At 70.7% G+C, this 229297-nt stretch carries 180 protein-coding genes and 28 pseudogenes (1 of these 208 cut by a window edge); 109 read left to right on the top strand and 99 right to left on the bottom strand.

Features of this window, described 5'->3' with window-relative positions:
- The 7 genes from ACIOMQ_RS29010 to ACIOMQ_RS28980 all read left to right on the top strand — a co-directional run.
- Positions 1 to 256: the final stretch of a Tm-1-like ATP-binding domain-containing protein gene (locus ACIOMQ_RS29010; protein WP_362206643.1), read on the top strand. 1013 nt of this gene lie to the left of the window's left edge; only the last 256 of its 1269 coding nucleotides appear in the window; the start codon falls outside the window, past its left edge; it ends in the stop codon at positions 254 to 256.
- A gap of 135 nt (positions 257 to 391) precedes the next feature.
- Positions 392 to 1216 carry a phosphoenolpyruvate hydrolase family protein gene (locus tag ACIOMQ_RS29005; protein ID WP_362206642.1) on the top strand — a complete coding sequence of 275 codons (825 nt, stop codon included), beginning with the start codon at positions 392 to 394 and terminating at the stop codon, positions 1214 to 1216.
- A gap of 146 nt (positions 1217 to 1362) precedes the next feature.
- Positions 1363 to 1995 carry a DUF5134 domain-containing protein gene (locus tag ACIOMQ_RS29000; protein WP_401943683.1) on the top strand — a complete coding sequence of 211 codons (633 nt, stop codon included), beginning with the start codon at positions 1363 to 1365 and terminating at the stop codon, positions 1993 to 1995.
- Between the two features lie 86 nt (positions 1996 to 2081).
- Positions 2082 to 3017 (top strand): M56 family metallopeptidase, encoded by a 936-nt coding sequence (locus ACIOMQ_RS28995; protein WP_362206640.1) that lies wholly within the window; start codon positions 2082 to 2084, stop codon positions 3015 to 3017.
- Positions 3018 to 3050: 33 nt separating this feature from the next.
- Positions 3051 to 3749 (top strand): phosphatase PAP2 family protein, encoded by a 699-nt coding sequence (locus ACIOMQ_RS28990; protein WP_401267128.1) that lies wholly within the window; start codon positions 3051 to 3053, stop codon positions 3747 to 3749.
- A 19-nt stretch (positions 3750 to 3768) separates the two neighbouring features.
- Complete coding sequence (locus tag ACIOMQ_RS28985; protein WP_401988293.1) at positions 3769 to 4470, top strand: HAD family hydrolase; 702 nt, start codon at positions 3769 to 3771, stop codon at positions 4468 to 4470.
- Positions 4471 to 4539: 69 nt separating this feature from the next.
- A complete protein-coding gene (locus ACIOMQ_RS28980; RefSeq protein ID WP_362206637.1) occupies positions 4540 to 4719 on the top strand; it encodes a hypothetical protein in 180 nt (59 codons plus the stop codon).
- 141 nt (positions 4720 to 4860) lie between these two features.
- Here ACIOMQ_RS28980 and ACIOMQ_RS28975 read toward each other — a convergent pair whose 3' ends face one another.
- Positions 4861 to 6351, bottom strand: coding sequence for an LVIVD repeat-containing protein (locus ACIOMQ_RS28975; RefSeq protein WP_402191028.1), 1491 nt, complete (start codon positions 6349 to 6351; stop codon positions 4861 to 4863).
- A 157-nt stretch (positions 6352 to 6508) separates the two neighbouring features.
- On the opposite strand from ACIOMQ_RS28975, the gene ACIOMQ_RS28970 reads away from it, so the two are divergent.
- On the top strand, positions 6509 to 7195 hold the full coding sequence (locus ACIOMQ_RS28970) for a DUF305 domain-containing protein (RefSeq protein WP_401267119.1): 687 nt from the start codon (positions 6509 to 6511) through the stop codon (positions 7193 to 7195).
- A 211-nt stretch (positions 7196 to 7406) separates the two neighbouring features.
- On the opposite strand, the gene ACIOMQ_RS28965 is transcribed toward ACIOMQ_RS28970, so the two are convergent.
- The 4 genes and pseudogenes from ACIOMQ_RS28965 to ACIOMQ_RS28950 all read right to left on the bottom strand — a co-directional run.
- Entirely contained in the window at positions 7407 to 7787 is a 381-nt protein-coding gene (locus ACIOMQ_RS28965) for an ArsR/SmtB family transcription factor (protein ID WP_401267116.1), read from the bottom strand.
- Positions 7788 to 7954: 167 nt separating this feature from the next.
- Positions 7955 to 8371, bottom strand: a complete 417-nt coding sequence (locus ACIOMQ_RS28960) for an acyl-CoA thioesterase (RefSeq protein ID WP_362206633.1) — start codon at positions 8369 to 8371, stop codon at positions 7955 to 7957.
- A 224-nt stretch (positions 8372 to 8595) separates the two neighbouring features.
- Entirely contained in the window at positions 8596 to 9693 is a 1098-nt protein-coding gene (locus tag ACIOMQ_RS28955; RefSeq protein ID WP_402191025.1) for an NADH:flavin oxidoreductase/NADH oxidase, read from the bottom strand.
- A 697-nt stretch (positions 9694 to 10390) separates the two neighbouring features.
- A pseudogene (locus ACIOMQ_RS28950) lies at positions 10391 to 11489 on the bottom strand (glycoside hydrolase family 3 N-terminal domain-containing protein); the annotation flags it as partial.
- Here ACIOMQ_RS28950 and ACIOMQ_RS28945 point away from each other — a divergent pair.
- Positions 11480 to 11812 (top strand): annotated as a pseudogene (locus ACIOMQ_RS28945) (GNAT family N-acetyltransferase); the annotation flags it as partial. The pseudogenes ACIOMQ_RS28950 and ACIOMQ_RS28945 sit on opposite strands and share 10 nt — an antisense overlap.
- Here the strand turns inward: ACIOMQ_RS28945 and ACIOMQ_RS28940 are convergent.
- Entirely contained in the window at positions 11800 to 12516 is a 717-nt protein-coding gene (locus ACIOMQ_RS28940; protein WP_402191023.1) for a cupin domain-containing protein, read from the bottom strand. The pseudogene ACIOMQ_RS28945 and the gene ACIOMQ_RS28940 overlap by 13 nt on opposite strands.
- 182 nt (positions 12517 to 12698) lie before the next feature.
- Between ACIOMQ_RS28940 and ACIOMQ_RS28935 the strand changes: the two genes are divergently transcribed.
- The gene (locus ACIOMQ_RS28935) at positions 12699 to 13787 is read left to right on the top strand and encodes an exo-alpha-sialidase (RefSeq protein ID WP_362206630.1); all 1089 of its coding nucleotides are present in this window, start codon (positions 12699 to 12701) and stop codon (positions 13785 to 13787) included.
- Between the two features lie 255 nt (positions 13788 to 14042).
- On the opposite strand, the gene ACIOMQ_RS28930 is transcribed toward ACIOMQ_RS28935, so the two are convergent.
- A complete protein-coding gene (locus ACIOMQ_RS28930; protein WP_114243183.1) occupies positions 14043 to 14720 on the bottom strand; it encodes a uracil-DNA glycosylase in 678 nt (225 codons plus the stop codon).
- Between the two features lie 140 nt (positions 14721 to 14860).
- Here ACIOMQ_RS28930 and ACIOMQ_RS28925 point away from each other — a divergent pair, with 140 nt between their 5' ends.
- Both ACIOMQ_RS28925 and ACIOMQ_RS28920 read left to right on the top strand, forming a co-directional pair.
- Positions 14861 to 16075 (top strand): N-acetylglucosamine kinase, encoded by a 1215-nt coding sequence (locus tag ACIOMQ_RS28925; RefSeq protein ID WP_402191020.1) that lies wholly within the window; start codon positions 14861 to 14863, stop codon positions 16073 to 16075.
- An 11-nt stretch (positions 16076 to 16086) separates the two neighbouring features.
- The gene (locus ACIOMQ_RS28920; protein WP_362206629.1) at positions 16087 to 17010 is read left to right on the top strand and encodes a hypothetical protein; all 924 of its coding nucleotides are present in this window, start codon (positions 16087 to 16089) and stop codon (positions 17008 to 17010) included.
- A gap of 139 nt (positions 17011 to 17149) precedes the next feature.
- Here ACIOMQ_RS28920 and ACIOMQ_RS28915 read toward each other — a convergent pair whose 3' ends face one another.
- The 5 genes from ACIOMQ_RS28915 to ACIOMQ_RS28895 all read right to left on the bottom strand — a co-directional run bounded on the left by ACIOMQ_RS28915 (position 17150) and on the right by ACIOMQ_RS28895 (position 23324).
- Entirely contained in the window at positions 17150 to 18220 is a 1071-nt protein-coding gene (locus ACIOMQ_RS28915) for a lactonase family protein (protein WP_362206661.1), read from the bottom strand.
- 144 nt (positions 18221 to 18364) lie between these two features.
- Positions 18365 to 19870: an FUSC family protein gene (locus ACIOMQ_RS28910; protein WP_401757618.1), complete on the bottom strand. Its 1506-nt coding sequence runs from the start codon at positions 19868 to 19870 to the stop codon at positions 18365 to 18367.
- A gap of 301 nt (positions 19871 to 20171) precedes the next feature.
- A complete protein-coding gene (locus tag ACIOMQ_RS28905) occupies positions 20172 to 20891 on the bottom strand; it encodes a sensor histidine kinase (protein WP_402191017.1) in 720 nt (239 codons plus the stop codon).
- Positions 20892 to 21655: 764 nt separating this feature from the next.
- Positions 21656 to 22816: an acyltransferase gene (locus ACIOMQ_RS28900; RefSeq protein WP_401267099.1), complete on the bottom strand. Its 1161-nt coding sequence runs from the start codon at positions 22814 to 22816 to the stop codon at positions 21656 to 21658.
- Positions 22809 to 23324, bottom strand: a complete 516-nt coding sequence (locus ACIOMQ_RS28895) for a hypothetical protein (protein WP_402191015.1) — start codon at positions 23322 to 23324, stop codon at positions 22809 to 22811. The genes ACIOMQ_RS28900 and ACIOMQ_RS28895 overlap by 8 nt, the downstream gene beginning before the upstream one ends.
- 230 nt (positions 23325 to 23554) lie before the next feature.
- Between ACIOMQ_RS28895 and ACIOMQ_RS28890 the strand changes: the two genes are divergently transcribed.
- The 5 genes from ACIOMQ_RS28890 to ACIOMQ_RS28870 all read left to right on the top strand — a co-directional run bounded on the left by ACIOMQ_RS28890 (position 23555) and on the right by ACIOMQ_RS28870 (position 30829).
- A complete protein-coding gene (locus tag ACIOMQ_RS28890; RefSeq protein ID WP_362206624.1) occupies positions 23555 to 24040 on the top strand; it encodes an Lrp/AsnC family transcriptional regulator in 486 nt (161 codons plus the stop codon).
- A 25-nt stretch (positions 24041 to 24065) separates the two neighbouring features.
- The gene (locus tag ACIOMQ_RS28885) at positions 24066 to 24791 is read left to right on the top strand and encodes an HAD family hydrolase (RefSeq protein WP_401757611.1); all 726 of its coding nucleotides are present in this window, start codon (positions 24066 to 24068) and stop codon (positions 24789 to 24791) included.
- A 325-nt stretch (positions 24792 to 25116) separates the two neighbouring features.
- The gene (locus ACIOMQ_RS28880) at positions 25117 to 26346 is read left to right on the top strand and encodes a serine/threonine-protein kinase (RefSeq protein ID WP_362206660.1); all 1230 of its coding nucleotides are present in this window, start codon (positions 25117 to 25119) and stop codon (positions 26344 to 26346) included.
- A gap of 192 nt (positions 26347 to 26538) precedes the next feature.
- Complete coding sequence (locus ACIOMQ_RS28875; RefSeq protein ID WP_401267090.1) at positions 26539 to 27102, top strand: hypothetical protein; 564 nt, start codon at positions 26539 to 26541, stop codon at positions 27100 to 27102.
- Between the two features lie 244 nt (positions 27103 to 27346).
- On the top strand, positions 27347 to 30829 hold the full coding sequence (locus ACIOMQ_RS28870; RefSeq protein ID WP_401943710.1) for a M28 family peptidase: 3483 nt from the start codon (positions 27347 to 27349) through the stop codon (positions 30827 to 30829).
- A gap of 60 nt (positions 30830 to 30889) precedes the next feature.
- Here ACIOMQ_RS28870 and ACIOMQ_RS28865 read toward each other — a convergent pair whose 3' ends face one another.
- Complete coding sequence (locus ACIOMQ_RS28865; protein WP_402191011.1) at positions 30890 to 32335, bottom strand: helix-turn-helix domain-containing protein; 1446 nt, start codon at positions 32333 to 32335, stop codon at positions 30890 to 30892.
- Positions 32336 to 33191: 856 nt separating this feature from the next.
- Here ACIOMQ_RS28865 and ACIOMQ_RS28860 point away from each other — a divergent pair.
- The 4 genes from ACIOMQ_RS28860 to ACIOMQ_RS28845 all read left to right on the top strand — a co-directional run bounded on the left by ACIOMQ_RS28860 (position 33192) and on the right by ACIOMQ_RS28845 (position 37569).
- Positions 33192 to 33854, top strand: a complete 663-nt coding sequence (locus tag ACIOMQ_RS28860; protein ID WP_402191008.1) for a DedA family protein — start codon at positions 33192 to 33194, stop codon at positions 33852 to 33854.
- Positions 33855 to 34027: 173 nt separating this feature from the next.
- Positions 34028 to 35164 (top strand): sensor histidine kinase, encoded by a 1137-nt coding sequence (locus ACIOMQ_RS28855; RefSeq protein WP_402191005.1) that lies wholly within the window; start codon positions 34028 to 34030, stop codon positions 35162 to 35164.
- Positions 35164 to 35799, top strand: a complete 636-nt coding sequence (locus ACIOMQ_RS28850; protein WP_362206658.1) for a response regulator transcription factor — start codon at positions 35164 to 35166, stop codon at positions 35797 to 35799. Before ACIOMQ_RS28855 ends, ACIOMQ_RS28850 begins: the two co-directional genes overlap by 1 nt.
- A 423-nt stretch (positions 35800 to 36222) precedes the next feature.
- Complete coding sequence (locus ACIOMQ_RS28845; protein ID WP_401267080.1) at positions 36223 to 37569, top strand: geranylgeranyl reductase family protein; 1347 nt, start codon at positions 36223 to 36225, stop codon at positions 37567 to 37569.
- Positions 37570 to 37599: 30 nt separating this feature from the next.
- On the opposite strand, the gene ACIOMQ_RS28840 is transcribed toward ACIOMQ_RS28845, so the two are convergent.
- Positions 37600 to 38373 carry a LysR family substrate-binding domain-containing protein gene (locus tag ACIOMQ_RS28840; protein ID WP_401267077.1) on the bottom strand — a complete coding sequence of 258 codons (774 nt, stop codon included), beginning with the start codon at positions 38371 to 38373 and terminating at the stop codon, positions 37600 to 37602.
- 58 nt (positions 38374 to 38431) lie between these two features.
- Between ACIOMQ_RS28840 and ACIOMQ_RS28835 the strand changes: the two genes are divergently transcribed.
- Complete coding sequence (locus ACIOMQ_RS28835; RefSeq protein ID WP_362206615.1) at positions 38432 to 38854, top strand: DUF5997 family protein; 423 nt, start codon at positions 38432 to 38434, stop codon at positions 38852 to 38854.
- 368 nt (positions 38855 to 39222) lie between these two features.
- Here the strand turns inward: ACIOMQ_RS28835 and ACIOMQ_RS28830 are convergent, their stop codons facing one another.
- Complete coding sequence (locus ACIOMQ_RS28830) at positions 39223 to 40401, bottom strand: helix-turn-helix domain-containing protein (RefSeq protein WP_362206614.1); 1179 nt, start codon at positions 40399 to 40401, stop codon at positions 39223 to 39225.
- 190 nt (positions 40402 to 40591) lie between these two features.
- Between ACIOMQ_RS28830 and ACIOMQ_RS28825 the strand changes: the two genes are divergently transcribed.
- A complete protein-coding gene (locus tag ACIOMQ_RS28825; protein ID WP_402191002.1) occupies positions 40592 to 42319 on the top strand; it encodes an aldehyde dehydrogenase family protein in 1728 nt (575 codons plus the stop codon).
- Positions 42320 to 42523: 204 nt separating this feature from the next.
- Here ACIOMQ_RS28825 and ACIOMQ_RS28820 read toward each other — a convergent pair whose 3' ends face one another.
- Genes ACIOMQ_RS28820 through ACIOMQ_RS28810 form a run of 3 tightly spaced genes read right to left on the bottom strand, consistent with a single transcriptional unit; the run spans position 42524 to position 44230 of the window.
- Entirely contained in the window at positions 42524 to 43543 is a 1020-nt protein-coding gene (locus ACIOMQ_RS28820) for an ABC transporter permease (RefSeq protein ID WP_402191000.1), read from the bottom strand.
- Complete coding sequence (locus ACIOMQ_RS28815; protein ID WP_401943630.1) at positions 43434 to 44051, bottom strand: FtsX-like permease family protein; 618 nt, start codon at positions 44049 to 44051, stop codon at positions 43434 to 43436. Before ACIOMQ_RS28815 ends, ACIOMQ_RS28820 begins: the two co-directional genes overlap by 110 nt.
- A complete protein-coding gene (locus tag ACIOMQ_RS28810; protein WP_402190997.1) occupies positions 44051 to 44230 on the bottom strand; it encodes a hypothetical protein in 180 nt (59 codons plus the stop codon). The genes ACIOMQ_RS28815 and ACIOMQ_RS28810 overlap by 1 nt, the downstream gene beginning before the upstream one ends.
- Here ACIOMQ_RS28810 and ACIOMQ_RS28805 point away from each other — a divergent pair.
- A pseudogene (locus ACIOMQ_RS28805) lies at positions 44180 to 44812 on the top strand (ABC transporter transmembrane domain-containing protein); the annotation flags it as partial. The gene ACIOMQ_RS28810 and the pseudogene ACIOMQ_RS28805 sit on opposite strands and share 51 nt — an antisense overlap.
- 143 nt (positions 44813 to 44955) lie before the next feature.
- A pseudogene (locus ACIOMQ_RS28800) lies at positions 44956 to 45186 on the top strand (ABC transporter ATP-binding protein); the annotation flags it as partial.
- A 126-nt stretch (positions 45187 to 45312) separates the two neighbouring features.
- On the opposite strand, the gene ACIOMQ_RS28795 reads toward ACIOMQ_RS28800, so the two are convergent.
- The 5 genes from ACIOMQ_RS28795 to ACIOMQ_RS28775 all read right to left on the bottom strand — a co-directional run bounded on the left by ACIOMQ_RS28795 (position 45313) and on the right by ACIOMQ_RS28775 (position 48702).
- Positions 45313 to 45525: a hypothetical protein gene (locus ACIOMQ_RS28795; RefSeq protein WP_402191043.1), complete on the bottom strand. Its 213-nt coding sequence runs from the start codon at positions 45523 to 45525 to the stop codon at positions 45313 to 45315.
- Between the two features lie 125 nt (positions 45526 to 45650).
- Positions 45651 to 46805, bottom strand: a complete 1155-nt coding sequence (locus ACIOMQ_RS28790) for a glycosyltransferase family 4 protein (protein WP_402190994.1) — start codon at positions 46803 to 46805, stop codon at positions 45651 to 45653.
- A gap of 16 nt (positions 46806 to 46821) precedes the next feature.
- A complete protein-coding gene (locus ACIOMQ_RS28785) occupies positions 46822 to 47556 on the bottom strand; it encodes an FkbM family methyltransferase (RefSeq protein ID WP_401757598.1) in 735 nt (244 codons plus the stop codon).
- A gap of 327 nt (positions 47557 to 47883) precedes the next feature.
- Positions 47884 to 48096: an MbtH family protein gene (locus ACIOMQ_RS28780; RefSeq protein WP_362206609.1), complete on the bottom strand. Its 213-nt coding sequence runs from the start codon at positions 48094 to 48096 to the stop codon at positions 47884 to 47886.
- A gap of 153 nt (positions 48097 to 48249) precedes the next feature.
- The gene (locus tag ACIOMQ_RS28775; RefSeq protein WP_402190990.1) at positions 48250 to 48702 is read right to left on the bottom strand and encodes a condensation domain-containing protein; all 453 of its coding nucleotides are present in this window, start codon (positions 48700 to 48702) and stop codon (positions 48250 to 48252) included.
- Between the two features lie 120 nt (positions 48703 to 48822).
- Between ACIOMQ_RS28775 and ACIOMQ_RS28770 the strand changes: the two are divergent.
- Positions 48823 to 48918, top strand: a pseudogene (locus tag ACIOMQ_RS28770) (IS5/IS1182 family transposase); the annotation flags it as partial.
- Positions 48919 to 48933: 15 nt separating this feature from the next.
- Here ACIOMQ_RS28770 and ACIOMQ_RS28765 read toward each other — a convergent pair.
- On the bottom strand, positions 48934 to 49806 hold the full coding sequence (locus tag ACIOMQ_RS28765; RefSeq protein ID WP_402190987.1) for an aldo/keto reductase family oxidoreductase: 873 nt from the start codon (positions 49804 to 49806) through the stop codon (positions 48934 to 48936).
- Positions 49807 to 49936: 130 nt separating this feature from the next.
- Here ACIOMQ_RS28765 and ACIOMQ_RS28760 point away from each other — a divergent pair, with 130 nt between their 5' ends.
- Entirely contained in the window at positions 49937 to 50380 is a 444-nt protein-coding gene (locus ACIOMQ_RS28760; protein ID WP_306092228.1) for a helix-turn-helix domain-containing protein, read from the top strand.
- Between the two features lie 67 nt (positions 50381 to 50447).
- Here the strand turns inward: ACIOMQ_RS28760 and ACIOMQ_RS28755 are convergent.
- The 5 genes and pseudogenes from ACIOMQ_RS28755 to ACIOMQ_RS28735 form a co-directional block, all read right to left on the bottom strand.
- A pseudogene (locus tag ACIOMQ_RS28755) lies at positions 50448 to 51291 on the bottom strand (IS5 family transposase).
- Positions 51267 to 51590 (bottom strand): acyl carrier protein, encoded by a 324-nt coding sequence (locus ACIOMQ_RS28750; protein WP_401757593.1) that lies wholly within the window; start codon positions 51588 to 51590, stop codon positions 51267 to 51269. The pseudogene ACIOMQ_RS28755 and the gene ACIOMQ_RS28750 overlap by 25 nt, the downstream one beginning before the upstream one ends.
- Positions 51524 to 53101, bottom strand: coding sequence for an acyl-CoA dehydrogenase (locus tag ACIOMQ_RS28745; RefSeq protein ID WP_402190985.1), 1578 nt, complete (start codon positions 53099 to 53101; stop codon positions 51524 to 51526). Before ACIOMQ_RS28745 ends, ACIOMQ_RS28750 begins: the two co-directional genes overlap by 67 nt.
- Positions 53102 to 53129: 28 nt before the next feature.
- The gene (locus tag ACIOMQ_RS28740; RefSeq protein ID WP_402190982.1) at positions 53130 to 53351 is read right to left on the bottom strand and encodes a hypothetical protein; all 222 of its coding nucleotides are present in this window, start codon (positions 53349 to 53351) and stop codon (positions 53130 to 53132) included.
- Positions 53275 to 54207: pseudogene (locus ACIOMQ_RS28735) on the bottom strand (acyl-CoA dehydrogenase family protein). Before ACIOMQ_RS28735 ends, ACIOMQ_RS28740 begins: the two are co-directional and overlap by 77 nt.
- A gap of 204 nt (positions 54208 to 54411) precedes the next feature.
- Between ACIOMQ_RS28735 and ACIOMQ_RS28730 the strand changes: the two are divergent.
- From ACIOMQ_RS28730 to ACIOMQ_RS28710, 5 genes and pseudogenes are all read left to right on the top strand, one after another.
- The gene (locus tag ACIOMQ_RS28730) at positions 54412 to 54756 is read left to right on the top strand and encodes a hypothetical protein (protein WP_401943602.1); all 345 of its coding nucleotides are present in this window, start codon (positions 54412 to 54414) and stop codon (positions 54754 to 54756) included.
- 38 nt (positions 54757 to 54794) lie between these two features.
- A pseudogene (locus ACIOMQ_RS28725) lies at positions 54795 to 55193 on the top strand (3-oxoacyl-[acyl-carrier-protein] synthase III C-terminal domain-containing protein); the annotation flags it as partial.
- The gene (locus ACIOMQ_RS28720) at positions 55150 to 55395 is read left to right on the top strand and encodes a 3-oxoacyl-[acyl-carrier-protein] synthase III C-terminal domain-containing protein (RefSeq protein ID WP_401943707.1); all 246 of its coding nucleotides are present in this window, start codon (positions 55150 to 55152) and stop codon (positions 55393 to 55395) included. The pseudogene ACIOMQ_RS28725 and the gene ACIOMQ_RS28720, both read left to right, overlap by 44 nt.
- A complete protein-coding gene (locus ACIOMQ_RS28715) occupies positions 55359 to 55649 on the top strand; it encodes an acyl carrier protein (RefSeq protein ID WP_401943704.1) in 291 nt (96 codons plus the stop codon). Before ACIOMQ_RS28720 ends, ACIOMQ_RS28715 begins: the two co-directional genes overlap by 37 nt.
- Positions 55646 to 56890, top strand: a pseudogene (locus ACIOMQ_RS28710) (beta-ketoacyl-[acyl-carrier-protein] synthase family protein). Before ACIOMQ_RS28715 ends, ACIOMQ_RS28710 begins: the two are co-directional and overlap by 4 nt.
- Before the next feature lie 42 nt (positions 56891 to 56932).
- Here ACIOMQ_RS28710 and ACIOMQ_RS28705 read toward each other — a convergent pair.
- The 3 genes from ACIOMQ_RS28705 to ACIOMQ_RS28695 are packed head-to-tail and all read right to left on the bottom strand — an operon-like array spanning position 56933 to position 59906.
- Positions 56933 to 57604 (bottom strand): response regulator transcription factor, encoded by a 672-nt coding sequence (locus ACIOMQ_RS28705; protein ID WP_362206605.1) that lies wholly within the window; start codon positions 57602 to 57604, stop codon positions 56933 to 56935.
- A complete protein-coding gene (locus tag ACIOMQ_RS28700; protein WP_401943598.1) occupies positions 57601 to 58905 on the bottom strand; it encodes a sensor histidine kinase in 1305 nt (434 codons plus the stop codon). Before ACIOMQ_RS28700 ends, ACIOMQ_RS28705 begins: the two co-directional genes overlap by 4 nt.
- A 38-nt stretch (positions 58906 to 58943) precedes the next feature.
- On the bottom strand, positions 58944 to 59906 hold the full coding sequence (locus ACIOMQ_RS28695) for an alpha/beta hydrolase (protein WP_401943595.1): 963 nt from the start codon (positions 59904 to 59906) through the stop codon (positions 58944 to 58946).
- 172 nt (positions 59907 to 60078) lie between these two features.
- Here ACIOMQ_RS28695 and istB point away from each other — a divergent pair, with 172 nt between their 5' ends.
- Positions 60079 to 60825, top strand: a complete 747-nt coding sequence (gene istB, locus ACIOMQ_RS28690; protein ID WP_401943592.1) for an IS21-like element helper ATPase IstB — start codon at positions 60079 to 60081, stop codon at positions 60823 to 60825.
- A 39-nt stretch (positions 60826 to 60864) separates the two neighbouring features.
- Here the strand turns inward: istB and ACIOMQ_RS28685 are convergent, their stop codons facing one another.
- The 5 genes from ACIOMQ_RS28685 to ACIOMQ_RS28665 form a co-directional block, all read right to left on the bottom strand.
- Positions 60865 to 61698, bottom strand: a complete 834-nt coding sequence (locus ACIOMQ_RS28685; RefSeq protein WP_401267048.1) for an NAD(P)H-binding protein — start codon at positions 61696 to 61698, stop codon at positions 60865 to 60867.
- 311 nt (positions 61699 to 62009) lie between these two features.
- Positions 62010 to 62891 (bottom strand): FAD-dependent monooxygenase, encoded by an 882-nt coding sequence (locus tag ACIOMQ_RS28680; RefSeq protein ID WP_402190979.1) that lies wholly within the window; start codon positions 62889 to 62891, stop codon positions 62010 to 62012.
- Positions 62864 to 63520 carry an FAD-dependent monooxygenase gene (locus ACIOMQ_RS28675; protein ID WP_402190977.1) on the bottom strand — a complete coding sequence of 219 codons (657 nt, stop codon included), beginning with the start codon at positions 63518 to 63520 and terminating at the stop codon, positions 62864 to 62866. Before ACIOMQ_RS28675 ends, ACIOMQ_RS28680 begins: the two co-directional genes overlap by 28 nt.
- Positions 63517 to 64032: a VOC family protein gene (locus tag ACIOMQ_RS28670; protein ID WP_402190975.1), complete on the bottom strand. Its 516-nt coding sequence runs from the start codon at positions 64030 to 64032 to the stop codon at positions 63517 to 63519. Before ACIOMQ_RS28670 ends, ACIOMQ_RS28675 begins: the two co-directional genes overlap by 4 nt.
- Before the next feature lie 97 nt (positions 64033 to 64129).
- The gene (locus ACIOMQ_RS28665; protein WP_402128665.1) at positions 64130 to 64696 is read right to left on the bottom strand and encodes a TetR/AcrR family transcriptional regulator; all 567 of its coding nucleotides are present in this window, start codon (positions 64694 to 64696) and stop codon (positions 64130 to 64132) included.
- 315 nt (positions 64697 to 65011) lie between these two features.
- Here ACIOMQ_RS28665 and ACIOMQ_RS28660 point away from each other — a divergent pair.
- Positions 65012 to 65901: pseudogene (locus ACIOMQ_RS28660) on the top strand (fumarylacetoacetate hydrolase family protein).
- A 271-nt stretch (positions 65902 to 66172) separates the two neighbouring features.
- On the opposite strand, the gene ACIOMQ_RS28655 reads toward ACIOMQ_RS28660, so the two are convergent.
- Complete coding sequence (locus ACIOMQ_RS28655; protein WP_402190973.1) at positions 66173 to 67147, bottom strand: NAD(P)/FAD-dependent oxidoreductase; 975 nt, start codon at positions 67145 to 67147, stop codon at positions 66173 to 66175.
- A gap of 92 nt (positions 67148 to 67239) precedes the next feature.
- Here ACIOMQ_RS28655 and ACIOMQ_RS28650 point away from each other — a divergent pair, with 92 nt between their 5' ends.
- Positions 67240 to 67890 (top strand): XRE family transcriptional regulator, encoded by a 651-nt coding sequence (locus ACIOMQ_RS28650; RefSeq protein ID WP_362206595.1) that lies wholly within the window; start codon positions 67240 to 67242, stop codon positions 67888 to 67890.
- Here the strand turns inward: ACIOMQ_RS28650 and ACIOMQ_RS28645 are convergent.
- Together ACIOMQ_RS28645 and ACIOMQ_RS28640 are read right to left on the bottom strand one after the other, a co-directional pair.
- Positions 67843 to 69720, bottom strand: a complete 1878-nt coding sequence (locus tag ACIOMQ_RS28645) for a transketolase (protein WP_401267034.1) — start codon at positions 69718 to 69720, stop codon at positions 67843 to 67845. The two genes, ACIOMQ_RS28650 and ACIOMQ_RS28645, sit on opposite strands and share 48 nt — an antisense overlap.
- Positions 69721 to 69854: 134 nt before the next feature.
- Positions 69855 to 70625 carry a dienelactone hydrolase family protein gene (locus ACIOMQ_RS28640; RefSeq protein WP_362206593.1) on the bottom strand — a complete coding sequence of 257 codons (771 nt, stop codon included), beginning with the start codon at positions 70623 to 70625 and terminating at the stop codon, positions 69855 to 69857.
- Between the two features lie 276 nt (positions 70626 to 70901).
- Between ACIOMQ_RS28640 and ACIOMQ_RS28635 the strand changes: the two genes are divergently transcribed.
- Positions 70902 to 71300: a DUF6221 family protein gene (locus ACIOMQ_RS28635; RefSeq protein ID WP_362206592.1), complete on the top strand. Its 399-nt coding sequence runs from the start codon at positions 70902 to 70904 to the stop codon at positions 71298 to 71300.
- Positions 71301 to 71413: 113 nt separating this feature from the next.
- On the opposite strand, the gene ACIOMQ_RS28630 is transcribed toward ACIOMQ_RS28635, so the two are convergent.
- From ACIOMQ_RS28630 to ACIOMQ_RS28595, 8 genes are all read right to left on the bottom strand, one after another.
- Complete coding sequence (locus ACIOMQ_RS28630; RefSeq protein WP_402190970.1) at positions 71414 to 72814, bottom strand: MDR family MFS transporter; 1401 nt, start codon at positions 72812 to 72814, stop codon at positions 71414 to 71416.
- A complete protein-coding gene (locus ACIOMQ_RS28625) occupies positions 72811 to 82785 on the bottom strand; it encodes an amino acid adenylation domain-containing protein (RefSeq protein ID WP_402190967.1) in 9975 nt (3324 codons plus the stop codon). Before ACIOMQ_RS28625 ends, ACIOMQ_RS28630 begins: the two co-directional genes overlap by 4 nt.
- Before the next feature lies 1 nt (position 82786).
- Positions 82787 to 83572: an ABC transporter ATP-binding protein gene (locus ACIOMQ_RS28620; RefSeq protein ID WP_362206589.1), complete on the bottom strand. Its 786-nt coding sequence runs from the start codon at positions 83570 to 83572 to the stop codon at positions 82787 to 82789.
- Positions 83569 to 84498 carry an iron chelate uptake ABC transporter family permease subunit gene (locus ACIOMQ_RS28615; protein ID WP_362206656.1) on the bottom strand — a complete coding sequence of 310 codons (930 nt, stop codon included), beginning with the start codon at positions 84496 to 84498 and terminating at the stop codon, positions 83569 to 83571. The genes ACIOMQ_RS28620 and ACIOMQ_RS28615 overlap by 4 nt, the downstream gene beginning before the upstream one ends.
- Before the next feature lie 62 nt (positions 84499 to 84560).
- The gene (locus ACIOMQ_RS28610; RefSeq protein ID WP_402190966.1) at positions 84561 to 85583 is read right to left on the bottom strand and encodes a FecCD family ABC transporter permease; all 1023 of its coding nucleotides are present in this window, start codon (positions 85581 to 85583) and stop codon (positions 84561 to 84563) included.
- Complete coding sequence (locus ACIOMQ_RS28605; protein ID WP_362206587.1) at positions 85580 to 86578, bottom strand: ABC transporter substrate-binding protein; 999 nt, start codon at positions 86576 to 86578, stop codon at positions 85580 to 85582. The genes ACIOMQ_RS28610 and ACIOMQ_RS28605 overlap by 4 nt, the downstream gene beginning before the upstream one ends.
- Positions 86579 to 86678: 100 nt before the next feature.
- Positions 86679 to 87530 carry a siderophore-interacting protein gene (locus tag ACIOMQ_RS28600; RefSeq protein WP_362206586.1) on the bottom strand — a complete coding sequence of 284 codons (852 nt, stop codon included), beginning with the start codon at positions 87528 to 87530 and terminating at the stop codon, positions 86679 to 86681.
- Positions 87527 to 87766 carry a phosphopantetheine-binding protein gene (locus ACIOMQ_RS28595; RefSeq protein ID WP_362206585.1) on the bottom strand — a complete coding sequence of 80 codons (240 nt, stop codon included), beginning with the start codon at positions 87764 to 87766 and terminating at the stop codon, positions 87527 to 87529. The genes ACIOMQ_RS28600 and ACIOMQ_RS28595 overlap by 4 nt, the downstream gene beginning before the upstream one ends.
- A 767-nt stretch (positions 87767 to 88533) precedes the next feature.
- Between ACIOMQ_RS28595 and dhbA the strand changes: the two genes are divergently transcribed.
- From dhbA to ACIOMQ_RS28570, 5 genes are all read left to right on the top strand, one after another.
- The gene (dhbA, locus tag ACIOMQ_RS28590; RefSeq protein WP_362206584.1) at positions 88534 to 89364 is read left to right on the top strand and encodes a 2,3-dihydro-2,3-dihydroxybenzoate dehydrogenase; all 831 of its coding nucleotides are present in this window, start codon (positions 88534 to 88536) and stop codon (positions 89362 to 89364) included.
- A 95-nt stretch (positions 89365 to 89459) separates the two neighbouring features.
- On the top strand, positions 89460 to 90665 hold the full coding sequence (dhbC, locus tag ACIOMQ_RS28585; protein ID WP_362206583.1) for an isochorismate synthase DhbC: 1206 nt from the start codon (positions 89460 to 89462) through the stop codon (positions 90663 to 90665).
- The gene (locus tag ACIOMQ_RS28580) at positions 90662 to 92302 is read left to right on the top strand and encodes a (2,3-dihydroxybenzoyl)adenylate synthase (protein ID WP_402190963.1); all 1641 of its coding nucleotides are present in this window, start codon (positions 90662 to 90664) and stop codon (positions 92300 to 92302) included. The genes dhbC and ACIOMQ_RS28580 overlap by 4 nt, the downstream gene beginning before the upstream one ends.
- 59 nt (positions 92303 to 92361) lie before the next feature.
- Positions 92362 to 93009, top strand: a complete 648-nt coding sequence (locus ACIOMQ_RS28575; protein WP_402190961.1) for an isochorismatase family protein — start codon at positions 92362 to 92364, stop codon at positions 93007 to 93009.
- 493 nt (positions 93010 to 93502) lie between these two features.
- Positions 93503 to 95299, top strand: a complete 1797-nt coding sequence (locus ACIOMQ_RS28570; RefSeq protein ID WP_362206655.1) for a glycoside hydrolase family 15 protein — start codon at positions 93503 to 93505, stop codon at positions 95297 to 95299.
- A 257-nt stretch (positions 95300 to 95556) separates the two neighbouring features.
- Here ACIOMQ_RS28570 and ACIOMQ_RS28565 read toward each other — a convergent pair whose 3' ends face one another.
- The 3 genes and pseudogenes from ACIOMQ_RS28565 to ACIOMQ_RS28555 all read right to left on the bottom strand — a co-directional run bounded on the left by ACIOMQ_RS28565 (position 95557) and on the right by ACIOMQ_RS28555 (position 96257).
- Complete coding sequence (locus tag ACIOMQ_RS28565) at positions 95557 to 95682, bottom strand: hypothetical protein (RefSeq protein WP_362206580.1); 126 nt, start codon at positions 95680 to 95682, stop codon at positions 95557 to 95559.
- Between the two features lie 51 nt (positions 95683 to 95733).
- Positions 95734 to 96102, bottom strand: a pseudogene (locus ACIOMQ_RS28560) (MFS transporter); the annotation flags it as partial.
- Positions 96099 to 96257 carry a hypothetical protein gene (locus tag ACIOMQ_RS28555; protein ID WP_401988335.1) on the bottom strand — a complete coding sequence of 53 codons (159 nt, stop codon included), beginning with the start codon at positions 96255 to 96257 and terminating at the stop codon, positions 96099 to 96101. The pseudogene ACIOMQ_RS28560 and the gene ACIOMQ_RS28555, both read right to left, overlap by 4 nt.
- 242 nt (positions 96258 to 96499) lie before the next feature.
- Here ACIOMQ_RS28555 and ACIOMQ_RS28550 point away from each other — a divergent pair, with 242 nt between their 5' ends.
- Positions 96500 to 97834: a serine hydrolase domain-containing protein gene (locus ACIOMQ_RS28550; RefSeq protein WP_402190958.1), complete on the top strand. Its 1335-nt coding sequence runs from the start codon at positions 96500 to 96502 to the stop codon at positions 97832 to 97834.
- 43 nt (positions 97835 to 97877) lie between these two features.
- Here the strand turns inward: ACIOMQ_RS28550 and ACIOMQ_RS28545 are convergent, their stop codons facing one another.
- Positions 97878 to 99008: an FAD-dependent monooxygenase gene (locus tag ACIOMQ_RS28545; protein ID WP_362206577.1), complete on the bottom strand. Its 1131-nt coding sequence runs from the start codon at positions 99006 to 99008 to the stop codon at positions 97878 to 97880.
- 151 nt (positions 99009 to 99159) lie between these two features.
- Between ACIOMQ_RS28545 and ACIOMQ_RS28540 the strand changes: the two genes are divergently transcribed.
- Entirely contained in the window at positions 99160 to 99273 is a 114-nt protein-coding gene (locus tag ACIOMQ_RS28540; protein WP_401266998.1) for a hypothetical protein, read from the top strand.
- Between the two features lie 169 nt (positions 99274 to 99442).
- Positions 99443 to 99880, top strand: coding sequence for a glutaredoxin domain-containing protein (locus tag ACIOMQ_RS28535; protein ID WP_401266995.1), 438 nt, complete (start codon positions 99443 to 99445; stop codon positions 99878 to 99880).
- 226 nt (positions 99881 to 100106) lie between these two features.
- Here the strand turns inward: ACIOMQ_RS28535 and ACIOMQ_RS28530 are convergent, their stop codons facing one another.
- Entirely contained in the window at positions 100107 to 100415 is a 309-nt protein-coding gene (locus ACIOMQ_RS28530) for a hypothetical protein (RefSeq protein WP_402190956.1), read from the bottom strand.
- Between ACIOMQ_RS28530 and ACIOMQ_RS28525 the strand changes: the two are divergent.
- A pseudogene (locus tag ACIOMQ_RS28525) lies at positions 100339 to 100575 on the top strand (IS630 family transposase); the annotation flags it as partial. The gene ACIOMQ_RS28530 and the pseudogene ACIOMQ_RS28525 sit on opposite strands and share 77 nt — an antisense overlap.
- 126 nt (positions 100576 to 100701) lie before the next feature.
- Here the strand turns inward: ACIOMQ_RS28525 and ACIOMQ_RS28520 are convergent.
- From ACIOMQ_RS28520 to ACIOMQ_RS28510, 3 genes are all read right to left on the bottom strand, one after another.
- Positions 100702 to 102945, bottom strand: a complete 2244-nt coding sequence (locus ACIOMQ_RS28520; protein ID WP_401757558.1) for a PQQ-binding-like beta-propeller repeat protein — start codon at positions 102943 to 102945, stop codon at positions 100702 to 100704.
- Positions 102946 to 103343: 398 nt separating this feature from the next.
- Positions 103344 to 104798: an MFS transporter gene (locus tag ACIOMQ_RS28515; protein WP_402190954.1), complete on the bottom strand. Its 1455-nt coding sequence runs from the start codon at positions 104796 to 104798 to the stop codon at positions 103344 to 103346.
- A 336-nt stretch (positions 104799 to 105134) separates the two neighbouring features.
- Positions 105135 to 106559 carry an MFS transporter gene (locus ACIOMQ_RS28510; protein ID WP_402190951.1) on the bottom strand — a complete coding sequence of 475 codons (1425 nt, stop codon included), beginning with the start codon at positions 106557 to 106559 and terminating at the stop codon, positions 105135 to 105137.
- A 647-nt stretch (positions 106560 to 107206) separates the two neighbouring features.
- Here ACIOMQ_RS28510 and ACIOMQ_RS28505 point away from each other — a divergent pair.
- Complete coding sequence (locus ACIOMQ_RS28505) at positions 107207 to 107947, top strand: class I SAM-dependent DNA methyltransferase (RefSeq protein WP_401757553.1); 741 nt, start codon at positions 107207 to 107209, stop codon at positions 107945 to 107947.
- Between the two features lie 200 nt (positions 107948 to 108147).
- On the opposite strand, the gene ACIOMQ_RS28500 is transcribed toward ACIOMQ_RS28505, so the two are convergent.
- Both ACIOMQ_RS28500 and ACIOMQ_RS28495 read right to left on the bottom strand, forming a co-directional pair.
- A complete protein-coding gene (locus tag ACIOMQ_RS28500; protein ID WP_362206569.1) occupies positions 108148 to 109632 on the bottom strand; it encodes a DEAD/DEAH box helicase in 1485 nt (494 codons plus the stop codon).
- Positions 109633 to 109794: 162 nt separating this feature from the next.
- Complete coding sequence (locus tag ACIOMQ_RS28495; protein WP_361458513.1) at positions 109795 to 109998, bottom strand: cold-shock protein; 204 nt, start codon at positions 109996 to 109998, stop codon at positions 109795 to 109797.
- A gap of 463 nt (positions 109999 to 110461) precedes the next feature.
- Between ACIOMQ_RS28495 and ACIOMQ_RS28490 the strand changes: the two are divergent.
- From ACIOMQ_RS28490 to ACIOMQ_RS28465, 6 genes and pseudogenes are all read left to right on the top strand, one after another.
- Positions 110462 to 110731, top strand: a pseudogene (locus ACIOMQ_RS28490) (IS5/IS1182 family transposase); the annotation flags it as partial.
- Positions 110732 to 111457: 726 nt separating this feature from the next.
- Positions 111458 to 112775 (top strand): annotated as a pseudogene (locus ACIOMQ_RS28485) (ISL3 family transposase).
- Between the two features lie 377 nt (positions 112776 to 113152).
- Positions 113153 to 114829, top strand: coding sequence for a hypothetical protein (locus tag ACIOMQ_RS28480; protein WP_402190948.1), 1677 nt, complete (start codon positions 113153 to 113155; stop codon positions 114827 to 114829).
- A 12-nt stretch (positions 114830 to 114841) separates the two neighbouring features.
- Entirely contained in the window at positions 114842 to 117847 is a 3006-nt protein-coding gene (locus ACIOMQ_RS28475) for a DEAD/DEAH box helicase (RefSeq protein WP_402190944.1), read from the top strand.
- Positions 117844 to 119061: a hypothetical protein gene (locus ACIOMQ_RS28470; RefSeq protein ID WP_402190941.1), complete on the top strand. Its 1218-nt coding sequence runs from the start codon at positions 117844 to 117846 to the stop codon at positions 119059 to 119061. Before ACIOMQ_RS28475 ends, ACIOMQ_RS28470 begins: the two co-directional genes overlap by 4 nt.
- Complete coding sequence (locus ACIOMQ_RS28465) at positions 119058 to 119585, top strand: hypothetical protein (protein ID WP_329820748.1); 528 nt, start codon at positions 119058 to 119060, stop codon at positions 119583 to 119585. The genes ACIOMQ_RS28470 and ACIOMQ_RS28465 overlap by 4 nt, the downstream gene beginning before the upstream one ends.
- A 204-nt stretch (positions 119586 to 119789) precedes the next feature.
- On the opposite strand, the pseudogene ACIOMQ_RS28460 reads toward ACIOMQ_RS28465, so the two are convergent.
- From ACIOMQ_RS28460 to ACIOMQ_RS28445, 4 genes and pseudogenes are all read right to left on the bottom strand, one after another.
- Positions 119790 to 119985: pseudogene (locus ACIOMQ_RS28460) on the bottom strand (DUF2399 domain-containing protein); the annotation flags it as partial.
- A gap of 182 nt (positions 119986 to 120167) precedes the next feature.
- Positions 120168 to 120290, bottom strand: a pseudogene (locus ACIOMQ_RS28455) (hypothetical protein); the annotation flags it as partial.
- Positions 120232 to 120630 (bottom strand): annotated as a pseudogene (locus tag ACIOMQ_RS28450) (TIGR02679 domain-containing protein); the annotation flags it as partial. The pseudogenes ACIOMQ_RS28450 and ACIOMQ_RS28455, both read right to left, overlap by 59 nt.
- Positions 120627 to 121052: a secondary thiamine-phosphate synthase enzyme YjbQ gene (locus tag ACIOMQ_RS28445; RefSeq protein WP_402190938.1), complete on the bottom strand. Its 426-nt coding sequence runs from the start codon at positions 121050 to 121052 to the stop codon at positions 120627 to 120629. The gene ACIOMQ_RS28445 and the pseudogene ACIOMQ_RS28450, both read right to left, overlap by 4 nt.
- Positions 121053 to 121144: 92 nt before the next feature.
- Here ACIOMQ_RS28445 and ACIOMQ_RS28440 point away from each other — a divergent pair, with 92 nt between their 5' ends.
- The 6 genes and pseudogenes from ACIOMQ_RS28440 to ACIOMQ_RS28415 all read left to right on the top strand — a co-directional run bounded on the left by ACIOMQ_RS28440 (position 121145) and on the right by ACIOMQ_RS28415 (position 126448).
- Positions 121145 to 121228, top strand: coding sequence for a putative leader peptide (locus ACIOMQ_RS28440; RefSeq protein WP_362206238.1), 84 nt, complete (start codon positions 121145 to 121147; stop codon positions 121226 to 121228).
- A 212-nt stretch (positions 121229 to 121440) separates the two neighbouring features.
- A pseudogene (locus tag ACIOMQ_RS28435) lies at positions 121441 to 122321 on the top strand (ABC transporter permease).
- Positions 122294 to 123064, top strand: a complete 771-nt coding sequence (locus ACIOMQ_RS28430) for an ABC transporter ATP-binding protein (RefSeq protein ID WP_402190936.1) — start codon at positions 122294 to 122296, stop codon at positions 123062 to 123064. The pseudogene ACIOMQ_RS28435 and the gene ACIOMQ_RS28430 overlap by 28 nt, the downstream one beginning before the upstream one ends.
- A gap of 80 nt (positions 123065 to 123144) precedes the next feature.
- A pseudogene (locus tag ACIOMQ_RS28425) lies at positions 123145 to 123843 on the top strand (ABC transporter substrate-binding protein); the annotation flags it as partial.
- The gene (locus tag ACIOMQ_RS28420) at positions 123840 to 125048 is read left to right on the top strand and encodes an LLM class flavin-dependent oxidoreductase (RefSeq protein WP_402190933.1); all 1209 of its coding nucleotides are present in this window, start codon (positions 123840 to 123842) and stop codon (positions 125046 to 125048) included. The pseudogene ACIOMQ_RS28425 and the gene ACIOMQ_RS28420, both read left to right, overlap by 4 nt.
- A 179-nt stretch (positions 125049 to 125227) precedes the next feature.
- Positions 125228 to 126448 carry an NAD(P)-binding domain-containing protein gene (locus ACIOMQ_RS28415; protein ID WP_402190931.1) on the top strand — a complete coding sequence of 407 codons (1221 nt, stop codon included), beginning with the start codon at positions 125228 to 125230 and terminating at the stop codon, positions 126446 to 126448.
- A gap of 12 nt (positions 126449 to 126460) precedes the next feature.
- On the opposite strand, the gene mltG is transcribed toward ACIOMQ_RS28415, so the two are convergent.
- Together mltG and ACIOMQ_RS28405 are read right to left on the bottom strand one after the other, a co-directional pair.
- Positions 126461 to 127309, bottom strand: coding sequence for an endolytic transglycosylase MltG (mltG, locus tag ACIOMQ_RS28410; protein ID WP_402190928.1), 849 nt, complete (start codon positions 127307 to 127309; stop codon positions 126461 to 126463).
- A 381-nt stretch (positions 127310 to 127690) separates the two neighbouring features.
- Positions 127691 to 129496 (bottom strand): ABC transporter ATP-binding protein, encoded by a 1806-nt coding sequence (locus ACIOMQ_RS28405; protein WP_362206162.1) that lies wholly within the window; start codon positions 129494 to 129496, stop codon positions 127691 to 127693.
- Between the two features lie 121 nt (positions 129497 to 129617).
- Here ACIOMQ_RS28405 and ACIOMQ_RS28400 point away from each other — a divergent pair, with 121 nt between their 5' ends.
- From ACIOMQ_RS28400 to ACIOMQ_RS28380, 5 genes are all read left to right on the top strand, one after another.
- Positions 129618 to 130061, top strand: coding sequence for a MarR family transcriptional regulator (locus ACIOMQ_RS28400; protein ID WP_362206163.1), 444 nt, complete (start codon positions 129618 to 129620; stop codon positions 130059 to 130061).
- Positions 130062 to 130216: 155 nt separating this feature from the next.
- The gene (locus tag ACIOMQ_RS28395) at positions 130217 to 133168 is read left to right on the top strand and encodes an FAD-binding and (Fe-S)-binding domain-containing protein (protein ID WP_402190926.1); all 2952 of its coding nucleotides are present in this window, start codon (positions 130217 to 130219) and stop codon (positions 133166 to 133168) included.
- 262 nt (positions 133169 to 133430) lie between these two features.
- Complete coding sequence (locus ACIOMQ_RS28390) at positions 133431 to 134900, top strand: Gfo/Idh/MocA family protein (RefSeq protein WP_402190923.1); 1470 nt, start codon at positions 133431 to 133433, stop codon at positions 134898 to 134900.
- 216 nt (positions 134901 to 135116) lie between these two features.
- On the top strand, positions 135117 to 137015 hold the full coding sequence (locus ACIOMQ_RS28385) for an ABC transporter transmembrane domain-containing protein (RefSeq protein ID WP_402190921.1): 1899 nt from the start codon (positions 135117 to 135119) through the stop codon (positions 137013 to 137015).
- Positions 137012 to 138793: an ABC transporter ATP-binding protein gene (locus ACIOMQ_RS28380; RefSeq protein WP_402190918.1), complete on the top strand. Its 1782-nt coding sequence runs from the start codon at positions 137012 to 137014 to the stop codon at positions 138791 to 138793. The genes ACIOMQ_RS28385 and ACIOMQ_RS28380 overlap by 4 nt, the downstream gene beginning before the upstream one ends.
- A 176-nt stretch (positions 138794 to 138969) precedes the next feature.
- Here the strand turns inward: ACIOMQ_RS28380 and ACIOMQ_RS28375 are convergent, their stop codons facing one another.
- Both ACIOMQ_RS28375 and ACIOMQ_RS28370 read right to left on the bottom strand, forming a co-directional pair.
- The gene (locus ACIOMQ_RS28375) at positions 138970 to 139854 is read right to left on the bottom strand and encodes a nucleoside hydrolase (protein WP_402190915.1); all 885 of its coding nucleotides are present in this window, start codon (positions 139852 to 139854) and stop codon (positions 138970 to 138972) included.
- Between the two features lie 59 nt (positions 139855 to 139913).
- Complete coding sequence (locus tag ACIOMQ_RS28370; protein WP_402190912.1) at positions 139914 to 140537, bottom strand: extracellular solute-binding protein; 624 nt, start codon at positions 140535 to 140537, stop codon at positions 139914 to 139916.
- A 114-nt stretch (positions 140538 to 140651) separates the two neighbouring features.
- On the opposite strand from ACIOMQ_RS28370, the gene ACIOMQ_RS28365 reads away from it, so the two are divergent.
- Positions 140652 to 141710 carry a LacI family DNA-binding transcriptional regulator gene (locus ACIOMQ_RS28365; protein ID WP_362206170.1) on the top strand — a complete coding sequence of 353 codons (1059 nt, stop codon included), beginning with the start codon at positions 140652 to 140654 and terminating at the stop codon, positions 141708 to 141710.
- Positions 141711 to 141735: 25 nt separating this feature from the next.
- Here the strand turns inward: ACIOMQ_RS28365 and ACIOMQ_RS28360 are convergent, their stop codons facing one another.
- Complete coding sequence (locus tag ACIOMQ_RS28360) at positions 141736 to 142527, bottom strand: metal-dependent hydrolase (protein ID WP_362206171.1); 792 nt, start codon at positions 142525 to 142527, stop codon at positions 141736 to 141738.
- A gap of 78 nt (positions 142528 to 142605) precedes the next feature.
- On the opposite strand from ACIOMQ_RS28360, the gene ACIOMQ_RS28355 reads away from it, so the two are divergent.
- Together ACIOMQ_RS28355 and ACIOMQ_RS28350 are read left to right on the top strand one after the other, a co-directional pair.
- On the top strand, positions 142606 to 145179 hold the full coding sequence (locus ACIOMQ_RS28355; RefSeq protein WP_401266945.1) for a DEAD/DEAH box helicase: 2574 nt from the start codon (positions 142606 to 142608) through the stop codon (positions 145177 to 145179).
- Between the two features lie 49 nt (positions 145180 to 145228).
- Complete coding sequence (locus ACIOMQ_RS28350; protein WP_401266943.1) at positions 145229 to 146101, top strand: acyl-CoA thioesterase; 873 nt, start codon at positions 145229 to 145231, stop codon at positions 146099 to 146101.
- A 12-nt stretch (positions 146102 to 146113) separates the two neighbouring features.
- Here the strand turns inward: ACIOMQ_RS28350 and ACIOMQ_RS28345 are convergent, their stop codons facing one another.
- The 5 genes from ACIOMQ_RS28345 to ACIOMQ_RS28325 form a co-directional block, all read right to left on the bottom strand.
- Positions 146114 to 146377, bottom strand: coding sequence for a DUF6011 domain-containing protein (locus ACIOMQ_RS28345; RefSeq protein ID WP_362206174.1), 264 nt, complete (start codon positions 146375 to 146377; stop codon positions 146114 to 146116).
- A gap of 25 nt (positions 146378 to 146402) precedes the next feature.
- A complete protein-coding gene (locus ACIOMQ_RS28340) occupies positions 146403 to 146816 on the bottom strand; it encodes a hypothetical protein (RefSeq protein WP_402190909.1) in 414 nt (137 codons plus the stop codon).
- A gap of 82 nt (positions 146817 to 146898) precedes the next feature.
- Positions 146899 to 147186 carry an SHOCT domain-containing protein gene (locus ACIOMQ_RS28335; protein ID WP_362206176.1) on the bottom strand — a complete coding sequence of 96 codons (288 nt, stop codon included), beginning with the start codon at positions 147184 to 147186 and terminating at the stop codon, positions 146899 to 146901.
- 110 nt (positions 147187 to 147296) lie between these two features.
- A complete protein-coding gene (locus ACIOMQ_RS28330; protein WP_362206177.1) occupies positions 147297 to 147743 on the bottom strand; it encodes a DUF6325 family protein in 447 nt (148 codons plus the stop codon).
- 572 nt (positions 147744 to 148315) lie between these two features.
- Positions 148316 to 148756 carry a hypothetical protein gene (locus ACIOMQ_RS28325; RefSeq protein WP_362206178.1) on the bottom strand — a complete coding sequence of 147 codons (441 nt, stop codon included), beginning with the start codon at positions 148754 to 148756 and terminating at the stop codon, positions 148316 to 148318.
- A gap of 156 nt (positions 148757 to 148912) precedes the next feature.
- On the opposite strand from ACIOMQ_RS28325, the gene ACIOMQ_RS28320 reads away from it, so the two are divergent.
- The 3 genes from ACIOMQ_RS28320 (at position 148913) to ACIOMQ_RS28310 (ending at position 150781) form a co-directional block, all read left to right on the top strand.
- A complete protein-coding gene (locus ACIOMQ_RS28320) occupies positions 148913 to 149494 on the top strand; it encodes a helix-turn-helix domain-containing protein (RefSeq protein ID WP_401757533.1) in 582 nt (193 codons plus the stop codon).
- Positions 149495 to 149552: 58 nt separating this feature from the next.
- The gene (locus ACIOMQ_RS28315; protein ID WP_362206180.1) at positions 149553 to 150119 is read left to right on the top strand and encodes a GNAT family N-acetyltransferase; all 567 of its coding nucleotides are present in this window, start codon (positions 149553 to 149555) and stop codon (positions 150117 to 150119) included.
- A gap of 173 nt (positions 150120 to 150292) precedes the next feature.
- Positions 150293 to 150781: a glutathione peroxidase gene (locus ACIOMQ_RS28310; RefSeq protein WP_362206181.1), complete on the top strand. Its 489-nt coding sequence runs from the start codon at positions 150293 to 150295 to the stop codon at positions 150779 to 150781.
- Between the two features lie 141 nt (positions 150782 to 150922).
- Here ACIOMQ_RS28310 and ACIOMQ_RS28305 read toward each other — a convergent pair whose 3' ends face one another.
- Positions 150923 to 152149, bottom strand: coding sequence for an acyl-CoA dehydrogenase family protein (locus ACIOMQ_RS28305; RefSeq protein ID WP_401266932.1), 1227 nt, complete (start codon positions 152147 to 152149; stop codon positions 150923 to 150925).
- A gap of 174 nt (positions 152150 to 152323) precedes the next feature.
- Between ACIOMQ_RS28305 and ACIOMQ_RS28300 the strand changes: the two genes are divergently transcribed.
- Entirely contained in the window at positions 152324 to 152974 is a 651-nt protein-coding gene (locus tag ACIOMQ_RS28300; protein WP_362206183.1) for a TetR family transcriptional regulator, read from the top strand.
- A gap of 12 nt (positions 152975 to 152986) precedes the next feature.
- Here ACIOMQ_RS28300 and def read toward each other — a convergent pair whose 3' ends face one another.
- Entirely contained in the window at positions 152987 to 153532 is a 546-nt protein-coding gene (gene def / locus ACIOMQ_RS28295) for a peptide deformylase (protein ID WP_362206184.1), read from the bottom strand.
- Positions 153533 to 153646: 114 nt separating this feature from the next.
- Here def and ACIOMQ_RS28290 point away from each other — a divergent pair, with 114 nt between their 5' ends.
- The 5 genes from ACIOMQ_RS28290 (at position 153647) to ACIOMQ_RS28270 (ending at position 158107) form a co-directional block, all read left to right on the top strand.
- Positions 153647 to 154885, top strand: a complete 1239-nt coding sequence (locus ACIOMQ_RS28290; RefSeq protein WP_093893409.1) for a MurT ligase domain-containing protein — start codon at positions 153647 to 153649, stop codon at positions 154883 to 154885.
- A 34-nt stretch (positions 154886 to 154919) separates the two neighbouring features.
- Positions 154920 to 155648, top strand: a complete 729-nt coding sequence (locus ACIOMQ_RS28285; RefSeq protein WP_362206185.1) for a glutamine amidotransferase — start codon at positions 154920 to 154922, stop codon at positions 155646 to 155648.
- Positions 155649 to 155791: 143 nt separating this feature from the next.
- Entirely contained in the window at positions 155792 to 156820 is a 1029-nt protein-coding gene (locus ACIOMQ_RS28280; RefSeq protein ID WP_362206186.1) for a 6-phosphofructokinase, read from the top strand.
- A gap of 111 nt (positions 156821 to 156931) precedes the next feature.
- A complete protein-coding gene (locus ACIOMQ_RS28275) occupies positions 156932 to 157882 on the top strand; it encodes a cytochrome c oxidase assembly protein (RefSeq protein WP_362206187.1) in 951 nt (316 codons plus the stop codon).
- A 66-nt stretch (positions 157883 to 157948) separates the two neighbouring features.
- Complete coding sequence (locus tag ACIOMQ_RS28270) at positions 157949 to 158107, top strand: hypothetical protein (protein WP_362206188.1); 159 nt, start codon at positions 157949 to 157951, stop codon at positions 158105 to 158107.
- A gap of 47 nt (positions 158108 to 158154) precedes the next feature.
- Here ACIOMQ_RS28270 and ACIOMQ_RS28265 read toward each other — a convergent pair whose 3' ends face one another.
- Positions 158155 to 158550 (bottom strand): SSI family serine proteinase inhibitor, encoded by a 396-nt coding sequence (locus ACIOMQ_RS28265; protein ID WP_402190905.1) that lies wholly within the window; start codon positions 158548 to 158550, stop codon positions 158155 to 158157.
- 316 nt (positions 158551 to 158866) lie between these two features.
- Between ACIOMQ_RS28265 and ACIOMQ_RS28260 the strand changes: the two genes are divergently transcribed.
- The 4 genes from ACIOMQ_RS28260 (at position 158867) to ACIOMQ_RS28245 (ending at position 165236) form a co-directional block, all read left to right on the top strand.
- Positions 158867 to 159013, top strand: coding sequence for a cupredoxin domain-containing protein (locus tag ACIOMQ_RS28260; RefSeq protein WP_362206190.1), 147 nt, complete (start codon positions 158867 to 158869; stop codon positions 159011 to 159013).
- 334 nt (positions 159014 to 159347) lie between these two features.
- On the top strand, positions 159348 to 161765 hold the full coding sequence (locus ACIOMQ_RS28255; protein ID WP_402190902.1) for a glycoside hydrolase family 48 protein: 2418 nt from the start codon (positions 159348 to 159350) through the stop codon (positions 161763 to 161765).
- Positions 161762 to 163039 carry a cellulose binding domain-containing protein gene (locus tag ACIOMQ_RS28250; RefSeq protein ID WP_401757529.1) on the top strand — a complete coding sequence of 426 codons (1278 nt, stop codon included), beginning with the start codon at positions 161762 to 161764 and terminating at the stop codon, positions 163037 to 163039. Before ACIOMQ_RS28255 ends, ACIOMQ_RS28250 begins: the two co-directional genes overlap by 4 nt.
- Positions 163040 to 163121: 82 nt before the next feature.
- The gene (locus tag ACIOMQ_RS28245) at positions 163122 to 165236 is read left to right on the top strand and encodes a glycoside hydrolase family 6 protein (RefSeq protein WP_401757528.1); all 2115 of its coding nucleotides are present in this window, start codon (positions 163122 to 163124) and stop codon (positions 165234 to 165236) included.
- Positions 165237 to 165351: 115 nt separating this feature from the next.
- Here the strand turns inward: ACIOMQ_RS28245 and ACIOMQ_RS28240 are convergent, their stop codons facing one another.
- A complete protein-coding gene (locus tag ACIOMQ_RS28240; RefSeq protein WP_402190900.1) occupies positions 165352 to 166950 on the bottom strand; it encodes an alkaline phosphatase D family protein in 1599 nt (532 codons plus the stop codon).
- A gap of 316 nt (positions 166951 to 167266) precedes the next feature.
- Between ACIOMQ_RS28240 and ACIOMQ_RS28235 the strand changes: the two genes are divergently transcribed.
- The 6 genes from ACIOMQ_RS28235 to ACIOMQ_RS28210 all read left to right on the top strand — a co-directional run bounded on the left by ACIOMQ_RS28235 (position 167267) and on the right by ACIOMQ_RS28210 (position 179459).
- Positions 167267 to 170185 carry a family 78 glycoside hydrolase catalytic domain gene (locus tag ACIOMQ_RS28235; protein WP_402190896.1) on the top strand — a complete coding sequence of 973 codons (2919 nt, stop codon included), beginning with the start codon at positions 167267 to 167269 and terminating at the stop codon, positions 170183 to 170185.
- Positions 170182 to 171489, top strand: a complete 1308-nt coding sequence (locus tag ACIOMQ_RS28230; RefSeq protein ID WP_362206195.1) for an extracellular solute-binding protein — start codon at positions 170182 to 170184, stop codon at positions 171487 to 171489. The genes ACIOMQ_RS28235 and ACIOMQ_RS28230 overlap by 4 nt, the downstream gene beginning before the upstream one ends.
- Positions 171486 to 172448, top strand: a complete 963-nt coding sequence (locus ACIOMQ_RS28225; protein WP_362206196.1) for a sugar ABC transporter permease — start codon at positions 171486 to 171488, stop codon at positions 172446 to 172448. Before ACIOMQ_RS28230 ends, ACIOMQ_RS28225 begins: the two co-directional genes overlap by 4 nt.
- Complete coding sequence (locus tag ACIOMQ_RS28220) at positions 172445 to 173329, top strand: carbohydrate ABC transporter permease (protein ID WP_401266909.1); 885 nt, start codon at positions 172445 to 172447, stop codon at positions 173327 to 173329. Before ACIOMQ_RS28225 ends, ACIOMQ_RS28220 begins: the two co-directional genes overlap by 4 nt.
- Positions 173330 to 173338: 9 nt before the next feature.
- Positions 173339 to 177412, top strand: coding sequence for a hypothetical protein (locus ACIOMQ_RS28215; RefSeq protein WP_402190892.1), 4074 nt, complete (start codon positions 173339 to 173341; stop codon positions 177410 to 177412).
- 145 nt (positions 177413 to 177557) lie between these two features.
- A complete protein-coding gene (locus ACIOMQ_RS28210; RefSeq protein ID WP_401757516.1) occupies positions 177558 to 179459 on the top strand; it encodes an APC family permease in 1902 nt (633 codons plus the stop codon).
- A 204-nt stretch (positions 179460 to 179663) separates the two neighbouring features.
- Here ACIOMQ_RS28210 and ACIOMQ_RS28205 read toward each other — a convergent pair whose 3' ends face one another.
- From ACIOMQ_RS28205 to ACIOMQ_RS28185, 5 genes are read right to left on the bottom strand one after another with little or no spacing between them, the layout of a single operon-like run.
- Positions 179664 to 181844, bottom strand: coding sequence for an MGH1-like glycoside hydrolase domain-containing protein (locus ACIOMQ_RS28205; RefSeq protein WP_402190888.1), 2181 nt, complete (start codon positions 181842 to 181844; stop codon positions 179664 to 179666).
- Positions 181841 to 183874: a beta-galactosidase gene (locus ACIOMQ_RS28200; RefSeq protein WP_402190886.1), complete on the bottom strand. Its 2034-nt coding sequence runs from the start codon at positions 183872 to 183874 to the stop codon at positions 181841 to 181843. The genes ACIOMQ_RS28205 and ACIOMQ_RS28200 overlap by 4 nt, the downstream gene beginning before the upstream one ends.
- Positions 183871 to 184728 (bottom strand): carbohydrate ABC transporter permease, encoded by an 858-nt coding sequence (locus ACIOMQ_RS28195; protein ID WP_362206202.1) that lies wholly within the window; start codon positions 184726 to 184728, stop codon positions 183871 to 183873. The genes ACIOMQ_RS28200 and ACIOMQ_RS28195 overlap by 4 nt, the downstream gene beginning before the upstream one ends.
- Entirely contained in the window at positions 184725 to 185651 is a 927-nt protein-coding gene (locus tag ACIOMQ_RS28190; RefSeq protein ID WP_401757511.1) for a carbohydrate ABC transporter permease, read from the bottom strand. Before ACIOMQ_RS28190 ends, ACIOMQ_RS28195 begins: the two co-directional genes overlap by 4 nt.
- Positions 185652 to 185655: 4 nt before the next feature.
- Positions 185656 to 186909: a sugar ABC transporter substrate-binding protein gene (locus ACIOMQ_RS28185; RefSeq protein WP_362206204.1), complete on the bottom strand. Its 1254-nt coding sequence runs from the start codon at positions 186907 to 186909 to the stop codon at positions 185656 to 185658.
- Between the two features lie 226 nt (positions 186910 to 187135).
- Between ACIOMQ_RS28185 and gcvPA the strand changes: the two genes are divergently transcribed.
- The 7 genes from gcvPA to ACIOMQ_RS28150 all read left to right on the top strand — a co-directional run bounded on the left by gcvPA (position 187136) and on the right by ACIOMQ_RS28150 (position 195404).
- Entirely contained in the window at positions 187136 to 188527 is a 1392-nt protein-coding gene (gcvPA, locus tag ACIOMQ_RS28180) for an aminomethyl-transferring glycine dehydrogenase subunit GcvPA (protein WP_401757509.1), read from the top strand.
- Positions 188524 to 190116: an aminomethyl-transferring glycine dehydrogenase subunit GcvPB gene (gene gcvPB, locus ACIOMQ_RS28175; RefSeq protein WP_362206206.1), complete on the top strand. Its 1593-nt coding sequence runs from the start codon at positions 188524 to 188526 to the stop codon at positions 190114 to 190116. Before gcvPA ends, gcvPB begins: the two co-directional genes overlap by 4 nt.
- A complete protein-coding gene (locus tag ACIOMQ_RS28170) occupies positions 190113 to 191543 on the top strand; it encodes an ATP-NAD kinase family protein (protein WP_402190884.1) in 1431 nt (476 codons plus the stop codon). The genes gcvPB and ACIOMQ_RS28170 overlap by 4 nt, the downstream gene beginning before the upstream one ends.
- 38 nt (positions 191544 to 191581) lie before the next feature.
- Complete coding sequence (locus ACIOMQ_RS28165; RefSeq protein ID WP_362206208.1) at positions 191582 to 192328, top strand: SDR family oxidoreductase; 747 nt, start codon at positions 191582 to 191584, stop codon at positions 192326 to 192328.
- A gap of 49 nt (positions 192329 to 192377) precedes the next feature.
- Positions 192378 to 193019, top strand: coding sequence for a GntR family transcriptional regulator (locus ACIOMQ_RS28160; protein ID WP_266363717.1), 642 nt, complete (start codon positions 192378 to 192380; stop codon positions 193017 to 193019).
- A gap of 550 nt (positions 193020 to 193569) precedes the next feature.
- Positions 193570 to 194289, top strand: a complete 720-nt coding sequence (locus ACIOMQ_RS28155) for a lysophospholipid acyltransferase family protein (RefSeq protein ID WP_362206209.1) — start codon at positions 193570 to 193572, stop codon at positions 194287 to 194289.
- A 65-nt stretch (positions 194290 to 194354) separates the two neighbouring features.
- Entirely contained in the window at positions 194355 to 195404 is a 1050-nt protein-coding gene (locus ACIOMQ_RS28150; RefSeq protein ID WP_402190881.1) for an NAD-dependent epimerase/dehydratase family protein, read from the top strand.
- 76 nt (positions 195405 to 195480) lie between these two features.
- Here the strand turns inward: ACIOMQ_RS28150 and ACIOMQ_RS28145 are convergent, their stop codons facing one another.
- From ACIOMQ_RS28145 to ACIOMQ_RS28105, 9 genes are all read right to left on the bottom strand, one after another.
- Entirely contained in the window at positions 195481 to 197058 is a 1578-nt protein-coding gene (locus ACIOMQ_RS28145; RefSeq protein WP_362206211.1) for an alpha/beta hydrolase, read from the bottom strand.
- Between the two features lie 157 nt (positions 197059 to 197215).
- Positions 197216 to 197989 carry an urease accessory protein UreD gene (locus ACIOMQ_RS28140; protein ID WP_401266881.1) on the bottom strand — a complete coding sequence of 258 codons (774 nt, stop codon included), beginning with the start codon at positions 197987 to 197989 and terminating at the stop codon, positions 197216 to 197218.
- Positions 197986 to 198663: an urease accessory protein UreG gene (gene ureG / locus ACIOMQ_RS28135; protein WP_362206213.1), complete on the bottom strand. Its 678-nt coding sequence runs from the start codon at positions 198661 to 198663 to the stop codon at positions 197986 to 197988. Before ureG ends, ACIOMQ_RS28140 begins: the two co-directional genes overlap by 4 nt.
- A 27-nt stretch (positions 198664 to 198690) precedes the next feature.
- Positions 198691 to 199353, bottom strand: coding sequence for an urease accessory protein UreF (locus ACIOMQ_RS28130; RefSeq protein ID WP_401266879.1), 663 nt, complete (start codon positions 199351 to 199353; stop codon positions 198691 to 198693).
- 13 nt (positions 199354 to 199366) lie between these two features.
- A complete protein-coding gene (locus ACIOMQ_RS28125; RefSeq protein ID WP_401988409.1) occupies positions 199367 to 201088 on the bottom strand; it encodes an urease subunit alpha in 1722 nt (573 codons plus the stop codon).
- Entirely contained in the window at positions 201081 to 201392 is a 312-nt protein-coding gene (locus ACIOMQ_RS28120) for an urease subunit beta (protein ID WP_362206216.1), read from the bottom strand. Before ACIOMQ_RS28120 ends, ACIOMQ_RS28125 begins: the two co-directional genes overlap by 8 nt.
- A 15-nt stretch (positions 201393 to 201407) precedes the next feature.
- Positions 201408 to 201710, bottom strand: a complete 303-nt coding sequence (locus ACIOMQ_RS28115; RefSeq protein ID WP_362206217.1) for an urease subunit gamma — start codon at positions 201708 to 201710, stop codon at positions 201408 to 201410.
- A 138-nt stretch (positions 201711 to 201848) separates the two neighbouring features.
- Positions 201849 to 202166: a hypothetical protein gene (locus ACIOMQ_RS28110; protein ID WP_401266873.1), complete on the bottom strand. Its 318-nt coding sequence runs from the start codon at positions 202164 to 202166 to the stop codon at positions 201849 to 201851.
- Positions 202167 to 202368: 202 nt separating this feature from the next.
- Positions 202369 to 202653, bottom strand: a complete 285-nt coding sequence (locus ACIOMQ_RS28105) for a type II toxin-antitoxin system Phd/YefM family antitoxin (protein WP_362206218.1) — start codon at positions 202651 to 202653, stop codon at positions 202369 to 202371.
- Between the two features lie 1181 nt (positions 202654 to 203834).
- On the opposite strand from ACIOMQ_RS28105, the gene ACIOMQ_RS28100 reads away from it, so the two are divergent.
- Positions 203835 to 205064, top strand: a complete 1230-nt coding sequence (locus ACIOMQ_RS28100; RefSeq protein ID WP_402190878.1) for a cytochrome P450 — start codon at positions 203835 to 203837, stop codon at positions 205062 to 205064.
- Between the two features lie 878 nt (positions 205065 to 205942).
- On the opposite strand, the gene ACIOMQ_RS28095 is transcribed toward ACIOMQ_RS28100, so the two are convergent.
- The 3 genes from ACIOMQ_RS28095 to ACIOMQ_RS28085 all read right to left on the bottom strand — a co-directional run bounded on the left by ACIOMQ_RS28095 (position 205943) and on the right by ACIOMQ_RS28085 (position 210264).
- The gene (locus tag ACIOMQ_RS28095; protein WP_402190876.1) at positions 205943 to 207511 is read right to left on the bottom strand and encodes a hypothetical protein; all 1569 of its coding nucleotides are present in this window, start codon (positions 207509 to 207511) and stop codon (positions 205943 to 205945) included.
- Between the two features lie 186 nt (positions 207512 to 207697).
- The gene (locus ACIOMQ_RS28090; RefSeq protein ID WP_401942939.1) at positions 207698 to 208801 is read right to left on the bottom strand and encodes a hypothetical protein; all 1104 of its coding nucleotides are present in this window, start codon (positions 208799 to 208801) and stop codon (positions 207698 to 207700) included.
- Positions 208798 to 210264 carry a phenylacetate--CoA ligase family protein gene (locus tag ACIOMQ_RS28085; protein WP_402190873.1) on the bottom strand — a complete coding sequence of 489 codons (1467 nt, stop codon included), beginning with the start codon at positions 210262 to 210264 and terminating at the stop codon, positions 208798 to 208800. The genes ACIOMQ_RS28090 and ACIOMQ_RS28085 overlap by 4 nt, the downstream gene beginning before the upstream one ends.
- 366 nt (positions 210265 to 210630) lie before the next feature.
- Between ACIOMQ_RS28085 and ACIOMQ_RS28080 the strand changes: the two are divergent.
- The 3 pseudogenes from ACIOMQ_RS28080 to ACIOMQ_RS28070 all read left to right on the top strand — a co-directional run.
- Positions 210631 to 210866: pseudogene (locus ACIOMQ_RS28080) on the top strand (IS5/IS1182 family transposase); the annotation flags it as partial.
- A 392-nt stretch (positions 210867 to 211258) separates the two neighbouring features.
- Positions 211259 to 211465: pseudogene (locus tag ACIOMQ_RS28075) on the top strand (replication-relaxation family protein); the annotation flags it as partial.
- A 246-nt stretch (positions 211466 to 211711) separates the two neighbouring features.
- Positions 211712 to 211991, top strand: a pseudogene (locus ACIOMQ_RS28070) (hypothetical protein); the annotation flags it as partial.
- A 223-nt stretch (positions 211992 to 212214) separates the two neighbouring features.
- On the opposite strand, the gene ACIOMQ_RS28065 reads toward ACIOMQ_RS28070, so the two are convergent.
- A complete protein-coding gene (locus ACIOMQ_RS28065) occupies positions 212215 to 212913 on the bottom strand; it encodes an SDR family oxidoreductase (RefSeq protein ID WP_402190871.1) in 699 nt (232 codons plus the stop codon).
- A gap of 99 nt (positions 212914 to 213012) precedes the next feature.
- A pseudogene (locus ACIOMQ_RS28060) lies at positions 213013 to 213291 on the bottom strand (IS5/IS1182 family transposase); the annotation flags it as partial.
- Positions 213292 to 213854: 563 nt separating this feature from the next.
- On the opposite strand from ACIOMQ_RS28060, the gene ACIOMQ_RS28055 reads away from it, so the two are divergent.
- Positions 213855 to 215054, top strand: a complete 1200-nt coding sequence (locus tag ACIOMQ_RS28055; protein WP_402191037.1) for an epoxide hydrolase family protein — start codon at positions 213855 to 213857, stop codon at positions 215052 to 215054.
- 48 nt (positions 215055 to 215102) lie between these two features.
- Here ACIOMQ_RS28055 and ACIOMQ_RS28050 read toward each other — a convergent pair.
- Positions 215103 to 215228, bottom strand: a pseudogene (locus ACIOMQ_RS28050) (phospho-N-acetylmuramoyl-pentapeptide-transferase); the annotation flags it as partial.
- 206 nt (positions 215229 to 215434) lie between these two features.
- Here ACIOMQ_RS28050 and ACIOMQ_RS28045 point away from each other — a divergent pair.
- Positions 215435 to 216712, top strand: a pseudogene (locus ACIOMQ_RS28045) (alpha/beta fold hydrolase); the annotation flags it as partial.
- 129 nt (positions 216713 to 216841) lie between these two features.
- Here ACIOMQ_RS28045 and ACIOMQ_RS28040 read toward each other — a convergent pair.
- Positions 216842 to 217009, bottom strand: a pseudogene (locus tag ACIOMQ_RS28040) (transposase domain-containing protein); the annotation flags it as partial.
- A gap of 282 nt (positions 217010 to 217291) precedes the next feature.
- On the opposite strand from ACIOMQ_RS28040, the pseudogene ACIOMQ_RS28035 reads away from it, so the two are divergent.
- Positions 217292 to 218496 (top strand): annotated as a pseudogene (locus ACIOMQ_RS28035) (IS110 family transposase).
- On the opposite strand, the gene ACIOMQ_RS28030 reads toward ACIOMQ_RS28035, so the two are convergent.
- Positions 218489 to 218977 (bottom strand): hypothetical protein, encoded by a 489-nt coding sequence (locus ACIOMQ_RS28030; RefSeq protein WP_401266850.1) that lies wholly within the window; start codon positions 218975 to 218977, stop codon positions 218489 to 218491. The pseudogene ACIOMQ_RS28035 and the gene ACIOMQ_RS28030 sit on opposite strands and share 8 nt — an antisense overlap.
- Before the next feature lie 221 nt (positions 218978 to 219198).
- Complete coding sequence (locus ACIOMQ_RS28025; RefSeq protein ID WP_402190867.1) at positions 219199 to 220179, bottom strand: aldo/keto reductase; 981 nt, start codon at positions 220177 to 220179, stop codon at positions 219199 to 219201.
- Between the two features lie 173 nt (positions 220180 to 220352).
- Between ACIOMQ_RS28025 and ACIOMQ_RS28020 the strand changes: the two genes are divergently transcribed.
- From ACIOMQ_RS28020 to ACIOMQ_RS27975, 10 genes and pseudogenes are all read left to right on the top strand, one after another.
- The gene (locus tag ACIOMQ_RS28020) at positions 220353 to 221264 is read left to right on the top strand and encodes a helix-turn-helix transcriptional regulator (RefSeq protein ID WP_402190864.1); all 912 of its coding nucleotides are present in this window, start codon (positions 220353 to 220355) and stop codon (positions 221262 to 221264) included.
- A 26-nt stretch (positions 221265 to 221290) separates the two neighbouring features.
- Positions 221291 to 221551: a hypothetical protein gene (locus ACIOMQ_RS28015; protein ID WP_401266842.1), complete on the top strand. Its 261-nt coding sequence runs from the start codon at positions 221291 to 221293 to the stop codon at positions 221549 to 221551.
- On the top strand, positions 221497 to 221772 hold the full coding sequence (locus ACIOMQ_RS28010; protein ID WP_401266839.1) for a hypothetical protein: 276 nt from the start codon (positions 221497 to 221499) through the stop codon (positions 221770 to 221772). Before ACIOMQ_RS28015 ends, ACIOMQ_RS28010 begins: the two co-directional genes overlap by 55 nt.
- 10 nt (positions 221773 to 221782) lie before the next feature.
- Entirely contained in the window at positions 221783 to 222730 is a 948-nt protein-coding gene (locus ACIOMQ_RS28005; protein ID WP_362210063.1) for a LysR family transcriptional regulator, read from the top strand.
- Positions 222731 to 222828: 98 nt separating this feature from the next.
- Complete coding sequence (locus tag ACIOMQ_RS28000) at positions 222829 to 224325, top strand: aldehyde dehydrogenase family protein (RefSeq protein WP_401266837.1); 1497 nt, start codon at positions 222829 to 222831, stop codon at positions 224323 to 224325.
- A complete protein-coding gene (locus ACIOMQ_RS27995) occupies positions 224325 to 225344 on the top strand; it encodes an amidohydrolase family protein (RefSeq protein ID WP_401266834.1) in 1020 nt (339 codons plus the stop codon). The genes ACIOMQ_RS28000 and ACIOMQ_RS27995 overlap by 1 nt, the downstream gene beginning before the upstream one ends.
- 259 nt (positions 225345 to 225603) lie before the next feature.
- The gene (locus ACIOMQ_RS27990; protein ID WP_402190861.1) at positions 225604 to 226635 is read left to right on the top strand and encodes a fumarylacetoacetate hydrolase family protein; all 1032 of its coding nucleotides are present in this window, start codon (positions 225604 to 225606) and stop codon (positions 226633 to 226635) included.
- Positions 226628 to 228166 (top strand): class I adenylate-forming enzyme family protein, encoded by a 1539-nt coding sequence (locus ACIOMQ_RS27985; protein WP_402190858.1) that lies wholly within the window; start codon positions 226628 to 226630, stop codon positions 228164 to 228166. The genes ACIOMQ_RS27990 and ACIOMQ_RS27985 overlap by 8 nt, the downstream gene beginning before the upstream one ends.
- Positions 228150 to 229100, top strand: a complete 951-nt coding sequence (locus ACIOMQ_RS27980; protein WP_362210049.1) for an MBL fold metallo-hydrolase — start codon at positions 228150 to 228152, stop codon at positions 229098 to 229100. The genes ACIOMQ_RS27985 and ACIOMQ_RS27980 overlap by 17 nt, the downstream gene beginning before the upstream one ends.
- A 38-nt stretch (positions 229101 to 229138) precedes the next feature.
- Positions 229139 to 229297: pseudogene (locus ACIOMQ_RS27975) on the top strand (IS5/IS1182 family transposase); the annotation flags it as partial.

Genomic DNA, 229297 nt, shown 5'->3' with positions numbered 1-229297 from the left:
CCCGGCGGCGGTCTTCTGGCCGCTGGGCGGCGTCTCCGCCGTGGACGCGCCGGACGGCCCGTTCCGCGACCCGGAAGCCGACGCGGCCGGGCTGGCGGCCCTGCGCACCGCCCTGGAGGGCAGCGCTGTCGAGCTGCGCGAGATCGACGCCCATCTGAACGACCCGGCCTTCGCCGCGGCCGCCGCCGACCACCTTCACCGGCTGATCACCGCTCATGACCGTTCGCACGCGGTCTCCGAGTCCGGCACCGTCTGAGCCGGGCCCCTTCCAGGTCACGCACCCCCGTCGGCGTCCGAGCCGTACAACCCCCGAGCCGCACGGCACCCGAACCACCCAACCGCCGAGCCGCACCGCGTCCGAGTCACGCACCCACCGAACAGGAGTCCTTCCGTGAACCGCAATCAAGCCCTGGCACGCCTGACCGCCCAGGTCAGCGCGGGCAAGGCCGTCATCGGCGCAGGCGCAGGCACCGGCCTGTCCGCCAAGTGCGCGGAGGCCGGCGGCGTCGACCTGCTGATCATCTACAACTCCGGCCGCTACCGCATGGCCGGCCGGGGCTCGCTGGCGGGCCTGCTGCCGTACGGCGACGCCAACGCCATCGTGCTGGACATGGCCGGCGAGGTTCTCCCCGTTGTCCGCGACGTCCCCGTACTCGCCGGAGTATGCGGGACCGATCCTTTCCGGATCATGGGCAACTTCCTCGACCAGTTGAAGGCCGTCGGGTTCACCGGCGTACAGAACTTCCCCACGGTCGGTCTGTACGACGGCAGGTTCCGCGAGAATCTGGAAGAGACCGGTATGGGCTTCGGCCTGGAGATCGACATGATCCGCCAGGCCCACGAACGCGACCTGCTGACCGCGCCCTACGTCTTCGACCCCGAGCAGGCCGCCGACATGGCGCGGGCCGGCGCGGACGTCCTCGTACCCCATGTCGGGCTGACCACCAAGGGATCCATCGGCGCCTCCACCGCGCTCACCCTCGATCAGGCCGCGACGGCCGTGCAGGAGATGCACGACGCCGCCAAACGCGTCAACCCCGACATCATCGTGCTCTGCCACGGCGGACCGATCGCCGAGCCCGAGGACGCCCGCTACGTCCTGGCGCACACCTCGGGGATCGCCGGCTTCTTCGGTGCCTCGTCCATGGAACGCCTCCCCACCGAACGCGCCATCACCGACCAGGCACGCGCCTTCAAGTCCCTCACGCTCGGCTGACCGGGCCGAAGCGGGTGCAGGGGAGCGCGCGGCGGGAAACACTCCCCCCGCGCGCTCCCCTGTACCTCAGTGCGCCGCGTACGACGGCCCCGGCCCGGGCATCGACCAGGGGGGACCGACGTCGTACGTCCAGGGGGAGGTGCGCTGTGCACGGACCGGTGGTGTCCGGCTGGTTGCTCATGGCGTTGTGCGGGGTGACGGGCGCGTACTGCCTGCTTCGCACGCGCAGCGAAACCGGGGAGGAGCGCAGGGCGGCGCGTGCGGAGGCGCTGATGGGTTTCGGTATGGCCGCCATGGCGGTGCCGGCTGCCGTCGTGACACCACCGGAGTGGGGGTGGGCGGTGTACGCGGTGCTGTTCGGCCTTGCCTCCTTGCGCGCGCTGTGGTTCTCCCGGCGCAGCGCCCACCATCTGCACCATCTGGTCGGATCGTCGGCGATGGTGTACATGGCGGTGACGATGGCACCGGGCGGCGGCGGGGCCCACGGTGAGCACGGCGGACACGCGGGCCACGGTGTCGCGGCGACGGCCGGGGGCCTCCCCCTGCTGACCGGACTGCTGCTGGCGTACTACGCCGCCTATGTACTGAGGTCGGGGAGCCGGTTGATACCGGTGGCCGCCGCGGCGGGCGGTGGCGGACCGGCCGGAGGCGGGACACGCGGGGGTGGACCGACCGGAGGCGGGCCGGCCGGTCATGGCTGGGGCGCACGGCCCGAGCTGGCTCTCGCCTGCCGGCTGACCATGGGCATTGCCATGTTCGCGATGCTGCTCGCCCTGTGAGACGGCGAGCGGTCCAAACCGTGGCGTACATCACTTGCCGCGCAGAGCCATACCCGTGGGTACCCCACCGCTCATAGGCTGACGCCATGTTGGTCTCCCTCGCGCTGCTGTTGCTCGGTGCACTGGCCGCCGTCGTGACCCCGCGTCTGATGGCGCGGGCGCGATGGCCGGAGCGTGAGCCCGTTGTCGCGCTGTGGGTGTGGCAATGCGTGGTGGCCGGGGTGCTGCTCTGTTTCGCGCTCTCCATGACGTTCAGCGCGGCCGCGGCCTGGCAGGCGGTGCGCGGTCATGTGTTCGCACCGGCACCGCGTGCCGTGGTGGAGGCGTATGCGCTGGGCGGGCACGGGCAGTGGTCCGCGGCCATGGCCGTGCTGCTGGCGCTCGGCGGGGTGTGGACGGCGGCGATGCTGACCCGGGAGATCCATCGCGCCCGGACCCGCCGCAGGCAGCGCCGGGCCGAATTGCTGGTGCGTTCCCCGCTGATGCCCGGCGAGGAGCCCGGCAGCGGTCGGCTCGTCGTGCTGGAGGGAGACCGTCCGGGTGCCTGGTGGCTGCCGGGGTCGGCGCCTCAACTGGTCATCACCACCACGGCACTCGGTCGCCTGAAGGGCCGTCAGCTGGATGCGGTGCTGGCTCACGAGCAGGGCCACGCGAAGGCCCGCCACGACTGGCTGCTGCACTGTTCCGGCGCACTCGCGAACGGGTTTCCGCAGGTTCCGGTGTTCGCGGCCTTCCGTGACGAGATGCACCGGCTGGTCGAACTGGCCGCGGACGACGTGGCGTCGAGGCGATTCGGCCGGCTGACGATCGCCCTGGCCCTGGTCGAACTCAACGAGGACCGGGGCGTGTTCGGCCCCGGTTCGACGCCGGACACCCAGCTTCCGCTGCGGGTGAACCGGCTGCTGACTCCGATGGAGCGGCTCACCGCGGGCCGCCGTCTCCGACTGACCGCGGCGGCTGCCCTGGTGCCGGTGGTTCCGCTTCTGGTGGCCTTCCTTCCGGGACTCAGAGCGCTGGGATAGCCGGGGGCGCGGGACTTCCGCGAAGATCACCCCATGCCGTCCTCGCCGCCGGTCCCACCGGCCCGCCGCCCCTCCCGCCCCTCCCCCTTCCACACGGCCGTGGCCTGCGCCGCTCTCGCCCTGGTCCTGCTGATCCTGGTCGCCGCGCGCTGGTCGCCGCTGATGACGCTGGACCGTACGGTCGCGGACGCCCTGCACCGAAGGGCGGTCACCGAACCCGGCCTCGTCCACGCCAACCGGATCCTGACCGACTGGGCATGGGATCCGTGGACGATGCGCGCCCTGATCACGGTCGCCGTGGTGGTGCTGTGGTGGCGCGGGGCTCGGGCACTCGCGATGTGGGTCGCGGCCACGAGCGTGCTGTCGGCTCTTCTGCAGCAGGGACTGAAGTCCGCAGTCGGCCGGGAGCGACCCCAGTGGCCGAATCCGGTGGATTCCGCGCATTACGCGGCGTTCCCGTCCGGTCACGCGATGACGGCGACGGTGAGCTGCGGTCTGCTGCTCTGGCTGCTGCGCCGGCACGGCGCGGGCACCGGGGTGTGGCGGGCGGCGCTGGTGGCGGCTTGGGTCTCGGTGATCGGGGTCGGGGTCACCCGGCTCTACCTGGGGGTGCACTGGTTGAGCGACGTCCTGGGGGGCTGGCTGCTGGGGGCGGCTCTGGTCGGGTTCTCGATCGCCGGGTTCGCCAGGTACGAGGGGCGCGGCGGACCGGTCTTGCCGCGGCGCTCCTGAACCGGGGAGGATCGCGTTCATGCAGATCAAGGGCGTGCTTTTCGACTTCTCCGGGACCCTCTTCCGGATCGAATCGGTCCGGTCCTGGTTGCGCGAGGTCCTCGCCGAGCGGGCGGTGAGGGTGAGCGAGGCCGACTTCGAACGGTACGCGCGGGGGCTGGAGGCCGCCGGGGCGCTGCCGGGCGGCCCGCCTCCCCACGATGTTCCCGCCCGGCTCGCCTCCGTGTGGGCCACCCGCGACGAGAGCGCGGAACACCACCGCGAGGCGTTCACCGGCCTGGCGCGGCAGGTGGCCCTGCCGGATCCGGGGCTCTACGACGCGTTGTACGAGCGGCACAGATCACCCGCCGCCTGGCGGCCGTATCCGGACGCGGCGGAGGTGCTCGGCGCCCTGCGCGACAGCGGCGCCCGTATCGGCGTCGTCAGCAACATCGGCTGGGACCTGCGGCCGGTCTTCCGGGCGCACGGCCTGGACGCGCTGATCGACGCCTACGTGCTGTCGTACGAGCACGGCGTCCAGAAGCCGGACACACGGCTCTTCCACACCGCCTGCACGCTTCTCGGGCAGGATCCGACGGATGTGGTGATGGTCGGTGACGACCGGCGCGCAGACGGCGGGGCGGCAGCCCTGGGCTGCGACGTACGCTTTGTGCACCATCTGCCGGTGGAGGAGCGGCCCGATGGACTGCGGACGCTCGGACTGGTGCAGGGCGTTGCCTGAGAGACATGTGAGAGATGTCCCTGACGCGCAATGGGTCGGATTGTCACATCGGGGCCTTAGCCTGTAACCATGTCCTGTTCTCCCCGCTCCTCCGATTCCGTGCGAACCGCTGCCGTGGTGAACAAAGAGATCCGCGACCTGTGGCAGCGCTCGGGCGGCTGCCTGTCCCCGGAGGACGAGGAGCAATACCAGCGGTTGCTCGTGGAGTGGGCGGCGGCGACCGGCGGGAGCGCCAGGTCCGCTGCCTGACCCCGGCGCCGCGTGCCGCATGCGGATGTCGGGCGACGTCGGCCGCGGCGCGTCCCGCCGGGCGGCGCGATCGGTCCGGCGGGACGCACGCGGTGCGGGGTGGAGCGAGGCAGTGCCGGTCGAGCGGTGGAACGGGCCGGATCAGCGGTCGAAGTAGTCCGGCTGCGTCTGAACGTTGAGCTCGTCCAGCCGCACCCGCTTCGCGGGGTCGGTCCGCCGGTCGTCGAGCTTCAGGACGTCGAAGCCCTTGGCGATGTCGTTGGAGTAGATGTAGCCGTTGTAGTAGTACGCCGACCAGGGGCCGGCCGTGGTGACCTCGTCCGTGCTGACGGGGCCACGCTCGAAGTAGCCGATCTCCTTCGGCTTCGAGGAATCGGTGAAGTCCCACACCGAGACCCCGCCCTGGTACCAGGCCTGGACCATCACGTCACGGCCCTTGACCGGGATCAGCGAACCGTTGTGCGCGACGCAGACCTCGGTGTCGGCCTGCGGGCGGTCGATCTTGAAGTAGCTGCGGAAGACCAGTCTGCGGTGGTCTCCCCTGCCGACGATGTCGTAGATGCCGTCGGCGCCCCGCTTCGGGCCGACCTCCTCGTTGCAGGTGGCCGCGCCACCGCCGCCGAGCTCATCGGTGAAGACGACCTTGTCCGCGCTCTGGTTGAACGTCGCGGAGTGCCAGAACGCGAAGTTCACATTGTCCTGCACCCGGTCGATGATCTTCGGGTTCTCCGGGTCCTTGATGGAGAACAGCAGACCGTCGCCCATGCAGGCCCCGGCGGCCAGGTCCTTGGAGGGCAGCACGGTGATGTCGTGGCAGCCGGTGGTCTGGGAGACACCCGGATTGGTCGGCGCGCCCGGGTTGCCGCCGTCCGGGAAGAGGACCGGGAAGTTCACGACCGCGGCCTTCTCGGGTGCCTTGCGCGGCACCTTGATGACGGAGATCCCGTCGTGCGGCGGCTTGCAGTCGGGGAACGCCTCGCTCGGCGCGTACGAGGAGACGTACACGTACACGTCCTTGCGGTCGGGGACCAGCGTGTGGGTGTGCGATCCGCAGGCGGTCTCGACGGCTGCGACGTACTTCGGGTCGCGCTTGTCGCTGATGTCGAAGACCTTCATGCCCTCCCAGGACGACTTCTCCGTGGCGGGCTGGGTGGTGCTCGTGCAGGAGTTGTCGCTGCGGGAGGAGTCGGTGGACAGGAAGAGCAGGTTCCCCGAGACCGAGATGTCGTTCTGCGAGCCGGGGCAGAGGACCTGTGCGACCGTCTTCGGGGACTTCGGATTGCTGATGTCGAAGATCCGGAAACCGTCGTAGTTTCCGGCGTAGGCGTACTTCCCCTGGAAGGCCAGGTCCGTGTTCAGCCCCTTGAGCGCGTCCTTCGGGACGTTGGCCAGGTGGGTGATGTTGTCACTGTGGACGATCTCGTCCACGCCGGGTATCCCGCCGCTCCGGATGGCGGCCGCGGCTTCGGCCTCCTGGGCGGCGGAGACATCGGTACGGGCGGCGGCCACGTCACCCGGGTCGGGGGTCGCGGCCGCGGGACCGGCCGTCAGCAGAGTGGCCAGCAGGCCGGCGGCCGCTGCCGCCACGCCCAGGCGTCTGCGCCGCACCGGGCTCGTGTGCAACGAAATCACTGCGTCCTCCCATGTATCCGAACGTAGTTGAACGGTTCACGGACCCCGGCAGTATCGTCCTTCTCATGGCTGTCCCAACAGATGGCAACAGAGACGCAATGAAAGTTTCTGATCGCTGTCGTGCGGAAGGGTGTCAGCACACTGGCAACCGCCCCATATGGCAATGGAGGTCCACTTGTTGATCCGCCGTCAGACCATGTGTGCCGGCCGAGCCGTGCTCGTCGCGGCCGTCGTGTCCCTCGTCCTCACCCTGGCGGCATGCGACGGGGGAAGCGGCGACAGCCGTACGAAGGACCGGGCGGACGGGGGCCCTTCGGTGGTGGCGCCGGGAAAGCCGGGCGAGCCCGCGCGGACCCTGTCCGCGGAGGAGGCCGTGGAGGCCGCCGGGGACGACACCCCCAACTCGGCCGACTTCCGCTACGCGCAGATGATGATCCAGCACCACGCCCAGGCACTGGAGATGGCCGGACTTGCCCCCGCACGCTCCGGCTCCACTGCCCTCAAGCGCCTCGCCGAGCGCATCATCGCGGGCCAGAAGCCGGAGATCGGCGCCATGGAGGGATGGCTCAAGCACAACGGCGGAGAGAAGCGCAAGAACGGCCACGATCACTCGGCGATGCCCGGGATGGCGACCCCGGCGCAGCTGGAGCAGTTGCGGACGGCGGACGGTGCGGCCTTCGACAAGCTCTTCCTGAAGCTGATGATCACCCACCACCAAGGGGCGGTCACGATGGCGACCGACGTGCTCTCGCAGGGGAACAACGTGCAGGTGGAGGAGATGGCCGGGGACGTCGTCGCCCAGCAGACGGTCGAGATCGACAGAATGCGCGCGATGTCGTCCTGACGACGCCGCGCCGCTCGCCGCGCACCCGTGGGCGGCCTGCCCCGGGGCCGCCGCGTTGCGGGCGCCGGGAAGGGCGCCCGGTGAGGGTGGGACGGCCGACTGCTGTGCGTCGTACGGGGAGGCCGCGCCGAAGTCGGAGGCCGGCGAGGATCCCGGGCCGGCCGGGGTCGCCGGGCGCCGCGCGGAGTGGCGACGGGCGCGGAGCGCGAGGCTATCCGCCCTCGCCGACGCGCCGCGCCTGCCGGTTCGCGGCATCGAGGATGCTGTCGAGAAGCCCGGGGAACAGCGCTTCCAGATCGTCGCGGCGCAGCCCGTTCATCTTGGCCGTACCGCGGTAGACCTGCTGCACGATGCCGCTCTCGCGCAGCACTCGGAAGTGGTGTGTGCTCGTCGACTTGGACACCGGAAGGTCGAAGCGGGAGCAGGTGAGCTCCGCGTCGGCGGCGGCCAGCTCGCGGACCACGCGCAGCCGCATCGGGTCGGAGAGCGCGTGGAGCACTCCCTCGACGCGGATCTCGTCCCGCGTGGGGTGGTCGAGCGCGCGGCCGCCGACCGCAGCTGCGCTGGCGGCGGGGGCGCCGGCTGGGGTCACGAGGGCTCCACTTCCTGGTACGGTCCGACCTCCCATAATACGAGATCCATCGTAGTTCGAGCTTCACCGTACGCCGGATTCGCCCCGTGCCGGCGGGCCGGCCCGAGCGGCGGCACGGTCACCGCACCGGCACCGGATCCGGCACCGAGTAGCCGTCCGGCGACCGGTCAGCCGCTGAGCAGGTCCGGGTTCTCGGAGAGCGAGGCGAGGTGCCCCGCAGGATCCTCGATCAGCTTGCGGGCCTCCAGGTCGAGCATCCCCGCCACGCCCGTGACCTGCGCCGCGACCGTGCCGTCCTCCTTGAGGATCTGTTGTGCGACCTTGAAGGTCTTTCCCTCGCCGTATACGAACTGACAGGTCACCCGCACCCGGTCCCCGCCCCGGAGCTCCCGCAGGAACTTCACCGTCGTTTCGAGGGCCACCGGCCCCACGCCGCTGGCCAGCAGCTTCTCCTGCGGCAGACCGGCGGCGCGCAGCAGTTCCCAGCGTGCGTGCTCGGCGTACTGGAGATAGACGGCCTGGTTCAGATGCCCCTGGGTGTCGAGCTCGTAGCCCCGGACGGTCACGTCAACAGAAAAGGTCATGGACGTCCCAACATCACGGAGGATTCCGTCATTCCCCGCGCCCGGGGTCGCGGACGATCCGGGCCCGCGTCCGCCGAGGAGCGGTCGCGGGTAGGGCCGTTGCTCTCCTGCACCACGGAGCCGGGACCGCCCTGCCACGCGACCTCTTCCGCGCCCGGCGCCGCCGACCGCGCTCACGGCTCGGGAACGGCGCCGCAGCGCCCGGTCGCCGCGGCGCCTCCTGGTCAGACCGCGCGGAGGTACTGCTCCGGTGTCCGGAGCTCACCGCCCAGTTCGCGGGCCGCGTACTGGGCCCACGACGGGCTCCGCAGCAGTTCGCGGCCGAGAAGGACCGCGTCCGCGCGGCCCTCGGTGATGATCTTCTCGGCCTGCTGCGGCTCGGTGATCAGGCCCACGGCCGCCACGGGCAGCGAGGTCTCGGCCTTGACCCGCGCGGCGAAGGGAACCTGGTAGCCCGGCCCGGTCTCGATGCGGGCGCGCGGGGCGTTTCCGCCGCTGGAGACGTCCAGCAGGTCGACGCCATGGGCCTGGAGCTGCTCGGCAAGTCGCACGGTCTCTTCGACGGTCCAGCCCTCGCGCTCGTCCTCGTCGTTCTCCGTGAGCCAGTCCGTCGCGGAGATCCGGAAGAGGACGGGCAACTCCTCCGGCCAGACCTCCCGCACCGCGTCGACGACCTGCAGTGCGAAGCGGACGCGGTTCTCGAAGCTGCCGCCGTACTCGTCGTCACGCCGGTTGCTGTGCGAGGAAAGGAACTGTCCGATGAGGTATCCGTGGGCCCCGTGCACCTCGGCGACCTCGAAACCCGCGTCGAGCGCGCGGCGCGCGGCCTCGCGGAACTGGCCGACGACGCCCTGGATCTCGTCCGCCGTCAGCTCGTGCGGCACGGGGTGGCCGTCGTCGAACGGCAGCGGGCTGGGCGCGACGGGCGTCCAGCCGTGCGCGTCCGGGCCGACGGGGCCACCGCCCAGCCAGGGGGCCGCGGTCGACCCCTTGCGCCCGGCGTGGGCGAGTTGGATGCCCGGAACCGATCCCTGCCCCTTGAGGAAATCGGTGATCCGCCGGAAAGCCGCCACCTGCGTGTCGTTCCAGATGCCGAGGTCCGCCGGGCTGATCCGGCCCTCGGGGCTGACGGCCGTCGCCTCGGTGAGGATGAGTCCGGTTCCGCCGATGGCGCGTGCCGCGAGGTGCGCGAAGTGCCAGTCGGTCGCGACGCCCGCGTTCGGCCCCACCGGTTCCGCACTGTACTGGCACATCGGCGCCATCCACACCCGGTTGGGAATGACGAGCGACCGCAGGGTGTAGGGCTCGAAGAGGGCACTCACGTCGGACTCCGTTTCGACGGGTACGGAAGAATCGCTAGTACGATACATCTCGTACTACGACGTTCGTCAAATTACGACGTTCCTCGTACAAGAGTGCCGCCGTACGCGGTCAACCGCGCCGCCTGAGCGTGAGGGCGGCGTCCGCGTCGTACCCCTGGGTCCAGCTGCGTCCGGCGCCCGACTTCCAGGTGACATGGGCGGTCGCGCCGTCGACCCTGACGCTCTCCACCGTCATGGCCCGGTCGCCGTCCCGTACATCCCCCCGGCGCAGCTCGCCCGCCTTGACGGTGACGAGCTCCGTCGACTGCGCGCTCTCGGCCTCGTCCGCCGCGAGGGCGAGAGCCTCGGCCAGTTCCCGGGCGCGGGCAGGGGTGCAGACCACGGTGAGCTCTCCCGACGGTGCCACACCCCTGATCTCGACCCCTGCCCCGACGGCGGTCACCTCCAGGGCCGCACCGCCTCCGTCGCGGTCCTGAATCCCATTCGTCATCGCTCTGCCCTCCCCTTTCGTCCACCCGGCCGCACTCTCCGGCTCGGCGCAGCCGGAGACTCTCCGGCAGGCCCGGACGGCCGGAGACGAGACCGCCGGTGCCGACCACCGGGTCCCGCAGCACCACCGCCGGGCCGGCCATCCAGAATTTGAGCACATGCACACCGGGCCGGCCGATCCGGTGCGCGGTTCACCGACGGAAGCGGGCCTCTGGGAAGGGGCGAGCCTCAGCCGTACCGTCTGCCGGATGTCACGGACGGCACTCGACGCGGCGAGCCGCAGTTCCAGGTCGCCGGGTTCGACGACCCGCCGGCCGCCGATGCCGGTGAAGGACACCAGATCGGCATGGAATCGGAAGCAGACCTTCCGGGCCTGCCCGGCCGCGAGTTCCACCCGGGCACAACCGATCAGCCGGGCCTGCGGGCGGGTGGTCTGGGCGACCGGGTCGTGCACGTAGAGCTGTACGACCTCGGCCCCTTGGCGGTCGCCGGTGTTGCGTACGGTGACCTCGATGTCGGCGGAGCCGTCGGTGGGGATCTCGGCCGGAGCGGGCACCCGGTGCAGTGCCCGGTCGACCAGTTCCTCGGTCACGGCGCCGTCCCGTACGGCGGCCACGAGCACATCGCCGTAGCTGCGGACGGTCGGCAGCTCCACGTCGCCCCCGGCGGCCGGCGCGAGACGGGCCGCGTCGGCGCGGTCGGCGGCGATCTTGTGCAGGGTCTCCAGGAAGCCGATGCCGAAGTAGTCGGCGACGACGGTGCCGGTGAAGCCCCAGGCGTCCCGGAGGAGTGCGGTGAGCAGGGCCGGGCCGGTCACCGCGGGCACGCCGTCGATCTCCGCGTAGGAATGCATCACCGCGCGTGCGCCGCCTTCGCGCAGGGCCATCTCGAAGGGCGGCAGGACGACACCGGCCGGCTCGCGCGCCCCTGCCCGGACCGGCGCGAGGTTGCGGGCCCCTGCCGATGAGGCGTAGCCGGCGAAGTGCTTGAGGGTGGCGACGATACCGGCGGACTCCAGGCCGCGGACACAGGCGGTGCCGAGGGCGGCGACGAGGTACGGGTCCTCGCCGATGGTCTCCTCGACGCGCCCCCAGCGCAGATAACGGACCACGTCCAGGACGGGGGCCAGTCCCTGGTGGACCCCGACCGACCGCATGTCGCGGCCGATCCGGCCGGCCATGTCCGTCACCAGTTCCGGGTTCCCAGGCTGCGCCCCACGACAGCGGTACGGGGTAGGCGGTGGCGCCCCACGCGGTGAAGCCCGCCAGGCACTCCTCGTGGGCGAGGGCGTGAATGCCGAACCGGCCGCCCGGTCGGCCATGCGGAGATCAAACCGTCCCCGTCCCCCGAAGGGGACGGTCACGAGATCGTCTACGCCCTGGCTCCGGCCGTGTGGGGGCAGGGGTTCGGTACCGAGATCGCGCGGGCCCTGACCTCGCACGGCTTCGACACGCTGGGCCTCACCGAGGTGCACGCGACGGTGGCCGCCGAGAACGCCGCGTCCCTGGCGCTGCTGGGCCGGATCGGATTCCGGTATGTCCGGGACGCGGTGGAGGACGACGGCAGCACGACCCGGGTCCTCACACGCACCGCGGCTGGCGGCCTCGGCGGGGCCGGTCAGCCCCGGTAGACGTCCAGACGCCCGCACATACCGAACTTCCCGTAGGCAGAGGGCTGTTCGGCATGCACACAGGCGTCGGCGAGGTATCCGCCGTCGCCGCGTGCCAGAGCGTCGAGCTGGCCGCCGGTCACCTCGGACGCGGCGGCGGCCCCCGTCCGCCAGCGCCCCCGCCAGTCCTCGGCCCTCGGGCGCACGAGTGCGGCGGCGGCTCGATGGAAGGCGGCGAGCGGTCCGGGGTCGCCCGCCTCGGTGGCCCGGCGCAGCGCGAGGAAGCCTTCGACGGCGAGATCACGGCGGGCACGTGCGGCCCGTTCCTGTTCCTCCTCCGGGCCGTCGGCGGGCAGGGCGACCGCCGCCCGGTAGGCGTCGGGATCCGCCAGATGGCGGGGCGGCAGAGTGAGCACGGCGTCACCGGCCTCGGGCAGTCCGCTGTTCTCCATGAGGACGACGATCCGCAGCCCGTCCTCGTTGACGAGGCGGTGGATCGTGCCGGGGGTGAACCAGACCAGGGCCCCCGGAGTCAGTGGCGTCTGCCGGAACCCCGACGCGGTGAGGGTCTGCACCGAGCCCGTGCCACCGACCACCACATACCCCTCGGAGCAGGCGAGATGGAGATGGGGCGTCCCGCCGCGCAGCCCGTCCGCGGTGGGCCAGTCGTAGACCCGCAGGTGGGAGACGGCGACGGCGCCGGGCAGCCCTTCGAAGGTCGGCACAGATACTCCCAAGCGTCTCCGCGAAAACGCTCGGCAAGCGCTTTCCATCCGTACTGCACCGTACCTTCGCCGACCGCGGGAGCAACAGGGTCCGGATGTCCGGGCCGCCCTGCGGACCTCTGTCAGTGGCGGGGTGCAGACTGGCCCGTATCCGGCACAAAGGCGTTTCGGGAGGTTCGGCCATGACCGACGTACTGCTCACCGTGGGCACCCGCAAGGGACTCTTCATCGGCCGCAGGCGCGCCGGCACATGGGAGTTCGGCAGCCCGCATTTCAACGCCCAGGCGATCTATTCGATCGCCATCGACACCCGCAAGCGGGTGCCCAGGCTGCTGGTCGGCGGGGACAGTGCGCACTGGGGCCCCTCGGTCTTCCACTCCGACGACCTGGGCACCACCTGGGTCGAACCGAAGCAACCGGCTGTGAAGTTCCCGCAGTTCACCGAAGCCTCGCTGGAACGGGTCTGGCAGTTGCACCCGGCAGGTCCCGAGGCGCCCGATGTCGTGTACGCGGGTACGGAGCCGGCCGCGCTGTTCCGTTCTCAGGACGGCGGGAAGTCCTTCGAGCTGGTCCGCCCGCTGTGGGAGCATCCGACGCGGTCGAAGTGGGTGCCGGGCGGCGGCGGCGAGGGTCTGCACACCATCCTCACGGACCCGAGGGACGCCCGCGCGGTGACGGTCGCGGTCTCCACGGCCGGGGTGTTCCGCACCAAGGACGGCGGTGCGAGCTGGGCTCCGTCGAACAAGGGGGTGTCGGCGGTGTTCCTCCCCGACCCGAACCCGGAGTTCGGCCAGTGCGTCCACAAGGTGGCCCGGGACGCGGTCGATCGCGACCGGCTCTACCTCCAGAACCACTGGGGGGTCTTCCGGAGCGACGATTCCGGGGACGGCTGGACGGACATCGGCCGCGGCCTGCCCTCCGATTTCGGTTTCGCCGTGGCCGCGCACCCGCACCGCGCGAACACGGCATACCTCTTCCCGATCAACGCCGACGCCGACCGCGTCCCGGCCGAGCACCGCTGCCGGGTGTTCCGCACCGAGGACGCGGGCCGCAGCTGGGAGCCGCTGTCGGCGGGCCTGCCCGAGGAGACGCATTACGGCACGGTGCTGCGCGACGCGCTCTGTACGGACGAGGCCGACCCGGCGGGCGTCTACTTCGGCAACCGCAACGGCGAGGTGTACGCGAGCGCGGACGACGGGGACAGCTGGCAGCAGCTCGCCGCGCATCTGCCGGATGTCCTCTGCGTCCGGGCGGCGGTCATCGCTCCCTGACCACCGACGATCGACCCGGGCGGCACGCCCGGCCGAGCGGTTGGGCCGGGCCTGCCATCGCGGCGACGCACTCGCGCCGGTCGGCGGCGCGCCGCGGCGCACGACCGCGTTCCGGCCGGGTTCGTGGCACGGAGCGGGCCCGGACGGCATCCTCGCCGGACGCGGACCCTCCGCGATTCCGTCGCGTATCCGCCGCCTGTCGGGCACTGTTTGGGACCAGCCCGCCACTCCCCCGGGCCGGCGGTCGGCCCGTTTCTACGGCAGTTGCCAGTCAACCGGCTGGGCGCCCTGGCCGAGCAGGAGTTCATTGGTACGGCTGAACGGGCGCGAGCCGAAGAAACCGCGGTCCGCCGACATGGGTGAGGGATGCGCGGACTCGATCGCCGGGAAGCCGTCGAGGAACGGCCGCAGGTTGCGGGCGTCGCGCCCCCACAGGACGGACACCAGGGGCTTGCCGCGCGCGGCAAGGGCCCGGATGGCCTGCTCGGTCACTTCCTCCCAGCCCTTGCCGCGGTGCGCGCCCGGCTTGCGCGGCGCCGTGGTGAGCGCCCTGTTCAGCAGCAGCACGCCCTGACGGGTCCAGGGCGTCAGATCGCCGTTGGACGGCCGCGGCAGCCCCAGGTCGGTGTGCAGTTCGCGGAAGATGTTCTCCAGACTGCCGGGCAGCTGACGCACCTCGGGGGCCACTGAGAAACTCAGCCCCATCGCCATCCCCGGCGTCGGGTAGGGGTCCTGACCGACGATCAGGACTCGTACCTCGTCGAAGGGCTGCTGGAACGCGCGCAGGACGTTGGCTCCGGCCGGCAGATAGGTACGGCCGGCCGCAACCTCCGCGCGCAGGAAATCGCCCATCGCGGCGACGCGTCCGGCCACGGGGGCGAGCGCCTCGGCCCATCCGGGCTCGACTACTTCATTCAACGGTCGTGGTGCCACGGAACATCACTCTACCGGCGTATGCGACCCTCACCGCCCCGGCGTCGGCCGGTGCGGCCGGTCTCCGGCACCCCTGGCCCCGGTCAACGGAACTAGGGATAGGCTGCCGCCGTCATTCCCCTTCTTCCTGGAGCCGGTCCATGAGCTCACGCGGGCATTCGCCGGAAAGCAGCGGTGACGGCGTGCGTCCGGGCGCGGAGACGGATACGCCGGGGCCGTTCGTCCTCGGCGTGGACTCGGGCGGCTCCGGGCTGCGGGTGGCGCTGGGCACGCTCGGCAGGTCCGCCCCGGTGGGTACGACGGTCTGCGCCGCGCCGGTACGCACCGGACCCGGAGGGATCGACGCGGGCCATCTGCTGGAACAACTGCTGCCCGCCGCCCGCCTGCTGCTTGAGCGGCACGGCAGCGGTGGAAGCAGCGGCGGTGCGCAAGGCTCCGCGATCGCAGCCGTGGCGATCGGCGCCGCCGGCATGGCGACGCTCGGCGGGCAGTTGCGCACCGAACTGCCCCCTGCCCTGGAGCAGGCGCTCGGGGTGCGACGGCTGGCTCTCGCCGCCGATGCGGTGACCGCGTACGCGGGTGCGGTCGGTCAGCGTCCGGGGGCGGTCGTCGCGGCCGGCACGGGCATGATCGCGCTGGGTACGGATCTGACGAGCTGGCACCGTGCCGACGGCTGGGGACATCTGCTGGGTGACAGCGGTGGCGGGGCCTGGATCGGGCGGGCCGGTCTCGATGCGGCCATGCGCGCCCATGACGGGCGGCGCGGCGGGTCCGCCGCGCTGCTGGCCCGGCTGGAGGCGGTGTTCGGACCTGCGCCGGAGCTGCCGGGGCTGCTCTATCCGCGTACCGACCGGCCTGCCGTGCTGGCCTCGTTCGCGCCCGAGGTCGCCGCGTGCGCCGGGCACGATCCGGTTGCCGCGGGCATTCTGCGCGAAGCCGCCGGACATATCGCCGAGGCGGCCGCGGCGGTCTGCCCGAAGGCCGGGGCCGACGACGAACCGTGCGAAGTGGCCCTGACGGGCGGTCTGTTCCGGATGGGCGATCCGCTGCTCGTACCGCTGCGTGAGGAGTTGGCCCGGCAGGTCCCGCAGGCGCGGACAGTCCCCGGTTCGGGTGATCCATTGACCGGCGCGCTGTCCATCGCCCAGGCATTGGCCACCGGGGATCTCCTGCTGCCCCGTCATCCGACGCTGCTCTGCGTACCCGGTGACGGGCCTGCGGAGGAGCCTGGACAGGCGCTCGGCCAGGTGCCGACAGAGCAGGACAGTCAGCCGGTAAGCCTCTCATCGGATAAAAGCGGACAGATGACGCCCGACTACCCCCTCCCCGAACGGAGAGGTACCCAAAACCAGTAGCATGCGGCGCCATGAGCACCCCCACTGGGCCCGCTTCCGGCCTGCCTGTACGAATGCCGCGACCTCGCCAGTCCGGACGGCACCGCCGCCCGGAGCCCGTGGTCGCACCCGAGGGCGCCGCCGCGCTCGTTCTCGCCGTTCCCGGTACCCCCACTTCGGCCACGCGCAGTCTGGCCGAAGAGGTCATCAGCATCGCCCGTTCCGAGCTGCCCGGCCTCAACGCCCTGATCGGCTACCTCGACGGCGACGACGCCGAGTACCCGGCGCTCTCGTCCGTACTCACCCACAGCGCCGCCGAGCGCATCGCGCGCTACGAGCAGGCGCAGGCCGCCGGCCGTGAGGTCGCCGAGCCCGAAGGCCCGGCAGCCGTCGTGGTGCCGCTGCTCGCGGGGCCGGACAGCGCCCTGATCCGGCGGATACGGCAGGCCGTGATGGACAGCGGTACGCAGGTCGAGCTGACCGACGTGCTCGGCCCCCACCCGCTGCTCGCCGAGGCGCTGCACGTACGGCTCTCCGAGGCCGGGCTGGCCCGCGCCGACCGCGCCAGGCTCTTCACCGTGGCAACGGCCGCCGACGGCATCGTGCTGGCCACGGTGGGCGGCGAGGAGGCGGTGCAGGCCGCCGGGATCACCGGCATGCTGCTCGCCGCCCGGCTCGCCGTACCGGTGATGGCCGCCGCACTCGATGTGGAGGGGTCGGTCGCCTCGATCGCCGAGCAGCTGACGGGCTCCGGCTCGGCGCAGCTCGCGCTCGCCCCGTACCTCGTCGGCCCCGAGGTGCCCGAGGGCCTGCTGGACGCCGCCGCGAAGGAGGCGGGCTGTGCGACGGCCGAGCCGCTCGGCGCGTATCCGGCGATCGGCAAGCTCGTGCTGTCGATGTACACGACGGCGCTCGGCATCGCGCCGGCGACGCCGCAGGGTGCTCAGGCGCACTGACCCGGCGCCGGTCCGCCCGGCAGCGCACCGCCCTCGACCGCCGGGCGGGCTCGGTTCTCCCGGCCCGTCCGGCGGTCGCGCTGTGTGCGGCGGCATGGGCCGCGATCCCGCCCGGTCGGGATCTCGCGGTGCCGGGGCGTCAGGCGAAGATCACGCAGGACGCGGCAGGGGCCTCCAGCGCGCCCGCGCGGTGCGGCACGCCGGTCGCCGGGTCGACGGCGAACCAGCTGACGTTCCCGGACCGCTCGTTGGCCGCGTACAGCCATCGGCCGGTGGGGTCGAGCGCGAGGTCGCGGGGCCAGTGCCCGCCGCAGTCCACGGTCGTGACCAGGGTCGCCGTCCCACCCGTCGCGTCGAGCGCGAGGACGGAGATGCTGTCGTGGCCCCGGTTCGCGGTCCACAGGAACCGCCCGTCGTGCGAGACGACCACCTCGGACGGGTACGTAGCCGTGTCCGCGCCGCCCGCCGGTTCCTCGGGCAGCACGGACGTCTCACCGACCGGTTCGAGGACTCCCGCGGTGGCGTCCCAGCTGCACACGGTGACGGTCGGTTCGAGTTCGTTCAGGACGTAGGCGTGGCCGCCCGCCGGATGGAACGCCAGGTGGCGCGGGCCCGTTCCCGGTCGCAGGGCCGTCTCGCCGTGCAGCCGCAGCGCCCCGGTGGCCGTGTCGAGCACGCAGATCCGTACGGAGTCGGTGCCGAGGTCCACGCCGAGCACCCAGTTCCCCGAGGGGTCCGGCAGTACCTGGTGGGCGTGCGGGGCCTGCTGGCGGTCGGCGTTCGGACCGCTGCCCTCGTGCCGGAGCACCGCGGTGACGTCCCCGAGGGAACCGTCGGCCCGTACCGACAGGGCGGACACGCTGCCCGAGTCGTAGTTGGCGGTGAGCAGGTGGCCGCCCGCGAGCGCGAGATGGGTCGGGCCGCTGCCTTCGACCGGTCGGATCTCGCCGATCGGCCGCGGCACGTCGCCGGTGACGTCGAGGGCGGCGGCCGCGCCGTGCTCGGTCTCACTGACCGTGTAGAGCACCCTGCCGCCCGGTCCCGGTCCGTGACCCAGGACGAGATACGAGGGATCGGGGACCGTGTCCGTCGCGCCGAGGAAGGTCAGCGCCCCGGTCTCCCGGTCCACGGCGGCGACGGTGATTCCCCGCCCGCCCGCCGAGGTGAACGACCCGATGAATGCCCGCTCCGCGCCGTTGCCGCTGTCCACCGCACTGCTCGTCACCGCATAGCCCCTCTCCGCCGACTGATCACGGCGGTGTCGCCGCCGTGATCTTCCGGGGCGACGGTAGCAGTCGGACCCTTCCGGTCTATACCAGAACCCCCGGCCGTCGGCCGGCTCTGCGCGACGGCGTCACACACCGATCAGCGGGGCCCGCGGATCGCTGCGCAGCGGTGCGGCGAGTTCGGCGAGCGCCCGCTCCAGACCGTGCAGATGGGCGAGGGCGGGTTCCGCGGCGGCCGGGTGCGACGGGATGCCCGGTGAGCACGCCCGCTGCGGCAGGTCCGGGGCCGTCAGTGCCTCGACGGCTGCCTCGACGCGCCAGCAGGCGGCAGCGAGGCGGGCGTCGTGGGAGGCTTCCGGGTCCGCGGCGACCGAGGCCAGTCCGCGCACCTCCCGTGCGCAGGTGTCCAGCAGGGCGACTACCTGTCGGGCACGGGCCCGGCGGGCGCGCAAGGGGCTCAGCGGGTGCACCAGCGGAGCCAGGGACAGCCGTACTCGTCCGAGGAGCGCCTCCAGTTCGGCGATCCGGGGCGCGGGATCGGCGGTCGGCGACCCCGAGAGCCGCGCTGCGGCTTCCGCCGTACAGGTGTGTACGCAGCGCAGGGCCCGCTGGATCCACGCGTCGGTCGTGGCGTGTGTGGTGACCGGCAGCACGAGGAGCACCGCGAGCATCGCACCGAGCGCACCGGCGGCGGTCTCGGTGAGCCGCAGCACGAGCAGGGCCGGGTCCAGCACGCCGAGGAGTCCGTAGAGCGCTCCGGCCATCACCGTCACCGAGAACACCATCCAGGTGTAGGAGACCGCGGCGGTGTAGAAGATCCCGAAGACCCCGATCGCGACGAGGATCGCGCTGGGTACGGCAGCCCCGTGCAGCGGGACGACGGCGGCCAGGCCGATGGGGATGCCGATCAGTGTGCCCAGGATCCTGCGGAAGCCACGTACCAGGGTCTCGCCGCGCGAGGCGGTGTTCACGAAGACCCACCAGGTGGCACCCACGGCCCAGTACCAGCGCTGCTCGGACAGGAGCAGTCCCGCCGCCAGCGCCAGGGCTCCCCCGGCGGTCGCCTGAATCGCCTGGCGTGTGGTCGCGCGGGCCAGTCCCTCACCGGTCACCGGGGCGGGCACGGCGGCGGGGGACCGCCGTCGCTCGTAGCACCACAGCCCGAAACGCACGGTCGACGAGGCGAGCAGGGAGAGGGCGACCGCGGAGTACAGCTCGGGCAGTTGTCCTGGCAGGGTGTGGAGGAACTGCGTGGTGAAGAAGGCCATGAAGGCGAAGACGCCCAGTGAGTGACCGCGCGGTCCCCATCGCCTGGCGTACACGCCCAGGCCCATCACCGCGAGAAAGGCCACGTCCCGCACCCGCGGGTGGTCGTGCAGCCCTGCGGCGAGGGCGAGCACGGGAAAGCCCACGGCCGGCAGCAGGGCGGTGGTGATCGCCTGGGCGCGCACCGTGGTGTCCAGCACCGTGAACAGGGCCAGCAGCGCGGCGAGACCGCCGGTGATCGCCGCGACGAGGGAGTGACCGGCCAGTCCGCACACCACGACGGCCAGTCCGATGCCGAGGACGGCCCGGACACCGCTGCGCAGCCGCAGTCGGCCCGGGTCCGGGGAAACGAACATCCTCTTCAGCACGGCATGCTCCCGCTTCTGCGCACACCGGCCCTGTGCACCGGCATGAAAAAGGCGCCGCGGGGATCCGCAGCGCCATCGACGGGTACATCACAACATCCCTGCGGCCCGTGGCTCAAATCGGAGACGATTCACTGAGCCATTGGCCCAATGAATCAGCGAAGGTGTGCACCAGGGGTAGGCCAACGGACCGGGATGGGGCCGGGCCCCGGCTCGGTTCTCACGTCCCGGCACGGGTCCCGCGGCTCGGGGCCGCCCGGCCCACCCGGTGCCGGCGCTCCGCCTGCGCGGCAGGCGGAGCCGTTCAGGCCCCGGGCCAGGGCATACGGATGTCCGTCGGAAGGACGCCGGGGGCGAGTCCGGCGGTGGGCGGCGCCGTGCGGCCGTGCCGCAGCCGCCCCGGCGTCCGGTCGCGGCGGGCGGGGCGCACCGGGTCCTCGCCGGGCGTCCGGGGCAGGGGTCGTGCGGGCAGTGTCGCGGCCACTTCGTAGCCGCCGTCGGCGGTGGCGCCGGCGGCCAGCCGGCCCCCCAGCATCGCGGTGCGCTCGCGCATGCCGAGCAGGCCGTGTCCCGCGCCCGTCGGGTGCGGGGCCGCCCGCTCCGGTGCGGTGTTGGTGACCCGTACCGTGACTCCGGCGGCCCGGCGGCCGACCTCCACCGCCACCTGGGCACCCGGTGCGTGACGCATCGCGTTGCCGAGCGCCTCCTGCACGATGCGGAACGCCGACAGTTCGACGCCGGGCGGCAGTGGGTGCGGCTGCCCGGTGGTCTCGGCGGTGACCTCCAGACCGGCGTCGCGCGCGGTGCCGATCAGTTCGTCCAGCCGGTCGAGGGTGGGCTGCGGGGCGTGCCGGGCGGCTGGTGACAGGGCGTCCTCGGAGCGCAGTACGCCGAGCACCCGGCGCAGTTCGGTGAGCGCCTCGAGCGCGTTCTCGCGGATGCCCGCGAGGTTCTCCTTCAGCTCGTCGGACGGATTCTCCACCAGGTGCGGGGCGACCTGTGCCTGGATGGAGACGGCCGACATGTGGTGCGCGACGATGTCGTGCAGTTCGCGGGCGATCCGGTTGCGCTCCTCCAGAAGGGTGCGCCGGGACCGCCAGAAGGGTGCGCCGGGACCGCTCCTCGGCGGTCTGCTCCTCCTGTGCGGCCAGCTGGGTACGGGCCAGCCCGAGGCCGCGCAGCACGGCGCCGGTCACCACGGCGACGACGAGGGCCGCGGCCCCGAGGCCGGCCCGGTCGCTGCGGCGCACGGGGTCGATCGCGCCGCCGACGAGTCCGGCCGCCACGCCGATGGCCAGTGCCTCGGCGGCGGTCCGGGGGCGGACCCGCAGAGCGAGCAGGAACAGCACCCCGGCCTGCAGCGCGATCCCGGCCCCGGTCGGGGACGGCATCCGGCCCGCGGGGCCGGCGGCCTCCGCGACGGGCACGGCCAGGAACATGACGACCGTCGAGGCCCACCAGGCCGGAAGCGGACGGAACAGCGCGACGACGACAGCCACCGACGGGATCCCGGCGAACAGGACGCCGAGCCCGGCCCCCATCCCGTGCCGGAAGGCGTACTCGTTCACGTCGAGGACGAACATCGCCACCGCGAACAGCGTCGGCGGCACCACCCATACCGGCCGCCACTCCAGCCGCCTCGGCCGCCCCGGGTACCGGGGCGAGTCGGCCCCCGAGGTCACCAGGTCCTCGCGCAGGGTGCGCGGCAGCGCCCGCAGGGCACGGGACGACGCCCGCAGGGCCTTGGCAGACCGCTTCGCCGTCTCGTCCCGCCTCACATGCCTCGTGTCACACACGTCGCGCCGCCGACCTCGATGGGCGCCCCTTGCGGATGACCACGCTCTTCTTCGGCGACCGCCCCTGTTCGTAGCCGCGGAACGCCAGCCAGCAGATCATCAGCGCCGTGATGAACACGGGCAGCCAGGCCAGCCGGGCGAGTACCCAGCCGGGGGCGTCGGGGACGGTGTGCAGGCCCGGCAGGGTCCCGCCCACCAGCAGGCCGGTGGCGGTGACCGCGATCATCGCGGTCTGGTGCCACAGGAAGACCGTCATCGCGGAGAGATTGACCGTCGCCACCGCCGCCCAGACCGCCGGGCGCCGGAGCACCCGGCGCAGCGGGCCGAGCAGCAGCAGCGCCGCTCCGCACTGGGCGAGGCCGAAGGTGACCACGGCGAGCGTCGGCGGGTCGAGGTTGGAGATCTCCAGGCCGGGCACTCCGACCATGGCCGCGGGATAGCCGCCCCAGAGGACGAGTCCGGCGGTGGCGGCGGCTCCGCCGATCAGCAGCAGCCAGCCGGACCTCCGGCCGCACAGATCACCCCGGGCCCAGGCCGCGCCCAGGCAGTACGGAACCAGCCAGCCGGCCACCACGTTGACGGAGGCGAACTCGCCGGGGGTGTCCAGGCCGAACCGGTAGACGTCGGTGATCAGCACGACGGCGAACGGCCACAGCGGATGCAGCCTCGCCACGAGCGGGGTCGCCGCGGTCAGCACCGCGAAGACCAGCAGGAACCAGAGCGGGGACCACACGAGCTTGCACAGCGCGCGCACGGTGTCCTGGTCCGCCCCCGCGGCGAGCATCACGCATGCCGCCACGGTCCATACGAGCAGCACGACGACCACCGGCCGCAGCAGCCGGGTCATCCTTGACCTCAGCCACCGTCCGTAGCTCTCGCCACGCGCGCAGGCGGAGGCGTAGCTCTTCGCACCGACCTGTCCGCCGACCAGGAAGAAGACGGCAAGGGTCTGGAGCACCCAGGAGACCGGGGTGAATCGGGGCATGTACTGGAGCGGGCTCGAACCGTGCATGGTGCCGCTGTCGACGACCAGCGCGGTCACCATCCAGTGGCCGAGAACGACGCCGAGGATGGCGATGGCCCGCAGGGCGTCGACGGCGCGGTCGCGGCCGGCGGGAGTGGCGGATTCGATCCGCCGGACGAAGTCACGCATGGCACTCTCCCGAGAGCTCTGCGAACGTGGCCGTTCCGGCCACGCTCCGGGGGATGTTCTTCAGCGGTACGGAATGGGGCTTCAGGCAGTCGCGGTGGCCGCCGCCCGCCGCGAAGTCGCCGGCGCCGGACTCGGACCCGGACCCGGACTCGGACCCGGACTCGGACTCGGACGAAAGGGAGTCCCTGCCGAACTCGATGTCCACCGGGACGGGTTGGAGCTCGACGTGCGGCACGTCGGCGATCCGGTCGATGCCGGCGCGGCCCGCGCGGACGGTGACCCGGGCGTGCCGGACGGTGGCGGCGCGGCCGGGGCCTGCGTACAGGACGACGTCCGCGACCCGCGGCACGTGCGTGGCCCCGGCACTGACGCGGGAGGCCGGGGCCGCAGGGCGCGGCTCGCGCAACTCCCCCATGGGCCCGCGCGGTTCGGGCACGGCCTCGGCGGCCCGCCCCGAGGCGGCCACCAGCACGGCGGCCAGGCGGATTCTGTGCGTTCGGGACGGCATGGCGCGGGGCTCCTTCCGTGCCGGACAGCTTCCAGCGCTTCGGATACAGAAGCTATGGACGGAGCCCCGTAGTCCGCGTCCCGCCGGGGTGTGAACCTGTTTTGTAGCTCTGCAGGACTACGGGTATGAGATGGGTACCGGGGCTGTGCCTGATCGGCACGAATGGGCAACTGCCGGCCATTGGTACAGTCGCAGGCCGGATCGGCCTACCAGGAAGTGACCAACGGACCATGGCGGTGGATGCCCTCGACACCCGTATCCTGCGGTTGCTCATCGAGCAGCCGCGTACCAGCGTCCGCGAGTACGCGCGCATCCTCTCCGTCGCCCGGGGCACCCTCCAGGCCCGTATCGACCGGCTGGAGCGGGACGGTGTGATCACCGGCACGGGACCGGTCCTGTCTCCCGCGGCGCTGGGGCACCCGGTGCTGGCCTTCGTTCATCTGGAGGTCACCCAGGGGCATCTGGACGAGGTCGGTGAGGCGCTCGCCGCGGTGCCGGAGATCGTCGAGGCCTTCTCGACCACGGGCGGCGGCGATCTGCTGGCCCGGGTGGTGGCCCGCGACAACGGCCACCTGGAGGATGTGATCCAGCGGCTGATCCGACTGCCCGGCGTGGTCAGGACGCGTACCGAGGTGGCGCTGCGAGAGCGGGTGCCGCACCGGCTGCTGCCCCTGGTCGAGTCGGTGGGCCGCACGACCCCCGGCCACCCTAAGTGATCACCGTATTGGCATGCTGGATGCCATGAACTCACGGCGTGATTCCGCTCCTTCGGTCCTCTTCGACCTCGACGGCACCCTGGTGGACAGCGAGCCCAACGCGTACGAGTCGGCGCGTCGGCTGCTCGAACGGTATGGCGTGGCCGACTTCACCTGGGAGCAGAACGCCCGGTTCCTCGGCATCAGCAACCGCGAGGCGCTGACGGTCCTGCGTGCCGAGTACGGGCTCGGGGCGTCCGTCGACGAACTGGTGGCGGGTCAGGACGCCCTGTATCTGGAGCTGGCGCGGTCGTCGACCGAGGTCTTCCCGCAGATGCGGAAGTTCGTGGAGCGGCTGCACGGAGAGGGAGTCGCGATGGCGGTGGCTTCGGGGTCGTCCCCGGCGGCCATCGAGGCCGTGCTCGCGGGCACGGGACTCGACGCCTGCTTCACCCTCTGCGTCTCGGCCGACGAGGTGGCGCGCGGCAAGCCGGAGCCGGACGTGTTCCTGGAGGCGGCCCGGCGCCTCGGCTCGGCGCCCGCCGACTGCGTGGTCGTGGAGGACGCCGTTCCCGGTGCGACGGCGGCGCGTGCGGCGGGCATGCGCTGCATCGCTGTTCCCTATGTGGCCGCCACGGCCTCCGCCCCGGTGTTCGCCGCGGCGGATCTGCTCTTCCCCGGCGGGCAGGACGAATTCACGGCGCAGGCCGCGTACGACTGGCTGTTCCCGCGTTCCGGGTCCGTGCCCGCCCGGCCGGACCCGTCTTCCTGATCCGGCCCGTGCCGTTCACCGGAAACGTGTGGGCCGCCTCCGCCCCGGGTGTCCCCGTACCGGCCGGCCGCCGGCGTCCCGGCAGCCGGTGAGGAATCCGCGGCGCGGCAGCTCCGGGAAGCCCGCGCGGACAGCGGGGCGACCACTCGGCGTGCCGCCGAGGTCCGGCGGCCCGATATCCTGATCATGCCGCGCGCCCCCCACCCCGCCCCGATCCCCGTCGGGTCGCCGCCGTGGCAGTCGAAGCGGCCCACAATTCGAGATTGGTGCAAAGGTGCTGGTAGCTGGTCGGTACCGCTTGACGTCCCCCATCGGCCGTGGCGGCATGGGCGAGGTGTGGCGCGCCTCCGACGAAGTGCTCGGCCGAGCGGTGGCCGTGAAGCTGCTGCTGGGCGACCACGCGGACGAGTCGGCGACCGCCCGGTTCCGGCTGGAGGCGCAGACCGCGGCCCGCCTGAGTCACCCTCATCTGGTGGCCGTGTTCGACTTCGGGTCCTGGGAGAACCGCTTCTTCCTCGTGATGGAGCTCGTCGAGGGCAGAAGCCTGGGCGATCTGCTCGCGGCCGAGGAGCGGCTCGGAGCCGAGCAGGTCGCCCGGATCGCCGGCCAGGCGGCCGCGGGGCTCGCCGCCGCCCACCGGCAGGGCATCGTGCACCGCGACATCAAGCCCGGGAACCTGATGCTGGACGCCGAGGGGTCCGTCAAGATCGGCGACTTCGGCATCGCCCAGTTCGTCGACGATCCCTCCGCCGCGCTGACCACCACGGGACAGATCGTCGGGACCAGTCTCTATCTGGCGCCGGAGCGCGCCCTGGGCCGTACGGCCGGTGCGGCGTCCGACATGTACTCCCTCGGCTGCGTGATCTACCAACTCCTGCTGGGTGAGCCACCGTTCCGCTCCGACACGGCCACCGCGACGCTCTATCAACATGTCGACACGGCGCCTGTGCCGCTCGGGCAGCGCGGCGTCGACCTGTCCCCGGCCTTCGACTCCTATCTGCTCGGACTGCTCGCGAAGCAGCCCGAGGACCGGCCCAGCGCCCAGCAGGTCGCCGACTGGTTCCAGAGCGACGCGTGGCGGGGGCAGCCGGAGCCCCTGCCGATGTACGCCCCCACCCCTCCTCCGACCGCCCCGAGAACTCCTCGTCCCCCGGCATCCGCTGCCGCGTTCGACCCGGCCCCGGCGCCTGCCACCGCGCAGCAGGCCGAAGGGGTGTCGACGTACCGCCTGCCGCAGGCCGGTGGACACAGGCGGCGCCCGGCGGAGCGGTCCGCCCCCGTCCGGCGGCGCACCGGTGCCCGCGAGGCGATCAGGCGCCGGCCCCGGGTGGCGAGCGCCATCGCCGGTACGGTCGCCTTCCTCGCGGCCGTGTACCTGGGGATGAGTCTGTTCTCACCGGATTCCAGCTCGGCCGGCACACCGGACACCGGCTCCACCGCGACCACCGGACCCGAATCACCGGCGCCCGGCCAGCCGGCACAGAACGGCGGAAACGCCGGAAACAACGGGGACAACGGGGACAACGGGGACAGCGGAGACGACGAGCAGGACTGAGCCGCTCTCCGCCGCTGTCCTGTCCTGCCCTGCCCTGTCCTGCCCTGCCCTGCCCTGCCCGACGACGGTACCGTCCGATCGCGGCAGGGCTCGTCGGATGGCCGTCAAGCAGTCGTCAGGACCGGCCGTCCGGGCGTCAGCGGTTCGTCAACGGACGCCGACGGGCCGACGATCTTCCCTAACGTCGCAGCCATGGGAAGACGTGACATCCGAGCCGTGCCCGGTCCTCGCACCGGCCGGGCTCACCCTCCGCCCGGCACGACCGCGTACGACCACGGCTGGGCCGGGGACCTGCGGTTCGCGGTCCGCTGCGCCCTGACGCTCCTCGGGCTGCTCCTGGCCGTCGATGCGACGGCCGGTCACCTCGCCGCGTCGCGCGCCCTGTTGTGGACGGGCCTGGCCGCCCTGCTGCTCATGGTGCTGGTACCGCCCCGGGTCCGCGCGGGTGCGGGGTGGCTCTCCTGCCGGGGCCTGGTGCGTGAACGGATCGTGCGCACCGACCGGCTCGTGTCGGTGCGCTGGTCGGACGGTGTCTCCCAGCGTCTGGTGCTCCGCGACGCGGAGGGCGGCCGGGTCGAGGTCGACCCTCAGGTGCTCGTGGCGAATCCCGCGCTGTGGCACCGGCTGGACGGCGATGCCCGCGCCTGCGTGAAGCGCGGCACGCTGCGCTGCGGGGTGACGGCACTGCGGCAGCTGTCCGACCGCATCGACCGCCGGACGGCGCGTACGGTGTTCACGATCTCCGGCCTGGAGTAGCCGGTCCGCACTCCGGAATCGTTGTGCGATCCCACCACCGCGGCTTGACCAAACTTGCCAAGTCCCCCGGCAGCCCCCGCAGTTCGTTGACGAGGCCATGACGACATGTGAGTGTTCGGTCGCTCGATCACGGACGACGGCAGTGCGGGCGGCCGACGGCGGCCGAAGCAGGTACGTCACCGTACGTCAACTGCCCGTGATCGAGGCCCCCCCGACTCAAGGAGCCTCGATGAAACGCAGACCGATGACGGCCGGGACAACCCTGGCCGTCCTCGCCGGAATGCTGGTCGCCGTCAGCGGCGGAACAGCAGCTGCCGAACCGTCCCCGCCCGCCCCGACCGCACTCTCCACCGCGGTGTCGGCCGCCGACCGGGCCGTCGCCAGTGGCCTCGACACCCTGGCGAAGGGGCCCGACGAGCGGTACGAGCGGCAGATGGTGACCCCCTGGGTCAAGGGCATGTACTCCGTCGCGTACCAGCGCACCTACCGCGGGCTCCCCGTCGTCGGCGGGGACGCCGTCGTGGTGGCCGACTCCCAGGGCCGGGTCCGCGGCACCCAGTCGGCGGTGTCCCGGCGGATCAACGTACCGACGACCCCGACCGTTTCCGCCGAGGCCGCCGAGACCACCGCCCGCAAGAGGCTCACCACCGTGAAGCGGGTGGAGTCGCACCGCCTGGTGGTGCGAGCCACGGACAGGACCTCCCGGCTGGCCTGGGAGACGGTGCTCACCGGACGCAGCGCCAAGGCCCCCAGCCGGCTGCACGTCTTCGTCGACGCGGGCACCGGCAAGGTGCTCGACAGCTACGACGACGTCAAGGCGGGCACCGGCAACAGCCAGTGGAACGGTCCGTCCCCGCTGGCCATCGACACCACCGCCTCCGGGAGCAGCTACTCGCTGCGCGACCCGAACCGTCCCGGTCTGAGCTGCGCCGACTACAGCACGGGCAGTGTCTTCACCAAGTCGAGCGACTCCTGGGGCACCGGCAACCCCTCCAGCAAGGAGACCGGCTGCGTCGACGTCATGTGGGCGGCGCAGCACGAGTGGAACATGCTGCGGGACTGGCTGGGCCGCAACGGACACAACGGCAACGGCGGCAGCTGGCCGGTCGAGGTCGGGCTGAACGACGTCAACGCCTACTGGGACGGCTCCTCGGTCTCCATCGGCCACAACAACGCCAACCAGTGGATCGGCGCGATGGACGTGGTGGGCCATGAGTTCGGCCACGGCATCGACCAGTACACGCCCGGCGGCGCCAACAACGAGTCCGGTCTCGGCGAGGCCACCGGCGACATCATGGGCGCCCTCACCGAGGCGTACACCAATGAGCCCGCTCCGTACGACGACCCGGACTACACCGTCGGCGAGAAGATCAACCTGGTCGGCAGCGGGCCGATCCGCATCATGTACAACCCGGGGCAGATCGGCGACCCCAACTGCTACAGCTCCTCGATACCCAACACCGAGGAGCACGCGGCGGCCGGTCCGCTGAACCACTGGTTCTACCTGCTGGCCGAGGGCTCGAACCCCGGCGGTGGCAAGCCGTCCAGCCCGACGTGCAACAGCTCCTCGGTCACCGGTGTCGGCATCCAGAGCGCCGGCAAGGTCTTCTACGGCGGGATGCTGCTCAAGACGAGCGGGATGACCTACAAGCGCTACCGCACGGCCACGCTCACCGCCGCCAAGAACCTCGACGCCGGCTGCGTGCTCTTCGACCGGACCAAGGCCGCCTGGGACGCGATCAGCGTCCCCGCCCAGAGCGGCGACCCGACCTGCACGCCCAGCGGCAACAACGACTTCACGATGTCGCTGGACCCGGCGTCCGGCTCCGTGAAGCCGGGCAGCTCGGCGACGGCGACGGTGCGGACCGCGGTCAGCTCCGGGAGCGCGCAGGCCGTGAACCTCACGGCGAGCGGTCTGCCGAGCGGTGTCACCGCGTCCTTCAGCCCGTCGTCGGTGCAGTCCGGAGCGTCCTCGACGATGACCCTGTCCGCATCGTCGAGCGCCGCACCCGGCGCGTACACCTTCACGGTGAAGGGTGACGGCACCCAGAGCCACACCGCGCAGTACACCCTGACCGTCGACAACGGGGGCGGCAATCCGGGCGGCAAGGCGCCGGACATCAGCATCGCCAACGTGCAGTCGCACCTCGCGCAGCTGAACACCATCGCCACGCAGAACGGCGGCAACCGCCGGGCCGGCAGCGCCGGTTACACGGCCTCCCTCGCCTATGTGAAGGGCAAGCTGCAGGCAGCCGGCTACACCGTCAGCGAGCAGACCTGCACCAGCTGCACGTACCGCGGGAACAATCTGATCGCCGACTGGCCGGGCGGCCCGTCCGACCAGACGGTCATGTTCGGCGCCCACCTGGACGGCGTCGCGGCCGGCCCCGGGATCAATGACAACGGCTCCGGCTCCGCCACCCTGCTGGAGAACGCGCTCGCCCTGGCGCAGCAGAACCCGACCATGACCAAGCACGTCCGCTTCGCCTGGTGGAACGGCGAGGAGCAGGGGCTGCAGGGTTCCGAGTACTACGTCGGCCAGCTCAGCGCGGCCCAGCGCAGCGCGATCAAGGCGTACTACAACTTCGACATGGTCGCCTCGACCAACGCCGGCTACTTCATCAACAACGTGAACTCGGCCGCCTCGGCACCGATGAAGGAGTACTGGGACTCGCTGAACCTCGCGCCGGAGGAGAACGTCGAGGGCCAGGGACGGTCCGACGACTACTCCTTCCAGCAGGGCGGCATCCCCACCTCCGGTTACGCGACCGGCGCCAGCGACACCAAGACGTCGGCGCAGGCCGCCAAGTGGGGCGGCACGGCGGGCCGTTCCTACGACTCCTGCTACCACTCGTCCTGCGACACCACGGCCAACATCAACGCGACCGCGCTCGACCGCAGCGCCGACGGGGTCGCCTACACGGTGTGGAAGACCTCCGTCGGGACCACCGCTCCGGCCGACGACTTCTCCGTGTCGGTGAAGCCGGTCTCCGGCAGCGTCCAGCCCGGTGGCTCGCTCACCGCGAGTGTGTCGACGGCGACCACCAGCGGCTCCGCCCAGACCGTGAAGCTGACGGCCTCCGGGGCGCCGAGCGGTGTCACGGTCTCCTTCGACCCGGCCTCCGTGCAGTCGGGTTCGTCGTCGTCCATGACCGTCTCCGCCGGGGCCCAGACCGCGCCGGGTACGTACACCCTCACGGTGACCGGGACGGGTACGGCCACCCACGCCACCACGTACTCGCTCGTCGTCGGTGGCGGCGGGACTTGCCAGGCGCGGCAGGCGGTCGCCAATGGCGGCTTCGAGGAGGGCGTCGCGCCGTGGACCCAGACGGACGGCGTGATCAACAACCGGACGTCGGAGAAGCCCGCGCACAGCGGCGCGTACATGGCCTGGCTCGGCGGCTGGGGTTCCACGCACTCCGACACCGTCGCGCAGTCTCTGACCGTTCCGGCGGGCTGCTCGACGTACAAGCTGTCGTTCCATCTGCGCACCGACACGAATGAGTCGGCGGGCGACCCGACCGCGTACGACACGTTCACCGTCAAGCTGGGCACCAAGACCCTCGCGACGTACTCGAACGTGGACGCCACCGGCTCCTACGTCCAGAAGACCTTCGACGTCGCCGAGTTCGCCGGTCAGACGGTCACCCTCGGATTCACCAGCAGTGAGGACGCCTATCTGCAGACCAGCTTCGTCATCGACGACGTGGCGCTGAACGCGAGCTGATCATTCGTCAGGAATGTTCCGGGCGGGGCGTGTACGCACACACGCCCCGCCTCCGCTGTGTCAGCGTACGACGGCTGCCAGCCGACGGGTGAAGTCGTCGGTCTCCGGCCCGCCGCCGTACCCCGCCGCCAACCTGCCGTGCAGGCCGCGCAGTTCCTGGCCCAGCAGCGTCGAGGCGGTCACCTCGGTGGTGTCCAGTACGGGTCCGGCGATGGCGATCGCCGCCTGGGGGTCGTGGGCGCAGGCATGGGCATCGGCCATCCGCACCAGGAACAGCATCCGTGCCGAGTGCATCCCGGGCGGAAGCAGATCCAGTGCGGTACGGGTCGCCGTGACCGCGCGCAGTGCCAGCCGGCGGTCCCCGGTCGCGGCGGCGAGATCCCGCAGCGCCCCGGCGGCCCCGGACTCCACCCGCAGGCGCACGGAGGCAACGGACAGCCAGGGCGCCTCCGTCTCGTCCTGCTCACCGGCCCGGTCCATCTGCGACCAGGCACGGTCGATATGGCGCAGGGTCTGCCGGACGTCGCCGCGTACCGCATGCCCGCGCGCCTGGTACAGATCGCTCATGGCGCCCGCCCAGTACCGGCCGGCGGCCGCCTGCCGGATCGCCCCGCCGTAGGCGAGGGCGGAGGGGCTGTCGCCCTCCAGCCGTGCCAGTGTGCTCATGTCGCTGAGCGCGGCCACCTCGGTTCCGACGTGACCGGCCAGGCCCGCCCAGCCCAACGACCGGTCCAGCCAGGCCATCGCGGTCGCGTTGCGGCCCCACAGCAACCGAAGGCAGCCGGCCGACTGCGCGTACTCCGCTGCCAGTGGGGCGAGTTGGCGTTGGTACGGAGCCGCGGGCAGGGCCATCCAGCGGAGCATCGCGTGCAGGGTGCGCTCGACCACGACGGTCGCCCCCGGCCAGGCGCGCTCCTCGTCGGCGCGCAGGCAGACGGCGAGCAGCGCCGTCAGGGCGTGCACCGTGTCGATGTCCAGCGGCGGGCACGGGACGGTGGCAGGGCCCAGGGCGCAGAAGGCGGAGTGCAGGGCGATGACGTCGGCCAGCGCCGGGACGGTGCAGCCGTCACGGCCGTGCGCCGGGCACATCAGCCCGTAGGTGGGCAGGCCCGTGGGCAGGACGGTGTCCGGCGGCAGCATGGAGAGCAGGGCGCCGCCCGCGGGTTCCCCTGGCAGGGGTCCCGTCCGTGCGGCGGTCGTCGTGGGACGTACGGCCCCGCTCTCCTCGCCCGTACCGCCCGGCCCTTCGGCCTCGGCCGCCTCGCAGGCGTCGAGGAGGTCGCCGCCGGCCGTCAGCAGGTCGTCCAGCCTGCGGGCGAGCGGCAGCGGTGCCTTCCGGGTGCCGTGCTCCAGTTTGCTGATGGCGGTGTGGTCGTATCCGACGCGGGCACCCACCTGGGCCTGGGTGAGCCCGGCGCGCCTGCGCCACTGGCGCAGCCGGGTCCCGAAGGCTCTCCACACCTCTGCGGTACGGACGTCCGGCAGCGGGCCCATGCCCTCGGTCACCCGGAACTCCGCGGAGCCCCACCGGATCCCCCACCCGTGCCGTGCTCATGGCTCATAGCCGGGAGAATAGCGAGCGTGTGTGTGCGCTGTCCCCGGTGCGGCGGGAAGATGGCGCCTTCCCGCGCCCTGCCGGAAGTTGCCACGCCCCGCGGCCCCGATCGCCCAACACCCCTTCCCCGTCCACCGGTTGGGCGGACCGAATGCGCATGAAGGCACGGCTCACCGGGCATATGACGGGTAATCGCCAGGAGGTGGTGGCAGTGGGCCGCATCAGGATCGTTCGACGCCCCCAGCTGCCGTCGCGGCCACGGCCGCTCGACCTGCGGACCCCGTCCGGCCGCCCGCTGCCGTACTGAGCCCGCCGCCGCGACCGGCGATCCGTCCGGAGCGCGGCGTCGAAGAGGCGGACCCGGAGCCGCCCCGCCGGTTCGGCCGGCGCTCGCCTCCTCCGGCGCCCTCGCCGAGCTCCTCCCGGCCATCGGCGCGGCGCCGGTCGACCCACTGACCGCCGCGGGATCCGGCCCCGCGCCCATGGTGCGGGGCGGCGAGGAATACGACATCGGCCGGCCGCGGCGCAGGGCCGATTCCACGACCTCCTTCACCGGCCCGGTCGGCAGGGAGACGGCCTTCGACCCGGGCCGGGTCCGGATCGTCCGCGCGCCGACGTGACGCGACCGGTGCCGGTACGACCGGCGCGGGGTCCGGGAATTGAGGAAAACCGCAGGGTGGCGGGTGCGGATTGCCCCATCCGGTTCGGCGGCGTTCCTCGTACCGCCGCCGGTCGCAGCTTTCTAGCGTTGCCGGTGAGGCGCGACGGACTTCGCGCGCCCCTCCCCCACCGGCCAGGAGCCAGTTCATGGATTTCGTCATTCTGGGCCTCCCCCAGGAACCCGCGGGCGGTGTCGCGGGCTGGGCCGCCGATCTCGTCGGCACCATGGGAGGCCCGGGAGCCGGCCTCGCCATCGCGCTGGAGAATCTCTTTCCGCCACTGCCCAGCGAGGTCATTCTCCCGCTGACCGGGTTCGCGGCGGGGCAGGGCGTCATCAGCCTGGCCTCCGCGCTCTTCTGGACCACGCTCGGTTCGGTGGTGGGCGCGATCGCCCTGTACTGGATCGGCATGCTCTTCGGCCGCGACCGCATGCATGCGATCTGGGCGAAGCTGCCGCTGGTCAGGAGTTCCGATCTGGAGCGTACGGAGCAGTGGTTCGCCGAGCACGGCACCAAGGCCGTCCTCCTCGGGCGGATGGTGCCGGTCTTCCGGAGTCTCATCTCCGTGCCGGCCGGCGTGGAGCGCATGTCACTGCCGCTCTTCGTGACCCTGACGGCTCTGGGCAGCCTGCTGTGGAACACGGTGCTGGTGATGGCCGGGTACTGGCTCGGCGACCGGTGGAACCTGGTGGAGACGTATGTCGGGGTCCTCTCCAAGGCCGTCGTCGTCCTGGTCCTGGTCGCCGCCGCCGGGTACGTGGGCCTGCGGTTGCGCTCCCGTTCCCGGGGTCAGCACCGTCGTACGTCATGAGCCTTCGGCCACCGTCCTCCACCCGTCCGGTCTCCCCCGCCCGTCAGGAACGATCTTGCCGTGTCCACGGCGTGCGGCTAGCCTCGGCGTCCGTGCAGGGGGACTCCGCGGACAGTGCGACCGGTCGTCGTCCGGAACCGTTCGGCCAGGAGTCCGTGGAAGGGGGCGTACCGGTGGTGCACAGGTCCCCCTGGCACCGCAGAGCCGTCGGCGCCCTTCTCGGCTGCTGCACCGCTCTGCTCGGGCTGCTGTATTTCGTCGTGCCGGGGGTGCTGTCGGGCCCGTTCGTCCTGTGGCCCCGCACGCGCCGGCGCTCCCTCGCCGTGCTGAGTGCCGGAGCCCGTCGGCTCACGGAGCTGGAGCGCAGGCGCCGCAGGGCCTTCTTCGGCGACCTGTTCCCCGAGCACCGGGCGTCCGACCCGGAAGTCCTCCGCTACCTCGCCGTCCGCACGTGCGCGGGCATGCTGCTCGGTGTCGTGGCCGCGTTCCTGGCATGCGGGGCCGTCCTGGCCGGACTGCTGGCCGTCGGGGTGGCCCGCGCCACCACGAGCTGGCAGACCCTGCTGACCCAAGGGGTCCTCGGCGGTGTCCTTCTCTTCCTCAACCTCCAGGGGCTCTACTCCCTGGGTGCCCTCGACGCGCGGCTGGCACGCGAGCATTTCGGCCCCTCCGAGCGGGAGTTGCTGGAACGGCGCATCGCGGAACTGGCCGCCAGCCGTGCCGAGGTCCTCCGGGCCGTCGACGCGGAGCGCAGGCGCATCGAGCGCGATCTGCACGACGGCGTGCAGCAACGGCTCGTGGCACTGGCCATGCTGCTGGGCCGGGCCCGCCGCAACCGTACGCCCGAGCAGGCCGGTCTGCTGCTCCAGCAGGCGCACCAGGAGTCCCAGGAGGTCCTCACCGAACTGCGGGAAGTGGCCTGGCGCGTCTATCCGTCGGCGCTCGACAACCTGGGCCTGGAAGAGGCGCTCGGCGGGGTGGCCCAGCGCTGCGCCATCCCCCTGCACATCGAGTTCGATCTGCCGCTGCCGTTGCCCCGGAACGTGGAGACGGCCGCCTACTTCGTGGTGTCGGAGGCCGTGACCAACGCGGCCAAGCACTCCGGTGCCACCCAGATCTCCGTCAGCGTCAAGGGCGACGGCAGGGGGGTGTCACTGTGCGTCCGGGACAACGGCGGCGGTGGCGCGGATCCCGCGGGCAGCGGACTGGCCGGGCTGCGCAGCCGGGTGGACGCGCTCGACGGCCGCCTGCACATCGACAGCCCTTCCGGGGGACCCACCACCATCATCGCGGAGTTGCTGTGCGCGTAATGCTCGCCGAGGACTCGACCCTGCTCAGGGAAGGCCTGGTCCGTCTGCTCGCCGAGGAGGGGCATGAGGTGCTCGCCGCCGTGGGTGACGGGACGTCGCTCGTCCGGGCGGTCGAGGCGGACCCGCCGGACCTCGTCGTCGTCGACATCCGGATGCCGCCCACCCACACCGACGAGGGGCTGCGGGCCGCGCTGGAGATCCGCGAGCGCCTGCCCCTGGTCGGCGTGCTGGTGCTCTCCCAGCACGTGGAGCGCAACTACGCGGTCCGGCTGCTGTCCGCGAACGCCGAGCGGGTCGGCTATCTGCTCAAGGACCGGGTGGCGCAGGTCGACGAGTTCCTGGACTCGCTGGAGCGGATCCACGCGGGTGGTGCGGCCATCGATGCCGAAGTCGTACGGCAGTTGGTGGTCCGGAGCACGCACGTCGACCCGCTGGCCAGGCTGACGCCCCGGGAGCGCGATGTCCTGGAGGAGCTGGCGCAGGGCCGCACCAACACGGCCATCGCACAGCACCTGCACATCTCGCTCAGTTCGGTGGAGAAGCACCTCAACTCCATCTTCGAAAAGCTCGATCTGGCACGGACCACGGGATACAGCAGACGCGTGCTGGCGGTCCTGCGCTACCTGGAGTCGTAGGCGCGGGCACAGGACCGCCGGCGGTTTCGTCCCCGCTCAGCTCCGCGGTAGTGGCAGTACAGCAGCACGGTCGGTGCTCCGGGCGGGACCGGACGGTCCGGGAGGGAGCACCGGTGCCCTCACCGGGGATTCGAGATCACGAGGACGTCCTCGACACGCCGGACGATGCTCCATCAGAGTGTCCCTTCAACCGAGCAGCTGGTCAGCAAGGGTAAATTGTCGTGATTTCAGCACTGTCGCATCTCGAACCCGGCGCACCCGGCATCGCACCCGGGGTCCAGCACATGGTGATTGACCACGCGTCAGGCGGACACGGGGCGCCCAGGCCTGGTTCCGTACCGGCTCTCCTTGATCGATGATGAGGCCCAGGGCCGCCGTCCTCGGTACGGCACCCGCTGTCCCAGGAACAGGAAGGGGTTCCCGATGCGGGAAACGACTCCGGACCGGTCTCCGTCGGACGACCGGTCTCCGTCGGACGATCCGGCCGTGCACGGCCCGGACGAGGAAGCCCAGGTGATCGTGGTGGGCGCGGGGCCGGCGGGCTCGGCCACGGCCTTCCACCTCGCCAGGGCGGGCGTCGATGTCCTGCTCCTGGAGAAGTCCCGCTTCCCTCGGGAGAAGGTGTGCGGGGACGGCTTGACTCCACGGGCCGTGCACCAGCTCATCAGGATGGGCGTCGACATCGAGGCTCCGGGGTGGACGCGCTCGCGCGGGATGCGATGGGTGGCCGGGAACCATCAGGTGCACATCGACTGGCCCGCGCTCGGGGGCTATCCGGATTTCGGCCTCTCGCGCAGCCGGCACGACTTCGACGACATCCTGGCCCGGCACGCCGTCGCCGCCGGAGCCCGGCTGCGCAGCGGCGTGAAGGTGACCCGGCCCCTGACCGACCGCGCCGGCCGTATCACCGGCGTCGCCGCCACGGGCGAAGCGAAGGAACCACTTGCCTTCCACGCACCGGTCGTCGTCGCCGCCGACGGCGCCTCCGCCCGCCTCGCACTCGCGATGGGCCTGCAACGGGACACGAAGAGGCAGATCGCGACGGCCGCCCGCCGCTACTACCACAGCCCGGAACGTTCCCGGGAGGAGTACCTGGAGCTGTGGGCCGACCTCCGTTTCCCGGGCAGCCGTCACTACCTGCCCGGATACGGCTGGATCTTTCCCATGGGCGACGGCCGCGTCAACGTCGGTCTCGGTGCGCTGCCCCACCGACGGCACGGAAAGGCGGACCTGCGCGCCACGCTGGACGAGTGGCTGGCCCGTACCCCGGAGGCATGGGGACTGCGCGAGGAGAACGCCGAGGGCCCCGTCCGGAGCGCGGCTCTCCCGCTGGGCTTCAACCGCCACCCCCTGTACGCCCGGGGACTCCTCCTCGTCGGCGACTCCGGAGGCATGATCAGCCCCTGGAACGGCGAGGGCATCAGCCAGGCCATGGAAGCCGGTGAGGTCGCGGCCGAGACCGCCACGCTCGCCCTCGCTCTCCCCCGGGGGCCCCGGCGGGAGCAGGTGCTGCGCGGCTACCCCGTCGAGATGAACCGCCGCTGGGGACGCTACTACCGGCTCGGGAACACGGCCGCCGACCTCGTCTTCAGTCGCTCGGGCTTCCAGCCGGTCCTCAACCGCTACGTCATGGGATCGCCGTTCCTGCTCGACACCCTGGCCCGGCTGCTCACCAACCTCACGGACAAGCCCTCGCACGATCTGATCGACCATCTGCTCAACGGGGCCGTGCGTCTCGTGCCGGAACCGAAGGTGCGACGTCGGCGATGACGGTCCGCGGACGGCGCGGGAGGCCCGTGGCTACGACCGTCGGCGGGGCTTTCCGCGCTTGCCGCCCCTGACGCTGCCGGAACCGCTCCGCGCGCCCTTCCCGGACGACTTGCCGGCCGCCTTCCCGGCGGCGGGCTTGCGCCGTGCGGCGCCCGCATCGGGACGCTTGGCCTTCGGCTGTGCCGGGGTCTTGGGGCGGCCCCGTGAACTGTTGACGGTCCGGCCCCGGACGATCCCGATGAAGTCCTCCACCAGGTCCGTGGTCTCGTCCTCCAGCCACGACAGCGCGACGCCCGACTCGGGGGCGTCCGAAACCGGCCGGTATGTGAGGTCCTTGCGGTGGTGCAGGCGGGCGAGCGACTGCGGGACGACGAGGAGGCCCACACCTGCCGCCACCAGCTCGACGGCGTCCGCCGTCGTGGCGGGACGCTCGATCGCGGGCCGTCCCGGCCGCTGCTCCCATTCGAGGGTGTCGTCGAGCGGATGGAGCACGATGTCGTCGGCGAGATCCCCGGCGGAGACCTCGTCGGCCGAGGCGACGACATGGTCCTTCGGGATCACGACGACCGTCGTCTCGGTGTAGAGGGGAATCGCGCTGAGGCCCGTCCGGTCGATCGGCAGCCGCACGAGACCCGCGTCGGCGCCGCCGCCCCGCAGCACGTCGGGCGCCTCGGCGGCCGACACCCCGATGAGGGTCAGGGGGACGTCGGGCAGCCGCTCGTTCCAGATCCGCACCCACTTGGTGGGCGTCACCCCCGGGACGTAGGCGAGCCGGAACGACGGGGTTTCTTCCGAGCTTGTCACTCCGCCAGGTTACCGGCCCTGGTCAGAGGTAGCGCACATGCTCGATACCCTTGACCCCATGACGTCGCACAAGACCGCCCAGACGATGAAGCCCGCGACCGCGGCAAAGAAGCTGGGTGTGTACCTAGAGGCCACCCCCGCCGAGTTCCAGGAGGGTGTCGTCTCGCGCACCGAGCTGAACGCACTGCAGTCCGATCCGCCCGAGTGGCTGCGGGAGCTGCGACGCAACGGCCCGCACCCCCGGCCGGTGGTCGCGGCGAAGCTGGGCATTTCCATCTCGGGTCTCGCCCGTGGCGGAATCACGGACGCGCTCACCACGGAGCAGATCGAAGCGCTGAAGAACGAAAGCCCCGACTGGTTGCAGCAGGAGCGCACCACCCAGGCCGAGGTCCGGAAGGAAGCGGTGCGCATCAAGGAGAAGAAGGAGCAGAAGGAGCAGGACGCAGCCCAGGGCGAGCAGCCCCGCGGACCGCGTTCCTGACTTCTGCCGCCGCGCCCGGAGACTCCGGCCACCGCCGGGACGCCGGCGCCACCACGGCCCACGGCCCGCGGAAGCGCCGGCACCGACCGGGATCGACAGGGTGTACCGGCACGGCGCCGACGCGGTGAAGGTCCTTCCGGCCGGCACGTTCGGCGACCCCCGCCGCATCAAGGAACCGCGCGTGCCGGGGCCCGGCGTTCCGCTCGCCCCGACGGGCGGAGTCATCCGCGGCGACGCCGCCGACCGCCGGGACGCCGGCGCCAGGTCCGGTCCCGGTCCGCGCGGGTCCGCCCGGCCAGGACCGGATTCCCGGACTGCCGCGCGCCCGGACCGGCGGCGGGAGCGGTGACCGGTCTCCGTACGCGGCGCTACCGCCCGTCGCCCGCGAGCCGCCGCGCCCGCAGGGCGACATAGAGCTCCGCGGCGTCCACCGGCCGCGTCGGGGCGCGGCCGGTCAGCTCCGCGATGCGGGTGATCCGGTACAGCACCGTGTTGCGGTGGCAGTGGAGCCGCCGTGCCGCCTCGGCGGTCGAACCGTCCGCGGCGAACCATGCGTCGAGGGTGTCGAGCAGAGCGGCATCGCCGCCCTCGCCGGACAGCAGTGGCCCCAGCACGCTCTCGCTGAGCTCGGCCGCGGACTCGGCGTGCGCCGCGACGAGGGTGTCGATCGGCGCGGCGCCGTAGCAGTGGACACCCACACCGGCCGGGGCCACGCACTCCAGGGCGATGCGCGCCTGACGTACCGCCTCCGGCGCGGCGGCGAGGACGGTGAACGGCCGGCTCACCCCCACCCGCGAAGTCGCCGCCCGCTTCACGACCCGCAGCGCCGCGGCGGACTCGGTGTCACCGGTCGGGGCGACCAGGCCCAGCCGCTCGCCCAGTTCGGTGGTCCAGACGGATGCCACATCGGCGCTCGCCAGCCGGGCGGTGATGCCGGGCAGCGGGTCCTCGCCATTGCGCCCGACCTCGCCCGCCACCACGCGGTACGACGCCCGTTCCGGCAGGCCCAGGGCGCGCTGGATGCCTGCGGCGCTCCCGAACCGGACACCGTTCGCTCCCTCGAAGACGCTGAGCAGTGTGACCCGCCGCGACACCCGCTCCTGGCGTTCCCGGTCGTCGGCGACCTGCCGGTACGCCTCGGTCGCGGCCGTGGAGAAGCGGTCGAGCACGCCCCAGAAGTGCGACGAGCGGCGCAGCAGCGCGGCGGACTGCTCGCCGGTCGTGGCGCGGGCGATCGCCCACTCCCAGATCTCCAGTCCGCCGAGCCGGAAGGCGTGCAGCAGCGCGGGGAGCGGGATGCCGTGCTCGGCCTTGATCCGCCCGGCCCGGCGGGCCGACTCGTCGCCGAGGTCCGGGCCGCCGGTCTCCATGCGCAGGAGGGCCTCGATGTTGGCGTGGACGATGTCACGGAGCAGGTCCGCGGGGAGCCGGCTGCGCGTATAGAAGGACTCGTCCTCGGTGATCTTGCGGACCGTCACCTCGGTGAGTTCACCGATCGAGGCGAGGATCTCGGCGAAGACGTGTTCGCAGCCCGTGGTGTCACGCATCTCGCAAAGGTACTCGCCCTCCTCACCTCAATTGTGCTGCCGCACAAAGCAGTTCGAGGGAACTCGCGATGCCCGCCCATAGCAAGGGGCTCTGGTATCCGTCATCTTGGTGTGGCCCGGGGCCCTTGTGCCGGGGACCAATTCCACAGCACGGCGCCCGTCCGTGTGGTCGCGATCCAGGGAGATCACCATGACCGCTGCAGCCCCCGCAGGCAACACCCGGAGGATGCCCGAACTCGACGCGGTGCTCTCCGAGCTCGCGGAGGGCGAGCTGCGCTGGGCGGCGACCTCGTCGGCCGAACGGGCCGCCCTCCTCGCCCGGGTCCATGCCGCGGTCTCCGCCGAGGCCGAGAACTGGGTGCGGACGGCGAGCCGGATCAAGCTCCTGCCGGACGGATCCCCGCTCGCCGGTGAGGAGTGGCTCTCCGGCCCCTACGCGCTGCTGACCTCCCTGGAGGCGCTCGTCCGCACGCTCCGGACACTCGCCTCGGGGCGCGGCCCGCTCGACGCCGCGAAGCTCGGGCGCGCGCCGGGCGGACGGGTGAGCGTCCCCGTGCTCCCGCTCGGCGCCTACGACCGCCTGCTCCTGAACGGCTTCAGCGCCGAGGTGTGGATGCGGCCGGGGGTCGACGCGGACACCGTGCGGCGCCACGCGGGTCTCGGCGCACGGCGGCCCGAGCACACCACGGGCATCGGTCTCGTGCTGGGCGCGGGCAACGTCACCTCCATCGCACCGCTCGACGTGCTGTACGAACTGATCGCGCACAACCGTGTCGTCGTGCTGAAGCTCAACCCCGTCCTGGGGGACCTGGAGCCGGTCTACCGGCGTGTTCTCGCCCCGCTGATCGAGCACGGCGTCGTGCGCATCGTCCCCGGCGGTGGCGATGTCGGCGAATATCTCGCCCGCCATCCGGGCGTCGCACACGTCCACATCACCGGCAGCCTCGCCACTCACGACATCGTCGCCTTCGGCCCGGGTGCGAAGGGCCGCGCCCGCAAGGCCGCCGGCACCCCGCTCCTCGACAAGCCGATGACCAGCGAACTCGGCGGCGTCTCCCCCGTCATCGTGGTCCCGGGTGTCTGGAGCGCCGCCGACCTCCGCTACCAGGCCGAGCACATCGCGACCCAGCGCCTGCACAACAGCGGCCACAACTGCATCGCCTCGCAGGTGGTCGTGGTCAGCGGCGACTGGCCGCAGCGCGAGGCCTTCCTCGGTCTGCTCCGCGAGGCCCTGCGGACCGCCCCGGCCCGGCCCGCCTGGTACCCGGGCAGCGCGGAACGGCTCGCGGACGCGGCGCGCCACCATCCGGGGGCCGAGTGGCAGGGCGCCGAAGGATCACGCCTGCTGGTCGAACTCGGCGACGGCCAGGAGGCGGCGGAGCTGGGGACGACCGAGTACTTCGCGCCGGTGCTCGGTGTCCTCACGCTGCCGGGCGCGGGCGCGGAGTTCCTGAACCGGGCCGTCGAGACCGCCAACCGCGACCTCGCCGGCACCCTCGGGGCGAACATCGTCGTCGACCCGGCCACCATGAAGCGCCTCGGCCGGGCGTTCGACGACGCGGTGACCGCGCTGCGCTACGGGACGATCGCCGTCAACGCCTGGACCGCGGTGGGCTTCCTCACCGCGACGGCTCCGTGGGGCGCCTTCCCCGGTCACACCGTCACGGATGCCCAGAGCGGGATCGGCGTCGTGCACAACGCCCTGCTGATCGACGCGCCGGAGCGGACCGTCGTACGAGGTCCGTTCCGGCCCTTCCCGAGGTCGATCGCGGGAGGTGAGCTCGCGCTCTTCCCCAAGCCGCCGTGGTTCGTCACCGCGCGGAGTGCCGCCGCGACCGGCCGTCGGCTCACCCGGCTGGCGCAGCGGCGGTCCTGGGCGCGGGTGCCCGCCGTGTTCGCCTCGGCCTTCCGGGCCTGAGCGGTGCCCTCGGACGTACGGCCCGCCGTTCACCTCATGCCGCGCCTCGGCCGATGGCGTGGGGCGGTTGCCGCGCCCCCCGGTATCGGGGGGCCGGCTCCCGGGTGACACCGGCGGCGCCACCACGGGGTGATGGCCGACCCGTGGACCGACGACGGTGGATGACATCGGTTGCCACGGGCCGGCCGCTTCGGGGCCACGGGGCTATTCGTTGTGCAGCACCGTGGCGATGGTGAGGCGCGCGGCCGACCGTGCCGGAACCAGCGCGCCGAGGACGGCGATCGTGACGCCCGCGAGGGCCAGCGCGGCCGGCTGCGGTGCGTGCCAGACGTCCTTCATGGATTCCGGGAACACGACCACGCCGACGTTGTCCACGAGGAGCCGGTGCGCCAGCATCCCCAGGGGGATGCCGACCAGCCCGCTGACCACTCCGAGGCCCGCCACGGACGTCACCGTCATTGCCACGATCTGGCGTGGCGTCATCCCGATCGACTTGAGCATGCCAAGGTCGCGGCGGCGCTCCCGGACGCTCAGGAGGACGGTGTTGAAGACCCCGAGGGCGGCGACGACGGTCAGCAGCACGGTGAACACCGACGAGAAGCCGACGATGGCCGTGGTCGCACCGCTCCCGGACTCCACCAGCGAGGGATGGAGACCCGGGGCGGCCGCCTTGACGGCCTTGATGTAGGCCTTGGCGTCGGTGCCGGGCGCGAGCGTGACCGCGTAGACGCCCGCCCTCCGGTGCGGGGAGAGCTCGGTCAGGGTCTGCCGGGAGGCGTTCAGGCCCCGGGCGTCCCCGTCCATGCTTTCGCCGACGATGGTCGCGGCCGCCTTCCTGCCGCCCGTGGCCAGGGTGATCCGGTCGCCGACCGACAGACCGTGCTGCTTCAGGAACGACGGCCCGACCACGGCCTCGCCCGGCCCGTCCGGCCAACGCCCCTGGACGATCCGGGAGGCGGCGGGCGGCGGGTCCCCGCGGAAGAAGAAGGCGGAGGTGAGCTGCGTGTACCCGACGAGATTCACCTGGACCAGCGCGTTGGCGGTCAGTTGCTCCGCGCCGGGAAGGGAGCGCAGCAGCTCTTCCGTCCGGGCGTCGCTCAGCTTCGGCGCGGTCTCACGGTTCGCGGGTGATCCCGCCCGCACCTCGACCTGGGCGGCGCCGTTGCCGGCCGCCGTGTCCCCGTAGGCGACCATGGTGCTGGTCAGGCCGGTCGTCAGGGTCACGGGTGGTGACGCCGAGGACGATGGCCGCCATGGTCAGCAGGGTGCGCCCCGGGCGGGCGAACGGCTGGCCCAGGCCCAGGCTGACGGAGCGCGGCAGCCGGGTGCCGCCGAGCTTGCGCTGGACGCGCAGTCCGCGCCCGGTCCGCGGCACGCTGCCCGCGGTGATCGCCCGCGTCGCGGGCAGCCGGTGCGCGCGCAGCGCGGGGATCAGCGCGGCGAGGAGGACGACCACGGGGGTGTCCGCGAGGCTGACGACGGAGACCCAGGGGCTGATGGTGAGGACGGCGCTGCCGGTCTCGATCCCGGAGAAGACGATGCTCAGGATGGGTTGCGCCAGCGCGGTGCCGAGCAGGGCGCCGAGCACGCAGCCGGCGATCGCGGGCACGGAGACCATCGTGAGGTAGACCGCGACCACTTGGTTCGGGGTGAAGCCCAGGGCCTTGGCTCGATCACCCGCCAGCAGGTCAAGCGGGGAACGGTGCGGCGGATCCTCCCGTACGCCATGCACTACCGAGGGCCCGTGGTCCTGCTGCTGACGGCCACGGTGACGACGGCCGTCATCACGGCCGCGAGCCCGCTGATCCTCAAGGCGATCACCGACGACGGCATTCTGCCCGGACGGACCGGGACGGTGCTGTGGCTGTGCGGGGCCGTGGCCGCGGCCGCCATGGCCGAAGCGGCACTCATGTACCTGCAGGCCAGGCCTCGGGCCGGATCGGCGAGGGGGTCGTCTACGACCTGCGCAACAAGGTGTTCACGCACGTGCGGAAGCAGTCGCTGGCCTTCTTCACCCGCGCGCAGACCGGCTCGCTGGTCAGCAGGCTCAACACCGACATCATCGGGGCCAGGGATGCCATGACGAGCCTGCTGTCCCAGGCGGTGTCCACCGTCCTCACCCTGGTCCTCGTACTCGTCGCGATGTTCTGGCTGTCGTGGCAGATCTCCCTCGCGGTACTGCTGATCAACCCGTTCTTCCTCCTGCCCACGAGGTTCGTCGCGCGCAGGCTCCAGCGGCTCACCCGCGAGCGGATGCAACTCGACGCCGCAATGGGCTCGATGATGAACGAGCGGTTCAACGTGTCGGGCGCCCTGCTCGCCAAGCTCCACGGTCACCAGGAGAGCGAGTCCGGCCTGTTCGCGGACAAGGCGGGCCGGGTCCGCGGCATCTCCGTCCTGGCAACCGTCTACGGACGGATACCCGCAATCATCGTGGGTCTGCTGACGGCGCTCACGACCGCTCTGGTGTACGGCCTCGGCGGCGTCCTGACCATCGACGGCACGCTGGAGCTCGGCACTCTCGTGGCCATGGCGACCTTGCTGAAGCGGCTCTACTCACCGGTCGGCCAGCTGTCGAAGCTGCAGGGAGCCGTGCTGACGGCGCTGGTCAGCTTCGACCGGGTCTTCGAGGTCCACTGGAATCCCTGCGCGGCACCGTCGGCGTCGTCAGCCAGAACGCCCACCTCTTCCACGACACCCTGCGCGCCAACCTCGCATACGCCCGCCCCGACGCCACCGAACAAGAACTCGTCGACGCCTGCCGGGCCGCACTCATCTGGGACACCGTCCACGCCCTCCCCGACGGACTCGACACCGTCGTCGGCGACCGCGGCCACCGACTCTCCGGCGGCGAAGAACAACGCATCGCCCTCGCCCGAATCCTCATCAAAGCCCCACCCCTCGTCATCCTCGACGAAGCCACCGCACACCTCGACTCCGAATCCGAAGCCGCCATCCAACACGCCCTCAAAAACGCCCTCACCGGACGCACCTCACTCGTCATCGCCCACCACCTCTCCACCATCCGCGGAGCCGATCAGATCCTCGTCATCGAAGCCGGCCACATCCGCGAACAAGGAACCCACCACCAGCTCCTCACCACCGGCGGCCTCTGCGCCGACCTCTACCACACCCAATTCGTCCCACAGGCAACGACGGACGCGGAGGCGGACACGGGCGCTCTCGACCTCGAACCCCGCTGACACGCTTCTACGGCTCGCGCCGTGCGCCGGAGGGCAGCCCGAGAAGGCGCGGGCCGCCGGTCCTTCCCGTCCGGTGGGTCGCCGGGCCCCGCTCCGCTCCCCGCGGCACCACTGCCGCCGCCAGGGGCCTACTCCTGACCCGGCGCGGCCACCGGAACGCTCTCGGGATCCAGCAGCTGCGTCAGATGGCGGGCCGACGCGTCCCAGGACCAGGATTCCCGCGCCCATGCACGGCCCGCGGCACCCATCTCCGCGGCCAGGTCGGCGTCGAGCAGTATCCGGGTCAGCGCACCGGCGATCGCCGTGGTGTCGGTGCCGTCGACGATGCGGCCGGTCCGGCCGTCGAGCACCGTGTCCGGAGCACCGCCCGAGTCGCCGGCGACCACCGGCAGACCGCTCGCCGCCGCCTCCAGGAACACAATCCCCAGCCCCTCCGCCTCCAGGCCCGCCTTCCGGGTACGGCACGGCATCGCGAAGACGTCCGCCGCCGCGTAGTACGCCGGCGTCTCGGTGTGCGACTTCCCGCCCACGAAGCGGACCGCCCCCTCGCCATGGCGCAGCGCCAGCTTGCGCAGCCGGGCCTCGTCCGGTCCCCGTCCGACCACGACGAGCACCGCGTCGGGCACCTCCCGGCGGATCAGCGGCATCGCCTGGATCAGCATGTCCTGGCCCTTGCGCGGGACCAGCCGGGCCATGCACAGGATCACCCGCTCGTCCCGCAGGCCGAGCTCGGTCCGCAGGTCCAGCCCGGCGCCCGCGTCGGGCCGGTACACCTGCGCGTCGACCCCCGGCACCAGACGGCTCATCCGCGCACGCGGGCCGAGGGACGGCTCGATCCGGGCGCGCGTGTACTGGCCGAGGTACGTGACGACGTCCACGCCCTCACCGATACGGCGCATCATCCGGCGCGCGCCGGGGGTCCTGGCCCACCAGATCTCATGGCCGTGGGTGGTCGCCACCATGCGTCGGATGCCGCTGCGGCGCAGGGCCGGCGCCATCATGGCGAGCGGTGCGGCGGCCCCGAACCAGACCCGGTCACAACCGTGGGCCCGGGCTATCTCGACCGCCCTGCGGGTGACCCGCCCGGTCGGCAGCAGCATGCCGCTGGTGTCACGCACGACAGGAAACGGGAGCGCCGCGTCGTAGGCGGCGTCACCCGGCTCGCGCGACGTGTAGACCACCACGTCGTCGTCCGGTATCCGCGTCGCCATCGCGTGCACGAAGGTCTCGATGCCTCCCTGGCGCGGCGGGAAGTCGTTGGTGATGACGAGGGTGGAGCCCATGAATGTGTTGGATCCTTCAGCTGAGTGGGGTCGAGCGGGCCGTGAAGAGGTAGTTGCGGCAGTCGTCGGTCACGTCGGCCACACGCGCCCAACCCCGGTTCTGCCAGCGGTACATGTCGTAGTCGAGTCGGGCGAGCCGGCCTACGAGGTGCTCCGCCGCCATGTCGTACTTCTCGAGATGGCGGTCCTCGATCTCCAGCAGGAGGGCGGGCCGGTGGCGCAGCAGCGTACGGCGGGCACCGGACAGCACGGCCGCCTCCGCCCCTTCGACATCGGCCTTGATGAAGTCGACCCGGTCCAGGCCCATGTGGTGGCAGAGGCCGTCCACCGTCCGCACCGGTGTGGTCACGGGGCGGGCGGTGGCGAATTCGACGTTGGGGCCGGGGCCCGAGGCGCCGTCGGTGAGGTAGGCGCGTCCGTGGACGGGCAGCAGACGGCGCCGGGGCAGACTCATCGTTCCTTCGTGCGCCCGCTCGCCGAGGGCCATGCGGTGCACGGTGACGTTGTCGCAGCCGAGAGCGGCGGCCGCGGTCCTGAGCCATTGCGCGGGACCGTGCAGCGGTTCGACGCTGTGCACCTTCCCCGACGGTCCGGCCAGCGCGGACAGGCTCCAGGTGTAGAGGCCGTATTCGGCCCCGATGTCGAGGCAGACGGCCCCCGGCCGCACCAACGGGCGCAGTCCCGCCACTTCTTCTTCCACGAAGTCCCAGCGCGAGGATGCCCAGCGCAGCGCGAGCGCGACCGACCGCACGCGCAGCCCCGGCCGCGGGCGGCCGCCGGGCCGAGGGCGCGAGGGATCCGGCCGACGGGTCAACCTGCCGCTCATCAAACGCCTTTCAGCCTGCACGGGCGCACGGGTTCTGTTGCCGGAGCGACGCCACACGCGGTCGGCGTTCCATCGCATCATCGGATGCGGTGTGATCCCATCCTTCTCCAGAAGCAGATTGGCCGGCATGTCAGACCTGAGATGTACATCTCAGGTCTGTACTCGCAGGTGCGAAAACGTCACGAAAGAACGCAGAACATGGCTTCGCACCCCGCCCGGGACAGCGGGGTGCGAAGTCGCTCGGGATGGCTGCTACTTCTGTGCCATGGCGTCGATCAGGCTCTTGGGCCGCATGTCGGTCCAGTTCTCCTCGATGGAGTCGAGGCATTCCTGACGCCCCGCCTCACCGAAGACCGAAGTCCAGCCGTCGGGCACATCGACGAAGACCGGCCAGAGGGAGTGCTGGTTCTCCTCGTTGATCAGGACCAGGTAGTTGGCATCGGGGTCTTCGAACGGATTCGTCACCACGTCGTCCTCTCTCGGGTTCGTGATGTGGTTCGTGTCGGTGGCGGGCAGCGGGCAGGCCCCGGCTCGCGCCGTTCCTCTTGTGAAGTGGCTGCCTCGTGCACCGGTCGGCCCCACTGGAGATTCACTATGAACCAGGGCACGGTCGGCGAGTCAACAAGGGCGGCCTGCATCGGGTACGGGGATGTCGTCGCCGGCCGGTGCCACGATCTGGCTCAGTTCGTCGCCGTCGTCGCCGTCGTCGGCGAATCGCACACGCAGTGCCTCGGTCTCCGCGACGGTGCGGCGAACCGCCTCGGTCAGGAGCTCGGCGTCCAGCCGCCCGGAGATCTCGAAGCAGGTCGCGCAGTTGTACAGCGGGCTGTCGGGGGACAGCTGCTGGGCCACCCAAACACCCATCTGCGCGGCCGAAACAGGCAAACGAACCGACCCATGCTCAGACACTGGACACCTACCCAAGTTCTCTTCGGACGAGCTTCGCTTGTTGTTGTGGACCGCGTGTCCACGGGCCGGTCGTGCCTGCGGTGGGGCGGGCGGCCAGCCCCTGGTCCGCAGCTCCTCGGCAATGACCGCGACAAGGGCGTTGAGGGTGGGGTGGTCCCACATGACGGTGGGATCGAGACTGAGAGCTCGCGCAGATTGGCGGGTGGGGCGCCCAGGCAGTGAGGCGAGCACAGGTGTCCCTGATCATGGAGTTGCGACGCTCTGTGATCACTGGGGAGACCTGTGCCCGTTCTTCCAGCATGGCTGACCGACCTGCTGTGGGACCAATTCGCGGCGCTGCTGCCCGAACGTCCCGCGGTCGATCCGGCCCAGCCGCTGGTGAGCGCCGTAGGGTTAGCGGCCGATCTTGTCGAGCTCGGCGAGATCGTCGTCGGACAGCGGGAGTCCCGCGCCGGCGGCGTTCTCGCGCAGGTGTGCCACCGATGAGGTGCCGGGGATCAGCAGGATGTTCGGCGACCGCTGCAGGAGCCAGGCCAGGGCGACCGACATGGGCGTCGCGTCCAACCGGGTGGCTACGGCCGTGAGTGCCGAGGACTGCAGCGGGCTGAAGCCGCCGAGGGGGAAGAAAGGCACGTAGGCGATGCCCTGCTCTGCGAGCTCGTCGATCAGGTCGTCGTCGTGGCGGTGGGCGAGGTTGTACATGTTCTGCACGCACACGATCGGCGCGATCGAGCGTGCTTCGGCGACCTGTTCCGCCGTCGCGTTGCTCACGCCGAGGTGCCGGATGAGGCCCTGCCGCTGGAGGTCGACGAGCGCCCCGAACGCCTCCGCGAGCGAACCGGGCACGGGGCCCTGGGCGTCGCCGAGCCGGAGGTTGACCACGTCCAGCGTGTCGAGGCCGAGGTTCTCCAGGTTCTCGGTGACGGCCCGGCGCAGCTCTTCAGGCTTGCGTGCCGGGGGCCAGCCTCCCTCCTCGTCGCGAGTCGCCCCGACCTTGGTCACGATGTGCAGCGAGTCGGAGTACGGGTGCAGCGCTTCGCGGATCAGCTGGTTGGTGATGTGTGGCCCGTAGGCGTCGGCGGTGTCGATGTGGGTGATGCCGAGGCCGAAGGCCTCGCGGAGAACGGCGAATGCGCCCTCGCGGTCGGCAGACGGACCCATGACCCAGGGGCCGGCGAGCTGCATGGCGCCGTAGCCGAACCGGGTGACGGTCAGGTCGCCCAGGGTCCAGGTGCCGCCGGGAAGCGAGGCGGAGGGGGTGCCCATGGTGTGCCTTTCGTGTTGAGCCAGGTGATGGTGCCTGACGGCGCCTTGCACCACTATTGGTGCGTAGCTTCTTGTCGGGAAGTAGGCACTTCGAAGTGCGTAAGGCACCCACGGGTGAGAGGAATGATCCATGGCGACGATGACGGCAGCCCAGCAAAGGGCACAGGCCAAGGTGGAGTACGACGCCTTCGTGGCGGCCTGCCCCAGCCGCAAGCTGCTCGACCGGATCTCGGACAAGTGGGTCACGCTGATCCTGGCCGCGCTCGGCAGCGACAGTGCGCATCAGCCCGGCGCCGACTGCGCCGGCGGGCCCCGGGTGATGCGCTACTCGGAGCTGCAGCGCCTGCTGGCCGGCGTCAGCCAGAAGATGCTCACCCAGACGCTGCGCTCCCTGGAGCGCGACGGCCTGGTGTCCCGCACTGTGGTGCCGACCGTGCCGGTCACGGTCTCCTACGAGCTGACCGACCTCGGCCTGTCGCTGTACGAGATGATGCGGGGCCTCAAGGCCTGGGCCGAGACGCACATGGACGATGTGCTTGCCAACCGCGAGACCTACGACACCCGCGTCGCCTGAACCACGCCAGGGTTGCTCATCAGCGCCGAACCGTCTGCGCGTAAGAGGCCGGGTAGATGGACGGGGCTCAAGGACGTCGCTTGGGGCGGTCGTCCCAGCGGTGGGTGGTCCAGGCTCGGCGGATCAGGCTACGGACGGTGATGATCGTGTCTGCGAGGTCGAAGAAGGCGTTGGCGACGGTCGCACGACGCTCGTAGCAGCGGGCAAGGCGGTGGAAGGCGTTCTGCCAGGCGTGGGTGCGCTCGACGTGCCACCGATCGCTGGCCTGGATCGGCGCCTTCTCGCCCTTGTGCGCGATGCGGCCGTGCAGGTTGCGGGCAGCGAGTTCAGTGCGGGTCTTGTCCGAGTCGTAGCCGGCGTCCAGGTGCACGGGTGATGTCGTCGGGCAGCGGTCCCAGGTGCTCCAGCAAGTCCAGGGTCGGGGCGAGCAGTGGGAAGTCGTGGCGGTTCGCTCCGGCGAGGACCCTGCCGAGCGGGATTCCGTAACCATCGGTCATGCCCGAGCGTTTGAGGCCTTGCTTGCCGCGGTCGACCGGTGAGCGCCCGGCGACCTCGCCGCCGCCGGGGGCCTTGGTGATGGAGCCGTCGATGGCGATCTGGTCGAGCACGAGTCCGACGATCCGGTCGTAGGACTCCAGCGCGATCTGCTTGAGCCGGGCGAAGACGCCGAGGGAGATCCACTCGTCGCGGCGGTTGCGGATGGTGGTCGCCGAGCAGGTGGTGTCGGCGATCGCCTGGTACGAGCAGCCGAACCGCAGCAGTTGCAGTAGCTTGTCGAACACGATCCGGTCGCCGATGCGGGGCCGGTGACACCCCAACGGGTGGGCCGGATCGACCGTGGGACGCTCGGGCAGCAGCGCCGCGAATTGGTCCCACAGCGGGTCGGTCAGCCATGCTGGAAGGACGGGCACAGGTCTCCCCAGTGATCACAGAGCGTCGCAACTCTATGATCACAAAGACCAGTCCCCGCCTCGCTGCCCGGGTACCCCACCCGCCTATCTGCGCAGGCTCTGATGCCGAGGTGGTCCTCGATCCCGGCGATGACGACGAAGGCGTAGACGGAGTCGAGTCCGTAGCTCGCGAACACCACGTCCGTGCGAATCTCGTCCGCGGGCAACTCCACGTGCCCGGCGATGCGTTCCTTCAGCCAGGACGCCAGTTCCTCCTCGGAGAGACTCGCTGCGGCCTTCCCGACGGCGGAGTCGGACATGGTCGGTTCTCCCTCTGGTTGCGGTCGGCGAGCCTTCGTCTCACGAGACGGAGGCCAATCGCGGATTCATGACGTTCCGTCAACTCGTCGAAGAGAAGCTGTTCGAGGTAGCCGGGAAGCCGTGCGGGCGGGCTGCCCGGCCGCACGGGGATTCTGGCGAGGACGGCCGCCAGCCAGGCCGGATCCTTGAGGAACGGGTCGTGGTGGTTCTGGTTTCCGCGCCACAGTCCGACGCACGCGGCGGCCACCAGGACGTTCACGTAGCGGTGCGTGAGGTCGTAGGTGGCGGAGCTCGCCGCGACGGTCAGTTCGGTGGCGGGGAGGCGCTCGCACTCGTCGGCGAGTGCCCGCAGTTCGGCCGTGAGGTGGTCGCCGACCCGCTGGATCTCTGGGTGGCTGCGGCCGATTCCGGGCTCCGCGGACAAGCCGCCCGCCAGCGAGAAGCTGAGCCTCTCACGGCCTCCGGCGCTGACCGCCAGGCGTTCGAAGGGGACCGGCGGCAGTTCCGCGTCGAGACGGAAGAGCTCCTCCGGGAGCGCCTCGGCTCCTCGCCAGGACCGCCGTGCCAGCAGGGGGAGTTGCGGAAGCAGCTGCATCTGGCAGGCCGCGCGGGCGGCGCGGCCGAAGCCCGCGAGCTGGTTGTCCCGCAGCAGCTTCTGGAAGATGGCGTGGTCGCCCTCACGCACGTAGAAGTGGGCGCCGAGAAGGGTGGAGAGGCGGTGCATGGCGTCCATGAGGACCTTGGAGACGAAGAACTTGACGGCCGACGAGTAGATCGCGGTCTCGGCCGGGGCGAGGTGGATCGCCCGTGCCGCGACGGTGGAGAAGGCGTCGCACAGCAGCAGGTCGGCGTGGGTCGCGGCCAGCACCGAGTGGACTTCGGGGAGTTCGGTCACCGGCCGTCCGTACAGTCTGCGCGAGGCGAGATGGCGCAGAGTGGTGCGAAGAGCGGTGTCGAGTATGCCGGTGAACATGGCCACCAACGTGGTGCGCGTGACCTGGAAGGACTTCAGTGCCGTCTCAAGTCCGTGCCCCTGCGGGCCGACCATGGTGTCGGCGGGCAGCGGGCAGTCCTGGAACTCCATACCGCCGAGTTGGACCCCGCGCATGCCGACGGTGGAGTAGCGGGGCAGGTAGCGCATGCGGCCGTCCGGGATCCGGGCCTTGTCGACCAGGATCTGCGAATGGCTCCGGCTGCCCGGGCCGCAATCGGTGCGCGCGAACATGACGACCGCGTCGGCGCGTCGGATGTTGGTCACCACCTCCTTGCGCCCGTTGAGCAGGAGGCGGCCGTCGGGTCCGGGCATGGCCTCGAACTCCGTGCCGACCATGTCGTTGCCGTGCGCCAGCTCGTGATGAGCGACGGCCACTTTGCGGTTCTTCAGCAGCAGGCCGGCGACCTGACGGCACTGCTCCTCGCTGCCCGCGGCCCAGACGTTGACCGCGGTGATGAAGGAGCTGACGCCGTAGCCGAGGCCCAGGCAGGGGTCGCGGCGGTAGACGGAGCGCATGATCTCGATGAGCTCGTCCAGAGACGGGTCAGGCGCCCGCCGTACCGGCGGGTACGAACTCGGCGCCGAGGCCGTAGGCGTCCAGCGCGCGCTCCCCGTCCGCGAACATCTCGGATCGCTCGTCCGCGGCGAGGATATGAGGGAAGCCCGGGGGGTTGCCGGGGTCCCCGGGGTCACCGAGGTGCTGTTCCAGTGCGTCGGCCCGGTGCGGGTACGGGCCGCGCGGGGACGAGGTGGCCGGACTCGTCATGACGCGCTCCTGGTCGCTTCGTCGTGACCGTACGGAAGGAGAGTCGGCAACCGGCCGTCCAGGGAGTGTTCGACGAGCCGGTCGTAGACCTCGTCGTCGGCATCGTCGTGAGGGAGGCCGAGACCGGTGGCGATGGTGCGCAGGCATGCCTCCAGCCACAGTCCGTCCCGCCATGCCGTCGGAGGCCCGTCGGGGGATGCCATGTCTCCGTCCCGGGATGCTGGATCTCCGTCCGGGAATGCCGGGTCTCCGTCCCGGGATGCCGGACGGCCATCGGCGGATTCCGGCTGCATGCCGGCGCGAACTCGGGCGGCTGGGCGTCGAGACCGGTGGCGAACCGGACGCCCGCTTCGTCGTACACCCCTCGTCGGTAGCCGGCGGCGAGCAGCGGGAACTGGTCGATGAGCGCGTTCCGGTTGACCACCGTGTTGCCGTCGAAGATGGCGACGACCCGGTGGTCGCGCTCCAGCTTGGCGAAGACGCCGTCGGCGAACTCCTCCGTGAGGAATCCTCTGACGCCGAGCAGTTCGGCGACCCGGTCCACGGCGCCCTGCACCAGCTCGGGCACGAGGGCCTTGGCCACCGCGGAGGTCACGCTCATCTCCCCGGTCAGCGCGTGAATGCTGCGTGCTGCCACGGTGCCGGTCGCCTCCGCCACGAGCCGCGTGGCGCTGATCTGTCCCAGGATGCGGCGGATTCACGGCAGTTCGATCAGTCGGCGGCCGTACAGGATCCGGTCGCGCGCGTAGTCCACCGCGATCCGCAGTGCCGTGTCCGCGGCGCCGAGGGACAGTGACACACAGACCGTACGCGTGAGCTGCAACGCCTTGAGGACGGTCTCGATCCCGTCGCCCACCTCGCCCACGCGTGCTGTGCCGGGAACCCGCGCGCCGTGGAAGGCGATGCCGCTGATGTCGGCGCCCCGGATGCCGTGGGTGGGAGCCTTGGGCAGACAGGTCCACTCTTCGTCCGCGAGGTCCTGCTGTCGGAACGGGGACCTCGGAGGGGCTGCCAGATGTACACACCGGAGCTCGTTGCGGCAGCTCGGAGGGGATCGGACGTGGGGGCGGCGGCAGTGGTCGCCGGCCTCGGAACGTGTCTGCCGGCCGCGGAGTTCGCGTCGCTCGCAGCCCGCCTGAACACCAGTGACGAGTGGATTCGCACCCGTACGGGCATCGCCGCACGCCGCCGGGTCGCCCCCGACGTCTCCATGCGGGATCTCGCCCGCGCGGCCGCCGCCAACGCCCTGAGCTCGGCCGGTCTCGACACGGTCGGCGGTCTGATCCTCGCCACCACGACGCCGGACCGCCCCTGTCCGGCGGCCGCCCCGGAAGTGGCGCAGCTCCTCGGTCTCGGGCAGGTTCCCGCCTTCGACCTGTCCGCCGTCTGCAGTGGCTTCCTCTAAGCCACGGCGACCGCCGCGGCTCTGATCACGAGCGGGTCGTGGACAGCGTCCTGGTCGTGGCGGCCGAGACCTACTCCCGCATCGTGGATCCGACGGACCGGTCCACGGCCGTGATCTTCGGCGACGGCGCAGGCGCGGTGGTGCTGCGCCGCGGCTCTCCGGCGGAGCAGGGCGCACTGCTCGCGTTCGACCTCGGCAGCGACGGTTCGGGCGATGCCCTGATCCACGTCCCGGGGGTGCGCGAACAGCCCGAGGGCCGGCGCTGGTTCACCATCGCGGGCCGAAAGGTGTGTCTGCGGGCCGTCGAGCAGATGACGGTCTCGGCACCGCGGGTGATGAAGGACTGCTCGTGGAGCCCGGAACAGGTCGACACCCTGGTACCGCACCAGGCGAATGCCCGCATCATCCGGGCGGTCGCGGACCGGCTCGGCGTGCCGCCCGGGAGTGCGGTGTGCGAGCTGTCCCGCGTCGGCAACACGGCGGCGGCCTCCATCCCCCCTGGCGCTGGCCGAGGCACTCGCCGCCCACCGGCTGAGGCCCGGTGCCCGTACCGTGCTCACCGCCTTCGGCGGCGGTCTGACCTGGGCTTCGGCCGCACTGGCATGGCCGCAACTGGCAGCCGTGCGTTCAGAGATCTGAGTGAAGGGAATCCGCTCATGTTCGTCGACTACCTCTCCACCATCCTCGGCACGGCCTACAAGGTCCCCGGCACCATCGAGCCCACACGGTCCTTCCAGGAACTTGAGGTGGATTCGCTGTCCCTGGCCGAACTCGGCGCACAGCTGGAGGAAGACCTCGGCGTGACCATCGAGGAGGAGGATCTGACCTCCGAGACCACCGTGGCCGAACTCGCCGAGCTGCTGGAGACCAGCGGGGCGGTCGTCCCGGCATGACCGCCGACGGATTCCGCCGCCCGGACGTGGTGATCACCGGGATCGGCATGGTCACCCCGGCCGGGACCGACACCGCGACGGCCTGGAAGGCGACGTGTGCCGGGCAGCCCGCTGCCGCGGCCGATCCGCGGCTCGCGGGCCTGGGAGTCGACTTCTCCTGCGCCGTGACCGGTTTCGATCCGGAGCGGGTTCTCGGCGGCGACCCCCGCCGGATGGATCCCTTCACGCGGTTCGCCGTCGCCGCGGCCCGCGAGGCCGTCGCCGACGCGGCGCCGGCAAGCGGCTCCTGGGACGCGGCCAGAGTCGGTGTCGTCATGGGCACCGCGGTCGGCGGTCAGGGGACCCGGGAGGAACAGGCGCAGCGGCTGCGGGACAGGGGGCCGCGCGCGGTCAACCCGCTGACCGTCCCCAAGGCCATCGGCAACATCGCCGCGGCCTCGGTGACCATGGATCTCGGCGTGCACGGGCCCTCGTTCACCCTCTCCACCGCCTGTGCGGCGGGCACCACCGCGCTCGGCCTCGCGCTGGACCTGCTGCGTGCGGGACGCTGAGACGTGGTACTGGCCGGTGGTACGGAAGCCGCCGTGACGCCTCTCGTGTCCACGGCCTTCGACCGGCTGAGGGCGCTGTCGCGGCGCGGTGACGACCCCTCGGCCGCGTCCCGGCCCTTCGACGAGCAGCGCGACGGCTTCGTCCTGGGCGAAGGCGCTGCCGTGCTCGTCCTGGAGCGCGCGGACGATGCCCGGGCCCGCGGCCGGCGCGGCTATGCGCGGGTTCTGGGGTACGGGGCGTCCTCGGACGCCCATCACCTCACCGCACCCGATGCCGACGGGCACTACGCGCGGCTGGCCGTGCGGCAGGCGCTCGACGACGCCCGGGTCGGGGCGTCGGACGTCGTGCTCGTCAACGCCCACGCGACCGGCACGCCGCAGGGCGACGCCATCGAGGCCCGGCTCGTCGAGCGGGTCTTCGGACCGGATACCGCGGTCACCTCCACCAAGGGTGTGACCGGCCACATGCTCGGTGCCGCGGGCGCCGTCGAGGCCGCGTTCACCGCCCTGTCGTTCGACCGGGGAGTGATCCCGCCCACCGCCAACTTCCACTCCGCCGGAGCCGGCGCCGGCGCCGGCGGGATCGACATCGTCCACGGCGCGCCCCGGCACGCTCCCGTTCCGCTCGCCGTCAGCAATTCCTTCGGCTTCGGCGGCCACAACGCGGTCGTCGTTCTCGGCAGCGTCTGAACCGGGCGGGCCGCTGTTCCGCCCCTGCCCGGTGTGTGTGGGTCAGTACCCTCCCGGGCGGACCAGGCCCGTCTCGTACGCGTGGATGGCGGCCTGGGTCCGGTCGCGCAGGCTCAGCTTGACCAGGATCCGGCTCACATGGGTCTTGACGGTCTGCTCCGCCACCACCAGGCGCTCGGCGATCTCCGCGTTCGACAGGCCCTGCGCGATCAGTGACAGGACCTCGGTCTCACGTTCCGTGAGGTTGCCGGTGCGGCCCTTGACCGGGCCGCGGGGGGCGTCGGACATCCGGGAGAACTCGGCGATGAGGCGTTTGGTGATGTTCGGTGCGAGCAGGGCCTCGCCGGCCGCCACCACCCGTACCGCATGGGCGAGTTCCGTCGCGGACGCGTCCTTCAACAGAAACCCGGACGCCCCGGCGCGCAGCGCCTCGTAGACGTACTCGTCGAGGTCGAACGTGGTCAGCACGAGGACCTTGGTGGTGACGGCGGGCGACGCCATGATGCGGCGCGTCGCCTCGATGCCGCCGACCCCGGGCATCCTTATGTCCATCAGTACGACGTCGGGGCTCAGTTCGGCGACCTTGGCAACGGCGTCGATCCCATCCACGGCCTGGCCGACGACCTCCATGCCGGGTTCGGCATTGAGCAGCACCGTGAAGCCCTGACGGACCATCACTTGGTCGTCGGCGATCAGCACGCGGGTGGTCGTCACTGGTTGTCCTCCACAAGTTCGGCGGGTTCGGCGGGAAGCTGCGTGGGCAGCGTCGCGAACACTTCGTATCCTCCGTCGGGGGTGGCGCCGAAGGCCAGCGTGCCACGCAGCATCGCGGTGCGTTCCCGCATCCCGAGCAGGCCGTGGCCGGCGCCCGGCGAGGGCTGGGCGGGCCCGGTCGGCGCGGTGTTGGCGACCCTGACGGTCAGGTCGGAGGGGCGATGGGAGATCTCCACCCGTACCTCCGCCCCGGGCGCGTGCCGCATCGCGTTGCTGAGCGCCTCCTGGATGATGCGGAACGCCGACAACTCGATGCCCGGTGCCAGGTGGGCGGGCTCGCCGGTGGTGTGGGTACGGACCGTGAGCCCGGCGCTGCGCACATTGGCGACCAGTTCGTCCAGCCGGTCGAGGGTGGGCTGCGGGGCGTGCCACTCGCTCTCCGACACCGTGTGCTCGGAGCGCAGTACGCCGAGTACCTGGCGCAGTTCGGTGAGTGCCTCCTTGGCGTTCTCGCGGATGCTCGCCAGGTTCTCCTTCAGCTCCGCGGACGGGTTCTCCACCAGGTGCGGGGCCGCCTGCGCCTGGATGGAGATGACGGACATGTGGTGGGCGACGACGTCGTGCAGTTCGCGGGCGATCCGGTTGCGTTCCTCCAGAAGGGCGCGCCGGTTGCGTTCCTCGGCGGTCTGCTCCTCCAGTGCGACCAGTTGGGTACGGGCCACGTTGCGGCCGCGCAGCGCGGCGCCGACCAGGGTGGCGATCGCGAGGACCACCACGGTGAGCGGGGCGTAGCCGATCTGGTCGAGGGCGACGACGAGAAACAGGCTCGTCAGCAGACTGATCACCAGCGCCTCGACCGCGGCGCGGAGACGGGACCGCAGCGCGAGCATGAAGAGCACCCAGGCCTGAAGGGCGAGTTCGGAGCTGTTCCAGAGGGGCCTTCCACCGCTGAGGCCGTGCGCCTCGAACATGGCGATCCCGACGGCCGTCTGCGCCGTCGTCGCCGCCCACCAGGCCGGGACCGGGCGGTAGGGCGCGGAAACGAGCGCCGCTGTCTGGATTCCCGTGAGGAGAAGACCGATCGCGCCGATCTGATCCCCGGCCCCGTACTTGAGCGCGTTGAAGACGAACAGTATCGCCGCCAGCAGCACGAGCCCGGAGACGGCGGCGACCCGGAGCCAGCGGGGCCCCACCGTGCGGGGGGCCGCGTCGGCGACTCCCGTCCAGAGGTCCTCGCGCAGGTTTCGCGACACCGCTCGCAGGCCCCCGGCCGGTCGTTCCACGATGTCCGACTTCTTCATGGGCACCACCCTAGACACACCGTGGCAGGCCGGGCGGATCAGGCACGAGGGGCATCGGGGGTCCGCCCGTCCACGATCCGGGCGAGGTTCCTCAGGGAGACGGAACCGGGCTTCAGGTAGTCGCTGTGGCCACCGGAGCCCGCCTCGAAGACGTGGGCTCCGAAACCGTCGGAGACCGGGTCCGCACCGAAACCGACGTCCGTGTCGGGGAGTTGCAGGCGTACGTGCGGTACGTCGGCGATCCAGTCGTCACTGCCCCGGCCCGCCCAGACGGCGGCCGGGGTGTGCAGAGCGGCCACGTCGTCGACCCCGACGCCGGGGCTGCCGTACAGCACGATGTCCGCGACCCGGACTCCGGCGGCGGCCCGTGCGCAGACGACGGAACCGTAGGAGTGGCAGAGCAGGGAGGTCCGGGCGGCGGGTCTGACCCTTCTCAACTCGTCCAGGAATTCACGGAGTCCGGGAGCCGCACGGTCGGCGCGCCGTGAGGTCGCGGCAGCCAGGCTCACCGTGGCCGGGGTCTCGTAGCCGAGCCAGGCGACGACGGCGGCCCGGTCGCCCAGTTCTCTGCGCAGCGCCTGGGCGCCGCCCTTCAACCGCCAGTAGTTGTCGACGCTTATGCCGGCGCCCGGGACCAGCACGGCGATCCGGTCGGCCCGCGACAGGTCGCCGACCACTTCGACGGTGCGGCCTCCGTGGCGTCCGTCGAAGGAGAGGAGGTGGCGTGCGGGGTCCGCCATGACGCGCAGCGCTCCGGCCCGTTTGGCGTCGCCGTGGTCGTCGGCCATCCGCGCGGCCGCTCCGATGTCCGCCCGGGTCGCGGCGTACCGCTCGGCGAGGGCGGTCGGGGTGGCGGCGGGCAGCGCGCCCGGGACGGTCGGTGCGGGCGCCGGTACGTCGGCGGGCCTGACCGCCCCCGATACCGGCACGGTCACCGAGGCGACGACCAGTGCCGTGAGCAGGGCGCGGCACAGGCGGCTTCTGCGTGGGCGGGACGCCATGGCAGATGGTTCCTTCCGTACCGGATGTCTTTCGTGCTTCCGGTACCGAAGCTATGGATCACACCTCGTAGTCGGCGTCCCGCCGGGGAGTGAACCCTCTGCGTAGTTCTGAAGTATGAGAGGTAGGGGGCGGGTTCGCCGCCGCACGGCTCGCCTGCCCGACCCGGAGGACATGCTCATCGACGAGGCATGCCGGGACCTGAAGCTGCCCGCATTTCGCGAGCGGTTCATCGAACTCGCCAGCACCGCCCGACGCGAGCAGGCCACCTACAAGCAGTTCCTCCTCGACCTTCTGCAGGTCGAGCTTGCCGACCGCGACGTGCGCCGCCAGCAGCGGCTCCTGCACCTGGCCCGCTTCCCTCGCCCCAAGCGGCTGGAGGACTTCGACTTCGCCAAGAACCCGAATGTCACCCCGGAGGTCGTCGCCGACCTGAAGTCCACCGCCTGGGTCCGCGAGGGCCGCCCGCTGGTGCTGATCGGGGACTCCGGCACCGGCAAGTCCCATCTGCTGATCGGGATCGGCACCGCGATCGCGGAGGCCGGCCTGTCGGTCCGCTACACCACGACCTCGGCCCTGGTGAACGAGCTCGCAGAGGCCGACGCCGGACGGCGGCTCTCCTCGGTGATCGCCCGCTACAGCAAGATCGACCTTCTGTGCCTGGACGAGTTCGGGTATCTGGCCCTGGACCGCAAAGGCGCCAAGCTGCTGTTCCAGATCTTCACCGAACGCGAGGAGTGCAAGGCCACCGCGGTCGCCACGAACTCCCCGTTCACCGAGTGGGACAAGACCTTCGGGGACGCCCGCCTCTGCGCGGCCATCGCCGACCGGATCACCTTCCGCTGCACCCTCATCCAGACCGGCACCGAGTCCTACCGCTTCCAGACCACCCAGGAATCCCTCTTCCCAGCAACGAAATGACGACCCAATAGCCCACGAACGTACACAGGCCCAGATGACTCATTGGAAGGCGGTGACGTTCTCCGTGGCCCACTGCTGGAACGGTCGGGCCGGGGTGCCGGTGACCTGTGAGACAGTGTCGCGCACCGTCAGCAGCTCGTCGTTGACGTCTCCGCCCATGACGTCGAGCACCGCGTCTGCGGCCTCGGCCCCGAAGACAGCGGCCATCTGTGCGTGGGCCTGCTGGCGGGTGATCTCGGCGAAGGGCACCTCCCGACCGAGCGCTGTCGCGATGGCCCCGACCTGCTGCCGGGCGGTCACCGGTTCCGGGCCGGTCAACGCATACGTGCGCCCCTGATGGCCGGGCTCGGTCAGCGCCACCCGAGCCACTGACGCGATGTCTGCGGGGTGAATGGTCGGCAGAGCGGTGTCCGCATAAGGCGCCTGGACGGTCTCGTGCTTGCGAATGGAAGCCGCCCACATCAGGGTGTTCGAGGCGAACTGCGTCGGCCGCAGGATCGTCCAGGCCATGCCGCTTTCCTTGAGCAGCTCCTCCACCGCCAGGTTCTCGCCGGCCGGGCCCAGGCGCGGATGGGTCTGGACAGTAATCGAGGAGACCAGCACCACGTATTCCACTCCGGCCTGCCGGGCGACTTCGAGGACGTCGGCATCCGAACCCAGACGCGACACAAGAAACAGCGAGCGCACCCCCTCCAACGCGGGCTTCAACGACGCCGGCTCCGCCAAGTCGCCCTGCACGACTTCGACCCCTTCGGGGAAAGCGGCATGTGCGGCATCACGAGTGAGCCCTCTCAGCGGCCCGGCAGCGCACGCATGCAGCTCGTTCAGCAGTGCCCTGCCTATGTTTCCAGTACTTCCGGTCACGAGGATCACGAGCGCGTTCTCCCATTACGAGATGATCAGCTGGAGGACACGTCGACCGGCGTCGCGGTGACGATGCCCAGGCCCACCAGATTGGCCGGGCCGTCACGGGTCACGCATCGGCCGATGGACCTAACCCCCACAGCGACCTTGGAACCAGGACCCCGCATGGCGGGCCGTGCACACGCGCGTGTGCAGCTCCGAGCATTCCTGCCTACACCGACACCTGATACCCAACACAGGCTCCACCCCGAGGCATAACCAGGTGCGAGCCCCTGGCCGCATCTTGTCAGGGAGGCAGCCACAGGGCCCGCACCCAGAAGCTATCGACACTCAGCGGTGGCACCCCCCGGACACTCCGCCCACGACCGGCAGGCCACCCGATCAGTGGCTCCCGAATTCACCGAAATGGCGCCCGTTCCCACCGAAAACCACGGAGCACTGTCGAGTACATCCTCGCCCCGAACAGCCCAACCCCGGTGCCCGTCGCCACCGAAGACGTGGTCTCCATATGACCCGACTAAATCAGTGGCCGCGAGCGGGGCGCCGCCGGCGTGCCGGGCCGCTCCGTAGACGTACCCGATCTCCTGGTTGAGCGCGTCGAAGTGCGGGCGCTGCGCGGGGATGGCCGCCGCGATCCGTCGGCGTTCCGCCGCGGCGACCACCGGGTCCGGGCTTGCGAGGAGTGCGGCGATCCCGTCCGTCTCGGGCCCTGTCCCGACCTCTGCCATCCTGACGGCGTTGGCCATGCTGTGGCGGGCGTTGTCGACGGCGACGGGGCGGCGTTCCCTCTCGTAGCTGTCGAGCAGGGTGTCGGAGGCGTAGCCTCCCAGCACCGCGGCGAGTTTCCAGCCGAGGTTGTCCGCGTCGGCGAGGCCGCTGTTCATACCCAGGCCGCCTGTCGGCGGGAACTGGTGCGCCGCGTCGCCCACGAGGAACACGCGGCCGCTGCGGTATGTCTCGGCGGTCCGGGCCGTCATGGTCCACGACCCCACGGAGCGGATGTCCACATCGAGTTCGCCGGCTCCGACGGCGTCCCGGACGATTCGGGCGCACCGTTCGGGCGGATAGTCCTGCGGCGATTCGACAGCCGGGTCGAAGCTCCGCTGGAAGGTCCACCTCCGGATGCCGTCCATCCCGATCAGCAGCCCCGGGGAGGCACTGTTGATCAACCAGATCAGCAGGGCGGATCCTGCCGCGTCCACGGGGACAGATCGGCGTGGAAGTAGATGTTCAGCTGGTGGCCGAGGACCGGAGAGCCGTCCGTGGCGATGCCGAGCCTGTCGCGCATGCCGCCGGTCGCCCCGTCCGCCGCCACGGCGTAACAGGTGCGCAGGACCTGCCGCCCGCCCACGCCTTCCACGGTGACGTCGACGAGATTGCCGTGGTCGGTCACCTCCACGACGGTGGTGCTGTAGCGGACGTCGGCCATGCCCTGGGTGAGGACCGCGTCGAGAAGGTGTTGCTGCACACGGTCCTGGGCGCAGGAGGTGAGCTGCTCGGCGGAGGCGTGGAGCCGGCGCAGGAGCTGGTCCTCCGGGCCTTCGCCGACGTCGATCCGGCCCAGTGGTTCCCCGGCGAGGGTCTGCTTCCACAGGATGGTGCCGGCCCATGCCGGGTCGACCGCGTCCGCACGGACGGCGTCCGCGATGCCCCAGGTGCGGAACAGCTCCATGGACCGGGTGTTGACGACATGGGCCCGGGGGTGCGGATTGATCCCGCCGTACTGTTCGAAGATCACGCTGCGGACGCCGTGCCGGCCCAGGACGAGCGCGGTGGCCAGCCCCACGGGGCCGGCTCCGACGATGACCACCGGGGCGTCGATGCCGGTCATGCGCGCCTGACCAGTTCGGCGAAGGACTCACCCGAGTCGAAGCGGCGCACCAGCTCGTCGGGGTCGAACTCGACCCCGATCGGATTGGCTTCGAAGGCTCCGGACCGGAACCACTCGTCGAGGGCTTCCGCGGTGGCGAAGTTGTCGATCTGGAGCTCGATGTGATTGCCGTCGGGGTCCTCGAAGTACATCGAGGCGGTCGGCCCGTGGTTGATGCACCAGAAGGGCACGATGCCCTCGTCCTTCAGCCGCCGGTACGTGCCGAGCAGATCTCCGATCGTTTCGTAGGTGAAGGCCGCGTGGTGCAGACCGGTGTGCGCGTCCGTCGGACGCTCGGACGCTCCGGTGGCGACCAGCGCGACACGGTGGTGCTCGTCGTCGTAGGTCAGGAAGGCGAGGGCTTCGTTGGCGAAGGTGACACGGCCTTCGAGGACGCGTACGTACCACGCGGTCATGACCGGCAGACGGCCGGTGCGCAGGACGATGTGGGCAAGTTTGCCTGGAGAAGCCATGGGCGGCGACCTCCCTTGTCGAGGGCACGGCAGCCCTCTTGACTGCCATACAAGATAACCGTAGGCGGCTTCTTGTATGGCAGTTAAGAGATCGTGGTCAGCGTGCCGCCGCGACGGCCACCAGCGCCTCCACGAGGAGGTCAATGAACTCCTCGGTCGGCCGGTCCAGCCCCCGGACGCTGACCAGCAGCCCCTCGAAGAGCACATGGGCCATGTCCGCCACAGGAGCGGCATCGAACCCCTCGGGCAACCCGTCCGCGACGGCCGCGAGCAGGCGGCCCTCCAGCCACTCCCGCAGGCGGGAGTAGACATCGGCGAGGGCGGGCGACTCGTCCATGCGGTCGTACGCCTCCCGGTGCAGACCGCGATACGCCTCCAGATCGACCAGGAACGTGACCAGTTGCCGCCTCGGGTCGTCCCCGATCACGGGATCCGCCTCGACGCGCTCCCGCTCGCGCAGGAAGAGGCGGTCCAGCGTGGCGGCGAAAAGGTCGTCCTTGGTCGGGAAGTACCAGCGCACGGCGTTGGCCGCGACGCCGGCCGCCTTGCCGACCTCGGCCAGGCTGGTCCCCTTGTACCCCTTGACGGCGAAGAGCTCCCAGGCGCTGTCGACCAGGACGGCCTCACGCTCGGCTTTCGGGATCTGTTGACGGTTCCGTGGCATAGCAACCCAGCCTAGGGGCTGCCCCGCAACCCCTGGCGGGCATGCGACGACAGCTGAGGCACCTCGCCGCGTTGCCGGAACGCCCGAATACATCCAGCATTCGGGCACCCCTCCGCCTTGCGATGCACCGCATCCGACGCCGCACGCCGATCCACCAGGGACTACGGGACAACCCCTGGGCGGCACCCCGCCACCCCCATCCACGGCATCGGAAAGCAGTGGCCCGGCAGCCGATGAACTCTTGACTTCCAGACAAGAAAACTCTTGACTCTTGAGCAAGAGAACGTGCGCTTCTCCCCCACTCGGGAGTCCGTGATGCGTCTGTACAGCACAGCCCTGGGCATCGCCAGGGAGGAGAGCCCCGGCGAGCTCTCCCTGCTCGATCTCCCCTTGACCGACCTGGGTGCCCTCCTGCGCGGACCCGGCATCGAGGCGGCCCGCGCGGCCGCGGTCGTCCGGCGCGTCGCTCTCGACGAGGTCCGTGTGCATGCCCCCGTTCCCCGGCCCGGAAAGATCCTGATCGTCGGCCTCAACTACCCCAGCCACGCGGAGGAGGCGCTGGAGATGTTCGCCGCGATGGGTCGGCCCGGCATCACCCTGCCCACGGAGCCGAATTTCCAGGTGGTCGCCGGTTCCGCGGTCACCGGCCCCGGCGACGACATCCACCTCCCCGCGGCCGCGGCCGGACAGGTCGACTACGAGGGCGAGGTGGCGGCCGTCATCGGCCGGCCCGCGCGCGGCGTCGGCACCGCCGACGCGGCGGGCCACCTGGCCGGCCTGACCATCGCCAACGACGTCTCGGCACGCGACATCCAGCAGCGCGCGATGTCGGGCGATCCGACCGCCTCCATCGGCGTGGCCAAGAGCTTCGACACCTTCAAGCCACTCGGCCCCTGTCTGGTCACCCGGACGAATTCGCCGAGCCGCTCGATCTACGGCTGCGCACAGTGGTCAACGGCGAGGTACGCCAGGACGATCGCACCAGCGGTTTCATCCATGGCGTGGCCGAGTTGATCTCCTGCCTCTCGCACTACCAGACCCTCGAACCCGGCGACGTGATCCTCACCGGAACGCCGCGCGGCGCCGGCGTGTTCTCCGGTCGCCATCTGCGCCCCGGCGACGTCGTCGAGGTCGAGGTCGAGCACATCGGCACGCTCCGCAATCGCGTGGCGGCCGCCCCCGAGGGCAACAGCGCGGGCGCGTGACGGCCGGAGAGCACCGTACGGCGGAGAGCCCCCGCCCCGCCCGGCCGCCCCGGCCGACTCCCGCGCGAACGAGACCGTGGCACTCGCCGGTCGCAGCACGCGGGGTCGTCCGGGCCGCGGGCACGCGGAGCGGTCTCCGCACCTGGGCGGATGTGCTCACCCGGGAACGGCGTCGGCGTGGCAGCACGAGCCGGGCTTCCAGGGGCCCCGGGGCGCGGGGGCGCGGACGGGGTGCCGGCCGGGACAGGCCGACGACGGCGGCGTGGCGGCCTCAAGCACCCGCTGTGCCGGCGCGGCGCCGCTCCACGGCGCGGTCGACGTCCTCCTCCAGCAGGTCGGCGTTGAGGGCGAAGGCCGCGGCCGACCCCATGCCGGCGGCGGTGACGACCTGGGCGCGCGGGTCGATGACGTTGCCGGCGGCCCAGACGCCGAAGACGCTGGTACGGCCGGTGCGGTCGGTGGCGACCCAGCCGTTGTCGTCCTTGTCGCAGCCCAGGCGGGTCAGCAACGCGTCGTTGGGGACCGCGCGCGGGAAGAGGAAGGCGACGGCACGGGGGACGATACGGCCGTCGGTGAGCCCGATGCCGCGCAGCCGGCCGCCGTCGACGACGAGATGCTCGATCTCCCCCTCGACGGTGCGCACGCCGCGCGCCGCCAGCCGTTCCGCGTCGTCCGCCGTCAGATCCAGGGTGTGCCGCAGGAGGACGATGTCGTCGCTCCACTGGCGCAGGAGCAGGGCCTGGTGCACCGCCCCCGGGTGGGTGCCGAGCACGGCGAAGGGCTGGTCCCGGACTTCGTAGGCGTGGCAGTACGCGCAGTGCAGCAGATCCTTGCCCCACCGTTCACGCACTCCGGGGATGCCGGGCAGCTCGTCGCGCAGCCCGGTGGCGACAAGGACGCGGCGCGCCCTCAGCACCGGCCCGCCCTCCAGGCGGACGTGGTAGCCGTGGTCGATCTGTTCCACCCGGCCCCGGATGAGCCGTACGCCGTACCGGGCGATCTCGGCGCGGCCGAGTTCGAGCAGGGTCGCCGGGGACAGACCGTCCCGGGACAGGAAGCCGTGCATGTGCGATGCGGGCGCGTTGCGCGGCTCGCCGGCGTCGATCACCGCGACCTTGCGGCGGGCCCTCCCCAGGAGCAGGGCCGCGTTCAGGCCGGCCGCGCCGGCGCCGATCACCACCACGTCGTGGACCTCGTCGCCGGCCCGCTGCGTGTCGTCGTTCTGTTCGTTCGTCACCTTGGTCATGACGATCACCTCCGAGCCCGATGCTGCGTCCCCTGTTGGCATATCGACAACTCCTGTTGCCATTTTCGGGAAATGGGAGGTGGAATGGGGGCATGGAAGAACACTCCCCGATCGCCGCCGCGCTGGCCCAGGTCGGCCCCCGCCTCAAGCACATCCGCACCCGGCGCGGCGTGACGCTGTCGGCGCTGGCCGAGGCCACGGGCATCTCCAAGAGCACGCTGTCGAGGCTGGAGTCGGGGCAGCGCCGCCCGAGTCTGGAACTTCTGCTGCCCCTCGCGCAGGCCCACCAGGTGCCGCTGGACGAATTGGTGGGGGCGCCCGAGGTGGGCGACCCGCGGATCCGGTCCACGCCCCGCGTCCGCAACGGACGCACGGTGATCCCCCTGACCGCCCATCCGGGGCCTCTGCAAGCCTGGAAGTCGGTCATCCCCGCCGAGCAGAACCGGCCCGAGCCGTGCACCCACGAGGGTTACGAGTGGTTGTACGTCCTGTCCGGGCGCCTGCGGCTGGTCGTGGCCGACCACGACCTGGTCATGGGTCCGGGCGAGGCAGCCGAGTTCGACACCCGCCTGCCGCACTGGTTCGGTCCCACGGGCGACTCCCCCGTCGAGATCCTCAATCTCTTCGGCCGCCAGGGGGAACGCATGCACGTCCGCGCCGCGCCCCGCTCCCGCACACGCCCGGGGCAGCAGCGCTCAGCGACGGGCGAGGTCCTGGGCGGTCCGGACGATGTGGGCACGTGAGATGCCCGCGGCGTCGAGGAGTTCGGACGTCGTGCCGGAGCCCGGCAGGTTGCGTACGGCGAGGTGGACGACGGCGGGAGCGAGTCGCTGTGCGGCGAGTGCGGACAGCACGGCCTCGCCGATCCCCCCCTCGGGGTGGTGGTCCTCGACGACGACCAGGGCGCCCGTCTCCCGGGCGGCGCGGGCGAGCGTGTCGCGGTCCAGTGGCTTGACGGAGTACAGGTCGATCACCCGGACGGGGACGCCGTCGGCGGCCAACTGGTCGGCGGCTGCGAGACATTCGTGGACGGTGACACCGGCGCCGATGAGAGTGACCCGGTCGTCGTCGCTCGCGCGCAGGGTCTTGGACCCGCCGACGGGAAACGTCTCGTCGGGTCCGTAGAGGACGGGATAGGAGCCCCGGGTGGTGCGCAGATAGGAAATGCCGTCCAGGTAGGCCATGGCGGCGGTCAGGGCGGCGGTGGATGTGGCGTCACTGGGGTAGAGCACGGTCGATCCGTGGACGGCACGCATCATGGCGAGGTCTTCCAGGCCCATCTGGGAGGGGCCGTCCGCGCCGATCTCGACACCGCAGTGGGTGCCGCACAGACTCATGGAGATCTGGGAGACGGCCGCCATGCGGATGAAGTCATGGGCTCGGGTGAGGAAGGCCGCGAAGGTGGTGGCATAGGGCCGGTAGCCGCGTGCGGCCATGCCCACGGCACTGGCGATCATCTGCTGCTCGGCGATGTACGTCTGGAAGTACCGCTCGGGGTGCGCCTTGCCGAAGTCCTCCGCGTGGGTGGAGTTGCCCACCTCGGCGTCCAGGGCCACGATGTCGGGCCTGGCTCCGATCGCGGCGAGCGCCTTCCCGAAGGCGACACGGGTGGCGACGGATTCGCCCGTACGGAATCGCGGCAGCGTCACCTGCACAGGAGCGGCCGGGGCCGGGGCGGGGGCGGCGGGTGGGCGGGGGCCGCGAACGGTGAGGTGGCGTACGCCGCCCAGTTCGGTGACGGCGCGTGCGGCGAGGTCGTCGGGCAGCGCCTTGCCGTGCCAGCCCTCGGCGTCCGCGACCTCGGAGACACCCTGGCCCTTGACGGTCCTGGCGACGACGACGGTGGGAGCCTGGCCGTCGCCCGCCGTGACCAGGGCCTGCTCGATGTCCGCGAGGTCGTGGCCGTCGACGACGAGGGCGCGGCAGCCGAAGGCTTCGGCTCGGCGGGCGTAGGCGCCGGTGTCCCAGCCCAGCTCCGTGGGGCCCCGCTGGCCGAGACGGTTCACATCGATGATCGCGACGAAGTTGGCCAAGCGGTGGCGGCCCGCCTTGTCCAGGGCTTCCCACACCGACCCTTCGGTCATTTCGCTGTCGCCGCACAGCACCCACACGCGGTACGGCCGGTGTTCCAGGTCGCGTCCGGCGAGCGCGATGCCGACGCCGTACGCGATCCCCTGGCCCAGCGAACCGGTGGCGGCGTCCACCCAGGGCAGGACCGGGGTGGGATGGCCCTGCAACCGGGCGCCGTTGCGGCGGTAGGTGGTCATCAGTTCCTCTTCGCCGATCGCCCCGGCGGCGAGGAACATCGCGTACAGCAGGGGGGAGGCGTGGCCCTTGGAGAAGATCAGGTGATCGTTGTCCGGATTCTTCGGGTTCTGCCAGTCGTAACGCAGGTGGCGTGTCATGAGGACGGCCATCAGATCCGCCGCGGACAGACTGGAGGTGGGATGGCCCGAACCGACAGCGGTGCTGGCGCGGACGGAGTCCACTCGCAGTTGCTGAGCCAGCTGGAAGACCTGGTCGAGGCCGCTGTCGGGCCCGAGGGACACGGTGTGGGTGTTCTGGGCCGTCATCGCGGCCTCCTCTCTCGTCCTGCCTGCGCTGGTCCGGGCGTTCGACGGCCGCGGGCTCGCGGGCCGCGCGCAGGGGCTGCGCGCGGCGTCTGTGCCCCCTGCCGACCGTATGTCCATGGCGCGGGGGCCGCGATTCAGGCGCGTGCCGGTCCGATGGTGCGGTCCAGGAGCGAGGTCAGGGCCGCCCAGTGGCGATCGTCCGCCGTGCTGTCGTACGCGGCGGTGTCGGCCTGGGTGAAACCGTGATGTGCGCCGGTGTAGACCTCACTGCGGTGGCGCACGCCCGATGCGGTGAGGGCCTCGTCGAGGCGGTCGATCTGCTCGGGAGGCAGCGAGGGGTCCTGGTCGGCGTGGCCGAAGTACAGCTCCGCGGTGATCCGGTCGGCGAGCAGGTGCGGGCTGTCGGCGGAGTCGGTGGCCAGGCGCGCGCCGTGGAAGCCGGCCGCTGCCGCGATCCGCTCCGGGTACGTGCCCGCGGTGCGCAGGGCGAGGCCGGCGCCCATGCAGTAGCCGGTGGCACCGACCGGCCCGTCGGCGGCCAGGGGACAGTCGGCGAGCCAGTCCAGGTAGGCGCCGGCGTCGCGCATCGCCGCATCGGGTGTCAGTGACTGCAGGATCGGGCCGATACGCTCGAAGATCTCGGGGCGTCGGGCCGGGTCGATGAAGTCGGGCAGCTCGACCACCGGCGCTCGCCCATGGCGGTAGAAGACGTTGGGGAGCAGGACGGTGTAGCCGGCTCCGGCGAGACGGTCGGCCATCTTCCTCAGGTGGGGGCGGAGTCCGAATGCGTCCATGTAGAGCAGGACCGCCGGGTGGGGGCTCCCGTCGTCGGGATGGGCCAGGTAGGCGTCGGCGACACCGTCCTGTGTGGGGATGTCCACGGATGTTCCACGCACGGAGGGCATGGGCGGGCTCTCTTCTCTCGGCTGGTGCTCCTCCGTACCCAGGGCAGGAGGGGCGCGGTTGCGGTCAGTGATCGTAGACGGCCGGCAACGCCTTGACCGGTGTGACCGGCCACGACCGGCCACGACCGGACACGCCGTTGTGGACGATATGCCGGTCTTCCGAATCGGTATCGTCGTCCGGCAGCCCCGGTGAACGAGGCGGACGAACAGCACTTGAGCGGACTGTAGGTGCAGTTCCCGGCAGGGAGCCAAGACGGAGAAGGACTCGAACCCGCGATGACAGACAACTCCGACATGATCGATTTTGTTCGGGCGCGCCTGGCCGAGGAAGAACAGATCGCGCAAGCGGCGGGCGGAGAGAACTGGCGGCGCCCGGCCGACGTGCCCGGCGAAATCCACGACCGCTCCGGCGGCATCGCGTTCACCGTGCGGAATCTCGGCTTCGACGAGCACATCGCCCTGCAGGACCCCGCGCGCACCTGTCGCCGCATCGAGACGAGCAGGGTTCTCCTCAACGAGTACGCGGAGGTCGCCGACAGGGACACCGACCGCCCCGAGCACGACTTCTCGTCCGGCCGCGCCGTCGGGCTGGGCTTCGCCGTCCGGCAGATGGCCGCAGAGCACGCCGGCCACCCCGACTACCGGGCCAAGTGGCTGCCGCGGTTCATCCAGTAGCGTCCGGCGCCGCCGGCGCCGGCCGGCGTCGGCGGCGGTCAGCGGTCAGCGGTCAGCGGTCAGCGGTCAGCGGTCAGCGGTCAGCGGTCAGCGGTCAGCGGTCAGCGGTCACATCATGGCTTCCCGGCCTGGGTCCGGGGCAGCCTCGTGGCCCCGGCGGCGGCGAACAGGCAGAAACCGAGCACCCACCAGAAGGTGTCGCCGAACGCCCCGGAGATGTCCGGGCCGCGGGCGGACAGCCGGTTCTGCAGGACCACGGCGAGGGCCGCGGTGCCGACCGAACCGCCCACGGTGTTGAGCAGGTTGAGCACTCCGGACGCACGCGGGAGCTGCTCGGGCTCGATGCGGCTGTAGACGATGTTCATCACGGGCGCGCCGACCATGGCCATCCCGAAGCCGCGGACCGCGAGCGCCGAGGCGATCACGGCGTCCGGGAGCTCGTGGCCGAGCTGGGTGAACGGAACCGTGCCCGCGAGGATCAGCACGATGCCTGTGACCACCAGGGTCCGCGGCGCGACCTTGTTGATGGTGCGGTTGACCAGCACCGACCCGGCCGCCGCGCCCAGCCCCTGGGGGGCGAGGAGCAGCCCGGCCTCCCACGCCGACATGCCGCGGCCGGTCTGGAAGTACAGCGGCAGCAGGAACATCGTGCCGAACACCGACGCGCCCAGTACGAGCAGGGCGACGGCGGCGGCGCCGAAGGGCGGCCGGGCGAACAGCCGGGGGTCGACCAGCGGTGTGCGGCGGGTCCGCAGCCCGTGCACGGTGAAGCCTGCCAGCATCGCCAGCCCCGCAGACACGCCGGCCGTGGCCGGAAGGGTGCGGCCGTGGGCGACCTCGGTCAGCCCGAACACCAGCATGGCCAGGCCGGGCGAGAGCAGCAGGGCTCCTCGCAGATCGAATGCCGTCCGCCGGGTCGACGGCGGCACCACGGGCACGTGGCGGCGGGCGAGCAGGACCGCGACCGCGCCGATCGGCAGATTGACCAGGAACAGCCATGGCCATGGCGCTACCGCGAGGATGGAGCCGCCGATCAGCGGGCCGAACACCGGTGACAGCAGCGGGACGACCGCGACGACGCTGATCACCCGCCCGGTGTGGCCGGGGCCCGCTATTCGGGCCAGCAGCGCCTGCCCGGTCGCGGGCAGCAGTCCGCCGCCGAGGCCCTGGACCACCCGGAACACGATCAGGCCGGCCACCGACCAGGCGGACGCGCACAGCACCGAGCCGAGCAGGAACACGCCCACGGCGACGAGCCACGTCCGCCGGCCGCCGAAGCGGTCGGCCAGCCAACCGGACGCGGGCACGGCGGCGACGACGGCCAGCAGGTAGGCCGTGGTGACCCACTGGATCTCGGCGACAGAGGCGCCGAACTCGTGGCTCAGGCTGTCGATGCCGACGCTGACGATGGTGGCGTCCAGTGTGGCCATGAAGGTGCCGAGTACCAGGATGAACGCGACCCGCAGCAGTTGTCGGTCCACCCGCTCGGCGGGCGGCGCGACGTCCCCGCTCATCGGCCCTCCAGGAGGTCGAGCACGTCGTTGTCCAGGTGCTTGTCCAGGGCTCGGAGCAGGTCGAGCAGTTCCCCGGCGAGCCCGTCGACATCCGCACCGGCCCGGTGGGCGAGCACGCCGGTCCAGCCGTCGCCGTCCGGCATGACGGTCAAGGTCACCGGGTGGTGCGTGGCCTCACGGAAGCGGGTTCCGACGACCGTGAGCCCGGGGGCGGGTTCACGGAGGCGGTCCGGGTCGACCGGGTAGTTCTCGAACACCACCATGCTGTCGAACAGCCTGCGCCGCCCGGTCAGCCGCTCCAGGTCGGACAGGGCGACGTGGTGGTGCTCGACCAGGGCCCGCTGCCGGGCCTGCAGGTCGGCGAGTGTGTCGGCGAACGTGCCACCGAGCCGTGCCCGTACGGGCACCGTGTTGGCCAGCAGTCCGATGATCTCCTCGACGCCCTCCAACTCCGGGGGACGGCAGGAGACCATGGCGCCGAAGCAGACGTCCGCGTGACCGGATCGCCGCGCGAGCAGCACCGCCCACGCGCCCTGCACCAGCGTGTTCCGGGTCAGGCCGCGCCGGGCGGCGAGGCCGGTGAGGTCGGCCACCAGTGCCGCGTCGAACTCGATGACCTCGGGTTCCTGCCAGGCCGGACCGGGTTCGCCGTCGCCCAGATAGTCGCCCTCGGGCAGACCGTCCAGCTCGGCCGCCCAGGCGCCGAGGTCGGGCTCGTGGTCGGCGCACCAGCGCAGGTAGTCGGCGAACGGCACGGGGGCGGGCAGGTCCGGGGCCTCGCCGTGGACCCTCGCCGTGTAGAGGGCGAACAGCTCGGTCAGGATGCGCGGGGCCGACCAGCCGTCGGAGAGCACGTGATGGCTGGTCAGGACCAGGTCGGCGCGCTCGGGGCCGCACCGGATCACGGTGAGGCGGAGGAGCGGGCCCCGGGCGAGATCGAACGGCTCGGCGCGGTCGGCCGCCAGCACCTCCTCGGCCGGCCCGTCGCAGACGCGGAAGTCCGGCCGGGGCGACGTGGGGATCACCGCCAGGGAGGCGGGGAACACAGCGCCCAGGTTCGGGTGACGGGCCAGCAGGTCGGCGCCCGCGGCGCGCAGGGCGTCGAGGTCGAGCCGGCCGGCGAGGGAGAACGCCGACTGCACGGTGTACGGGTCGGGGCGCTCGGCGCGCGAGTGCCGCAGCATCACCTCCTGCAACGGGGTGAGCGGCTGCACGTCGGCGACCGGGCGGTCGCGGTCGAGCGCCCCGATCTCCGGTGCGGCGGCGGTGCGCAGGAGCGCGGTCCGCAGGTTCTCGGCCAGCTCCTCGACCTCGGCGGCGGTGAACAGCGCGGACGGCCAGGTGATCCGGACCCCCAGCGCGTCGTCGCGTACCAGGGCGTTGACCATCAGGCTGTACGGCAGGGGCATCGCGTCGGAGCCGTTCGAGCCGAGTGGGTCGGCGTCCGGAGGTGCCTGCCACGGCGTCTCCTGAGCCGGGGCGCCGGGGTACTGGCCGAGGTAGTTCCAGGCGATCTCCGGTTGCACGGGGTCCAGCAGACCCGCCGCGGTGAGAATGCCGTAACCGAGGCCGTCGCCCTGCGCGCGCAGCCGCTCCCCGACCGCCTTCACGTCGTCGCCCGCATCGAGCCGCACGGGGTGGACGGCGGTGAACCAGCCGACGGTCTGGGACAGGTCGACCTGCCGCGGGCGGCCGTGGCTCTCCAGCGCGACCAGCACCTCCGGGGTCCCGCGCCAGGCCCGTACCGCCTGCGCGAGCGCCGTCAGCAGCACGGCGTCCGGCGTCGTGCGGTAGGCAGCCGGCAGGGTCGTGATCAGGGCGCGGGTCGAGTCGGCGTCGAGCCGGATCTCGTGGTGGGCCGCGGTGGCCACGGTGTCCCGGGCGGGATCGAGCGGGCGGGCGAGAGCCTGTGTGGCGTTCATCCGCTGCCAGTGCGGCAGTTCGGCCCGCCGGTCGGCGTCGCGCAGCGAGCGCGCCCAGCCGAGGAACGACTGGCCGTGCCGGGCCAGTGATCCACCGGAGTACGCGTGCTCCAGGTCGTCCAGCAGGACGCGCCAGGACACTCCGTCGACAACCAGGTGGTGCGCGATCAGGACGAGTCGGCCCGGCCGGTCCGGCCCGGCGTCCACCCACACCGCGCGCAGCAGAGGACCGGTGCGCGGGTCCATCGACTCCCGGGTCGCGGCGATCTCGGAGTCGACCGGGGCCCGCAGGTCGTCCGCCGCCTTTACGCAGGTCAGCACCTCGGCGCCGGTCACCGCGCCGACCGGCGGGATGCGCAGCATGTCGTCGGCCAGGTGGGCCCGCAGCACGTCGTGACGGGCCAGGAGCGCGTCGAGCACGGCCCGCCAGGCCGTCTCGTCGCCGCCCGGCGGGACGCAGATCTCCACCCATTGGCAGAAACTGTCCGCGGCGGCCCCCGCGCGGCGCAGCAGGTCCCGCATGATCGGGGTCAGCGGCGCGTCCCCGGCCGCGGGTGCCTCGCCGCCGTCGAGGGCGCGAGCCCGCGCCGCGATCCCGGCGACCGTCTCTCCCTCGAACACGTCCCGCGCACTCAGGCCGAGCCCTCGGCGCCGGGCCCGCGACACCACTTGCAGCGACACGATGCTGTCCCCGCCGATGGCGAAGAAGTCGTCGTCGGGGCCGATCTCGTCGGTGCCCAGGACGTCCCGGAACACGCCGAGCAGCAGCGCTTCGGCCTCGGTGGCGGGTTCGCGCCGCGCGGCGGCCGCGGTCTCGGGAGCAGGCAGTGCGGCGGTGTCGAGCTTGCCACTGGGGCTCAGCGGCAGCCGGTCGATCGGCACGAGCGCCGTCGGCACCATGTGGTCGGGCAGTTCCTCCGCCAGGTACGTACGTACCCGTGCGGTGTCCAGGTCGGCGTCGTCGGTCGGGATGACGTAGCCGACGAGCCTGCCCTCCCGCATGATCACGGCGCAGGCGCGCACGTCGGGATGGCTGGTCAGAGTGGACTCGATCTCGCCCAGCTCGACCCGGAAACCGCGGACCTTCACCTGGTGGTCGGCGCGGCCGAGGAACACCAGCTGTCCGTCCGGCCGCCACCGCACCAGGTCGCCCGTGCGGTACATCCGCTCGCCCGGCGGGCCGAACGGGTCGGCCACGAACGTGGCGGCGGTCAGGGCGGGTCGGCCGAGGTAACCGCGCGCCAGGCTCGGCCCGGCGAGGTACAGCTCGCCCGTCACACCGACGCCGACCGGCTGGAGCCCGCCGTCGAGGACGTAGGCGCGGACATGGGGGTCGGGGCGGCCGATCGGCAGCGGCCCGGCGTCGTCCGGGTCGTAGTGCCAGGTCGTGGAGTTGATCGTGACCTCGGTCGGCCCGTAGGCGTTGAACAGCGCCCTGCGGCCCTCGCCCCAGCGTCGCGCCAGCTCCGGGTCGAGGCGCTCGGCGCCGACGACGAAGAACACGTCGGGGTCGACGGTGCGGTCGTCGGGCATCGCGGCCAGGAACGACGGGAGCAGGTTCACTCCGGTCACCCGGTGCTCGACGATGTAGTCGAGCAGTTCGTCGCCGGGGACGCGCACCTCCTCGGGCGCGATCACGGACGTGCCGCCGGAGAGCAGCGGCACCATGGTCTGCCAGAACGCGACGTCGAAGCCGGTCGACGCGAAGTGCAGGTACCGGTCGTGCTCGGTGACCCCGACGACCTCCTCCTGCAGCGCGATCAGGTCGGGCACGCCCCGGTGGGTCACACCGACGCCCTTGGGCCGCCCCGTGGTGCCCGAGGTGTAGATGACGTAGGCGAGCGCGTCCTCGGTGAGCCTGGCGCGTGCCTCGGCCGGGTCGGTGTCCGGCACGGAAGCAAGGGTGGCGGGGTCGTCCAGCCGCAGTACCGGGATCTCGCGGTCGACGGGCAGTTCGGTGCCGGTCGTCACGGCGGCCGCCGGGGCGATGTCGTCGAACATGTAGGCCAGCCGCTCGCGCGGGTAGCTCGCGTCCATCGGTACGTACACCGCGCCCGCCTTGGCCACGCCGAACAGCGCCACGGTCATCTCGATGTCGCGTCCGAGCAGGACCGCGACCGGGTCCTGGGGCCGTACCCCGCGCGCGATCAGCGCTCGGGCGAGCCGGTTGGCCTGCCGGTCCAGTTCGGCGTAGCCGAGGCTGCGGTCGCGGCAGACCAGTGCCTCGGCGTCGGGCTTGCGCCGCACCCAGGCGGCGAACTCGTCCAGCCAGTGGCCGCGGGCCCTGGCGGGGACGGCTCCGGTGCCGGTACGCAGCATTCGCGCCCGCTCGTCGGGGTCGAGCGCGGGCAGCCGGATCGCGGGCCGTGCCGGGTCGTCGACGATCTCCCGCAGGAGGTTGTGCAGCCAGCGGCCGTAGTCGCGCACGGTCGCCGCGGCGAAGGCGCGCGGCTGGTAGCCGAGGCCGATCGTGATCTCCTCGTCCGGAATCACGATGACGGTCAGCGCGTAGTGCGTGGCGTCGGTGATGTCCACCCCGGCCAGGTCGAGCCCGGGGGCGAGCGGAGTGCGCTTCCGGCTGGACAGCGGGAAGTTCTCCATGACCAGCATCGTGTCGAACAGCTCGCCGATGCCCACCGCCCGCTGGATCTCGGGCAGGCCGACGTGGTGGTGCTCGGCCAGTGCGACGCTCTCGGCGTGCACGTGTGCCATGAGGTCCAGAGCGGTCCGGTCCTGGCTGTGCCGGACGCGCACCGGGATCGTGGTGCCGAGTTGGCCGATCATCGACTCCACGCCGTCGACCTCGGCGGGCCGCCCGGACACCGGGCAGCCGAACACGACGTCGCGGCGCCCGGTGAGCCTGCCCAGCAGCAGGCCCCATGCCGTCTGGAGCACCGTCGTCAGGGTGACGCCCTGTTCGCGGGCGAACGCGCGCAACCGGTCGCTGAACTCACGGCCCAGCCCGACGGTCTCGCGGCCGGGCCGCTCGACGCCGGTCCCGGTGGTCGCGGGTGCCAGCCTCGTCGCGTCGTCGACGCCGGCCAGCGCGTCCCGCCAGGCGGTGAGCGATGCCTCACGGTCCCGGCCCGCCAGCCAGCGGAAGTACTCCGACAGCGGCGGGGCGGCGGGTGCGGCGGGGCCGCCGCTCAGCTCGGCGTAGATGGCGAGCAGGGTGCGGCCGACCAGCGGCATCGACCAGCCGTCGAGCAGGGCGTGGTGGTTCGTGATCACCAGCTTGTGCTCGGCGGGCCCGGCCCGGGACAGCAGGAAGCGGATCAACGGCGGCCGGGCCGGGTCGAACGGGCGCTCCAGTTCGGCGCGGGCCGCCTCGGGGAACCGGTCGTCCTCCCGCCAGTCCAGGGCGACGTCCGCGGGGATCACCTGCACCACGTCGTCGCCGGCCGTGCCCAGGTACACGCGCAGGGCGGGGTGGCGGCGCAGCAGTTCGCGTGCGGCCTCGGCCATCCGGTCCGGTTCCAGCTCACCGGCCAGGGTGGTCACGGCCTGGACGACGTAGACGTCGGTGTCATGGTCGTCGCGAACCAGGGTGTGGAAGGACAGCCCGACCTGCAGCGGGGTGGCGGGCAGGACGTCGGTGACGCGGCCGGTGCGTTCGAGGGCGTCGATGGCGGCCTGGTCGAGGCCGACCAGCGGCAGGTCCGACGGGGTGAGCCCGCCGGGGGTGTGGAGCGCGTGCGCGGCCAACGCGTCCAGAGCCGCGGCCCAGGCCTGCTGGAGATCCTCCACCGCTTCGGTGTCGAGCACCCCGGTCGCGGCCGTCCACTCGACGGCGAGGCGTGGCGCGCCCTCCTCGTGGACGAAGCAGTTGAGCGCCAGCACCTGCTCCAGGGCCTTGGCGCCGGGCTCTGTCACCGAGAAGGCGTCGTGCTCCGGCAGGCGCCATCCGGTTCCGGTCAACGGGGCGAACCGGCCCAGGTAGTTCAGCAGCACGTCCGGTGGCGGGGTGGCCGCGAGCTCGCTGCCGGCCTCCGGGTCGAGGTGGCGCAGGACGCCGTAGCCGACACCGCCGTCGGGGACGCCGCGCCGGGCCTCCTTGGCGGCGCGCAGCGCCTGCCCCACGTCGTCGGACGCGGGAACGCGCACCGGGTACTCGCTGGTGAACCAGCCGACGGTGCGGGACAGGTCGAGGTGTTCGCGGCCGTGGCCCTCCATCGAAACGGTCACCGCGTCGCCGCGCAGGCCCCAGCCCCGCAGGGCGAGCACGAGCGCGGCCAGCAGCACCTCGTCGACACCGGCGCGATACGCCGCGGGCAGAGTGGTCAGCAGCGCCTCGGTGGCCTCGGCCGAGGCCACCGTCACCGACCGGTGGGCGGTCGACACGGTGTCCCGCGTCTGGTCCAGCGGGCGGGCGCCCAGCCGGGACGCGGAGCCGAGCGCGGTCCGCCAGTAGTCGAGTTCGCCCCGTCGCGCACCGGATTCCCCCTGATCGGCAAGGAGCACGGCGTGCCGCCGCCATGACGTCCCGACCGGATCGAGAGTGCCGCCCGTGCAGGCCGTGTACAGGTCGGGCAGCAGGATCCGCCAGGACACGCCGTCCATGGCGAGGTGGTGCACGACGACGACCAGCCGGTCCGATGCGTCGTCGCCGGTACGGAGCAGGGCTGCCCGCAGCAGGTCGCCCGACCGCGGGTCGAGTTCCGCCGCCAGCCGCCGGGCGAGGGCGGTCACGTCCTCGCCGTGGACCTCGCCGACGACGGCCCGCACTGCGCCGCGGGGCAGTACCTCCAGGCCGTCGCCTGCCCGCAGCCGCAGTGCGTCGTGGTGGTCGAGCACCGCCCGGACGCCCGTGACCAGGTCGGCGTGGTCGAGTCCGTCGACCCGCAGGGCGGTCCACTGCGCGTATCCGGCGACGGTGTCCACGTCCGGATGCGGGTCGAGCAGGCCGCGCGCGATCGGCGGTGCGGGAACGGGCCCGATCGGGTCGTCCACCGGCTCGGGAACCTCCTCCAACAGGTCGGCGGAGGCTGCCAGAGCGGCGAAGCTGCGGCGTGCCAGCAGATCCCGTGGCCGCAGCCCGAGACCCACCGCCCGCAGCCTGCTGCTGACGGTGATCGCGGTGATGCTGTCCCCGCCGAGGGCGAAGAAGTCGTCGTCCACGCCGACCCGCTCGACGTCGAGCGCCTCGGCGAGGACCGCGCACAGCAGCCGCTCCCGCTCGGTCCTCGGCTCCCGGCCACCGCGGGGCAGCGCGGGCGCGGGCAGGGCGGCGCGGTCGAGCTTGCCGTTGGGTGTGACCGGCAGTCCTGCCAGCACCACCACCGCCGCGGGCACCATGTGCTCGGGCAGCCGCTCGGCCAGGTGGGCACGTACCTCGTCCCCGGTGACCGAGGTGGACACGGCGTAGCCGACCAGCCGGGACGACCGCACCGCGGCGGCCGCCGCGGTGACCCCGGGCACTGCGGCGAGCGCCGCCTCGACCTCGCCGGTCTCCACCCGGTGGCCGCGGATCTTGACCTGCCCGTCGCCCCGGCCCCGGTACTCCAGGCCCCGGCCGGGCACCCATCGGGCCAGGTCGCCGGTGCGGTACATCCGCTCGCCCGGCGCGCCGAACGGGTCGGCGACGAAGCGCTCGGCGGTCGCCCCGGGCCTGCGGAGGTAGCCGCGGGCCAGGTGCGGCCCGGCCAGGTACAGCTCGCCCGCCGTGCCGTGCGGCACCGGCTGCAGCGCGCTGTCCAGCACGTAGGTCCGGGTGCCCGCGAGCGGGTGGCCGATCGTCGGCTCGCCGCCGTCGATCGGCGCGGTGGTGCTGTCCACGGTCGCCTCGGTCGGCCCGTACATGTTGCGCGCGGTGATCCCCGACTCGGCCACCCGCCGCCACAGCGCGGGCGGGGTGGCTTCGCCGCCGAGGACCAGCAGCGTCGGCCGCCGGTCCAGCAGCCCGCCGTCGACCAGCGGCGCGGCCATCGACGGCGTGGTGTCGACGATGTCGATGCCGTCGCGGGCGTACGCGGCGAGCAGGGCGTCGGCGTCGCGGGCGGTCTCGGCGTCGTAGACGTACAGTGCGTGACCGCACAGCAGCCACACCAGGTGGTCGAACGCGGAGTCGAAGGCGAACGAGTACGTGTGCGCGGCGCGCAGCCGCCTGCCCGCGGCCCGCTCGGCCTCGGCGACGACCGTCGACCGCTGGTGGTGCAGCAGCGCAGCCAGGCCGCCGACCCGGCCGAGCACGCCCTTGGGGCGTCCGGTCGACCCGGAGGTGTGGATGACGTAGGCGAGGTGCTCGGGGTGCCGGGGCTCGGCCGGCTCATCGGCCGTCAGGGGCGCGCCGGACAGCCCGGCGGCCTCGCCGAGCAGGGTGCTCCACGGCAGACCGTCGACCGCGCCGGCGGTCAGTACCAGCGCCGGGCGGGCGTCGTCGATCAGCTCGCGCAGCCGCTCGGGCGGGTGCGCGGCGTCCAGGGGCAGGAACGCGGCGCCCGCGTCCAGCACCGCGAGCAGCGCGACCACCGAGTCGGCCGAGCGCGGCAGCGCGAGCGCCACGACATCGTCGGCGCCGATCCCGCGGGCCCGCAGCGCACGGGCCAGCCGGTGCACCCGGCCCGCCAGCTCCGCCGCGGACAGCCGGTCGTCACCGCACACCAGAGCCGTACGGTCGGGACCGGCGGCGGCCATCGTGTCGAACGCGGTCGGCACGTCCACCGGCGTGCCGGGCAGCGCGGGCGGGCACCAGTCCGCCGGCAGCCGGTCCGCGTCGTCGGTCAGGGCGATCCGCCCGACGGGCAGGCCGTCGGTCAGCCCGGAGAGCAGTGCCCGCAGCCCGGACAGCAAGCCGTCGACGGCGGCCTGGTCCTTGGACCGGGCGTCGACCTCGAAGCCGAGCAGCAGCCCGCCGTCACGGGTCGGCAGGACGCTCAGGCCCATGTCCTCCGGCGGACCGCCCGCGACGTTGCGCATCACACCGCCGGCCCCGGCGAAGTCGATCGCCAGGTCGAACGCCTTGAGGTTGATCCCGCGCCCGTGCAACAGCGCGCCCGCGCCGGGCACGTTGAGGTCCCGCGGCAGATCCTCGCCCCGGTACCGCTGGTGGTCGCGCATCTCGCGCATGGCGGAGGCGACCCGCCGGCTCAGCTCCCCGAGCCCGTCTCCGCCGCGCACGGTCACCCGCAGCGGCAGCACATTGACGGCCATGGCGGGGGTGCGCAGCTCCGTCGAGCCCGCCCGGCACATCAGCGGCATGGCGAACACCACGTCGGTGCGGCCCAGCATGCGGTGCAGGAAGGCGGCGTAGCCGGCGATCAGCGCCTCGCCCCAGGTGACGCCCTCCCGGTCGGCGAACGCGCGCAGCCGGCCCGTCTCGTCGGGTGTGACGACGGCGCGGGCGGTCAGGGTCCGGTCGGGCGCACCGGCGGCCGGGTCCAGTTCGTCGAGGGAGTCGAGTTCAGGCAGCGGGGTGAACCGCTCGACCCAGTACGCGCGGTCCTCGGCGAACCGGTCGCTGTCCCGGTAGGCCCGGTCGGCGGCGACGAGGTCGGCGAATCCGCCGAAGGCCGGCCGCGGCGGCTCGGTCCCGCGCACCAGGGCGGTGTAGCGGGCCGCGGTGCGGCGGGCGAGCATCGCGGCGGTGTAGCCGTCGAAGACCAGATGGTGGCCGAGCTGGGTGTACCAGACCTCGCGGTCGGACAGCCTGATGACGGTGCGTGCGTAAAGCGCCCGGTCCACCATCCCCCGGCATGCCTCGGCCGCCCGCGCCCGCTCGGCGTCGACGAGCGCGTGGGCCGCGGCCACGGGATCGGCCGCGCCGCCGACGTCGACCACCTCGGGCAGCTCGACCGGTTCCTCACTCACCGCCTGGCGTGGCCCGTCCGGGGTGTCGTACACCCGCAGCCGCAGGGTCTCGGCCTCCTCGGTGGTCGCCCGGACCGCCTCGGCCAACGTGTCCACGTCGACCGGTTCGCCGCCGGATATCTCCACCACGTCGCCGACCAGGTAGTACGGCGAGTCGGGCTCCAGGCGCTGCGCGTTCCAGATGCCCAACTGGGCACTGGTCAGGGCGAGGAGGCCGTCCGGGGACACGCTTGCGGGGCTCAACTTACTCTCCTAGAAGTGTGGGAACGACCATCGGTGTGCCGGTCACCGGGTCGGGGACGACGACGCTCGGCAGATCGAATACGTCCTTGATCAGCGCGGCGTCCACGATGTCCCCGGGGTCTCCTTCGGCGACCACCCGGCCGTCCTTCATGGCGACCAGGTGGTCGGCGAACCGGCACGCCTGGTTGATGTCGTGCAGGACCGCGACCACCGTGCGGCCCTCGTTGCGCAGCCTCGCCAGCAGGCCGAGCAGCTGGTACTGGTGAGTGATGTCGAGAAACGACGTCGGTTCGTCGAGCAGCAGGTAGGGCGTCTGCTGGGCGAGCACCATGGCCATCCACACCCGCTGCCGCTGTCCGCCGGACAGCTCCTGCACCGGCCGGTCGGACAGGTCCTCGACACCGGCGGCGGCCATCGCCTCGTCGACGGCCTCCTCGTCGTCCGCCGACCACAGCGCCAGCATCGACTGGTGCGGGAACCGTCCCCGGCCCACCAGCTGCCGGACCTTGATGTCGTCGGGTGCCAGCGGGTCCTGCGGCAGGAAGCCGAGTTTCTTGGCCAGTGCCTTGGTCGCGTAGCCGCCGACCTCTCGGCCGTCGAGTTCCACGTGCCCGGAGTCCGGGCGCAGCAGCCGGACCAGCGCGCTCAACAGGGTCGACTTGCCACAGCCGTTGGGGCCCACGACGGCGGTGAACGCGCCGTCGGGGATGTCGAGGCTCAGCCGTGTGGCCACGATCCGGTCTCCGTAGCGCAGGGTGATCTCCCGCGCCGTCAGGCGTGCGGTCACGCGCGCCTCACCTCCTTGGTCAGCAGCCAGATCAGATAGCAACCGCCGATCGCGGTACTCACCACGCCGACGGGCAGCGCGACGGGCGCCAGCAGCATCTGGGCGATCAGGTCGGCGCCCTGGAGCAGCACCGCTCCGGTCAGCGCGGCCGGGAGCAGTGGCACGCCGGCCGCGCCCGCGAGCCTGCGGCCGATCTGCGGGGCGGCCAGGGCGATGAACGCGATCGGCCCGGCCACCGCGGTCACCGTGGCCGTACAGCCGACGCCGACCAGCACCATCAGCAGCCGCAGCCGGTCGAGCCCGACCCCGGTGGTCACCGCGATCGCGTCGCCGAGTGATGCCTGGTGCATGGCGTGCGCCCGCGTGGTCATCAGGATCAGCAGCACGGCGATCACCGAGAACGGAATTCCCAGGTCGGCCCAGCCCACGCCGTTGAGTGAACCCGCGCTCCAGCCGACGGCGGCGATCGCCACCTCCAGCTCGGCGCGCAGCACGATCCACGAGTTGATCGCGGTCACCATCGCGTTGAACGCGATGCCGATCACCACCAACCGCAGCCCGGAGAAGCCCCGTTCGAAGGACAGCAGATAGATCGCGGCCGCGACGGCCAGCCCGCCGAGTACCGAGCCGACGGCCAGTTGGGCGGATGTGCCCGACAGCACGGTGATGGCGGCCAGGGCGCCGGTGTAGGCGCCCGCGTCGAGGCCGATGACGTCGGGGCTGCCCATCGGGTTGCGGGTGAGGTTCTGGAAGATCGCCCCCGCCACACCGAGCGCGGCGCCGAAGACCAGCCCGGCCAGCACCCGCGGCAACCGCCAGTCCCGGATCACCACGGAGTGATCCGACCCGGTCAGCACGGCGAACACCTTGCCGGGGGAGGACCATGACGCCCCGTAGCACAGTCCGAGCAGGCCCAGGCCCAGCATCAGGGTCACCAGCACCGCGCCGAGCGCCACCGTGCGGCGTTCGGCCCTCAGTCCGAGCGCGGTCACAGCGATCCCGCCCCGTAGCGGCGCACGGCCCAGATCAGCATGGGGCCGCCGAGGAACGCGGTCACGATGGCCACCGGCACCTCGCCGGTGGGCAGCAGCACCCGCGACCCGATGTCGGCGACCAGCAGCAGGATCGGGCCCAGCACCATCGTGTAGAGGATCAGCCACGGCACCGAGCCCGCCGCCGGCTTGCGTGCCAGGTGCGGCACGATCAGCCCGACGAACAGGATCGGCCCGGCCACCGCCGTCGCCGCCCCACTGAGCACGGTGATCAGCACCAGGGCGGCGGCCCGTACCCGGCCGACGCCCGCCCCCAGTGTCTGCGCCACGTTCTCGCCCAGCGTCAGGGCGTTGAGTGCCCGGCTGAGCAGCAGCGCGCCGAGCAGGGACACGGCGATCGCGGCCAACGGCAGTGCCAGCGGTGCCTGTTCACGGGCCGCGAGCGACCCGACCGACCAGAACCGGTAGGCGTCGAAGACGTCCGGGAGCATCAGCCGCATACCCAGCGCGACGCCGCCCAGCACCGCGGTCAGAGCCACGCCGGTGAGCACCAGGCGCAGCGGTGAGCGCTGCCCGACCGCGGCGACCAGCAGCGCCGCGAGCACGGATCCGGCGATCGCGAAGCCCAGTTCGCCGGCCTGCCCGGCGGCCAGCCCGAGCGCCGAGCCGACGGTGACGGCGAACCCGGCGCCCGCGGTGACCCCGAGGATGCCGGGCTCGGCCAGCGGGTTGCGGGCCAGCGTCTGGATCAGCGCGCCGGCCACCGCGAGCGCGGCGCCCACCGCGATGGCCAGCAGCGCGCGCGGCGCCCGGACGTCGCGGACGATCACGTGGTCGTCGGTGCCCCGGTAGTCGAGCAGTGCCCGCACGACCTCGGCGGGCGGAACGTGGCGGGCCCCGACGCCCATGCTGAGCACGGCGACCACTGCCAGCAGCACCAGTCCGCCGACGAGCAGGCCGATCTGCGGCACGGCCCGCCCGGATCTCGCCGCCTGGGACGCGCGGCCCGCGACGGTCACCGGTCGAGCAGCGGAGCGAGCGACTTGTCGATCGCGTCCAGGGTCTGAACGGCCTCGCCGTAGGTCGCGGCCTCGGTGTAGCGGAACGGGAACGCCTTCCCGGCCTTCACGGCGGGCAGGTTCTTCCAGAGCTTCGAATCCAGGACGTACTGGACGGACTTGGGGATGCTGCCGTCGGCGTTGACCGAGTAGGTCATGACGTCGGCCTCGCCGAACGCGGCCGGGAGCTCCTCGATGGACGGGTATTCGCTGACCGAACGCGAGCCGGGGCCGGGCTCCTTGACCTTGCCGTAGTACTTCGCGCCGAGGTCCTCGGCGATGTTGGTGCCCCACGAACCGTTGAACTCGCGCTGGAAGGTGCCCTTGGCGACCTCACCGTACGCGCCGACGTGACCCAGCTTGAGCTGCGGCAGCACGTCCTTGTACTTCTTGGCCAGCTCCGCCGCCTTGGCCTCGTACTTGTCCTTCGCGACGTCGAACTCCTTGAGCGCGCCCGCGGCGTCGGCCTGCTTGTGGGACAGCTCGCGCCACGCAGAGGGCACGGTCGGGCCGATCGCCACGACCGGGGCGATGGACTCCAGCCGCTTGATGTCGATGTCGCCGAGCACCGGGGCGGGCACACCGATGACGATCAGGTCGGGATCGGCCTCGGCGACGGCCTCGTAGTTGGTCTCGGCGGCCTGCTCGCCCGCCACCTTGGTGAGCTTCTTGTACGTGGCCAGGTCTTCCTTGGTCATCATCGGCTCACCGCGCTTCCACGACGAGATTCCGACCAGTGGCGCGTCGGCCTCGATCATGACGGGCACGGCATAGCCGGTGGCCACCACACGCTTCGGGTCGGCCGGGATGGTGATCTTGCCGTTGTCGGCGGCGAACACCCGGGTACCGCCCTTCTCCGAGGCCTCCGATCCGCCCTCGGACGAGAACCCGCACCCGGTCAGGATCAGGGCCAGCGATACGGCACCGACCAGGCCGGACGATCTGCGTATGGACATGCAACACTCCTTGTTACTTAGGTAAGGCTCACCTTAGTTGATGGCCTTTCGGCAGGACAATCGGGGAGCGGCTCGCACCTGCCCCTGTCCGGCCGGTCGGTCAGTGGTCGTCCTCGTCGAAGTCGGCGACGCCGCGCTTCCAGTAACCGGTGATGTCGTGGTCGGCCTTCTCCAGCCGCAGCTCGTCGCGGGCCCAGCGGCGCAGCGGCTTGATCTGCCCCGCCTCGCCCGCTGCCCACACGTACACCCGCTCCCCCTCGGGCACGGTCACCGCGGCCACGGCCCGCGCCAGCGCGTCGCCGGTTCCTGCCGGCAGGTCGCCGCGGTGCAGCCAGCGCACCTCGACCCCCTCGGGCGCGGACAGCTCGATCTCCTCTGCGGCGTCGGCGACTTCGACGAATGCCCAGCCCCGCGCACCCCTGGGCAGCTCCTCCAGCCAGCGCGCGATCGCGGGCAGAGCCGTGATGTCGCCCGCGAGCAGGTAGCGGTCATAGGTGTGCGGGACGATCAGCCCGCCGGGCGGCCCCGCGACATGCATGACGGCGCCCGGCCGGGCCTCACGCGCCCAGTCCGACGCGAGGCCGCCGTCGTGCGGGGCGATGTCGATATCGATCTCGCCCGCGACCGGGTCGTAGCGGCGCACGGTGTACTCCCGCGAGACGAGCGCCGGCCGCGGCCAGCGCAGCATCGCCCCGTTGGGCTCGGGCAGCCGCAGCGAGCCGTCCGGATCCGGGAAGATCAGTTTCACGTGTTCATCCGGCGAGTGCGCCTCGAACCCCTCGGTGCCCGCCCCGCCCAGGGTCACCCGGAGCAGGCCGGCGCCGACCATGGCGGTGCGCACGACCTCGGTCTCCCGGATGCCGATCGGGTAGCCCACCTTCTCGGCATGGAGGCCCGCCCGGACCTCCGCGATCCGGTCCAGGTGCCGGTGGCGGTGGTCGACCCGGCTCATGCGGTCCCGCCCGTCAGCAGCGCCGTCCAGTGCGCCAGTTCGGGCTGCTCGGCCAGGTCGGCAAAGTCCAGCGCGGCCGCCCCTGCGGCGCGCCAGCGCTCGACCAGGGTCATCATCCGCATCGAGTCCAGGCCGAGGTCGACCAGGTTCTCCTCGGGGGCGATCTCGGCGGGGTCGCAGCCGAGCAGCTCCGCGACGTCGGCGCGGACACGTTCGGGCGACAAGGTCTGGTTCATCGGATACCTCCTGCGGGGATGGGTGCCGACAGCGCGGTCGACGCGCCGGCGGTGGTGGTGGTTACGCCGCCACGGCACCGGGCGGCGTACGCGCACGCCCGGTGCCGTGGCGTGCGCGGGAGAATGCGGCGACCGCGTCGGCCGCCGGAGCCGTTCGGGGATGCCGGTCACCCGCGCACGGTCGCCCTCGCCCGCCCGACGCTGCGTCGGGGTACCGGAGTGCCGGTGGAGCCGGGCGAGAGCGTGTTGTATCGGATGTCGTGGCGGGCGACCTCCAGGCCGGCATGGACTCCCCCGCCCAAGCTCAGGCAAGGCTAACCTAACCTATGGGTGCCGGGCAGATGAAAGCAGGCCCGGCGTCGCGCGCCCCCGCCACGACCCACTCCGCCTCATGTGACTCCTCGTCATATCGCTGCACAGTTCCGCCGATCGGCCCCGGCCGGAGCGGCCACACACGGCGAGCACTACGGAGCTGCGGCGCGGCGGCCCGGGGTCGACCACCGCGGAGGGGAAGCGCAACGCCGGGGCGGGTGCACCGAGACCAGGGGGCGGCGCCTCCACCCACCGACACGCTCCCCCTCGCCCAACCGGGCGGCACGGAAGCTGCGTTCAGAAGACGGGACCGCAGCCCCCACACCCGGCACCCAGGGGGCGAGGCCGGCCGGGGCAACGACAAGGCCGTGCCGAGCGATTCCGGCGGCCCATCACCCCCAAGGGGCCGATGCAGGTTAGGTTACCCTTACCTAACATCCCGTAGGAGGTTGCTCATGCCTGAGCACATACCGGGCAGAAGTGGTGAGTTCGACGGCCGCACTGTCCTGGTGACCGGTGCCGCACAAGGCATCGGGGCGGCCGTCGCCGACCTGTTCGCCACCCTCGGCGCCCGGGTGGCCGCCACCGACCGCGCGCAGGACGGCATCGGCACCCGGGCCGCGGAATGGAAGCGGCGGCAGGCGAAGAAACCGGGGAGCGAGCGCTCGGCAGGTCGTCTGGAGCCGTACGCCATGGACGTCACCGACCGGCCCTCGGTGGAGCGCACCGTGGCACGCGCCGAGCACGAACTCGGCCCCGTCGACGTGCTCGTGAACGTCGCGGGCATCCTGCGCACCGGCCCCGCGGCCGAACTCTCCGCCGAGGACTGGTCTGACACCTTCGCGGTGAACACCACCGGCGTCTTCCACGTCTCGCAGACCGTCGCACCGCTGATGGCCGACCGGGGCAACGGCTGCATCATCACCGTCGGTTCCAACGCCGCCGGGATTCCGCGCACCGGTATGGCCGCCTACGCCGCGTCGAAGGCGGCGGCCGTCATGTTCACCAAATGTCTGGGCCTCGAACTCGCCCGCAGCGGCGTACGTTGCAACGTCGTCGCACCCGGGTCCACCGACACGGCGATGCAACGCGCCCTGTGGACCGACTCCGGCGCCGAGCAGCGCGTCGTCGACGGGGACCCGGCGACCTACCGCACCGGCATACCGCTGGGCCGGATCGCCGCTCCCGAGGACATCGCCGACGCCGTCGCCTTCCTCGCCTCCGACCGCGCCCGCCACATCACCCTGCAGGAGCTGTACGTCGACGGCGGCGCGACCCTGCGCTGAGCCGTCCTCGACTCCTCCGTACCCCCCGATCCCCCGCACCCGCACCCGCACCCGCACCCGCACCCGCTGACGGAACCATCGAGAATGGAGTCCCCGTGTCGACGGCACCCCAGGTCGCCACGCACGTACCCCCGGCCGATCCGGCCCATCCGGCCGTAGGAGCGGCCACCTCGCTTCTGGACGCCTACACACCGGGCGCCCGCTTCCTCGCCACCCCTGGCCGCACCCTGCTGGCACACGGCGCGGGACGCCACGTACCGCACGACGAAAGGCCCTTGCACGAGCGGGTGAACGCCACCCTGGCCGAAGCCGGCGCAGCCGGACAGGAATCGCCGGTGGTCATCGGCGCCATCCCGTTCGACCACGCGGCACCGGCCGCCCTGAGCGTGCCGGCAGCACTGCGCATCGCGCCGCCGCTCGCCTCCGACCCACTGATCGCCCTGCCCGTCGGCGTGTCCGGCTCGGCGGACTGGCGGATACGCCCGGTGCCCGAACCCGAGGCCTACGGAGCGGGCGTAGCCGCGGCCGTAAAGCGCATGTGGCGCGGGGAGTTCAGCAAGGTGGTGCTCGCCCGCACCCTCGAACTCACCTCCCGCACCCCTCTCGACCTGCCCGCGATGCTCCAGCGCCTGGCCCGCCGCGACCCCCTCGGCCATACCTTCGCCCTGCCGACCGGGGCCGGCCGCACCCTCATCGGCGCCAGTCCGGAACTGCTGGTCTCCCGGCAGGGGCAGCGGGTGGTCGCCAATCCGCTCGCCGGGTCCACCCCCCGCAGCACCGACCTCGCCGAGGACGTACGCCGTGCCGCCACGCTGCTGGAGTCCGCCAAGGACCTGCACGAGCACGCCGTCGTCGTGGACGCCGTCCACCAGGCCCTGGCCCCGCACTGCACCGAGCTGACCGTCCCCGCGCGGCCGACACTGATCCGCACCGCCACCATGTGGCACCTGTCCACCACGGTGACCGGCACGCTCGCCTCCCCCGACACCTCGGCCCTGGCACTCGCCTGCGCCCTGCATCCGACCCCCGCCGTGTGCGGGACCCCCACCACGACAGCCCGTCAGGTCATCGCGGAGACCGAGCCGTTCGACCGCGGTTTCTTCACCGGAGTGGTGGGCTGGGGCAACGCCCGGGGCGACGGCGAGTGGATCGTCACGATCCGCTGCGCCGAGGCCGAGGAGCGCACCCTGCGCCTCTACGCGGGCGCCGGCATCGTGGCAGCATCCGAGCCCGAGGCGGAGACCGCCGAGACGGCAGCCAAGTTCCGTACCTTCCTCAGCGCAGTGGGGGCCGAACTGTGAGCCTGGACGACGACGCACCCACCTGGCCGTCCGATTTCGCCGAACGGTACCGGGCGGCAGGCTGGTGGCGCGGAGAGACCTTCGGCTCCGTACTCCGGGAACGTGCCCAGGCACACCCGGACCGGATCGCCGTGGTCGATCCCGTCGCGGGAACCCGATGGAGCTACGCGGAACTGGACCGGCGCGCCGACCGGCTGGCTGCGGGCTTCCTCGCCCGGAACATCACCAAGGGCGACCGCGTGGTGGTGCAACTGCCCAATATCGCGGAGTTCTTCGAGGTCGTCTTCGCACTGTTCCGGATCGGCGCGCTGCCCGTCTTCGCGCTGCCGGCCCACCGCGAGACGGAGATCTCGTACTTCTGCGAGTTCACCGAGGCGGTCGCGTACGTCATCGCGGCAGAACACGGCGGCTACGACTACCGCGAACTGGCGGCGAAGGCCCGCGCCGACGCGGGCACACTGCGGCACGTGTTCGTCGCCGCCGGGGACCCGGGCGAGTTCGAGGCGCTGTCCGACGTGGCGGAGGAGCCGGTCGGCCACGGCGTCCCGGGCCCGGGCGACCTGGCCTTCCTCCAGCTCTCCGGCGGCAGCACCGGCGTACCGAAACTGATCCCGCGCACCCACGACGACTACATCTACTCGCTGCGCGGTTCCAACGAGATCTGCGGGGTCGACGAGGACAGCGTCTACCTCTGTGTGCTGCCCGCGGCACACAACTTCCCGCTCTCCTCGCCCGGTTCGCTCGGCGCGCTCCACGCCGGCGGCCGCGTGGTGCTGTGCCCGCAACCCTCCCCCCAGGTGGCCTTCCCGCTGATCGAGCAAGAGGGCGTCACCATCACCGGGCTGGTCCCGCCGCTGGCCCTGTTGTGGAGCGAAGCGGCCACCGCCACCGCGCACGACCTCAGCAGCCTGGACGTCCTGCTGGTGGGTGGCGCCAAGTTCAGCGAGAAGGCGGCGCGGCGGGTCGGGCCGACGCTCGGCTGCACCCTGCAGCAGGTCTTCGGGATGGCCGAGGGGCTGGTCAACTACACCCGGCTGGACGACCCGGCCGAGGTGATCGTCACCACCCAGGGGCGGCCCATCTCGCCGGACGACGAGATCCTCGTCGTCGACGACGAGGACCGCGAGGTCGCGCCGGGCGAAACGGGTCACTTGCTGACGCGGGGGCCCTACACGATCCGCGGCTACTGGAGGGCGCCGGAACACAACGCCCGCTCCTTCACCGAGGACGGTTTCTACCGTACGGGCGACGTCGTCCGGGTCACCCGGAGCGGGCACATCGTCGTCGAGGGACGCGCCAAGGACCAGATCAACCGGGGTGGCGAGAAGATCGCCGCAGAGGAGGTGGAGAACCACATCCTCGCCCACCTGTCCGTGCACGACGCCAACGTGGTGGCCGAGCCCGACCCGTATCTGGGCGAACGCGTCTGCGCGTACGTGATCCTGCGCCCGGGAGCGGGTCCGCTGAAGCCGGTGGACATCAAGCGGTTCGTACGGGAACGGGGCCTGGCCGCGTACAAGGTGCCGGACCGGGTCGAGTTCGTGGACACGTTCCCGCAGACCGGCGTGGGAAAGATCTCCAAGAAGGACCTGCGGACCGCCGCGGCCCGCAGCACATCCGTCTCCCCGAACGTCTGAAGCTCCCCGGGCCCGCCACACCGGCCCGGCTTCCCAACCCTGAACGGAATACCAGCATCATGGCCCTGCCCGCCATCGCCCCGTACCCCATGCCGGCCGCCGACGAGATGCCCGCCAACCGGGTCGAGTGGACCGTGGACCCGTCACGCGCGGTACTCCTCGTCCACGATCTGCAGAACTACTTCCTGTCGGCCTACGACCTCCAGTCCTCACCGATTCCCGAACTGCTCTCGCATGTGGCGGAGTTGAGGAAGGAAGCTGCGCGCATCGGCGTACCGGTGCTCTATACCGCGCAGCCCGGCGGCCAGAGCCCGGACGAGCGCGGTCTGCAGCAGGACTTCTGGGGACCGGGCCTGCCGGCCGACCCGTACGCCGCCGCCATCGCGGATGCCGTCGCACCCGACGAGGGTGACACGGTGCTCACCAAGTGGAAGTACAGCGGCTTCGTCCGCACCGACCTCCTGAAGCTGCTGCGCGAACAAGGCCGCGACCAGATCGTCATCACCGGCGTCTATGCCCACATCGGCGTCCTCATGACCGCGTGCGACGCCTGGATGCAGGACATCCAGGCCTTCGTGGTGGCCGACGCGGTGGCCGACTTCTCCGCCGAGGACCATGCGATGGCACTGCGCTGGGCGGCCGGCAAATGCGCGGCCGTCACCAGCACCCGAGCCGTCTTCGAAGGGAACCGACCGCTGCGGCCCTGAATCCTGAGCGGCTGCGGGCCGACGTCGCCGACAGGCTCGGCGACGTGCCCGCCGACGTCGGGGAAGACCCTCGCTGACGCCAGGGCGGGAAAGGGCGGGAACACGGCCCTCGGCCGATCGGTGCACCACGCACGCGCTTGCGCAGACCGGACCGTTCTCCCCGCGTGCCCCGGCCGCGGAGATCGCGCCCGGCAGTGGCGAAGGATGCCGGCACGAACCCCTGTACACCGCGGTTCTGCCCCCACTTCCCCACCGACTCGGCGAAGTCCTGGCCCGCACTCGGATGCGGGTACAGGATGACGTCCCCCTCGCCGAGCGGCACGGCCGGGCAGGGTGTCAAGCCCGCTCCCGTTGTCCTGTACGTCGACGACTGGTAAGCCTGAAGGACGGGGCAGTGGCACAGGGAGGTCCGGATGTGACCAGGGAGGCCAACACGAACCCCGGGGCGTTCGGCGCCTTCGACGGATCCCCGGGCGCCGGTGCGCCCCGCTACGTGCCGGTTGCCGAGCACGGCCTGATCGGCGATCTGCGCAGCGCGGCGCTGGTGGACAGCACCGGCACCATCGACTGGTACTGCTGTGCGCGCTTCGACGCGCCCAGCATCTTCGCTTCGATCCTCGACGCCGACCGGGGCGGATATTTCGAGCTCGCCGCGGACGCCCCGACGAGCACCAAACAGTTCTACTTCCCCGACACCAATGTGCTCATCACCCGCTTCTTCGCGGAGGACGGAGTGGGCGAGGTCCAGGACTTCATGCCGGTCGTCGACGATTCGCGCGAGGCCGACCGGCACCGGCTGATCCGCCGCGTGGTGTGCGTGCGCGGATCGCTGCCGTTCCGCGCCCGTGTCGCCCCCCGCTTCGAGTACGGGGCGCAGCCGCACACCGTGCGCGCCCAGCACGGTCAGGCGATCTTCGAATCGCCCTCACTCACTCTCGCCCTGACCTCGAGTGTGCCGATCGAGGTCGCCGGCCCGGACGTGTGGTCGTTGTTCAAGCTGCACGAGGGCCAGTCCGCCGTCTTCGCCCTCGATCGGGTCGGCGGCAGCGTGGTGCCCCGGTTCTGCCCGTTGTCCGAGGCGGAGCAGCAGTTCAATGCCACCGTGGGGTACTGGCGGCGGTGGCTGTCCCAGTCGCGGTACCGCGGTCGCTGGCGGGAGATGGTGCACCGCTCCGCCCTCACCCTCAAGCTGCTCACCTATGCCCCGACCGGAGCCATCATCGCCGCGCCGACCACCAGCCTGCCTGAACGCATCGGCGGTGAGCGCAACTGGGACTACCGATACGTATGGATCCGTGACGCCGCGTTCTGTGTGTATGCGCTGCTCAGGCTCGGGTTCACGGATGAGGCCGAGGCATTCATGGGCTTCCTCACCGAGCATGTCCGCCTCGAAACGGCCGGCGCGAACAGTGCCACCGGCCCGCTGCAGATCATGTACGGCATCGACGGGCGCCGTGAGCTGCCCGAACGCAAGCTGACCCACCTCGAAGGCTACCGGGGCTCGGCCCCCGTACGTGTCGGCAACGGCGCCGTCGGCCAGTTGCAGCTGGACATCTACGGGGCGCTCGTCGATGCCCTCTACCTCTACGACAAGTGGGGACAGCCCATCTCCAGCGCGCACTGGGACAGCATCACCGAGTTGGTCGACTGGCTCTGCACCCATTGGGACCAGCCCGACCAGGGGATATGGGAGTCCCGCGGCGGGCGCAAGAACTTCCTCTACTCGCGATTGATGTGCTGGGTGGCCATCGAACGTGCCATGCGACTGGCCCGGCACCGCGGCCTGCCCGTCGACGTCGTGCGGTGGGGGCGGGCCCGGGACGCGATCTACCGCCGGATCATGAGCCATGGCTGGTCCGACGAGCGGCACGCCTTCGTCCAGTACGAGGACGGCCACGTCCTGGACGCGTCCCTGCTGATGATGCCGCTGGCGAAGTTCATCTCCCCCACCGACCCGAGGTGGCTCGCCACACTGGACGCGCTGGGCGAGGACCTGGTGTCCGACTCGCTGGTCTACCGCTACGACCCGCAGGCCAGCCCGGACGGGCTGCGGGGCGACGAGGGCACGTTCTCGATCTGCTCGTTCTGGTACGTCGAGGCGCTGACCCGCGCGGGCCGCCTGGACGAGGCCCGGCTCGCGTTCGAGAAGATGCTCACGTACGCCAACCACCTCGGTCTGTACGCCGAGGAGATCGGCCACACCGGGGAGCAGCGCGGGAATTTCCCGCAGGCCTTCACCCACCTGGGCTTGATCAGCGCGGCTTTCAATCTCGACCGCAGGCTCGGTTAGGGCTTGCAGAGAATTAACTTGCCTGCTCTGGGACTTGACGTCCCAGGTCAGCGCGATGCTCGCGCGCAGGTTGTTCATCTGCAAGCCCATAGGGCGCCAGCGGCTTCTCGCTCCTCTCCTTCTCCCGACCAGGAAAAGCCGCCTCTCCTCCTGCCCGACCGGGAGGAGCCGCCTCTCCGCGTTTCTACGCGCCCGTGGCCACTTCCTGACGGGCGTCGCGGGGCGAGTCCTGTCGAATGGGACTCGGACCGTCTCGGTCAGCGGTGGGAATCCTGGGGTTCGGTCTCGGTGGTGATGTCGTCGTCGGGCGGGGCTCCGATGCGGCGCAGGGAGCGGTCGACGACGGTCACCGCCAGGGACAGGGCGCTGACAGCAAGCAGCAACCAGGCGAGGTGGTGCAGGCCGCCGGTGTCGGCGCGCTGTCCGAAGTAGGCGCCGGGAGGCGACGACGGCGCCGAGGTCGGGGGCGAGCCATGCCGACGACGCCGGCGACGCCGGGCAGTGCCGTCCCGACCAGGAACAGGCGGCGGGGCCCGAAGAGGTCGATCGGTCGTCCCACGACGGGTTGGCCGATGGAGGTGGCCAGGTAGAGGGCGGAGCTGAGCCGGGCCGTCCGGGAGGGCGGTGCGCCGGAGGCGGCGCCGATCGGTCCCAGGGAGACGGAGATGACGGAGGAGTTGACCGGGTTGAGTATCGGTCCCAGCATCATCGGAGCCAGCAGGCGTCGGTCGAAACTGTCCGCCCGAGCGTTTGGCCCCGCCGGGGGGCAGTCGGCGCAGGACGCAGGCCGTGGTGCCCGTCATGACCGCACGATGCGGTCCAGCAGGGCCATCGCCGTGAGAAGGGTGTGGCGTTCCGCCTCCGTGCACTGGTCCTCCGGGGCGCGGGTGAGCCGGCCCTCGCCGGCGCTCCGGCGGTCTTCGGGGAAGGCGTGGCCACTGTCGGTGACGAAGAACACTGGCGTCGGCCGTCCTCAGGATCCGGGCGGCGGGCGACGAGGCGCAGGTTGGCCTGTACACATAGCCCTACGCAGGTGTCGGCGGACCGTCGGCGGCGCGTGCCGGAGCCTGAGGTCAACCATGGCCGCACCGCTTGCGGTCTATATCCCCGAGCGCGGATCGCGAGCGTGAGATGACGGACTGAGCACTGCGACCGCCGTGGTCCGTGCGGGGGCGGTGCCGGGGATGACGAGGAGCACACATGACTGCACGTCGGTCCAGGTCGCGCCGGTACGTGGTGGGGTTCGCGGTGGTGCTGGCGATGGGCACGACCGCGTTCACGGCGCCTGCGCGGGCGTCATCGGTCGGCAGCCCCGCTCAGCCCGCCGACCGCACCGGCCATGAGGAAACCCAGCAGGCGCTGGACGCCGTCGTGCGGACGGGCATCCCCGGGGTCACTGCCCAGGCGCGGTCCGAGGACGGCATCTGGAAGGGGGCGGCGGGCGTGGGCAACCTCAGAACCGGCGCACCGCGCGGGGCCGACGACCGGTTCCGGATCGCCAGCATCACCAAGACCTTCGTCGCGACCGTCATGCTCCAGCTGGAAGCCGAGAGACGGCTCGATCTCGACGGGACGGTGGAATCCTGGCTTCCCGGAATGGTGCGCGGCCACGGCCACGACGGCCGGAAGATCACCGTCCGGCAGCTGCTCAACCACACGAGTGGCATCTTCGACTTCACCGACGACCCGGGATACGCAAGGAGGTATCTCGGCACCGGCTTCCTCAAGCACCGCTACGACATCAGGCCCCCGAAGGTGGCGGTGGACGCTGCCATGGCGCACGCCCCGGCCTTCGAACCCGGCACCCGGTACGCGTACTCCAACACCAACTATGTGCTCGCCGGATTGATCATGGAGAAGGTCACGGGCCATACCTATGAGCACGAGATCCGCACGCGGATCATCAAGCCGCTCAAGCTGCACGCCACTCTCATGCCGGGTGACAGCTCGCGCATGCCGAAGCCGGGCAGCAGGGCGTACTCGGCACTCGATGACGACACCGAGGGAGCCAGGGTCCATGACGTGACCGTCCAGAACGCGTCCCAGACATGGGCCGAGGGCGACGTGATCTCCGACGCGGGCGATCTCAATCGTTTCTTCAGCGCCCTCATGCGGGGCAGACTGCTCGCCCCGAAGCAGCTGAAGGAGATGAAGACCACCGTTTTCGACTCCGGCTACGGTCTCGGGATCGAACAGCTGACGACGAGCTGCGGCACCACGGTATGGGGTCACGGCGGCGGCTGGGCCGGCTCGCTCTCCTACGCGGCGACGACGGATGACGGCAGCCATGCCTTCGCCTTCAACCTCAACGGGGACTGGAGTTCCGCTGGTATGGGCGGAGTGCTGGAGGCCGAGTTCTGCGGCGCCGCAACGGCCGGGACCGCGTCGAAAGCAGCCGGACCCGGGCAGCGGGGGCAGGGCTGGGCCCCGCCGTCGCTCGGGCATGAAGGGGCCGGTTCCACCATGGGGTCAGGGCTGGACCACGAGCCCTTTCCGTCGATGAAGGGTTGCCACCTTCAGGCGCACAGGGGGTGACTCCTGGGGCTGCACATTCGGCTCCGTGTCGCCTGCTCCGTCCTCAGCGCAGGGTGCGGGCCTCGGCCTCGACGTCGTAGTCGTACATCCAGGGCATGCCGAGGATCGGGGCTTTGCCCGCAGCCATGAGTTCAACGTTGAACCGGGAGCCCTGCTGGAACCGGGCCGCACGATCGCGCCGCAGCGTCTGGTAGCGGACCAGGACATGGGGCACGTCGGCGGTACTCACCCCCTCCAGCAGCGTGGCCAGCCCCATCCCGTCCTCAATGGCCTGGTTGGCGCCCTGCCCCATATATGGCAGCATCGGATGGGCCGCGTCGCCCAGCAGCGCCAGCCGCCCTTGCCACCATTGCCGCAGTGTTTCCCGGTCGTAGATACCCCATCGGAAGGTCGTGTCGACCTGCGAGATGACCTTGCGTGCCAGCGAATCCCAGCCGTCGCCGAAATCGGCGGCCAGCTGCTGTGGGTCGCCCGGCGCCGACCAGGACTCACGCATCTGCTCATCGGCCACGGTAAATGCCACGAAGTTCAGCAGCTCACCCCTGCGCACGGGGTAGACCAGCAGGTTCTTGGTGCCGTCGTTCCAGAACCGCACAGCACCGTCGGGCCAGTCGGGCACCCGCTCCGCGGGCATCACGCCACGGTATGCCGTAAGGCCGGAGAACACCGGGTCGCGGGGCTCCACGACATACCGCTGCAGCACCGAGTGGATGCCGTCGGCACCGACCACGACATCGCCCTCGGCGCTCTCCCCGTTCTCGAACGTCACCACGGCGCGGTCGTCGTCCTGCGTGAACGCCACACACCGGTGATTGATGTGCAATGCGTCGCCCGGAAGACTGGAGACCAGCAAGTCCACCATGTCCGCGCGGTGCATACCGAACATGGTGTACCCGTCGCCTCCACCGAGCGACAACGAGGACACCTCAGTGCCGTCCGCATCGCAGACCGCGAATCCGGTGAAGGGCGCCCCGGCCCGGGTGACCTTGTCGTGGAGACCGAGCCGCTCCAGCACCCGCAGACTGTTGGGCGCGAGCATGAATCCCGCTCCGACCTCGCTGAGCCGGTGTGCCTGTTCGTACACGTCTGCCTGGACACCCTTGGCCCGCAGCGCCACCGCCGCGGCCAGACCGCCGATGCCACCGCCTACGATCACCACGCGTACTCCGGCCATCGGGACCCCTTTCCACCCTCACCAAGGCATTCGGACGTCTGCAAGCACATGCTGAGCGGCTGCGGGCGCCGCAACCCGCCATTGAGCCAGAGGCAGCATGTCGCCGGATCGGACCCCGAAGCGGGGTGGCCGGTGACGGGACCACCGTGAGGTGATCGACGCGATCGCCTGGAAGTTCCGGACCGGATCGCAGTGGGCGCGCCTGCCGGAGCAGTACGGCAATGGGCGAGGCGTCCACAACCGGGCTGCGGACGTGGGCTGCTGATGGCGCGTCGGGCAGCGGCAGCAGACTCACCCCCGCGGCCTTCGCCATGGTCACGTGCTTCCCCGGCCGGAGCACATGATCAGACGAAGGCCGCTCCAGCGCCCTGCGAACGCCCAGCTGAGCGCCCTGGTTCGAGGAGTATCTCGACTCATCGATAGCCTGCGTCATCATGATGCGCGCGTGGATTTTGCCGATACTGCTTGTGCTCTGCGGCTCAGTCGTTGCGACCGGGCTGATCCTCCGGGGAAACCCTGGGGAAGCCGCAGCAATCCTGCTGGTGTTCGTGCTGCTCGCAGGCGTGAACTCGCCTCTGATCTTTCCGAGGTCGATCGGCGCGCTGGAGGCACAACGCCGCAGCGCGGTCGACGGCCGGCCGGTCGTCTTCTGGCGGTCGGGCTGCAAGTACTGCCTGCGACTGCGTATCCGGTTGGGCCATAGCGCCCGCCAGTTGCATTGGGTCGACATCTGGCGCGACCCGGATGGAGCGGCAGTGGTGAGGGCGGCCAACGACGGCAATGAGACCGTGCCGACTGTCGTCGTGGCGGGCCGGTCCCATGTCAACCCGGATCCTGAATGGGTGCGCGAACAGCTTTCTCCATCCACGTGATCGGCAGCGATGCCGTCTCACCAAGGCGCCCGCAGGTCCCCGAAGATTGTCAGCCGGATTGACGCCGTCCGAAGCCGCTGTCCGCGCTGTGCGGCACAGACGGAGGTTGCTGTGCGGCACAGACGGAGGTTCGAAGACGAGCTGGTGTGCAATGGTTGTAGGTCGCCCGCCGCCTGCGGCGTGGTTAGCGCTCGGGGTCTTTGTGCTTGCCTTCGCGCTCGGCCCGCTAACGGCCTGGGTGGAGCAGCAGATTGAACGGTCCGAACTCGTCCAGACCGGCCAGGCGACGGCTGGCGCGGGGGTCGGTCGAGGTGTCCGCCGTGCCGTGAACGACGAGGCACGGGGCCCGCCACCACGGGGCGCCGGCCCGGACGGCGGCTGCGACATCGAGGGCGCCGGCGCCCACGAGCAGCGGGAATGGCCGGTGTGAGCGGACGATGAGGATCGCGCCAAGCGCGCACTTCACACCCACCATCTCGTCCTGGCTGAACCTGGTGGAGCGGTGGTTCGCCGAGCTCGCACAGAAGAAGCTCAAGCGCGGCGTCCACCGCTCTGTCCAGGCACTCGAACGCGATATCCGGTCCTGGCTCGCCGACTGGAACGACCACCCACGACCCTTCGTATGGACGAAGACAACCGACGACATCCTCGACAAGGTCGCCGCCCACTGCCACCGAATCACCGACTCAGGTCACTGGCACCAGAAACCTTACGGGCGCGGCGCACTCGCACAAGACGCGACCGCGCTGCGTAGGCGACCGAGTGAGCCGCTGAAGTGTCCGCACGGCAAGGAAGGCGGCCGGCGGCCGGTTCCGCCGTGGTCAGCCCGACTTCGGCGGCTTCTGCGCGTCGAAGGCGAAGAGAGTGTTCTTGGCCGCGGCGACGATCACTGCGCGCCCCGCGACGGTCACACGCGGGCTTGCGCCCTGCTCGCCCGTCAAACCATCGGCCTGCGGATCTGTTGTCCACAGGGGTTTGCCATCGTACGGCGACAGCGCGACCACCCGGCCGGTGGCCGAGCTGAAATACAGCGCGTCGGCTCCCGCCGCGGGGCCCGACGCTCCCTCCACGCCCGTCTGCCGGGACCACTTCTCCCGGCCGGTCGCGGGGTCGAGCGCCGTGACGAGACCGATCTGCGTGCTCACGTAGAGGGTGCCGTCCGCCATGCCGGGCGTCCCCGAGTATGTCTTGGCCAGCCGGGAATACGTGACCTTCCGCGAGGCCGGGTGGACCCGCGCCACCCCGTCGTAGCCGGCCGGCGCCGTTCCCTCCATGTGCGCCTGAAAGAGTACGAGCCTGCCGTTGGCGACGCCCATCGGCACGGCGGGGCCGTTGACCGCGATGGGCCTGCCCAGTGTCCCCGAGGCGCGGTCGACCGTGTACAGGGTGGGGTGGCGCACCTCTGAGGCATCCACCTCCGCATCCGTCGCGCACATCGCGAAGAACTGCGGGCCCACCGGGACAGGTGCGCACTGTGTGCCCGCGGGGAACGGCGTCTTCCAGGCAACCGTACCGCTGTGCGCGTCCCGGGCCTCGAAGCGGGAGTTGGAGGCGTCGACCGTCACAACGGCGGAGCCGATCACAATGGCGTCCTGGGTCCGCCCCGTGACGGCCCTCGACTGGGCGCCGGACGGCACGGACCACAGCTCCCGGCCATTGTTCGCGTCGATGGCCACCACCTCACTGGGAGGGTCCTGCGGGGCGTCCTGGGCGGCGAAGCGGTAACCGAGCACCGTGTCGTCGGTGGCGCCCACCAGGTGCATGCCCTGGACGGGGACGCCCGGACTCTTCGCCGTCCACACCCGCGAGCCGTCCGAGGCCCTGATACGGGTCGCGACAACGCCGCCGCCCCCGCAGAACAGCGCGTCGCCGCGCGCGACGCAACGCAGCTCGTCGGGGATGTCCTCACGACCGCCCTGCACCGTCGTGTGCCACGGCACGAAGCCGTCCGGAAGTGCGGCACCCGGCGCCGCGACGCTGTTGCCCTTGTTGCCGCCGCTGTTCCCCCCGAAGCCGCCCGCCTTCAGCGCGGCGACTCCCCCGCCGATCGCTGCCACCGCAACCGCGGCCGCGAGCACGGGACGCCATCGGCGACGCAGACGGCGGCCGATGGGGGTGCCAGTGCTCCCTGTATCGGGACCGGCCGGGGCGGTGGTCGGGGCAGTCGGCGCCGGGGTGTCCGTCATCGCGAAGTGATGCTGGGTGAGCATGTCGCGGGTGCGGCCCGCGCCAACCCCGTTCGCGTCGGTCCCGCCGAGGTCGGCCGGCAGGTCCCGCAGCAGCACGAGGAGTTCGTCCGCCGAGGGGCGTCCCTCGGGCTCCTTGGCCAGGCACGACTCGACGACCGCGCGCAAGGCCACCGGCACGGCACCCAGCGACGGCTCCTCGTGCACCACCTGATAAGCCGTCATGTATGGGCTGTCCGCGTCGAAGGGCCCGTGGCCCGTCGCTGCGTACACGAGCAGCGTCCCCAGCGAGAAGACATCGGACCGCGGCCCCACACCACGCGGCGCCTGCAACTGCTCCGGCGACATGAAGGGCGGCGTACCGATGACCCGCCCTGTCATCGTCAGCGTCTGCTGGTCCACGGCGCGCGAAATGCCGAAGTCGATGACGCGCGGGCCCTCGGGCGAGAGCACGACGTTCGAGGGCTTCAGGTCACGGTGGACGACCCCCACCCGGTGGATGTCGCGCAGCGCCTCCGCCAGCCCGATGGCGAGCCTCCTCAGCTCCGCTCCGTTCAGCGGGCCTTCCGTCGCGATGCGCTGGGCGAGCGTGTGCCCCTCGATGTAGGTCGTCGCCATCCACGGCTGCTCGGCCTCAGGGGCAGCGTCGACCACGGCGGCGGTGAACGCGCCGCTCACCCGCCTCGCCGCAGCCACCTCCTGCCGGAAACGGATGCGGAACTCGTCGTCCCCCGCGAACTGCTGGTGGATCAGTTTGATCGCGACAGGTCGCCCCGAGCTCGTACGGGCCAGAAAGACCGTGCCCATGCCACCCGAACCGAGCCGCGCCTCAAGCGGATAACCGCCGATCTCGGCTGGATCACCTCCGCGCAGCGACACTCTTCCCGACCTCCCGTCCCCCGTGCACCTCTGCCGCCACGGGCCTGCGTACCTGTCCTGCACACAAACTAGCCGCAGGGCAGTACGGCAGAGCAAAGCGGGTGACGAACAGGGAGCCCGGGGCTGCTCCCGTGCCGCACACGACGAAGCCCCGCCAGGACATGGCGGGGCTTCCTGCCTCACGCACTTTCACGTAGTTCTCACACACTCCTCACCAAGCATGCGCACCCCCCGGACAAAGGCACCCCGAACTGGACATCAAGCACCGCTCATGGACGGGCTGGACGCCTTGGACGGTCGTTACGACATGTCCTGTGAGGCACCAAGACCGGGGCGGACACCCGCCCCCGGCAGCGGGCGCCGCCCGGCCGCAGTCGCCGGAGAACATTGGCCCCTTTTCAGGCTGTGGCCTTTTCCGGCTGGTCGCCGCTGCCCGCGCTCTCGGCGGCGGGTGCGGTGCGCAGGGTCAGCAGGGCGGCGAGGGCGCCGACCACCGCGAGGGCCGCGGCACCGAGGAAGGCGGCGGAGAAGCCGTGGGTGAGGGCCACCGGGTCCGCGGGTTCGCGGGCGCCGTGCGCGGCGGCGAGTGCGGTCATCGCGGCGAGGCCGAGGGCGGAGCCGACCTGGTAGCTGGTGTTGACGATCCCCGAGGCGAGGCCGCCCTCCTCCGGGCGAGCGCTGGACAGCGCGGTGCCGAGCGACGGGATGAACGCCAGCGACATGCCCACCGCCGAGAGCAGGGAGGCGGGCAGGACGTCGACCCAGAAGTTTCCGTCCGGGCGGGCGAGCGAGAGCCAGAACATGCCGGCGCCGAGCGCGAACAGCCCGAGGACGATGAGGGGCTTGGGCCCGAACCGCGAGATCAGACGCGGTGCCAGGACGATCATCATGATCATGATGGCGACCGTCATGGGCAGCAGCGCGGAGCCGGAGGCGAAGGCGTCCAGTCCCAGGACCTGCTGCAGGTAGAGGTTGAGGAAGAACCACATGGGTATCCACGCGGCGGCCATGAGCAGCTGGGCGATGTTGGCACCGGCCAGGTTGGGTGCCCGCCAGATTCCCAGCCGCATCAGCGGTTCGCGCCGCTTGGACTGGATCGCGGCGAACGCTGCGATCAGCGCCACACCTGCCAGGAGGACCAGCCAGGTCTCGGCGGAACCCCAACCGGCCTTGGGTGCCCGGACGATGGCGTAGACGGCAGCGGCGAGGCCCCCCGTGACGGTGACCGCGCCGGCGAGGTCGATCGACCCGCGTCGTCCCGCGCCCGAAGGCATGACAACGGGCGTGGCGGCCAGGACGATCAGGGCCACGGGGATGTTGATGTAGAACACCCAGGGCCAGCTGGCGAATTGGGTGATGACCCCGCCGAGGAAGACTCCGGCGGTACCGCCGGCCGGGGCGGCCGCGCCGTACAGGGCGAAGGCCTTCCCCAGCTCCTGGGGCCGCGAGCCGAACAGCGTCATCAGCAGGGTGAGGGCGGACGGGGCGATCAGCGCGGCGCCCACGCCCTGCAGGGCCCGCCCGGCCAGTTCGACCCAGCCCTCACCCGCGAGGCCCGCGGTCAGGGAACCTGCGGCGAGGACGACCCATCCGGCGCTGAAGAGGCGTCTGGCACCGAGCAGGTCCGAGAGCCGTCCGCCGAGCAGCAGCAGCCCCCCGAAGGCGACGACGTAGGCGTTGAAAACCCACGACAGGTTCTCCTGGGAGAAGCCCAGGTCGGCCTGCATCTCGGGTAGGGCCACGCCAATGATCGACGTGTCCATGATGACGATGAACTGAGCCAGGGCGATCAAGGCGAGCGCGGACCATCTCCGCGAATCGGTTGGTGCGTTTGGTGCGGCTGATGCGGTCATTGGGAGCACTCCTATACCGCAGGGGGGTATCGACGCCTCGCAACATACCCCCTAGGGGTATATATGGCCAGCCACCTGGAGGACTTCGCGAGCGAGCACCTCGACGGAACCCGCGAGAGTCCGCACCCCGACCTGCCCAAGGACCGCTCATTCCCAGGGGAGTTGACCGAACCCGGATGGCCCGCTGAGCCTTTGTTCGACGGTTTTCACGCGGTACTTGACGGAATGTCAGCAGTCCCGATCGCCCGTTGGGTCGGAACCCGCTGAGGTCAACAGCGTCGGCCGCGGCGGTCTCGGTACGCGGTGGTCTTGGTATACGGCGTGCCGCTCTGCCGATTACCGGCGGCCGACAGGGGCCGTTCGGTCCGTGCCACGGTCCACCTCCTCGAACAATGCCGCCGTGAGCGCGGCGGTGCCCAAGGCCCAGCGCCCGGTGCTGAGCAGCCCCAAGACCGCAATGCCGAGGCCCAGCCCGAGCACCATCCACCACACGCCGTGCTCCGCGCTGATGAACGCTGTTCCGCCGCGGGTCAAGGCCGATCCCACGATCGTTCCGGAGATGGCGACTCCCAGGGTGGTGCCGGTCTGCCGTCCTGCGGAGGCCAACGAGGTAGCCACCCCGGCCATCGAGCAGGGCATTCCGGAGACCGCTGTGTTGGTGATAGGCGGGTTGACCGTGCTCAGGAAGATGCCGAACAGCAGGTAGATCGCGAGCACGGCAGGCAGTGGGGTGGCCGGTGCGAGCCGGAGCGACATGCCGCCGCCCAGCGCCAGCGCGCTCCCGGCGACCACCAGCGGCATCCTGGGACCGCGCGCGGCTACCAGCCGGCCGGTGAACGGGGAAAGCACAACGACCAGCGCCCCGACCGGGAGCAGGCACAGTCCGGCCGTGAGCGCTGACATGCCGCGCACGTTCTGCAGGTACTGGGTGGTCATGAAGAGGAATGCGCTGAACCCGCACAGAGCGAAGAGCGCCATCAGGATCGCCGAGCTGAACGGCACGCTGCGAAACAGGCGCAGCTCCAGCAGCGGGTCGACGCGGCGTGATTCGTAGCCGAGGATGCCCAGCACTCCGAGGACGGACACGGCGAGCAGGCCCAGGATGACCGGCGAGGTCCGGCCCAAGCCCTTGGACTCGGTGATCGCGAAGACGACACCACCCAATACGAGGATCACCACAGTCTGGCCCACCGGGTCGAACCGGCGCACCCGCGAGGCGCGGGACTCGGGCACGAACAGCGCGGTGCACACGATCGCGGCGGCCACGATCGGCACGTTGACCCAGAAGACGGAGTGCCAGCCGAGGCCGTCGACCAGGGCGCCCCCGATGATGGGACCCAGTACCAGCGACAGGCCGGTCGTCGAGCCGAACACGCCGATGGCTCCGGCCCGCGTGGCGCGACGTTGACGACAGAGATGTCCATCACCACGACGATCACGCCGGCGCAACCGCACACCGGCTGCCCGCTGAGTAACCCCCTCCGAACGCACGGACAGAACGACGAGCCGCAGGGTGCCCAGTGCAGCCCCACACGCGTCCGCGCCACCTGGGACGGAACGGAGAGCGTGGAGGAGGCTTCCAAGGTGCTGGGGTCTCGCGGGCGAAGGGCTACGACCAGGATCCAGGTGGGCGTGCTCACGGCTGTCGCCGGCGACGCACGCACCCCTCTTCCCGATCTGGAAACGTCGGTTCGTCAACGCCAGTGACGTCGTACAGGACGACGCCTCGGGTGGGTACGTCCAGCGCACGGGGCCGCTCATGAGGGTCCATTGTGAGCAAAGTGCGGACATGCATCGGCAGCGGCTTGAGCCTTGGAGGACCTTCCGGTACCGACTCCTCGCCATGGTCGCCGAAGAGCGGTCGTACCAGCTGAAATTCGGGGTCTTCGCTCCATGCATGGCTGGGAGTGCGAAAGGGAAGAGCCGAAGGGAGTATGGCGCGCCCGGATTTGTCCGGAGCGTGCACCGCCGTCAGCATTTCCGTAAGGACAGCGGTGCCTCGCGGATCAGGTGCGGCTGGTACCCGCTCGTCGCACAACACCCTGTTCCAGGGCAACGATGCGTTCCGCAGGCGTACATGGTCGAGGTTACGGCAGGTTCCCGTGGCCAGGTCGAAGAGCCGGCTCTGCACCTGGTAGGCGGACACGAGACTGCCGCCGTGGTGGGAGCCGTCGGCCAAGGTGTGACTGCATAGCCATTTCCCAGCCGCGCGGTCCACATCCCACATCGTGTGGTTGTGGAGCAGGCAGACCGGCACACACCCCACTTGAGAAGCCTGGTTGATGAGCAGATCGCACGTAGTTCCTGGGTAGTTCTCGGCCGCGGCACGTTCCTCGCCAAGGAGCCGGTACAGGGCAGAACGTAAATACGTCGACAGCGCCCCGCCGTGCCCGGCAAAGTGGCCGCCCGTGACGAGCAGTGAGCTATGGACCCGTGCGACCGCCGACCGCTACGACTCCGAGGAGAGCGAGATGTCCTCGGCCGCCGTTCTCGGACCGACTCTCGCCTTCCTCGCCGAACTCGCCGGAGACGGCCGAGCACTGGAATTCGCCATCGGAACCGGACGCGTGGGTGTCCCCCTCCGGGAACGTGGCGTGCCGGTGGCGGGCATCGAACTCTCCGAGCACATGGCGGCGGTCCTGCGGCGCAAGGCCGACGAGGACACACTCCCGGTCACCATCGGAGACATGGCCACGACCACCGTCCCCGGCGAGTTCACCCTGGTCTATCTCGTCTACAACACCATCACGAACCTGCTCACGCAGGACGAACAGGTCGAGTGCTTCCGCAACGCCGCGCGGCACCTGGCGCCTGGCGGCCGATTCGTCATCGAGCTGGGCGTGCCTCCGCTGCGGTTCCTGCCGCCGGGGCAAGTCGCGGTGCCGTTCGACGTCTCCGAGCGGCATCTCGGCTTCGACACCTTCGACCTGGTCGAACAGATCCTCGTCTCGCACCACCTCACCCACGACGGCGGCGACGGCCGCTACCGCCGCGACATCTCCCGGCACCGGTACGCGTGGCCGGCGGAGCTCGACCTCATGGCACGGATCGCAGGGCTCGAGCTGGAACGGCGCGTCGCGGACTGGGACGGGGCGCCGTTCACCCAGGACTCCGCGAAGCACATCTCCGTGTGGCGCAAGTCGGCTTGAGCCACGCACACAGCGTACGAGGGCACCGTTGCCTAACGGCTGTCCCGTAGTCCCTGGTGGATCAGTGTGCGGCGTCGGATGCGGTGCATCGCAAGGCGGAGGGGCGCCCGAATACTGGAGGTATTCGGGCGTTCCGACAACGCGGCGAGGTGCCGCAGCTGCCGTCGCACGCCCGCCAGGGACCACGGGACAGCCCTCAGCTATGCGCCACGACGGACCCGGGCGGCCTTGCGGGCCTCGTCAATCCGGCGGGCCTCAGCAGACCGGCGGGACTCGCCACCGCCGCCGGCCCGCCCCGGGCGGGTGCCCAGACCGCGGAAGGGGGCGCCGCCGCGCTTCGGGCGCTCCGCGACCGGCCCGCTGCCGCCGACGGGGACACCGGAGGGAGCCTGGGCGCCAGTGATGCGGCTCAGCTCGGCCTCGCCGGAGCGGACCTGTGTGATCTGCGGCCTGATGCCCGCGTCGGACATGAGACGGGCCATGTCCCGGCGCTGGCCGGGGAGGACCAGCGTGACGACACTGCCGGACGCGCCGGCGCGGGCTGTACGGCCGCCGCGGTGCAGGTAGTCCTTGTGGTCGCCGGGCGGGTCGACGTTGACTACGAGATCGAGGTCGTCGATGTGGATGCCCCGAGCCGCGACGTTGGTGGCCACGAGCGCCGTGACGTCGCCGGTCTTGAACTGTGCCAGGGTGCGGGTGCGCTGGGGCTGCGGCTTGCCGCCGTGCAGCGCCGCGGCTTTCACGCCGCTGCTCAGCAGGTGCTTGGTGAACTGGTCGACAGCATGCTTGGTGTCCAGGAACATGATCACGCGCCCGTCGCGGGCAGCGATCTCGGTGGCGGTGGCGTACTTGTCGGCGCCGTGCACCTGCAGCACGTGATGCTCCATCGTGGTGACCGCACCCGCCGACGGGTCGACCGAATGGACCACCGGGTCATGGAGGTGACGACGGACAAGAAGGTCGATGTTGCGGTCCAGTGTGGCCGAGAACAGCATGCGCTGGCCGTCGGGACGTACCTGTTCCAGCAATTCGGTGACCTGCGGCATGAAGCCCATGTCCGCCATCTGGTCGGCCTCGTCCAGGACGGTGATGTTCACCCGGTCCAGGCGGCAGCCCTTGCGCTCGATGAGATCCGCGAGGCGGCCAGGAGTCGCAACGACCACCTCGGCCCCGGCACGCAGTGCGCCGGCCTGCCTGCCGATCGACATGCCGCCGACCACAGTGGCCAGCCGCAGCTTCAGCAACCGGGCGTACGGGGCGAGCGCATCGGTGACCTGCTGGGCCAGCTCGCGCGTGGGGACGAGGATCAGGGCCAGTGGCTTCCGCGGCTCGGCACGCTGCCCGGCCGTCCGCACGAGGAGCGCCAGACCGAAAGCGAGCGTCTTGCCCGATCCGGTGCGCCCGCGGCCCAGGACGTCACGCCCTGCGAGGGAGTTCGGCAACGTGGCGGCCTGGATCGGGAACGGCTCGTTCAGGCCGAGGCTGGTGAGCATCTTCAGCAACTCGACTGGCATGTCTAGTTCACCGAAGGTCGCGGCTGCGGGGAGGGCCGGGGTGACGGTGACCGGCAGCGCGAACTCCCCCTGTGGTGCGGAGGAGCGGCGCCCGGTATCGCCTGGACTGGCGCCAGGGCGCCTCTGGTCCTGTGGACGGAAACGGTCGTTCGTGCGAGCTGAACGGCTCATGGAGAACCTTCCTCGACAGGGCGCGCATCGAGGAATTCCCGACAGGATGAGCCGGATGAATTGCAAGAACGAGCCGAATGTGAAACTAAAAAAATCCACCGGAATATAGAAAGCCGGGCCCCGACGCAAGGCGGGGCCCCAGCCATCTCATACGCTTCGACGTCAGGCGGGAGTGATGTTCTCCGCCTGCGGACCCTTCTGACCCTGCACGACGTCGAAATTCACCTTCTGGCCTTCCTGAAGCTCACGGAAGCCCTGTGTGGCGATGTTCGAGTAGTGGGCGAAGACATCCGGGCCGCCGCCGTCCTGCTCTATGAAGCCGAAGCCTTTTTCCGAGTTGAACCACTTGACGGTGCCAGTAGCCATGTCACATCTCCTTGGGGGCAGTGCCCGCGGGCCCACGCCGTGTGAACCCCTGCGTTGCCACAATGAACCCCATCCGGATAAGCACCGGAGATACAGAAAATGCCCGACGACATACAGTCGCCAAGGCATTTGAAGTTTCGGGAACCACAACTGCAACTACAAGCAATTCTAGCACGGCAGAGAAATCCGGACTACTTTCACTCGTGACGTAAATCCTCAGCCTCGCGGCAGCACCGGATCAATATGCCAGCCGGCGCCAACTCGAGTACATACCGGAGGCGAATTTTCAGATTACTCAAGGGCGACCGATGAGAACTCGTCCTCTCCAGCGACGAGCACCTGGCCTCGACGGCTCTTTCTTTGCCCGAGGAAAGTCCATCGTACCTCTCGACCCGGATCATCTCGATTCATTTCCGCCAAAGACAGGCCCGGAATTACTCGGCGTCGAGCTGCTCGCATCCCTCCCGCCACCAGGCCTCCCAGGATCAGCAGGCGGCGCGGATCCCCGTCGAACCAACTGCGGATTCCCGACCAGCAGAATCATCGCAAGAACCGAGGTTCCCGAGGCGGTCGGCCCACTGGTTTCGACAGCGAGCGCTACAAGAAACGCAACACCGTAGAACGCACCATCAACCGCCTCAAAGGCTTCCGCGCCGTCGCCACCCGCTACGAGAAACGCGCCTATATCCACCTCGGTACCGTCACACTCGCAGCCCTCACTATCTGGCTCCGAACAAGATCCGAGAAACAGCGCCTGGACGACGGGTGCGGTCTCGTCGACGCGAGCGGTGGCCGCATCTGCCGCGCCGACGAGCCTGTCGGGTGACATGGCAAGTAGGTCGTCCCCACGCATGCGGTGCAGTAAATGCCGAGGACGAACCGCCCTCGGGGCGATCGAAGGAAGCGAGACCAGACCGTCCCCGCGAACGGTCCTTCCGCACTGCCCCCAGGCTCGCTTGGAGCGGCCGGACATCAGGTCTGCAGTCGCCACACCGCGCCACCTCAACCCAGGAACGACAGGCGGACCTTCCGGTTTGGATTGTCCCTGTTCGTATCCACCAACCTCCGTTAAGGCAACTGCCAAGGTACTCGATCGCACCCTCGACGTGGCGCCTCATCGAGAAGATGACGCATTAAGCGGGTACGAACATAGCTGCAGGTCAACGAAGGTATGCGGCCGCGCCAAGCGCCCTTTCGGGCATCTGGAGCGTTCACAACCGGTCAGAGGAGCACTCCTGTCGGAGCCGAAGTCCGTCCACCTCGGTCCTCTCTCGGACGGCATCGGGTAGACGAGCTACGCCCCCGCCGGGGTCCCACGACGGCGCAGGCGAGCTCCGTCCTCCAGGTGTGCTGGAGAGGGTCTGTCAAACGAACGGCTCTGGACCGTAGTCGGTGGTGACGTTGAGTAGCTATCCGTGATCATGATCTTGTGATGGATGTCAACTCCCTTATGGTCACGGTGTTTTCCGGGCTGTCGGTGCTGGTCGTCGAGGACGTGGCGGACGGCGGTGACGCGGTGGTGATCACGGCCCGCACCCCGGATGTGGCGGTGCCATGTCCGGGGTGCGGGACGCCGACGGCGAAGGTGCACGCGGGAGTTATGCAGCCGGCCGGCCGCGCGCCTTGCCGGTCTGCTGGCTGTGCCCGTTTCCCGCAGCACTGCGCTGCGCTATCTGCGGCGCCTGCCGCTGCCGCAGCAAGCGGTCCTGCGGGTGATCGGCGTGGACGACTTCACCCTGCGCCGCCGGCATCGATACGCCACGATCATCACGGACGCCGAGACCGGCGGACGCGTCGCGGTCCTGCCCGACCGTGAGGCGGCCACCCTGGAGTCCTGGCTGCGGGAGCACGGCAGCGGTGTCGAGGTCGTATGCCGGGACGGATCAGCCACCTACGCCGAGGCCGTCCGTCGCGCTCTGCCCGACGCGGTGCAGGTCAGCGACCGATGGCACCTCTGACACAACCTCTGCGCCAAAGTCCTGCTCGAGGTCCGCGCGCACGCCGGCTGCTGGGCTACCATCAACCCACCCCGCCCCGGCGGAGTACGCGAGCAGACCACCCGCGAACGCTGGAACAAGGTCCACGATCTCCTCGGCCAGGGCGTCGGCCTGCTCGACTGCTCCCGCCGCCTCAACCTGGCCCTGAATACCGTCAAACGGTATGCCCGCATGCCCGAACCCCAGGCCCTGCGCATCGCCCCCGCCTACCGTCCCACCCTCGTCGACCCCTACCGCGACCATCCCCGCGAACGGCGCCAGGCCGACCCCGCAGTCCCCGTCACCCAACTGCTGTGAGAGATACAAGAGTTGGACTACACCGGCAGCGCCAACTTGTTGGTTCGCTACCTCAACCAGGGTCGTGCCGAAGGCGACCGCCCCATAACCACGCCGCGTCATGCCCAGCCGTCTCCTACTCACCGACCCCGAGAATCTGCGCCCGAAGGAATTGGCCCTGTTGGAGAAAATCGCCGCGACCTGCCCGGAGATGACGGCGCTCGCCGATCTCGTACGCGGCTTCGCCGCCCCGCTGAAACCGGCCGAGGGCAACGATGTGAAACTTACCGGGTGGATCACCGCGCCCGCACCGTCGACCTGCCGCACCTGCGCAGTCTCACCAACGACCTCGAAATCGACCAGGCCGCCGTGGATGCCGGCCTCACCTTGCCGTACCACAACGGCCGCACCGAAGGCGTCAACACCCGCACCAAGAGGCTCACGAGACAGATGCACGGACGCGCCGGAATCGAACTCCTCCGCCACCGCATCCTCCTGCCCTGACGGACACCCAGCGTCACCACCGACTACGTGCCAGAGCCGAGCGATTTACAGTCCCGGCGAACGGCGAACCCCAACAAGAAACGGTTTTGCCGCGCTTAAACGCCAAGCGAAGTTGCTAACCCTCGACTCCGTGAGTCTCCCTTGAGGCAACCGTCGACGAGGCGCTGGATTGGCTCGTTCCTTACTGTTCCGGCAGCGGGCGTCATCAGGCGAGACCGACTCACGAATACGCTTCGATGGGCCAGGCTAGAGTGCTCGTTCTTGCTGCTTCCCACGCTGAGCGGGACGACAGCCGGGAGTGATGAGGTTCAGTCTCAGACCTGTGAAGGTGAGGGTTTCTGTTGGGGGGAGCGAGCAGGCGACGACCCACTGTGGTTGTGCTCACTGCTTTGCAGGTGGAATACGAGGCGGTGCGCCAGCACATGGTGGACGTCCACGAGGTCGAACTGCCACAAGGCACCCTTCTCGACGTCGGCCGGATGCCAGGCCTCAACTGGGAGGTGGCGCTGGCGGAGACGGGCCCCACCAACACCCGTGCGGCCCTCGTCGCGCAGTCCACGATCGAGCACTTCGACGCCGAGGCTGTGCTGTTCGTCGGCGTCGCCGGTGCGCTCAGGGACGATATCCACCTCGGTGATGTCGTCGTCGCCAGCAAGGTTCACGGCTATCACGGTGGACGCGAGAGCGTGGACGGATTCGCCGCCCGCCCTGACACCTGGTCGCCGGAGCACGACATGGAACAGCTGGTACGCTCCGCCCGTCGCAACGAACCCTGGGCTTATCTCCGCCCGGACACCCGCCTCTCCACACCACCCAAGGTTCATTTCGAGCCGATCGCGTCAGGTGACGTGCTGCTCGGCTTCCGCGACTCCGAGACAGCCCGACGGATCCGCCGGCACTACAACGACGCGGTGGCCGTCGACATGGAGAGCCACGGCGTCACCCACGCGACCAGGATGAACAGCGCGGTGCGGGCCCTGTCCATCCGCGGCATCAGCGACTTCACCAACCCGGACAAATCCACACGCGACGCCACGGGCTCGCAGGAGACGGCGGCGCGGCACGCCGCCGCCTTCGCCATGCGGGTGCTGCGCGACCTGCGCCCGAAACGGCAGGTTGCCCAGGAGCCGCGCAGCGCACCCGCCGTGGTCGTGGTGTCCGCCCCCGACCGCTCCCCCGAGCCGGCCGCCTGGGACAGCCGGCCCGTCGTCGATGTCGCGGGACAGCAGTACCTGCTGTACGAAAGCCCCGGTGATCTCGTTCACGAGTCGCGGGACGGCGACGTGCTGCGACGTCAGGCAGTGGCACGCGTGGTGCCCGACGGGGGTGGTCGCGGCGCCTACGCCTGGCTGCGCCAGGTCGAACGGACAGGGCCGCTTCCCGGCCCGAACCAATTCGACCCGCTGGCCGCGCTCGAACAGGAAGCCGAGCTGTGCCGCAGGCTCCGTGGCCCCGACGTCGTACAGCTGACCCGCAGCGGGAAGACCTCCACGCTCGCTCTGGCCTGGCCTGGCGACGCGAGGCTCGGCAGCCCCATGGGGACTGTCCATGAACTGCTGCCCGAGTCGCCGACGCCGACGGACCCGCAGCGCCTGTGGTCCATCGTGAGAGGGACCGCCGACGTGGCCCACGTCCTCGAACGGTTGAGCGGCGCGGGCTTCTCGCACCGCGCGCTCCGGCCGACCGCGGTCGTCATGCACCGGCCCCAGATGGTGCTGCGCGACTTCGGTCTGGCCACCGTGCCGCCCCGCCCGGGCGAGAACGCCGGGCCCTACCAGGCACCCGAGCAGCGGCACGGCTCTCGTGGCCGCCCCGGGCCGGCCACCGACGTCTACCAGCTGGGCGCGCTGCTCCACCGCGCGCTGACCGGCCGTATCCCCGACCCCAGGCTGCCTGCCTACCGCGGCTCAGACTCCGTACCGGACAGTCTCGTCCACGCGGTCGCCGGTGCGCTGCGGGAGGATCCGGGGGCCCGCCCGGAGGCGCGTACGCTCCGCCTCGCTCTGCTCTCCGCCGCACGCGAGCTGGCATCCGTCCCGCCGCCCCAGCGCTGAGGAGCGCCGCCGATGCCCGTCACCACCATCGCCCTGCGCGCCCCGCTGGTTCTCGTACCCGGCTTCGGTCTCGATGAACAGCTTCGCTCGAAGGCCGAATCCAGCGCCGGTCTGCCACCGGACGCCTCACAGATCGTTCACGACCTGAACCAGCTGAAAGCCGGCGTGGCCGTGATCGTCAACCCGGCTGGCGGCAAGTACAAACCGTCCTTGCTGGTTCATACACGCGCGTACCGGATACGCCTCGAAGCGACGAACCGAGGGACCGGCTACCTCGTCAAGCACATCGATCCGCTGCGCCTCACCGACCACGCGCGACTCGCCAGGTCCTGCCTTGTGGTGCGCCCGCCTGTCTGGCACATGGTGTTTGAGCTGCGGGCTGTACCCACAGGCTCGGACGCCCAGTGGCAGGTCCTCGAACAGGCTTGGCAGCGTCTCGGTCAGGCGCGGGCGGATCAGCCGGAAGTCCAGTCTACCGGCGATGCCCAGTCGGATTTTCTCGACTCGGTGGACCGCCTCATCGACGCCACCGAGGAGATCACCACGCGGGAGGCACGCCAAGCCGCCCCCTTCCCGTATCAGAGCTTCACGGCCACTGGTGGCAAGCGCGGCAGAGCCCCGCAGTCCGTCTACGAATTCGAGCTCATCGGACCGGAGCTGCCGCCGTCCGGCGCCTTCGTCCGCATTCAGGGCGACACGGAGTCCCGTGGCAAAGTGGGCCGGGCAGCGGGCCCGTGCGTCACCGTCCGATTCGATCAGCCCGCGTCATGGGACCGGCTGCCGACGCGCGGCGCTCTGGAGCTCATCCCCAGCAATGTGATCTTCAACAAGCAGCGGCAGGCCGTGGCGCGCCTCCGCGCACGCGATTCCAAGAACCCTGGCCTCCTCCCTGCCATGGTCGAACACCAGGTGCGCCCGATCCCGGCGACTGGCGCGCAACCGCACCAGGAACTCGACCCCGAACAACTCCTGGCGTTCCGCAAGGCGTTGACCACCGAGGACCTGCTGGTGGTGCTCGGCCCGCCCGGCACGGGCAAGACCCGGACCATCACGGAGATCGCCCACACCGCCGCAACCACGTCCGCCGCGGACATCGGCCGAGTGCTTGTCACGTCCCACACCAACCGCGCCGTGGACAACGTGTTAGCCCGGCTCCCGCAAGATCTCGTGGTGATCCGGGTCGGGGACGAGAGCAAGGTTCACGCCGACGTCAAACCGTTACTCCTGGAGGAACAGTCGGAGAGCCTCTCCGAAGAGATCCGGCACGCAATGGCCCAGCGTACGCAGGCCTACCAGGAGGCAGCAGCCGTAGAACCGTGGACAGCCGAGCTCGCCACGCGCGTTCAGCAGGTCGACAGCCACGCCGAGGAGGCGCGGACCGCGGACCTGCGCCTGCACGCGGCGATCCGGGCCGCGGCCGCACCGGCCCAGGAGCATTTGGCGGCGCTCCGGCTCGAGGAACAACAACGGCGGTCGATCCTGGAGGACCGCACCGAGCGTGCCGAGTGGCTCCGGGCGAAGGCCCACTCCGAACGGCAGCGTTCCAACGCCCTGTTCACCGGTCGCCTGCACCGCACCCGGGCTCGCCGGCGGGAAGAAAAGCTCGCCACCGAGACAGCCGAGATCGAGAAGCTGAACGCGCTCGCCCTCGGCATCCTCCGGCGGACCGAGGCGGCGAGCGCCGAGGCGGAACGCACGATCCGCGAGGACCCCGCAGTCATCGCCGCCCGAACCACACTTCAGACGGCGGAAGGCCACGTCGCCAAGAGCGTCCAGTCCGCCTACGAGGCAGCCGACACGGCCGTCCACGCGCTGCGCTCGGTCGTGCCGGGCGCGGCGCTGCCGGCTCGCCTGCTGGATCCGGCCGATGGGGCGACCGCGCTGCGCGCCCTGCACGGGCAGCTGAAGGACTGGCTCCCGGTCCTTTCGCGACGCCAGGAACTGACCCAGCAGTGGCGAGCCGCCATCGGCCAGGACCCGGGGCAGCTGGTGCCCGAACTCGTCCGCTACGCCCAGGTGGTCGGCGCCACCTGCATCGGCACCGCGTCACGCGCCGAACTGGCCGGCGTCGACTTCGACTTGGGAATCGTCGACGAGGCCGGCCAGATCGGAATCGCGGACACACTGGTGCCTCTGGCCCGGGTCCGCCGTGGTGTCCTGGTCGGCGATGACCGGCAACTGCCGCCCTTCCGCGATGCCGACGTGGACGAGTGGGCCCAGGACATCGGTGATCCCGAACTGATCCGGCTGATGTCACAGAGCGCCTTGGAACGCTTGCGTGCCGGGCTGCCCTCTTCGCACGTCGTGCAGCTGACCCGCCAGCGTCGCATGCCCGCCGAGATCGCCGACTTCATCTCGGCCGCCTTCTACCGGGGAGAACTGCTCACGGAGAAGGACCACAGTCACCGCGATCCCCTGTTCGCGAGCCCGATGGCCTTCGTCGACACTGCCGCGCTGCCCGACCGCGTGCGTCGTGAGTCGGGGCGCGGGCACACCGAAGGCCGCAGCCGCAAAGGCCCCTTCAACCCCTGCGAAGCGCGCCTTCTGGCCCGGCTCGCCGCCTTCTACCACCGCCGCGGCGCCGAGTGGATGGTGATCGTCCCCTACCTCGCTCAGCGGCTGGAGGTCGTCCGCTACCTCACCCCGCTGATCGGTGACTCTCAGCTCGCGGATGCTTCGGTCGGCAGCGTCGACTCCTACCAGGGTGGAGAGCGCGACGTCGTCCTGTACGGCTTCACCCGCAGTAATCCGGAGGGCCGGATCGGCTTCCTCAAGGAATTGCGCCGTGCCAACGTCGCCTTCACACGGGCCAAGAGCCAGCTCGTCCTGACCGGCGATCTGAGCACTCTGATGCGTGCGGACGATCCAGGATTCCGCACTCTCATCGGCGACCTTCATCAGCATCTGCTCGAACGTGGCGATCTGCGGGACTACCGGGAGGTCATGGCCGCCCTCGACGAAACCGTCCCGGACCTGGGCGATGCCGCCCGCCTGGCCCGGGAAGGAGGCCGGCCATGACCACTGCACCTCGCCTGATGAACTTCCCTGAAGAGCGAGTTCTGGAGGACGCCGCCTTCGGACAGGGCATCGTGCCCACCCGGCTCTACGCACTGCTGTTGCCGGTGTGGAAGGTGGAGATCCGCGCCGACATCACCGAGGGCGAGGCCTTCTTCCTGATCGACCGATTTTTGGAGCGCGGGCTGCGCCACGGTTCCTTGGACACCGTGGACGAACTCGCGGCGTTCTTCGCACTGGACCGCGCCCTGGTCGCGCAGGCCGTGCGTTTCCTGACCGCGATCGGCCACACCCAGGAAGGGCCCGGAGGCCGGCTGCACCTGACGCCGCTGGGACAGCGCTCCGTGGACGACGACATCCGCTACGTGGTCACCCGCCAGGACCGACGCCAGCTGTACTTCGAGGCACTGAGCTGCGGCCCGCTGACCCGGGCCCACTACGACGACGAGGTCGTGACGCTGCTGTCCGCCGAAGAGATGGACCGGGCGCAGCGCAGCAAGCACTACCCACGCTTCACACCGGTCGCTGTGGCATCCGGCTTCGACCGCTCAGCCCTCGACCGCCTCACGAGCCGCAAGGACCGGGCCCGGTTCAACCTCCCCGTCGCGCTGAACGCTGTGGAGTGTCTGAGCGAGACACTCGTCTTCCTGCCCGTCTACCTGGTGCGTGGCCGGGAGCGGCTTCTGGTCTACGGCCAGGCCGAGGCGGGGACAGCACACGACCCGGAGCTCAGTGCGCTTTGCGCCGGTACGCCGGAGCTGATCAACGCGCTCGACAACGAGGAGCTGGACACGGAGGCGGACGAGCGCCTCCTGCGGTCCGCCCTGAAGTGGCTCCGCGAGCAGGGCCTCGAAACGGTTGCCCCGGAACAGGACGACGACGGCACCTGGTCGGTCTCTCTGCCTTCCTCCGCCTTCGGCGAGAAGGGGATCCCGTTCTCCCGCATCGGGAGCTATCGCATGGCGGGCAGCCGCTTCTTCCGTGTCTGGTGCCCGGAGGAAACACCACGGAAGCATGCCTTTCTTGACCGACTGGACCAGAGGATGGGCTCGCGCCGGCAGGTCACTCGACAGGAAGCGGAAGAACTCATCACTCGCCTGGCCCTCCAACTACGCTTGGAGATCCCCGATGTGTCCCTTGTCCGCAGCGGCGCGGAGAGGAACGGCCTCAGCGGTCTGGAAGCCCAACTGGCTCGTCTGGAGAAGGAAAAACTGTGATCGACATCGGCCAACTCCTGCTTGCCGAGTACGAGCAGATCAAGCAGGAGCAACGAGCCAGGATCGGCTTCCGCGACAACCTCATCTACGCCACCCTCGGCGTCGTGGCGGCGGTCATCGGCTCCACGCTCGCACGGGGCGGCCACCTCGAAATGTTGCTGCTGCTCCCCCCGTTGTCCGTAGTCCTGGGGTGGACCTACCTGGTCAACGACGAGAAAATTTCCGCCGTCGGCCGGTACATACGCGACGACCTGTCCCCTCGCCTCAAGGAGTTGACGTCAGTCCAGACAGATGTCTTCGGCTGGGAATCCGCACACCGTCGCGACGCACGCCGCGGCTCTCGGAAACGATTCCAGCTCACCGTGGACCTGATGACGTTCTGCGGGGCACCGCTTGCGGCACTGGCCGTCTACTGGCTGCTCGGCCCGACACCTTGGCCGCTGATGGTGATCTCGCTGACCGAGACAGCCATGGTCATCGTCTTGGCGGTCCAGGTCGTCCGCTACGCCGAACTCGGGAGCTGAACCAGCCCAGCGGCCATTGCCCCGGGGCGATGGCAGTGAGGTCTTCCAACAGCACATCGGCCACCGGTTCCTCGACCACGGCGGTGCCGTACTCAGCCATGGCCTCGGCGGCCAACGCGGGGTCCCACGGCGCTCCGGTGATGCCCCGGGTAGCAGACCGTGTGCGTTGCGGACGACCGCGGCCCGGTAGTCCGCTGCCGTCATGCGCCAGGGGTGCGCCCGCGTCTTGTCCAGGACGTATGCGGCAATGCGGATGTCCTCGCCATCGAAGTCGCGGCACCCGGTCGACGAGTAGGCACAGGAGCTGGATCGCGGCAGTGTTGGGCCAGCCAGACGTGCAGACAAGCGGCGGACAGCCGGGGCCGAAGCGGCGAAGGGCGAGGATGCTGGGGTTCTCCACCACGTGGACAACGAGTGGGGCAAGGGCGGCGGGCAAGGTGAGCTCACCCGGCTTCCGGACGTGGGCGAGGGGCTGGCTGCCTGACCTGCCTCGGTGCACAGGCGGGCCACACGGGCGAGCAGACCGTCGCTGACGAGGCGCAGTCCGCCGACGACGACGGTGGTGGACAGCTCGTCATCGGCTACGCCCGCGCGGCTCCACAAGGCGCGCCGTTCCGCCGCGGACTGCCGGTGGCACAGTGCCGTACAGGGTCGCCAGGGCGCGCAGGACGAGCGTGGCAAGAGGTGTGTCGTCGCCGAGATCATGCGCGTGTCTGTTCAGAACCCGGGCAGCGAAGACGGGCAGGGGTTCGGCCTGACAGAGGAGTTCGGCGAGCACATTGAGCGCGTCGGTGAGCAGCATACGGGTACGTTCCGCCGAGCCGCGACCAGGGCTTCGACCCGACAGGAAGCGGCCCAGTCGGCGAACACCGGTTAGCGCCCATACCGTTTCATGACCGGCCAACCAGGGCCACAGCCCCGAGCGTTCATCGTCCTGGCGGCGGCGCTCACCGGCTCTGTCGCAGAGCGGTCCGACGAGTGCGGTGACGACTTCTCGGACCGTACGGCCGGGCTTCCCCTCTACAGTGCCACCGACGCGACTCACTGACCGAAGAAGCTCAAACGGACGTTACGGTTGGTATTGCTGATGTTCGTGTCGACCAGGCACACCGACTGCCACGTCCCCAGTTCCAGTCGGCCCCCGATCACCGGCAGTGTTGCGTGCGGTGCGACCAGGGCCGGGATCACGTGGTCACGGCCGTGGCCGGGACTGCCGTGGCGGTGTTGCCAGCGTTCGTCGGCGGGGAGCAGGACGTGGAGGGCGGCCAGGAGGTCGTCGTCGCTGCCCGACCCGGTTTCCAGGATGGCGATGCCGGCGGTTGCGTGCGGTACGAAGATGTTGAGCAGGCCGTCCCTGGCGGCGGCCGCCCGGTCGAGGAACTCTTCGCAGTCGTGCGTCAGGTCGGTGACGGTCTCCGACGCTCCGGTGGTGATGTGCAGGACGCTGGTGGTGAAGGCATGGGGCATGCCTTCATTCTCTCGCCCGCGCTGCGAGATTGCGCGTCCACGTGCCGAGACACCATTGACCGTCTCAGTCATGGATCGCTACGTTCAATGCCATGTTCCGTTCAGCTCTGCTCACTTCGCGCGGTCACATCGACCTGCTGCGGGTGGCTTCGGCCGCGTGTCGCACCGGCTGCTGACGTCCTTTCAGCACATGTCCCGCCGGTGACGGAGTACTTCGGTCACCTGCCCACGCCGCCGGATGTGCCTGATCACCTACGCCCCGGCGGTGCCCCGCCCCGTCGGCCGCGTATCGTAGCCCCTGTGCCACAACACCGACAGTAGTTCGCACACGCGTGCGGCCGAGGTGGTCTCCCCCACTCCTTGTCCGTGGACTGCTCGTGGAGCCCTCATGACCACCGGCCATGCTCCCACCCCACCGGATATATCACCTGAATCCGGTATACCTTCTGCTTCGTCCGCTCGCCGACCGCTCGATCTTGAGCCGGTGGTTCTGCCTTCCGCCCGGGGTGTGCGTCTGCGGGCGGTGCCCCGTTGGATACGGCGTACGGTCGGGCCGCTGCTGCTCCTCCTGTTGTGGCAGGTGCTCAGCGCCACCGGTGTCCTGCATCCCGAGGTGCTCGCATCGTCCGCGCCGGATCGGATCTGGTCGCGGACGGGACACTGCCGTCGGCGATGGGGATCTCCCTGCGGCGGGTTGCCGTGGGGCTGGTGCTCGGGGGCGTCGTCGGAACGGCACTCGCGCTGGTTTCCGGGCTCTCGCGGCTCGGCGAGGATCTCGTGGACGCGAGCGTACAGATGCTGCGCACCGTTCCCTGGGTCGGGCTGATCCCGCTGTTCATCATCTGGCTCGGGATCGGTGAAGCGCCGAAGGTCGCGCTCATCGCGCTCGGTGTGGCCTTCCATCTGTATCTCAATGTGTATGCGGGCATTCGCGAGTTCGATGCCCAACTCGTCGAAGCCGGCCATTCGTTGGGACTCCGGCGATGGGGGCTGATTCGGCATGTGGTGCTGCCGGGCGCGCTGCCCGGAGCGATGACGGGGCTGCGCTACTCCCTCGCCACCGCGTGGCTGGCGCTGGTCTTCGGCGAGTCCGTCAATGCCGATGCCGGGATCGGCTTCCTGATGAATCAGGCCCGGGAGTTCTTCCGTACCGACGTCATCATCGTCTGCCTCGTCGTCTATGCCTTCCTCGGCCTCGCCGCCGATGTCATCGTCCGCGTACTCGAAAGGCTGCTGCTGCAATGGCGACCGACCTTCACGGGACAGTGAGCTCCTCCGCTCCGGCCGACCGGCCGGAGCCCGCCGTACGGGTCGAGGGGCTGACTCGTTCCTTCGACGGCGGGCCCGTCGTCGACGGGCTTGATCTCACCCTGAACGCCGGGGAGTTCACCGCGCTCCTCGGCCGGAGCGGCTGCGGGAAGTCGACCCTGCTGCGGGTGCTGGCCGGGCTGGACCGCGAGATCGAGGGCACCGTGCTCGTACCGAAGCGACGGGCTGTCGCCTTTCAGGCGCCCCGGCTGATGCCGTGGAAGCGGGTCTGGCGCAATGTGTTGCTGGGCCTACCCGGAAAGCCCGAACGGGCGGTCGCCGAGCGCGCGTTGGAGGAGGTCGGGCTCGGAGCCCGGTCGGGGGCATGGCCCAAGACGCTCTCCGGGGGCGAGGCACAACGCGCCTCGCTGGCCCGAGCGCTGGTGCGTGAGCCCGATCTGCTGCTGCTCGACGAACCGTTCGGCGCACTCGACGCGTTGACCCGGATCAGGGTTCAGCACTTGGTGGCCGAGCTCTGGCAGCGGCGCGGCTGCGCGGTGCTGCTGGTCACGCACGACGTGGACGAGGCGTTGCTGCTGGCCGACCGCGCGCTGGTGATGCGGGACGGAACGATCGCGTACGAGACACCCGTCGCCCTGGACCGGCCGCGCGCCGTGAGCGGCCCCGAATTCGCCGCGCTGCGCTCCCGGCTGCTGACCGAGCTGGGTGTCGAGAGCGCTGCCGCACCCGCGAAAGCCGTGTGACCACCTCGTCGCGTGCCACCCGGCGGTCGGCGGTCGGGCCGTCGCGCCATCTCGCCACCCTTTCCGCCCTCGTCGCCCTCGTCGTGGTGGGCGCCGCCCATGGCTCCTCCGCGGGCGAGGCGATCGTTGTCCCGAAGGACTCCCCGCTGCGCGATCCGGCCCAGCTCAAGGGCAGGTCGATCGCTGTGGCACAGGGCAGCTCGGCCCACTACCAGTTGGTGGCCTCACTGAAGAAGGCGGGGCTCGGCATCACGGACGTGAAGCTGAAGTACCTCCAGCCGGCCGACGCCCTGGCCGCGTTCAGCCGTGGCAAAGTCGACGCCTGGGCCATCTGGGATCCGTACACCTCGCAGGTGCTCCGCAGCACGAAGGCCCGGGTACTGACCACCGGTGAGGGCGTCGTGAACGGCCTCAGTTTCCAGGTGGCCTCGCCCCCCGCGCTGAAGGACGTCGAGAAGTCCGAGGCCATCGCCGACCTGTTGGTGCGACTGCACCGGGCGCAGACCTGGGTGTTCACACACCCGGAAGCTTGGGCGAAGGAGACCGGGCTGCCGTACGAGGTGGCCCTGGACGCGGTCAAGCGCAGCTACGGAACCCGGGTCCCCGTTGCCGTCGACCCTGCCGCGATCGCTTCCGAGCAGGCGATCGCCGACACTTTCGCCGACCTGAAGCTCATTCCGCAGCGCTTCTCCTTCAAGAAGTACGTCGATACCCGTTTCAACCGCGGTCTGCCCCCGTCCTCGACCACTCCCCGCTCGTACGGAAAGGCATCGTCATGAATGTCCATCTGCACTGGTTCCTGCCCACCGGCGGTGACGGACGCACGCTCGTCGACCGGCACGCGTACACCGACGGCGGGATCAGGCGGGACCGGATCACGCCGGTGAGCGGGGTGCGCGCGCCCGACATCGAATATCTGGCGCAGATCGCCAAGGCCGCCGAACAGCTGGGGTTCGAGGCTGTGCTGACGCCCACCGGAACCTGGTGCGAGGATGCCTGGCTGACAACGGTGGCACTGGCTCAGCACACCGAACGGCTGAAGTTCCTGGTGGCGTTCCGGCCGGGCGTGATCTCGCCGGTACTCGCCGCGCAGATGGCCGCGACGTACCAACGGATCACCCGGGGGCGGCTGCTGCTCAATGTGGTGACGGGCGGCGACTCGACGGAGCAGCGGCGCTTCGGTGACTACCTGGACCACGACCGGCGCTACGCCCGGACCGCCGAGTTCCTCTCCGTGGTGCGGGGTGCGTGGAGCGGACAGCCGTTCGACTTCGACGGTGAGCACTACCAGGTGGAGGGCGGTCTGACCGCGCTGCCGCCGGACCCGCTGCCGGACATCTTCTTCGGCGGGTCCTCTGCGGCGGCAGGGCCGGTGGCCGCCGCGCATGCCGATGTCTATCTGACCTGGGGCGAGCCGCCGACGGCCGTGAAGGAGAAGATCGGCTGGATTCGCGGGCTGGCGGAGGAGCAGGGCCGTACGGTCCGCTTCGGCATCCGGCTGCACACGATTTCCCGTGACGCCTCGCGGCAGGCGTGGGCGACGGCCGAGCGCCTGCTGGGCGATCTCGATGCCGAGACGGTGGCCGCCGCGCAGCAGGCGCTGGGGCGGAGCGAGTCGGTCGGGCAGCAACGGATGCTGGCGCTGCACGGCGGCTCCCGCGACAAGCTGGAGATCGCGCCGAATCTGTGGGCGGGTGTGGGCCTGGTACGGGGCGGTGCGGGCACCGCGCTGGTCGGGAGTCACGCGGAGGTCGCGGATCGGATCGAGGAGTACCACGAGCTGGGTGTGGAGCACTTCGTGTTGTCCGGATATCCGCATCTGGAGGAGGCGTACTGGTTCGGCGAGGGCGTGACTCCCGAGCTGGCGGCACGTGGCCTGCTGCCGACCGTACCGGCGTCTCCGCTCCTCGGGACGCCCGCCGCGAGCGGCCGGCCGGCGTCCGCGCCGGGCGGGGCTCCACTGCTCGTCGCGGGCGGCCGCTGAGCCGGGGCGGGGAGGCGAGCGGGAGAGCGTGCCGGCGTGCCGATCCGGAAAGCCCGTGGACCCGCGCGCACACGCCGAGCCCCCGCGGGTCTGTGCGCCTGTGCGCCTGTGCGCGAGCATCGCGGCTGATCGCGGCGGATCGCGGGAAGATCCTCACCCTCGGAGAAGTTAGTAGAAGCGTGAACAACTTTGGGGCGGTCGCAACGGACACGGTCGATGTCGTCGTGATAGGCGCCGGACAGGCAGGGCTGTCGGGCGCCTACCATCTGCGACGCGCGGGTCTGGAGCCGGACCGCGACTTCGTCGTGCTTGACCATGCTCCGTACCCCGGTGGCGCCTGGCAGTTCCGATGGCCCTCGCTGACGTACGGCAAGGTGCACGGCATGCACGCGCTGCCCGGCATGGAACTCGCCGGAGCCGACGACAACCGTCCCTCCTCCGAGGTGATCGGTGCGTACTTCGACACGTACGAGCGCACCTTCGACCTGCGGGTTCACCGGTCGGTCGACGTGAAGGCCGTACGCGAGGGCGACGGCGGACGGCTGCTCGTCGAAACATCCGAGGGCACGTATGCCACCCGTGCCCTGATCAACGCGACCGGTACGTGGGACAAGCCGTTCTGGCCGCGCTACCCGGGCCAGGAGAGCTTCCGCGGGCGGCAGTTGCACACCGCGAACTACCCGGGGCCCGCGGAGTTCACCGGGAAGCGCGTGGTGGTGGTCGGTGGCGGCGCATCCGGTACGCAGCATCTGATGGAGATCGCCGAGGTGGCGGCCGAGACGTACTGGGTGACGCGTCGGCCGCCGGTCTTCCGGGAGGGGCCGTTCGACGCGGACCAGGGGCGGGCAGCCGTGGCGAGGGTGGAGGAACGAGTACGGCGCGGGCTGCCGCCGCAGAGCGTCGTGAGCGTGACCGGGCTTCCGCTCACCGACTCGGTCCGGCGTGCCCGCGCGGAGGGGGTGCTCGACCGGCTGCCGATGTTCGACCGGATCACGCCGGCCGGAGTCGCCTGGGGCGACGGCCGTACCGTCGAGGCGGACGTCATCCTCTGGGCGACCGGGTTCCGGGCGGCCATCGATCACCTCTCGCCGCTGAAACTCCGCGAGCCGGGCGGTGGCATCCGGGTCGAGGGCACTCAGGCAGTGCGGGACGCGCGCATCCATCTCGTCGGGTACGGGCCGTCCGCCAGCACGATCGGCGCCAACCGGGCCGGGCGGGCCGCGGTGCGCGCGATCACCCATGTGCTGCACGAGACCGATTCCGAAGCGGAGGCGGAGGCAGAGGCAGAGGCGGGGACGGAGACAGCGGCCGAGACGGGTACAGGTGCACGTACACGTACGGGTATGGGTACACGGACGGTGGCGGGGACGGTCGAGGATCTCGTGTCCGCCGCAGTGTGACGGTGCGGGCGCTCAACCGCCGGACGCGCTGCGACGGTTGCGGTTGAACTCCTCCACGTTTCTCTGCTGTTCCGTATAGCTACTGGTGAAGCGGGTGTCTCCCGGCGCCACCGTGACGAAGTACAGCCACGGTCCGGGCGTGGGGGTGATTGCCGCCACCATCGCCTGCTCCCCCGGATTCCCGATGGGGGTGGGCGGCAGCCCCTTGCGCTCGTAGCTGTTGTAGGGACTGTCGATCTTCGTGTCACCGGTGGTGGTGTGCAGGGTGCTGCGGTTCAGGGCGTAGTTGAGCGTGGAGTCCATCTGGAGCGGCATGCCCCGGTCGAGCCGGTTGTAGATGACTCTGGCGACTCTGCCCATGTCGCGCCCGGTGTCCGCCTCGGCCTGCACGATGCTCGCGATCGTCACCGTCTGATACACCGAGACGCCATTGCGCCGCGCACCCGCGGTGATGTGGTCCGCCCCGAATCGCTCGACCGCCGTGTCGACCATGTACCTGAGCAGGCTCTGCGGGGTGGTGTCGGAGGTGATGGGGTACGTCGCCGGGAAGAGGTAGCCCTCGGGATTGCCCTTCGCCTCGACCGGGAGCGGCAGCTCCGCCGTGCCGACTGCCTTCTCGGTGGTGCCGGATGCGACGGCCAGGCTCTTGTCGACTGCGGCGTACACCTGGGAGGCCCGCCGGCCCTCGGGGACCACGAGCGGGCGGACCCGTTCGACCTCGGGCCCCCGCATCAGCAGTGGTACGAGGACGGCGGCTGCGACGGCGAGAACGAAAACAATGCCGATGAGCAGCACCAGACGGCCGCGCCGGGGCGGGCGGAGAGTGAGGCGGGGCGGGGTGTCCGGGGGCTGGTTCACCATGCGCGCACGCTATCCCGCCATCCGGAACCCCCACCTGGACGACAGGCCCACGCCTCACGAACAGAACACACGAACAAGGGATCGGGTGTTCGCTAGAACGCGTGATCGTTGCGCTATTCGTTGCTCAACTCCCCCGCGGCAGATGATGATTACAGGGCGCAAGCGAAGGGCTGCAGACCGCGACTGCGCTGTCCCGCAGATACACCATGTACAAGGAGAAACACCGGATGAACCTCATCACCAACCTGCTCGCCGGCATCGTCCACTTCGTGGGTTGGCTCATCTGACCCTTGCTTCCCCCGGCGCCGTCGCTCCCCGTCCCACGGGAGCGGCGGCGTCGTCGTCTGTGGAACCTCGGCGGACAACACCCGGCCCCGCCGATCAGCCCGTCACCGGCGCGAGTTGGGTGTCGCGCCGGACCAGAGCGGCGTAGCGGCCGTCCTGTCGGAGGAGTTCGTCATGGCTGCCGCGCTCTGCGGTTCGGCCACCGTCCAGAACGACGATCTGGTCGGCGTCGCGGACGGTGGAAAGCCGGTGCGCGATGGTGATCGTGGTGCGCCCCGCGGAGAGCGCGTCGATCGCTTCCTGCACGGCGAATTCCGTACGGGTGTCGAGGGCACTCGTCGCCTCGTCGAGCACCAGGACGGGCGGATCGCGCAGGATCGTACGCGCGATGGCGAGGCGCTGTTTCTCGCCTCCCGAGAAGCGGTAGCCGCGCTCGCCGACCATGGTGTCGTACCCGTCGGGGAGTGAGGCGATGTGATCGTGGATCTGCGCCGCACGGGAAGCCGCCTCGATTTCGGCGTCGGTCGCGTCCGGTTTGGCGAAGCGCAGGTTGTCGGCGACCGAGGCGTGGAAGAGGTAGGTCTCCTGGGAGACCACGCCCACGGCCCGCGCCAGGGTATCGAAGTCCAGATCGCGTACGTCGACACCGTCGAGCGTGACCCGGCCGCCGGTGACGTCGTAGAGCCTGGGCACCAGATAGCTGAGTGTGGACTTGCCGGACCCGGTGGGGCCGACGACCGCCAGGCTGCCGCCGGCCGGCACGGTCACATCGATGCCGCTGAGGGTCGGGCCGCTCTTCTCGTCGTAGCTGAAGTCGACGCCTTCGAAGCGGATCTCACCGCGGATCTTCTCCAGCCGGACGGGATTCTCGGGCTCGGTGATGTCCACTTCGAGGTCGAGGTACTCGAAGATCCGCTGGAAGAGTGCGAGGGACGTCTGCATCTGCACGCCGGTGGAGAGCAGGCTCACGGCGGGCCGGAAGAGCCCCTGCTGGAGGGAGACGAAGGCGACGAGTGTGCCGATGGAGACGGCGGGGCCGCCGGACTGCAGGGCGAGGCCCGCCGCCCAGTAGATGACTGCGGGCATGGCGGCCATGACGATGCCGATCGTCGACATCCGCCACCGCCCGGCCATGCTGGAGCGCACTTCGAGGTCGACCAGTCTCTCGGACTCCTCCGCGAAGCCCTTGGTGAGGGAGTCCGCCCGGCCCATCGTCCGGCCGAGCAGGATGCCGCTGACGGAGAGCGACTCGGTGACCGTGGCCGCCATGGCCGCCATCTGCTTCTGGCGCCGGGTGGTGATCTTCTTCCGCTCACGGCCGACCCGGCGGCTGATCCAGACGAAGACCGGCAGCAGGAGGAGCGAGACGAGGGTGAGCCTCCAGTCGAGCGCCAGCATGGCGACGACCGTGGCGATGACGGCGGTGAGATTGGAGACCAGCGACGTCGCGGTGGAGGTGACCGTCGCCTGCATGCCGCCGATGTCGTTGGCGATGCGGGACTGCACCTCGCCGGTGCGGGTCCTGGTGAAGAACGCGAGCGGCATCCGCTGCAACTGGGCGTAGACGGCGGTGCGCAGATCGTGCATGACGCGCTGGCCGACCGTGGTGGAGATGAGAGTCTGCAGGACGCCGAAGACGCTGTTCATCACGGCGGTGAGGATCATGCCGAGGGCGAGCAGCGACAGCAGCCCCGTACGCCCCTGTGGGATGGCCGTGTCCAGGATTTCGCGCAGCAGGAACGGCGAGGCGACCGACACCAGCGACGAGGCGCCGACCAGCAGTCCGACCAGGGCGAGCCGGCCTCGGTAGGGATGGAAGAGGCGCAGGACGCGGCGCAGCTCGGCGGGCGGACTGCTCCCGTCCCGGGGCGGGGGTGTCCAGGTGATTTCGTCGGGTTTCATGGGCTCCTTCGTCGGGCGTGCGGCAACTCGGTCTCGAATCCGGTCCGGGGACTCGAATTTTGAGAGCATAGCTCATTGTTACCTATGCTCACAATGTACAAGGTCCTGATATTGTTCCGCCATGGACTCCTCCGACGCCGACGGCGTGCTCGCCGAGCAGTTGCTGCGGGTGACCCGCAGGCTCCAGCGGATTCAGAGCCGCCAGCTGGAACCGATCGGTATCACTCCCGCGCAGTTCCGGCTGCTCCGCACCGTCGCGCATTACGACGGACCGCCCCGGATGGCCGACCTCGCTCAGCGGCTGGACGTCGTCCCGCGCGCCGTGACCAGCCTGGTCGACGGTCTGGAGGCGAGCGGCCGGGTGCGCCGCGCGCCCGATCCGGACAGCCGCCGAGTGGTCCGCATCGAGATCACCGAGGAGGGACTCGCCACCCTCCGCTCGCTGCGCGACGCGCGCCGGGCCGCCGCAGAAGAGATCCTGGCTCCGTTGACCGCCGACCAGCGCGAGGTGCTCGGCGGGCTGTTGTCCGCCCTGGTCAACGGAATGCCCGAGCGTCACTGCTAAACCTGTAGGCACACACGTTCGCCCGATGGGTGCCACGTGCGCGCCGTCGCCGTACCGAACAAGCACAAGCACAAGCACCAAGCACCAAGCACAGACAAGTACAGACAAGTACAGACAAGTACAGACAAGTACAGAACCGCCGAGGAGAGCTCGACATGCCACTGCTGGAGCCGAAGCCGGAAGCACTCCGCCCTGGTGCGGTGCGCACCCCGTCCCTGGACCGGGTCCCCGACCGGCAGGCTCCGGGGACGCCCGAACCGCTGCGCCGCGAGCTGACCGACCTGCTGGGCCGGGAGAAGGTGCTGTGGAAGGTCTCCGACCTGGTGAAGTACGCCTCCGACGCCAGTCCTTACCGGTTCGTCCCCCAGGTCGTCGTGGTCCCGGAGGACATCGACGACATCTCGGCGATCCTCTCGTACGCGCACGACAAAGGCCGCGAGGTCGTCTTCCGGGCGGCCGGCACCAGTCTGAACGGCCAGGCGCAGGGCGAGGACATCCTCGTCGACGTACGCCACCACTGGACGGGCATCGAGGTCCTAGACGGCGGCGCGCGGGCCCGCATCCGGCCGGGGACGACGGTCCTGCGGGCCAACGCCGCCCTCGCCCGGCACGGCCGGCTGCTGGGGCCCGACCCGGCCAGCGCCATCGCGTGCACCATCGGCGGAGTCGTCGCCAACAACGCCTCCGGAATGACCGCGGGGACGACCCGCAATTCGTATCGCACCGTCTCCTCCCTCACCTTCGTGCTGCCGAGCGGCACGGTCGTCGACACCGGCGCCCCCACGGCGGACGAGGACCTGGCCCGTGCCGAGCCGCGGCTGTGCGAGGGGCTGCTGGCGCTGAAGGCGGAGATCGAGGCGGATGCCGAGCTCACCGCCCGGATCCGCGCCAAGTACGAGATCAAGAACACCAACGGCTACCGGCTCGACGCCTTCCTGGACGGCTCGACGCCCGTGCAGATCCTGCGCGGCCTGATGGTCGGCTCCGAGGGCACCTTCGGCTTCATCTCCGAGGTCGTCTTCGACACCCTGCCGCTGGACCGGCGCATCACCACCGCCCTGCTGTTCTTCCCCTCCCTGACCGCGGCGGCGGCTGCCGTGCCCCGCTTCAACGAGGCGGGAGCGATCGCCGTCGAACTGATGGACGGCAATACGCTGCGCGCGTCGGTGAGCGTCCAGGGCGTACCCGCGGACTGGGCCGAGCTGCCCAAGAAGACCGCGGCGCTGCTGGTGGAGTTCCGGGCTCCGGACGAGGCCGGCCAGGAGGCGTACGAGCGGGAGGCGGCGGCCGTCGTCGAGGGGCTCGGCCTTGTTGCCCCCGTGGCGTCGGTGACCAATGAGTTCACCCGCGACGCCAAGGTCATCTCCGGCTACTGGAAGGCCCGCAAGGCGTTCGTCACCGCGGTCGGCGGCTCCCGGCCCTCGGGCACGACGCTGATCACCGAGGACTTCGCGGTGCCGCCCTCCCGACTGGCCGACGCCTGCGAGGCTCTGCTCGGGCTCCAGGCGGAGCACGGCTTCGACGCCGCCGTCGCCGGTCACGCGGCGCATGGCAATCTGCACTTCCTGCTCGCCTTCGACTCGGCGAAGCCGTCCGACGTCGACCGGTACGCCGCTTTCATGGACGACTTCTGCCGGCTGACGGTGGACCGCTTCGACGGCTCCTTGAAGGCGGAGCACGCCACCGGCCGCAATATCGCCCCCTTCCTGGAGCTGGAGTGGGGTCCGAAGGCGACCGAGCTGATGTGGCGCACGAAGCAGACCATCGATCCCGACGGGGTCCTGGCGCCCCGCGTCGTCCTCGACCGCGACCCGAAGGCCCATCTGCGCGGGCTGAAGACCATTCCCAAGGTCGAGCTCGTCGCCGACCCCTGCATCGAGTGCGGTTTCTGCGAACCCACCTGCCCCAGCCATGACCTGACCACCTCGCCGCGCCAACGGATCGTGCTCCGCCGGGAGATGATGCGGCAGGCCGGCGGCTCCCCGGTGGAGGCGCGGTTGCTCGACGCCTACGGCTACGACGCCGTCGACACCTGCGCGGGCGACTCGACCTGCAAGCTCGCCTGCCCGGTCGGGATCGACACCGGCGCCATGATGAAGGACTTCCGCCACCAGCGGCACTCGCCCCGTGAGGAGCGGATCGCGGCGCTCACCGCGAAGAACTTCAAGGCGGTGGAGGCGGCGGCCCGGCTCGCGGTCGCCGCGGCCGACCGGATCGGCGACCGGATCGGCGACGGGCCGCTGGAGACCATCACCGGGCTCGCCCGCAAGGCCGTACGCCCCGATATGGTGCCCGAGTGGCTCCCCGAGATCCCCGGCGCCGCCGGCCGCAAGCTGCCTCGCACCTCGCGTGCCGGGGCGAGCGCCGTCTACTACCCGGCGTGTGTGAACCGCATCTTCGGCGGGCCCGAGGGCCACCGCGGCCCGTCGCTGCCACAGGCGGTCGTCGCCGTCTCCGCCCGCGCCGGAAAGCCGGTATGGATCCCGGACGACGTCGCGGGGACCTGCTGCGCGACGATCTGGCACTCCAAGGGATACGACGCGGGCAATACCGTGATGGCCAACCGCATGGTGGAGGCGGCCTGGGGCTGGACGGCGGGCGGAAAGCTGCCGCTGGTCGTCGACGCCTCGTCGTGCACCCTGGGCATCGCCCATGAGGTGGTGCCGTATCTCACCGACGAAAACCGGGAGTTGCACCAGGAACTGACCGTTGTCGACTCCCTGGTCTGGGCGGCCGACGAACTGCTGCCCGAGCTGACGGTCCTCCGGAAGATCGGTTCGGCGGTCCTGCATCCGACGTGTTCCATGCAGCATCTGGACGATGTGGAGCAGCTGCGCGCGGTCGCGGAGGCCTGCGCGGACGAGGTCGTGATCCCTGACGACGCCGGGTGCTGCGCCTTCGCGGGTGACCGCGGCATGCTGCACAAGGAGCTGACGGCCTCCGCGACGGCAAAGGAGGCCGCCGAGGTGAACGCGCGGGAGTACGACGCACATCTCTCGGCCAACCGGATGTGCGAGATCGGAATGGACCGGGCCACGGGGCGCTCGTACTACTCGGTACTGATGGAGCTGGAGCGGGCGACGCGGCCGGGGGCCGTCGTGCGCTGATCTCCGGGGCCGTCAGGGGGCTGGTCCGTCCTCGGCCGCCCGACGGCGCCGATCGTCCTGCCCCGGACCGTCGGCCGCTGCACTCGATCGCCGGGCGGGCTCGGAATCCGAGCCCGCCCGGCTTTTGCGCGGCCACGAAAGTCCATGGTTTCGAAGCAGGAGTCCAATCACTCCCCTTGCGCAACAACAGCACCGGCTACCAAGGTCCTTGACAAGCTTCATTCACCAGCCGCGCACGTCAGACCCCCCTTCTGGAGGATCGATGAACGACGCAGCACAGCAGAACGACGGCACGCGGGACGGCGACGAAGGATCGGTGAGCCGCCGCTCGGTCCTGTGGACGACCGCCTCGGTGGCCGGTGCCGGGCTCGCGCTCGGCGGGCTCGGCAGCGGCACCGCGGCCGCCGCCCCCGTCCCGGACCCGCAGGCCGCCGCCACGGAACAGATGGATCAGGCGGCCGCCCCGAAGCGCCAGGGACGCACCATGGTGGGGGTGCCGTTCGACCGGCGTTCCACCGTGCGGGTCGGCATGGTCGGCCTCGGCAACCGCGGTGGCAGCATGATCGATCTCTTCCTCGCCGTCAGCGGCGTACAGGTCGTCGCCGTCTGCGACCCGGTCAGGGCCAAGGCGGAACGGGCAGCCGCGAAGGTGACCGCCGCGGGCCAACCGTCGCCCGCCGTCTACACCAACGGCGAGGACGACTACGAGAATCTCTGCAAGCGCGGGGACATCGACTTCGTCTATGTGGCAACGCCCTGGGACTTCCACTTCGAGATGGCGAAGACCGCCCTGCTGAACGGCAAGCACGTCGGCGTGGAGTGTCCCCTCGCGCTCCGGCTCGACCAGCTGTGGGAGTTGGTCGATCTCTCCGAGCGCACCAGACGCCACTGCATGCAGCTGGAGAACTGCTGCTACGGGCAGAACGAATTGCGGGTGCTGCGCATGGCGCATGCCGGGCTGTTCGGTGATCTCCTGCACGGCGCGGGCGCGTACAACCACGATCTGCGTGGCCTGATGTTCGATCCGGGGTACTACGAAGGGCCCTGGCGCAGGCTGTGGCACACCAGGCTGCGTGGCGATCTCTACCCCAACCACGGCTTCGGCCCGGTCGCCAACTACATGGACATCAACCGCGGCGACCGTGCGGTGAGCATCACCAGTGTGGGTTCCCCGTCCCTCGGGCTCGCCGAGTACCGCGAGAAGCACATGCCGGCCGGTGATCCGAGCTGGAAGGAAACCTATGTCGAGAGCGATCGGACGATCAGTCTCGTCCAGACCGCCAAGGGGCGGGTGATCCGGCTGGAGCACGATGTGTCCACTCCGCATCCGTACTCGCGCGTCAACAGCCTCGGCGGCACGAAGGGAGTCTTCGAGGACTATCCGGCCCGTATCTACATCGAGCCCGATCACACCGACGACAACTGGGGTGATTTCTCGAAGTACACGCAGTGGGACCACTGGTTGTGGAAGGAACATGCCAACCCGCCCGGTGGTCACGGCGGCATGGACTACATGCTGGTGTTCCGGCTGATGCAGTGCATGCGGCTCGGCCTCGTCCCCGACTTCGACGTGTACGACGCGGCGACCTGGACGTCGCCCGTGCCGCTCAGCCATCTGTCCATCAAGGCGAAGGGCGCGCCGCAGCAGATCCCGGACTTCACGCGCGGCGAGTGGAAGAAGGCCCGCTCCGGCATGGACTCGAAGGATCCGGAGGGGCCGGGGAAGGCCTGACCGGCCGACGCGGCGGAGCGCGGAGCGCAGGGTCCGGCCCCGCAGCACTTCCCCCTCCCGCCCGCATCGCGCCCTTGGCGCGATGCGGGCCGTTCGAGGAGAAAATCGTTCGAGGAGAAAATCGATTGCTCCGGCGGGCCTTCCGGGGTGAACCTTGCACGGTTTGAGGCATTCACCGAACAAACCGCCACACCGAACACCGAACCATGGGACGTCATGCAGATTCGCGATCTTCCGTACCCGGATCCTGGCGATCCCGATGTCCGGTCGGGCCCACGCTTCCTGCTCTGGCTCGGCCGCAATCAGCTCCGCGGCCAGCTCAAGTCCATGTCCTGGGGCCTGTTGCACCAGTGCTCCCTGGCCGGGCTGCCCCCCGCCGTCGGCCTCGCCGTGCAGGCCGTCGTCGACCGTTCCGGCAGCCGGCTCGCCTGGTCGGGCGGACTGATCGCGGTCCTGGGTGTGCTGATCGCGCTGGGCGACACCATGCTCCACCGGACCGCCGTCACCAACTGGATCACCGCCGCCGCGCGCGTTCAGCAGCTGCTGGCCCGCAAGACCGCGGAGCTCGGCTCGGCGCTGACCCGCCGGGTCGCCGCGGGTGAGGTCGTCGCGGTCTCCACCGGCGACGTCGAGAAGATCGGCTGGTTCGTCGAGGCCCTCTCCCGCTTCGTCGCGGCCGCTGCCGCCCTGGTGCTGATCTGCGTGGGGCTCATCCTCTATCTGCCGTCGCTCGGCATCCTGGTGACACTCGCCATGCCGTTGCTGGCCCTGGCGGTGCTGCCGCTGCTCCCCCGGGCCACCCGGCGGGCCGACCTCCAGCGCGAGAAGGCGGGCAAGGCCACCGAGCTGGCCTCGGACACCGTGGCCGGGCTGCGGGTGCTGCGCGGGATCGGTGGCGAGGAGCTGTTCCTCGACCGCTACCGGCACGCCTCCCAGGAGGTCCGCAAGGCCGCGGTGCACAGTGCGCGGATGTGGTCGCTGATCTCGGCGATCCAGGTGCTCCTGCCGGGCGTGCTGCTCATCTCGCTGGTCGTGTACGGGGCGACGCTGGCACGGGACGGCCGGATCGGGGTCGGTCAGCTGGTCACGGTGTACAGCGCCGCGACGCTGCTGCTGTTCCCGCTGCGCCACTTCGAAGAGATCGCGATGGCGTACTCCTTCTCCCGGCCCTCCGCCAAGCGCGCGGTCCGGGTGCTCTCACTGCACCGCACGGCCCAGCCCTCGACCGTCGACGCCACACCGACCGGCGATCTGTACGATCCGGTCACCGGGCTGCTGGCCCCGGCGGGCCTGTTCACCGCGGTGGTCTGCGGCGATCCGGACGAGGCGGGACGGCTGGCCGAACGGCTGGGCGGACACGCCCACGAGGACGCGGCCGCGAGCGAGGGCACGGACGAGAACGCGTCGAAGGACTCGCCGGGCGGGGCGGAGAACAAGGGGCGCGGCTCCACGGGCGCCGTCGACGCGGAACCGGAGCTCCCGTCCGTCCTGCTCGGTGGCGTACCGCTGGACGAACTCCCGCTCGACTCCGCCCGGACGGCGGTGCTGGTCCAGGACAAGGACCCGGTCCTGCTCTCCGGCACGCTGCGGGAACTGCTCGACGTTCCGTCGTCGGGACGGGTGTCCGCCGAGGACGCGCTGTCCGCCGCTCAGTGCGGCGATGTGCTGGACTCGTTGGCGCAGGCGTCCGTCGCCACGGACGGCGACCCGATGACGACACGCATCACCGAACGCGGGCGTTCGCTCTCGGGTGGCCAGCGCCAGCGGCTCGCCCTGGCCCGCTCCTTGGTGACCGACCCGGAGGCGCTGATTCTCGACGAACCGACCTCCGCCGTCGACTCGCACACCGAGGCCCGGGTCGCCGCCGGAATCAAGGCGCTGCGCCAGGGCCGCACCACCGTGGCGTTCGCTTCGTCGCCGCTGCTGCTCGACCTGGCCGACCGGGTGGTGCTGGTGCACCGGGGCACGGTCGTCGCCGTCGGCGCACACCGTGAACTGCTGCAATCGGACCCCCGCTACCGGGCGGTCGTGACGCGCGAGACGGACGACGAGATCACTGTCCCGGCCGCTCAGGGCGCCGTCAGGACGATCGAAGAAATCGAGGAACGGGCATGATCGGCGTCGCAGAACCGGCCTACGACCCGGCCGCACCGGAGTCGGCGACAACCCTGCCGGTCGGCACCCCCACCACCGTACGCAGCTATGTGCGAGAGCTGCTGGGGCGCCACCGCAGGCCGTTCGCCGTGCTGGTCTCGTTCAATGCCGTCGCGGTGATCGCCTCGATCGCCGGCCCGTATCTGCTGGGCGGGCTGGTCGAGGACCTCTCCGACGGCGTCTCCGACCTCCACCTGGAGCGCACCGCCGGGGTGTTCGCGCTCGCTCTGATCGTGCAGACCGTGTTCACCCGGATGATGCGTCTGCGCAGTGCGATGCTCGGCGAAGAGATGCTGGCCGATCTGCGCGAGGACTTCCTCGTACGGTCGGTGGGGCTGCCGCCGGGCGTGCTGGAGCGGGCCGGGACGGGTGATCTGCTCTCCAGGATCACCACGGACGTCGACCGGCTGGCCAACGCGATGCGCGAGGCCGTGCCGCAACTGGCGATCGGCGTGGTGTGGGCGGGGCTGCTGCTGGCCGCTCTCACCGCGACGGCCCCGCCGCTGGCGCTCTCGGTGCTGATCGCCCTGCCTGTTCTGATCGTCGGCTGCCGCTGGTACTTCAAACGGGCTCCGTCCGCGTACCGTTCGGAGGCCGCCGGATACGCCGCGGTCGCGGCGATGCTCGCGGAGACCGTGGACGCCGGGCGGACCGTGGAGGCGCATCGACTGGGTGCGCGCCGGGTGGCGCTGTCGGACACGCGCATCCGGCAATGGACCGCGTGGGAACAGTACACACTCTTCCTCCGCTCCGTGCTCTTCCCCGTCATCAACACCACCTACGTGACGATTCTCGGCGCGGTGCTGATGCTCGGCGGCTGGTTCGTCATCGAGGGCTGGCTGACCGTGGGGCAGTTGACGACGGGGGCGCTGCTGTCGCAGATGATGGTCGATCCGATCGGCCTGATCCTGCGCTGGTACGACGAGTTGCAGGTCGCTCAGGTGTCGCTGGCCCGGCTGGTCGGCGTGCGGGACATCGAACCGGACGCGGGCGACGCGGAGGTGGTCCCGGACGGCCGGGACGTACGGGCCGACGAGGTGCGCTTCGGCTACCGCGCCGGAGTGGACGTTCTGCACCGGGTGTCGTTGGACGTGGCACCGGGTACGCGCCTGGCGCTGGTCGGCCCGTCCGGGGCCGGCAAGTCCACGCTGGGCCGGCTGCTGGCCGGGATCTACGCGCCGCGCACGGGTGAAGTGACGCTCGGTGGTGCGGAGTTGTCGAGGATGAAGGCGGAGCACGTACGTACGCATGTGGCGCTGGTCAACCAGGAGCACCACGTGTTCGTCGGGTCGCTGCGGGACAACCTCCTGCTGGCCCGGTCCGGTGCCGAGGACGCGGAGCTGTGGGCGTCGCTCGCGGCGGTCGACGCGGACGGCTGGGCGAGGACGCTGGAGGAGGGGCTGGACTCCGAGGTCGGCTCCGGCGGTCTGGCGCTGACACCGGCACAGGCCCAGCAGATCGCGCTGGCCCGGCTGGTCCTGGCCGATCCGCACACCTTGGTGCTGGACGAGGCGACGTCGCTGCTGGATCCGCGGGCCGCCCGGCACCTGGAGCGGTCGCTGGCCAGGGTGCTGGACGGCCGTACGGTCGTGGCGATCGCCCACCGGCTGCACACCGCCCACGACGCGGATGTGATCGCGGTCGTCGAGAACGGCCGGATCAGTGAACTGGGCAGCCATGACGAGCTGGTGGCGGCGGACGGCGCCTATGCGGCGCTGTGGCGGTCCTGGCACGGCTGAGAAGCGGTCATGTCCGCTGTGCCGTAGGGCGCCCCGCCGGCCGAACCGACCCCGGCGCGCCGAACTGTCCCCGGCGCGCCGAACTGTCCCCGGCGCGCCGACCCGGCCTGCCGGCCGGCGCGCCATCGACCGGCCATGACCGCGCCGGTGCCGGTTCCGCCGCGCCCGGCGGCTCCTCAGCCGTGGCGGGAGGCCCGGACGATCCGCGCGACGATCTCCTCCGCGATGGCTTCCAGGTCCGCGTCCACGACGAGGTCCACATGGCCGTCCGGGTCGGCCGTGAAGACGGTCAGCCCTTCGTCGGTGACCTCGACCGTGCCGCGTTCGGTGGTGTAGAGGTCCGGGCGCAGCAGGGAGAGCGCGGTGATCGGGTCGTGCGGGACGCTCCACGGTTCGCCGGTGAAGCCGGTCCAGGCGTCGATCTCGCGGGCGAGCGCTGCACCGTACTCACCGGCTTCGCGGATCGCTTCGATGCCGGGCTGTTCGATCCGCAGTCGCGTGGTGATGTCCAGGCCGGTGACGACGGTGCGGACACCGGCGCCGAAGACGGCACGGGCGGCCGTGATGTCACTGACGATGTTGTGCTCGGCCGTGGCCCCGGGCCCGAAGCTGCCGCCCATCATGTACAGGGTGCGTATGCCCGCGGCGAAACGGTCGTCGAGGCGGATCGCACGGGCGATGTTGGCGAGCGGGGCGATGGCGATGACATCGGTCGCGCCGGGCCGGGCAAGGACGGAGTCGACGAGGAAGCGGTCGGCGGCGACGGTGTCGTACACCGGCTCGGCCGCCAGGTCGGTGAAGGCCTTGCCCTCGTGCCCGGCCCACCAGACCTCCTTGCCGGAGAGAGTGTCGGTGGCTCCGGGGACGACGGTGAGGTCGTGTCCGGCGAGGGCGCCGAGCCGGTGCGCGAGGCGGGCCCGGAGCAGGGTGTCGCCGTAGACGGTGGTGATGCCGGTGATCCTGGCCTCGGGCGAGCCGAGCAGCACGCCGAGGGCGAGCGCGTCGTCGACGTCGCTGCCGATGTCGGTGTCCAGGAGGATGTCGGCGAGGGGGTGAGTCACGGTGTTCCTCGGGTCGTTGGGAGGGGCTTCGCCGGTCGGGCGGCCGGTTCGGCCGGCGGTCACTTCAGACCGCTGCCCGCGATCGACTGTCCGGTTCGGTTCCGACGCGCAGCGGCCACATGCAGGACTGCCACTGGAAAGCGGACAGGGTCAGGCGGACCCCGAGCAGCGCGGTCGGCGGAGGCCGCTCCGGGCAGGGGTGTGCCGGCCTTGGTCAGCAGGTCCGCGTCGCGGAAGAGGTACTGGGTGGACGTCCGGATCGGCAGCGAGCGGATCTTGCCCTGCAAGGAGCCGGCCCCGTACTGCCCGGAGGTGACGGCGGCCCTGGCCCGGTCGGCGATCGGGGTGAGGTCGGTGAGGAAGCCGCGCGCGGTGAGCGCCGGCACCCGGGGCTGGTCGACGGCGTACACGTCGATCGCGTCGTCCTTCGCGGAGAGCCGCAGCTGGAGGGCGTCTCCGAGCCGGTCCGGCGGGACGGGGGCGGAGTCGATCCGCAGGTCGGAATCGGCCCGCTCGGAGCCGCGGATGACCGCCCGGAACGTCTTGGGAGTCTCCGGGCCGAGGAACCGGACCGCTGTTCTGCCGTCCGCCGGGCGACCGCCCGAGCAGCCCGCAAGGGCGGCCGCCGAGGACGCGCCCAGCGCGGCACCGAGCACCGTCCTGCGGCTTGGAGAGCTCCTCATACGGCTCTCCGGTCTGCGATGGACATCAAATCTCCAAATCGTTTTGCACCACTGATTCGGCCGTGTGCGGCGCGATCGCAAGCACCATACAAAACGTTTTGCATATTGGATAGAGTGACCTCGAACACCAGGACAGCATTCCTGGACGACAACGGGAGGCCGATGGTGCAGGGCGGGAGCCGGGTCAAGATCACGGATGTCGCGTCCGAGGCGGGCGTCAGCGTCACCACGGTCTCCCATGTGCTGAGCGGTCGCCGGCCCGTCTCGGCCGCCACCCGCGCCCGGGTCGAGGACGTCATACAGCGCCTCGGCTACCAGGCCGACCCGTCGGCGCGCGGACTGCGCACCCAGCGCACCCGCACCCTGGGCCTGGTCGTCCCGGACATCACCAACCCGTTCAACACCTCGATCGCCGCGGGCATGCAGGAGATCGCCCTGGCCCATGAGTACCTGACGGTGGTCTGCGAGGCCCCCATGGACGGCCCGCGCCTGCCCTTGGTGATCCGGCAGCTGGTGGCGCGCCACATCGACGGCATCGTGATCGGCCGGTACAGCGTCACCCGGCTCGATCTGGAGCGCGTCGTGGCGTCCGGATCGAAGCTGGTGCGGCTCGGCGGGCGGCTGGAGCCGGCGCTCGGCGATGTGGTCAGGGCCGCCGAGACCGAGGGAATGCACGACCTGGTCAGCCATCTGGTGGGCCGCGGCTACCGGCGGATCGCGTTCATCGGCGGTACACCGGGGGTGGAGCCGGGCGAGGAGCGGTTTGCGGGCTACCGCAAGGCCCTGGAGTCGGCCGGGCTGCCGGTCCCGGACGAGCTGGTCGTCTGGACCGGCTTCACTCGCGAGGGCGGGCGGGCCGGGGCCGCGGCCGTGCTGAGCGCGGTGGAGCGCCCGGACGCCGTGGTGTGCGCCAACGACCTGATCGCGATCGGCGCACTGGACACGGCACGGGCCGCCGGACTGCGGGTGCCGCACGACGTGGCGATCACCGGGTACGACGACATCGAGGCGGCCTCACTGGTCTCCCCCGCGCTCACCACCGTGCTCAACCCGGCCCGGGAGATCGGGCGTTCGGCCGCGCAGCTGCTGGTCGACCGGCTCGACGGGGACGGTACGGGGGCGGCCAGGGAGATCGTCCTGGCCCACCGCCTGGTACCGCGCGAGTCCGCCTGAGCGCACCGGCCGCCGGACGCGGCGGTCAGATGAAGTTCAGCGCCGCCGCCCCGCCCAGTCCCCCGAGCACCATGAAGACCGGCATCAGCACCTTCAGCTCCACCCAGCTGCCGGCCCGGAACCGCATGCCCTTCGGCGGCCCTATCGGGTACCAGCGCTTGCGGCCCAGCGGGATGGGCCACAGGATCGGGCAGCCGGAGACGGTCAGCGCGTCACCGATGTCGTGCACGAGGGCGCCGAGCACGATCGGCAGCCCGAGCCACAGGTACTCCTGGCCGGGGGCACTGAACAGCCAGTCCGAGCCGTTCCCCGGTTTGTCCAGGACTCCGGCCAGTATCCAGGCGCTGGTCGCGCCGAGCAGCCACACCAGGACATCGCTGGACATCCGGGCGGCCCGCCACAGCAGTCCTTCGACGGCGAGCACCAGGTGGACGAAGAGGATCGCCAGGACCGCCCACCGGCCGCCGGTGATCGCCGCGGCGGAGGCCCCGCCGCCGATCAGGACCGCCCAGAGCCAGGTGTGCGTCAGGGTCCGGTGGCCGCCGTTGCGGTGCGAGTCGCCGCGCATCTTGGTCGCCTTGTAGACGGCGTGCGAGAGCTTGTCGACGATCTCGCAGAGTCCCCGGGAGACCGGCCCGAAGGCGCGCGAGATGGTCGCGGACTTGTGGTCGAGGTCCGGGGCGAGCGCGGCTCCGGCGGTGATCAGGGCGCCGACGACCAGGACGGGCCACGGCATCGCGTGGCCGGCGGCGGCCGCCGCCGCGCCCACCCCCAGCCAGGCCGCTGCCCCTGACAGAGAGTGTGCCGGTCCCATCATGATTCTTCCCGCCCCCAAAGTCGTCCTGCTGCCATTGCCGCCCAGGCACGGCCGAGTTGAGTGGGAAGCGTATCGTCCGTGATCTTCATACGGTCGTCCGGTTCCCTCATCCGGGCGGAAGGCAGGCAAGATGGGGGCGTGACCCTTATCGATCAGCTGCCCCCGACCGACGACCCCGACGCCCTCTTCGAGGCTTTCTCGTCATGGACCGAGACGCAGGGCATCACCCTCTACCCCGCTCAGGAAGAGGCGCTGATCGAGGTGGTCTCCGGTGCGAATGTGATCCTTTCCACCCCGACCGGCTCCGGGAAGAGCCTGGTCGCGGCGGCTGCACACTTCACCGCGCTGGCCCAGGACAAGGTCACCTTCTACACCGCGCCCATCAAGGCACTGGTCTCGGAGAAGTTCTTCGACCTGTGCAAGCTGTTCGGTACGGAGAACGTCGGCATGCTCACCGGCGACGCCTCCGTCAACGCCGACGCCCCGGTGATCTGCTGCACGGCCGAGGTGCTGGCCTCGATCGCGCTGCGCGACGGGAAGTACGCCGACATCGGCCAGGTCGTGATGGACGAGTTCCATTTCTACGCCGAGCCGGACCGCGGCTGGGCCTGGCAGATCCCGCTCCTGGAGCTGCCGCAGGCCCAGTTCGTCCTGATGTCGGCCACGCTCGGCGACGTCAGGATGTTCGAGGAGGACCTGACCCGCCGCACCGGCCGCCCCACTTCCGTGGTGCGCTCCGCGACCCGGCCGGTGCCGCTCAGCTACGAGTACCGGCTGACCCCGATCACCGAGACCCTCACCGAACTCCTGGAGACCAGGCAGTCGCCGGTGTACATCGTGCACTTCACCCAGGCCGCGGCCGTCGAGCGGGCGCAGTCGCTGATGAGCATCAACATGTGCACCAAGGAGGAGAAGGAGAAGATCGCCGATCTGATCGGCAACTTCCGCTTCACCACCAAGTTCGGCCAGAACCTCTCCCGCTACGTGCGGCACGGTATCGGGGTGCACCACGCGGGCATGCTGCCGAAGTACCGGCGCCTGGTGGAGAAGCTCGCCCAGGCCGGTCTGCTGAAGGTGATCTGCGGTACGGACACCCTCGGCGTCGGCGTCAACGTACCCATCCGCACTGTGCTGTTCACGGCGCTCACCAAGTACGACGGCACGCGCGTGCGTACGCTGCGCGCCCGTGAGTTCCACCAGATCGCGGGCCGCGCGGGCCGGGCCGGGTTCGACACGGCGGGCTTCGTCGTGGCGCAGGCGCCCGAGCACGTCATCGAGAACGAGAAGGCCGTCAAGAAGGCGGGCGACGACCCGAAGAAGAAGCGCAAGGTGGTCCGCAAGAAGGCCCCCGAGGGCTTCGTCGCCTGGTCGGAGACGACCTTCGACAAGCTGATCCAGTCCGATCCGGAGCCGCTGACCTCCCGCTTCCGGGTCACGCACACGATGCTGCTGTCCGTGATCGCGCGTCCCGGCAACGCCTTCGAGGCGATGCGGCGGCTGCTGGAGGACAACCACGAGCCGCGCAGGGCGCAGCTGCGTCACATCCGCCGGGCCATCGCGATCTACCGCTCGCTGCTGGACGGCGGCGTCGTGGAGCGCCTCGACGAGCCGGACGCGGAGGGCCGTATCGTCCGGCTCACCGTCGATCTCCAGCAGGACTTCGCGCTCAACCAGCCACTGTCCACCTTCGCGTTGGCCGCGTTCGACCTGCTGGACCCCGACTCCCCGTCGTACGCGCTGGACATGGTCTCCGTCGTCGAGTCGACGCTCGACGACCCCCGGCAGATCCTCGCCGCCCAGCAGAACAAGGCGCGCGGCGAGGCGGTCGGGCAGATGAAGGCGGACGGTGTCGAGTACGAGGAGCGGATGGAGCTGCTCCAGGACGTCACGTACCCGAAGCCGCTGAGCGAGCTGCTGTGGCACGCGTACGACGTGTACCGCAGGAGCCACCCGTGGGTCGGTGACCATCCGGTCTCGCCGAAGTCGGTGATCCGTGACATGTACGAACGCGCCATGACCTTCACGGAGTTCACCTCCCACTACGAACTGGCCCGTACCGAGGGCATCGTGCTGCGGTATCTGGCGAGCGCGTACAAGGCGCTTGAGCACACCATCCCGGACGACATCAAGTCCGACGACCTGGAGGATCTGATCGCCTGGCTCGGCGAGATGGTCCGCCAGGTGGACTCCAGTCTTCTGGACGAGTGGGAGCAGCTGGCCAACCCGGAGGTGGAGACCGCCGAGGAGGCGCAGGAGCGGGCCGACGAGGTCAAGCCGGTCACGGCCAACGCCCGCGCCTTCCGGGTGCTGGTGCGCAACGCGATGTTCCGCCGGGTGGAGCTGGCCGCGCTGGACAAGGTGGGCGAGCTCGGTGGGCTGGACGGCGACGCGGGCTGGGACGAGGACGCGTGGGGCGAGGCGATGGATGCCTACTGGGACGAGTACGACGACCTGGGCACCGGTCCGGACGCCCGCGGGCCGAAGCTGCTGAAGATCGACGAGGACGCCGCGCACGGTCTGTGGCGGGTGCGGCAGACCTTCGCCGACCCGAACGGCGACCACGACTGGGGCATCAGCGCGGAGATCGACCTGGCCGCCTCCGACGAGGAGGGCAAGGCCGTCGTCCGGGTCACCTCGGTGGGGCAGCTGTGAGGGCGTACGCCGTGGGGGCGGCGCCGCTGCGAGAGTGGAGACGAACGGCATGACGAACCCCGCCGAGCGCCTGGTCGATCTGCTCGACCTGGAGCGGATCGAGGTCAACATCTTCCGTGGGCGCAGCCCCCAGGAGTCCCTCCAGCGGGTCTTCGGCGGGCAGGTGGCCGGGCAGGCGCTGGTCGCGGCCGGCCGTACCGCCGACGGGGACCGGCCGGTCCATTCGCTGCACGCCTACTTCCTGCGTCCGGGGCGTCCGGGGGTGCCGATCGTCTACGAGGTGGAGCGCGTCCGGGACGGCCGGTCGTTCACCACCCGCCGGGTCACGGCGGTCCAGCAGGGCCGGACGATCTTCAATCTGACGGCGTCGTTCCACCGGCCGGAGGAGTCGGGGTTCGAGCACCAGCTGCCGCCCGCCCGCGAGGTCCCCGACCCCGAGGAGCTGCCGACCGTCGCCGAGGAGGTGCGTGAGCACCTCGGGGCACTTCCGGAGGCGTTGGAGCGGATGGCGCGCCGGCAGCCGTTCGACATCCGGTACGTGGACCGGCTGCGCTGGACGCGGGAGGAGGTCGAGGGCGCGGACCCGCGCAGCGCGGTCTGGATGCGCGCGGTCGGCCCGCTGGGCGACGACCCGCTGGTGCACACCTGCGCGCTGACGTACGCCAGCGACATGACGCTGCTCGACGCGGTCCGCATTCCGGTGGAGCCGCTGTGGGGGCCGCGTGGATTCGACATGGCGTCGCTGGATCACGCGATGTGGTTCCACCGGCCGTTCCGGGCGGACGAGTGGTTCCTCTACGACCAGGAGTCGCCGATCGCCACCGGCGGACGGGGGCTGGCGCGCGGCCGGATCTACGACCGCGGGGGCAATCTGCTGGTGTCCGTGGTGCAGGAGGGGCTGTTCCGCAGCCTGGGCGCGTAGCCGGGTGCCGGCTCAGATGCCGGGGAGCGGGTCCTGTTCGACCTCGTGGCGGCGGGTGCGGATCTCCGGGGGTGCGGGGTGCAGTTTGGCGTCGCAGGCGGGTCCGAGGCCGGTACGGCGTGACTCCGTACCGGTGAGCGGGCGACCGCACATGCGGCAGCGCACCACCGGCCGGCGGGCGGACGGGTCGGCCGGACCGTCCTCGGGAAGGGGCTCGACGCCCGACCCGGGGAAAAGTCCGGGCCGGGGTTCGGGGAGGGGTTCGGCAGAGTCCACGAATCGATCTTCTCAGGGCGCCCGTCTACTCTGCGACTTCCGAGTGGCGCACGGCGGAGGAGTTCGCGGTGGGCAGCGTGCCGGCATTGAAGCCGGTCCCCCGGCCGGCGAGGGGCAGAGACGCTGAACCGGACACCGCCTTCCGGGAGCGGTCGCGCCCGTCGGCCATGTCATCGAGTTCGCCGACGGACCCGGCGGCGATTCCCGGGTGGTGGCCCATGTGGAGCGCGAACTGCCGCCCGGCGGGATACCGGCGTACCTGGAGGCCCGCGGCAGCGGCGACGCGGCGCGCGGGCCCCGGCGCATCGTCTGGCGGGCCGGCCAGGAGGTCCCGCTGGAGTTCCGGTCGGACGACGACGAGATCCATGTCCACGCCGCGTGGGTCGACTGGCGGCTCGCTGCCGGCGCTGATCCGCGCCTTCGGCAGCTGGATGGGCACTCCCTGGGACGACAAGCGCCGGTGAACCGGGTGCGGTCGGCACATGGCCCCGGGCGTGGCCCCGGGCACGCCTCCCGACCGCTCAGGAGGCGAGGATTCTGGCCTTCTGCGCCTCGAATTCGCTGTCGCTCAGCACTCCTCGGGCCTTGAGGTCACCGAGCTCCTTGAGCTGAGCGATCTTGTTGCTCATCTCTTCCTCCGGTGCGAGGGACGTGGGAGCGGGAGGCGGTGGGGCGGACCGGTCCTGGGCCTGGGCTGCGTCCTGCCGGGCCCAGCGGCCCGCCTGCCGCCGGGAGACCCGGTTGGAGACCGAGGTGGCGGTTCCGGCGATCACCGCTGTACGGGCGACGCCGCGAAGAAGGCCTGGCATGGTGCATCTCCTTTGACTGGCTCTGCGGGGTCGGGGGCCGGCATGCCTGGCGGAACTCCTCCGGGACGCCCGGCCCGACGGTTCCGTGCCCGGTTCGGACCCCGAACGGTTCAGACCCTGGACTCGGCCGCGTCGAGCGAGGCCAGGACCTCCTGGATCGGGATCCGGCCGTTGGCGACGAGGCGTCCGCCGGAACGGCGCAGGGCGGCCGCGAACGGTGCCGCCCACACGTTCTCGTAGATGACGATTGCGGCAGCGCTGCCGGGTTCGAGGACCGCACTCGCCTCGTCGATGTCGTCACGGCCGATCAGGCCCGAGGACACCCCTTCGAACACGGTGAGTTCGCCACCGCCGTCCCCGGTCAGCTCGGAGAGTTCCACGCCCTCGACCGAACCGTCCCGGTTCTTCCTGACGAACGTCAGATCCAGGATCCGGATGATGCCCCGGTCGACCAGGTCGACCAGCAGGGGCAGTCCTTCACCCGTCACCCGGCTCCCCGCCGGGAATTCGACCACCAGGTAGTCGATCGGTCCCGTCTCGTCGCTCTCGCCGCTCACGTCAGCTCCTCAGACATCTCGACTGCCCCGGTTCCGCCGGAGGCCACGGCCTCCGCCATTGCAGCAGCGGGTGGAGCGGAACGCATCTCGGCGGCGGCCCCGGGGAACGCCGCCCCGTTGCGCCGTTGGACTGAGGGCGGGTCACTCCCCCGGCCGAGCGGTGCGAGCCGCACCGAGCGGCTGCAACGCATCCTCATCTGGGAAGGCTCCCTGATCGACCCGGTCGGCGGCATCCTGGGGGCGCTCGTCTTCCACGGTGTCGTCGCAGGCGAGCGGCGGGGTTCGGTGCACCGGCTCGGGCCACCCGCCGGCAGCAAGGGCGTGGTGGCGCCGTTCACCGGGGGCGAAGCGCTCTTCGGTGCGGGGCTGACCGGGCCCGAGCCGGTACGAGGCCGGGGCGCGGGTGGTGGCCCACCGGGTCGACGGAGCCGTTCCGGCGGGGCAGGATGTGCTGTTCGTCGTCCGTCCGGACGGACGCCTCGCGCCGGTCACGAGCACCCGCACCCCGGCCGTCCGAGCGGCTGCCGGCCTGACTGCCCGCAGGGCCCCCTCCCGCTGCCCGCCGCCGTTCGTCAGGCGCCGTCCTCCTCCTGCTGCGGCGCCGCGCACAGCGCCCAGAGGACGAAGACGTTGATGGCGATGAGCACAATGGACCAGAGCGGGTAGAAGGGCAGCCACAGGAAGTTGGCGAGTGCGCCCAGGCCCGCCAGCACGATGCCGACGACACGCGCCCAGGTCGCGCCGGTGAGCAGCGCACAGCCGGCGAGGACGATGCCGATGCCCAGAGCGAGATGGATCCAGCCCCAGCCCGTGAGGCTGAACCGGAACACGTAGTTGTGCGTGGCGATGAAGATGTTGCTCCTGGCGATGGCCGCGATCCCTTCGAAGATCGCCATCGCCCCGCCGAAGATCATCAGAAACGCGGCGAAGGCGGTCCAGCCGTACCGGAAGGGATGATGCGAACGCGGGCTGGCGCCGGGCGCCACACTCGGCCCGCTGGTGGCACTGGCCATGTCGGCCTCCTCGGGTAGCAGAGCAACCCCGGTGGACCCGAGTGGGCCCGCCGGGCCTCCCGGACCAGCGTGGCACGAGCACGTCCTGTCAGCAGAACGACCGTGTCCCGGCCGTCACTCCAGGCATTTTCTCTGACCAGAGATATCATCCCTGTCGTGAGAGATATCGAAGAGGCGGAGCCCGGCTCCGTCGACGCCCGGCTCGCCGTGCGGCTGGGCGAACTGCGCACCGGACGCGGCTGGTCGCTGGACGAACTGTCCCGGCGCAGCGGGGTGAGCCGCTCCACGCTGTCCCGGCTGGAGCGGGGCGAGCTGAGCCCGACCGCCGCCCTGCTCGGCACGTTGTGCACGGTCTACGGCCGGACGATGTCCCGGCTGCTGATGGAGGTCGAGGCGGAGCCACCGCAACTGGTCCCCGCCGCGCGGCAGCCGGTGTGGCGGGACGAGGCATCGGGCTTCGTACGCCGCTCGGTCTCGCCGCCCCACACCGGCCTGCGCGCGGAGCTCGTCGAGGGCACCCTCGACGCGGGAGCCGCCATCGCGTACGAGAGCGCACCCGTGTCCGGCGTGGAGCAGCACGTCTGGGTGCTGGAGGGGACGGTCGAGATCACCGTCGACGACACCGTGCACACCGTGCACAGCGGCGACTGCCTGCGCTTCCTGCTGCGCGGCCCCTCGCGTTTCCACTGCCCCGGGCCGGATCGGGTCCGCTACGCGCTGATGATCGTCCTGCCGTGACATCCGTGCAATCCCTGAAGGCCGCGAAAGCCGCCAAATCCCTGAGAGGACCTGCCTCATGACCGAGATCGTTCCGGTTTCCGGGCCCGGACTGGTCACCTACGCCGATGAGTTGGCCGCCCTTCTGGTGGAGACCGTGGACGGTGGATCGTCGGTGGGTTTCCTCGCGCCCCTGGACCGCGGCGCGGCGGCCGCCTGGTGGCGGGAGAGGGCCGGGGCCGTCGACGCCGGAGACCTCCGGGTCTGGATCGCCCGGGACGCGGAACGGGTGGCGGGGACCATCGGCCTGGTCCGGGCTCCGCTGCCGAACGCCCGCCACCGGGCGGAGATCGCCAAGCTGATGGTCCGTCCGTCGGCCCGCGGTCAGGGGCTCGGCCGGTCGCTGCTGGCCGCTGCCGAGCGGTCGGCCGCCGAGGAGGGGATCACACTGCTGGTGCTGGACACCGAGAGCGGCAGCCCCGCCGAACGGCTCTACCGTTCGGCGGGCTGGACGGAGTGCGGATCGATTCCGGACTACGCCGCCGACCCGGCCGGGACCCTGAGACCGACGACGCTCTACTACAAGGCGGCCGGCGCCGCGCAGGGGTCGCCGAAACGGGCGGCGGGGCCGTCCGCGGCCTCGTAGGCAGAATCGTCAGGCGCACCTACGGGTCGCCGACGGGCCGTTGTCCCGCACCCGGGGCACCCGCGGCCCGGCCGCTGGATCCGAACAGCCGGGCGTTCGGGAGTTCGGGTTCACGGTGATCAACCAGTGGGCACGACAATGGCTGTGGAAGCCACCCTCACAAGGAGAGCCTCATGACGCTGTACGACATCCCCCTGCGCACGCTCACCGGCGAGCCCACCTCCCTGGCCGACTACCGCGGCCGGGCGGTCCTGTTGGTGAACGTCGCGTCGAAGTGCGGGCTCACGCCGCAGTACGCGGGCCTGGAACGGCTCCAGAAGGCTTACGGGGACCGCGGCTTCACCGTGCTCGGTGTGCCGTGCAACCAGTTCGCCGGCCAGGAGCCGGGAAGCGCGGAGGAGATCCAGACCTTCTGCTCGACGACGTACGGTGTCAGCTTCCCGCTGCTGGAGAAGACCGACGTGAACGGCGCGGAACGCCACCCGCTCTACGCCGAGCTGACCGCCCTCGCGGACGAGGACGGCGAGGCCGGTGACGTCCAGTGGAACTTCGAGAAGTTCCTCATCTCGCCGGCGGGCGAGCCGGTCGCGCGTCTTCGCCCGCGCACGGAGCCGGAGGCACCGGAGCTCGTCGCCGCCATCGAGTCCCAGCTGCCCGCCTGACCGGTTCCGTCCTCACCACCGGACGACCGCTCTTCCCCTCGGTGGCCGGACGGGCCGCAATTCCGGCCCGTCCGGCCACCGAGGACGGTGGGGTGGGGGCCCTGCGGGCGTGAGCCGCGCACACCACCGCCGCGCACCCCGTCAGCGGATCGGCATGCCCGAGAGGGTGCGGGCGATCACCAGACGCTGGATCTCGCTCGTACCCTCGAAGATCGTGTAGATCGCCGCGTCCCGGTGCATCCGCTCCACCGGGTACTCACGGGTGAAGCCGTTGCCGCCGAGGATCTGGACGGCCTGCGCGGTGACCTTCTTCGCCGTCTCGCTCGCGTACAGCTTGGACATGGAGCCCTCGGCCGAGGTGAACGGCTTGCCGGTGGCCGCCATCCAGGAGGCACGCCAGACCAGCAGCCGGGCCGCGTCGATCTGCGTGCGCATGTCGGCGAGCTGGAAGGCGATGCCCTGGTTGTCGATGATCGGCCGGCCGAACTGGGTGCGGGTCTTCGCGTAGTCCAGCGCGACCTCGTACGCCGCACGGGCGGTACCGACCGCCATGGCGCCGACCGCGGGGCGGGAGGCCTCGAAGGTCGCCATCGCCGCGTTCTTCACCCGCTCGCCACCGGACGCGGCGCGCTCGCGGGCCCGGGCCAGGCGCTGGTCGAGCTTCTCCTTGCCGCCGAGCAGGCAGTGGCCGGGGACGCGGACGTCCTCGAGGACGACCTCGGCGGTGTGCGAGGCGCGGATGCCGTGCTTCTTGAACTTCTGGCCCTGGGAGAGGCCGGGGGTGTCCGGCGGCACGATGAACGAGGCGTGCCCCTTGGAGCCGAGCTCCGGGTCGACCACGGCGACGACGACATGGACGTTGGCGATTCCGCCGTTGGTCGCCCAGGTCTTGGTGCCGTTCAGCACCCACTCGTCCTTGGCCCGGTCGTACACCGCACGGGTGCGCATCGAGGCGACGTCGGAACCCGCGTCCGGCTCGGAGGAGCAGAAGGCCGCGACCTTGACGTCGTCGGCGTCGCCGTACATCTGCGGGATCCAGGTGCCGATCTGCTCCTCGGTGCCGTTGGCGAGGACGCCCACGGCCGCCAGGCCCGTACCGACGATCGACAGGGCGATGCCCGCGTCCCCCCAGAAGAGCTCCTCCATCGCCATCGGGATGCCGAGACCCGTCGGGTCGAAGAACTGCTGGGCGTAGAAGTCGAGGGAGTAGATGCCGACCTTGGCCGCCTCCTGGATGACGGGCCAGGGCGTCTCCTCACGCTCGTCCCACTCCGAAGCCGCGGGGCGGATCACATCCGCGGCGAAGCCGTGAAGCCAGTCACGGACCTGCTTCTGGTCGTCGTTGAGTTCGAGCGTGAACTCCGCCATGTTCCCCTCCACGTACTACCCTGAAAAACCACTCGTTACTTGCGGTAACCGCAGTCTGTTACCGACAAGTAGCCTCTGTCAACCGCCCGGGTGCCCATCCGCAGTCCGCCGGGCAGGGTGTTACGTTGCGCAGGCAGGACGCAATGTGCGTGGCCAGGGGCGGGGAGAGACGACATGGAGAGCACACGACAGGCCGAGCGGCAGCGGACAGCGGCCGAGAGCCGCCGCCGCGAGCTGCTCGAAGCCGCCGACCGCGTGGTGCTCAGGGACGGACCGGGCGCCTCGATGAACGCCATCGCGGCGGAGGCCGGAATCACCAAGCCCATCCTCTACCGGCATTTCGGCGACAAGGGCGGCCTCTACCGGGCCCTCGCCAAGCGCCACACCGACGCCCTGCTGATCGCCCTGCGGGCGGCGCTGGACGCACCCGCCGAGCGCCGCCGGCGCGTGGAGTCGACGCTCGACACCTACCTGGCGGCGATCGAGGCCCGCCCACAGGTCTACCGCTTCCTGATGCACCCGTCCGACGACTCGGCGCCCTCGACCGAGCAGGGTTTCGACGTCGGACGGCACTCCGCGCCACTGCTGCGCAGACTCGGCGAGGAACTGGCCCTGGTGATAGCCGAGCGGGTGGACCTGGGCCCGGACAACGAGGCCATGGCCCGCATCTGGGGCCACGGCATCGTCGGCATGATGCACGCCGCGGGCGACTGGTGGCTCGGTGAACGCCCTTGCTCCCGCGAGCAGTTGGTGCGCAGCCTGGCGGATCTGCTGTGGGGCAGACTGGCCGACGCGCGCGACCGGCCCGGCGGCCCGGGGTTCTGAGGCGCCGTGCGGTCAGCCGCCCTTCGCCCAGGGAGCCCGGCGGGCCGCGCGCAGCGCCCTCGACCGGCGCAGCCCGGTCAGCCGGTCCGTGTAGACCATGCCGTCGAGATGGTCGCACTCGTGCTGGAGGCAACGGGCGAAGAAGCCGGTCCCGGTGATCCGTACCGGCTCGCCCCCGACGGTCGTGCCCTCGACGACGGCACGGTCGAAGCGCGGGGTGCCGGCCTCGATCCCGGGCAGCGACAGGCAGCCCTCCGGACCGCGTACGGTGATGCCGTCCGCCTCGACCAGTTTCGGGTTGACGAGATGTCCGAGGTGCCGGACGTCGTCGTCGTCCGGGCAGTCGTAGACGAACACCCGCAGCGGAACGCCGACCTGATTGGCCGCGAGCCCGACGCCCTGGGCCGCGTACATGGTGGCGTACATGTCCTCGACGAGGCGGGCGAGCGAGGGACCGAAGTCCGTGACGGGTTCGCAGGCTCCGTGCAGCACCGGATCACCGAGCAGACTCATGGCACGAATCAGTCCGGAACTGCCGGGGATCGGGCGGTTTCGCATGGCGGCAATCGTACGTTCCACGTGACCTCCACCTCCCCGGCGGTGCCGCGGTGCGGTCGCCGCGCCGGACATCGATAGGCTGGGCATGGACCGATGCAAGGAGGATCTAGGACGATGGCAGGCAACACGGAGCCGTTGTCGCCGCGGGCCAAGCTGGCCGTGACGGCGGGTAAGGCCGCGGCGGCGGTGTCCCGCGCCGCGGGGCGCGGCAGCGGATCGGTGATCGGCGGCCGGGTGGCGCTCAAGCTCGACCCCGACCTGCTGGGGCGGCTGGCGCAGCACCTGGACGTGATCCTCGTGTCGGCGACGAACGGCAAGACGACGACGACCCGGCTGATCGCGGAGGCACTGCGGGCCGCGGGCCCGGTCGTGTCCAACGCGCTCGGCGCGAACATGCCGGCGGGCATCACCTCGGCACTGGCGGGCGGCTCGGACGCGAAATACGGCGTCATAGAGGTCGACGAGAAGTACCTCGCCGGGGTCGCGCGCGACACGACGCCCAAGGTGATCGCGCTGCTCAACCTCTCCCGCGACCAGCTCGACCGCGCCGCGGAGACCCGGATGCTCGCGGAGAAGTGGCGTGAGGGGCTGTCCGGCTCGAAGGCCGTGATCGTCGCGAACGCCGACGACCCGCTGATCGTCTGGGCGGCGTCCTCCTCCCCCAATGTGGTGTGGGTCGCGGCCGGGCAGGCGTGGAAGGACGACGCCTGGTCCTGCCCGTCCTGCGGCGGTGTGATGCAGCGCCCCGGCGACGACTGGTTCTGCGGCGAGTGCGGATTCCGCCGCCCCGCCCCGAGCTGGGTGCTGCACGGCGACTACGTCCTGGACCCGCACGGATCGGCGTGGCCGATCCACCTCCAGCTGCCCGGCCGCGCCAACAAGGCCAATGCCACCAGCTCCGCCGCCGTGGCCGCCGTCTTCGGTGTGCCGCCGCAGGTGGCGCTGGAGCGCATGTACCAGGTGCAGGCCGTCGCGGGCCGCTACGACGTGGTCAGCTTCCTCGGCCGTGAGCTGCGGCTGCTGCTGGCGAAGAACCCGGCGGGCTGGCTCGAAACGTTCTCGCTGATCGACCCGCCGCCCACCCCGGTGATCCTCTCCGTCAACGCCCGCGGCGCGGACGGTACGGACACCTCCTGGCTGTGGGACGTGGACTACACCCAGCTCGCCGGTCACCCGATCTTCGTGCTCGGCGACCGCAAGCTGGACCTCGCGGTCCGTCTCGAAGTGGCCGGTCTCGACTTCCGGGTCTGCGAGAACCTCGACGAGGCCGTGCAGCAGGCCCCGCCCGGCCGTATCGAGGTCATCGCCAACTACACCGCCTTCCAGGACCTGCGCCGTCGTGTCGGCAACTGACCCCGGCCGCGGCCACCTCCGGAGAGGACGAAGCATGAGCAACAACGGTCTGCGTCTGGTCTGGGTCTACCCCGACCTCCTCAGCACCTACGGCGACCAGGGCAACGCGCTCGTGGTGGAGCGCCGGGCCCGGCAGCGCGGTCTCGACGTGCAGCGCGTCGACGTCCGCAGCGACCAGCCGGTCCCGACGTCCGGTGACATCTACCTGATCGGCGGCGGCGAGGACCGTCCGCAGCGGCTCGCCGCGGAGCGGCTGCGCCGCGACGGCGGGCTCAGCCGGGCCGCGTCCAACGGCGCGATCATCTTCTCGGTCTGCGCCGGGTACCAGATCCTCGGCCATGAGTTCATCAACGACCTCGGTGAGCGCGAGGCCGGTCTCGGTCTGCTCGACGTGGTCTCCACGCGAGGCGAGGGGGCCCGGTGCGTCGGTGACGTACTGGCCGACATCGACCCGCACCTCAACCTGCCGCCGCTGACCGGTTTCGAGAACCACCAGGGCGTCACCCATCTCGGCCCGACGGCACGCCCGTTCGCCCGGGTGCAGTTCGGCCGGGGCAACGGCACCGGCGACGGCACCGAGGGCGCGTACAACGACACCGTCTTCGGTACGTACATGCACGGTCCCGTGATGGCGCGGAACCCCCTGATCGCGGATCTGCTGCTGAAGCTGGCGCTCGATGTCAACGCCCTGCCGCCGACGGACGACCGCTGGTACGAGGCGCTGCGCGCCGAGCGCATCGCGTCGGCGACCCAGCCCGCCTGATGAGGCCCATTTCGCTCAGCTGAGCGGCGTCCAGCAGGCGGACGCCCGGTTCGGCCCCGCCACCCTGCGCCGGTAGGGTGGCGGGGATCCAACCGGACGACGTGGTCCGGTCGTCGGCCCACGTTGCAAAGGTTTCCCGGGCAATGCGAATTGGTGTGCTCACCTCCGGCGGCGACTGCCCCGGCCTGAATGCCGTCATCCGCTCCGTCGTGCATCGCGCGGTGGTCGACCACGGCGACGAGGTCATCGGCTTCCACGACGGGTGGAAGGGTCTCCTCGAGTGCGACTACCGCAAGCTCGACCTCGACGCGGTCGGCGGCATTCTCGCCCGCGGCGGTACGATCCTCGGCTCCTCCCGGGTCCAGCCCGCCCATCTGCGGGGCGGCGTCGAACAGGCCAGGGGCCATGTCGCCGATCTCGGTCTCGACGCGATCATCCCGATCGGCGGCGAGGGCACGCTGAAGGCGGCCAACCTGCTCTCCGAGGCGGGCCTGCCGATCGTCGGCGTGCCGAAGACGATCGACAACGACATCGCCTCCACCGATGTGACGTTCGGCTTCGACACCGCCGTCGGGGTCGCCACCGAAGCCCTCGACCGGCTGAAGACGACCGCCGAATCGCACCAGCGGGTGCTCATCGTCGAGGTCATGGGCCGCCACACCGGCTGGATCGCCCTGCACTCGGGCATGGCCGCCGGTGCGCATGCCATCGTCGTGCCCGAGCGGCCCTTCGACATCGACGAGCTGACCGAACTGGTCGGCAAGCGCTTCTCGGCCGGCAAGAAGTTCGCGATCGTGGTCGTCGCCGAGGGCGCCAAGCCGCGCCAGGGCTCCTCCATGGAGATCGAGCGGGGCACCACGGACATCTACGGCCACGAGCGGTTCGCCGGGGTCGCGACGCAGCTCTCCACCGAGCTGGAGCAGCGCCTCGGCAAGGAGGCCCGCCCGGTGATCCTCGGCCATGTGCAGCGCGGCGGCACCCCGACCGCGTACGACCGGGTGCTCGCCACCCGTTTCGGCTGGCACGCGGTGGAGGCCGCGCACCGCGGCGAGTTCGGCATGATGACGGCGCTGCGCGGCACGGACATCGTGATGGTGCCGCTGGGTGAGGCCGTGGAGACCCTGAAGACGGTCCCGGCCGAGCGGTACGCCGAGGCGGAGTGCGTGCTCTGAGCGACACCCGGTCCGACGAACTGCCCCCGGCCGCACGTGCGGCCGGGGGCAGTTCTACTCTGGTCGGGACAACCGGCACGAAACGGGGACGTCCCCAGCGGGAGTGAACAGATGGATCACAGCGGGCACGGCATGAACATGGATCTACCGCCGTTCACGCTGGGGCGCGGGCTCCAATTCTCCGCGGACCCGTTCTTCCTCATCGGCTGCGTTCTCGCGGTCGGCCTGTACGGGTACGCCGTGCTGCGGCTGCGCGGGCGCGGGGACAGCTGGCCGACCGGCCGGATCGTCTTCTTCGTCGTCGGTGTGCTGTCCATCGCCCTGGTGATGTGCACCAAGCTGAACGACTACGGCATGGTCATGTTTAGCGTGCACATGGTGCAGCACATGGTGATCAGCATGCTGTCGCCGATCCTGCTGCTGCTGGGTGCTCCGGTGACCCTGGCGCTGCGGGCGCTCCCGGTCGCGGGGCGTGGCCGCACCGGCCCGCGCGAGCTGCTGCTGATGCTGCTGCACAGCCGGTACATGAGGGTCATCACGCATCCGGTCTTCACGATTCCGCTCTTCATCGCCAGCCTGTACGCGCTGTACTTCACCCCGCTCTTCGATTTCCTGATGGGTTCGAAGACCGGACACATCGCGATGATGGTGCACTTCCTCGCGGTCGGCCTGGTGTTCTTCTGGCCGATCATGGGCGTCGACCCGGGGCCGCACCGGCCCGGTTATGTGATGCGGATGCTGGAGCTGTTCGCGGGGATGCCGTTCCACGCGTTCTTCGGCATCGCGCTGATGATGGCGACGACGCCGATGGTGGACACGTACAAGCATCCGCCGGCCTCGCTCGGCATCGACGCGCTGAGCGATCAGAACTGGGCGGGCGGCATCGCCTGGGCGTTCAGCGAGATCCCGTCGGTACTGGTGCTGATCGCGCTGGTCTTCCAGTGGTACCGCTCCGAGCAGCGGACGGCCAAGCGCTCCGACCGTGCGGCCGACCGGAACGGGGACCAGGAGCTGCAGGCGTACAACGCCTATCTCGCCTCGTTGCAGGCGCGCGGGCAGTAGCGGTGGGCATGCCTCCGGGGTGACGATGGCATCCACGGCCATATGGCCGATGAGGAGGGTGCGGGCATGTCCGGATCCACGAAGACCATGGGCGTGATCACCGTGGTGGCCCTGGTGGCGGTCACCGCCTACACGGTGGCGCTGGGGAGCAGTGGCTGGCTCTGGTTCGGGTGGGTGGTCCTCGGGCTGATCACGCTGGGGATGGCCACGACGCGCGAATCCTGAGCCGGTCGGCTCGTCCGGCTCAGGACGACCGGGCTGAACGACCGGGTTCAGAAGCGGAAGACCGGTCCGGTGGCCACGCCCAGCTCGCAGGCGTTGGGGAACGTCTTCCGCCAGGCGACGGGCCGCCCGTCCCACCTGCCGGTGGCGGTGGCCGTCACCGGGTCGTACACCTTGGTGCACAGGTGCGGGTCACCGGGCAGGTCGTCCAGGTCGCCTGCGGCTTCGTCGATCGCCGCGCAGGCGGCGGCCGCCTCGGGGTGCCGGGTGTCCGGGGCGGGCGGGCAGATCAGCTCGACGCCGCGGATCCAGGTGTTCGCGCTGCCCGAGACGGTGAGGAAGAGTCTGCGCTCCGGCAACGGGGCGCCGGACCGGGCGGCCGCGGCGGACCCCGCGGCGGTGAGGGTGAGCAGGGCGGCGGCGGCGAGAGCGGCACGCAGGCGCATCGGAGAACTCCTGTGACTCGGGGGTACCGGGGATACGGGGGTTGCGGGGCGTCCCCGCGATGGCCCGGGGGATCTCGGCAACGGACCTGGGGGTGTCCCCCCATGTCCAGGACGCCCGGTCTGCGGGAACCCGGCAAGATGATCTTGGAAGTCGGCGCCGGGCAAGGCGCCGCGCCGCGGTCCCACCCTCCGGGGGCCGCCGGCGGGTCCGGGTGGAGTACCGGCGGACAGCGGGCCCCGGCGTCCCCGCCGGAAGCGGCCTCCGCCCCGGGAACCGCGGCCTCCGAGTCCGGCCCGCCGCAACCGGGCTCGACCGGTGGCCGCCACCAACGGGAAGACGTTCGACACCGGTGATACCGCGCCCGGGAAGACGGCCGCCTTCACTGCCCCGGCCAAGCCCGGCACCTACCCGTACATCTGCACTATTCATCCGTACATGAAGGGGTCGCTCACCGTTCGGTGACGCGCCCGATCCCGCGCCGACGGACCACACGATTCCGGCCCGGGCGCACCGTCTGCCATCAGCGGTTGTGCGGCACGGGCCGGGCCCGTGCCGGGGCTTCAGGTCGACCGAGCCGTAAAGCAGTTGTGATTTGAGCCTTGACAGGTGCGCATCACCACGCCACCTTGGGAGCGCTCCCACAATCAAGACTTGCACACAACGGCCGCCGTGCGCCCCTGCGGTGATCCCCGCCCGGGGCATCGGGCCCGTACGCCGCCCGGACCCGTTCCGCACCACCGCGCCGCCGCCCCCATCCCTCCACCCCTCCCCCACGACACCCGCCACTGGAGGATTTGTGTCGATATCCCGTAGAACGTTCAGCAGCGCGCTGGGCGGCGGTCTGCTCACCCTGGGCCTGGCCCAGGGCGCCGTCGCAGCCGCTCCCGCCGCACCGGCGGCCCGCGGCGCCGCCCGGCGCGCCGCGGGCGACGACCCGTACACCCAGGCGTTCCTCACCCAGTACGGCAAGATCAAGGACGGCATGCACTGGCTGATGGACCTGGACAACACCTACGGCTACGGCAACAAGCCGGGCACCGGCGGCGAGTCGGGCCCGGGCGCCGGTCCTTCGTTCATCAACTCCTACCAGCGCGGCTCGCAGGAGTCGGTGTGGGAGACCATCCCGCAGCCCACCACCGACCTCTTCGCGTACGGCGGCCCGAACGGCTATCTCGATCTGTTCGTCGGCGACCAGAACTACGCCAAGCAGTGGAAGTACACCAACGCCCCGGACGCCGATGCCCGCGCGGTCCAGGCCGCCTACTGGGCCTACCGCTGGGCCTCGGCGCAGGGCAAGGAGGGCGAGGTCGCGGCTTCGGTGGCGAAGGCCGCCAGGATGGGCGACTACCTCCGCTACGCCATGTTCGACAAATACTTCAAGCGCGTCGGCGACTGCACCGCCCCCGACTCCTGCCCCGCCGCCTCCGGCCGTGACTCGCAGCACTACCTGCTGTCCTGGTACTACGCCTGGGGCGGCGCCGCGGCCGGCAGCAGCGGCGGCTGGGCCTGGCGCATCGGTGACGGCGCCTCCCACCAGGGGTACCAGAACCCGCTCTCCGCCTGGGCGCTGTCCAACGTACCCGCGCTCACTCCGAAGTCGGCCACGGCCAGGACGGACTGGGCGAAGAGCCTGACCCGGCAACTGGAGTTCCTGGCCTGGCTGCAGTCCGGCGAGGGCGCGTTCGCGGGCGGGTGCACCAACAGCTGGGAGGGGCAGTACGGCACGCCGCCGGCCGGCACCCCCACCTTCTACGGCATGGCCTACGACTGGCAGCCGGTGTACCACGACCCGCCGAGCAACAACTGGTTCGGCTTCCAGGCGTGGGGCATGGAGCGGGTCGCCGCGTACTACTACGTCACCGGCAACGCGACCGCCGGGGCCGTGCTGGACAAGTGGGTCGCGTGGGCCTCCGGCGAGACGACGGTCGGCGCGGACGGCAGCTACCGCTTCCCCTCCACGCTGAGCTGGACGGGGAAGCCGGACACCTGGAACCCGGCGTCCCCCGGGAAGAACGCCGGGCTGCACGTGTCGGTGGTCGACTACTCCAACGACGTCGGCGTGGGCGCCGCGTACGTCAAGACGCTCACCTACTACGCCGCGAAGTCGGGCGACCGGGCCGCGGGCTCACTGGCCAAGGCCCTCCTCGACGCGATGGCGCTGAACGCCGATGCCAAGGGCATCGCGGTGCCGGAGACCAGGGCCGACTACAAGCGGTTCAAGGACGAGGTGTACGTCCCGTCGGGATGGTCGGGCACCATGCCGAACGGCGACACCGTCGAGCCGGGCGCCACCTTCACCGGCATCCGGACCTGGTACCGGGACGACCCGGACTGGCCGAAGGTCCAGGCCTATCTGGACGGCGGTGCGGCGCCCACCTTCACCTATCACCGCTTCTGGGCCCAGGCGGCGCTTGCGCTGGCCTTCGCGATCTACGCCGAGCTGCTGGTGGAAGGGGGCGGCAGCGGCGGGGACACCGAGGCGCCGACCGTGCCCGGTGGACTCACCGTGACCGCCACGACGAGCAACAGCGTGTCGCTCTCCTGGTCGGCCGCCACCGACAACGTCGGGGTGACGGGCTACGACGTCTACCGCAACGGGGTGCTCGCCGGGAACGCGACGACGCCGGCGTTCACCGACACGGGCCTCGCCGCGGCCACCGAGTACAGCTATGCGGTGGCCGCGCGGGACGCGGGCGGCAACACCTCGGCGCTCTCCGCCGCCGTGTCCGCGACCACGAAGGCGGGCAGCGGTGGCAGCGGCGCGGTGAAGGTCCAGTACAAGAACACCGACTCCTCGGCCACCGACAACCAGATCCGGCTCGGTCTGCAACTCCTGAACACCGGCAACGCCCCCGTGGACCTGTCCACGGTGACGGTCCGGTACTGGTTCACCTCCGAGGGCGGCGCGAGCACGTTCAGCACCAACTGCGACTACGCGGCGCTCGGTTCGTCCAACGTCATTCACAGGGTGGCCGCTGTCGCAGCCCCGAAGGCGGGTGCCGAGCGCTGTCTGGAGGTCGGCTTCACCGCAGGCGCGGGCACGCTGGCAGCGGGCGCCTCGACGGGCGAGCTCCAGCTGCGCCTGAACAAGACCGACTGGTCCGACTTCGACGAGGCCGACGACTACAGCCACGCCGCCAACACCGCGTACGCCGACGCCCCGAGGATCGCGGCGTACCTCGGCTCCGCCCTGGCCTGGGGAGTCGAGCCGTGAGGAGCCGCCGCACACCGGCCGGGCGCACCGGCCGCCGGCTGCCGGTGCTCGTCGCAGCGGCGGCGTCGCTGCTGCTCGCAGCGGCCTCGATGCTCACCGGCGCCCCGCCCGCGTCGGCCGCACCGGTCACCGACTGCACCCAGTGGGGAACCACTGAACTGCGGGGAGGCGAGTACGTCTACCAGCAGAACGAGTGGAACTCCGAAGCCCGGCAGTGCGTCGAGGCCGACCCGGCGACGGGCGCCTGGAGCGTCACCGATGCCTCGTTCGCGCTCCCGACGAACGGCGCCCCGGCCACGTACCCCGCCAGTTACCGGGGCTGCCACTGGGGCGCGTGCACGACGGACAGCGGACTGCCCTTGCGTGTCGCCGAGTTGGGCAGCGTGCGCACCAACTGGTCGACCACCCAGGTCGCTTCCGGCGCGTACAACGTGGCGATGGACATCTGGTTCGACTCCGCACCGGTCACGGACGGCCAGCCGGACGGCACCGAGCTGATGATCTGGATGAACCACCGCGGTGGCGTGCAGCCGATCGGGGCGCGCACCGCGACCGTGCAGCTCGACGGCCGGAACTGGGACGTCTGGACGGGTCCGGGCGCCTCGGGCTGGAAGGTGATCTCGTACGTCCTCCAGAACGGCGCCACCGAGCTGACCGACTTCGATGTGAAGGGCCTGATCGACGACGGTGTCACGCGCGGCGCCATCAATCCCGCGCACTATCTGATCGACGCGGAGGCCGGGTTCGAGATCTGGCAGGGCGGCCAGGGGCTCGGGATGAACGAGTTCGCCTTCGAGGCGAGCGCGAGGAGCGGCGGCACGGCCGGCGCGCTGAAGGCGCAGTACAAGAACAACGACGCGGCGCCGGGCGACAACCGGATCGGGCCCGGACTGCGACTGGTCAACACCGGCACGGCCCCGGTGGACCTGAGCGATGTCACCGTCCGCGACCGGTTCAGCGGTGAATCCGGCGCCACCGCCTACGGCACCTCGTGCGACTGCGCCGTCCTCGGCTGCTCCACCGTCACCCACCGGGTGCAGCCCGCTTCCGCCGCCGGTCCGGGCGCCGACCACTACCTGGAGGCCGGATTCGGCGGCGGCACGCCGGCGGCGGGCGCCACCACCGGCGAGATCCAGCTGCACCTCAACAAGGCCGACCGGTCGGCCTTCGACGAGACCGACGACTACAGCCGCACCACCGGCGCCTCGTTCACCGACGCACCGAAGGTCACCGTCCATGTCGACGGGGCCCTGGTGTGGGGCACCGCGCCCTGACCGGGCCGCCGCCCCTGCTCAACACCCCGCGAACCCGCCTGCGGGTACCTCCGCAGGCGTACGAGAGGAGCACGGAGCCGCAATGAGAACCAGAGGCACCACCCCGCACGGAGTACGCCGAAAGCTGGCCGCGCTCTCCGCCCTGGCGATGGGCGCGGCGCTGGCGGTGGCCATACCCTCGACGGCGCAGGCCGCAGCCCGGGTCGACAACCCCTACGTGGGCGCCACCGCGTATGTGAACCCCGACTGGTCCGCCAAGGCGGCGGCAGAACCGGGCGGCGGCGCCATCGCCGACGAACCCTCCTTCGTCTGGATGGACCGCATCGCGGCCATCGAGGGCTCGGGCGACGCGATGAGTCTGCGCGAGCACCTCGACGCCGCGCTGGACCAGGGCGCGAACCTCTTCCAGGTGGTCATCTACGACCTGCCCGGACGGGACTGCGCCGCACTGGCCTCCAACGGCGAGCTCGGCCCCACCGAGATCGACCGGTACAAGACCGAGTACATCGATCCGATCGCCGCCATCCTGGCCGACCCGGCCTACGCGAGTCTGCGCATCGTCACCATCATCGAGCCGGACTCGCTGCCGAACCTGGTCACCAACGCCGGCGGCACGGACGGGTCCACCGACGCCTGCGCGACGATGAAGGCGAACGGCAACTACGAGAAGGGTGTCGGCTACGCCCTGCACACCCTCGGTGCCATTTCCAACGTCTACAACTACGTCGATGCCGCCCACCACGGCTGGCTGGGCTGGGACTCCAACTTCGTCCCGGCGGCGCAGGAATTCAAGAAGGCCGCGACGTCGGAGGGCGCCACGGTCGCCGACGTCCAGGGCTTCATCGTCAACACGGCCAACTACTCGGCCCTGAAGGAGCCGAACTTCAAGGTCACCGACACGGTGAACGGCACCACGGTGCGCCAGTCCAAGTGGGTGGACTGGAACTACTACGTCGATGAGCTGTCGTTCGCGCAGGCGCTGCGCACCGAGCTGGTCAGCCAGGGCTTCGCCTCGGACATCGGGATGCTGATCGACACGGCCCGCAACGGCTGGGGCGGTTCCGCCCGGCCCACCGCCGCGGGACCGCTGACCAATGTGGACGACTATGTCAACGGAGGCCGTGTCGACCGGCGCATCCACGCGGGCAACTGGTGCAACCAGAGCGGCGCTGGTATCGGTGAGCGGCCCGCCGGCGCCCCCGAGCCCGGCATCGACGCCTACGTATGGGCGAAGCCCCCGGGCGAGTCGGACGGCAACAGCCAGCCCATCGACAACGACGAGGGCAAGGGCTTCGACCGGATGTGCGACCCCACGTACACCGGCAACGGCCGCAACGGGAACAATCTGACCGGTGCCCTGGCGAACTCCCCGCTCGCGGGCCACTGGTTCTCCGCGCAGTTCCAGGAGCTGGTACGCAACGCCTACCCGCCGCTGGGCGGCAGCGGCGGCGGTGACGACACCCAGGCGCCCACTGCGCCCACGGGTCTGAAGGTCACGGGGAAGACCAGTGGCAGCGTGTCGCTGTCCTGGACGGCGTCGACCGACGACACGGGGGTGACCGCGTACGACGTCTACCGCGCGGGAACGAAGGTGGGTTCGTCCGCGTCGACGTCCTACACGGACACGGGCCTGACGGCCTCGACCGCGTACAGCTACACCGTCAGGGCGCGGGATGCGGCCGGCAATGTCTCGGCGGCTTCCGCGGCGGTCCCGGCCACGACCGACCAGGGCGGCGGCACCGGGACCGGGACACTCAAGGTCCAGTACAAGAACACCGATTCCTCGGCCACCGACAACCAGATCCGGATGGGTCTGCAACTGGTCAACACCGGTTCCGCCGCGGTGGACCTGTCCACGGTGAAGGTGCGGTACTGGTTCACGCCGGAGGCCGGGGCGAGCACCTTCTCCACCGCGTGCGACTACGCGGTCACCGGCTGCTCCGACGTGACCCACGGTGTGTCCTCGACGGGTGGTTCCGCCACGGGGGCCAGCCACTACCTGGAGGTCGGGTTCGGCAGCGGCAGTCTCGCGGCGGGCGCCTCCACCGGGGAGATCCAGCTGCGGCTGAACAAGACCGACTGGTCGAACTTCGACGAGGCCGACGACTACAGCCACGCCACCAACACGGCCTACGCCGACGCCTCGAAGATCGCCGTCTACGTGGGCGGCACCCTCTCCTGGGGCACCGCTCCCTGACCGGGCCCCCCGTCGCCGTCCGCGCGGGCGGTGACGGGGCCGAGTGCCGGGCGAGGGACGCGCCCGGCACGATCCGCCCCCTGCCGCTCTCCCGGCAGGGGGCGGCCGGTGCTTCTCAGGCGGGCTGGATCCCGGGGCGGCCCGCCTCGGTCACGAGCGAGGTGCGGGTCGAGACGGGGGCGCCGGGGGTGGTGACGTAGGGGAGGACCCGGAAGTCGGCACGGCAGCTCTCCCGGGTGAGCGCGCAGCGTACGTAGCCGCGCTGGAAGTTGGTGAACTTGATGTGTTCGTTGGCCGCGAGGAGCCGGGCCCCGGAAGGATCCAGATCCGTCCCGTCCTTCGTGGTGGAGATGGACGAACCGACGAACTCGACGCCGATCGTGGGTGATTCCGGGTCGTCGAAGTCCTGCTTGAGATCGGCGGCGAGGTGACGGTGCATGTCGCCGGTGAGGACGACGGGGTTGCTGACGCCGCGGGCGGTGATCTCCTTGAACAGCCGTCGGCGCGCGTCAACGTAGCCGTCCCAGAAGTCCATCACGAACGACTGGCCGGGGCCGGGATCGGTGTCGACCTGGGCCACGGGAACCTGTTGGGAGATCATGTTCCACGTCGTGTCGGAACGTCCGAGGCCGCGGTGGAGCCACTGCTCCTGTTCCGGTCCGAGGATCGTGCGGCCGGGTGCCAGCCGCTCGTCGCAGCCGCTCCTGGTCCCGTCGCCGCAGGGCTGGTCGTCGCGGAAGAGCCTGGTGTCGAGGATATGGAAGGTGGCCATCCGGCCGTAGCGCAGGCTGCGGTACATCCGGGCCTCGAAGCCGTTCGGCTTGTTCGGCAGCCGCAGCGGCAGATGTTCGTAGTACGCCTGGAAGGCCGCCGCCGCGCGCTGCCGGAAGACGGCGGGGTCCTGATCGGGTTCGGTGTCGGCCTTGGACCTGTCGCGGGCCCAGTTGTCCTCGACCTCGTGGTCGTCCCAGACGACGGCGAAGGGGTGGACCCGGTGGGCGGCGATGAGGTCGGGGTCGAAGCGGTGGAGGGCGTGGCGGTTGCGGTACTGGACGAGGTCCATCGGCTCGGGACGCAGTTCGGCCGCGACCGGGACGTTGCGTACGCCGCCCATGGCGTCGATGGCGTTCTCGTAGATGTAGTCGCCGAGGTGCAGGACCAGGTCGACGTCCTCCTCGGCAAGGTGCCGGTAGGCGGTGTAGAAGCCTTCGAACCAGGCCTGGCAGGAGACGAAGGCGAAATCGAGTTCCTTGGGACGGCTGTGCGGCGGGGGCGCGGTGCGGGTGCGGCCGACGGGGCTGTGCACACCGCCCGCGCGGAAGCGGTAGTAATAGTGCCGGCCCGGCTGGAGTCCGGAGACCTCGATGTGGACGGAGTGGGCGAGCTCGGGTACCGCCCGGGTCCGTCCCCGGCGTACGACGGACCGGAAGCGTTCGTCGCGGGCGACCTCCCACTGGACGTCGACGGAGTACGGCGGCATGCCGCCGGCCCCGTCCGGAGCCAGGGGCTGGGGCGCGAGACGGGTCCACAGCACGAATCCGTCCGGCCAGGGATCGCCGGAGGCGACTCCCAGCGTGAACGGGTCGTCATGGAAGGGCGTGTCGCCCCAGGCGCTGCCCGCCGACAGGCCGGCCGCGGCGAGGGCCATGCCGACCGTCCCGCCGAGCATCGCTCGTCTGCCGAACCCTCCGGTGCCGCCTGCCCCACTGTTCATTCGCATGAAGCTCGTCCCTTCGTCGGGCGGGATCCCGTGCGGTACGAGGTGGGATCGGCGCGTGATTTCACGTCTGCTCATGTGGTAATCACAGGCTGGATATCACAGGGGAATCACACGCCACAAGACCACGCGCCGATGGCCGCAATACCGTTCACAAGGGGTCAGTTGGGGAGGCATCAGCGATTCCCCGGGGCGGTCGGGCGCCGGTTCGGCGGCACCCTTGACACCCCCCGGGGCTGCTCATAGTCTCCACGCCACAGAATTAACGTTAGATTTCACATCGGGAAAATCGGTGCGACGGAAGGACATGCTCGTGTCCGGCTCCCCGGCAGCGGATGTGCCCGCCTCCCGTCCCGCCGAAGGAGCAGCGGCCGGCCGTCGTCCCGAGGGCCGGCCGCTCCGGCCGTACGGCCTGCGGTGCGAGCACCGCACGGCCCCGCTGGGAATCGACGAACCCGCGCCCCGGCTCTCCTGGCGGCTGGCGTCCGACCGCCGCGGAGACGACCCCGTGGCCTACCGGGTCCGCGTCGCCGAACGCCCCGAGGACCTGGACGGGTGCCGTCAACTCCTCTGGGACACGGGCCGGGTGGCGGACTCCCGTGCGACCGCCGCCGTATACGCCGGGCCCGCCCTCCGGGGCCGTACGCGCTATCACTGGCGGGTCTCCGTCTGGCCGGCCGGAACGGCGGCGCCCGCCGAGGCCACGTCCTGGTTCGAGACGGCCTTCACCGGACCCGCGGCGTGGCAGGCGTCGTGGATCACTCACGACCCGCGTCCGGTCGAGGTCATGGACGCACCCACCGAGGGCGAGTCGGCCCTCGACCACCACGGGCTCGCCCCGTGCCCCGTACTGCGCCGCGCCTTCACCGCCTCGCCGGGCGCGCGCGCCCGGCTCCATGTCAGCGCGCGCGGCCTGTACGAGGTCCGGCTCAACGGCGTACGGATCGGTGACGCCGAACTCGCGCCCGGCTGGACCGATTACCACCGCCGCGTCCAGTACCAGACGTACGACGTGGGCGACTTGCTGCGTGAGGGCGAGAACGTGCTCGCCGCGACCGTCGCCGACGGCTGGTGGAGCGGGTTCGTCGGGTTCGAACCGCGCCGGGCCGGGGCGCACTACGGCTCGTTCCCGCAGTTCCTGGCGGAACTTCACCTCACGTATCCGGACGGCCGGAGCGCCGCGATCGTCACCGACGGGGCATGGCGGACGAGCACGGGAGTCATCCGCCACGCGGATCTGCTGATGGGCGAGTGCCACGATCTGCGGCACGCCTGCGACGGCTGGGAGCTGCCCGGCTTCGACGACGGCGGCTGGTCCCCGGCCCTGGTCACGGACACCGATCGCCGTCGGCTCGTGGCATCCGTCGACGAGCCCGTGCGGGCGACCGCCGAGCTGCGCCCGTCCTCGATCAGACGTGTCTCCCCGGACACCCATGTCGTCGATTTCGGCCAGAACCTCGCCGGGCGGGTGCGGCTGCGGATCGGTGAACTCGCCGCCGGGGCACGGGTGGTGATCCGCCACGCCGAGGTTCTGGACGCGTCGCACCGGCTGTACACGGCCAATTTGCGGACCGCCGCCGCGACCGATGTGCTCATCGGGGACGGGCGGCGGCACTTCGTGTTCGAGCCGCGCTTCACGTACCACGGGTTCCGGTACGCGGAGATCAGCGGGCTCCCGGAGCTGTCCGAGTCCGACGTCGTCGCCGTGGTGCTGCACAGCGACACCCCGTGGGCCGGCGAGTTCGACTGCTCGGACGCCGGGCTCCGCCGGCTCCACCACTGTGTCGTGTGGGGGCAGCGCTCGAACTTCGTCAGTGTTCCCACGGACTGTCCGCAGCGCGACGAGCGGCTCGGCTGGCTGGCCGACGCGCAGGTCTTCCTGCCCACGGCCGCGCTCAACGCGGATGTCGCCGCGTTCTTCACCAAGTGGCTGCGCGACATCGACGACGCCCGCAGCCCCGACGGCGGCTTCAGCAACGTCGCCCCGCGTCTCGTGGGCGTGTGCGACGAAGGCGCGCCGGGCTGGGGCGACGCGGGTGTGATCATCCCGTGGCACCTCTACCGCACCTACGACGATCCGCGCTTCCTCGGCCGGGCGCTGGAGGGCATGCGCGCCTGGGTCGATCTGATCCGCCGTCACAATCCGGATCTGGTCTGGCGCAGGCGGGTGGGTCCGCACTTCTCCGACTGGCTCGCCCCCGGTACCCCCACCCCGCGCGACGTCGTCGCCACGGCCTGTTTCGCGCACAGTGCCCGGCTCACGGCGAAGGCGGCCGACGTCCTGGGCCACACGGACGTCGGGGACCACTACCACCGGCTGGCCGACGGCATCCGCCGCGCGTTCACCGAGTGCTTCGTCACCGTCGAGCGCACCGCCGCCGGGCCCGACGCCGTACGCATCACAGGGGACACCCAGACCGGCTATCTCCTTGCGCTGGCTCATGAGTTGCTGCCCGACGACCTCGTCGAAGGCGCCGCACACCGTCTCGCCGAACTCGTCGAGTCGGCCGGGCCCGCCCTCGTGACCGGCTTCCTCGGGGTGGCGCTCGCGGCCCCCGTCCTCGACGCCCACGGGCGGGCCGACCTCGCTCACGCACTGCTGAACCGCGACGAAGTGCCGTCGTGGCGGTTTCCGCTGCGGCACGGCGCCACCACGATCTGGGAACGCTGGGACGGATGGACCCCCGAAGCGGGGTTCCGCGCACCTGCGATGAACTCCTTCAACCACTACGCGCTCGGTTCGATCGGCGAATGGCTCTACCGCGGTGTCGCCGGGCTCGACCAGGCTCCGGACTCCACCGGATACCGGCATCTGCGGATCCGGCCCCGCCCCGGTGCCCTGCGCCGCGCGAGCGCCCGTCACGAATCGGTCCGCGGCACCGTCGAGGTGAGCTGGGAGAGGCGGGGCGGCCGGCTCGCCCTGTGCGTACGGGTGCCGCCCGGTGCCACCGCCGATGTGTACGTGCCCACCACGGACCCGCGCTCGGTCCGCGAATCGGGTGCGGTCCCCGGAGTCGGCGACCGTCACATCACACTGCTCGCGACCGCCTCCGACCACGTTCTCCACCGCGTGTCCTCGGGCACCTACCGCTTCACCGCGACCTGTCCGCCGGCCGTTGGCGGCGCCGGCACGACCCCGACGGCCCGGCCGTCGCTCACCCCCGGCCGACGCATGCCGGGACCGGCGGCGAAACCATCGTCCGCACGTTCGCACGAGGAGGACACACCATGACGACGGGTTCTCACAGCCGGCCGGGCCGGGGCGCGATCGGCCGCCGGGGGTTTCTCCGCATCGGCGGCGGCGCCGCGGCGCTCGCCGCCCTTCCGCCCGCCCTGACGGCCTGCTCGGATTCGGGTCGCGGCTCCGGCAAGCTGCGCGTCGTCGGTGTCGCCGACCAGCAGAAGCCGGTCGAGGAGCTCGTCGCGCTGTACCGCGAGTCCCACCCGGACGACGAGTTCGCCACCTCCTTCGCACCCACGGACCAGGTGCAGACGGTGGTGCGCACCCAGCTCGCTGGGGGCAACGCCCCCGATGTCCATGTGCTGTATCCCGGCAGCGGCAGTGCCATGTCCATGGTCGAGCTGGCCAAGGCCGGCCTGCTCGCCGACCTCAGCGGCCAGGCATGGACGAAGGAGGTCCCGGCGAGTTTCCACCCGGCGTACCGCTACGAGGGCAAGACGTATCTGTATTCGGCGGGAAGCAGCGTCATCGGCGCCATCTACAACAAGAACGCCTTCGCGGGGGCCGGAGTCGAGCCGCCCGGAACATGGAGCGAACTGCTCGACGTCTGTGCCGCGTTGAAGGCCAGGGGCGTGATTCCGATCGCGCTCGGCGCCCAGACCCCCTGGGTCACCCAACTGATCACGTACGCGCTGGTCCCCAACGCCGTCTACGCGAAGAATCCCGGCTTCGACACCGAGATGGCCGCCGGAAAGGCACACTTCCGCGGCTCCGGGTGGGCCGACGCGATGGGCAAGTACCAGGAGTTGCAGCGCCGGGGCTTCTTCAACGACAACCCCAACGGAACGACGTACGAACAGCAGACCTCGTTGGTCGCGAGCGGCAAGGCCGCGATGGCCGTCCAGGTCTCCGCCGTACTCGCCAACTTCCGCCAGGCCACGAGGAAACCGGACGATCTCGGCATGTTCCCGTTCCCCGGCGGTGACGACGCGGCGAATCTGTGGATTCCGGCGGGCGTCGTCGTCGGCCTCGGGGTCTCCGCACGGTCCGCCGAGGGAGCCGGGGCGAGGGGGTTCATCGAATTCCTCGGCAGGCAGGAGAACGTGGACCGCTGGGCGCGGTCCGTCGCCGCGATCCCGTTCAGGCGCGGCCCGTCCACCGCGATCGATCCCGTCCTCAAGGGCTTCCTGCCCCTCATCGACGACAACCGCGCCGTTCCGTTCATGGACCAGAGCTGGCCCAACGCCGAGGTGCAGCCCGCCCATTTCGCCGCCGTACAGAACCTGCTGGCCGGCAGGACGGACGTCGACGGCGCTCTGGGACAGATGGACGAGGCCTACGGGAAGAAATCGTGACGAGCACCTCCGAGAGGGCCGTCCCGGGCACGGTCGGCAAGGCCGGGGACGGGCCGCGGACCGGCTCCGGCCGCCCGGTCCGGCGCCGCGACCACACCGCCCCGCCATGGATCTTCGTGGTCCCGGCGCTCGGCGTGTACGCCCTAGTCGTCCTGTACCCGAGCCTTGCGGGGGTGCTGTACGCCTTCACCGACTGGTCCGGCATCGGCGGCTTCTCCTTCACCGGCCTGGACAACTTCCGCACCCTGCTCGACGACAGCCGGGCCCTGGAGTCCGTCGGCAACACACTGCTGCTCACCTCGGCCGTGGTCGTCGTCCAGAACGGTGCCGGTCTGCTGCTCGCGCTCGGCGTCCACACCGAGATCAAGTCCCGCGCGCTGCTGCGGCTGATCTTCTTCGCGCCCGCCGTCGTCAGCCCGGTCATGGTCGCGATCCTGTGGAAGTACGTCTACAACCCCGACAACGGCGCCGGACTCAACGGTGTCCTCGGCGCGATCGGGCTCGGCGGTCTGCGGCAGGACTGGCTGGGCGATCCCTCGCTCGCCCTGTGGTCGGTGGCGGCGATGGTCGTGTGGCAGTACGCCGGCTACTCGATGGTCGTCTTCCTCGCCGGCCTCCAGGGGGTGCCCGCCGAACTCCACGAGGCCGCGAAGATCGACGGCGCGGGCTCCTGGCAGCGATTCCGCCATGTCACCTGGCCGCTGCTGGCCCCGGCCCTGACGATCAACCTCATGCTGTCGACCATCGGCGGTCTCAAACTCTTCGACCAGGTCTACGCCGCCACCAACGGCGGCCCCGGCACCTCCAGCGAGACGCTGTCGACCGTGCTGTACAAGGAAGCGTTCGTCTACGGGAAGTTCGGCTACAGCACCGCTGTCGCCCTCGTACTCGCGCTGTTCGTCGCCGCGGTCTCCCTGGTCCAGCTCCGCTGTCTGCGTGCGAGGGAGGTCACCGCGTGAGCACCGCAACGACCCGCGGACCCGCACGGCGGAAATCCGGACGCGGGGCGCGCAGGGGCCGCAGACCGCGGTACGGGCGGTACGCCCTGGAACTGGTCCTGATCGCGGTCGCGGTCGTGTTCCTCTTCCCGGTGTACGCCCTGGTCACCCTGGCGCTGAAGGACCCCCGGCAGATCTCCGACTCGCCCCTCTCGCCGCCCTCCCCGCCCACCTTCGCCAATTTCGGCGACGCCTGGTCCTCCGCGTCGCTGGGGCCCGCCCTGCTCAACAGCACCGTCATCACCGCGGCGAGTCTGCTGCTCCTCGTCGTGCTGGGTTCCACGGGGGCCTACTACCTCGCGCGCCGCGCCCGCGGCCTCGGCTACGGGCTGTACATCCTGTTCCTGCTGGGCATCGTGCTGCCGTTCCAGCTCGGCATGATCCCGCTGTACGAACTCGTCGACGGCCTGGGCTGGCTGGGCACGTACCAGGGCATGGTGCTCTTCTACACGGGCATCCAACTGCCATTCACCGTCTTCCTCTACACCGGATTCATCCGGGCCCTTCCGCAGGACTACGCACAGGCCGCGCTCATCGACGGCTGCGACCACCGGCAGGCGTTCACCCGGATCGTCTTCCCCCTGCTGCGTCCCGTCACCGGCACCGTGATCATCCTGAACGCCGTGTTCGTCTGGAACGACTTCTTCACCCCGCTGCTGTACCTGGGCGGGTCCGGCAAGGAGACCGTGCCCGTCGGCATCTTCGCCTTCGTCGGCCAGTACGTCTCCGACTACGGACTCGTCTTCGCCGGACTGGTGCTGGCCGCACTGCCGGTCCTGGCGGTGTTCGTGCTGCTCCAGCGCTATGTGATCAAGGGCTTCGCGGGCGGACTCAAGGGCTGAGGACATCTCATGGCACACCCGGTACCCCCACCGCTCCCCCCGGGCATCGCGGCGGTCCTCGCGCAGCCGCCGCGCGCCTTCTCGCCCGCCGCCATCTGGTGGTGGAGCGGGGAACGGCTCGACCGCGCACGGCTGCGGGCGCAGCTGGAACGGTTCGTGGAGGGCGGTGTGCACAACCTCGTCCTCCTCAACCTGGCACCATCGGGTCCTCTGTTCGGCTCCGACGCCGACGACCCGCCCTTTCTGTCCGACGCGTGGTGGACCCTGCTCGACGGCGTGTGCGACGACGCCGGCGAACTCGGTGCGAGCCTGTGGTTCTACGACCAGCTCGGCTTCTCCGGTGCCGACCTCCAGGCACGCCTCGTCGACGAACGGCCCGCGCACGCGGGGCGCCGGCTCGACCGCCTGCGCGGCGTCGTCGGCTCCACGGCCCCGCGGACCGGAGAGCTGCGGTGTCCCCCGGCCGGCAGGCCGCTCGCGGGCCGCGCCGAACCGGTGGACGCCGCCGGCCGGACGGTCGGCCCGGCGGTCCCGGTGGCGGTGGACGACGGGGTCGTGCGGGCACCGGGTCCCGGCCGGTGGCGCCTGACGCTCCATCACCACGTGCCGCTGGGCTTCGACTACCTCGGTGCGGAGGCGTGTGCGGCGCTGCTGGACCGGGTGCACGGAGAGTTCGAGCGCCGGCTCGGCGACCGGCTCGGGACGGTGGTCGTCGGCTCGTTCCAGGACGAACTCCCGTCCCTGCCCACCTGGTCCGCCGGTTTCGCCGATGCCTTCGCGCGCCTTCGCGGGTACGACATCACGGCACGGCTCGACGCCCTGTACGACGACAGTACGGATCCGGACACCCACCGGATCCGCCGCGACTACCAGGTGACCCGCGCCGAGCTGGCCGAGGAGGCGTTCTTCCGGCCGCTGGCCGCCTGGCACGACCGGCACGGTCTGCGCATCGGCTGCGACCAGCAGGACCCCGCCCGCGCCGGACACCCCCTGGCGGGCGTGGAGTTGTACGCCGACTACGCCCGCACCCACCGCTGGTTCTCGGCGCCCGGCTCGGACCATCACGGGGACGCCCGTATCCACTCCTCGCTCGCCCATCTCTACGGCCACTCCCGCACCTGGATCGAGGCCTTCCACTCCACCGGCTGGGGCGGCACGCTGGAGGAGACGTTCGACTGGCTGCTGCCGTGGCTGCGCGCCGGGGCGACCCTCTACAACCCGCATGCGGTCTACTACACGACGAAGGGCGGCTGGTGGGAGTGGGCGCCGCCCGCGACCGACTGGCGTCAGCCGTACTGGCGCCACCACCGCGTCTTCGCCGACGCCGTGACCCGGCTGTGCGCGGTCCTGAGCCTCGGCCGCCATCTGTGCGACGTCGCGATCCTGCTGCCCACCACGACGGCCCAGGCCGGCACCGCCCTGGACGGGGTCACGGAAGCGGCGGCGCGGGCCCAGTCGACGTATCTCCGGCTCGTCGGTGACATGGCCTGGTTCCGTACCCGGCCGGGCGTCATGGACCGGCTCGGTCTCGACGCCGACGTCATCGACGACGCGTCCGTCGTGCGCGCCCACGTCGCGGCGTCCGACGACGGAGTGCGGCTGAGGGTCTCGGACGAGGCATACGCCGCGATCGTGCTGCCCGCGTGCACGGTCCTCGAACACGCCACGGCACGGCGGCTCGTCGAATTCGCGTCTGCCGGGGGGACGCTGATCGCGCTCGGCGCTCTCCCCGAGCACGTCGTCGGCCCCGGAGCGGCCGGTGTGCAGGCCGGGCTGCGCGCGTGCTTCGCGGACGGGCGGGCCGTTTTCGTCCCCGGGACGGACGATCCCGCCGACGCGCTCGCCGCTGCGCTCGCTGGGGTGCACCCGGTGGTCCGGGCCCCGGTTCCCGCACTCGCGCGGCGCGCGGACGGCGCGACGGTGGTGTTCCTGACCGCGGCCGCCCCGCGGGCGACCCGGGCCGCCGTCGCGGCCCCCGACGAGCGGGGTGCCGCGCTGGGCTGGCTGGACGCCCGGTACGACTTCGACCCGGACCGCTACGCGCGCGGCGTACGGGTGCGGGTGCGGGACGCGGTGGGGCCGGCCGTCCTGGTGGACCCGTTCGGCGCCGCGCCCCGCACACTGCCGGTGCGTCCCGCCGGTGACGACGCACGGGCCGTCGAAGTCGATGTCCCCTTCGACACGGGTCCCGCGGCGGTGCTGGTCCTTCCGGCCCGGGACCCCGAGGCGGCCACGGCCGAAGCGCCCACGGCACCGGATGCCGTGCCGGTCGTCACCACCGTCGAGATCCCTCCGGACGCGGATTGGGACATGGCGCTCGTGCCGACCCTGGACAACACCTGGGGCGACTTCGCCCGCCCCGCGACCGGTCCGCCCGCCGGCCCGCCCGTCACCGAGTGCCGGACCTTCCGGCACCGGGTGGAGGCGCCCGGCGAGGACGGGGTACGGGACGGATGGGCCATGGGGCCGGAGCGCGCCGGCGCGCCGGCCGGGGACACGGTCCACGCGACGTTCGGCCCGCACGCGGTCGTGCTCCGCGAGGGCCCGGGCGACCGGGGCGCGCGGTCGGTCCTGGAGTGGTCCGACACCCTGGGCGTGTACAAGGACCCGGTCCACCGGGCCGTTCTGGGGCCCAAGGGCCATGTGCCGGAGGAGTTCGTGCTCATCGGTCCCACGCGCGCCGGAGAGGTGGCGCGGCTGCGCGTGGAACTGCTCCTCGACGCGGCCTTCGACGGACACCTCGCGGTCGGGGCGGCGGCGTCGAAGCGGGCCCGCCTCGACGGCGTCCCCGTCGGTCTGGAGGAAGGGGGCCACCTCGCGATGGGCCCGGTGCGAGCGGCGGCGGGCCGCCATCTGCTCGAACTGGAACTGACGCCTGATCAGGACTGCCGTCTGCGGGCGCATGTCGCGCTCGTCCGCGATCCGGGGCGATACCGGCGCCCGGAGTGGATTCTCGCCTCCGGGACGGCGGGCACGACGGTGCGTCTCTCGTCGCTTCCCGTCCGGGCCGTCGTCCAAGTGGCCGCGCGCGTGCCCTGCGTACTGCGCGTCAACGGGCGGCTGATGGGCAGGCAGGGCGGATTCGACCCCTACGCCGAGCACGCGGTCCCGCGGGTACGGCGGCACGACGTGGCGGCGGCCCTGCGCACCGGCGACAACGACATCACGGTCGAGACATCCGGTGGCGGCGACGGGGCGGTCCTCGTGGACGCGGTCTTCGAGGACGGCGACGGCAACCGTGTCGCGGCCCTGCACAGTGACGCCCGGTGGTGGGCCGGGAGCGCACGGGGGCGTGTGGCGGCCGCGGTGCGCCGCGAGCCGGTGGGCGACCCGGCCGCCCTGCATCTGCGCCGCCGCCCCCACCCGCTGCCGGGCGCCGCCTGGCTGGACCCGGGCGTGGACGACGGCACGGTGGCACCGGTCCGGTTCGCGGTCCCGGGGCACCTGGGCGCGGTGGAGTGGCTGTGGTGTCAACTGCCGCCCGGAGCGGTCCGGTTGACGGCTCGCGTGCACGGCGGGACGACCGTCTTCGTGGACGGCCGCGAGTGCACCGCGTCCGTCGGTGTCGTCGACGCCCGGGGCGTTCGGACCGTGGCGGTCGATCTGCCGGCGGGCGGCCCCTCCGGTCCGCGGACCGCGGCCCTGCGCGTCCGGACTGGCCCCGGGTACGAGGGGGGCGCCGCGCTGGCCGGTCCGGTGCGCTGCGAGGTCGGTCCCGGACGGATCCGCGCCGGCGACTGGGAGACGCACGGACTGGCCGAGTACAGCGGCGGTGTGCGGTACCGCCGCGAGGTGACCCTGCCCGCCGGGGCCGCCGCGGGGCGCGTGTCGCTCGACCTCGGACGGGTTCGCGGGACGGCGGAGGTGCGGGTCGACGGCACGGCCGCGGGGGTGCGGGTGTGTTCCCCGTACATGTTCGATCTGACGGGTCTGGCAGGCCCGGGGGCCCACACCCTCGACATCACCGTGTTCGGGACGCTGGCACCCCATATGGACGCGACGAGCCCGACCCACTTCGTCTTCCCGGGCCAGCGGGTCAGCGGCCTGCTGGGTCCGGTGCGGCTGCGGATCGGTGGTTCCTGACCCGCCCGGTCTTCGGCGTCCTGGCTACCCCGTCAAGAACGCGCGAAGAGATCACCGTCTGGCGCCAAGAACGCGCCATGGGCGGCCGTCACCGGCCGAAAGCGGGAACATCCTGAGCGGACCCGATCAAAGGACCGCGAAGCACATGGCTCTTCCGCCCTCAGACCCCGGTGCGGCACCGCGTGCCGAGGAACTCCCTGACACCGGGGCCCGCCACAAGCTCACCACCTTCACCGGCCTCGCCGCGCTCTCGCTCGACGCGATGGCCTCGGTGGCGTACGGGCCCGAGGCGATCGTGCTGGTCCTGGCGGCCGCAGGCGGCCACGGGCTCGGCTTCACGCTCCCCGTCACGGTGGCGATCGCCGTGCTCCTGGCCGTCCTCGTGGCCTCGTACCGCCAGGTCATCGCGGCCTTCCCCGACGGGGGCGGAAGCTACGCGGTCGCCAGGACGCACATCGGCCGTCGAACCAGCCTGGTCGCGGCAGCCTCTCTGGTCCTGGACTACGTCCTGAACGTCGCCGTCGCCGTCACCGCCGGAGTGGCCGCGCTGACCTCGGCCTTCCCCGGTCTGTACGACGACCGGCTGTGGCTCTGTCTCGGCGTGCTGGCCTTGGTCACCGCGGTGAATCTGCGCGGGATCGTCGATTCCGCGCGGGCGTTCGTCGTGCCGACCGCGGTGTTCATCGGGTCGATCCTGGCATTGATCGTGGTCGGTCTCTTCCGGTCAGCACCGGTCAGCACCGAAGCGGCCGCCGGCCATGCCTCCGTCCTCGCGGACAACGCCACCACGGTCGGTGCGCTGCTCCTGCTCAAAGCCTTCGCCGCGGGCTGCTCGGCGCTGACCGGTGTCGAGGCCATCGCCAACGCCGTACCGTCCTTCCGTTCCCCGGCTGTCCGCCGCGCCCAGCGCGCGGAAGTCGCACTCGGCGCGCTGCTGGGGGTGATGCTGATCGGCCTGTCCGTGCTGATCTCCCGGTTCGGGCTGCAGCCGGTCGAGGGCGTCACCGTGCTGGCGCAGCTCGCCGACGCGTCCTTCGGTCACGATCTCGCCTTCTACGTCGTGCAGTTCGCCACCATGGTGCTGCTGGCGCTGTCCGCCAACACCTCCTTCGGAGGTCTGCCGGTCCTGCTCAAGCTGCTGGCCCGGGACAACTACCTGCCGCATGTCTTCGGCCTGAAGGCCGACCGGCAGGTCCACCGTCACGGGGTCCTCACACTCGCCGCCGTCTCCGCCGCGCTGCTGGTCTTCTCCGGGGGCGACACCAACACCCTCGTCCCGCTCTTCGCGATCGGCGTCTTCGTCGGCTTCACGATCGCCCAGGCCGGGATGGTCGTCCACTGGCGCGGGTCGCGCGGCCGGGGATGGGCGGGCAAGGCGGTACTCAACGGCGCGGGCGCGCTCCTGACGGGGGTCAGCGCGGTCGTCGTCACGGCCACCAAGTTCCACGACGGTGCCTGGCTGGTCGTAGTGGCTCTTCCGCTGCTGGTCGCCGGGTTCGCATGCGTCCACCGCGCGTACGCCAGGATCGGTGAGCGGCTGGAGGTGGGCCGCGTCCCGGAGCCTCCGCACCGCGACCGTTCACTGGTCGTGGTTCCGGTCTCCTCCCTCACGCGGCTCACCAGCGAGGCCCTGACGGCGGCGGTATCACTCGGTGACGAGGTCCGTGCGGTGACGGTCTGCCACCCGGACCCCGAGGACCGCGTCCGGACCGAGGCCCTGGAGCGGGACTGGGCGCTGTGGAACCCGGGCGTCCCACTGGTCCGGGTGACCTCGGACCGGCGCACGGTCGGCCGCCCGGTCGCCTCGTACGTACGCGACCTGACGGCCGTGGACCCCGGCGTACGGATCACCGTGCTCATCCCCGAGGTGGAGCCGGCCCACATGTGGCAGCGGCTGCTGCAGAACCAGCAGGGCGCGGTCGTCGCGCACGCCGTCCGCCACGAGACGGACGCGGTGATCTGCCGGCTGCGGTTCCGGCTGCTGGATCCACCGCGCCGAGACGCGGCGACGCAGCCCGTACACGATCGCTGTGCCGGTCGTCATTGACCACTTGATGGGACGTCATCACTGCTTCGGGGAACCGGTATCGCCGCGGGTGCGCTCGTCCGCCGCCTCGGCAACCCGAGCCTGGTGGAGGCGGGCGCACGGTGCTTCCCGTGAGTGAGAGCGGTGGCGCTGGCATCCCGGGCGGGACAGCGGCGGTTCACGCACCGGGACACCCCCGCGCGGCGAACGGTCTTCGCCCGCCTCCTACCTGTCTCTTGTCAGCATCGGCAGCAGCAGCGCCGCGGACCAGCTGAAGTTGGGCGCGTTGAGCGGTGCCCCGGTGGTCGGGTCGTAGTTCTCCCTGATCGGTCCGTTGCCCGCGAGGCCCGACGCATGGGTGAGGAGCCGGTCGGTCAGGGCGTCCGCGTCCTTGCCGTAGCCGTAGCGGCGCAGGCCGCCGAGGGCGAAGTATGCCTGGTCGAGCCAGACGGGGCCGCGCCAGTAGGCGGTCGGCGAGAAGTAGGGGGAGCTCTTGGCCACGGTCGGGAAGGGCACGGTGGTGGCGAATTCCGCCGGATCCGTCAGCTTGTCGCGCACGGAGCGGGCCTGTCCGGCGGACGCCGTGCCGGTCCACAGCGGGACGGCACCCTCGATGCCGCGGCCCCGGGACGTGAGCGGTGCGCCGGTGCCGAGCGCGGTGTCGTGGAACCAGCCGTCCGTGGCGTCGTACATCGTCGTGCGGACGGCGGTGGCGGTGGCGTCGGAGCGCTGCTGCCAGTGCCGGGCGTCGGCGCCGCGGCCGAGCACGCCCGCGATACGCGCCAAGTAGCCCTGGTCTGCGGCGAGATAGGAGTTCAGGTCGACGGACTCCTGGTCGAGGGAGTAGCCGAGGAGCGTTCCGTCGGCGGCCCTGTCGGCGACGACGCCGGTGCCGAGAGTGGCGTCGAAGCGGGGCGCGTTGTCCATGCCGCTCTCCCAGGCGGCGGCGAGGCGCCGCTCCTCGGGCGAGTCGTTGGCCGGGTCGGCGGTGGCACCGTACTCCGCGAGACCGTTGTGGTCGTGGTCCCGGTTGCGGTACCACCACGCCTGGTAGGCGGCGAGCTTCGGGTACATCTCGCGCAGGAAGGCCCTGTCCCCGGTCTTCGCGTACACCTCCCAGACGGCCCAGGCAGCCAGCGGGGGCTTGGAGTTGCGCTCGTTCCAGTTGCCGCCACCGCGTGCGGGGTCGTTGTAGAAGACGACGTCGGGGATCATCCCGGCGTCCTGGGGGCGGGTCGTGGAGTCGGGCCGGATCTGCCAGTCGAACATGGAGCGGATCTGCGACTCGGCCAGCTCGGGCGCGAAGCGTGCGGTGCCCACGGCCTGCTTCCAGGTGTCCCAGGCCCAGATTCCGCCGGTGAACCACTTGTAGGAGATCGACGGCGTGATCCCGTCGTGCTTGATCTGTCCCGCCGCGCCGCGCCAGTTGGTGACGAGGGTCTCCAGGGACTTCACGGCCGTACGCCGCCGGTCGGCGGGCACGCCCTCGGTCACCCCGGCGACATAGCCCCGCCAGCGCGCGTCGGACGCGGACACGACGGATGCCGGGCGGGCCAGCACCTCGCGGACCTTCGCCTGCTCCTTCCTGCGCTCGGCGGCGGTGAAGGTGTAGGACTCGGTCCAGTCGAAGCTGTGCGAGCGGCCGGGCGCGAGGGTCACCGGGTCCGCCGCCTCGGTGCGGTAGCTGTCGCCGTCCACCGTCGTGCGGACGCGGTCCCTGTGGGTGACCTCGAAGCGCTCCGTGCCGTCGGTGAGGTAGTCCCAGGTCTCACGGACCTTCGCGAAGTCGACGCCGACACCGGAGCCGGTGGCGGTCAGCGACGGCGCGTCGCGCATCGGCTGGTCGGCGGGCCGCAGCAGGCTGCCCGTCCAGTCGGCGTCCAGCGTGCGGGGCGCCGGGCCGGTGTTGCGGACCTCGGCCCTGACCAGGGCGCTGCGATCGGTGGCGAAGCGGAGGTCGAGGGTGAGGCGCAGGCCGCGGCCGAGGTCGTAGGACTGGAGGAGCCGGCCCGGGAGCGAGGTGAAGCGTGGCGCGCCTCCCCCGGCCAGGTCCAGGGTGCGGCCGTGTTCGGTGAGGCGGATGCGGCTGAAGGACTTGCTGAGCCACCAGGGATATTCCTGGGCGATGTAGAGGGGCCCGGAGAAGCCGCCGTAGGCATCGCTGTCGCCGTCCTCGGGCAGGGCGTAGGCGTGCCAGGCTCCCCGGTCGGCGAAGACGTTGACGGGGTTGTTGTCCTCGTCGTCGCCGGGCTGGGCGGCGGTGGGCGTGCCGTGCAGGTCGAGGACGTCGGCGTACGAGGGGGGTGGCTTCGGGTGCGGGTGGGCGGAGGCCGTCTGCGGTACGCCGAGGGCACCGCCGGCGAGGAGGAGCGCGGCCAGGGCGCTCAGGAGCCGGTGTCCGGTCACTTGTCGGTCCCTCCAGGGGAGTCGGTGGCGATGCGCAGGACAGCGGCCCCGAGCGGGCCGAGGTCGATGTGGTCGCGGACGGCGGCTCCGGTGAGCAGGTCGGTGCCGCCGGCCGCGTAGGGGCCGGTCAGCCGCGTCCGCGTGTCGTGGTCGCCGTGGTTGAGGACGAAGAGGTACGTGCCCCGCGTGCCGGAGCGTACGGTCGCCTCGACCCCCTCGGGGACTTCGAGCACGGGGCGCACGCCCGCTGCCCGCAGCACGTCGTCGAGCACGGCCGCGATGCCGTCGCCGAGGTGGGCGCTCACGTACCACGCGGTGCCGGCGCCGTAGGGACGGCGGGTGACGGCTGGGCGGCCGGTCAGTTCTCCGGACGCGTACGAGTCGACGACCTCGGTGTCCGGGGCGTCGGGTTCGATCCACTCGCTCCACCGGGTGGCTTCGGCGCCGGAGTCGAGCCGTACCGCCCCGCCGTCCGGGATCGGCCACCACTCGTCGACGGACACGCCGAGTACGTCCCGCAGCGGTCCCGGCGCGCCGCCGTCGTGGATGTGGTCGTGGCCGTCGACGACGCCGCTGAAGGGGCCGCACACGAGGTGGCCGCCGCCGTGCACGTAGGCGGCGATGCGTGCGGCGTTCTCGGGCCGCACGAGGTGGAGGTTGGGCGCGAGCACCGCCCGGTAGCCGTCGAGGTCCGCGTGCGGGGGCACGAAGTCGGCGGTGACGGCGCGGGCGTGGAGCGCCGCGTACCAGGGGCGCAGGAGGTCGGGCCAGCGCATGCGGGCGGAGGGGTGGTCGTCGGCCTCCAGGGCCCACCAGGAGTCCCAGTCGAGGACGATCGCCACCTCGGCCCGGGAGGTGGCGCCGGTGACTTCGCCGAGCCGGGCGAGTTCGGCGCCGAAGCGCACGGTCTCGCGCCAGCCGCGGGAGGCGGTGCCGCGGTGCGGGAGCAGCGCGCTGTGGTACTTCTCGGCGCCGGCGCGGGAGGCGCGCCACTGGAAGTACATGATGCCGTCGGCGCCGCGGGCCAGGGCCTGGAGGGACCAGAGGCGTTGCAGACCCGGCTTCTTGGGGACGTTGACCGGCCGCCAGCTGACGGCGGAGGGCGCCTGTTCGAGGAGCAGCCAGGGCCGGCCGCCCTTGAGGGAGCGCATCAGGTCGTAGGTGAGGGAGGCGTTGACGTGGGCGCGGGGGTCGGCGGGGTCGGGATAGGCGTCGTCGGAGACGAGGTCCTCGTGCTCGGCCCACTTCCAGTAGTCGAGTGCCTTGAACATCGACATGAAGTTGGTGGTGGCCGGGGTGTCCGGGCTGAGTTCCCCGAGTGCCTCGCGCTCGGCGCGGTGGCAGGCGAGCAGGGCGTCGGAGCAGAAGCGCCGCCAGTCCAACAGCTGCGTCGGGTTGACCGGCCCCGGGGCGGTGCGGGGCGGTTCGATCTCGTCGTACGTGCCGTAGCGCTGCGACCAGAAGGCCGTGCCCCAGGCGTGGTTGAGGCCGTCGATCGTGCCGTACCGGTCGGTGAGCCAGGCGCGGAAGTGGTCGGCGGAGCGGGGGCAGAAGCACTCGGTGACATGGTCGCCGTACTCGTTGTGGATGTGCCAGAGAGCGAGGGCGGGATGGTGTGCGTAGCGTTCGGCGAGGGCTCGGGTGAGGCGGAGGGCGGCGGCGCGGTACTCGGGCGAGGACGGGCAGTAGTGCTGGCGCGAGCCGAATTCGAGGCGTACGCCGTCGGCCGTGACCGGCAGGATCCCGGGATGGGCGCGCACCAGCCACGCGGGCGGTGACGCGGTCGCGGTGGCCAGGTCGACGGCGATGCCGTGGGCGTGCAGCAGGTCGAGGAGCCGGTCGAACCAGGCGAAGTCCCAAATGTCCGGGCCGGGTTGGAGCCGTGCCCAGGAGAAGACGCCGACGGTCACCATCGTGACGCCTGCCTCGCGCATCAGCTCGGCGTCCTCGGCCCAGACGTCCTCGGGCCACTGTTCGGGGTTGTAGTCACCGCCGTAGAGGATGCCCGGGACACGGGTCAGGCGGCTCATCCCTTCACCGCCCCGCCGAGGAGTCCGGCCACGAACTGCCGCTGGAAGAGGAGGAAGAGCGCCATCAGCGGCAGGGTGGCGAGGAGCGAGCCGAGCATCAGTCCCGAGTAGTCGACGTGGGAGAGCCCCGTGAGGGTGTTGAGCGCGACGGGCACGGTGTATTTCTCCTCGGAGTTGAGCATGAGCAGCGGCCAGATGAAGCTGTTCCACTGCGCCATGAACGTGAAGATGACCAGGGCGCCGAGCTGCGGGCGCACGCACGGCAGCACGACCTGGTAGAAGGTGCGCAGCTCACCGGAGCCGTCGATACGGGCCGATTCGAGGAGTTCGTCGGGGAAGTCGACGAAGCCCTGCCGCATCAGCAGGATGCCGAAGGAGTTCGCCAGGAAGGGCAGGACGACCGCTTGGTAGGAGTCGATCCAGCCGACGCTCGCCATCATCTGGAACAGCGGCACGAGCAGCACCTGGAACGGGATCATCATCGTGGCGAGCACGGCGCCGAGCAGCAGCCCCCGGCCGCGGAAGCGGTACTTGGCGAGCCCGTAGCCGCACATGGCGGAGATCAGCGAGCTGAGCACGGTGTGCACGACGGCGATGCCGACGCTGTTGAGGAGGACCCTCCCGAAGCCGATGGTGTCCTGGAGCCGCGCGAGGTTGTCGAGGAGGCGTCCGCCGGGCAGGAACGGCGGCGGCGAGCGGAACAGGTCCGGCGTGGAGTGCGTCGCGGCGATCGCCATCCAGAGGAACGGCACCAGGCTGACGACGGCGCCGGCCGCGAGGAGGAGGCGCAGGGCGCAGCGGCCGGCGCGCCGGGCCGGGTGGACGCGTGCGGGGGCCTGCGGGAGGGCGGTCACCGGCGGCGCTCCCTTCCGAAGGCGGCGTACTGGAGGGCGGAGATCGCGGCGATGAGGGCCACGACGACCCAGGCGATGGCGGCGGCGTAGCCGAAGTCGAGCTGCTGGAAGCCGACCTTGTAGAGGTAGACGACCGGGGTGAGGGTCGCGTCGTCGGGGCCGCCGCGGGTGAGGACGTAGTTCTCGTCGAAGAGCTGGAGTGTCCCGATGGTGGAGGTGATCACGCAGAACAGGGCGACCGGGCGCAACTGCGGCAGGATCACGCGGGTGTACGTGGCGAAGGTGGCGGCGCCGTCGATGGCGGCGGCCTCGTACTGCTCCTTGCCGATGGCCTGGAGTCCGGCGAGCAGGATGACGGCGTTGTATCCGGTCCAGCGCCAGGTCAGGGAGGCGATCAGGGAGACCCGGGCCCAGGTGGGGTTGTTGAGCCAGTCGACCTGGCCGATGCCGACGGCGCCGAGTATCTGGTTGACGAGGCCGCCGTCGGTCTTGAGGAGGACCTGGAAGACGACGGCGTACGCGACGAGTGTGGTGACGGCGGGCAGGAAGCAGACCGCTCGCCAGGTGCCGCGGAAGCGCAGCCAGGACTGGTTGAGCAGGACGGCGAGGACGAGTGCCAGGCCGATCATCACGGGGACCTGCACGACGAGGATGATCCCGGTGTTGAACAGGGACTCCAGGAACGCGGGGTCGTGGATCATGCGCCGGTACTGGTCGAGCCCGACCCAGTGGACGGCGCCGGCGTCCTCGGTGGTGAAGCTCTGCAGGAGGCTCGCGCCCAGCGGATAGGCGAAGAAGAGCGCGAAGAGGACGGCCGCGGGTCCGGCGAAGATCCAGGCGGTGGGGCGCCGGCGCCTGCGGCGTGCCGGGGCCGGGGCACGGGCAGGGGCGACCGGCCGGTCGTAGGTGGTGTGGAGGGCCATCGGGCTACTTCACCCTTTCGCGGCCGGTGGCCGTGGCGAGTTGCCGCGCGGCCGAGTCCAGGGCGGCGCGCGGGTCCTTGCCGCGCAGCATCACGCCGGTGACGGCGGAGACCATGATGTCGGTGGCCTTCGCATCGTCCTTGTTGTACTCGACCGGCGGAATGTTGCGGGCGAGCCGGGCGAACACGTCGAGGGCCGCCTGCCCGCCGAAGTACTCCTGCCTCTCGCTCAGGTACGGGTCGTCGAGCGCGGGCAGATAGGCGGGGAAGAGGCCCTCGCGCTTGAGCATGGAGACCTGGTTGGCCTTGCCGGTGAGCAGGAACTCGATGAACGCCCAGGCCAGTTGGGGGTTCTTGCTCTGCCCCGGGACGCAGAGCGTGGAGCCGCCGATGTTCGAGGTGCGGATTCCGTCGGCGGTGAATCCGGGCAGCGGCACCACCCCGAACTTTCCCGTCAGCTCGGGCATCTCCTCGGCGAGCGTGCCCGTCCACCAAGCGGCGGTGGGCGTGGTGGTGGCCTTGCCCTCCTTGGTGCCGGTGACAAGTCCGTCCCAGCCCTTCTCGTAGTCGACGAGCCCCTTGTCGTGCAGGGTCTTCATCAGGGTGAGGGCCCGCACGGCCTCCGGGGTGTCGACCGCGACCCGGCCACCCTTGAAGTAGTACTGGCCCTGCTGCTGGAGCAGCATCGGCAGGATCCCGGCGTCCGTGGAATCCATGATGAGCAGCTTGCGACCGGTGGCCTTCTTGATGCGGACGCCCGCCGCCACGTAGTCGTCCCAGGTAAGCAACGACTTGGGGTCGGCTCCGGCGGCGCGGAAGTGGTCCGTGCGGTAGTAGAGCGCGCAGGGGCCGATGTCCCAGGGCAGGGCGAAGACCGCACTGTTCTTGCCGGTGACCGTGCGCCACGCGGCGCGGTCGAAGTCGCCTCCGTAGCGGCCGCCGAGGCTCGTCAGGTCGTAGAAGCCGCTCGGGAAGTTGCCGATGTAGCGCGGCATGTGGCTGCCTTCGACCGTGAGGACGTCCGCGAGGCCCGAACCGCCGCGCAAGCCCACGGTGATCTTGTCGTAGGCGTTGTCGTAGCCGATGTCGACGACATCGACGGTGGTGCCGGAGTGGCGCTCCTCGAAGGCGCGGGCGAAGCGCTTCATGGCCTTGGCGGCCACGTCCCACGACCAGACGGTGATCCTGCCGCCGACCTTGCCCCCGTCGTCCTTCCCGCCGCCGATGCCGCGGGCGACCCCGCCGCCCGTGCCGCCCATGGCACATCCGCTGACCAGCGACGATGCCGCGGTCGCAATACCCGTGGCCAGAACTACCCGTCGGGTGGGCCTTGTTGACACTCTTGCCTCCTGGAGCCTGAATGCCTAATGCTGTATTCAGAACACTGAATGACGGAGCCCGCCGTCAAGAGGTGTACACCCAAAGACTTTTGCTGCTGTGGTTCATGACTGACCTGACCGAGTCGGCTCACGCGAAAGGCGCGGCATGACGTCACCCCAGGACTCCGTCCCCCCCTGCACCCACCCCTACATCCCGAACGCGGTCCCGGCCGTGCGGCAGGCGATGCTCGACGAGATCGGCGCGTCGAGCGTCGAGGACTTCTACGCCGACATCCCGGACGGCATCCGGCTGCACCGCCCCCTCGACCTGCCGGCCCCGCTGCGCTCGGAGGCCGAACTCACCCGCCACATGGAGGAGTTCCTCGGCCGCAACACCTCGACGCGGCAGGCACTGAGCTTTCTCGGCTCCGGCTGCTACCAGCACCACGTCCCGGCGGTCGTGGACGAGGTGGTCAATCGCAGCGAGTTCCTCACGGCGTACGCGGGCGAGCCCTACGAGGACCACGGCCGCTTCCAGGCGCTGTGGGAGTACCAGTCGATGATGGCCGAACTGCTCGACGTCGAGATCGTCAACGTCCCGGTGTACGACGGCTTCCAGGCCTCGGGAACCGCCCTGCGCATGGCCGGCCGGATCACGGGCCGCCGCCGCGTGCTCGTCGCCACCGCGATCGACAACGACAAGCTCTCCCGCATCCGCGACTACGTGCGGCCCGATCACGACGTGACGGTGGTCCCGGTCGACCCGGACACCGGCTGCGCCGACCTTCACGCGGTGCGTGAAGCACTCGGCGCCGGCGACACGGCGGCGGTGTACGCGGACACACCCTCCGCGCTCGGCATCGTCGACGAGGCACTGCCCCGCCTCGCCGAACTCGCCCACGAAGCAGGGGCGTTGTTCGTCGTGGGCTGCAATCCGCTGACGCTCGGCGTGCTCGCACCACCCTCCGCGTACGGCGCCGACATCGCGTGCGGCGACATCCAGCCGCTCGGCCTCCACCAGAGCTTCGGCGGCGCCAACGCGGGCTTCATCGCCACGCGCGACGAGGAGGCGCTGGTCGCCGAGTACCCGTCACGCCTGTTCGGCCTGGTGCCGACGACCGTCGAGGGCGAGTACGGCTTCGGCGACGTCGCCTACGAGCGGACGTCGTTCGCGCTGCGCGAGGAGGGCAAGGAGTGGGTCGGCACCGCCGCCGCGCTGCACGGCATCGGGGCCGGGGTCTATCTCGCGCTGATGGGACCGCAGGGCATGCGGGAGATCGGCGACACGATCCTCGCGCTCACCGCGTACGCCCGCCGGCGCCTCGCCGAGGTACCCGGCATCGAGGTCCCGTACGGCGGCGCCCTGCACTTCGCCGACTTCACCGTCCGCTACACGGGCGGCCGGACCGCCGCCGAGATCCGCGCCGGCCTGAAGGAGCGGGGCATCTTCGGCGGCGTACCGACCGGCGAGCACGAGGCCGCGTACTGCGTCACCGAAGTCCACACCAAGGCCGACATCGACCGGCTCGCCGCGACCCTGGAGGAGATCGTCAAGTGACCGCCCCGCACACACCCGTGTCCGTCTCCCCCGAGGAAGCGCGTATCGCCGGCAAGCCGCGCCTGCGCCGGTTCCAGCAGGCGTCCTGGGACGAGAAGCTGATCTTCGAGCTCGGTTCGCCGGGCGAGCGCGGCGTCCTCGTACCGGTCGCGGACCCGTCCATCGGGAAGGCCGAGATTCCCGCCGCCCTGCGCCGCGCAGAACCTCCCGCGCTGCCGGAGCTGTCCCAACAGCAGGTCCTGCGCCACTACTTGCGCCTCTCGCAGGAGAATCTGGGCGCCGATCTCAACATCGACGTCGGCCAGGGCACCTGCACCATGAAGTACAGCCCCAAGGTCAACGACCAGTTCGTCCGCGACCCGCGCATCGCGGCGCTGCACCCGCTCCAGGACGAGGACACGGTCCAGGGCGTCCTCGGGATCATCCACGGCCTGGAGCAGCTCCTGAAGGAGATCTCCGGGATGGACCGGGTCTCGCTCCAGCCGGGCGCCGGATCCGCCGCGATCTACACGAACGTCGCGATGATCCGCGCCTACTTCGCCGCGCGCGGCGAGCTGGAGGAGCGCGACGAGGTCATCACGACGATCTTCTCCCACCCGTCGAACGCGGCCTGTGCGAAGACGGCGGGCTTCAAGGTCATCACGCTCCACCCGGACGCGGACGGCTACCCGGACATCGAGGCCCTCAAGGCGGCGGTCGGCCCCCGCACGGCGGCACTCCTCATCACGAACCCCGAGGACACGGGCATCTACAACCCGCGCATCGAGGAGTTCGTCCGGATCGTGCACGAGGCGGGCGGCCTGTGCTCGTACGACCAGGCCAACGCGAACGGCATCCTCGGCATCACGCGCGCCCGGGACGCGGGCTTCGACCTGTGCCACTTCAATCTGCACAAGACGTTCTCGACGCCGCACGCCTGCGGTGGCCCGGCGGCCGGCGCGTGCGCGGTCTCCGCGGACCTCGCCCCCTATCTTCCGCGCCCCACCGTCGAGTTCGACGGTTCGACGTACCGCCTGGACGACGACCGGCCCGAGTCGGTCGGCAAGATGCGGCCGTTCTACGGCGTCGTGCCGAACCTGGTCCGCGCCTACGCCTGGATCATGTCGCTCGGCGCACAGGGCCTGCGGGCCGCCGCCGAGACGGCCGTCCTCAACAACAACTACCTGCTCCACAAGGTCCGGCAGATCCCGGGCGTCTCCATCCCCTACGCGGCGGGGCGCCCGCGCGTCGAGCAGGTCCGCTACAGCTGGGAGAAGCTGCACGAGGACACCGGCCTGCACTCGGAGGACATCGGCCTGCGCGCCGCGGACTTCGGTACGCACTACTGGACCAGCCACCACCCGTACATCGTGCCGGAACCCATGACACTGGAGCCGACCGAGTCCTACACGCGCGCCGACCTCGACGAGTACGCGGCGATCCTCGCGGAGATCGCCCGTGAGGCGTACGAGGACCCGGAGACCGTGCGCACGGCGCCGCACCGCTCGACCATCCACCGGGTCCGCCCGGAAGCCCTGGACTCCCCGGCGACCTGGGCGGTCTCCTGGCGCGCCTACCGCCGCAAGGTGCTCGGTGAGGCCGGCCGGTGAGGAGGATCGGCCTGGTGGTCAACCCGGTCGCCGGTCTCGGCGGCCGGGTGGGCCTGGGCGGCACCGACGGCCCGGACCGGCCCCGCGTGGCGCTCGCGCTGGGCGCACGTCCCTCGGCGGGAGCGCGCGCCGCTGCGGCTCTGGGTGAACTGGCTGCTCGTGCAGGGCAGTTGGCGGAGCACGGGTGTCCTGCGCGGGACGGTCGGGGCGGCGGGCCGGACGCGGCGGCGCACCCCGCGTCCGGTCGGCGCGCACAGGAGGCCACCGCTTCGACGGCCTCCGCGCCGGACGGGCGTCCCGAGGCGTCGAAGGGCACGGCGCACGTCCCCGCAGCCGCGCGGGGGCGCCCGCCGCACGCCGCGTCCGGCCGCCGGGCCGACGCCACCGGGGATCCCGCACCGAACGGGTTCAGCGGCACGCGGGCCGCGGCGGCGGCCGAGGCCCCGGCCGGTCACCCGCCGGACTCCGGGCTCCTCGTCGTCACCGCCGCCGGCCCCCTGGGCGCCGACTCCGTAGCCGCCGCGGGGCTTGCGGGGCGGGTCGTGTACACCGCGGAAGCCGGGCGGGACACCTCGGCCGCGGACACGGCCGCCGCGGTGCGGGCCGTCGTCGCCGAGGGCGTCGACCTCCTGCTCTTCGCCGGCGGCGACGGCACCGCGCGCGACGTGCTCGGCGCCCTGGGCGACGCGCCCTGCCCGGTCCTCGGCGTTCCGACCGGTGTGAAGATGCACTCGGCGGTCTTCGCCGTCGGTCCGCGCGCCGCGGGTGAGGTCGCGGCTGCGTGGCTGGACCGCAGGAGCACCGTCCGGCTGCGGGACGCCGAGGTGATGGACCGGGACGAGGACGCCCTGAGCGGGGGCCGCGTCACCTCCCGGCTCTTCGGATGGCTGCCCGTCCCCGACGTGCCGGTCCGCGTACAGCAGCGCAAGACCGGCAGCACCGCCACCGCACCCGAGGCGGTCGGCGGCATCGCGGCCGACGTCGCCGAGCGCGTCGGGGACGGGCTGCTCGTGCTCGGCCCGGGCAGCACCACCCGGGCGGTCGCGGCGGCGCTCGGCGCGGACGTCTCCCTCACGGGGGTCGATGTGCTCCGCCTGCGGCCCGGCCATCTGCCAGGCATCGTGGCCCGCGACGCGGGCGAGGACGCCCTCCTCTCCATCGGCCCGGCCTGGATCGCCCTCTCCCCCATCGGCGGCCAGGGCTTCCTCCTCGGCCGCGGCAACCAGCAGATCTCGCCGCGCGTCCTGCGCGCGGCGGGCGGCCGCGAGCGCCTGCTCGTGCTGTGCACCGAACAGAAACTGGCCGCGCTCGGCGGCCGCCCTCTTCTCCTCGACACCGGGGACGACGCGCTCGACGCGGAGCTGTCCGGTCACCTCCCCGTCATCACCGGCAGGCGGCACACATCCCTGTACCGCCTGGCCGGATGACCCCTCACACCTCCCCCTACCCCCAGAAGGAGCCCCAGATGATCTCCCTTGACGGCAAGCGCGCCATCGTGACCGGCGGCGGAGCCGGAATCGGCCGCGCCACCGCCCAGCTCCTCGCGGAGCTCGGCGCCCGCGTGGTGATCGCCGACATCGACACGGACGGCGGCGAGCGCACCGCGAAGGACACCGGAGGGGCCTTCGTCCGCTGCGACGTGTCACGGCGCGAGGACTGCGAGGCCGTCGTGCGCACGGCGCAGGAGCAGTTCGGCGGCGTGGACGTCCTCTTCAACAACGCCGGCATCATCCGCCGCTCCACGGTCTGCGAGATCACCGAGGACGACTGGGACCTGGTGATGGCCGTGAACATCCGCTCGGTGATGCTGATGAGCCGCCTCGTGATCCCGGGGATGGCTGCCCGGGGCGGCGGCTCCGTCATCAACACCGGCTCCGGATGGGGCATCCGCGGCGGCGGCCGGGCCGTCTCGTACTGCGCGTCGAAGGGCGCCGTCGTCAACATGACCCGCGCCATGGCCATCGACCACGGCCCCGACCACATCCGCGTCAACTGTGTCTGCCCCGGTGACACGGCGACCGGGATGCTCGCCGAGGAGGCCCGCCAACTCGGCGAGAGCTCCGACGCGTTCTACGCCGACGCCGCCGACCGGCCGCTCGGCCGGATCGGGCAGCCCCGCGACATCGCCCAGACCGTGGCGTTCCTCGCCTCCGACGCCTCGGCGTTCCTGAGCGGAGCGATCATCCCGGTCGACGGCGCCGGTACCGCGTGACCCGCCGGTAGCGGATAATCGACCGGACCGAAGGGGAGGGCAGCCTCAGATGCCAATCGAAAACCGCCCGCTGCGCGAACAGGTCAAGGAGGAACTGATCAAGCGCCTCGGGCGCGGCACGATCGCGACCAGCGAACCGATCAACGAGGGGCAGCTCGCCACCGAACTCGGCGTCAGCCGTACGCCGCTGCGCGAGGCACTGATCACGCTGGAGCGCGAGGGCGTCATCACCAGCGAGCGCGGCAAGGGCTTCCGCTTCACACCGCTCAGCGCGCAGGAGTTCCGTGACCTGTCCGCGATCGTCGCGACGCTGGAGGCGCTCGCCCTGGAGTCCAGCGATCCCGAGCACCTGGCGGCGACAGCCCCCCGCCTCCTTGAGGAGGCGCGCGCGTTCTCGGCCCCACAGGCCCCGCACGACGTCATAGAGCGTTACGACGACGCGTGGCACGACCTGCTCCTGTCCGGCTGCACGAACAACCGCCTGATGAAGCTGATCACCTCCCTGAAGGTGACGATGCACCGCTACGAGCGGGTGGCCCTGGGCGACCAGGACATCCTGGAGCGTTCGGCGGTGGAGCACGAGCGGATCGCCGAGTGCCTGCAGCGCGGCGACCTCGACGCGGCCGTCGCGGCACTCAAGGAGAACTGGAACAGCGGGATGCACCGGATCCTGGAGCACCTGAAGGACTGACCACGGGCGGCGGGACCCCGACGGGGACGGCGCAGTGGTGCGGGTCGAGATACCCGGACCCCGACCCGCACGGCCGCGGGCGGTGAGAGAGCCGGGGCGGGCGCGTCCGAAGGGGGATCCGCCGCACTCGGGCAGGCACCGGCGGCGGACGTTCCTGCGGCGGGAGGCGCCCGGGGACCCGCCGCCTCTGGGGCCGGCGAAGTCGCTCCGTACCGCCCCCGGGCGCTCTCGGCCCGCACCCGCGGGGTGATCGTGCCCGGACCGGCCGTGGGTGACGGCCCCGGTGACCGTCGCGCCCGTCGACGGCGCCGCGGGCCGACTCCGGCGGCGAGCTCACCGAGCGGTGCCCTTCGGCGCCCGTCGGGATCGCGGGAGCGCTCGACGCCCGCGCGATGCCGGGGCCCACAACGTCGTAAAGACGTCGGCATCGACCCGCCCGAAGACGGTTACACAGGACGACGGCGGCGCATAGGCTGCCCTCCCGCGAGTTGTGTGCTGACCTCGCAGAACGCAGCACTGGAACCGATCCGACAGGGCTAGGAGCCGCCCCGTGTTCTATTACGTGCTCAAATACGTCGTTCTCGGGCCGCTTCTCCGGCTGTTCTTCCGCCCCAGGATCGAGGGTCTGGAGCACGTCCCGGAGGACGGCGCCGCCATCGTCGCCGGCAACCATCTGTCGTTCTCCGACCATTTCCTGATGCCCGCGATCCTCAGACGGCGCATCACGTTCCTCGCCAAGGCCGAGTACTTCACCGGATCGGGCGTGAAGGGGCGGCTGACCGCGGCCTTCTTCCGCAGCATCGGGCAGATTCCGGTGGACCGGTCCGGCAAGGACGCGGGACGGGCGGCGATCCGCGAAGGGCTCGGGGTGCTGAGCAGGGGCGAGCTGCTGGGGATCTATCCGGAGGGCACCCGTTCGCATGACGGCCGGCTCTACAAGGGCAAGGTCGGCGTGGCCGTCATGGCGATCACGGCGCGGGTACCGGTGGTGCCGTGCGCGATGGTCGGCACCTTCGAGATCCAGCCCCCGGGACAGGCCGTGCCGCGCATCAAACGGGTCACCATCCGCTTCGGTGAGCCGCTGGACTTCTCCCGCTACGCCGGCCTGGAGAACCAGAGGGCGGCGATCCGGGCCGTCACCGACGAGATCATGTACGCGATCCTCACCCTCTCCGGGCAGGAGTACGTCGACGAGTACGCGGCCAAGGTGAAGGCGGCGCAGGCGGAACAGGCCGGGCAGTCGCGGAAGTTCCCGAAACTGCGACGCTGAGGGCTGATCCGCACAGGGTGAACTCCGCTGTTCCGGACCGCGGCCCCGGCTCTAGCGTGCCTGTCATGACCAAGGGAAACGCATGGGTTCTGGGAGCGACGGGACAGATCGGGCGAGCCGCTGTGCGGGCGCTCGTCGACGACGGCTGGGAGGTGACGGCCGCCTCCCGCGGCGGCGGCCGGGACACACGGTGGGACGGTGCGGTGCGCACGACGGCTCTCGACCGGGACGAGGACGGGGCGCTCGCGGCCGCGCTGGGAGACGGTTGTGACGTACTGGTCGACATGGTGGCGTACGGCGCGGACCACGCCAGGCAGTTGACCGGCCTGGCGGACCGGATCGGTTCGGCGGTGGTCGTCTCCAGCGGTGCGGTGTACGAGGACGATCAGGGGCACAGCTTCGACACGCAGGGCGAGCCCGGCGGAGCCCCGCGCTACCCCGTGCCGATCCCGGAGACGCAGCGCACCGTTTCGGCCGGCGATGCCACGTACGGGACGCGGAAGATACAGCTGGAGCGGGATCTGCTGGCGGCGGGGGACGCGCTGCCGGTGACGCTGTTGCGCGCGGGGGCGATTCACGGCACGTACTGCCGCTCTCCCCGCGAGCTGTGGTTCGTGAAGCGGCTCCTGGACGGCCGGGGGCGACGGGTGCTTTCGTACGGCGGTTCGTCCCGATTCCATCCTGTTCACTCCTCCAACCTGGCCGAGTTGATCCGGCTCGCCGCCGGGCGGCCCGGTTCGCGGGTGCTCAACGCCGGGGATCCGCAGGCACCGACGGTCGTGGAGATCGGCGAGGCCGTCGACGCGGTGCTCGGCCGGAGCACCGAGACCGTACTGATGGCGGGCGCGCCCGGGGAGGACGGCGTCGGCTCGACCCCGTGGAGCACCCCCCACCCCATCGTGTACGACATGACGGCAGCCGAGCGGGAGCTCGGGTACCGGCCGGTGACGGGTTACGCGGAGTCGCTTCCGAAGACGGTCGAGTGGATCGGCGCGCAGCTGAAGGGCAGGGACTGGAGGGAGGCATTTCCCGTCATGCTGCGGGCGTACGGGGAGAAGCTCTTCGACTACGCGGCGGAGGACGCCTGGCTGGAGGCGTACGACCGCCGGGCGTGAGACGCAAGCCCGTACGCGAGAACGGGCGGCCGGTGGCGCGAAGCCGCCGGCCGCCCGTGCCCGTGGAGTACGACCGCTACGGCGTCGGTGTGGCGTGCGGAGCGCACGTCACGTCACTGCGGTCGGTCCTGCCCGTGAGCAGGTAGGTGTCCACCCGCTCGTTGATGCAGGGGTTGACCAGACCGGTGACACCGTGCGAACCGGCGTCCCGCTCCGTGATGAGGCGCGAGCCCTTGAAACGCTTGTGCAGTTCGACGGCACCCTTGTACGGGGTGGCCGCGTCACGCGTGGACTGCACGATCAGCACCGGCGGCAGGCCCTTGCCGGTCTTGACGTTCAGCGGGGTCTGCTGCTTGGTGGACCAGGTCGCGCAGGGCAGGTTCATCCAGGCGTTCGCCCATGTCATGAACGGGTGGTCCCTGTGCAGCCGGGTGTTGTCGCGGTCCCACTTCTGCCAGCTGGTGGGCCACTTGGCGTCCGCGCACTCGATGGCCGTGTACACGGCGTTGCCGTTCTCCGAGGAGATGTTCCCCGCGGTGTCCGACATGTCCGGGCCCGCGGCGTCGACCAGTGCCTGGGTGTCACCGCCCCGGTAGTCGCTCCAGGTCTGGGCGACGAGCGCCCAGGTGGAGTCGTAGTACGGCGCGTTCTGGAAGAAGCCGATGAGCTCGGCGGGGCCGACGACGCCACCGATCGGGTTCTTCTTGGCGGCGGCGCGCAGCGTCAGCCACGCCTGCTCGACCTTCTCCGGGGTGTCGCCGATGTGGAAGGCGGAGTCGTTCTTGGCGACCCATGCCTTCCAGTCGTCCCAGCGCCCCTGGAAGGCGATGTCCTGGTTGAGGTTGCTCTGGTACCAGATGTTGTCCTTCGACGGGTCGACGACGCTGTCGACGACCATGCGGCGGACGTGGTCCGGGAAGAGCGTGCCGTAGACCGCGCCGAGATAGGTGCCGTAGGAGACGCCCAGGTAGTTGAGCTTCTTCTCGCCGAGGGCGGCGCGGATGACATCCAGGTCGCGTGCGGTGTTGGGCGTGGTCATGTGCGGCAGCATGTCGCCGCTGCGCTCGGCGCAGCCGTCCGCGTACGCGGCGGCGAGCTTGCGCTGGGCACGCTTGTCGGCCTCGGAGTCGGGCACGGGGTCGGCCTTCGGGGCCTTGACGTACTCCTGGGGGTCGACGCAGGAGATCGGCGCGGAGTGGCCGACGCCCCGCGGGTCGAAGCCCACGAAGTCGTAGGCCTTCGCCGCGTTCGCCCAGACCGCGTTCTTGTTGATGATGCGCTTCGGGAACGCCATGCCCGAACCGCCGGGGCCGCCCGGGTTGTAGAGCAGGGCGCCCTGTCGCTCGCCCTTCGTGCCGGTGCTGACGTGCCGGTCGACGGCGAGCTTGATCTGCTTGCCGTCGGGCCTGGCGTAGTCGAGCGGCACGGTCACCCAGCCGCACTGGATCGGCTTGGCTATGGCCCAGTCGGCCGGACAGTCCTTCCAGTCGATGCCGGACCTGGCCGCCCGTGCCGCGGCGACCTGAACGCCACGCGCCTCGGAACCGTGGTGGTGACGGCTTTCGGCAGTGGCCGCCGGTGCGGTTACCGCGCCCGCGATGAGCGTGCCCGCGATCAGAGCGCCGGCCGAGCCGAGCACTGCTGTGCGTCTCAAGTGGAACCTCCCCCATATCTGAAGCGCCACCGGTGGTGGCGCGATTCATTCGGGACCTCTTGCGGATCCTGTCGTCTGTGAGGTTCCTGAGAACAGGCCACGCACCCACTTCTTTACCGAATCGATAACCGGACACCCGTGTCCCGCTGAGCGGTGTTCAGCCCGTCCGGGCGTCGAGTACGTCGTTCAGCGCCTCGTCCAGGACCCTGCGCAGCAGGCGCGCATCGGGGGCGACCGCTGTCACCAGCACGGCCGGGCCGGCGAGCGGAGTGAGGACGGCGGTCGGGCCCAGCAGCCGCACTTCTGGGCACTTCTCGGCGAACGACGGGTCGACGACGAGGAGTTGTCCGACGGCCCGGTGGCCGCCCAGGACGGCCGCGCCGTCCCAGCCGCCGGGTGCTCCCGGCCCGTACGCCACCTGCTGGTCGATGAGCGGACGGCCGGCGCGATGCACCGTGAGGCGGCTGCCGAGCGTGCCGGTGCTCTCGCCGTGGCGGCCGAGGATCTGCTCCTCGCGCAGCACCAGCCGTGCGGTGGGGGCGAGTTCGACCCGTGTGGTCATGCGCAGGGCGCTGCCGTGCGCCGAGACGAGCTGCTCCGGCAGCCAGCGGAGCTCGGCCCCCTCCCCCGCGCTCAACTCGATGTCGTACGTGGCGGGTCCGGCGGCCGGCCCCGGGCCCGGCAGAGCGACGGTCGCGGCCGCCGAGTCGACGGTGAGCCGGGCGCCGTCGTCGGCCCGCGCCTCGATGGCGAGCCGGTCGCCGCCGAGCGGTGCGCTCATGGCGCCGACGACGGTGACACGGGCGTACGGGCCGTTCACGGCCCGGGTCCGGCGCAGTGCGAGCGGTCCGTCGCTCTCCAGCACGGGGAGCGCGGTGACGCCCCGGCTGTCGAGGACCGCGGTGATCCGGGCGGTGGCCTGGACGCTCATGCGGTCCAGGCGGCGAGCTGCCCCCGCACCCAGTCGACGACCGGCCCCACGCCTTCCTCGGAGGTGAGCGAGGTGAAGGCGACGGGGAGCGGGCCGCGCTGCCGTGCGGCGTCGTGGGCCATCCGTCCGAGGTCGGAGCCGACGTAGGGGGCGAGGTCGGTCTTGTTGATGACGAGCAGGTCGGAGGTGGTGACGCCGGGCCCTCCCTTGCGCGGGATGTCGTCGCCGCCCGCCACGTCGATGACGAAGATCTGGGCGTCGACCAGCCCCTTGGAGAAGGTGGCGGTGAGGTTGTCACCACCGGATTCGACCAGGATCAGATCGAGTGGCCCGACGGTGTCCTCCAGGTCCTCCACGGCTTCGAGGTTGGCGGAGATGTCGTCCCGGATCGCGGTGTGGGGGCAGGCGCCGGTCTCCACGGCCTGGATGCGCTCGGGCGGCAGGACGGCGTGGCGCAGCAGGAAGGCGGCGTCCTCCCGGGTGTAGATGTCGTTGGTGACCACGGCGAGGGAGAGCTGGTCGCGCAGGGCCCGGCAGAGGGCGGCGACGGTCGCGGTCTTGCCGGAACCGACCGGCCCGCCGAGCCCGATGCGCAGGGCGCGGCGGGTGCCGTCGGGGCGGGCGGCGTCGGCGCTCACGGCGGCGGGGCCGTGCTGGTCGTGGTCGAGGTGCATGGGGTTCGACTCCTGGTTCTTGCGGGTTTACGAGGCGAACAGGCGAACCGGCCAGGCCGCATGTGCCTCTGCGGTGATGTCGAGGAGCGGGGCGGAGGCGGCGGGGAGCGCGTCGATGGTGCCGTGCGCGGCGACGGCGGCCTGTTCGGCGACCCGGTCGAGTTCGGGTGCGAGGCGGGCGAGGACGGCGGTGGCCTCGAAGGGGTCGAGCGAGAGCAGCCGGACGACGGCGGTGGCCGGTCCGCTGACGGTTTCGTACGCGACGCAGTGCGCGGCGTCCGCGGGCCCGAGTCCCGCCGCGCGGGCGGTGAGGCCGAGGACGACGGGCTGGTGCGCGCCGCGCGGCCGGGCTCGGGCCAGCGCGGCCAGTTCCGGGCTGGGCCAGGTGGCGCGGGCGGCCCGCATCAGCTGCCGGCCGAGCCTGCGCGCGACGGCCCGCAGGGCGGGTGACGGGGTACGGGCGTCGGCGGCCTCGTCGAGCGCGATCGGGTCGTGTCCGTGGGCGGCCGCCGCGGCGAGCGCGGCAGCCGTGAGCCCGGTGGTGTGCAGGCGGCCCCGGCAGAATGCGGCGAGGTCCTCGGCGTTGCGGATGCGCCCTTCCTTCACGGCCGGTTCGGCGCCGCCGGAGTGGGCGTGGCCACCGGCGGGGAACCGGCCGTCGGCGAGGACGAGCAGAGCCGCGCGGCTCATCGACGGGTCCGCATCAGAAGAGGAAGTAACGTTGGGCCATGGGGAGTTCGGCGGCCGGTGCCGGTTCGACCGGTTCGCCGTCGATCGTCACGGCGAAGCTGTCGGGGTCGACATGGACCTGCGGCAGTGCGTCGTTCTCCCGCATGTCGGCCTTGGTGACCCCGCGCGTGCTGGTGATCGGCACGAACGGCTTCCCGAGGCCGAGGCGTTCGGGCAGCCTGTCCTGGATGGCCGCGCTCGCCACGAAGTTGAGCGAGTTGGCCGCGGGGGAACGTCCGACCGCGCCGAACATCGGGCGGGGCAGCATCGGTTGCGGGGTCGGTATGGAGGCGTTGGCATCGCCCATCTGCGCGTACGCGATCTGGCCGCCCTTGATGACGGTCTGCGGCTTGACTCCGAAGAATGCCGGTTCCCACAGCACCAGATCGGCGAGTTTGCCTCGCTCCACCGAACCGATCTCCTGGTCGAGCCCTTGGGCGACCGCCGGATTGATGGTGTATTTGGCGACGTAGCGACGCACTCGGTGGTTGTCGGCCCGCCCGTCTCCGGGCAGTGCACCGCGGCGCTTCTTCATCACATGGGCGGTCTGCCAGGTGCGCAGGACGACCTCGCCGATGCGGCCCATCGCCTGGGAGTCGGACGAGATGATCGAGATGGCACCGAGGTCGTGGAGGATGTCCTCGGCCGCGATGGTGGACGGCCGGATCCGCGACTCGGCGAAGGCGAGATCCTCCGGCACGGCGGGGTTGAGATGGTGGCAGACCATCAGCATGTCGAGGTGTTCCTCGATGGTGTTGACGGTGTGCGGTCGCGTCGGGTTGGTCGAACTCGGCAGCACGTACGGCTCCGAGACGACGCCGATGATGTCCGGGGCGTGCCCGCCACCCGCGCCCTCGGTGTGGTACGCGTGGAGGGAGCGCCCGGCGATGGCGGCCAGGGTGTCGGCGACGAAGCCGGCCTCGTTGAGGGTGTCGGTGTGGATGGCGAGCTGGGCGCCCGTCTCCTCGCAGACGCTCAGGCAGGCGTCGATGACGGCGGGGGTGGCGCCCCAGTCCTCATGGATCTTGAACCCGAGCGCACCGGCGCGGAGTTGGGAGTGCATGGCCTCGCGCGACATCGTGTTGCCCTTGCCGAGCAGACCGATGTTGACGGGATACGCCTCCAGCGCCTCGAACATCCGGGCAAGGTGCCACGGCCCCGGGGTGATGGTGGTGGCCTTGGTGCCCTCGGCCGGTCCGGTGCCGCCGCCGACCAGGGTGGTGATCCCGGAGGAGAGCGCCTGGTCGATCAGGGTCGGCGAGATGAAGTGAACATGGGCGTCGATGGCGCCCGCGGTGAGGAACTTGCCGTTGCCCGCGATGATCTCGGTCTCGGGGCCGACGACCAGATCGGGGTGGACGCCGTCCATGGTGTCCGGGTTTCCGGCCTTGCCGATCCCGGTGATCCGGCCGTCGCGGATGCCGATGTCCGCCTTGACTATGCCCCAGTGGTCGATGATCACGGCGCCGGTGACGACGGTGTCCGGGGCGCCCTCGGCGCGCGTGGTGCGGGCCTGGCCCATCGATTCGCGGAGGACCTTGCCACCGCCGAACACCGCCTCGTCGCCCGCGAGTCCGGGGCCGCCCGAGCGGTCCTCCTCGATCTCGACGAGCAGATCCGTGTCGGCGAGCCGGATACGGTCGCCGGTCGTGGGGCCGAACAGATCGGCGTGGACGGCGCGGTCGAGTTCAGCCATCGAGGGCACCTCCGGTCTCGCCGCGCAGGCCGGGGACGATGCGCCGTCCGGCGAGGGGGACGAGTTCGATGTCGACGGGTATGCCGGGTTCGAAGCGGACGGCGGTCCCGGCGGGGATGTTCAGCCGCAGGCCGTGGGCGGCCGAACGGTCGAATTCCAGACCGGGGTTGGCCTCGGCGAAGTGGTAGTGCGAACCGACCTGAACGGGCCGGTCGGCGGCGTTGAGAACGGTGAGGCGGGTGACGGGGCGGCCCTCGTTGAACGGCACGGGCCCGTCCGCGTACAGGATCTCTCCGGGAATCATCGGTGACGCCCCCCGTCAGACGATCGGCTCGTGGACGGTGACGAGCTTGGTGCCGTCCGGGAAGGTGGCCTCGACCTGGACGTCGTGGATCATCTCGGACACCCCGTCCATGACGTCGTCACGGGAGAGCACCTTGCGGCCCGATGCCATCAGTTCGGAGACCGTACGGCCGTCACGGGCGCCCTCCAGCAGATGCGCGGTGATCAGGGCGACCGCCTCGGGGTGGTTGAGCCGCAGTCCGCGCGCCCTGCGCTTCTGCGCCACATCGGCAGCAACATGGATGAGCAAACGTTCCTGCTCATGCGGGGTCAGTTGCATGCTTCCACCTCACAGTCGCGTGCCCAGTACCGGTCCTGGACGCAGCGAGACATTAGTCGTCCTCAACAGACTGTTGAACTCCGAACGGGTGTCCCGCGGCAAGGTATTGCACGTTAGAGCCGAAGTTTTTTCGGCGCGTTAACTGACCTTTTGCAGATCCATGGACATCGGGCGGGCCGAGGCGGGGGCGCTCGGGCTCACCGGGCCGGCCATCGGCGGCACAGTGGCAGGGTTCGCCGCACCGATCGGGCCGCTCGGTTCCGGCCTCGGCGCCCTGGCGCTGCCCGGAAACCCGTTCTCCGGCGCCACCGTCGCGCCCGAACCGCCGCCCCGGCCGATCGGCACGATCGGGCAGCCGATGCCGCCGGGCGCGGGCGGCTCACCACCGCGGCCGGCACTGCGGCCGGTCGCCTTCTTGGACGGCGACGGCAGCGGTGCGTTCGGCGCGCTGTTCACGCTCACACCGTGGGACACCCGGACTGCCGGCGCTTCTCATCGGCGGCCGACGCCGGGCCCGCCCTCCGGCCGCACCCGCGCCCGGCACTCCGGAGCCGCCCCTGGCGACTCGGCGGCCCAGCGCTCCGTGCACGCATGCCGCGCCCCCGTCCGCGGCGGACGCGGGGCACGGCATTTCCGCGTTGCGGGCCGTCGGGGGCGCTCAGCTGCCCGGCTCGCGATGCCCGCGGTGTTCCGCCGCGATGCCGAAGCGCCGCCGTTCGCCGGGAGCGGACACCGAGGAGCCGATCGAGGAGACCGAGCTGATCACCTGCTCCTCGGCAGCCGCGCCGTCGTTTTCGAGTCGCTCCAGGTCAGCAGCGGAAACAAGCGCCACGAGCGGCTTGCCGTGCCGCGTCACGACCACTCGCTCGCCGCCGTAGACGACACGGTTGATCAGTTCGGCGAGCTCAGCTCGGGCTTGCGTCACCGGAATCTCGTAGGCCATGCTCCCTAGCCTATGTAATGTCCACCTGATCCGCCGTGGTCCGTGGCGACAGCGATTATCCAGGTCAGAGGCTCTCGCGTGCTCCCGTGCGCTCTCGTTTGTGAGAGATGTGTGAGGCGAGGTGAGACGAAGAGTTTTCTGGTCGCCCTGAATCCTGGCGGGTCTCAGCGGGGATCGACGCCTCACATGACGCGATCGGGCTGGTGCAGCGAGACATCCTGGCCGCGAGGTCTCCCGGCCAGCCCGAAGGCGTCGGCGGGCGGCTCACCGAGACCGGCATACCGCGCGCACAGCCTCGGTCTGATCCTGATCCCACAAGCAGCGAGGCCCGGGCCCGCCGCCGCCGCGTGTGCCCTGTTCTCCCGAAGCTGCCTCGAAGCGGCAAGTAACTCTCTGCAATTAGAGTGACGCTCAGCGACGGAGAGTGAGGCGGGGGCCGGGGCGTGCACTTCCCGCCCGTCCAGGACGGCCTGGACTACCTCCTCAGCGTTGTTCGACACCTTGCCCCAGACAACCTCGACGACCAACCGAGTGCCCGCAACCTCAAGTACGCGGTTCGCCGGTCACAGCCTCGACTTCGAACCGGATCATCTGAGACGGGACACTTCCCACTGGTCTCACTTCTCACCTGTGGAGCCAGCTGAGTGAGGGGGGTGGGGCCTCGCCTATTCCGAGTCCCGGGGCTCACACCCGGGGACCGCTCCAGGGCCACCCCCCTTGGTCGCGGCATCCCAACCGGGGTCTCGGACCGACCTCAAGAACACCAGCCTAACCGCGGCCACTGACAAGGCACAGACCTCGTTCATCCCCATCCGCACTGGCGTGACGTCGCGTTTCAGCAGGACCCTGCGGCATGAGCGTCACAGGGCCTCCCACCATCTCGTGCGTTCGGACCAACGGACCGGCGGATGTGCCGCACCACCACCCGGGAAGCACTCGTCCGCCCGGCGCCGGAGAGATGAGGCCCCATGGACAGCGGCCGGATTCTCCCGTACTGAACATGACGGGCGGCGGACACGGGACGGATTCCACGGACCCGGTTCGAAACCGCCCGAGATCCACAGGCCCGAAGCTCCCCCGCGCCTCGGCGGAAAAGCATCGGCAACACACCCGTCCGACACTGCTTCCCGGCCGTACAGTCGTCACCGTCGTCCATCCGCCCCTTGCTCCGAGGAGATCTCGTGGACCGAGGACCCGTGTTCGTGCTCGACCCCCAAGGGGGCGATCGCCATGGCGAGGACGCCGTACTCCGCGCGCGCGGCCCCCTGACGCGAGTCGATGTCCTCGGTGTGGAGGCGTGGTCGGTCACCGCCCCGGCACTGGTGCGACGGCTCCTCCTGGACCCCCGGGTCTCCAAGGACGCCCGACAGCACTGGCCCGCCTTCCCCGAAGAGATCGTCGGGGTCTGGCCACTCGCACTCTGGGTGGCGGTGGAGAACATGTTCACCGCCTACGGCGAGGAGCACCGACGGCTGCGGCGAACCATCGGCCCGGCCTTCACCGCCCGCAGGATCAACGCGCTGGCACCGGTCATCGAGCAGCTCGTCGAGGAGCTGCTGGACGAGCTCTCCACCACCCCGCCCGGTGAGCCGGTCGACCTGCGGGAGAATTTCGCCTACCCGCTGCCCATCGGGGTCATCAGCCATCTCGCCGGGCTCCCCGAATCCGTCCGGCCCCGGTTCCGCCGCACCGTCGACGTGATCTTCTCCACCAGCTACAGCCCCGAGGAAACGACCGCCGCGGTGCGGGATCTGTACGCGCTCCTCGCCGACCTCATCGCCACCAAGCGCGCCGAGCCCGGACACGACCTCACCTCGGCGCTCATCGCCGCCAGGGACACGGAAGGCGACGGAAAGCCCCTGACGGAGGCCGAACTCAGCGACACCCTGCTGCTGGTGATCAACGCCGGTTTCGAAACCACCGTCAACCTCCTGGACCAGGCCATCACCGCACTCCTCACCGACCCCGGGCAACTCGCCCATGTCCGTGCCGGACGCGCGGACTGGAAGGACGTGGTCGAGGAATCACTCCGCCTCGAAGCCCCGCTCGCGCATCTGCCGATGCGCTTCGCCGTGGAGGACATTCCCCTCCCCGAACACGGCGTGACCATCCGGCGGGGCGAGGCCATCCTGCCCTCCTACGCCGCCGCCAACCGGCATCCGGACCTGCACGGCCCCACCGCCGACGACTTCGACACCACACGGAGCGACAAGAGTCACTTCTCCTTCGGCCACGGAATGCACCTCTGCCTCGGAGCCGCCCTCGGCCGCCTCGAAGCCGAACTCGCCCTGCGCGCCCTCTTCGAGCGCTTCCCCCGTCTCGTTCTCGCCGTACCCCCGGACCAACTGCGCCCCAGGCCGAGCTTCATCTCCAACGGCCACAGCGAACTGCCCGTCATCATCCACCCGTAGAAAACCGTCCCCTCCGGCTGACGGAAGCGAGGGGCCAGTCCGGTGATGACACGCCATCATGACGGCCTGGGACTGGCCGCCGCCCGTCGGCTCCGGAGTGCCGGCGGACGACGGCTGGACGACTCCGTCCGTAAAACGCCGGGTCGTCGGGATGACGGCCATGGTGAAGGTAGAACCGGCCGGCCTCGGTGACCTCCGTATGCACGTCACCGCCATCGCGGCTGACCTTCAGGAGGCCACGGTCGCGCAGAGCATAGGCCGAGGGCCGTTCACCCGGCGCCCAGGTTTGGGGTTGTTCTCCGGCCGCGAGGCGTTCGAGCAGGGCACGTTGCCGATCGTTCGGGGCGGACCATCGATGCACACGGACCAGCTCACACCGCATCCCCACGCTCTGCATCGAGCCGAAAGAGTGGCTGCGGGCGGTGGGAATTCTCCGGGACTCCAGCACTTCGCCAAGCGCAAGGCCGAACTCGGCACCTGCGGCCGCAGCTAGGGAACTCCTTGCGCGCACGAGCACGCCTGCCTGCGGTGCCCGCTCCTGCAACCCGACCCGGCCCAGAAGCGCCGGCTCGACGAGATCGTCGTCAACCTCCGCGAGCGCCTGACCGAGGCCCACGAACGCGGCTGGCTCCGCCCAGCTCGGCGAGAACAAGGACGCCTTCGAGCGCGGCCTCCTCCAGGCCCTCACCGAATCCAACCCCGCCGGCACCTTCGACGAACTCGTACGCACCGAAGCCATCATCGCCACTCGACCCCAGTAACCAGCGGCATCTCAGTGATGCGGACGACGAACGGGCCGCTGCTGCTCTCCGGCCGTCGCTGCCCTCCTCAGGAAGGGCAGTAGGGCGGCATGGCCCCACTGGATCGTCCGATCCGAATCACCGTACGCGGTACCGCAGAAGTTCGGGCCACCCCGAATGGGCGTACCCCTGCCGTGAGTGCAGCAGCAAGGTGCCGTGCAGTCCTGTCCGGACCTCACCGGGAACCGCAGGATCGTCAAGGAGGCTGCGCACCCGCGCAGGCGTGGTCTCCGCCTTGTCCACCGTCTCCACCAGCACTGAAGTGGCCAGGGTCGGCTCCGTCATCAACGTGCGGGCGAGGGCCTGCCGTTCGGCCTCCTTCAGCCCTTCGGTGAGCCGGAGGACCGTACCGGTCCAGGTTCGGGCTATCTCCCGCTTCCATTTGGCTCCGTCCCGCTGAATCTCCTGCAGTGCTTCCGCGGCCATGACCAGTAGCTCCGCTGCCCAGGAGGCGTTGTGATCCGTCATCCTGCCGACGAGGAAGCCGTAGGGTTCCGTGATCCTGCTCAAGAACCCTCGCCGGGCCTCATCGGCGACGTCGTACTCGGAGTCCGTTGCCAGGGAGAGGAGGGCTTCGGCCACGTCGTAGGCGTCCTCTAGGTCCCCGAGGTTCGCGTACGTCTGGGCCATCACCCGCCTGGCCGTCGCCTCCTGGGCGACGGCCTTCCCCTTGATTGTTCCCGTCGTGCGCCGACGAGCACCCTCGTCGATGATTGGCTGGAGTGCTTGATGCACCAGGGGTACCGATTCCGGGCCCCATCGCCGTGTACGAACCGTGTCCTCGGCCGGCCCGAGCAGGGCCTCTCGCAGGTCCTGCGCGGCCGCGGCCCCAAGGGCGTCCGTGATCTCGGTGGCTTGAGGATGGACATCGACCCCAACATCGAGAAGCGCGCTCCACAACATGTAGCCCTGGCATCGGATGTGCGGCAGGGCATGCGCCACCAAGCGCGTGCGGTAGTCGACCAGGCGCGACCACTGAGCCGACGTGAACCATGCCTGAGCTGTCGACCGGTCCGCCTTCTGAACCTTCGTGACGGCCTGCTGCACGAGGTCGGGCCGGTTAGTGCTGTCCGCGTAGAGGAGCAGGTCGTCGATAAGGTGCGGGTGCCTGGTGACCTTGTGCTGCAGGTCTCCTCCGATCCGGGTGACGCTGTCCTTTCCGCTGGGCAGCGCTGTGACACGCTGGCGGGCGTCCGGGTCGGTGAGAAACGTGTGCAGCATGTGCTCTGCCTGAGGGTGACCACCGGCCGCCGCATCCACCAGGAACACACAGCACGCGTCCGAGGTCAGCCAGTAGCGTTCGGCTGCCTCCTCCGGTACGACCGGAAGCAGATCGCGCAGCACCGTGTCTGGCAGGCCGGCATCCTGAAGTGCCCTGCGCATCAGCCATGAGGGTGTCTTGGCCCCGTCCGGATCCTTGTGCGGGCAAGGTAGGACCCCCAGGGCTTCCTTGCACCGGATGACGACTTGAGCGGTGAGGGGAGAGACGGTGACGTTCTCGTCCGCGCCCCACACTGGTTCGGCCAACGGCGTGCGCGTGAAGCGCTCCGGCTGACCGATCAGCGCCTCGGTGAGAACCGCGTTGCAGACCGCGACCTGTTGGTGCGGCTTCCGGGTGGAGAGGCATGCACTCAGGAAGTCGGACACGTGCACCTCGTCGGCCTGCACGGCGGCTGCGGCCCATCCCCGCAGTACCGCGCGGCGACTCAGCGGGCTCGCCCCGCGGTTCTGGTCGGCCTCGAAAGCCTCCGCGACGGCCGTCGCTGCGTCGGCGAACTTAGGTCTGGTGACAAGGAACAGGCGAGCATAAGCACGTTCCAGGTCGAGGGGCTTTCACGGGAGTTGGCCGGCATCGGCCTTGCCGGTCGTCGCCCCGTCCGCGAGCCCGGACCAGTTCTGGCGTACCACAGGCACCGATTCACAGCCGCGGAGCCGGGCGTCCCTGCGTGCCTGACCAGGCGACTTCCCGCTGCCCACCGCCCGGCCGTCGACGACCGCGAGCCAGTCGCTCTGGGACAGCTCCGCCCGCAGCGCCTCCACGCCGGTCGGTTCCAAGGCCAGGAGCAGCGCCGGGTCGGGGGCCGTGGGGGTGTCGGCCGCCACCGCGCGCGGTGTTCCGGCGCGCCACTCGGCGGTGGTCCGCTCGCCGGACCTGGACCGTGACCACAGCACGTGCTGCAACACGATCAGCGGTCCCAGTGCCGTCAGGAGCGGGAAGGCGCCCGTCAGCACTCCCAAGCCGAACAGCAGACTGACGCTCGCGGAAACCGCCAGTCCGACTCCAGCTGCGAGAAGTGCGGCGGCCCGTCCGAAGGCCTTGAGCGCCACCAGCGGGAAGAGCGCGAGGAGCAGCAGGTCGCCCAGCCCGAGCGCCACCGGTGGTCTGCCCTGGGTGACTGCCAGCAGCGGGGCGAACGGCAGTCCCATGACCTGGGCGGCGAACCGGTCCATGACGGAGGTGAGTCCGGTCGCCACCAGGTCGTAGCAGCAGAGCATGCCCGCGAACCACGCCGCGTGGACGGAGCGCATCCCGCTCTGTGCCCACATGTTGGCTACTCCCACCACGGCGATGGCGAGCAGCACGTCGGTCAGAGCGGTCACGGCGACCGGCAAGTCCGCGAACGCGCATCCGGCGGTGGTGGCCACCAGCGCCCCTGCGGCCGACCAGGCCCGCCCCCCGCCGATCAGCGGCGCGAGGGTGAACTGGAGCGCCGCGCAGAGGACCAGGCCGAAGACGACGGCCACCGCGGTCCGGGGCGCTGCCAGATAGACCAGGGGAGCCGCCGCCACGACGACGCCCATCACGGCGACGTCGGGCAGTTCGTACGTGCCGACCGGAGGGCGGGGCATCCGGACCCGCGCGAAGTAGACGGCACCTGCCGCCGTGATCGCGGCGACGGCGCAGTTGAGGCCGACGAGGGCGAGGGCAGTACTCATGCCGGCCTCCCGACGCGTACGGCGGCGGGACGAACCGACTCGAAGGTGTGCTCGCGCAGATCGGCGCGGACCGGGCCGGTCGGCGGCAGGGTGGCCGGATCGTCGTGGAGCACGATGCCGTCCAGCGCGAGGCCCGCCGTTGTGGCCCGCTCCTGCAGCCTGCCGAGCAGGGCGGCGGCGGGCGTTCGGCGGACCAGGACATGGAGGACAGGGCCCCCGGGCCGGTCGGCCAGGGCGTAACGCGCCGGCAGCGGTATGTCCGGCTCGGACTCCAGCAGGTTCAGCACCGACCGGGTGGGTACCGCGACACTCCGCGGACCCGACCAGCGGCCGAGTATGGGCGAAGTCGCGGGTAGATGGGTCAGCTCGCACGTGGGCTCGGCCTCGGGACGCCGGACCAGGTCGCCGGTCGCGTAGCGCAGCAGCAGGGTGCAGTCCCGGTAGGGGACGTACGGCGTCTGCACGATGATGCCGACGGCACCGGGCGGCGTCGGCTCGTGTGTCACGGGATCGAGTATCTCCATGTGCCCGAACTCGGTGGTGTGGTGCAGATGTCCCTCGGTGCACGGTGTGCCGCCCGAGGGGAGGGCTTCGGTCATCATGTACGCCGTGGAGATCCGTGCGCCCAGGGCGACTGCGGCCCGCTCCCTCAGCGGATCGGAGAGCACTTCACCGCCGACGCCGATGGACTCCAGGCCGAAGTCCTTTGCCTGCCAGTCGTTTCTCTCCGCTTCTTCGACGAGGGCGGAGAGGTAGGACGCGGAGACCGTCAGATGGGTGATCTGCGGGGCTTTGCCCCGCAGGCCGAGCGGGGTGGCCAGCCGGTCCAGCGCCACGGCCGGGTCCACGGTGCCGATCTGGACGAACGAGGCACCGATCCGGGTCACCGACTCCTCCACGTTGAGCAGCGGCAGGGTCGCCCGGGAGCAGCCCGCGTACGCCATTGTGTGGTGGGGCCGCAGGCCCATGCCGAGCACGGCCGAGACGGTACTCATGGCAACCGCGATCTCCACCTCGGCCCTGGAGTACCAGACAGTGGTGGGGGTGCCGCTGGTCCCCGTGGTGAGCGCCATCAGCGCGGGGGTGGAGGCGGCGGACACGAAGGCGGCCGGCAGACCGCGCAGGGTCTCCTTGGGCGTGACCGGTACGCGGTCCCAGGTCTCCGGGGTGAGACTGCTCGGGTCGAGTCCCAGGGCGTCGAAGGTCTGCCGGTAGTGGGCCGTGTGCTGGGCGGCAGCCCGTGCCGTGGCCCGCAGGCTGCGCTCCGTGACGGTCCGTCGTACGGCGGGGTCGACGGCTCCCGCCTGACCGGGGAGCAGAGCCGAGTCCGCCCCGGGCTCGCCGAACTCGGCCAGGGTCGCGATGAGGTCGCGAGCTATGCGCTCCAGGTCCTGCGGATGGATGCGGCGGTTGCGCAAAATCGCCATGCCGTAGCGGAGTTGACTGAGAGCGGTACCGAACAAGGGGTCTCCTGACGCCTGGACCGGGTTGTCTTCCCGGTCCAGGCCGGGGCCGAACGTCAGACCATGCTGGCGAACATCGCCGCAGTGAGCGTGCTGAAGGCGTACTTGACGTAGTGCTTGACCATGACGGGTCTCCCTTGTTCCGCGCCGCCCGGGGGCGGCTGGGCTCCTGGTGGTGCACTCGCGACCGGGGACGGCCATTCGATTAACGCGACCTTAGAGTAAGGAAATTGAGCGATCAATGGTTTCTCGCGACGAACTGAATCCCCGGTATTCGCTTCGCCGCCCCTTCGCTCTGGTCAAGCGTCCGGCGGATACGTCAGCACCAAGTCCCGTGTGCTGATGGCCAAGTTGGGCTTCACCGCCGAGATCGCCCGCAAGGGCGTGCCCGCCCCGGTCCAGGCCGCCGAGCGCTGGGTCGTGGAGCGTACGCACTCATGGATGAACGACTACGGCAGGCTACGGCGCTGCACCGAGAGGAACGGCGAGGCAGTGGACTTCTCCTTCTACCTCGCTGCCACACTCGTCACGCTCCGTATGCTCGTTCGACGAGCCACTACCACTGGGCCGCTCGCCCCACCACTCGACGCTGGGGATGGTAATTGGCATAGCCGGAAAAGCCTTGGTGCAAGCACGGTCTTCTTGGATTTTGGGGACAGGTGTTACACGCCCCCAACTGTGGGAGGCGTTGGGGGTGGAGTCGTCCTGTGGAACTCAGCTGAGGATGCTGATGGTCAACCAGTCCAACTCTCTCGGTCCCAGCACCGTTGACCCGAAACGGTTGTGGATCTGCCGCTGCTGGGGCGGCCGGTGAGGGAGATGGGCGGCACCGCGAGGGACGCGGCGAAGGTCGGCGCCCCGCACGCCCTGGCGGTGACAGACACCATCGACGGGTTCCGCCAGTCCCCGCCACTGCCCACGAAACCGGTCGCTCGCCGCACGACCCGCCCCGCCCCAGCGGGTCCTGCCGCTACGCCCGCGAGGGCTTGGGTACTTGCGAGGCTGGGAGACCGAGGTCGCGCTGCCGGTCACGGGCACGTTCACAACACCGGCGAAGGGTGGCCTGCGCGCGGACGCCGTCCCGACCGCGCCGGAAGACCGGGTGCCGGTGCTGTTCGTGGAGGTCGACAACCACACCGAACCGGCCGCGGTCGTCGCCGCGAAGATCGAGCGCTACTGCCGGTTCGCCCGACGCCAGGTGAAGAACGACCGGGGCCGTGACGTCCCTTTGTGGTTGACGCTGTGGGACGAATCCGGCCGCGGCGGCTTCCCGCCCGTCGCCCTGGTCTTCACGAAGGACGTCGGCGCGCAGGCACGGATGAGCCGCATCAAGACCATCCGCGACCTGTCCCGCTCCTCCCGGCAGCCCCGCTGGGAAACGCCCACGGGCTGGTCACCGACAGCGTCGGAGCAGGACGGCCGGCGGGACTTCATCGGCACCGTCCCCGTCATCACCGGTGATGACACCCACCTACGCCTTCGGCCTGAACAAACTTCCCGGTGTCGGCACCGAGCGCACCAACTCGGTCTGGATCGTCCCCGTCTTCGGCGACGACGCGGGCGATCCCGGCTATTCCTCCGGAACAGGCTTCTCCGGCCGTGCCAGGACACAGGCATGGCGCTGGAACCTCGACCTCGTCACCGACGTCCACGGCAACGCCTCCACCTACTGGTACAAGGCGGATACGAACCACTACGCAAAGAACGACGACAAGACCAAACTTGCTGCCTAAGTACTCCAGCACTGGAAGGGGCACCACCTTTGCGGGACGCAGCGCCAATACGCCGGCGCGGCCGGGTGGATAGAGAGACCGTGGCCATGCCCTGGTCGACCGCGGGCTCTACCTGCCTAACAAAAACGCACACGGACGGGCTGCATCCACGGTTGAACGCATGCGTATCCCCGGCCTGCTCGACGCCCGGGACCACAGTGGCCCCGGCCCCAGGCACTCACCGATTGGCGTACAGCTTGTCCAGTCCCCCCGAGAGCGCGGCGCGTACCTGGCGGGTGACCTCGTCAACCAGCACTTCGGGTTCATCGTTGAGCAGCCCCGTCATCGTCGCCTCGGCCACGTCGCCGGCGAGGGTTTTCGGGGAGTCGACGTCCGCCGACAAGTCGGTGTCGACATAGCCGGCATGCACGCCGACCACCAGCGTGCCCTGCTCCTGCAGTGCCAGCCGGAAGGCGTTCGTCAGCGACCATTGAGCGGACTTGGAGGCCGCGTAGCTCGGAAACTGCCGATTCGCCACCCACGACGCCACGGATAGCATGTTCACCAGTGCTCCACCGCCATGGGCGGCCAACACGGGCGCGAACGCACGCGAGACAGACCAGGTGCCGAAGTAGTTGACCTCCATCTCGCGTCTGGCACCGTCGAATGACCCCTTTAGCAGCGAGGGGCCACCGGTGACCCCGGCGTTGTTGATGACAATGTTGACATCATCGGCGGCACGTGCGGCTGCGGCGACCTGCTCCTCGTCGGTGACGTCCAGTCGCAGCGGAGTGAGCCCGGAGGCCAAGGCGGCCTTCGAGTCCCGGACGCCGGCGTAGACCTTGGCCGCGCCGTGCGCGAGCAGGGCCTCCGTGAACGCCATTCCGATGCCACGGTTGGCTCCCGTGACAAGGGCTACCGAACCGTTGATGTCCATGATCAACACTTCCGTCAGCGAAGGCGGAGGACTCTCTTCTTCAAGGCTAGTACTCCAGCAGTACCTCTGCTTTTCTCCTGGTCAGCGGCCTGGCGGCGACTAGGACTTATCCGGGCGTCGCGTTCGTAGCCAGATGACGAGGGCTGCCGCTGTCGCGGTGCCGAGGAAGACATGGCCTCGCTTGTCGTAGCGAGTGGCGACCGCCCGGTGCTGCTTCAAGCGGTTGATCGCCCGTTCGGCGGTGTTGCGTTTCTTGTACCGCTCTTCGTCAAAGCCAGGTGGCCGTCCGCCGCGTGAGCTTTCGCGCAGGCGGGCCGCCTGCCTGTCGGCCTTCTCCGGGATGGTGTGCCGGATGCCGCGTCGTCGCAGGTACTGGCGGCAGGGCCCGTTGCTGACCGGCAGGAACGGACGCAGCAGTTCCCACTCGGTGTCTGTCAGATCTCCCGCCCCATGCCCACATCAACGTCCGGGGCGCGGACTACCGCCGGGTGCCAGCAGGAGCGGTGGCGATCTCATCCGCCCTGGGTGGCACACCAGGGCCGATTCATGGCCACGCATCGCCCTCCCGCCACCCGTGGGCAACCCACACTCCCGAGTTGCATGCTTACTCCGAGGTAGGTACCGTTACTTAACGTAACAATCGTGTCGTGTGAGTGCCCCCGGGCCACGCGACTCCAGAGCTGAGATCCCGCGGGCATCGATCCTCGTTCAGACCGACGAGCAGACCGGTCGTCGAGGAAGCAGCCCTTTCGCGTACTCGGCGCCTCCGGAACCGATGGGATGCACCAAGGAGACCCGCCATGCCCGAATTCCTCCGTGCACACTCTCGCCGAACGTTCATCTCCACATCGGCCGCCGCCGTCACCGCGGCAGCGACAGGGTACCTGGGTCTGCAAGGCTGGCCATACACCGGCAAGAAACACATCGGAAAGCCGGCCACCATGGGTGAGCGGCAGAGCATCCGTCCCTTCCGCGTGAACATTCCAGAGCGGGATCTCACCGAATTGCGTCGGCGTGTCATCGCTGCACGGTGGCCCGACCGGGAAACGGTTCGCGATCAGTCCCAGGGTGTCCGGTTGGCCACGATGAAGGAACTCGCCCACTACTGGGTGACGACCTACAACTGGCGGAACGTCGAGGAGAAACTCAACTCGTTGCCGCAGTACATGACGGAGATAGACGGACTTGACATACATTTCATCCACGTCCGCTCCCGTCATCCGAACGCGCTCCCCGTCATCCTGACCCACGGCTGGCCCGGCTCCATCCTGGAATTCCTGAAGGTCATCGAGCCGCTCAGCAACCCGACGGCCCACGGGGGACGCGCCGAGGACGCCTTTCACCTCGTCATACCGTCGATGCCCGGCTACGGCTTCTCGGAACGGCCGACCACCACCGGGTGGAACCCCGACCGCATCGCGCGCGCCTGGGCCGTGCTGATGGAGCGACTGGGATACAAGCACTACGTGTCCCAGGGCGGCGACTGGGGCGCCGTGATATCGGACAAGATGGCCGTACAGCGGCCCCCGGGGCTGCTCGGCATCCACGTGAACTTCCCGGCCACCGTCCCGCCGGACATCGCCGAGAAACTAGCCTGCGGCGACCCGGTACCGGCCGGCCTGAGCCCGGACGAGAAGGCCGCGTACGAGAAACTGGCCACCTTCTACAAGACGGGGTCCGGCTACTCGGCCATGATGGTCACCCGTCCCCAGACCGAGGGATACGGGCTGACGGATTCTCCGGTGGGACTGGCCGCCTGGATGTACGACAAGTTCGCCGCCTGGACCTACAGCGGCGGCCATCCCGAGCGCGTGCTGACCAAGGACGAGATGCTCGACGACATCACGCTCTACTGGGTCACGAACACCGCGGTCTCCTCCTCGCGCCTGTACTGGGAGAACAACGCCAACAACTTCAACGCCGTGTCGGTGTCCCTCCCTGCCGCCATCACGGTGTTTCCCGGCGAGATCTACCAGGCGCCGCGGAGTTGGGCGTCGCGCGCCTACCACAAGCTGTTCTACTACCACCGGGTCGGCAACGGCGGCCACTTCGCGGCCTGGGAGGTACCGGACCTCTTCACGGACGAACTCCGCGCGGCGTTCCGCTCCCTGCGCGGCTCAAAGGCAAGCGCAGGGAAGTGAACCGTTCGGCCCCGACGCCGACACCCGGGGGCTTCCGATCACAATGGCTCAGCGGGCGTAGAACAGACCGATGCCGACGACGCAGGCCCCTTGGATGATCCAGGAACGGACCACGACAAGGACTTCGGACCAGCCCTTGAGCTCGAAGTGGTGTTACAGGGGCGCCATCTTGAACGCGGTCAGTCTGCGCAGACGGACAGGCTCGGCCACCGCACCTCCAGCAGGCGGATCAGACGTCACCGCACATCCAACCGCCACAACCACCAACCCGGTGAACCTATGCGGTCAGAGCACTAGCTAGTGGTGGTTTGTTGACGGCGGGTCAGGGCCGTAGTGGGCCGATAGCAGAGGAACGTCGCCTCGTCGCCTGGGGGCTTGTGATGGCTCGCCGTCTGCCGTGTCCGCCCGCTCCGGGCTCGCTGGAAGCCTACGCCGCGGGCTTCGATGACCTGCTCTCGACGTTGGCGCAGCGCCGAGGGTTTTGCGAGTACCTCGCGGGGCTGCTGCTGCCGCGGGACCGGAACAGGACCCTGACCTGCCTGGCCGGCGCCGAACCCGTCGTCGGGGCTCAGCACGCCTCGGTACAGCGGCTGCAGTTCTTCCTGTCCGAGTCGGCCTGGGACTACGAGCAGGTCAACGCCCGTCGGCTGGAGCTGCTGCTGACCGATCCCGCGACCGCCCCGCACCCAGGCGGGGTGCTGGTGATCGACGACTCGGGCGACCGCGAGGACGGCAAGGCGACCGCGCACATCGGCCGCCAGTGGCTGGGCCGGCTGGGCAGGACCGACAACGGCATCGTCACCGCGACCACCTGCTGGGCCGACGAGAACCTCTACTACCCGCTGTACGCCGTGCCCTACAGCCCCGCCCATCACTTCCCCAAGGGCAAGAGCGATCCCGGCTTCCGCACGAAGCTGCAGATCGCCGCAGAACTGGCCCGCACCGCGAAGGCTGCCGGGGTGGCCTTCCGCGCCGTGGCCGCCGACTGCGCCTACGGCGACCAGGACGGCTTCCGCAGACAACTCGACGCGACAGGACTGCCGTTCGTCATGGCCTTCAAACCGAGCCACGGCACCTGGGCCTACGGCAAGGACGTCTGCACCCCCGTCCATGCCGCCCACTCCTTGACCTGGACGGACCCCGAGCGCCCCGGGGACTGGACCGCCGCCGAGCGCACCTTCCGCGACGGACACACCGAGACCAGGTGGGCCGCCGACGCGACCCTTGGCTGGTGGGGATCCGACGGAGTCGACGGTTCGGGCTGGGGGGCGGTGCATGGTCTCCTGACCGCCGAGGGCTACCGCGTCGCCGTCGTACAGAACTCGACCGAGTCACTCGACGCCGACGCTGCAGCCACCAAGCGGGTACTCGACCAACTCGACGGACCGGTGATTCTCGTCGGCCATTCCTACGGCGGCGCCGTCATCACCGAGACCGGAACCGACGAGCGGGTCGCCGCGCTCGTCTACATCGCGGCGTTCGCCCCCGACACGGGTGAGTCCGTGGGAACCCTGACGGCGAACCCGGCGCCGGGCGCACCGGTGCCTCCCATCCTTCCTCCCGACGACGGGAACCTGTTCCTGGACCGGGAGAAGTTCGCGACCTCCTTCGCGGACGATGTGCCCGAGGAGCAGGCCCAGTTCATGGCCGACTCCCAGGTCCCTTGGAGTGTCGATGCCCTCGCCCCGGAACAGCTCGCCATCCGTGCCGAACGGCCGGGCCACGGCCCGGAACAGCTCCCGCAGCACCGGCCGGCCAAGCCGCTGCCGGGCCCTGGTCAGCGAGGACCTGTTCACCCCGGACCAGGACCGCAGCCCATGGTCACCGGTCTTCACCAGGCGCAGGACCTCCAGGTGGTCGGCCTGCGGGAACACGTACATCGCCAGCACGAAGTACACCGTGAACCGGGCGGAGAACAGACGTCGGCGCTTCTCAAAGCGCCCAGCCTCACCCACCACCCGGTCCACCAGATCAGGCGGACACGACCGGGTCAGGACCCCCAGGCCCAGGCGCTCCAGACGGGATATCAACACATCGCTTCACCTGCCCAGCGGCCACAGAAGCAACGGCATTGGAACGTATGGCCCGGGGGTGGTGTCACCGGTCCCGGAGGCACTGACAGACCGCTGATTAGGGGCATGACCACCGGCTCCTCCGGGAGCAGGGAGGCTCTTCGTAATGTGGATGTGGCGATCGGTGCCGACGGACGGCCGGGTGGGCACGACTGAAGGACGCACGTGATCGACACCGGTGACATCGACGTCTACCTCGGTCTGGACGTCGGCAAGGGCGAACACCACGCCACCGCCGTCACCCCGGCCGGCAAGAAGGCGTTCGACAAGCGCCTGCCCAACAGCGAACCGAAACTGCGCGAGGTGTTCACCAAGCTCCAGGCCAAGCACGGGACCGTGCTCGTCGTGGTCGACCGGCCCGCGTCGATCGGCGCCCTGCCGCTCGCCGTGGCGAGAGACAGGGGCTGCCGGGTCGCCCATCTGCCCGGTCTCACGATGAGCCGGATCGCCGACCTCTACCCGGGCGAGGCCAAGACCGACGCCCGCGACGCGTACATCATCGCGGACGCCGCCCGCGCGATGACCCACACCCTGCGGGCGATCGAACTCGACGACGAGACAGTCGCCGAGCTGGAGATGATCGTGGGATTCGACAACGACCTCGCGGGCGAGGTGACCCGTGTCGGAAACCGACTCCGCGGCCTGCTCACCCAGATCCACCCTCACCTGAAGCGGGTGATCGGCCCGCGCATCCAGCACCCGGCCGTCCCCACACTGCTGGAACGGTTCGGATCCCCGGCCCAGATCCGCAAGGCCGGACGCCGACGGCTGGTCAACCTCATACGCCCGAAGGCGCCGAGGATGGCCGAGCGCCTGGTCGACGACATCTTCACCGCACTCGACGAGCAGACCGTCATCGTCCCTGGCACCGACGCCGCCGCACTGATCGTCCCCAGCCTCGCCACCTCGCCGACCGCCGTGCTCGACCAGCGCAAAATCCTGGCCGCCAGGATCGAGGAACTTCTGGAGACCCACCCTCTTTCCCAGGTCCTGACCTCGATGCCCGGCATCGGTGTCAGGACCGGAGCCCGCATCCTCATCGAGGTCGGCGGCGCAGTAACTTCCCCTCCGCCGCCCACCTCGCCGCCTACGCCGGCCTCGCCCCGGCGACCCGCAGTTCGGGGTCCTCGATCCGTGGTGAGCAACCGTCCCGCCGGGGCAACAAGCAACTCAGAGGGGCCTTCTTCCTGTCCGCGTTTGCCGCCCTGGCCGACCCTGCATCCAGGACCTACTACGACAAGGAAATCGCCCAGGGCAAACACCACACCCAAGCCATCCTCTGCCTCGCCAGACGCCGGGCCGACGTCCTCTTCGCGATGCTCCGCGACGGCACTTTCTACGAACCACGGCCAGCAGCGGCGGTCACGTGACCAGAGGCTCCGCCAACAGCACCCCCTGATCGGCCTCAACATCGAACCCGAGCACCGGATGACTGTGGTCGCCGCCCTCGGCATCCATCAGCACCGGCTTGCCCAGCCGCCGCCCGACCACCCGCAAGAAGCCGCAGAACACATCCAGCCGCTCCTGGCCCTGGAGCTCCCGCAGATCAACATCGAAGTCGATCTCCTCCACCGCCCAGAACCGGAAAATCGCCATCACATCGGCAGCCGGCCAGACCCTCGGCTCCGGGCACTCGGCGTCAGCCGGGCGAGACAGAACTGCCTCCGCCCGAGGCACTGGCAGCACCCTCTCATCTTCGGAATACTGAAACGTCCAGCCGCTCACGCTGACGAGGTCCAAAACCGCCTGCCAGTCCTCAACCGAGGCATCAGGAACAACCACGTCCGGCAGCGACCCCACCAAATCCGGGTCGAAGAAGCTCACTACGTCATCCCACAACAAGCCAGGCATCACGCCATGCTGCCCCGAACCTCCCCAGAACGCAGCCCGATTCCCTTGACGAACCCCATAGGGGCCCCGAAACCAGGCCGTTCCGTGATTGAGCCACACCCTCTCGACAGGGAAGCACGTCGCCGCGACTGAGCCGAGAGCCTCCGGGAAACGAACTATGGCTGCTCGGGTTCTACCGCATATGGATCACACGTGCTGTGCGATCAATAGCGAGGACGGGGTTAGAAGAACGTGGGCTCGCGCGTGACGTAGGGATCTTCGAGCGACTCGATCTCCTCATCCGTGAGCTTGATGTCGAGCGCGTCGACGGCGTCGGCGAGGTGGTGCGGCTTGGTCGCACCCACGATCGGGGCGGAGACCACCGGGTTTTTCAACACCCAGGCCATCGCAACCTGGGCCATCGACACGCCGCGGGCCAGGGCGATGCGCTGGACGGCCTCGACGATGGCCCGGTCGCTGTCGAGGAAAATCGGCCGGTCCTGCTGATCCACTCTCCGGTTCATCCCCGCGCGCTGCGTGGTGCGTTCGCCCCAGGGCCGGGTGACCAGGCCCCCACCCAGAGGACTCCACGGGATGCTTCCCACGCCCTGGTGGGCGAGCAGGCCGAACATCTCGCGTTCCTCCTCGCGATGGATCAGGCTGTACTGGTCCTGCATGGAGACGAATTGGGTCCATCGGTGGGCCTGCGCGGCATGCTGCATCGTGGCGAACTGCCAGGCCCACATCGACGAAGCACCGATATAGCGGGCCTTGCCTGCCTTGACCACATCGTGCAGTGCCTCCATCGTCTCCTCGACCGGCGCCTGCGGGTCGAAGCGGTGGATCTGGTAGAGATCAACGAAGTCGGTGTCCAGGCGCCGCAGCGAGGCATCGATCTGCTCCATGATGGCCTTGCGGGACAGACCCGCCCCGCCCGGACCTTGGTGCATCGGCGCCCACAACTTGGTGGCCAGAACGATGTCCTCGCGCTGGGTGTACTTGCGCAGCGCCCGTCCAACGATCTCCTCAGAGGTGCCCAGGCCGTAGATGTTCGCGGTGTCCCAGAACGTGATGCCGAGTTCGACGGCTTGGCGGAAGATCGGCTCGGCCGCGTTGTTGTCGAGCACCCAGGGGTCCCTCTTGGCGGGGTCGCCGAAGCTCATACACCCCAGGGCGATCCGGCTGATCTTGAGCCCTGACGTTCCCAATCGCGTGTACTCCATGGCCTGCTCCTGCTCGGTGATGGGGACTTGTGTACTTGCTCCCAGAAGGCGGCCGCCTTCACTCCCCACCGTGGCACGAACTACTGCTTACGGCCTCCCACCAGGGGGTTCCTGCTGTTGCAGGTACTGCCAGGCCCCCCCACGCATGCAGAAACGGACGTACGGTTGCAGACATGGACGCCCGCACCGAGTTCCGCGACTTCCTCACCTCCCGCCGCGCCAAAGTCACCCCCGAACAAGCCGGCCTGCCCGCCAACGCCGGAAACCGCCGGGTGACCGGTCTGCGCCGCGAGGAGGTCGCCCTACTGGCCGGCGTCAGCGCCGACTACTACATCAAACTCGAACGCGGCAACGCCCGCGGCGTCTCCGACGCCGTCCTGGAATCCCTCTCCCGCGCCCTCCAACTCGATGAGGCCGAACGCGCACACCTGTTCGATTTGGCCCGCGCCGCCAACACCAGCGCAAGGACGCCCACGCGCACCCCCAAACCTCACGTGCGCCCCAGCATCCAGCGCATCCTGGATTCCATGTCCACCACCCCGGCCTACGTACGCAACCGCCACCTGGACATCCTGGCCACCAACCAACTCGGTAAAGCCCTCATCAGCCCGATCCTCGCGGGCCCGCGCCGGCCGCCCAACGCAGCCCGCTTCATGTTCCTGGACCCCGCAGCCGCCGACTTCTACCTCGACTGGGAACGCATGGCCGCCGGCACCGTCGCGATCCTGCGCGCCGAAGCCGGACGCGACCCCCACAACAAGGCCCTGACCGACCTGGTCGGAGAACTCTCCACCCAAAGCGACCTGTTCCGCACCCGCTGGGCCAGCCACAACGCCCTCCAGCACCGCGGCGGCGTCAAACATCTCCACCACCCCGTCGTCGGCGAACTCACCCTCGAGTACGAAGCCCTGGAACTACCCGCTGACACCGGACTGACCATCATGGCCTACAGCGCCGAACCCGCCACACCCGCACGCGACGCCCTCAACCTGCTGGCCAGCTGGGACGCGACCGCCATCCACAACAACAACTCCGATTCGGAGACTCCTCCCACTTCCACTCCATGGCCTGGCACCTCCGCCTAAAACTCCAGCAGCGAGCATCTTCAGCGTTGCCTCTCCAGGGTGAGAACGCCACCTACCGTTGGTGGACCACGCAGCAGCGGTCCTATCTCGCGCCGTTCAGCTACGCCCAGCCGCACTTCTACCTCCCGCGAGCCCCGGGCCCGGGCAGCCATCCGTGGTTCACGGTCCTCGCCCACACCCCTAAGAACACGAAAGCCAACACCTTCATGGTCTTCGTCAAGGAAGGGACGACGTGGAAGATGTCCGCCGCGACCGGCTTCGACATCGGCCAGACCCGCCACAGGTAGCCCTCGACGCCGACGGGTACGCAACGGCCCTCGATCCGGGCACCACTGGACTGGCGCTGAAGCCGAGCACGCTGCCCGCCGCGGTCAACGACAACTACCTGACCTGCGGCACGAAGAACGGAGCCGTGTTCGGCAAGTCCACCGACGTCACCCAGCAGCGCACGGCCTACAAGAATGGCCGCCTTCGCAGCGCCCAGCCAGTGATGAGAGTTTCGGAGTGAGGGTGGTTCGATGGAGCTGAGGAGTCTCAACCTCAACCTGCTCCTCCATCTCGACGCGTTGCTGTCGCAGCGGAGCGTGTCGGGAGCCGCGGAGAAGCTTGAGCTCAGCCAGCCGACAGTGTCTTCGGCCCTGGCACGGCTCCGCCGGCATTTCGGTGATCCGCTGCTGGTCCGCCAGGGGAACGGCTACGAGTTGACGCCGCTGGCAGTGAACCTGCGGCCGCTCGTTTCGGACGCGATCGCGGGGAACAAACGCGTGTTCATGAGCCAGGCCGAGTTCGATCCCCTTGCGGCGCATCGCGAATTCACGGTGCTGGCCAGCGATTTCTGGCTCGAGGTGATGGGCCCGGCGACCAGTCGCCTGCTCAGTGAGCAGGCGCCGTCCGCCTCGATCCGCTTCGAGCTGCCCCGCGACTTCCAGCTCGAAGCGCCGATGGAGGGCCTGCGCAACGTGGACGGGGCGCTGGCCCCGCGCGGCGCGCTGCACGGCCCCCCGCGTCTGGAACTGCTGAGCACCGAGTGGCGGTGCGTCGTCGGCGCGGACAACCCCCGGGTGGGGGACGTGCTCGACCTGGACACGCTGGCAGCCCTGCCCTGGGCCGTCTTCGCTGACCGATCGTCGACGGCCGACCACTTCACGTCGATCGTCATGCGGCAGGTCCGGCTCTCCGGGCTCACCCCGCGCGTGGAGGTCTCCGCCGGAACCTTCTCGGCGGTGCCGGCTTTCGTGCGTGGCACCGATCGGGTCGCGGTGGTGCACCGTTCGCTGGCCGAGCACGCTGCGCGGACGATGGGGTTGCGGGTCTTCACCCCGCCCTTCCCGACGAACCCGTTGGAGCTGGCGTTCTGGTGGCACCCACATCACGGCCACGACCGCGGGCACCAGTGGTTGCGGAAACAGCTGCGTACGGCCGCCGAACACGTCGCCACCGAGGAACCCGGCTTCGAGCTGCTATAGACCGCGTCTAATCCCGGCATCGGCAGATCGGTCTTCCCTGGGTCGCTTGCGTGACCGAGCGTGGAGGTGCACGCGATGCACTCAGGAAGGACGGGCTCGTGTCGAAAAGTCCCGAAATTGTTCGGTCGCGCTGGTCATCGAAGGACGACGCACACCGATTCGGCGTGGTGAACCCCGCTACCGGACGCCTGCTCGCGCAGGTGCAGTCCGCAGGCCCCACCGAGGTCGACCTCGCGGTACGGGCAGCGGCCGAGGGCCAGCGGTCGTGGGCGCGCCGCACCCCGGCCGAACGCGGAGCCGCGTTGCGGCGGGCCGCCGAGGCGATCCAGGCGCACGCACAGGAGTTGGCCGAACTCGAATCACGCGAGATGGGCAAGCCTGTCTCCCAGGCTCTGAACTTCGACCTGCGCACGGCCGTGGGACTGTTCGATCTTTTCGGCGGGTTGCTGCACGCAGTCACCGGTGATGCCCGCGATTCGGGCCCGATCCTGGACGTCACGGGCCACTATCCGTTCGGCGTGGTCGCCGGCATCGTCCCGTTCAACTGGCCGCCCATCCACACCGCGGGCAAGGCCGCGCCCGCCCTGGCGATGGGCAACGCCATGGTGCTCAAGCCAGGCGAACAGGCCCCGCTGACCGTGATGCGGATCGTCGAGATCGTCTCGGCCGTCCTGCCCGACGACGTGCTGCACGTGGTGCCGGGTGAAGCCGAAACCGGCGCCGCCCTGACGAGGCATCAGCTCATCCGGAAGATCTCCTTCACCGGAGCGCCGACCACCGGGACCGCGGTCGCCAAAGCCGCGGCCGACAATCTGGTCCCTACGGTCCTCGAACTCGGCGGGAAAAACCCGCTGATCGTGTTTCCCGACGCCGATCTGGATGCGGCCGCGCGGGGCATCGTCGAGGGAGGATTCTTCAACCAAGGCGAGGCGTGCACCGCGGCCTCGCGCGTACTTGTCCACCGTGACGTCCGGGATGCGCTCGCCGACCGGGTCGCCAGGGCGGTCGCGGGGCTGGTCGTCGGCGACGGCGCGGACCGGCGCACGCATGTCGGCCCGCTGGTCACCCAGGCACAACAGCAACGCGTCCTGGAGTATCTGCGCGTCGGCGAACAGGAAGGCGCCCGGGTCGCGGCTCGGGCCCAGCTTCCGCACGTTCCGGAGCTGGCCGGCGGGTTCTTCGTGCCCCCGACGCTCTTCGTCGACGTGACACCCGATATGCGCATCGCCCAGGAGGAGATCTTCGGGCCTGTTGTCTCGATGATCACCTTCGACGACGAGGAGGAAGCGATCGTGGTCGCGAACGGGACCGAGTTCGGACTCGTGGCGGGGATCTACACACGCGACTACCAGCGTGGAGTCCGCGTCGGGCGGCGGATCGAGGCCGGCGTCGTCTTCGTCAACCACTACCACCGAGGTGGGGTCGGGGTCCCGTTCGGTGGGACCAAGCACTCCGGTTACGGTCGCGAGCACACGCTGGAGACCCTGCGGGAGTGGACCTACACCAAAACCCTGCGCCTGCCGTTCGGTGAAGGTTCCGTTCCCGAATGGGACGCGGTCAGCGATGTCTTCGACGACGCGACGGGAACCGACTGATGCCTGCGAAGCCGCCGACGACCGACGTGCATGCGCACGCGCTGGTGCCCGGTGTCGAGTCACTGGTGGCCGGGCGCGCGGGTTTGAAACGGGAGCAGCGGGAGACCGCCCGCCGGCTCGGCGCCGAGTCGCTCGCGGTCACGGAGCGGGTGCTGGCCGCGACGAAGGAACGGCTCACTGACCTGGGCACGCGGCTCGCCGCCATGGACGCGGCATCGGTCGACGTGCAGCTGGTGTCGCCCAGCCCGACGCAGTACTACTACTGGGCTGCCCCCGGGCTCGCCCGTGAGATCTGGACCGCCACCCACGAGGGCATCGCCGCGCTGTGCCAGGCCGCGCCGCGGCGGCTGGCCGGGCTGGGCACCGTGCCCCTCCAGCATCCGCAGCTCGCAGCGGCGGCTCTGGAACACGCGGTGCTGGAGTGCGGGCTGCAGGGGATCGAGATCTCGTCGTGGGCACCGGCCCCGGACGGCAGGATCGTCGATCTGTCCGATCCCGGGCTGGACGGATTGTGGGCCCGGGCGGAAGAACTGGACGCCGTGGTGTTCCTGCATCCGATGGGGTGCACCGTGGACGGGCGGTTGGACCGGTGGTACCTGGAGAATGTCGTCGGCCAGCCGTTGGAGCACACCATCGCGCTGAGCCACCTGATCTTCTCCGGCGTCCTCGATCGACACCCCCGGCTCAGGTTGCTGGCCTCCCACGGTGGCGGATACCTGCCGACCTACCTCGGCCGATCCGACCACGCCTGGCACGAACGCCCCGAGGCCCGTGGGTGCCTGCTCCCGCCGAGCGCGTACATGCGTCGGATCGCCGTGGATGCGCTGGTCTACTCGCCCGATGCGCTGCGCGGCCTGGTGGATGTCTTCGGCGCCGAACGCGTGCTGATCGGTTCCGACTACCCCTTCGACATGGGTGTCACCGATCCGGTGTCGCGTCTGGACGCTGCCGGGCTGGCCGACCGGGACCGGGAACTCATCGCCGGAGGCAACGCCGCACGCTGGGGATTGCTGCCGTAGCCGCACGGATGACCTGGCCTTCGAGCACGTCCCGTGCCGCGCCAGGCATCGCGTCCGCGGCACGGCTCCGCGCGACTCGACTCGACCGGTGGCGGTGGCGGGGCGGGCGCGTGCCCATCAGCCCGCCATCCGGCCATCCGGCCATCCGGCCATCGGCAGCACCTCGCCGACAGCTGAGCCCCGGCGCCGCGGACCGCGTCCCGGGTGGCTGCCACTCTCGGCAATTCTGAGCCTCGACCATCGGTGGATCGGAGAAGGTATGCGACTGGTGACGTTTCGGACGGGTGCGGGCGGACCGCGATTCGGGGTCCTCGACGGCGAGACGGTGGTCGAGCCGGGGCCGGTGCTGCAAGGCGAGCAGCGACTTCGATCGGGGCGGACGGCCGTGCAGCGGGCACCCGAGGTGGCGACCGAAATGGTGGCGTTCTTCGCCAGCGGTGACAATGGTCTCGCGCACGCACGCCTGGCGCTCGACGTCGCGCGTGCCTGGAGCGGTCGAGGCGACACCCTCACCGGCGAAGACGGTGCCCCGGTCGTCCATGCGATCGGCGACGTCCGGCTGCTCGCGCCGGTGCCACGGCCGCGCCGTATCCGCGACTACCTGACGTACACCCAGCATGCCACCGGCGCGGGGCTGGCAGTGCCGGAGGCGTTCGCGGCGATGCCCATCTGCTACAAGTGCAACGTCGAGACGATCATCGGCCCGGACGAGGAACTGCTGTGGCCCTCGTACACCGACCAACTCGACTTCGAACTGGAAATCGGCTTCTTCACCTCCGGCGGCGGGCGTGACCTCACCCAGCGCGAGGCCCAGCGGCGCATCGCGGGCATCACGATCTTCAACGACGTCAGCGCCCGCGACATCCAAGCCTTCGAGATGAGCCTGAACATCGGCCCCTCCAAGGGCAAGGACTTCTGCACCGCGATGGGCCCGTGCGTGCTGACGATGGACGAGGTCGACGAGTGGTCGATCGCGATGAGCGCCCGGGTCGACGGCGAGGTGTGGGCTTCGGGCACGTCAAGGGAGCGGCAGTTCTCCTTCGCTGACGTACTCGCCTGGGCCTCGCTCGACGAGGAGGTCCATCCCGGAGAATTCTTGGCGGTCGGCACGGTCGGTGGGGGCTGCGGTCTCGAACTCGACCGATGGATACAGCCGGGCGACGTCGTCGAACTCGAAGTGTCCGGCGTCGGTGTACTCCGCAATGTCGTGGGGTCCAAGCGGGTCCGTCGCGAGGGCACGGGAGTGGCCGGCTTTCACGGCGCGCCGCCTTTCCACGTCGACCATGGCTGACACCTTCGCCGGGCTGCTGCGTCGCAACGCCGCCGACCCGGACAGAATTTTCACCATCCTGCCGGAGGGCGACACGATCACGTACGCCGAGCAGTTCGCCCGCAGTCCCGGCGTAGCGGCGAGCCTGCGTCGCCTCGGCGCGCAACCCGGCGATCGCATCCATGCGCAGTTGCCGAACTGCCCCGAGTTCTTCGATATCTGGTTCGCCACCGCGCTCTCCGGCACCGTCCTCGTGCCGACGAATCCGCAGTCCTTCGCGGACGAACTCCGCCACATCCTCGACGACGCGATCCCGGTCGTCTCGATCCGCGGCGCGGCCGAGGTCGCCGAAATGCGCAGCGGTACGCGGACGACTCCAAGGGACGACACCGGGGAGGAGCCGGGACGGGTTGCCGCCATCCTCTGCACGTCGGGCACCACAAGCCGCGCCAAGGGGGTCGTGGTCACCGACACGAACTGTGTCGCCGTGGGCAACGCCGTCGCCGAGCAGTTGGCCGTCACCGCGGCGGACCGGTGTCTGGTCGTGCTGCCGCTGTTCCACGCGAACGCCCAGTACTACTGCACCATGTCGGCGCTGGTGCGCGGTGCGTCGCTCGCGCTCCCGCCGCGGTTCTCGGCCGGCGGTTGGGCGCGACAGGCACGAACGACGGGCGCGACGCTCGCCAGTCTGTTCGCCGCGCTCGTGCGGATGATCCTGGCCGGCTCGGCCCAGCCCCTCGACGGGCACAACCGGCTGCGGGCGGTGTTGTTCGCCCAGAACCTCACCGCGACCGACGCCGCCACATTCGAGCGCCGCTTCGGCATCCGCCTGGTGCAGCTGTACGGCATGACCGAAACCGTGCTGCCGCCGACCATGAACCCGGTCGACGAGAACCGCCGGTGGGACAGCATCGGCCGCCCCCTTCCGGGCGTCACCGTCGACCTCGTCGACAGGACCGGCACCGTCGTCGACAGCCCCGGCACCGGCGAGATGCGCATCGCCGGACGGCCGGGTGAAACCCTCGCCGCGGGATACTGGCACGACCTCCAGGCCACCGAGGAGACCTTCACCGACCAGGGTCTGCGGACCGGCGACCTCGCACGTCGCGACAGCGACGGCTTCCTGTACTTCGTCGACCGCGCCAAGGAGATGATCAAGCGGTCCGGCGAGAACGTCTCCGCCGGCGAGATCGAACGCGTCGCGGGAGAGCATCCCGCTGCCGCCGAGTGCGCCGCCATCGGTGTCGCTGACCCGATCCGGGACGAGGCGATCGTGCTGGTCGCCGTCGTGCGTTCCGGTCACGGGCTGACGACGAGCGACCTGCTCGGCTGGTGCGCCGAACGGCTCAGCGCGTTCAAGGTCCCCAGCTTCGTCGTCCTCGTCGGCAGCCTGCCACGCACCAGCGTCGGCAAGGTCCACACGGCGGAGTTGAGCACGCGGAGCGAGATCCGCACCCTCGGCAGCCAACCTCACGTCACCCGAAGCCCCACCGCAGCCGGCCTCGCCGACTGCCCGAAGGGAAAGAGCACAACCGATGGCATCGTCACCTGACGTCCCTTACACCCGCGGCCTGCACCGCCTCGCCGAGCACTGCCACGCCTGGCTCGTCCCCGACGGCACATCGGGCTGGAGCAATGCCGGTCTCGTCACCGGGGCCGGAGAATCGCTACTGGTGGACACGCTGTTCGACCTGGCCATGACGCGCGAGATGCTCGATGGGCTGCGACCGGTCACCGACGAGCAGCCGATCCGGACGGTCGTCAACACCCACGCGAACGGCGACCACTGGTTCGGCAACGAACTCCTCGTCGACGCCGAGATCATTGCTTCGCAGGCCACCTTCGAGGAGATGGAGACGAACGGTCCGGACCTCATCCGGGGGGCGCTCGCCCAGCCGGGTCAGGTCGGCCGTTGGTTTCGACGGATCTTCGAACGGTTCGACTTCTCCGACATCACGCCCACCCCCGCCACCCGCACCTTCGACCACGAACTGACCCTGGACGTCGGCGGCACCGAGGTACGGCTGTATCGCCTCGGGCCGGCCCATACCGAGGGTGACAGCGTGGTGTTCGTGCCGTCCGAACGTGTGCTGTACGCAGGGGACCTGCTGTTCATCGGGGGGACCCCGATCAGCTGGGTCGGCTCGGTCTCCCACTGGATCACCGCCTGCGACCGCATGCTCGCGCTCGAACCCGAACTGATCGTTCCGGGCCACGGGCCGGTCGTCGCCGCCTCGGGCATCCACCAGGTGCGCGATTACCTGGTGTGGGTGCTGGAGGAAGCGCGGGCACGCCACGAGAGGGGAATGACACCCGAGGAGGCCATGCGCGACATCAACCTCGGGCGGTTCGCCCAGCTCGACGAGCACACGCGCATCGCTCAGAACGTCCTGGCCGTCTACTACGAACTCGACCCCGCCTTGGAACGCGTCGACACCATCGAAGTGTTCCGCCGCATGGCTGAACTCGAAGGCTTCACCGACTAAGAGCGTGTCCTATGTGGGGTTCGCTCGTCGGGCTGGTCATGGGGCGGGATACGTGGAGTTGGATTGTTCCGGACGGGCTGTGGGAGATCACGAAGCCGCTGATCCCGCCGTCGAAGGTGCGGCCGCAGGGCGGTGGAACGCAGGACACGCCTGATGAGACGCTGTTCGCGGCCATCGTCTACGTGCTGGTGAGCGGG

Source organism: Streptomyces sp. NPDC087845 (genome assembly GCF_044742755.1).
Taxonomy (GTDB): domain Bacteria; phylum Actinomycetota; class Actinomycetes; order Streptomycetales; family Streptomycetaceae; genus Streptomyces.
This window is presented reverse-complemented; position numbering and strand designations above follow the sequence as displayed.

Excerpts from the sequence above, each read along its gene's own strand:
- ACIOMQ_RS28875 (WP_401267090.1), top strand. The coding sequence starts at position 26,539 with ATGGGAAGACGTGACATCCGAGCCGTGCCCGGTCCTCGCACCGGCCGG.
- ACIOMQ_RS28290 (WP_093893409.1), top strand. The coding sequence starts at position 153,647 with ATGGCAGGCAACACGGAGCCGTTGTCGCCGCGGGCCAAGCTGGCCGTG.
- ACIOMQ_RS28285 (WP_362206185.1), top strand. The coding sequence starts at position 154,920 with ATGAGCAACAACGGTCTGCGTCTGGTCTGGGTCTACCCCGACCTCCTC.
- ACIOMQ_RS28495 (WP_361458513.1), bottom strand. The coding sequence starts at position 109,998 with ATGGCTACTGGCACCGTCAAGTGGTTCAACTCGGAAAAAGGCTTCGGC.
- ACIOMQ_RS28120 (WP_362206216.1), bottom strand. The coding sequence starts at position 201,392 with ATGATTCCCGGAGAGATCCTGTACGCGGACGGGCCCGTGCCGTTCAAC.
- ACIOMQ_RS28200 (WP_402190886.1), bottom strand. The coding sequence starts at position 183,874 with ATGAGCCGCCTGACCCGTGTCCCGGGCATCCTCTACGGCGGTGACTAC.
- mltG (WP_402190928.1), bottom strand. The coding sequence starts at position 127,309 with ATGGTGAACCAGCCCCCGGACACCCCGCCCCGCCTCACTCTCCGCCCG.
- ACIOMQ_RS28885 (WP_401757611.1), top strand. The coding sequence starts at position 24,066 with ATGAACTCACGGCGTGATTCCGCTCCTTCGGTCCTCTTCGACCTCGAC.
- ACIOMQ_RS28275 (WP_362206187.1), top strand. The coding sequence starts at position 156,932 with ATGGATCACAGCGGGCACGGCATGAACATGGATCTACCGCCGTTCACG.
- ACIOMQ_RS27985 (WP_402190858.1), top strand. The coding sequence starts at position 226,628 with ATGGCTGACACCTTCGCCGGGCTGCTGCGTCGCAACGCCGCCGACCCG.
- ACIOMQ_RS28515 (WP_402190954.1), bottom strand. The coding sequence starts at position 104,798 with ATGACCGCATCAGCCGCACCAAACGCACCAACCGATTCGCGGAGATGG.
- ACIOMQ_RS28310 (WP_362206181.1), top strand. The coding sequence starts at position 150,293 with ATGACGCTGTACGACATCCCCCTGCGCACGCTCACCGGCGAGCCCACC.
- ACIOMQ_RS28020 (WP_402190864.1), top strand. The coding sequence starts at position 220,353 with ATGGACGCCCGCACCGAGTTCCGCGACTTCCTCACCTCCCGCCGCGCC.
- ACIOMQ_RS27995 (WP_401266834.1), top strand. The coding sequence starts at position 224,325 with ATGCCTGCGAAGCCGCCGACGACCGACGTGCATGCGCACGCGCTGGTG.
- ACIOMQ_RS28300 (WP_362206183.1), top strand. The coding sequence starts at position 152,324 with ATGGAGAGCACACGACAGGCCGAGCGGCAGCGGACAGCGGCCGAGAGC.
- ACIOMQ_RS28185 (WP_362206204.1), bottom strand. The coding sequence starts at position 186,909 with ATGGGCGGCACGGGCGGCGGGGTCGCCCGCGGCATCGGCGGCGGGAAG.
- ACIOMQ_RS28745 (WP_402190985.1), bottom strand. The coding sequence starts at position 53,101 with ATGCGCTCCGTCTACCGCCGCGACCCCTGCCTGGGCCTCGGCTACGGC.
- ACIOMQ_RS28650 (WP_362206595.1), top strand. The coding sequence starts at position 67,240 with ATGGAAGAACACTCCCCGATCGCCGCCGCGCTGGCCCAGGTCGGCCCC.
- dhbA (WP_362206584.1), top strand. The coding sequence starts at position 88,534 with ATGCCTGAGCACATACCGGGCAGAAGTGGTGAGTTCGACGGCCGCACT.
- ACIOMQ_RS28640 (WP_362206593.1), bottom strand. The coding sequence starts at position 70,625 with ATGCCCTCCGTGCGTGGAACATCCGTGGACATCCCCACACAGGACGGT.
- ACIOMQ_RS28325 (WP_362206178.1), bottom strand. The coding sequence starts at position 148,756 with ATGGCCAGTGCCACCAGCGGGCCGAGTGTGGCGCCCGGCGCCAGCCCG.
- ACIOMQ_RS28125 (WP_401988409.1), bottom strand. The coding sequence starts at position 201,088 with ATGGCTGAACTCGACCGCGCCGTCCACGCCGATCTGTTCGGCCCCACG.
- ureG (WP_362206213.1), bottom strand. The coding sequence starts at position 198,663 with ATGCACCTCGACCACGACCAGCACGGCCCCGCCGCCGTGAGCGCCGAC.
- ACIOMQ_RS28395 (WP_402190926.1), top strand. The coding sequence starts at position 130,217 with ATGCCACTGCTGGAGCCGAAGCCGGAAGCACTCCGCCCTGGTGCGGTG.
- ACIOMQ_RS28215 (WP_402190892.1), top strand. The coding sequence starts at position 173,339 with ATGGCACACCCGGTACCCCCACCGCTCCCCCCGGGCATCGCGGCGGTC.
- ACIOMQ_RS28615 (WP_362206656.1), bottom strand. The coding sequence starts at position 84,498 with ATGCTGGGCCTGGGCCTGCTCGGACTGTGCTACGGGGCGTCATGGTCC.
- ACIOMQ_RS28550 (WP_402190958.1), top strand. The coding sequence starts at position 96,500 with ATGACTGCACGTCGGTCCAGGTCGCGCCGGTACGTGGTGGGGTTCGCG.
- ACIOMQ_RS28825 (WP_402191002.1), top strand. The coding sequence starts at position 40,592 with ATGACCGCTGCAGCCCCCGCAGGCAACACCCGGAGGATGCCCGAACTC.
- ACIOMQ_RS28280 (WP_362206186.1), top strand. The coding sequence starts at position 155,792 with ATGCGAATTGGTGTGCTCACCTCCGGCGGCGACTGCCCCGGCCTGAAT.
- ACIOMQ_RS28315 (WP_362206180.1), top strand. The coding sequence starts at position 149,553 with ATGACCGAGATCGTTCCGGTTTCCGGGCCCGGACTGGTCACCTACGCC.
- ACIOMQ_RS28895 (WP_402191015.1), bottom strand. The coding sequence starts at position 23,324 with ATGCCGTCCCGAACGCACAGAATCCGCCTGGCCGCCGTGCTGGTGGCC.
- ACIOMQ_RS28265 (WP_402190905.1), bottom strand. The coding sequence starts at position 158,550 with ATGCGCCTGCGTGCCGCTCTCGCCGCCGCCGCCCTGCTCACCCTCACC.
- ACIOMQ_RS28030 (WP_401266850.1), bottom strand. The coding sequence starts at position 218,977 with ATGCCTGGCTTGTTGTGGGATGACGTAGTGAGCTTCTTCGACCCGGAT.
- ACIOMQ_RS28655 (WP_402190973.1), bottom strand. The coding sequence starts at position 67,147 with ATGACCAAGGTGACGAACGAACAGAACGACGACACGCAGCGGGCCGGC.
- ACIOMQ_RS28740 (WP_402190982.1), bottom strand. The coding sequence starts at position 53,351 with ATGACGAGTCCGGCCACCTCGTCCCCGCGCGGCCCGTACCCGCACCGG.
- ACIOMQ_RS28245 (WP_401757528.1), top strand. The coding sequence starts at position 163,122 with ATGAGAACCAGAGGCACCACCCCGCACGGAGTACGCCGAAAGCTGGCC.
- ACIOMQ_RS28790 (WP_402190994.1), bottom strand. The coding sequence starts at position 46,805 with ATGGGCTCCACCCTCGTCATCACCAACGACTTCCCGCCGCGCCAGGGA.
- ACIOMQ_RS28765 (WP_402190987.1), bottom strand. The coding sequence starts at position 49,806 with ATGGGCACCCCCTCCGCCTCGCTTCCCGGCGGCACCTGGACCCTGGGC.
- ACIOMQ_RS28305 (WP_401266932.1), bottom strand. The coding sequence starts at position 152,149 with ATGGCGGAGTTCACGCTCGAACTCAACGACGACCAGAAGCAGGTCCGT.
- ACIOMQ_RS28635 (WP_362206592.1), top strand. The coding sequence starts at position 70,902 with ATGACAGACAACTCCGACATGATCGATTTTGTTCGGGCGCGCCTGGCC.
- ACIOMQ_RS28055 (WP_402191037.1), top strand. The coding sequence starts at position 213,855 with ATGGGTGAGCGGCAGAGCATCCGTCCCTTCCGCGTGAACATTCCAGAG.
- ACIOMQ_RS28160 (WP_266363717.1), top strand. The coding sequence starts at position 192,378 with ATGCCAATCGAAAACCGCCCGCTGCGCGAACAGGTCAAGGAGGAACTG.
- ACIOMQ_RS28665 (WP_402128665.1), bottom strand. The coding sequence starts at position 64,696 with ATGCCACGGAACCGTCAACAGATCCCGAAAGCCGAGCGTGAGGCCGTC.
- ACIOMQ_RS27990 (WP_402190861.1), top strand. The coding sequence starts at position 225,604 with ATGCGACTGGTGACGTTTCGGACGGGTGCGGGCGGACCGCGATTCGGG.
- ACIOMQ_RS28925 (WP_402191020.1), top strand. The coding sequence starts at position 14,861 with ATGAGCTCACGCGGGCATTCGCCGGAAAGCAGCGGTGACGGCGTGCGT.
- ACIOMQ_RS28360 (WP_362206171.1), bottom strand. The coding sequence starts at position 142,527 with ATGATGGGACCGGCACACTCTCTGTCAGGGGCAGCGGCCTGGCTGGGG.
- ACIOMQ_RS28645 (WP_401267034.1), bottom strand. The coding sequence starts at position 69,720 with ATGACGGCCCAGAACACCCACACCGTGTCCCTCGGGCCCGACAGCGGC.
- ACIOMQ_RS28890 (WP_362206624.1), top strand. The coding sequence starts at position 23,555 with ATGGCGGTGGATGCCCTCGACACCCGTATCCTGCGGTTGCTCATCGAG.
- ACIOMQ_RS28390 (WP_402190923.1), top strand. The coding sequence starts at position 133,431 with ATGAACGACGCAGCACAGCAGAACGACGGCACGCGGGACGGCGACGAA.
- ACIOMQ_RS28025 (WP_402190867.1), bottom strand. The coding sequence starts at position 220,179 with ATGGAGTACACGCGATTGGGAACGTCAGGGCTCAAGATCAGCCGGATC.
- istB (WP_401943592.1), top strand. The coding sequence starts at position 60,079 with ATGCTCATCGACGAGGCATGCCGGGACCTGAAGCTGCCCGCATTTCGC.
- ACIOMQ_RS28845 (WP_401267080.1), top strand. The coding sequence starts at position 36,223 with ATGCGGGAAACGACTCCGGACCGGTCTCCGTCGGACGACCGGTCTCCG.
- ACIOMQ_RS28995 (WP_362206640.1), top strand. The coding sequence starts at position 2,082 with ATGTTGGTCTCCCTCGCGCTGCTGTTGCTCGGTGCACTGGCCGCCGTC.
- ACIOMQ_RS28140 (WP_401266881.1), bottom strand. The coding sequence starts at position 197,989 with ATGAGCGTCCAGGCCACCGCCCGGATCACCGCGGTCCTCGACAGCCGG.
- ACIOMQ_RS28065 (WP_402190871.1), bottom strand. The coding sequence starts at position 212,913 with ATGGACATCAACGGTTCGGTAGCCCTTGTCACGGGAGCCAACCGTGGC.
- ACIOMQ_RS28960 (WP_362206633.1), bottom strand. The coding sequence starts at position 8,371 with ATGACCTTTTCTGTTGACGTGACCGTCCGGGGCTACGAGCTCGACACC.
- ACIOMQ_RS28385 (WP_402190921.1), top strand. The coding sequence starts at position 135,117 with ATGCAGATTCGCGATCTTCCGTACCCGGATCCTGGCGATCCCGATGTC.
- ACIOMQ_RS28430 (WP_402190936.1), top strand. The coding sequence starts at position 122,294 with ATGGCGACCGACCTTCACGGGACAGTGAGCTCCTCCGCTCCGGCCGAC.
- ACIOMQ_RS28675 (WP_402190977.1), bottom strand. The coding sequence starts at position 63,520 with ATGACCGGCATCGACGCCCCGGTGGTCATCGTCGGAGCCGGCCCCGTG.
- ACIOMQ_RS28905 (WP_402191017.1), bottom strand. The coding sequence starts at position 20,891 with ATGTCGGCCGTCTCCATCCAGGCACAGGTCGCCCCGCACCTGGTGGAG.
- ACIOMQ_RS28920 (WP_362206629.1), top strand. The coding sequence starts at position 16,087 with ATGAGCACCCCCACTGGGCCCGCTTCCGGCCTGCCTGTACGAATGCCG.
- gcvPA (WP_401757509.1), top strand. The coding sequence starts at position 187,136 with ATGACGTCACCCCAGGACTCCGTCCCCCCCTGCACCCACCCCTACATC.
- ACIOMQ_RS28470 (WP_402190941.1), top strand. The coding sequence starts at position 117,844 with ATGACCACTGCACCTCGCCTGATGAACTTCCCTGAAGAGCGAGTTCTG.
- ACIOMQ_RS28500 (WP_362206569.1), bottom strand. The coding sequence starts at position 109,632 with ATGAGCCGTTCAGCTCGCACGAACGACCGTTTCCGTCCACAGGACCAG.
- ACIOMQ_RS28575 (WP_402190961.1), top strand. The coding sequence starts at position 92,362 with ATGGCCCTGCCCGCCATCGCCCCGTACCCCATGCCGGCCGCCGACGAG.
- ACIOMQ_RS28005 (WP_362210063.1), top strand. The coding sequence starts at position 221,783 with ATGGAGCTGAGGAGTCTCAACCTCAACCTGCTCCTCCATCTCGACGCG.
- ACIOMQ_RS28985 (WP_401988293.1), top strand. The coding sequence starts at position 3,769 with ATGCAGATCAAGGGCGTGCTTTTCGACTTCTCCGGGACCCTCTTCCGG.
- ACIOMQ_RS28210 (WP_401757516.1), top strand. The coding sequence starts at position 177,558 with ATGGCTCTTCCGCCCTCAGACCCCGGTGCGGCACCGCGTGCCGAGGAA.
- def (WP_362206184.1), bottom strand. The coding sequence starts at position 153,532 with ATGCGAAACCGCCCGATCCCCGGCAGTTCCGGACTGATTCGTGCCATG.
- ACIOMQ_RS28535 (WP_401266995.1), top strand. The coding sequence starts at position 99,443 with ATGATGCGCGCGTGGATTTTGCCGATACTGCTTGTGCTCTGCGGCTCA.
- ACIOMQ_RS28405 (WP_362206162.1), bottom strand. The coding sequence starts at position 129,496 with ATGAAACCCGACGAAATCACCTGGACACCCCCGCCCCGGGACGGGAGC.
- ACIOMQ_RS28400 (WP_362206163.1), top strand. The coding sequence starts at position 129,618 with ATGGACTCCTCCGACGCCGACGGCGTGCTCGCCGAGCAGTTGCTGCGG.
- ACIOMQ_RS28935 (WP_362206630.1), top strand. The coding sequence starts at position 12,699 with ATGACCGACGTACTGCTCACCGTGGGCACCCGCAAGGGACTCTTCATC.
- ACIOMQ_RS28380 (WP_402190918.1), top strand. The coding sequence starts at position 137,012 with ATGATCGGCGTCGCAGAACCGGCCTACGACCCGGCCGCACCGGAGTCG.
- ACIOMQ_RS28880 (WP_362206660.1), top strand. The coding sequence starts at position 25,117 with ATGGGCGAGGTGTGGCGCGCCTCCGACGAAGTGCTCGGCCGAGCGGTG.
- ACIOMQ_RS28270 (WP_362206188.1), top strand. The coding sequence starts at position 157,949 with ATGTCCGGATCCACGAAGACCATGGGCGTGATCACCGTGGTGGCCCTG.
- ACIOMQ_RS28115 (WP_362206217.1), bottom strand. The coding sequence starts at position 201,710 with ATGCAACTGACCCCGCATGAGCAGGAACGTTTGCTCATCCATGTTGCT.
- ACIOMQ_RS28105 (WP_362206218.1), bottom strand. The coding sequence starts at position 202,653 with ATGGCCTACGAGATTCCGGTGACGCAAGCCCGAGCTGAGCTCGCCGAA.
- ACIOMQ_RS28440 (WP_362206238.1), top strand. The coding sequence starts at position 121,145 with ATGTTCCGTTCAGCTCTGCTCACTTCGCGCGGTCACATCGACCTGCTG.
- ACIOMQ_RS28850 (WP_362206658.1), top strand. The coding sequence starts at position 35,164 with ATGCTCGCCGAGGACTCGACCCTGCTCAGGGAAGGCCTGGTCCGTCTG.
- ACIOMQ_RS28600 (WP_362206586.1), bottom strand. The coding sequence starts at position 87,530 with ATGAGCCGGGTCGACCACCGCCACCGGCACCTGGACCGGATCGCGGAG.
- ACIOMQ_RS28420 (WP_402190933.1), top strand. The coding sequence starts at position 123,840 with ATGAATGTCCATCTGCACTGGTTCCTGCCCACCGGCGGTGACGGACGC.
- ACIOMQ_RS28720 (WP_401943707.1), top strand. The coding sequence starts at position 55,150 with ATGCCCGCATCATCCGGGCGGTCGCGGACCGGCTCGGCGTGCCGCCCG.
- ACIOMQ_RS28240 (WP_402190900.1), bottom strand. The coding sequence starts at position 166,950 with ATGAACAGTGGGGCAGGCGGCACCGGAGGGTTCGGCAGACGAGCGATG.
- ACIOMQ_RS28695 (WP_401943595.1), bottom strand. The coding sequence starts at position 59,906 with ATGGCGTCCCGCCCACGCAGAAGCCGCCTGTGCCGCGCCCTGCTCACG.
- ACIOMQ_RS28150 (WP_402190881.1), top strand. The coding sequence starts at position 194,355 with ATGACCAAGGGAAACGCATGGGTTCTGGGAGCGACGGGACAGATCGGG.
- ACIOMQ_RS28335 (WP_362206176.1), bottom strand. The coding sequence starts at position 147,186 with ATGCCAGGCCTTCTTCGCGGCGTCGCCCGTACAGCGGTGATCGCCGGA.
- ACIOMQ_RS28130 (WP_401266879.1), bottom strand. The coding sequence starts at position 199,353 with ATGAGCCGCGCGGCTCTGCTCGTCCTCGCCGACGGCCGGTTCCCCGCC.
- ACIOMQ_RS28860 (WP_402191008.1), top strand. The coding sequence starts at position 33,192 with ATGGATTTCGTCATTCTGGGCCTCCCCCAGGAACCCGCGGGCGGTGTC.
- ACIOMQ_RS28090 (WP_401942939.1), bottom strand. The coding sequence starts at position 208,801 with ATGAGTACTGCCCTCGCCCTCGTCGGCCTCAACTGCGCCGTCGCCGCG.
- ACIOMQ_RS28990 (WP_401267128.1), top strand. The coding sequence starts at position 3,051 with ATGCCGTCCTCGCCGCCGGTCCCACCGGCCCGCCGCCCCTCCCGCCCC.
- ACIOMQ_RS28190 (WP_401757511.1), bottom strand. The coding sequence starts at position 185,651 with ATGGCCCTCCACACCACCTACGACCGGCCGGTCGCCCCTGCCCGTGCC.
- ACIOMQ_RS28980 (WP_362206637.1), top strand. The coding sequence starts at position 4,540 with ATGTCCTGTTCTCCCCGCTCCTCCGATTCCGTGCGAACCGCTGCCGTG.
- ACIOMQ_RS28475 (WP_402190944.1), top strand. The coding sequence starts at position 114,842 with ATGCCCGTCACCACCATCGCCCTGCGCGCCCCGCTGGTTCTCGTACCC.
- ACIOMQ_RS28760 (WP_306092228.1), top strand. The coding sequence starts at position 49,937 with ATGGCGACGATGACGGCAGCCCAGCAAAGGGCACAGGCCAAGGTGGAG.
- ACIOMQ_RS28830 (WP_362206614.1), bottom strand. The coding sequence starts at position 40,401 with ATGCGTGACACCACGGGCTGCGAACACGTCTTCGCCGAGATCCTCGCC.
- ACIOMQ_RS28350 (WP_401266943.1), top strand. The coding sequence starts at position 145,229 with ATGACGAACCCCGCCGAGCGCCTGGTCGATCTGCTCGACCTGGAGCGG.
- ACIOMQ_RS28230 (WP_362206195.1), top strand. The coding sequence starts at position 170,182 with ATGACGACGGGTTCTCACAGCCGGCCGGGCCGGGGCGCGATCGGCCGC.
- ACIOMQ_RS28870 (WP_401943710.1), top strand. The coding sequence starts at position 27,347 with ATGACGGCCGGGACAACCCTGGCCGTCCTCGCCGGAATGCTGGTCGCC.
- ACIOMQ_RS28630 (WP_402190970.1), bottom strand. The coding sequence starts at position 72,814 with ATGAGCGGGGACGTCGCGCCGCCCGCCGAGCGGGTGGACCGACAACTG.
- ACIOMQ_RS28970 (WP_401267119.1), top strand. The coding sequence starts at position 6,509 with ATGGCAATGGAGGTCCACTTGTTGATCCGCCGTCAGACCATGTGTGCC.
- ACIOMQ_RS28545 (WP_362206577.1), bottom strand. The coding sequence starts at position 99,008 with ATGGCCGGAGTACGCGTGGTGATCGTAGGCGGTGGCATCGGCGGTCTG.
- ACIOMQ_RS28605 (WP_362206587.1), bottom strand. The coding sequence starts at position 86,578 with ATGTCCATACGCAGATCGTCCGGCCTGGTCGGTGCCGTATCGCTGGCC.
- ACIOMQ_RS28445 (WP_402190938.1), bottom strand. The coding sequence starts at position 121,052 with ATGCCCCATGCCTTCACCACCAGCGTCCTGCACATCACCACCGGAGCG.
- ACIOMQ_RS28810 (WP_402190997.1), bottom strand. The coding sequence starts at position 44,230 with ATGAGTGCCGCTTCGGCCATGGCGGCCGCGGCCACGGCCCCGCACAGC.
- ACIOMQ_RS27980 (WP_362210049.1), top strand. The coding sequence starts at position 228,150 with ATGGCATCGTCACCTGACGTCCCTTACACCCGCGGCCTGCACCGCCTC.
- ACIOMQ_RS28715 (WP_401943704.1), top strand. The coding sequence starts at position 55,359 with ATGGCCGCAACTGGCAGCCGTGCGTTCAGAGATCTGAGTGAAGGGAAT.
- ACIOMQ_RS28835 (WP_362206615.1), top strand. The coding sequence starts at position 38,432 with ATGACGTCGCACAAGACCGCCCAGACGATGAAGCCCGCGACCGCGGCA.
- ACIOMQ_RS28775 (WP_402190990.1), bottom strand. The coding sequence starts at position 48,702 with ATGTGGGACCACCCCACCCTCAACGCCCTTGTCGCGGTCATTGCCGAG.
- ACIOMQ_RS28510 (WP_402190951.1), bottom strand. The coding sequence starts at position 106,559 with ATGAGCGGCCCCGTGCGCTGGACGTACCCACCCGAGGCGTCGTCCTGT.
- ACIOMQ_RS28595 (WP_362206585.1), bottom strand. The coding sequence starts at position 87,766 with ATGAACCAGACCTTGTCGCCCGAACGTGTCCGCGCCGACGTCGCGGAG.
- ACIOMQ_RS28165 (WP_362206208.1), top strand. The coding sequence starts at position 191,582 with ATGATCTCCCTTGACGGCAAGCGCGCCATCGTGACCGGCGGCGGAGCC.
- ACIOMQ_RS28670 (WP_402190975.1), bottom strand. The coding sequence starts at position 64,032 with ATGGCTTCTCCAGGCAAACTTGCCCACATCGTCCTGCGCACCGGCCGT.
- ACIOMQ_RS28750 (WP_401757593.1), bottom strand. The coding sequence starts at position 51,590 with ATGTCCGACTCCGCCGTCGGGAAGGCCGCAGCGAGTCTCTCCGAGGAG.
- ACIOMQ_RS28900 (WP_401267099.1), bottom strand. The coding sequence starts at position 22,816 with ATGCGTGACTTCGTCCGGCGGATCGAATCCGCCACTCCCGCCGGCCGC.
- ACIOMQ_RS28370 (WP_402190912.1), bottom strand. The coding sequence starts at position 140,537 with ATGAGGAGCTCTCCAAGCCGCAGGACGGTGCTCGGTGCCGCGCTGGGC.
- ACIOMQ_RS28700 (WP_401943598.1), bottom strand. The coding sequence starts at position 58,905 with ATGAAGAAGTCGGACATCGTGGAACGACCGGCCGGGGGCCTGCGAGCG.